This is a genomic window from Delftia lacustris (assembly GCF_040267515.1).
Lineage (GTDB): Bacteria > Pseudomonadota > Gammaproteobacteria > Burkholderiales > Burkholderiaceae_C > Comamonas > Comamonas tsuruhatensis.
The window spans coordinates 6,219,823-6,446,417 of record NZ_CP141274.1; the positions used below are offsets into that span (position 1 = coordinate 6,219,823).

Genomic DNA, 226,595 nt, shown 5'->3' on the forward strand with positions numbered 1-226,595 from the left:
ACAAGACCAGCACCAGCGCCATGCCCCGTTCAACAGGAAATGATGAATGGCCGGTCATGAGCGGCTCCCCCCGAAGACTGCCCTGGCGCCTGCATCCGGGCTGGTAGAAGCCGTTGCGCGCATGGCCACGACCGTCAGGGGCCAAGCTCCCGCCGAAGTCTGCACTTGAACATCCACGGCAGACGGCAGTTCCTTTTCGTTGTCCTTTTCGGGCCCCCATTGCGGCTGCCAATGTGCCACGCCCAGCTTGGCGTTCTGGTAACGCAAGGCAAAAGCTGTGACACCGCGATCGATCACATAGGACTGGCTTTGCCCCCAGTCGGGCATGACATCGGGACCCTGCCAGGGCGCGAAGCGTAGCACCAGCGCATCGCCTTCGACGGAAAGCTGGAAGTGGGTACGACCGCCCATGCCAAAGCGGGCGGGCATGATGCCCAGCCAGCGCATGCCCTGCGGGCCGCCTTCGAAAAACAGCTCGCTCTCGCCTTGCTTGCGCAGGCCCACCTGCCGGCGCACGGCAGAGACCTGGCCAAGAACCGAGCGCAGGAAGGCAATGGACACACGCTGGTGGTCCATGCGTTCCAGTCGCGCATCAACACGCTCCTGTGTCTGCGAGACCGTGGACATGGCCGAGGCCAGCCCGAGCATGAGCAGGGACAGCAGGGCCATGACCACTAGCAGTTCCACCAGCGTGAAGCCCTTTTGCCTGCCCGAAGATGGCGCGCGCCCGGTCATCGCGTCACCTCGCCTTGCTGCAAAGGGCGCTGCGGGCGCAGGGTCTCGAAGACCCAACTGCGGTTTTCAACGGAGATCGTGATGCGCAAGGCATGCAGGGGAACCGCGGTTTCGGGCAGGCCGCCCACGGAGAACGGCGCGGAAGCCACCTGCCAGGCGTAGACACCATCCTGCCCTGAGGCCTGGGTGCCACCAGGATCGACCATGGGAAAGGCGTCCATCAGCGAATCGGCCAGCAGGGCCACGCCCTGGTTCTGCTCCAGTTTGGAAACACCGCGCGCGGAACCACTAACGGCCCGATAAATGAGCGCCAGCGAGATAGCCATGATGGACAGCGCCACCAACAGCTCCAGCAAGGTCATGCCCCGCACCCTGGGGCGGGAAGCGGCGCGCCGACGCATTACAGGGCCTCTTTGGTGACTTGGCCGGACAGCCAGTCCACACGCAGACGCACGCCACCGCCGCTTTGCGCGCGGGCGAGCGAAATGCTGCCCCCCGTGGCGCCGCCTTCGGGCAGAAAGACGATGGTCTGGCTGCCATCAGCCAGCGCCATGCCGGCTGCCGTGGTCAGTTGCACCGTCAGGCTGTCGGGCAGCTTGGCCGTGGCTTGGCCGGCGATGCCGTACTGGCGGCTATTCGTATTGACCGCGAATGCCACAGGCATGCCCTGCAGCGTGGCCTGCTGGCGCGCCTTGCGCAGCAGGGCCGTCACGTCCTGCACCGTCTGCCGATAGTCCACGGCATCGCGCAGCTTGCCCATGGCAGGCGGCACGATGCCGATGATGGCGCCAAGAATGGCGAACACCACCAGCAGCTCGATCAGCGTGAAACCCTGGGCGCGCTTCAAGACTCATCCTTGGCAAAACGGTGCGGCAACGGTGGCTACAGCAGTGTTCAAGAGCCCTTACTTGGTGTTGCGCACGTCGGCTGCTTCACCTTCCCCGCCCGGGGCACCGTCAGCACCCAGCGAGAGGATCTCGAGGTCGCCATTGGCAGCAGGATACGTGTAGCGGTAGGCGTTGTTCCAGGGATCATTCGGCACGCCGCCCTTGAGGTAGGGGCCCGCCCAGCCGGCAACGCCGGCAGGCTGCTTGACCAGCGCGTCCAGGCCCTGCTGCGAGGTGGGATAGCGGCCCACGTCGAGCTTGTACAGCTCCAGCGCCTTTTCGATGTCGGCGATCTGCACGCCGGCCGTCTTGGTCTTTGCTCCACCCAACTGGTTCAGCACCTTGGGGCCGACCAGGCCGGCCAGCAGGGTCAGGATGGCCAACACGACCAGCAGTTCGATCAGCGTGAAGCCACGCTTGCGGGCGCGGGAGGACAGTTGCTTTTGCATGCGCATCATCTTCTACATACCTTTCAGTCAATTCAGATTCATCAGACGGCCAGATCGTTGACGGACAGGATTCCGAGCAGGATCGACACGATGATGGAGGCGATAAGGATACCGAGGACCAGGATCAGCGCCGGCTCCAACATGGTCAGGAGGCGTTTGATCGCGTTTTCGACCTCGCGGTTCAATATGTTGGACAGCTCCAGCATCATGTCGCCCAGGCGGCCGGTTTCTTCGCCGACCCGCACCAGATTCAGGGCCAGGGGCTCGAATTCTCCGGTTTTCTGGGCGGCATGGGCCATGCGATGACCTTCCTTGACCATGGGGCCCATTTTTTCCAGGCGCTCGCGGATGGCGACGTTGGAGACCGTGTCGCTGGCAATGCGCAGTGCGGTCAGCAGCGTGACGCCGTTGCCCAGCAGCGTGCCCAGCGAGCGGCTGAACAAGGTGAGCTGGTACTTGCGTACCACGCCACCCAGGCCCGGCAGGCCCAGCAGCCACGATTGCCAAGTCTGACGGCCTTTGGGACTCTTGGCCCAGCGGGCGAAGACCCAGCCCAGCGCGCCCAGCACGATGAACACCGCCCAGCCGTAGCTGCGAAACGCATGGCCCAGCCCCATCACGAATTGCGTGGGAAGGGGCAGCGCGTCGCCCATGTCGTTGAAGAGTTGCTCGAACTGCGGGACCACGAAGCCCAGCATGGCCACCAGGGACAGCACGGCCACGCCCAGCAGGATGGCCGGATAGATGGTGGCCGAGACCACGCTGTCGCGCAGGGCACGCTGGCGCGCCATGTGTTCCACCAGCCGGTTGAGCACGCCCGACATCTGGCCGCTGGCTTCGCCTGAGCGCACCATGTTGATATAGAAGTCGCCGAACAGGTCGTGGTGCTTGCCCAGTGCCTGGCTCAGCGGCATGCCGGCCTTGACGCTGTCGAGCACGGACTGGAGCATGGCCTGCATCTGCACCTTGTGGCTCATCTCGACCAGGACCTTGAGCGCGTTGTCCAGCGACAGGCCGGCCCGCATCATGATGGCCAGCTCGGTGGTCATGCCCTGGATGTCGTCGGCCTTGATGCGGCCTTTCTTGAGCGCACGCGCCGCCAGCGGCACATTGCCCAGGCTTGCGGCTTCCTCGACCTTGATGGGCGACAGGCGGCTCTTGCGCAGGTGCACCACCACCTCGGCCACGGCCGCAGCGGAAAAAGTGCCCTTGACCATCTGACCGCGGCTGTCCACGGCCTCCCAGCTGTAATCAGGCATCGCTTTGGTCCTGGGTCACGCGCAGCACTTCGTCGAGCGTGGTGACGCCCGAAGCCACCTTGCGCAGGCCGTCGTCATAGAGGCTCAGCATGCCGCTCTTGGCGGCCATGGCATGCAGGGCGTTGGCATCCTGGCCTTCGATGATGGCGCGGCGCAGCGGCTCGTCGATGACCATGAGTTCGTGGATGCCGGTACGCCCCTTGTAGCCCGTGCCGCGGCAGTGCTCGCAGCCGACGGCGCGGTAGATGGGCGAGCCCTCGCGCAGAAAGCGCTTGAGGCCGCTGCCCTCGATGGCGGCCGTCGGCAGTGTGTCGGGCTGCTTGCAGCGCGAGCACAGCGTGCGCACCAGCCGCTGGGCCAGCACGCCGTTGACCGATGAGGTAATCAGGTAGCTCTCCACCCCCATGTCGCGCATGCGGGTGACGGCGCCTGCGGCGGTGTTGGTGTGCAGCGTGGACAGCACCAGGTGACCTGTCAGGGCGGACTGCACGGCGATCTGCGCGGTTTCTCCGTCACGCATTTCGCCGATCATGATGATGTCCGGGTCCTGGCGCAGGATGGAGCGCAGGGCGTTGGCGAAGGTCAGGTCGATCTGGGGATGGACCTGGATCTGGTTGATGCCGTCGAGCTGGTATTCGACCGGGTCCTCGACGGTGATGATCTTGTTGGAAACCGCGTCGATCTTGGACAGGGCTGCATACAGCGTGGTGGTCTTGCCAGAGCCCGTGGGGCCCGTGACCAGCACAATGCCGTGCGGCTTGGCCAGCAGCGTGTTGAATTTCTCGAGCGTGTCCGCCTCGAAGCCCATGCTTTCCAGGCGCAGCCTCACGCTGGCGCGGTCCAGCACCCGCATGACAATGCTCTCGCCATGCACCGTGGGCGCGGTGGAGACGCGCAGGTCCAGTTCGCGGCCCTTGGCGCGGGTCTTGATGCGGCCGTCCTGCGGCAGGCGGCGCTCGGCAATGTCCAGATGGGCCAGCAGCTTGACGCGCGAGCCGACGGCGGCGCTCAGGCGCGGCGGCACGAGTTCGGCCGCGTGGATCACGCCGTCCATGCGATAGCGCACCTGCAGGCCGGCTTCAAAGGGCTCGAGGTGGATGTCGGAGGCGTGCAGCTCGATGGCGCGGGAAATGATGCCTGTGACCAGGCGGATGACGGGCGCCTCGCTGGCCAGGTCCTTCAGATGTTCGACGAAGTCGCCACCCGTGGCGTCCGATTCCCAGTACTGGCCTTCTTCCCCTTCGGGTTCCTGGCCTGCTTCGGACAGTGCCTTGCGGATGTCGGCCTCCAGCGCCAGCACGGGCTTGATCTGCAGCCCCGTGGCCAGGCGCAGCGCCTTGGTGATGAAGGGGTCCTGAGGCACGGACATGGCCACTTCGAGCACGCCGTCCTGCAGTGAAATGGGGCAGACGCACTGCGCATCCAGAAAACTGGCCAGCAGGCCAGGCACGTCGGGCAGCAGGTCGGGAAACTCTTCCGCACGCAGCCAGCGCATCTGCAGCTGCTCGGCCAGCGCCTGGGCCACGTCGGTTTCCGCCACCACACCCAGCTGTACCAGCACCTGGCCCAGGTAGCCGCCCAACTCCTGCTGCGCCTGCAGGGCGTTTTGCAGATCGCGCTCGTTCAGCTTGCCGGCGGAAAGCAGGCGTTCGCCCAGCCGCCCCTTGATCGGGGCTTCGACACCGGCAATCGGTTCCATGACGTGATTGGTGGAAGACATTGCCGCGGATTATCCACTGTCGCCGCATCCCCCGCGAAAGGCTCCGGATGTGGGGTCCACGGCCGTCCCCGCACCCGGCACCAGCGCTGTCATCAACTGTTACGCAACGGATATAACGGCGCGATGCTGCGCCGCACGATCGAAGTGGCTTCAGGCCGCTTTGACCGCGTCGGCAGGCAGGCCGCTGGCATCGCCCCAGCGGCGCTGCGCCATGACCAGCAGGCCTTCGAAGATGAGGTTGTCCACCAGCTCGAAGGGCCGCGTCATGCTGGGCACCATCTTCCAGCCTGCACCGCCGGCCATGACGCAGGCGGGCTCCATGCTGCAGTGCATGTACAGATGCTGGTACATGCGCTCCACGGCCCCGGCGATGGCGTAGGTGCCGCCACTGGTCAGCGCGTCGCTGGTGTTGGTGGGGAATGGCGTGACCGCACCCGTGGGCACGTGCAGGCCGGCCGTGCCGCTTTCCAGGGCGCGCAGCATGATGCCGTGGCCCGGAAGAATCAGCCCGCCCATGAAGTGGCCATGCTGGTCCAGCGCGTCCACGGTGACGGCCGTGCCGACCATGACCACGATCAGGGGCCGCTCGGGGCCGCGCTGCAGGATGTGCTGGCGCGCACCGATCATGGCCACCCAGCGGTCCGCACCCAGGCGCGACGGAAAATCGTAGCCATTGGTGACGCCGGCCTCGGCTGCGCTGGGCACGGCCCACTGCGGCTCGAAATCCCAGCCCAGCATCATGTCGATCTGGTCGTGCACGCGCCGTCGCGCCGTGTCGCCAGCCACCACGCAGCCCAGCATGCGCGTGGGCGTGGGCAGGTCGCTCCACGGCCCTTCGGCCAGGTGCTCGATGTGCTCAAGGAACTCGGCGCCGTGCGCCAACAGGGCAGCGCCAGGCCGATGCGCGTCGTACATCGCCCATTTCAAGCGGGTGTTGCCGATGTCTATGGCCAAAAAAGTCATGGGCGGGATTATCGGAGTTTTCCGGAGGATAGCGTCAGCCATGGACGACAACTGAATGAGGACGTGAACGCAAGAATGGCGCAAATGTCAAAAATCCGGGAGCGCTCCTGCCCGGCAGCGCGCGCTGCCACTGTTAGGCGTTACATTGGCCTTTCCGTTTTTCCACCCACCAACAGGAGTCACCCATGGGACTTTTCAGTTTCATCAAGGAAGCCGGCGAAAAGCTGTTCGGCGGCAGCGCCGCACAGGCAGCCGAGCCTGCGCAAGACCTGAATGCCAAGGCGGCCAAGGCCATCGAGACCTATATCGGCACGCAGAACCTGGGCGTCAGTGACGTGAAGGTGCAGTTCGACGGCTCGCAGGGCAAGGTCACGGTGCTGGGCACGGCACCTACCCAGGCGGCCAAGGAAAAGGTGACGCTGTGCTGCGGCAACGTCTCCAGCGTGCAGTCCGTGGACAACCAGATGACGGTGACCAACCCCGAGCCCGAAGCCCAGTACCACGACGTGGTGCGCGGCGACACGCTGTCGGCCATTGCCAAGAAGTTCTATGGCGATGCCAACAAGTACCCGGTGATCTTCGAGGCCAACAAGCCCATGCTGAGCCACCCCGACAAGATCTACCCCGGCCAGAAGCTGCGCATTCCGGTAATCTAAGCCCCCTGAGCGGCGTCGCCGCTTCCCCCTGAGGGGGACGACACCCTCGCGGCGGGGCGGCCCTTGCTCGGTGTCTCTGACCTGGCTCATGCCAGTTCTGGATGCCGCGAATTAGACCTACCCCGCTCCGAGAAAGGCCGCAATAGCGGCCTTTCTCAAGGAAAGATTCAGTATTTACCGCTCAACAGCGCACCGAACCCCGGAACGGCTGTCGGCAAGCCCAGGCGCTTGAGCATCATGAACGTCGTGGCCACCGAGGAAGACAGTACCGGCAGGCCCACGCGTTCCTCGATGGGCTGCACCGAGGCCAGCGAGGGCATCTGCACGCAGGCCGAGGCGATGACCGCGTCGGCATTGGCCGTGTTCAGGCGCCGCGTGATCTCGATGGGTGCGCGCGCATCCTGGGCGCCCACCTGCAGGTTGTCGGCAATCTCCAGCGAGATGCTGTCCACCACTTCGATGCCTTCGTTCTCTATGTAGTCGATGACCAGCTGCGTCAGCGGCTTCATATAGGGCGCCAGCAGCGCCACCTTCTTCGCGCCGATGGCGTGCAGGCCATCGACCAGGGCGCCGGCGCTGGTGACCACAGGCGCGGGGCCGCCGTTGTCCACGGTGCGCTGGTGCAGGCGCGTCTCGGAGACACGGTGGTAGCCGCGCCCCATGCTCATGATGGCCACCAGGCAGGCATAGCCGAGCACATCGACACGCGCATCCGACAGTTCCAGCGCGCAGCGGTCGCTGTCGCCGTCCATGGCAGCCAGCTCCTCCTTGGTCACATGCTTCATGCGCATGCGGCTGGAGTGAAAGGTGAAACGCTCGGGCGCCAGGGCCTCGCGGGCCCGCAGGATGGCGGGGATCTCGGTCTCCATCGTGGTGTTGGAGCTGGGCACGATCTGCCCGATACGGAAATGGGTTTTGGCTGTCATGTCAATCCATCGTGATGTGGTTGGCCTTGATGACCTTGCCCCAGTGGTCCGTCTCGCGCTGGACCAGGGCGGCCAGCGCCTGCGGGCCGAGGAATCGCGGCTCCACGCCCTGCAGGGCCGCGCGCTTTTGCACGTCAGGCGACTCCAGGGAGGTCTTGAGCGCGTCCGACAGCCTGGCGATGGCGTCGGGCGGCGTGCCCGCAGGCGCGAACAGGCCGACCCAGGCCTCCAGCTCGAAGCCCGGCAGGCCCGCTTCTGCGGTGGTGGGCACATCGGGCAGCATGGGATGGCGCGTCTTGCTGGTCACGGCCAGGGCCCTGAGCTTGCCCGTCTGCACATGGCCCAGCACCGAAGGCGGCGTGGTGATGAACATCTGCACCTGGCCGCCCAGCACGTCCTGGATGGCGGGGCCGGAGCCCTTGTAGGGCACGTGGGTGATCTGGGTCTGGGTCACCTGGGCGAACACGGCCGTGCCCACGTGCGACAGCGAGCCATTGCCCTGCGACGCATAGTTGACCTTGCCCGGGTTCTTGCGCAGGTAGGCAATGAATTCCTGCAGACTGTTCGCCGGCACCGAAGGATGGACGGCGATCACATTGGTAGCGGCCACGATCAGTCCCACGGGCACCAGCTCGGACTGGGCCCAGGGCAGCTTGGGAAACAGCGCCGGATTGCCCACGTGGTAGGCCGAATACGAAGCCAGCAGCGTGTAGCCGTCCTTGGGTGCCCTGGCCACCATCTGGTAGGCAATGTTGCCGCTGGCGCCGCCCCGGTTGTCCACCACGACCGACTGCCCCAGCAGGCGCGACATCGGATCGGACGCCAGGCGTGCCGCCGTGTCCACCACGCCGCCGGGCGGATTGGGGACCACGAGGGTGATGGACTTGGCTGGAAAGGCCTGGGCCTGGACGGTTCCTGCGCCCAGCAGGGCTGCCGCTGCCAGGCCGGCGGCCTGCAGCACAATGCGTCGATTCATGCTTGTCTCCATGTTCTCTTTGTACCGGCGCATTCTTGCGGGCCTGCTCGCGGTCGAACAGCCGTATCTCGTTGATCCATCCTTCGTCTCTGGTGGAGGATGCGAATGATCAACCTGCACCGATTCGATCTGCTGACGCTGCGCCTGTATGTGGCCGTGGTCGATGCCGGCAGCCTGACGGCGGGCTCGCGCACGCTGGGGCTGTCACTGGCAGCCGCCAGCAAGCGCGTGGCCGAGCTGGAGCAGCACTGCGGCGTGACCCTGCTGGTGCGCAGCAAGCGCGGCGTCACGCCCACGCCCGCCGGCCAGAGCATGTACCACCATGCCGTGGACGTGGTGGCCCGGCTGGAACATCTGGCCCTGGCCATGGACGACTTTCGCAGCGGCGCCACGGGCCAGTTGCGCCTGTGGGCCAACAACTCGGCGTTCGCAGGCTTTCTGCCCCGGCTGCTGGCCGACTTCATGGCGGCCCACCCGGGTGTCTCGGTGGACCTGGAAGACGCGCTGAGCGAGGAGTCCGTGCGCGCCGTGCTCAGCGGCGTGGCCGAGCTGGCCATCATCGGGGAGAACACGCCCCTGGAAGGGCTGAGCACCCAGGTCTGCGATGTGGACGAGCTGGTGCTGGTCATGCCGCGCGGCCATGCGCTGGACACGGACGACGACTCCCCCGTGCCCCTGGCCACCGTGCTGGACCACGACTTCGTGAGCCTGGCCCGCTCCACCTCGCTGATGCGGCGCATTGCGGCCGAGGCCGAATCCATCAACCGGCCCGTGCGGATCCGCATCCAGGTGCGCAGCTTCGATGCCATGTGCCACATGGTCTCGGTGGGCCTGGGCCTGGCCATCCTGCCGCGCGCGGCCACCGCGCCGCACCTGGCCGCGCGGGCACTGCGGCTGCGCCCGCTGGGGGCGCTCAACACCCGGCGCCGGCTGCTGCTGGCCATGCGCTCGCAGGCCACGCTGTCAGGACCGGCCCAGGCCCTGGTGGACATGGTGGCCGCCCGGGCGGCGGCGCTGGGGTTCGCGCAGCCGCAGCGCTGAGCGACGCCAGGTCGGCGCCGGCTTACTGGCGCCAGGGCAGGCCGCGCAGGCGCCAGCCGCCGACATGGCCGCGCTGGCCGCTGGCGTCCACATCGCCCTCGAAGCCTTCGAGGATGTTGTAGGCCTCGATGCCCAGTTGCGCTGCGCGCTGGGCAGCGGCCACCGAGCGCACGCCGCTGCGGCACAGCAGGACCACCTTGCCGCCCTCAGGCACGGCGGCGCGCAGCTGGCTGTCGAAATCGGGGTTCATGGCCATGGACGGCCACTGCTTCCAGGCCACGGCCACGGCGCCGGGTACGCGGCCCACCCACTCGCGCTCGGCATCGGTGCGCACGTCCACCAGCGCGGCTTCGCCGGATTGCAGCCATTGCCAAGCAAGTTCGGGAGGAATGTCGCCGGCATAGCCCTGTGCGGGCTGGACGGTCAGGGGAATGGCTGCGGGAACGGGAGCGTTTGCGGACATAGATGGGCTTTCTTGATAGGACGCGGTTGTGTGCCCGGCAAGAATAACCGTCCAGCCCGACCGGCGCCGCCTCGCCGGTGCCCGAGTCGCCTATTCCCAGGGCGGCAGCAGCCTGTCGCGCAGCACCTGGCGCTGCGCCTCCCAGCCCGGCATCACGCTGGCCACCGTGGCCCAGAAGCGCGGGCTGTGGTCCATGTGGCGCAGGTGGGACAGCTCGTGCACGACTACGTAGTCGATGACCTCGGGCGTGTGCTGCATGAGCCGCCAGTTCAGGCGGATGGCCCCTGCGGTGTTGGCGCTGCCCCAGCGCGTGCGCGCGCTGGTCAGGCGCAGGCTGGTCCATTGCACGCCCAGCAGCGGCGCATGGCGCTGCAGGCTGGCCGTGAACCAGGAGCGGGCCTCGCGCAGCATCCAGGCCTGCACGCAGGCACGCACCTCGGCAGCTGATGCGTCTGGCGCCAGGGGCAGGTGCAGGGACTGGCTGCCGTCGGCCGCCTGTTCGCGGTGGACCTGGCGGGTGCGCAGCGGCTGGGCTTCGCCACCGGTGAGAAGCAGTGCCAGGGGACGCCCCAGATAGTCGATCTCGCCGCCGTGCTCCCACCGGATGCGTGCCGACTGCTGGGCCCGCTGGCGCTGCCCGGCCTCCTGGAGCTTGCGCAGTATCCAGCCCGACTTCGCATCCAGTGCCTGCCCGATGGCCGTCATGCTCACCCATGCGGGCGCGCTGACCACCAGCCCCTGTGCGCCGATGGTGAAGCCTATGGTGCGCCGGCGCGACCGCTGCAACCGATAGTGCAGCACCTGCCCCTGGAGAACCGCCTGCTGGTTGGCTTGCGGATGAACGAAGGAACTGTGCGCGGAGCCGGCGGGCGGGGTGGGTGCAGGTGCAGGTGCAGGTGCAGGCAAAGCCTGCGGCGCTTCGGGTTGAGCGGATCGCTCACGGCGCGGCCTCAGCCCGCCGTCCTGTCTTTCCACGGCGGACGGCACCAACCAGTCCCAGGAACGCTGTGCCGTGTCCGCCATGCCGATTCCTGCCTCAGGCGCGGTAGGCCTCGGGGTCGAGGCGCTGCATCTCGGATTCGATCCAGTTTTCGACTTCCACCATCAGCTCCTCGTGCTTGCGGCCCACGGAAGGGATGGGCTTGCCGATGGAGACATCGACCACGCCCGGCGTCTTGATGAAGGCCTTGCGCGGCCAGCACTTGGCCGAGGTGACGGCAATGGGCACCACGGGCACGCCGGTCATGATGGCCAGGCGCGTGGCGCCGGTCTTGTACTCGCCGCGTTCGCCGCGCGGGATGCGCGTGCCTTCGGGGAACATGATGACCCAGGTGCCCTGGGCCAGCAGGCGCCGGCCCTGCTCCACGACCTTGTGGAATGCGCGCGACCCGTGCTTTCGGTCGATATGGATCATGTCCATGCTGCCGATGGACCAGCCGAAGAAGGGCACCATGAGCAGTTCCTTCTTGAACACATAGGCCAGCGGGCGCGGCATGATCGCCGGCATGAGGAAGGTTTCGTAGGTGGACTGGTGCTTGACCAGCAGCACCACGCCCTGCTTGGGGTCGGTGGGCAGGTTCTCCATGCCCTGCACGCGGTGGCGCACGCCCATGATCACGCGGGCGCTGTCCACCGACAGCTTGAGCCAGGCGCGCGCCACGGCATAGACACGGCGCGGCCCGCCGCCCAGCCAGCGCGTGAGCAGCACGGCCAGGGTGTAGGGGATCACGGTGATGCCCATCCAGAGCATGTGGAGGGTGGAGCGGATCAGGGACATGGCGGCAGTGTGGTGCAGAAAGCGGCGCAGCGGCCGGGCGGCTGGCCCGGGCCTTGCGCCCTCAGGAATCGGAATTCACAAAGATAGCATTGTGCGCAGGACAGCAGGCCGGCGGCGCATGGACAAAGCGCCGTTCAGGCGTTCAGGGAGCGGGTGCGGCATCTGCCGGAACCAGCGCATCGGCCAGCGCGGCCAGGCTGGCATGGCGCCGGGTGCCGGCAGGCAATCCGGGCGGAAGTTCGCCGTCCAGAGACACTCCGGCGCTGGCGCCCGTGCAGACCAGGTGCAGGCGTGCGCCCATGGCCGCTCCGGCCTGCAGGTGGGCCACGCAGGAACCTATGACCCACAGCTGCTGCCCCTCGACGCCGAAGCGCTCGGCAATCTGCTCGAACAGCGCCGTGCCGGGCTTGCGGCAATGGCATTCCTCGTCCGGGGCATGGGGGCAGTAGAAAACCGCATCGACGCGCGCGCCTGCCGCCGCCATTTCGCGGTGCATGCGCGCGTGCACGGCATTGAGCTCGGTCACGTCGAACAGGCCCCGGCCCAGGCCTGGCTGGTTGGTGGCGACCACCACATGCCAGCCCGCCCGGTTCAGGCGCGCCACGGCTTCCAGCGCACCGCGCTGGGCCCTCCAGGCCTCGGCCGAGCCGATGAAGCCCTCTTCACCGATCTGGTTGAGGGTTCCGTCACGGTCCAGGATCGCAATTTTCATGGTCGGGTCCCAAGAATGTCAGAACTCAATTGCGCGCGTCCCAAGACGAGGGACACCGAGGAAGGGCCTAGGCCGGCCGCGCCGCCCCGCACCGAGGGTGTCGTCCCCCTCCCTTGCGAAGCAAGTAGAGAGGCGCCGTGCCACGGGGGGAAGGCGCGAAGCGCCTCAGGGGGGGCTCCATTCACGCCAGTCGCGAAAGGTCCGCCACGCGGTTCATGGCTTCGTGCAACGTGGCCAGCAGGCCCAGGCGGTTGGCCTTGAGCGCCGGGTCTTCGGCGTTGACCATCACATGCTCGAAGAAGGCATCGACCGGGGCGCGCAGCGCGGCCAGAGTCTGCAGGCTGGCCGTGTAGTCGCCGGCAGCAAACTGCTGCTGCGCCTTGGGCGCCACCGATTGCAGGGCTGCGTACAGGTCCTTCTCTGCCACCTCGGCCAGCACGGCCGCGTCGACCTGGGCCTGCACGGCCTGGTCGGCCTTCTTGAGGATGTTGCCCACGCGCTTGTTGGCGGCGGCCAGGGCCGGTGCCTCGGGCAGCTCGCCGAAGGCGCGCACGGCTTCCAGGCGCTTTTGCACGTCGGACAGGCGCTGCGGGCGCAGGGCCAGCACCGAGTCCACTTCCTGGGCCGAGAAACCCTGCTCGCGCAGGTTGCCGGCCAGGCGGTCGTAGATGAAATCGGCCAGCTGGGGCGTGGCGTCCTCGATCTTGTCGCCGAAGGCGGGCAGCACGCTGACCAGCAGGGTTTCCAGGTCCAGCGCCAGGTCCTTCTCGACCAGCATGCGGATCACGCCCAGGGCGTGGCGGCGCAGCGCGAAGGGGTCGCGGTCGCCCGTGGGCAGGTTGCCGATGCCGAACATGCCGACCAGGGTTTCCAGCTTGTCGGCCAGGGCCACGACCACGCCGGCGTTGCCGCGCGGCAGTTCGTCGCCCGCAAAGCGGGGCTTGTAGTGGTCCTCGATGGCATCGGCCACGGCCACGTCCAGGCCGTCGTTGAGCGCGTAGTAGCGGCCCATGGTGCCCTGCAGTTCGGGAAACTCGCCCACCATGTCGGTCACGAGGTCGGTCTTGGCCAGTTGCGCGGCCAGGTCGGCCTGCTGGGCCAGGCCCGTGTCGCCCAGCTGGCGGGCAATGCTCTTGGCGATGGAGCGCACGCGCTCCACGCGCTCGCCCTGGGTGCCGAGCTTGTTGTGGTAGACCACCTTGCCCAGCCCGTCCACGCGCGAGGCCAGGGTCTTCTTGCGGTCCTGGTCGAAGAAGAACTTGGCGTCGGCCAGACGCGGGCGCACCACGCGTTCGTTGCCGCCGATGACGGCGCTGGCATCCTGGGGGCTGATGTTGCTGACCACCAGGAACTGGTGGGTCAGCTTGCCGGCGGCGTCCAGCAGCGGGAAGTACTTCTGGTTGGCCTTCATGGTGAGGATCAGGCATTCCTGCGGCACGTCGAGGAATTCCTTCTCGAACTCGCAGACCAGCACATTGGGGCGCTCGACCAGGGCCGTGACTTCGTCCAGCAGGGCCTCGTCCTCGATGGGACGGACACCGCCGCCCACGCGCTCGGCAGCGGCCTGCAGCTGGCGCGCGATCTCGGCACGGCGCTCGGCGAAGCTGGCGATGACGGCGCCTTCCTCGCGCAGCTGCGCGGCGTAGTCATCGGCGGAGCGGATGACCACGGGATCGACCGCCGCCTCGAAGCGGTGGCCATGCGTGGCCGTGCCGGCCGTCAGGCCCAGGGCCTTGACGCCGATCAGCACCTCGGTGCCGTGCAGCACCACCAGGCCGTGGGCCGGGCGCACGAAATGGACGCTGCTCCAGCCGTCGGCCAGTTGGTAGCGCATGACCTTGGGGATGGGCAGCCGGGCAATGGCTTCGTCCAGCGCCTTTTGCACGCCGTCGGCCAGCATCACGCCGCGCACGGTGGAGGCGTGGAACAGGGCTTCGGCCTTGCCTTCGCCCTGGCGGGTCAGGCTGGCAACGGCTTCTTCGCCGGCGCCCAGGGCGGCCAGCTTCTTGATCAGTGCGGGCGTGGGCTTGCCGTCGGCGTCCAGGCCCACGGAGACGGGCATGAGCTTTTGCGACACGGCCTTGTCCTCGGCCTGGGGCAGCACTTCGGTGATGTGGGCGGCCAGGCGGCGCGGCGAGGCATAGGCCGTCAGGCGCGCTTCGCTGGAGGCCAGCAGGCCCTGGGCCTTGAGCTGCTCGAACAGCACGCCGGCAAAGGCGTCGCCCAGCTTTTGCAGCGCCTTCGGGGGCAGCTCTTCGACAAACAGTTCAACAAGAAGATTCGATGCGTTCATGGTCTGGTGTTCTCTCGGTGCAGCGGTGTCCGCCTCAGGCGGCCTTCTTGCCCTGTTGTTCGGCGGCCTTGGCCAGCTCGGCCAGCACTTCGTCGGCATGGGCCTTGGGCGCCATGGGGAAGCCCAGGCGCGCACGGCTGTCCATATAGGCCTTGGCCACGGCGCGGGCCAGGTTGCGGATGCGGCCGATGTAGGCGGCACGCTCCGTCACGCTGATGGCGCCGCGCGCATCGAGCAGGTTGAAGGTGTGGGCGGCCTTGAGCACCTGCTCGTAGGCCGGCAGCGCCAGCTGTTCGCCGATCAGGTGGTTGGCCTGCTTTTCGTGGGCGCTGAAGGCGGTGAACAGGAAGTCGGCGTCCGAGTGCTCGAAGTTGTAGGTGGACTGCTCCACCTCGTTCTGGTGGTAGACGTCGCCGTAGCTCAGGCCGTCGGTCCAGGTCAGGTTGTAGACGTTGTCCACGCCCTGCAGGTACATGGCCAGGCGCTCCAGGCCATAGGTGATCTCGCCGGTGGCGGGCTTGCAGTCGATGCCGCCGACCTGCTGGAAGTAGGTGAACTGGGTCACCTCCATGCCGTTGAGCCAGACTTCCCAGCCCAGGCCCCAGGCGCCCAGCGTGGGGTTTTCCCAGTCGTCCTCGACAAAGCGGATGTCGTTCTTCTTGAGATCGAAGCCCAGGGCCTCGAGCGAGCCCAGGTACAGCTCCAGGATGTTGTCGGGCGCGGGCTTGAGCACGACCTGGAACTGGTAGTAGTGCTGCAGGCGGTTGGGGTTGTCGCCGTAGCGGCCGTCCTTGGGGCGGCGGCTGGGCTGCACGTAGGCGGCCTTCCAGGGCTCGGGGCCCAGGGCGCGCAGGAAGGTGGCGGTATGCGAGGTGCCCGCGCCCACTTCCATGTCATAGGGCTGGAGCAGCGCGCAGCCCTGGTCGGCCCAGTAGGACTGCAGCTTGAGGATGATTTGTTGGAAAGTGAGCATGACTTGTTTCAGGCGTCGCACGCAGGCCGGGGCCGCGCCGGTGAATGAGAGGCGGCTCGCGCCGCGCAAACGACGATTTTAAGGCGCCGCCCGGCCCTGCGCCGTGGCGCGGGCCTGCGGCCCCACGGCAGACGCTCCACAGGGCGATCTGCATCAAAAAACGGAGCAGGCGACACATGCCGGCAAAGGCCGTGGCGCGCGAAGCCCCGAAAGCCCGCCTTGCACGACGCATCCGGATCATTTTTTGACAATTCACCGGGGCAGCGGCCGGTGGCCGTTCGCCACGCCGCCATGCACGCCGCCTAGAATGGCCCATTGACCTTTTTTGTCGTGGACCACCACCGCCCCGGAGCCTGCCATGAACCTGATGAACATCATCACCAAGCAACTGATAGAGATCATCGAGTGGACCGATGACTCGCGCGACACGCTCTCCTACCGCTGGCCCGACGACGACAAGGAAATCAAGAACGGCGCCCAGCTCATCGTGCGCGAGTCGCAGCAGGTGCAGTTCGTCTCGGCCGGCCAGTACGCCGACCTGTTCAGCCCCGGCAAGCACACGCTGACCACGCAGAACATTCCCATCCTGTCCACCATCCAGGGCTGGAAGTACGGCTTCAACTCGCCGTTCAAGTGCGATGTCTACTTCATCAACACGCGGCTGTTCACGGGCAACAAGTGGGGCACCTCCAACCCCGTGATGGTGCGCGACCAGGACTTCGGCGCCGTGCGCCTGCGCGCCTTCGGCACCTATGACTTCCGCATCGTCGAGCCGGCCAAGTTCCTCAAGGAAGTGGCGGGCACGGACCAGAACTTCCGCATCGACGAGTTCGCCGACACCATGCGCTCGCGCATCATCAGCGTGTTCACCGAGTCGCTGGCCAAGGCCCGGGTGCCCGTGCTGGACGTGGCCCAGCGCTATGGCGAGCTGGGCGATGCGCTGCTGCCGCTGATCAACCCGGCCATGACGGACAAGTACGGCCTGGAGATCACCAGCTTCGTGCTGGAGAACGTGTCCGTGCCGCCCGAGGTGGAGCAGGCCATCGACAAGCGCTCCAGCATGACGGCCATCGGCAACCTCAACGACTACGTCAAGTACCAGATGGGCCAGGCCATGACCACGGGCGGCGAAGGCGCTGCCGCAGCCACCCTGCCCGCCACCATGGCCATGGGCTTCGGCATGGCGCAGGAGATGATGAAGAGCATGCAAAACGGCGGCGGCGCCGGCGGCGCACCGGCCGGCCAGGCCTCCGACCCGTTCTCGCCTGCCGCCGCCCAGGCAGCCCAGGCGCCGGCAGCGCCCGCCGCCGGTGGCCTGCAGGTGCTGACCCCGGCGCAGGCGGCCCAGGTGCTGGGTGTGAGCGAGGCCGATGTGCTGGCCGAGATCCAGGCCGGCAACCTCAAGGCGCGCCAGATCGGCAGCCAGTGGCGCATTGCGCAAGCCGCACTCGATGAGTTCCTGCGCGGCTGACATTTCCGTGGTTTGACCCCTTGCGGCGCCAGGCCCTGCCTGGCGCCGCGTCCCGTTTTCCAGGACCGATGCCGTGAGCGCGCCCTCCTCCAGTTCCTCCAGCACCTCGACTTCCCCCGCCTCCGGTTCCTGGGAGGCCGCTGCCGCCGCGCCGGCCATGGTGCGCAAGCACCCCTGCCCCGAATGCGGCGCCAACCTCGAATGGAATGCCCAGGCCCAGGCGCTCAAGTGCCCGTACTGCGGCACCACGGTGCCCTGGAGCGAGGAAACGCGCGAGGAACTGGGCCGCGATGTGGTCGAGCAGGACCTGGCCGAGGCGCTGCGCAACCCCAAGTCCGGCCGGGGCTGGGGCACGGAGGACCGCTACGAGGTCCAGTGCCAGAACTGCCGTGCGATCTCGGTCTTCGTGAACCGCACCGTGGCCCAGCGCTGCGACTTCTGCGGCTCGCCCTCCATCGTGGCCCACGAGGGCCAGGGCGATGCCATCACGCCGCAGAGCATCCTGCCCTTCAAGATCAGCGACGGCCAGATCCGCGACCGCATACGCCAGTGGTACGGCAGCCGCTGGTTCGCGCCCAACCGCCTGAAATCCGCCGCGCTGACCGACACGCTGCACGGCGTCTACCTGCCCTACTGGACCTTCGACGCCCACGCCAGCGCCGACTGGCAGGCCGAGGCGGGCTTCTACTACTACACCACCGAGTCCTACCGCGACAGCAACGGCAACGTGCAGACGCGCCAGGTGCGCCATGTGCGCTGGGAGCCGGCCTCGGGCAGCCTCGCCCATTTCTTCGACGACGAGCTGGTGCCCGGCACCGTGGGCGTGCACGCCAACCTGCTGCGCCAGGTGGAGCCCTTTCCCACCACCACCGACCTCAAGCCCTACACGCCCGAGTTCGTGCGCGGCTGGACGGTGGAGCGCTACCAGATCGACCTGGGCAAGGCCGCCCAGGTCAACGTGCAGGACATGGACGAGCAGCTGCGCGCCCTGTGCGCGCGCCAGGTGCCCGGCGACACCTACCGCAACCTGCAGATGCAGCGCGAGTACCAGGGCCGCACCTTCAAGCACATCCTCGTGCCGGTCTGGCTGGTGGGCTACACCTACGGCAGCAGGACCTTTCAGATCATCGCCAACGGCTACACGGGCCAGATCGCGGGCGAGCGCCCCTACAGCGCCCTCAAGATCACGCTGGCCGTGCTGGCCACGATCATGGTGCTGGCGCTGCTGTGGGTGATGTTCGGACAGTAGGCCAGCTGCCGCTCACCACGCGCTCCAGACCTCTTCGGCAAGCCCGAAGGCGGTGCTCGCGCCGGAACCTCCGGTGACCGCCACCACGCGCGTGGCCTCGTCGGGCGCATGCACCACGCAGGGCGCGTCCTGCGCACTCGGGTAGACGCCCACCCAGCGCTCTACCACCTGCGCATCGCGCAGGTGCAGGGCCTCGTTCATGTGGCGCAGCATCAGCCGGTCCACGGCTTCGCTGGCAAAGGGCGGGGGCGCTGCGCCGTAGTGGTGGGAGTCGCCCACCACCAGGCTGCCGTCGGCGCTTTGCACGGCGATCAGGTGGATGCCGTGGGCCAGGCTCTCGCCCTCCTCCCGCTCCAGCTCGGCGCGCAGCGCGGCGGCTTCGGGCAGGGCGCTGTAGCCCTCGTATCTGACCATGCTCAGGTCCCCCATGACCGAGCCCTTGAGCTGCAAGCCCGGCTGCGGCCGCACGCGCAGCATCTGCAGCTGGCACAGCTGGATGCGGTGCGGCGCCCACAGGCCGGCGAACAGGCCACCCGGGTCGGCGTTGTTGCAGACCACCACGCGTTCGCCGTGGTAGCTGGCGCGGGCGCTGCGCACCCGGGGTGCCGCCACCTCGAGCACGGCCTCGCCAAAGCGGAAATCCACGCCCATGGCCTGCTCCAGCCACTGCGCCAACCTGGCAATGGCTGTGCGCGACTCCACGCGCAGCTCATGCGGGCTGTAGAGCACGGCGCTGAGGTCTTCGGTGCGCAGTGCCGGGTGGCGTTCGGCGGCCTGGGCCGGCGTGAGCAGCTCGCAGCGCTCGCCCATGGAGGTGCTCAGAAAGGCGTGGAGCACGGCCTCGGCGCTGGCCCGGCGCGCCGTCAGCCACAGGCCGCGGTGCACGACCTCGATGCCGGCCTGCGGCGCGATCTCGGCCCAGGTATCGCGCGAACGCATGGCCCGCTGCCAGTGGGCGCCCGCCTGCTGCCCCGTGACAGTGACAAAGCCGAAATTGCGGATGGAGGCGGAGATGCAGGCTGCATCGCGCTCGATGACGAGCACGCTGCGGCCACGGCGCGCAGCCGCATAGGCGTGGGCCAGGCCGACAATGCCGGCCCCCACCACGATCAGGTCGTAGTTCTTCATGGGAGAAAACAGAGGAGAGGGAAAGGAAAAAAGTCAGCGCTGGCGCCAGCGCTGCGTGCGCCGCTGCACCCAGGCATCCAGCGCCGCGATCAGCAGCCGGCCCGCAGCGGCCGTGGCAAAGATCAGCGTGGCCATGGCGGCGGCCGGCGCGGTGTCGCCCGCGTCGTCCATGGCCAGCACGGCCACCGAGGCCAGCGTGGTCTCGGGCGAGTACAGGAACACCACGGCCGACACCGTGGTCATGGCGTTGACGAAGAAATAGCCGGCCACCTGCATGACCACGGGCAGGCATACCGGCAGGTGCACGCGCCACAGCAGCGTCCAGAAGGCCACGCCCATGGAATCGGCCACGCGCTCGTACTCGGCATCGAGCTGCTGCAGCGCGGCCAGTTGCGTGATGTGCGCCACCGAGAAGAAATGCGCCACCGAACACAGCACCAGGATGGCCATGCTGCCGTACAGGAAGTGCAGCGGATTGCCCTGGGCATTGAAGAACAGGATGTAGCCCAGGCCCAGCGCCAGCCCCGGCACGGCCATGGGCAGCGTGGCCACGGCATGCAGCCACTGGCGCGTGCGCGCCCAGCGCACGGGCTTGGCCACCAGGTAGGCGGTCACAAAGCTCAGCACCGCGCCCAGCACGGCCGTGGCCAGCGCCATGGACAGCGAGTTGCCATAGCTGGCCCAGCCGCCGCCGTCCATCATGTCGAAGCGGTAGTTCTTGAATGTCAGCGTGAGGTTGTACGGCCAGTAGCTGACCAGGGAGGCCAGCACGGCCGTGCCCATGACGGCCAGCAGCGCCAGCGCCACCAGCGCGCAGTAGGCGAACAGCGCGCGGTCCAGCGGCGCATGGGGCTGGGGCACCAGCGGCACGGAGCGCACGCCCATGGTGGCCGCCTGGCGCGCGCGCAGATGGCGCTCGGCCGCAAAGGCCAGGCCGGCCGGCACCAGCAGCAGCATGGCCACCACCGCACCCATGGACAGGTTTTGCTGGCCGATGACCTGCTTGTAGATGTCGGTGGCCAGCATGGCCGTGTTGCCGCCAATGACCTTGGGCACGCCGAAGTCGGTCACCACGAGCACGAAAACCACGATCCACGAAATCATCAGCCCGTAGCGGCTGGCCGGCAGCGTGACCTGGCGGAAGCTGCGCCAGCGGCTGGCGCCCAGCGTGGCGGCCGCCTCGTACAGGCGCGCATCGCCCGAGGCCAGCGTGGTGCACAGAATCATCAGCGCATGCGGAAAGGTCCAGAGCACCGAGCCCACGATGATGCCGAAGGGCCCGTAGGCCGAGCCCCCCTGCAGCCAGCCCTTGAGCAGGCCCTGGCTGCCGAACAGGTAGATCAGGCTGATGGCCATGAGCAGCGAGGGCGCCAGCAGCGGCACCAGGGCCAGCGCGCGGAACCAGCGCGCCAGCGGCATGCAGCTGCGCACCACGCCATAGGCGTAGGCATAGGCCAGCAGCACGCAGACCGTGCTGCTCACGGCCGACAGCCACAGGCTGTTGAACAGCGATTGCGTCACGCCCGGCATGCGCGCATAGGTGATGAACTGGGCCAGGCCCGTGAAGCGGCCCGTGTCGTCCCAGAAACTCCTGCCCAGCAGGCTAGCCACCGGCAGGGCGATGGTGGCCAGCAGCCAGGCCAGTGCGCCCAGCACCAGGGCGCCCAGCCACCAGCGCTCCCAGCCTGCGCTGCGCCCCTGCGGACGCACGGGCCCTGCAGGCGCGCTGCGGCGGGCGCAAGCGAAGCGGTCCACCGGCACCGGCACCGGCACGGAAACGGCCGTGTCCATGGGATGCGCGCTCATGCGGCCTTCCTCGCATCGGGCGCCGCCAACGGCTGCAGCGCAGCGGCGGGCAACTCCATCAGCACCTCGCCCTGCAGCCAGTCGGGCAGGCCCACGTCGTGGCGCAGGGGCCACTGGGCGTCAACCTGGCACTGCAGCGTGGGGCTGTACAGGCGCACCAGGGCCATCGATCCGAGGAAGGAGGTCTCCACCACGCGGGCGCGCAACAGGTTGGGCAACGCCGTGGGCTGGGCCGGGTGCAGCACCACGCTTTCCGGACGCACGCCGACCAGCAGCGCGTCGCCACGCTCGAAGCCGGCCAGCGCACAGCGCAGGCTGGCTTCGCCGATGCGCACCTGGTCCGCCCCCTCGGCCGTGGCCGGCAGCAGGTTCATGCGGCCCACGAAACCGGCCGCGAACTGGCTCACGGGCTGGGCATAGAGCTGCTCGGGCGAACCCTGCTGCTCGATGCGGCCCTGGTGCATGAGCACCACGCGGTCGGCCATGGACAAGGCCTCTTCCTGGTCGTGCGTGACCATGATGGAGGCGATGCCCAGCTGGCGCTGCAGCTGGCGGATCTCGCTGCGCAGCTCGGTGCGCACCTGGGCATCGAGCGCGGACAGCGGCTCGTCGAGCAGCAGCAGGCGCGGCCGGGGCGCCAGCGCGCGGGCCAGTGCCACGCGCTGCTGCTGGCCGCCCGACAGCTGGGCCGGGTAGCGCTGGGCCTGCGCGCCCAGACCCACCAGGGACAGCATCTCGGCCACGCGCTCGCGCGCCTGCGCCGCAGGCTGCCCGTTCAGCCCGAAGGCCACGTTCTGCGCGGCCGTGAGATTGGGAAACAGCGCATAGCTCTGGAACACCACGCCGAAGCCACGGCGTGCGGCCGGCCAGCGCGTGATGTCATCGCCCTGGAACAGCACCCTGCCCTCGTCAGGCATGTCGATGCCGCAGACGATGCGCAGCAGCGTGGTCTTGCCGCAGCCCGAAGGGCCGAGCAGGCTGACGAACTCGCCCGCCTCCACGTTCAGGTCAATGCCGCGCAGCACCTGCTGCTCGCGGTAGCGCTTGGCGATATGGTCTATGCGCAGCATGGCGTGGCTCCGGCTTACTTTTTCTCTGCCTTGGCTTCGTAGCGGCGGCTCCACTCGGCCAGGATGCGCTCGCGGTTGGCCGCGGCCCAATCGAAGTCGTTCTTCGCCAGCCGCTTTTCGAGATCGGCAGGAATGAACTCCAGCTTTTCCTGCGCCTCGGGCAAGGCCAGCACGGCGAAGTTGGCGGCGTAGAGCTTGTTGGCCTCGGGCGTGACGGCCCAGTCGGCCAGGGCCTTGGCGGCTTCCTGCTTCTTGCTGGTCTTGAGGATGGCCGTGGCCTCCACATCCCAGCCCAGGCCTTCCCGAGGGAAAACGATGTCGATGGGCGCACCGTCCTTCTTGGTCTTGCTGGCGCGGTACTCGAAGCTCAGGCCCACGGGAAACTCGCCGGCCCCCGCCTGGCGGCAGGGCTTGGAGCCGCTGTGCGTGTACACGCCCATGTTCTGGTGCAGGGCGTCCATGTAGGCCCAGCCCTTGTCCTCGCCCATGATCTGCAGCCAGGCCGCGACCATCAGGTAGCCCGTGCCGCTGGAGGCCGGGTGGGGCATGGTGATCGTGCCCTTGAACTCGGGCCTGACCAGGTCGGCCCAGCTGGCGGGCACCGGCAGCTTGCGCTTGCCGGCCTCCACGGTGTTGAAGCAGATGGCCGAGGACCACAGGTCCATGCCCACCCAGGTCGGCTGGGCGCGCGGATCGCGCATGTTGGCTCGCACCTTGTCCAGGCCCTTGGGCGCGTAGGGCTGGAGCATGCCCTGCTTGTCCAGCAGCATCAGCGAGGTGGCGGCCACGCCCCAGATCACGTCGGCCTGGGGATTGGCCTTTTCGGCCAGCAGGCGGGCCGTGATGATGCCCGTGCTGTCACGCACGAACTTGAGTTCGATCTCGGGATGGGCCTTCTCGAAGCCGCTCTTGTAGGCCTTGATCTGGTCAGCCTCCAGGGCGCTGTAGACCAGCAGCTCGGTCTTGGCCGCATGGGCCAGGGGTGCGAAGGAGGCGACGGTCAGCACCGCAGAGGCAATGGCAAGGCGGCGGCCCAGGGAGGCAAGGGTGTGGCGCATGGCGTGTCAGTTCCGTTGTGGGTTCGTGGACAGGCGGCAGGGTCGCCACCTCTGACACCCACTGTAGAAAGCGCAGGTGAAACGTCCGTGTCACACAACGGAAATTTGGCGAAGCGGGTATTGGCGGATTTGGGTGCCCTCCGCCCCGCGGCGCCCCCGCCCCGCTCCCGCCTTCTTCAGCGGCGCGGCTTTACCCTGCCCGGGCGCTCAGCCTGGGCCGTCTGCGGCTGCAGCGCATCCAGCAGCCGGTCCTGCAGGCGCGCGCGGTGGGCAAGGTTCTGATCCAGCCTGGCGGCCAGCGCGTCGATGTGCTCGCGCATCAACTGCTCGGCGCGCGCCATGTCGCCGGCCGCCAGCGCATCGACGATGGCCTCGTGGTCGGCATTGGAGTGCTGGGCCTCGGTCTGCGACTGGTACAGCGCAGACACCAGGGTGGTGCGCGCCGACAGGTCGGCCATCATGGCCGTGAGAAAGCGGTTGCCCAGTTGCTCGGCCAGGCAGACGTGGAAGTCGGCCAGCAGCACGCTGCGCTGGCCGGCGTTGTCGGCCTCGGCGATGGCGCCGCGCTCCTGGGCCACATGCTCGCGCAGCGTGCGTATGGCCGCCTGCAGCGGCCGGCCCGCGTCGCGCAGCATGCCGGACTCCAGCACGCGGCGCGCGGCATAGGTTTCCTGGGCTTCCTCGAACGAGGGCTCGACCACGTACCAGCCCTGGCGCGAGCGCACCTCGACGAAGCCGCGCGCCTGCAGCTGCATCAGCGCCTCGCGCACCATGGTGCGGCTCACACCGAAGACCTCGGCCAGTTCCTTTTCGCCCAGGCGTTCGCCAGGGCGCAGCTTGCGCTCGACGATGGAGCGCATCACGCGCTCGGCAATCAAGGCCGGCCCGGTGGCCGGCGCATCCTGCGGCTCGGACATGGCGGCCTCCTCAGGCTGCGGCCGGAATGCGGCGCGGGCGCAGCGTGGCCATCACCCAGTACACGCTGCCGCCGATCAGCACGCCGAAGAACCAGCCGTAGGTGCCCCACCAGACCGGCAGCAGGCTGGTGAAGTTGGGCAGGATGGTGGAGAACACGCTGCCGATGCCGGTGGCGATCAGCGCGTTGACGTTCCAGCCGCCCTCGTAGCGGTACTCGCCATGTTCGTCATACAGCGCGGCCACGTTGATGTTGCCCTTGGCCACCAGGTAGTAGTCCACCAGGATGATGCCCAGCAGCGGCCCCATGGTGGCGCCGATGGCGTTCACGAAGTGGGCAGCGCCGCCCTCCCATGGTGCAAAGGGGTAGAGAGCCAGGGCGATCAGTGCGGCGATGTATCCGCCGCGCTTGAAGTCGATGCGCTTGGGAAACACGTTGGAAATATCGAAGGCCGCCGAGACGAAGTTGGCCACCACGTTGATGCCCAGCGTGGCCACGGCAAAGGTGACGGCGGCCAGCAGGGCCAGCACCCAGCTGTCGAACTTGGCCGAGATCTGCTCGGGGTGCAGCAGCACCTCGCCATAGACCTTGAAGGCCGCAATCGTGGTGATGCCGGCCACCAGCGAGAAAGCGATCAGGTTCACGGGCAGGCCCCAGAGGTTGCCCTTGGCCACCGCCTCCTTGTTCTTCGCATAGCGCGAGAAATCGCAGAAGTTCAGGTACAGCGCCGCAAAGTAGGTGATCCAGGTCGCGCCCACGGCCATCAGCGCCCAGAAGCTGCCCGGCGCGCCGCTCACCCCCGCATCCTTGGTCTTGTCCAGCAGCACATCCATGGGAATGCCGTGGTCGAAACTGAAGCCGCCGGCCTTCACGCACAGGCCGATGGCCAGCACCAGCATGGCGATCCACACGGCAGGCCCTGCCCAGTCCTGGAATCGCCGCACGGTCTCCATGCCCCTTTGGATGATCAGCAGCTGCAAGGCCCAGATGACCACGTAGCAGATCACCTCCAGACCCGAATGGCCCAGCCAGTGCGTGGTCTGGTGGAAGGACAGCAACGCCTCATTGCGCACCAGCAGCGCCACCATGGCGCCCGAGGCCGCCGCCGTCTGCGCCCCGTACCAGAAGCAGGCCACGATGGCTCGCACCAGGGCAGCCAGATTCGCGCCCCATACCCCGAAGGACGCACGCGCCAGCACCGGATAGGGCACGCCGGTCTTCTCGCCCGCGTAGCCCACCAGGTTCATCAAGAAGAAGATGACCAGGGAGCTGATGCCGATGGCGATCAGAAAATTGACGAAGCTGCCGCACAGCAGAAACAGGCTGGCCGCCAGGTAGTAGCCCCAGAGGCTGTGCACGTCCGAAGTCCAGACGTTGAAAATGCTGAAGGCGCCCCAGCGGCGGTCCTTGGTGGGCGCCAGGTCTTCGTTGTAAAGACCCGGCGAGGGATTGCGAATATCCATTGCTGCGCTCCTTGATCACGAGCAATCACTGACACAAGACCAGCCGAGACCCATGAATCAGCTGGCACACAAACTGGCACGCAAACTGGTATGCAAGAAGTGTGCCTTCAGGCGCAGGAGTTGTTTCCAGGGACATACCCGGCCACGCCGGCCCTGCGCATCACGGCGCCATGTTGAAATGGCGCCAGGCATTCCTGACCCCAACACCCCGCCATGTTCGTCACGCAGCTCAAGTCCTTCTTCTGGGTGGCCCGCCTGGGCAGCATCACGCAGGCGGCACGCCAGCTTTCGCTGAGCCAGCCCACCGTGACCACCCAGATCCGCGCGCTGGAAGAGCACTACGGCGTGGAGCTGTTCCATCGCCAGGGCGGACGGCTGTCCATCACCGATGCCGGCTTGCGCCTGCTGCCCCAGGTCGAGCAACTGCTGCTGCAGACCATCCAGCTGGAGTCGGCGCTGCGCCATTCGGGCGATGCCAGCCAGGGCCAGCTGCGCATCGGTGCGACGGCGCCCTACTACGTGCTGGACATCGTCAAGCGCTACCAGCGGCGCTTCGAGCGGGTGGAAGTGGCCATCGTGGGCGGCAACTCGCGCCAGATGGTGCAGGCGCTGGTGGACTACCAGGTGGACCTGGCGACCTCGTCACACCTGGAAGGTGATCCGCGCCTGCTGCGCGTGGAACTGGGCCAGGACCCGCTGGCCCTGCTGGTGCACCGCAGCCACCGGCTGGCGCAGCGCACCATGGTGCAGGCGTCCGATCTGGTGCAAGACACGCTGATCCTGCGCGAGCGCGGCTCCATGACGCGCCAGCTCACCGAACAGATGCTGGCCGCCGCCGGCCTGGCACCGCGCCACGTCATGGAAATCGCCAGCCGCGAAGCCATCCGCGAGGCCGTGATCCGCGACATGGGCATCAGCGTCTTCGCCCGGCATGAAGCCTCGGCCCACCCCGACATCGTCGTCCTGCCCTTCGCAGGCCCCGTGCCGCGCCTGCCCGAATACCTGTACTGCCTGCGCGAACGCCGCCAGGCCCGGCTGATCGCCGGCTTTCTGGAGGAAGCCGTGCCGGGCGGGGTGCTGCCGGACCAGATGTGAACTGGCTCAGGCCAGCTCGGCATCCGCCAGCAGCGGCTGCTTGAGATCCTTGTCCGACAGCGACAGCTCCACATTGAGCTGCGGCCACTGCACGCCGATGGCCGGGTCGTCCCAGGCAATGCCGCGATCGGCCTGGGGCGCGTAGAAGGCCGTGGCCTTGTAGAGGAAGTCGGCGCTGTCGCTGAGCACCATGAAGCCGTGGGCAAAGCCTGGGGGCACCCACAGCTGGCGGTGGTTGTCTTCCGTCAGCTCGGCGCCCACCCATTGGCCGAAGGTCGGCGAGCCCTTGCGGATGTCCACGGCCACATCGAACACGGCGCCGCGCACCACGCGCACCAGCTTGCCCTGGGCATGGGGAGGCAGCTGGTAGTGCAGGCCGCGCAGCACGCCCTTCTTGCTGCGGCTGTGGTTGTCCTGCACGAACTGGTGGTCCGTGCCCGTGGCCTGGTTGAAGGCCTGCTGGTTGAAGCTTTCGAGGAAGAAGCCGCGATCGTCACCAAAGACCTTGGGCTCGATCAGCATCACCTCGGGAATGGCCAGGGGTGTTGCCTTCATGCGTGCACCTTTTCCTTGAGGATCTGCAGCAGGTACTGGCCATAGCCGTTCTTGGCCAGCGCCTGGCCCAGCGTCTCGAGCTGGGCACGGTCTATCCAGCCCTGGCGGAAGGCGATCTCCTCGGGGCATGACACCTTCAGGCCCTGGCGCTGCTGCAGCGTGGCGATGAACTGGCCGGCCTCCAGCAGGCTGTCGTGCGTGCCCGTGTCCAGCCAGGCATAGCCACGGCCCATGAGCTCCACATTGAGCTGGCCCTTGTCCAGGTACAGGCGGTTGAGGTCGGTGATTTCCAGCTCGCCGCGCGCCGAGGGCTTGATGGACTTGGCCAGCTCAACGACCTGGTTGTCGTAGAAATACAGGCCCGTGACCGCGTAGTTGCTCCTGGGCTGCTTGGGCTTTTCCTCCAGGGAAAGAACCCGGCCCTGGGCATCGAACTCGGCCACGCCATAGCGTTCCGGGTCCTGCACATGGTAGGCAAACACCGTGGCGCCTTCGCTGCGCGCGTCAGCGCGTTCGAGCAGGCGGGGGAAATCGTGTCCGTAGTAGATGTTGTCGCCCAGCACCAGGGCGCTGGGGGCGCCGGCCAGGAAGTCTTCGGCGATCAAAAAGGCCTGGGCCAGGCCATCCGGGCTGGGCTGGACTGCATATTCGAGCTTCAGGCCCCATTGCGAACCATCGCCCAGCAACTGCTCGAAGCGCGGCGTGTCCTGCGGGGTGCTGATCACGAGGATCTCGCGGATGCCCGCGAGCATGAGAGCGCTCAGCGGGTAGTAGATCATGGGCTTGTCGTAGACCGGCAGCAGCTGCTTGCTGATGGCCAGCGTGGCCGGGTGCAGGCGGGTGCCGGAGCCGCCCGCGAGGATGATGCCTTTGCGTGTCTGGTTCATGTCCTGGATCCTGGGGTTCTGCTGAAGCGCGCAGCCGCGCTCAGATGATTTCCTGCAGCATGCGGTCCACGCCGGCCTGCCAGTGCGGCAGGCGCAGGCCGAAGGTCTGCTGCAGCCGCTCGGTGTTCAGGCGGGAATTGTGCGGACGCTGCGCCGGGGTCGGAAAGGCGCTGGTGGGCACGGCAGCTATGCGCTGCACCTTCCAGGGCCGGTCGGGCGCGAGTTCGCGGGCGCGGGCGATCACATGGCTGGCGTAGGCATGCCAGGTGGTCTCGCCACCGGCCACCAGATGGTGCAGACCTTCGCCGCCGGACTGGCGCCGCACCTGGCGGATGGCATGGGCCGTCACGTCGGCGATCAGGTCTGCCCCCGTCGGCGCGCCCCATTGGTCGTCGATCACGCTCAGCACCTCGCGCTCCTGGGCCAGGCGCAGCATGGTCTTGGCGAAGTTGCCGCCGCGCGCCGCATAGACCCAGCTGGTGCGAAAGATCAGGTGGCGGCAGCCCGAAGCCTGGATCAGCTGCTCGCCTTCGAGCTTGCTGCCGCCATAGACGGACAGCGGCGCCGTGGCCTCGGTCTCCGTGCGCGCAGCGCTGCCGCTGCCATCGAAGACGTAGTCCGTGCTGTAGTGCACCAGCAGCGCGCCGGTCTGCGCCGCCTCGCGGGCCAGCACCTGGGGAGCCAGCGCATTGAGCAGCCGCGCCTGTTCCGGCTCGCTTTCGGCCTTGTCCACGGCCGTGTGGGCGGCGGCATTGACGATGACATCGGGACGCAGAGCGCGCACGGTCCGTGCGAGTTCATCGAGGCGAGAGAGATCGCCGCACAGGCCCTGGCCACCGGCGTCGCCCTGGCGCTCCAGCGCGACCAACTCGCCCAGCGGCGCCAGGCTGCGCTGCAGCTCCCAGCCCACCTGTCCATTGCGGCCCAGCAGCAGCAGCTTCATGCGCCGGCTCCCTCCGTGTACTGGCGGCTGACCCATTCGCGGTAGGCGCCGGACTGCACATCGGCCACCCACTCGGGATTGTCCAGGTACCACTGCACGGTCTTGCGGATGCCGGTCTCGAAGGTCTCCGCGGGCTTCCAGCCCAGTTCGCGCTCGAGCTTGCGCGCGTCGATGGCATAGCGCCGGTCGTGACCGGGGCGGTCCTTCACATAGGTGATCTGGGCAGCGTAGCTGGTGCCATCGGCCTTGGGGCGCAGCTCGTCGAGCAGCGCGCAGACGGTGTTCACGATCTCGACGTTGGGCTTTTCGTTCCAGCCGCCCACGTTGTAGGTCTCGCCCAGCTTGCCGGCCTCCAGCACGCGGCGGATGGCGCTGCAATGGTCGCGCACATAGAGCCAGTCGCGCACCTGCATGCCATCGCCATAGATGGGCAAAGGCTTGCCGGCCAGGGCGTTGACGATCATCAGGGGGATCAGCTTCTCGGGGAAATGCAGCGGGCCGTAGTTGTTGCTGCAGTTGGTGGTCAGCACGGGCAGGCCGTAGGTGTGATGCCAGGCGCGCACCAGGTGGTCGCTGGCGGCCTTGCTGGCCGAGTACGGGCTGTTGGGTTCGTAGTTATGGTCTTCGGTGAAGGCCGGTGCCGCTGGCGCCAGGCTGCCATAGACCTCGTCGGTGGAGACATGCAGGAAGCGGAAGGCCGCCCTGGCCTCGGCATCCAGCGCGCTCCAGTAGCCGCGCACGGCCTCGAGCAGGCGGAAGGTGCCGACCACGTTGGTCTGGATGAAGTCCTCGGGGCCGTGGATGGAACGGTCCACATGGCTTTCGGCCGCGAAGTTGACCACGGCGCGCGGCTGGTGCTCGGCCAGCAGGCGGGCCAGGACTTCGCCATCGCCGATGTCGGCCTGCACGAAGACATGGCGCGCATCGCCCTGCAGGCTCTCCAGGCTCTTGAGGTTGCCCGCGTAGGTGAGCTTGTCCACGTTGAGCACCGGCTCATCGCCGGCAGCCAGCCAGTCCAGCACGAAATTGGCGCCGATGAAGCCGGCGCCGCCTGTGACAAGAATCATGGTTCAACCTTGCAAAATTTCATTGTTCTTGGTTCGGGGTTCAGGCAGCAGCCTGCAGTGCTGCCTCCCGCGCGACCTTGGCATTGTCGGCGTTCACCAGTGAAAAAGCCCGCAGGAGGCGGGCTTTTTCCTTCAGGACACGCCTTTTACACACCAGGGCGTATTCACTGGCCTTGCCAGCGGCGCAGCACCAGCGAGGCGTTCGTGCCACCGAAGCCGAAGCTGTTGGACAGCACGGTGTTCAACTGGGCATCGCGTGTGCGCGTGACCAGGGGCATGTCGTTCAGCGCGGGATCGGGCGTGTCCACGTTGACCGAACCCGCGATGAAGCCCTTATTCATCATGATCATGCAGTAGATGGCTTCCTGCACGCCGGTGGCGCCCAGCGAGTGGCCGGTCAGCGACTTGGTGGAGGAGAACGGCGGCACCTGGTCGCCGAACAGCGCGCGCATGGCGCGCACTTCCTGCATGTCGCCCACGGGCGTGGAGGTGCCGTGGGTGTTGATGTAGTCCACGCCGCCTTCGAGGCCTTCAAGGGCCTGCTGCATGCAGGCGATGGCGCCGTCGCCCGAGGGCGCGACCATGTCCTCGCCATCGCTGGTGGCGCCAAAGCCCACGACTTCGGCCAGGATGTTCGCACCCCGGGCCTGGGCGTGCTCCAGGCTTTCCAGCACCACCGCGCCGCCGCCACCTGCGATCACGAAACCGTCGCGGTGGGCGTCATAGGCGCGCGAAGCCTTTTCGGGCTGGTCGTTGTACTTGCTGGACATGGCGCCCATGCCGTCGAACAGCAGGGCCATGCCCCAGGACAGCTCTTCGCCGCCGCCGGCAAACATCACGTCCTGCATGCCCCAGGCGATCTGCTGCGCCGCTGCGCCGATGCAGTGCGCCGAGGTGGAACAGGCCGAGGTGATGGAATAGTTGATGCCCTTGACCTTGAAGTTGGTCGCCAGGCAGGCGGACACCGTGGAGCTCATGCAGCGCGTGACCTGGTAGGGCCCGACGCGGCGAATGCCCTTTTCGCGCAGCGTGTCGGCCGCCTCGATCTGGTTGGCCGGCGATCCGCCGCCCGAGCCCATGATCAGGCCGGTACGCGGATGGCTGACCTGCTCGGGAGCCAGGCCGGCCTGGGCGATGGCATCTTCCAGCGCGATCTGCGCATAGGCAGCGGCATCGCCCATGAAGCGCAGCTGCTTGCGATCGATACGTGCCTCGACGTCGATCTCCGGCACACCGGCCACCTGGCTGCGCATGCCCAGTTCGGTGAACTTCGGCATGGCCTTGATGCCCGTGCGCCCCTCGCGCAGCGAGGTCTCCACGGTATCGAGGTCGTTGCCGATGCACGAGACAATGCCCGCGCCGGTGATGACTACGCGACGTTTGGTCATGCTGCCGTTCCCTGGCCTTCACCCTCGCGCAGGAACAGGCCCACGCGCAGGTCATTGGCGACGTAGATTTCCTTGCCGTCGGCCAGCAGGCGTGCATCGCCGATGGCCATGTTGAGCTTGCGCTTGATCACGCGCTTGATGTCGATTTCGTAGGTCACGAGCTTGACGTCAGGACCCACTTCGCCCGTGAACTTGACTTCGCCGGCGCCCAGCGCACGGCCCCGGCCGGGAAGGCGCAGCCAGGTCAGGTAAAAGCCGATCAGTTGCCACATGGCGTCCAGACCCAGGCAGCCGGGCATGACGGGGTCGCCCCGGAAATGGCAGTCGAAGAACCAGAGATCAGGCTTGATGTCGAGTTCGGCGACGATCTTGCCCAGGCCGTGGGCGCCACCATCCGTGTCGATGTGCGTGATGCGGTCGAACATCAGCATGGGAGGCAGTGGCAGACGCCCGCTGTCTGCGGAAAACAGCTTGCCTTCGCCCGAAGCGATCAGTTGCTCATACGAAAAAGAATCGGCCATTGTCTAACTTGCTCCACGGCGGCACTGACGCCACCTCTATCTCTGAATGGGTGCGGCCCGCAGCGGACCATGCAGCCGCGCATTATCGGGGCTGAACGTTGCCAGACTGCAACAAAACCCCGAGGCCGCATCAAAACTCTGCCACAAAAGCCACGCCGACCCAGGTCGCGGGACTTGGCTACAGCCCCTGAACAGAGGCCCTGCGGCGGCCGATCCAGGCCACCAGCAGCACCGCCGCAGCAGCGGCGCACAGCGGGACCAGGCCTGCTGCATTCACCCAGCGCGCAAACGGTGTCAAGGCCTCGCGGCCCTGCACACTGGCCTCAAGCACCGCGCGCTCGTAAGGCACCAGCGCGTGCGTCACCACGCCCCGGTGGTCGATGGCCACCGTGGCGCCGGTATTGGTGGCGCGCAGCATGGGGCGCTCGAACTCCAGCGCCCGCATGCGGCTGATGGCCAGATGCTGGTCGATCGCCACGCTGTCGCCAAACCAGCCGATGTTGCTGAAATTCACCAGCACCGTGGGCGCCGTCGCTGCATTGCCGAAATGTGCACCCAGCTCTTCGCCAAACAAATCCTCGTAGCAGATGTTGGGTGACAGCCGCTCGCCAGCCCAGGCCATGGAAGGCTGGCCCAGCGCGCCGCGGTTGAAGTCGCCCAGCGGTATGTTCATCATCTGCGTGAACCAGCGAAACAGCGGCGGGATGAACTCCCCGAAGGGCACCAGATGGTGCTTGTCGTATTGGTAGTCCTGGATCTGGCCAGGCTGCCAGCCCACGACCGAGTTCGTATAGCCGGCCTCTTCCGAGCCCAGCGGGATGCCCAGCAGCGCCGCCTGCCGGCCATCCTTCTTCAGATATGGTTCGCGCAGCAGGTCCAGGTATTCCTCGGGCAACTGCTGGGGCAGCAGGGGCACGGCCGTCTCGGGTGCGACCACCAGCTGCGCCGTGGCCGCGCGCAGCTCCCGCCCGTACCAGCCCAGGGCCAACGGAATGCCGCTGCCGGCCTCGAACTTCTCATCCTGCGGGATATTGCCCTGCAGCATGGCCACGCTCAGCGCTGGCCGTTCGGCCGATGGTGCATTGATGGCGGCATCGCGAAGCCACCACAGCCCGCCCCAGGCCAGAACCAGGGCCGCCACAACGGCCGCGCACCGTGCAGGCCGAAGGGCTTGTCCGCCCCGCGAACCGGCCGCCAAGGCGGCCAGCCAATATGCCAGCCAGGACGCCACCGCCCCCGTGCCGTAGACGCCGATCCAGCGCGGCAGCACCGACAGGGGCCCTTCGACGTGGGCATAGCCCCCCGCGCCCCAGGGAAAGCCGGTCCACAGCCAGCCACGCGCCAATTCGGCCAACAGCCAGGCGGCGGCGAAAAGCAAGGCGCCGCCCGCCGTGCTGGTGGGGCGCAGCTTGTGCCAGCCCCAGGCGGCCACCGCGTAGTAGCTGCCCAGGAAGGCCGCAAGCGCCAGCACGGCGGCAACGGCCAGCGGCGCAGGCAGGCCGCCATAGACATGCATGGAGATGAACAGCCACCAGAAGGTGGCCACCAGCCAGGCGGTGGCATAGAGCATGGCCCGCCCCGCCGCCTGGGCCGGGCGCTGTGCCGTCTGCAGGGCGCGTGCCAGCACGGCCAGCGACAGAATCTGCAGCCACCACAGCGGGCGGCCATAGCCGCCGACCAGGCTCAGCGGCCCGTCGCCCTGGCCGCGCGCCCAGGGCCAGGCCAGCGACAGGGCCTGGGCTGCACCCGCAAGCAGCAGCAGCACGCCCACGGCGAGCCGGCCCATGCGCCGGCCGTCTTGCGAAAAAGCGGAAGAACTGGACAGGGGCATCGGCCAGGTACGGGAGAGATGTCGGTGGGGATAGAAAGGGGCAGCCTCAGCTGCGCAGCAGACTGTCGGCTGCGGGATCGCGCACCACCTTGAACCAGCGCACGGCGCCGCCCTTGGTGTGCAGCACGGTGAATTCCAGGCCGGCCAGATGGATCTGCTCGCCGCGCTTGGGCACATGGCCCATTTCGTGGGCGATCAGGCCTCCGATGGTGTCGAACTCATCTTCGGGATCGCGGGCATGCAGGGCGACCTCGAAGGCTTCGTTCACATGCTCGATGGTGGTGTCGCCCGCCACGCGGTAGCTGTTGTCGGCCAGGGCGAAGATGTCGCCCTCGTCCTCGGGGATGTCGAACTCGTCCTCGATCTCGCCGACGATTTCCTCCAGCACATCCTCGATGGTCACCAGGCCTGCCACGCGGCCGAACTCGTCGATGACCACGGCCAGATGGTTGCGGTTGCCCCGGAACTCGCGCAGCAGATCATTCAGGCCCTTGCTCTCCGGCACGAAGGCGGCGGGGCGCAGCAGGGCGCGGATGTTCAGGTCCGGTGAACGCTGCAGCTTGAGCAGGTCCTTGGCCAGAAGGATGCCGATGATGTTCTCGCGCTCGCCCTGGTAGACCGGGAAACGCGAATGTGCAGTGGTGATGACCTGGTGCAGCAGTTCATCGAACGGAGCGTCGATGTTGACCAGGTCCATGCGAGGGGCTGCGACCATGACGTCGCCGGCCGTCATGTCGGCCATGCGTATCACGCGTTCGAGCATGACGCGGGACTCGGGGCCGATGACCTGGTTGTCCTCGGCGTCGGCCAGGGTCTCGATCAGCTCGTCAGGAGAGTCAGGGGCCGGGTGGATGAACTCGGCCACCTTTTGCAGGAAGCTTCGCTTGCTTTCCTTCTCGGAAGAGCGCGCAGGATGGGGGTCGGACACTGTCTTGGAGTGCAGGACGTGCGGTAGTGAAACAAGCCGCAAGGATAGCGGATTGCTCCGTCACCCCTGCATGCGCTGCGCCAATTCCCTTTGCGGCGTTTTGCGCCTATTCGCCGGCCTGGTGGCGGCCATCCTGCACGCCACGGCGGATTTCCTGCACGTCGGCCAGGAAATCCCAGAACTGCTTGGCCTGCTTCTTGAGCTGGTAGTCCACCTCGCCGATGTGCTCGGTCATCAGCGACGCCATGTGCGTGTCGATGCCGGCGGGCGGCAGCTGCAGGTAGGCCTCGGACTCGGAGCCATCGCGCTTGATGGTGGCGCCGGCCTTGCGCGCAATCTTGAGCATGGCCGTGTTCTCCGACAGCGCGTGGATGAACATCATGGACACGCCCTTGGTGCGTGCATGGATCACCGCGCGGTTGAACAGGCGCCCGCCGTAGCCGCGGCCGCGTGCCTGCTTGAGCACGGAAACGCCGAATTCGGCGCAGCTCTTGTGCTCGGGATGCGAGGCAAAGGCCAGATGCGCCATGGCGATCAGCTCGAGCCGGCGGTTGTAGATGCCGAAGATGTCGTCGCGCTCGAAATCAAGCTGCATCGCATAGCGGCGAACCTGCTCGTCGCTGGCGGCATAGCCGAAGCGCAGGTAGCGGTCGCCTTCATCGAGCTTGAGCAAATGCGCCACCACGCGTTCGCGGTGGGACGGGCCCAGCGAACGAATGGGCACCATGGACGCGGAGCGCCCATCGGGACGGTGCGGCTGGCCTGCGCTCGCACGCAACATGTCCCGGCCGGCCTGCCAGGACGCCTTCAACCAGTCTTTGGATGCATTCATGGCTCAAATATAGGTAAAAACCCGAGGTCGAGCAACGAAGATATTGCAATGCAACAAAACCGTAAGGTTTTGGCATGCAAACCAATTCCCCCTCCCTGCAACACCCGACGGCCTGGCGCCTGTCGAGCCCGAAGGCTACAAAGGCACGGCCGTGGTCACCTTGACGCGGTCCATCACGAAGCTGGTCTTGCAATCCTGCACGCTGGGATGCTTGAGCAAGGTGTCCATGACGAAGCGCGTGTAGTGCTGCATGTCGGCCACGACCACACGCATCAGATAGTCCATCTCCCCGGTCAGCGACACGCACTCCACCACTTCGGGCCAAGTCTGCACGCTGGCGCGGAACACGTCCATGGGGTTGCGCTTGCTGGTCTCGGTGTACTTCTCCAGGCGCACGTTGAGATAGGCGGTCAGCCCCAGGCCCACGGTCTCCGGCTGGACCAGGGCCACATAGCGGTCGATCACGCCGCTGTCTTCCAGGCGCTTGACCCGGCGCAGCACGGCACTGGGAGACAGGCCGACCTGCTCCCCGATGACGTCATAGGTTTCCCGGCCGTTGGCCTGCAGGCGGCGCAAAATGGCCCGATCCAGTTTGTCGATGGTGTGCGTGGCGCTCATGGCGGTGGACTCGTAAATAAGTACGGATTTCTTCAGGGTTAACCCGAATTAACCAGTTAAATTGCGATAAACAAAAGAATTCCGCAATTTTCATGCATTCCGCATTTTCCCACCAAGGGCAAACGGCAAAAAGCTGAAGCCCCTCCCGCCTACAGTGACAGCACTGATCGCAAGCCCGCAGGCCATGCCTGGGGCGCCCGAAACACTGTCCTGCACAAAAAGGCCGGAGACCCCCATGAAAGCCCCGCTGAACCTGGCCCAGTTCCCCGCCCGCGCACAGACGGCCCGGCGCGCGCAGGACATGGGCGCGTGCGGCCTCAGCGGCAGTCGGCGCTGCCTATACTGCGGGGATCGCCTCCATTTCGCTTCACGCCATGACGCCCCGCCACGACGCCACCCGCGCCATGCCACGCCATGCCCGTGCATCTGCGCCAGTACGTGCACCTGCGGCAGCCGGCCCGCAGCCGTCGGCCCGGATGGCGCGGCGCAGCCTGCTGGCGGCCCTGGCCGCCCTGCCCTGGCTGCCGGCTTCGGCACAGCCCCAGCCGCCCCCGACAGCCTCGACAGCCTCGACAGCCTCGACAGCCTCGACAGCCTTGACAGCCCCGGCGCGCGACGCGAAATCCGACGCCCTGACCCTGATCGTTCCCTATGCAGCCGGCGGGCCCCTGGACCGCACGGCGCGTCCTCTGGTCGAGGCCAGCTCCGCGAAGCTGGGGGCCATCCACATTCTTTACGTGCCGGGCGAAGGCGGCGCCAAGGGCTCGAACATGGTGGCCCAGGCCACGGCCCAGGACCGCTTGCTGCTGATGGGCGCGGCCGCCACGCACGCCGTGCTGCCCTGGCTGCAGCCCCAGCTGGGCTACGACCCGCTGCGCGACTTCCAGCCGCTGGTGCTGGTGGCGCGCATGCCCAATGTGCTGGTGATGCGCAGCGATCTGGCGCGCCAGTGGCGCATACGCACGGCGCTGGACCTGCAGCGCTTTCTTGCCAAGCACCGCCAGCCGCTGCGCTATGCCTCGGGCGGGCCGGGCAGCAGCGGGCACCTGTCGGGCGAGATGTACCAGATGCTCACGCGGCTGCCGCTGCTGCATCTGCCGTTTGGCGGAACGCAGCCGGCGCTGTCGGCCCTGCTCGACGGATCGGCCGATCTGCTGTTCGACAGCCTGGCGTCCTCGCTGCCGCACATCCGTGCAGGCCGGCTGCAGGCCCTGGCCGTGACCACGCTGGAACGCGTGCCGCTGCTGCCCGAGGTGCCCAGCCTCAACGACACGGTACCGGGCTTCAACCTCGCCAACTGGTTCGGCCTGTTCGCGCCTGCCGGCTGGCCCGCCGACCTGGCCCAGCGCCATGCCGCCGTGTTCTCGAAGGCCATGCGCAGCAGTCCGGTGCAGGAAACGCTGACCGCCATGGGCGTGCTGCCCGAAGACCTTCAACTGCAGGAGTTCGCGCGCTTTGTGCGCTCCGAGCACAGCAAATACGGCCTGCTGGTGCAGGCCGCCCGAATCCGCCAGCTCTGAGCCGCGCAGGTGCCTTGCCTGCCCCCGGCCCGGGGCAGCAATGACAAGATCCCTGGAGAGCACCATGATGAGCACCGCAGCGACCCCCACCTCGTCCCACGCCCCCGCCCACGCCCCCGGTGTGGCACCCGTGGTCTACGGCCAGGCCGACCGCCCCCCGCGCGGCGACTACAGCCGCGCCAGCGACGACTACACCTGCGCGCAGGACTACGACGCCTACACCGAGGCCGACCACGACACCTACCGGCGCCTGTACGAACGCCAGTCCGCCCTGCTGCCGGGACTGGCCAGCCAGCACTTCATCGACGCCCTGCCCTCGCTGGGCGCCAAGGACCGCATTCCGCGCTTCGAGGAAGTCAACGAGCGCCTGCGCCGCGCCACGGGCTGGGAGATCGTCGGCGTGCCGGGCCTGATTCCCGAGGTGCCCTTCTTCTCGCTGCTGGCCAACCGCAAATTCCCGGTCACGGACTGGATCCGCAAGCCCGAGGAGTTCGAGTACATCGTCGAGCCCGATGTCTTCCATGACCTCTTCGGCCATGTGCCGCTGCTGTTCAACCCCGTCATCGCCGACTACATCCAGGCCTATGGCCAGGGCGGGCTCAAGGCCGCCGAGCTGGGCGCCTGCGAGATGCTGTCGCGCCTGTACTGGTACACCATCGAGTTCGGGCTGATCCGCGAGCAGGGCGGCCTGCGCGCCTACGGCGCGGGCATTCTGAGTTCTTCGGGTGAGCTCAACTACTCGGTGCGCAGCCCCGAGCCGCAGCGCCTGCCGCTGTCGCTGGAGCGCGCCATGCGCACGCTCTACAAGATCGACACCTACCAGCACACCTACTTCGTGATCGACGACCTGCAGCAGCTGTTCGACCTCACGGCCGCCGATTTCGAGCCGCTGTACCGCCAGCTGCGCGATCAGCCGACCATCGCGGCCGATGCGCTGCTGCCCGGTGAAGTGGCCCTGCAGACTTCCGCGTCCTGAAGCCGCTCGCGCAGCTCCAGGCAAAAGCGCCAGACGCGCTCGTCGAACACCAGCTGCACATGGGCCACATCGTCCAGGCGATGCGCGTGCTGCCCTGGCAGCGTGGCCACGGGGAAGGGAAAGACGATGTTGTCGCAACAGCTCCACCAGCAGCTGAAGGCCACCTCGGGCGGCGGCGGCCCCAGGCGCTGCAGCCAGGGACTGTCCTCGCGCATCTGAAGCGCCGGCAGGCCATGGGCGAAGCGCGCCATCCAGGTGCCGCGGTGCGGCGTGGCCAGGGTCACCACATGGGCAGCCAGTTGCCGGCGCTCCTGCGCGGACAACCGGCCCAGCCAGGCACGCACCACCAGCCCGCCCATGCTGTGGGCCACGATCAGCGGCGCCTGCCCCGTGGCCTGGGCCATGCGGCGTGCGCAGGCATCGAGGTCGGCCACCATGGCGTCGATGGATGCGCCGTGCGCCGGCTCCAGCGTCATGGCCGCGCAGGCAATGCCGCGTTCCTTGAGCCGCCGCAGCCATGGCGCCCAGACCGCGCGATTGCAGAAGAAACCGTGGACCAGCACCATGCCGACCTGGCCTGTGACCGGGCTTGCGTTTTGTCCTGCGGCCGGGTCACCTGGCCAGCCGTCGGCCTCGGCATGGACCCGGAAGGGCAGGCGCCAGCCAAACACCTGCACGGCCAATGCCCACTCGGCGAGCCAGGCTGCCGCCACCGTGCGCCATGCGGGCACGGGTGCGCCGGCCTTGCGCACCACGCGGCGCATCAACACCATCTGCAGGCCCAGATGCAGGCCCGGCCAGCACAGGCCCGGCAGCGCTCCTGCCAGCGCCAGCCCGCGCGATTCCGGCCACCACCATGCCAGCCAGGCCATGGCGCCGGCCAGCGTGCCCAGCGCCACCATTTGCAGAATGCGTGCGTTCACGGCAGCCCGCCCTCCCTGAAAAAAACGCCAACGTAGCACAGAGCGGCCGCACTTTCGCGGGGACGCCGGCCCCTGCCTAGGACAACCCCGCGTAGACCGCAAAGCACCCGCCTGACCAGAATCAGCCGCAGCGGTGGCCGGCCGACCGGCGCCTGCCCCTTTGCCGTTCCCCTGTCTCACCAGCAACCCAAGGTACCCTGCATGGACGCTGCGCCCTGGCTCAAGAACTATCCCGCCGATGTGCCCCACGAGGTGCATCCCGAGCAATACCGCTCGCTCACGCATCTGCTGGAGGAAGCCTTCACCCAGCATGCGGACCTGCCCTTCTCGGTGTGCATGGACCGCTGGATGAGCTACCGCGAGCTGGACCAGCTGTCCACCCGCCTGGGCGCCTGGCTGCAGGGACTGGGTCTGGAGCCCGATGCGCGCGTGGCCATCATGCTGCCCAATGTGCCGCAGTTCGCCGTGAGCATGGCGGCCGTGCTGCGCGCCGGCTACACCTGCGTCAACGTCAATCCGCTGTACACCCCGCGCGAGCTGGAGCACCAGCTCAAGGACTCGGGCGCCACGGCCATCATCATCCTGGAGAACTTCGCCCACACCCTGGCCGACGTGATCGAGCGCAGCGCCATCCGCCATGTCTGCGTCACCGCCATGGGCGATCTGCTGGGCGGCATGTATGGCAGCTGGATCACCTTCGCCGTGCGCCACCTGGCCAAGATGGTGCCGGCCTACAGCCTGCCGCTGGACGGTGAGGGCGGCACCGTGCGCGAGGTCACGACCTTTTCCCAGGCGCTGGCGCGCGGCGCCCAGAAAGAGCTGCGCCCCAGCCAGGCGGGACTGGATTCGGTGGCCTTCCTGCAATACACGGGCGGCACCACCGGGCTGTCCAAGGGTGCCGTGCTCACCCACCGCTGCATCGTGGCCGCCACGCTGCAGGCGCATGCCTGGTTCACGCCGGCCCTGCACGGGCGCGTCAGCGCGCAGGACACGCACATCATCGCGGCGCTGCCGCTGTACCACATCTTCGCCCTCACGGTGAGCCTGTTCGCCATGCGCATGGGGGCCAGCCTGAGCCTGATCCCCAATCCGCGCGACATCCCCAAGTTCGTCAAGGTGCTGCAGAAACGGCCCTTCCACATCCTGCCGGCCGTCAACACCCTGTTCAACGCCCTGCTCAACAACGCCCAGTTCCGCGAGCTGGACTTCTCGCAGCTGCGCGTGTCGCAGGCCGGGGGCATGGCCGCCAGCGAGGGCACGGCGCGCCAGTGGCAGCAGGTCACGGGCAGCGTGATGATCGAAGGCTGGGGCATGAGCGAGACCTGCGCCATCGGCACCAACAACCCCGTCACCGCCACCTCCTTCAGCGGCACCATCGGCCTGCCGCTGCCGGGCATCTCCATCGCCATCAAGGACGACGAAGGCCGCGACCTGCCCATGGGAGAGGCCGGCGAGCTGTGCATCAAGGGCCCCAACGTCATGCGCGGCTACTACAACCAGCCCGACGAAACCGCCAAGGCCTTCACGGCCGACGGCTACATGCGTACCGGCGACATCGGCGTGATGGACCAAGAGGGCTTCACCCGCATCATCGACCGCAAGAAGGACATGATGGTGGTCAGCGGCTTCAACGTCTATCCGAACGAGCTGGAGAACGTGATCTCCATGTGCCCCGGCGTGCTCGAATGCGCGGCCGTGGGCGTGGCCGACGAGCGCCAGGGCGAGGCCATCAAGGTCTACGTGGTACGCAGCGACCCGGCACTGACCGAGGACCAGGTGATGCGCTTTTGCCATGACCAGCTCACCGGCTACAAGCGCCCGCGGCAGGTGGAGTTCCGCGACGAACTGCCCAAGACCAATGTGGGCAAGATCCTGCGGCGCGCCCTGCGCGATCCCGCCTGAAATCCGGACAGCCGCAGCTGTAGCCCACGCGTCAGCCGTGGCTGCCTGCGGCTGTTAGCCTTGGGAAAGGCTTCTCCCCCCATGACCTCCTTCGCCCCCACAAGCGCCACCGCTGCGCTGCCCTGCGGCATGACCGTGCTGGAGCGCGGCTGGCTGTCGGCCAACAACATCGTCTTCGCGGCCGACCCTGCCGATCCGCAGGACGACGGCGCGGCCGTGGTCGATACCGGCTACGTCAGCCATGCCGATCAGACCGTGCTGCTGATCGAGCAGACGCTGGCTGGCCAGCCGCTGGCGCGCATCCTCAACACCCATCTGCACAGCGACCACTGCGGCGGCAATGCCGCGCTGCAGGCGCGCTGGCCGCAGGCCCGGACCTATGTCGCGCCGGGGCAGGCCGAATTCGTGCGCCACTGGAATCCCGAGGCGCTGAGCTACACACCCACCGGCCAGGAATGCCCGCCATTTGCGCTGACCGGCGTACTGCAGCCCGGCGCCAGCGTGCGGCTGGCCGGGCGCGACTGGCAGATCCATGCCGCGCCGGGGCATGACCCGCACTCCATCATCCTGTTCGAGCCTGCCAGCCGCACACTGATCTCGGCCGATGCGCTCTGGGAAAACGGCTTCGGCGTGGTGTTTCCCGAAATCGAGGGCCTGCAGGCCTTCGAGGAAGTGGCCGCCACGCTGGATGTGATCGAGGCCCTGGCCCCGCTCACCATCGTCCCCGGCCACGGCGGCGTTTTCACGGGCGTGGCCGCGGCGCTGGACACGGCGCGCCGCCGCCTGGACGGCTTTGTGCGCGCCCCCGAGCGCCATGCCCTCTACGCGGCCAAGGTGCTGCTCAAGTACCGGCTGCTGGACTGGCAGCGCGTGCGCACCACTGAACTGCTGGCCTGGCTGGACGCCACGCCCTACTTCGGCATGCTGCATGCAGGCTATTTCAGCCACGATACCGCCGAGCACTGGGGCCGCACGCTGGTGGATGCGCTGGTGCAATCGGGCGCGGCGCAGCGCGAGGGCGAATGGGTTCACAACGCCTGAACGAAACAGATCTGCGATAGGCGCAAACCACGCCAATCACATCACCGGCCGCAAGCACTGCGCAGCTGCGGCACCACGGGCAGCATCTTCATCGACCGCGTGCGCAACCTGGGCAGCCCGATGCGCGACACCTTCAACATCGAGGACATCGAGATCGTCAAGGGCGCCTCGGGTTCCGAGTACGGGCGCAGGCGCCCTGGCGCCCGCCAATCTCTACGATCCCGGCGTCAGCGATGCGATCACGGGCCAGGACATCCGCTATGCCGGCCAGATCAACGAAGGCCACACCAAGACCCTTGCGCTGTACGCCTTCATGGCCTGGGAGCTCAGCGCGAACCTGAGCCTGCAGCTGAACGTCTACAACCTCGCCAACCAGCGTTACATCGCCAGCCTGAACAGCGCGCGGCGCGCGCCACATCCCGGGCGGGGCGCGCTCGGCCAGGCTGGTCGCCGCGCTGAAGTTCCGAGACAGGGCTGTTGCTGGGCGGCAACGGCCATCCATTCACTTATCAGATTATTCTTATATTTTTATTAGGAATCATTACCATTCTCAATCCAGGCAAAACTGCCTGATCCAGCCAGCACCGGCAAGCCAAGACAGCTCTCCAGCCGCCCGCGCAACGCCGGCCAGCAAGCCAGCATGTTCACTGCCCATCCCGCTTTCCGTTCAACCATGGCGAACTCCAACTCGTACATCAAAAGCCGCAAACACGACAGCGCTGGCCGCTCGCCGTCGGCCGGCATCATCGCTGCAGCCGCGGCCCTGGCCACCCTGGGCCTGCCGGCCGTGGCCCAGACACAGACGCCCAGCGCCAGGACCGCACCCAGCCTCAAGGAAGTGACCGTCGAAGGCTCGCGCAGCACCGGCTACGAACCCGCACAGGTCTCCTCCCCCAAGTTCACGCAGCCGCTGGTGGACACGACGCAGACCATCTCCGTCATCAAGGAGCAGGTGCTGCAGGAACAAGGCGCCACCACGCTGACCGAGGCGCTGCGCAACGTGCCCGGCGCCGGCACCTTCTACGCGGGCGAGAACGGCAACACCAGCACGGGTGATGCCATCTACATGCGCGGCTTCGATACCTCCAACAGCATCTATGTGGACGGCGTGCGCGACGTGGGATCCATCTCGCGCGACGTGTTCAACACCGAGCAGGTGGAAGTCACCAAGGGCCCGGCCAGCACCGACTACGGCCGCAGCGCGCCCACCGGCGCCATCAACATGGTCACCAAGCAGCCCAGCCTGGCCGACAGCTTCGGCGCCTCGCTGGGCGCGGGTTCGGGCAGCTACAAGCGCTCCACCGTGGACTGGAACAAGAGCCTGACCGGCATGGGCGGTGCGGCCTTCCGGCTCAACGCCATGGTGCAGGACGCCGGCGTCGCCGGCCGCGACCGCGTGGCCAATGACCGCTGGGGCATCGCACCGTCGTTCGCCTTCGGACTGAACACCGACACGCGCACCTACCTGAACGTGCTGCACGTCAAGCAAAGCAATGTGCCGGACGGCGGCGTGCCCACCATCGGCCTGCCCGGCTACAGCAACACCGATGCGCGCCTGAACGCGGGCCGCCCCGTGGACCCCAGCCGCTTCTACGGCACCAGCGCCGACCACGACGACGTGACGGCCGACATGGTCACGCTGCGCGTGGAGCACGACTTCACGCCCGACACCACGCTGCGCAACACCACGCGCTGGGGCCGCACCAAGCAGGACTACCTGCTCACGGCCTTCATGACGCTGTCCAGCAACAACAGCAGCAATCCCGCCGACTGGACCGTGTCACGCAGCCTGCCGACCTTCAAGAACCAGGTCAACGACATCGTCACCAACCAGACCAACCTGACGACCAAGCTGGCGACAGGCAGCGTGCGGCACGAGCTGAGCACCGGGGTGGAGATCACGCGCGAAAAGCAGAGCAACTACGGCACGGGCACCACGGGCGCCTGGCCCAATGCCAGCCTCTATGACCCGCAGGTGCCCAGCTCCGGCCTGAACTGGTCGCGCAACGGCGCCGACAGCAAGGGCTCGACCGACACCTTTGCGCTGTACGCCTTCGACACGCTCAAGTTCAACGAGCAATGGCAGGCCAACGCCGGCCTGCGCCTGGACCGCTACAAGACGCAGTACGACGCACGCGCCGTCTGCGGCGGCCGCAGCGGCTCGGCCTGCGGCAGCAATCCTGCAGGCACCGTGCTGCCCAGCGCCGTGGGCCTGGAGGCCTCCGACACCCTGCTGAGCTGGAAGATCGGCGGCCTCTACAAGCCCGCGCCCAATGGCAGCGTGTACGTGAACTACGCCCTGTCGCAGCAGCCACCGGGCGGAGCCAACTTCACGCTGTCCACGGCCGCCAACAACGCCAACAACCCCAACATGGACCCGCAAAAGGCCAAGACCGCCGAACTGGGAACCAAGTGGGAGCTGATGGACAAGCGCCTGCTGCTGACAGGCGCGCTGTTCCGCACCGAGATCACCAACGAGATCGTCACCAACCCTGACGGCACCGTGGGACAGACCGGCAAGAAGATCGTGCAGGGCCTGGAGCTGGGCGCCACGGGCCAGATCACGCCCGCCTGGGGCGTGACTGCCGGCTACACGCTGCAGGATACCAAGGTGGACACGGGCGCCACCGTGGCGCAGGACGGCTCCAGCGGCCTGACCTATACGCCCAAGAACGCCTTCTCACTGTGGACCAGCTACCAGTTCCCGTTCGGCCTGACGCTGGCTGGCGGGGCGCGCTACTCGGGCGGACTCAAGCGTGGCACCGACGGCGCCGTGGGCACGCCCAACTTCACCGATGCCTACTGGGTCTTCGACGCCATGGCCAGCTACCGCATCAACAAGAACGCCGACATCCAGCTGAACTTCTACAACCTGTTCGACAAGGAGTATGTGGGCGCCATCAACAAGAGCGGCTACCGCTATTTCCCGGGCACGCCGCGCTCCGTGCGCGTGACGGCGAACTTCCGCTTCTGAGTGGATGCAAGACGGGCGGCCGCGCCGGCCTCGCCGCGCGCAGAGCGCCGACAATCCCAGTACCGCCCCGGCCCCGCCGGGGCTTTTTCCATGCGAGGAGGACCCGCACCATGATGCTGCACATTCCCGACGTGCTCACGCGCCAGCAGGTCACTGCGATCCGCACAGCCATCGACGCCGCCGACTGGGTGGATGGCCGTGCCACGGCGGGCAGCCAAGGCGCCCGGGTCAAGCGCAACCGCCAGTTGCCCGAAGACTCGCCCGTGGCACTGGAGCAGGGCCGCACCATCGAGCAGGCGCTGGCGGCCAATGCGCTGTACTTCAGTGCCGCCCTGCCCGCGCGCACCATGTCGCCGCTGTTCAACCGCTACGCGGACAGTGAAACCTATGGCCTGCACGTGGACGGTGCGGCACGGCGCCTGCCAGGCGCGCAGCAGTGGATGCGCACCGATGTGTCCTGCACCCTCTTCCTCTGCGATCCCGAGGACTACGATGGCGGCGAGCTGGTCGTGGTGGACACCTACGGCACGCACGAGGTCAAGCTGCCGGCCGGCGACCTGATCCTCTATCCCTCCACCAGCCTGCACCGCGTGGAGCCCGTCACCCGGGGCGAGCGCGTGTGCGCCTTCTTCTGGGCGCAAAGCATGGTGCGCGACGACACACGCCGCGCCATGCTGTTCGAGATGGACCAGACCATCCAGCGCCTGCGCGAGAAGCTGGGCGAGACCGATGAAACCCTCAGCCTCGCGGGCCAATATCACAACCTGCTGCGCATGTGGGCCGAGACCTGAGGGATCGGATCGCTTCAGGGCTTGTGCTTTTCCGCGCAGCCGATCAGGTGGTTGTAGCTGTTGGACATGCACTGGTACATGGCCTTGGAGCGGCCCGTGGAGGCCTGGCAGTCGGCCACCGTGGCGTGCGTGCGCGCCTCGCGGAACTTGCCCGCGGTTGCATCGAACTGCGCCTGCGTGATGTAGCCGCCCTTGAGGTTCTTCTGGCCGTTCTCGACCATGGTGTCCACCTGGCTGCGGATGTTGTCCACGGCGGCTGCGCAGTTCAGCGGCACCTCCTTGGAATCGACCTTGCTCAGGCCCTTGGCCACGCCGTCCGCCAGCTCGCGCACCTGCTTGGGCAGCTTCTTCGTGCCGTCGGGATTGCGCTCTTCGCCAAACCGGCCCGAGCCTGCGCCCGAGCTGCCATTGGGCGAGACCTTGATCTGGCCGGCATCGGCCTGGTCGACGGGCAGCTGCGAACCGTAGTGCGTGCGCCCTTCGGCATCCACCCATTTGTAGACGGGCTGCGCCACCGCCGTGCACGCCCATGCAAGACCCAGCGCGACCCAGGCCGCGCGGCTCCCTGTTGTTGTCATTCTTGAAACCCCTGCGGTATCCGGGGCCGCGGCATGCGGCCCGCCAGTCGGTAACCAAGTGTAGCGCCGACAGGCATCGCCGCATCCCGCAGGAATGTCAAGTGCGGCTCAGGGCAGATCCTTGCTGGGGTCGGGCGTGGCCGCATCACGCGGGCCGATGGTGCCCAGGCGGCTCTTGAGCGACTGGGGCTGGCCCGTGATCAGCGCCGCGTAGTTGGTGGTGTTGGACAGCACCTTCTTCACATAGTCGCGCGTCTCGGTGAAGGGCACGTTCTCGGCCCAGATGGCGGCGTCGAGCACCGGGCCGTTGCGCCAGTTGCGCGGGCGGCCGGGACCGGCGTTGTAGCCTGCCGCAGCCAGCGCCATGGAACCGTCGAAATCGTCCAGCGCCAGCTTCAGATAGGCGGTGCCGATGGTGATGTTCACCTCGCGGTCATTGATCATGGACGGAGAAAAGTCCGTCATGCCGATCTTGCGCGCCGTCCAGCGGGCCGTGGCCGGCATGACCTGCATCAGGCCCGAGGCGCCCACGCCCGAGCGGGCATCCATGATGAAGCGGCTTTCCTGGCGGATCAGGCCATAGACGTAGGCCGGGTCCAGGCCGATGGAGCGCGAGCGCGCCAGCACCGTGTCGTGGAAGGGCATGGGAAAGCGCTGGCTCCAGTCGGCAAAGCTGCGGGTGCGCTCGCTGGTGTTGATGCAGCGGTCCCAGACCTGCTGCTGGCAGGCAAGGTCGGCGGCGGCCAGCAGTTCGCGGTCGCTCATGCCGCCGGCCTGGTGCAGGTTGGTGGCGTAGTTCCATTCGCGCACGCCTTCGCTGCGCAGGCCGTTCTGGATGGCGTAGAGACCGCGCACCAGGCTGGGGTTGGCGCGGGCGGCGGCCTTTTCGGGCGCCGTGGGCGGCGCCGGCTGGGGGGGCGCCGTCACGCGCTGGCCGATGTCCTCCAGCGCCAATTGCTCGTAGAAGCTGCCGGGGCCGGCCATGTCCTCCAGCAACTGGCGCGCCTCGGAGCGTTCCTGCTCGCTCGGTCGGCCGGACAGCAGGGCGCGCGCCTTCCAGTAGGTCCATGTGTGTTCGGTGCGCTCGGGCCCCATGGCGTCGATGGCGCGGCGCACCGTGCGCCAGTCGCCGGCGCGCAGCGCGGCGCGCACCTTCCAGCCCAGCAGTTCATCGCTGAGGTCGCCGTCCTTGCGCACCTTGCCGAAATAGGTCGCCGCCTCGGGCTGCAGCTTGAGCGCGGCCTGCTTGCCGATCACGCCCCAGGCCCAGTTGTTCTCCTCGGCCGTCAGCCGCGCGCCCCAGCCGCCTTCCAGCTGGGTGGCCGCCGCCGCCGGGTCGCTGGAGGCCATGCGGACCAACGCCAGCAGCGCCAGCTCCTTGGGCACGGCACCGCGCACGCGCGTCTGCCCGGCCAGGTACTTGGCGGGCGAGGCAAAGACCTGTGCCACCTGGGGCAAGGCCTCGGGAGCGACGATGGCCACGGCATCGCGCGTGGCCTTTTGGCGATTGGCCTCGGCCGCCTGGCGCGCCTTGCGCCAGACTTCGGGTTCGCTGATCTGCTTGGCCGCGTACAACTCGCCGGCGGCGTAGGTGCAGCCGTCGTCGGCGTCGCGCTGGGCCCACCACAGGTCGCGCACCTGCTGGCCCAGGTTGGCAGCAGGCTGGCCCTTGATGCTGTCGATCAGCAGGGCGTAGCAGCTGACGGAGCGGTCATCGCGCATGCGAAACGCCCCGTGCACCTGATCGAACATGCCCCAGTCGCGCCGCTGCCCCAGCAGCAGCAGCCAGTCATTGCGCAGCCGGTCTTCCTGGTAGGTGCCGGGCCAGCGCTTGAAAAACCCCAGAATCTCGTCGGCACTGGCTTCTTCCAGCCGGGCCTTGAGTTCCCAATAGGCGGCCCAAGGTTCGAGCACATGGCCACGCGCAGAAGGCAGCAGCTGCGTGAGCTTGGCCTTGTCGCCCTTGCGAAAGGCCTGCTGCATTTCCAGCAGGACGTCGTCGCCACGGTTTTGCGCCAGCGCAGGCGTGGCTGCGGTGGTCCAGAGGGAAGCCGCCAGAAGCGGTGTCAAAATCTTCAGCCAGTGCATGGAGGAAATTATCTGATGGACAAAGCAGCCCTGCGCCGCAGCTTGATAGACCAGCGCCTCAACCTTCCCGACCGATTGCAGCGCGCCGACGCGCTGCAGCAGGTCATGCGCTTTTGGCTGATACAGCGGCCCGACAGCATCATCGGCGCCTATTGGCCGATCAAGGGGGAGTTCGACCCGCTGCCAGCGCTTCACCGGTGGAAGGAAGATGGCGAGCTACAGGGTACCCCACAAAGACGCCGCATCGGATTGCCGGTGATCGACAAGCAGCGTAAGACACTCAGCTTTCACGCCTGGTACCCGGGCTGTCCCATGGAAGAGGACGCCTATGGCATCCCCAAGCCCAAGGACACCGAAACTCTCACCCCCACCCTGCTGTTCGTGCCCTGCGTCGGCTACGCGGCCGGTGGCTACCGCCTGGGCTATGGCGGCGGTTTCTACGACCGCACCCTGGCCGAGCTGCAGCCCAGGCCCTTCACCGTGGGCCTGGGCTACGGCTGCGGCTATGTGGACGAGTTCGAGCCCGAGCCGCATGACCTGCCGCTGGACGCCATCTTGAACGACCACGGAGTCGTCTGGCCGGTGTAGAACAAGCACCCCCTGAGGCGCTGCACGCCTTCCCCCTCTCTGCCCGCTTCGCGGGGGAGGGGGACGACACCCTCACTGCGGGGCGGCCCTTGCTCGGTGTCCCTCGCTTTTGGCCGCGCCGGTTTCTAGCGCTGTGCTTCTTTAGTTTGCTGTCTCGCGCTGCGCCTGCCATTGATGCCAGCCGCGGGCTCGCAGGTCGCAGGCGGGGCAGGTTCCGCAGCCGTAGCCCCAGTCGTGCAGCGTCTCGCGCGTGCCCTGGTAGCAGGTGTGGGTGTCGCGCTGGATGAGGTCCACCAGGGTGTCGCCACCCAGGTCGTGGGCCATTTGCCAGGTCTGGGCCTTGTCTATCCACATGAGCGGGGTTTCGATGCGCAGGCGCCGCTCCAGGCCCAGGTTCAGGGCGAGTTGCATGGCCTTCATTGTGTCGTCACGGCAGTCGGGGTAGCCGGAGTAGTCGGTCTCGCAGACGCCGGTGACGATGACCGACAGGCCGCGACGGTAGGCCAGCGCGCCGGCCAGGGTCAGGAACAGCAGGTTGCGGCCGGGCACGAAGGTGTTGGGCAGGCCGTCGGCCTGCATGGCGAAGGCCACGTCTTCGGTCAGGGAGGAGCCGCCGATCTGCTGCAGCACGTCCAGCGAGAGGACATGGTCGTCACCCAGGCGCGGTGCCCATTCGGGAAAATCCCTGGCCAGCCGCTCGCGCACCTGCTGGCGCACCTGCATTTCCACGCTGTGGCGCTGGCCGTAGTCGAAACCCAGGGTCTCGACGCGCTCGTACATCGACAGTGCCTGCGCCAGGCAGGTGGTCGAATCCTGGCCGCCGGAAAACAGGACCAGCGCAGCCGTGTGGCGCCCCGCTGGCGCCTGGGGGGAAGAGCTATCGTTTTGCATGGCACGCATTAGAGCGCGCCCAGGCAGCGCCCGGCTCCTACATGGGTTTTCCTGCCATGCTTGCTAAGCTGTAGGGCCTATCGCGGAGGTTGCGGCCATGCTCACGCTCTATATCGGCAACAAGAATTACTCATCCTGGTCCATGCGCCCCTGGGTGCTGATGCGCCAGGCCGGCATTGCTTTCGAAGAAGTCATGTTGCGCTTTGACAGCTTCGACGAGCAGTCCGCCTTCAAGCAGCGCGCCCGCGCGCTGTCTCCCTCGGGCCGCGTGCCCGTGCTCATGGACGAAGGCATGGCCATCTGGGACAGCCTGGCCATCTGCGAGTACCTGGCCGAGAAATTCCCTGAAAAACACCTGTGGCCGACCCTGGCCCTGAACCGCGCCCGCGCGCGCAGCCTCTGTGCCGAGATGCACAGCGGCTTCGGCGCGCTGCGCTCGCTGTGCCCCATGAACATCGAGGCCCAGTTGCCCGAGGTCGGCGCGCGGCTGTGGGCCGAGCGCGCGGACCTGCGCGACGATGTCCAGCACCTGTCCGAGCTGTGGCAGCCGCTGCTGTCCACGGCCAGCGGCCCCATGCTGTATGACCAGTTCAGCATCGTCGATGCCTTTTTCGCGCCCGTGTGCATGCGCCTGACGACCTACGAGCTGCCGCTGGCCCCGGCCATCGACGCCTACGTGCGCCGCGTGCGCGCCTTGCCGGGCGTGCAGGACTGGGTGCAGGGCGCACTGGCCGAGCACGATTTCCGGCCGTTCGAGGAACCCTACCGCAGCGCGCCTGCGGCCGGCTGAGCGGCGCGCCAGCAAAAGTCGGAGCACTGCTGCGCTGGGGTGGGCGCGGCCTGCGCAATGCCGCGGTTGCGGAGGCAGTGCAGCGGCCATCCGGCTGGTGCTCCTTGAGTGTGTCTCCAGACAGAATCCGAAAGAAAGCATGCGCTCGGCACTCCATCGGTGCGTGGAGGCAGCCTGCCATCATGTCACTGCCCAGGCCCTACCATTGCGGCATGAGCGAATTTCAGGTGTACATGGTGGGCGGCGCGGTGCGCGACCGTCTTTTGGGGCGGGCCGTGCATGACCGCGACTGGGTGGTGGTCGGCGCCACGCCCGAACAAATGTCCGCGCGCGGCTTTCTGCCTGTGGGGCGGGACTTCCCGGTCTTCCTCCATCCCGAGACGCACGAGGAATACGCGCTGGCGCGTACCGAGCGCAAGAGCGGCCTGGGGTACCGGGGTTTCGTCGTGCAGGCGGCGCCCGATGTCACGCTGGAGCAGGATCTGGCCCGGCGCGACCTGACCATCAATGCCATGGCCGCTCCTGCGGACTGGGATGGTGAAAGTGCCATTACCGATCCCTACCACGGCCAGGCCGATCTTCAGGCCCGGGTGCTGCGCCATGTGACCGGGGCCTTCCGCGAAGACCCGGTGCGCATCCTGCGCGTGGCGCGCTTTGCGGCACGTTTCCACGAATTCACGGTGGCGCCGGAAACCATGGCCCTGATGCGGGAGATGGTGGCCGCCGGCGAGGTGGATGCCCTGGTGCCCGAGCGCGTGTGGCAGGAGATCAGCCGTGGCCTGATGGAGCGCCGCCCCTCGCGCATGTTCGAGCTGCTGCGCGAGTGCGGTGCGCTGTCCGTGCTGCTGCCCGAGCTGGAGCGGCTGTGGGGCGTGCCCCAGCGCGCCGAGTACCACCCCGAGGTCGATACCGGCGTGCACGCCATGATGGTGCTGGACATGGCCGCACAGCTCGACGCCCCCCTGCCCGTGCGATACGCCTGCCTGGTGCACGACCTGGGCAAGGGAACGACGCCGGCCGATGTGCTGCCGCGCCACATAGGCCATGAGCAGCGCAGCGCCCGGCTGGCCGAGAAAGTGGGCGAGCGTCTGCGCGTGCCCACGGACTGCCGCGAACTGGGCGACGTGGTGGCGCGCGAGCACGGCAACATCCACCGCAGCGGCGAGCTCAACGGCGCCGCCATCGTGCGCCTGCTGGAGCGCTGCGACGCCATCCGCAAGCCCGCGCGCTTCGAGCAGGCGCTCATGGCCTGTGAGTGCGATGCACGCGGAAGACTGGGTTTCGAAGACCGGCCCTATCCCCAGCGTGCCCGCCTGCGCGATGCGCTGGCCGCAGCGCTGTCCGTCTCCACCTCTGACATCGCCGCCCAGGCCACTGCGCGCGGCAAGCAGGGCAAGGCCATCGGCGAAGCCGTGCAGGCGGCGCGCGCGCAGGCCGTGGCCGATTGGCTGGCGCAGGCGGCCTGAGCGCAAAGGCCGCCACACACGGGAATCAGGCTCGCGCCACGGGCAGGACCAGTCGCAGGCACACGGGCTGCTCGCCTCCTGCCGTCAACAAGGCCACGTTGCCACCCAGTCGCTCGGCGATGCGCCGCACCAGGTACAGCCCCAGCCCGGCGCCGGGCCGGTGCTGGGCGTTGCGGCCACGGTAATACCTTTCGAACAACTGGTCCTGGTCCGCCTGGGCAATGGGCTCTGCCGGGTTCGAGACCTGGATCTCCAGACCCTCGCCCTGCCTGGTCACGTCCAGGCGGACCGATTCGCCTTCGGGCGTGTGGCGGTCTGCATTGGCCAGCAGATTGCGCAGCGCGATGCGCAGCAGGCCGGCATCGGTGATCAATTGCTGCGTGCCCCCGCCCAGGTGGCAGACGATGCGGCCGGGCGCAAAGTCCAGGCACAAGCCATCCACCAGCGCATGCAGGTCGCAGGGCTGCAGGCGTGGCTCGGCATGGGGCTGGGGATCGGCCATGCGGTCGTCGGCCAGGCAGTCGTCCACCAGGGCCAGCAGGCGCTGGGCGGCTTCGCGGATGTTGCGGCTGCGTGCCAGCGTCTTGTCGGGCGGTGCCGCCAGGTTGCGCGCCAGTTGCTGCGCACTGGTCAGGATGATGGCCAGCGGTGTGCGCAGCTCGTGCGAGACCATGGCGACAAAGTCGCGCTGCTCCTGGCGGACCCTGCGCTCCAGCACCAGCGCCTCGCTCAGTTCGCTTTCGCGCAACTGTCGCTGCCGCAGTTCCGCCTCCAGCCGGACCTGCTCGCGCTCTCGAATGCGGCGCCTGCGCTCGTATCCGCCGATGATCCAGCCACTGAGCAGCAGCATGTGCGCCATGTTGCCCAGCGCGGACGCATGCGTGGACACCAGCGCGGTCAGCGCGTTCATGGGCAGCCAGCCCAGGTTGCGCAGGAAAGAGATCAGCACGCCGGCATAGAAGATGCCGAACGCCAGCATGAAGAACCGTGCCGGGGCGTGGCCGCGCCGCCACAGCCAAAGGGCGAATGCGAGAAAGCCCACGGTCAGCGGCAGGGTCATGGCCTGCACCGGGACCATGCCCGCCGAGTAGTGCCCCGACACCACCAACAGCATGCAGCACAGGCTGAACAGCCACAGCAGCGGCACGATCTGGCGCACCAGCCGCGGATACAGCGATGCCAGCTCCAACTGCCTGCAGGCCAGTTGCATGGAGATCGCCAGGGCGCCGGCAATGCCGCATCCCAGCAGGCGGTCGCTCCAGAAACCCGGCAGGCCCGTCAACTGCTGCACCAGCCCCAGCGATACCACCTCATTGAGCACGCAGACGCTGAGATAGGCCAGAAACAGGCCGCTCACCGGAGCCCGCGTGCCCAGCCAGAACACCAGTTGCACGCCAATCAACAGCAGGTACAGCCCGAAGTACAGGCCGAACGAGAGGGCCTCGCGCCGCGTATGGTTGTCGAACGCCAGTCGCTGCCACAGATCGATACGGGTGACGAGCGCGTTGCGCGCACGCAGGCGCACCAGCAACTCGTATGACCCGGCGGCAGCAGGTTCGAACTGGAATGCGGGACTGCGGTAGTCCACCGGCCAGGCGTGACGCGAAATCTCTTCGCCACTGCGCCCCAGCAGCTGCCAGGGGTCGCCAGGCCGGCGCACATGGACCTCCACCTCATCGAGCAGGGCATTGCCCAGCAACAGCATCCAGCTGCCGGGCTGCTCCACCTGCAGCGGCATGCGCAGCCAGACCGCCGCCTGCGTGAAACTGGCGTTCAGGTGCCCTGGCATCGCCTTCCACCCGGGCGCCAGGTCGGCCTGCTGGACATCGAGCAGGCCCGAAGCGTCATCGAGCCGCTGCCACTGCCCTGCGGTCTCCTGCATGGGCACATCGGGGTCCAGCACGAGGGTCCGGGCCTGGAGCAGCAGTGGGCACAGCAGCCAGGCCAGCACGATGAGGGTTGCACGGTAATATCGCATCTGAAGTCCACCACGGGGCCGCCAGCGTACACCAGCTGTCTGCGCTGCCACCCGCCTGCCCTCCTCCCAGTCCATGCTTGATGTGATCCTGCTCGAAGACGAGCCCGTGCTGCGCCATGAACTGGGCGAGTTCCTCGAATCCCTGGGCTATGCACCGCAGTGCGTGGCCAGCCTGCAGGAGTTCGACCGCCATTTCGATGCGCGGCGCCACCGGCTGGCCATCATCGACATCGGCCTGCCCGACGGCAACGGCCTGGCGCTGATCCAGCGCCTGCGCCAGCAGGGCCAGCAACTGGGCATCATCGTCTTCAGCGCGCTCAACAGCAGCGCCAACCGCATCGACGGCCTGGAGATCGGCGCCGACCACTACCTGGGCAAAGGCTGCGATCTCGACGAGCTGGAAGCCACCCTGGCCGCCCTGGTGCGGCGCCTGGGCCTGCAGCAGCGCCAGGCGCCGTGGCTGCTGCAGCTTGGCCCCAGCCGCCTGCAGCCCCCCGCCTCGCCCCCTGTGGCGCTGTCACACCAGGACCTGCTGGTGCTGCACTGCCTGATGGGCAAGGCAGGGGCCAGCGTCAGCCGCCGCCAGATCGTGCAGGCGCTGGGTGGAGACTATCTGGTCTACGACCAGCGCCGCCTGGACACCCAGATGCGCCGGCTGAGGCGCAAGGTGCAAGAGGCCAGCGGCCAGCAGCTGCCTGTCAAGACGCTGCGCAACAGCGGCTATTGCTTCTATCTGCCGGGTGAAGTGCAGGCCTGAGGGTGGGCCTGAAGGCACCCGGTCCTTGTGGCCCGGCAACCATCAGACGACCGAGCGCACCCAGCGCACGATCTCGCCGGCAGGCAGCGCGCCGGAGACACGGGCGATCTCGCGTCCTTCCTTGAACACCACCATGGTCGGGATGCTACGGATGTTCCAGGGCGCGGCAGCGTGGGGGTGCGCCTCGGTATCGAGCTTGGCCAGCTGCACGCCGGGCGCCAGCGCCTGAGCCGCCTGCTCGAAGGCCGGAGCCATCATGCGGCAGGGGCCGCACCAGGGGGCCCAGAAATCGACCACCACGGGCACCTGGCTGCGCCCCACATGCCTGGCGAAGCTCTGCGCATCCAGCGCCACGGGCTGGCCGGTGACCAGCGGTTGATGGCAGCTGCCGCAATCAGGCGCGCTACCCAGCTGATCGACCGCAATGCGGTTGGTGGTGTGGCAATGGGGGCAGACGAAATGCAGCTTGTCGGACATGGGCGGCCTCTTGTTGGCGAGTCATGGGGGCAATTGCATGCATATACGGGCGCTGCGCCCATGCTTCAAGCCATGCTCAGACCAGCTTGGCGATCAGGGCGGCAATCACGCTGAGCAACACGGTGCTGGCAATGGGCAGAAAAATCACGCGGCCGAACAGGCGAAAGCGGAAGTCGCCCGGCAGGCGGCCCAGGCCTATGCGTTCCAGCCAGGCGTGCAGGCCATTGAACAGCAGCAGGGCCAGAAAGATGACGAGGAGCCAGCGGATCATGGCGCCGAGTGTACGGCGGCGCGGGACCGGGCCATACAGAGTACACCGCGTCATGCACACGACATATGGACTGCCTACATTGCCGCTGTCCCCCCCCTCTTCATCGCCTCCAGGCCGACCACCACGAATTCGCCATGCAACGCAACCGCCGCCTTCTTCTTGCCGCAGCCCTGCCCGCCGCCTTGCTGATGACCGCCTGCGCCAGCGCACCTGCGCCGGCAGCCCGACCCGGCGCCATCGACAACAGCGCCCTGCAGCGCAGCGACTTCCGCGCGCACCAGGCCACCTATGGCCTGGTCTACCGCCTGCCTGCCGATGCCACGGCCATCCTGGACAGCCAGGTCGCACCCGTGGTGCACGAGCAGTTGCTGCGCCTGAAGCTGGTGGCCGAGGCCAACACCTTCAACCTGCCCCATGTCACCGTGGTGCATATCCACAGCGCCGATCCCTCCACGCCGCGCAAGATGCTGGCGGCCCTGCCGGCGCTGCCGCCCGTGCTGCAGGACGTTCACCTGAAGAATTTCTACACCACCGAGGCCGCCAAGGGGGCCGGCAAGCCCTGGTGGCTGGACCTGGGCATCGTCAAGTCGGGCCCGGCCTACGAGGCCATGATGGACTTCAACACCCGCGCCACCGCCGCCATGGCGCCGCTGCGCGACGGCCCGCTGCCGCGCGTGACGGGACCCGTCTATGCCCGCATGAACGACTCGGCCAAGGCCATGGTGCAAAGCGTGGGTGTCAGCGGCATCAACCAGGTGCAGGCCGGCAAGGAGGTGCGCAGCCACAACCCGCACAACACCCTGGTCTACAGCGAAGCCACCTTCACGCCCGAGATCGAGCGTGCCATGGGCGAGACGGCCGCGCGCCTGAACCGCATCCTGCCCGGCGGCTTCACGACCACGTTCGAGAACCTGTCCATCGTGGAGCTGGGTTTCTCGGGCAACGTCACGCGCGAGATCTACCGCATCAACCTCAAGGACCAGACGGCCTACGAGGTGAGCAACGGCCGAAGCGTCCAGCGCTGAGGCCGGGGCAGAGCTCTGGCCGGCGGCTACAGGCGGTGCGTGCGGTCGCCGCGCACAAAGCCCATGGCGTCCCAGGGCTCCACGCCCTTGGCCAGGCCGATGACCTTGAACAGCTCGCCCATCTCGTGCTCCATCATCAGCTTGGTGGCCATGGCGCGCGGGCCCTGGGCCAGTGCGTCGAGCTTGGGGCCCAGGCCGCAGTTGATGAGGAAATGGGCCTGCGAGGTATAGCCCAGCACCTCGAAGCCCGCCTCCTGCGCTGCCACGGCCGTGCCCGTGAAGTTCACATGGGCCGTGATGTCCTTGAGGCCGACATCGGCCAGCGGATCGTCGTCCACCTTGTGCAGCCGGTGGCACACCAGGGTGCCCATGTGGCGCTGCGGGTGGAAATACTCGGATTCGCCAAAGCCGTAGTCGATGAAAAATGCCGCGCCGCGCGCCATGCGCTCGCCCAGCGTGCGAATGAAGGCCTCGCCCTGCGGGTGGATTTCGGTCAGGTAGTCGTGCTCGCCCTCGATGTCCATCGGCGGGCGCAGTGGCGTGGGCCTGTCTTCCCAGCCCAGGCTGCCGTCCGGCTGCAGCACCACGCCGCGCTCATGCCAGACACCTGCCTTGCGCACCAGCAGCTGCACGGGCATGGCATCCAGCACCTCGTTGCCGATGACCACGCCTTCAAGCCTATCGGGCAGGGCATCGGCCCAGTGCACCAGGCTTTCGTACTTCATCAGCCTGAGCTGCTGTCGCGCACGCAGCGTGCCCGACAGGTCGACGATGGTGTAGCGGTCCGGCCGCACGCCCAGGGCCGCCAGCTCGTCCAGCACCTGCAGCGCCAGCGCGCCCGTGCCGGCACCAAACTCCCAGACTTCGCGGGTGTGCGTGCGCTGCAGCGCCTCGGCCACCTGGGCGGCCAGCAGTTGGCCGAAGACCGGGGACATCTCGGGCGCGGTCACGAAATCGCTGCCCGACGATGGCATCAGCCCGAACTTGGCGGTGTCATTGGCGTAGTAGCCCAGGCCCGGCTCGTACAGCGCCAGGGCCATGAAACGGTCGAAAGCCAGCCATCCGCCCGAGGACGCAATCTCTTGCGCAATACGGGTTTGCAGGGCGGCCGTTAAAATTGAGAGTTCTGTCGTCACGATCCGTACATTGTCCTCGAATGTCCTCACCTGCCCGAACACGCACAGTTTTGGTGACCGGCGCGGCCCGCCGCCTGGGGCGCGACATCGCGCTCGCGCTTGCCAGCGCCGGCTGGCAGGTGGCCGTGCACTACCGCGATTCCCACGACGAGGCGCTGGAGACGGCCGCCACCTGCGCTGAACTGGCCGGCGACAGCGCCGCCCTGGATGCCGATTTCTTCAACGAGGACTCGGTGCGCTCCCTGGTGCCGCGTGCCGTTGCGCACTTCGGCCACCTGGACGCCGTGGTCAACAACGCCTCCCTGTTCGAGCATGACGACGCCGGCAGCTTCAGCTACGTGGCCCTGGAAGCCCACCTGCGCAGCAACACCGGCGCGCCCATCCTGCTGGCCCAGGCGCTGCATGCCCATATCGAGGACCGCGTGGCGGCCGGCGAGGAGCATGCCAGCGGCGCCGTGATCAACATGCTGGACCAGAAGCTCTGGAACCAGAACCCCGATTTCCTCAGCTACACGCTGTCCAAGGCAGCGCTTGAGGCCGCCGGCACCATGCTGGCGCTGGCCCTGGCACCGCGCGTGCGCGTGGTCGGCGTGGCCCCGGGCCTGACGCTGACCAGCCACATGCTGAGCCAGGAGCGCTTCGAGGCCCTGCACCGCCTCAGCCCGCTGGGCCGCTCGTCCAGCGCGGCCGACGTGGCCGCCACCGTGTGCTTTGCGCTGGACAACCAGTCCATCACGGGCACCACGCTGCTGGTCGATGGCGGCCAGCACCTGCAGCGCTTCGAGCGCGACTTTTCCATGATGTAGGCGCCTGCCCGCGCCCATCCCCACACTCCACGGCTTTTCCCCATGAACTCCGCCACCGGACAACAGATCCTGACGCTCACGGGTTTGCGTTTCGACGCCAACCTGGGCATCCTCGCCCACGAAAAACAGATGCCCCAGCCCATCCAGGTCGATGCCGAGCTGAGCCTGGGCACCCAACCGCTGGCTCCGCGCGACGACGACATCCTGCATGTGCTGGACTACCGCAAGGTGCGCCAGATCATCATCGATGAATGCACGGCCGAGCATGTGAACCTGCTGGAGAGCCTGATCGGCAAGCTGGCCCAGCGCCTGATGCAGCTGCCCGGCGTGATGGGCGTGCGCGTGAAGATCGCCAAGCTGGAAATCTTTGAAGACTGCGAAGTGGCCATTCGCATCGAAACCGGACAATGGTAGTTGTTTCATGCCCCCATCTGGCGTGATGGCTGTCTGCCGCTGTGGGGGATAGCGACCAAAGACAGATAAATTTTCTTGCAGGTCGATTTTTCAGAATCTTCCCAAATGGCAACCAATCCAATACCAAATAAAATGCCACCATGGATATGCTTACAGATTTCTTAAATGATTTTAATAACGTACTATCTGCCCTGAAAGCATGGTGGCCCGTACTTGCTGTTGCCACATTTCTTGAAATCCTCAAACCTGGGAAGAAATCGCATTGGCCCACCATTCTCTCCAATATTATTTACCTACCACTAGGCTTAGCCATCGGAGCTACGGCTCTCAGCTCCGTTATTCCATTTTTGGAAGCTTATATTCCAACAGATATCCTCCAAGCCAGAAAATGGGCTGACACTCCAATCAGACAAATCCTGCTATGGATTGCATATATCGCATTTTTTGACTTCCTTTACTACTGGCTACATAGAGCACAGCACCAGATTCCATTTCTGTGGCGTTACCACATGGTGCATCACTCGGATGTCAACACATCAGCTACCACAGTAGGACGCCATCACTGGCTTGAAGAGGGTTTTCGATTTTTCATCATCACTGCTCCGCTGATATTCCTGATGGGCGGCACCAAGAATATGCCATTGTGGGTCTCCATATTAATGTCACTCAATGGAATATTCATGCACTGGAATGTATCTTTCAGATTCGGAATGCTGGAAAAAATCATTATCACACCTGCATACCACAGAATTCACCACTCCATTGAAGAGCATCACTACGATAGAAATTTTGGCGTCTTCACTCAGATGTGGGATCGTATTTTCCTCACACGTCACCTTCCTGGCCCAGAAGAGTTTCCGGTCACCGGAATTTCCGGCCTATCCCACATCCGTAGCTGGGCGTTGCTGCTTCCATGGCCCATAGTTCTTAGTGAGCGCAAATCTATTCCTCGAGAAGCAGCAAAACCTCATGAAGCGATTGACTAAAGGATACCCACCATGCTCAATAATCCAGATTTTTCTGACATCGCTACCTCCGATTTAGAGGAACCCAAGAACAGCATCAAGATCGAGCGCGAGCAGATCAAGCTCGAAAAGCGCCTGTGCCGCGAGGTGGGCCGCGCCATCACCGACTTCAACATGATCGAGGAAGGCGACAAGATCATGGTCTGCATGTCGGGTGGCAAGGACAGCTACACGATGCTGGACGTGCTGCGCAAGCTGCAAAAGCGCGCGCCCGTCAAATTCGAGCTGGTGGCCGTGAACCTCGACCAGAAGCAGCCCGGTTTTCCCGACCATGTGCTGCCCGAGTACTTCAAGAGCATCGGCGTGGACTACCACATCGAAACGCAGGACACCTACAGCGTGGTCAAGCGCGTGGTGCCCGAGGGCAAGACCACCTGCGGCCTGTGCTCGCGCCTGCGCCGCGCCATCCTGTACAAGGTGGCCGACGAGCTGGGCTGCACCAAGGTGGCCCTGGGCCACCACCGCGACGACATCGTGCAGACGCTGATGCTCAACATGTTCTACGGCGGCCGCATGAAGGGCATGCCCCCGAAGCTGGTCTCGGACGACGGCAAGCATGTGGTGATCCGCCCGCTGTGCTACGTGCCCGAGAAGGACACCGTGCGCTGGGCCCAGTACCAGAACTTCCCCATCATCCCCTGCAACCTCTGCGGCAGCCAGGACGGCCTGCAGCGCGTGGCCGTGGGCGAGCTGCTGCGCGAGTGGGACAAGAAATTCCCGGGCCGCGTGGAAAGCATGTTCCGCGCCATGGGCCACATCGTGACCACGCACATGATGGATCCCGAGCTGCACGACTTCAAGAACGCCAAGGCCACCGGCATTGCCGACCCCAACGGCGACATGGCCTTCGACCATGAAGAGATGCCAGTGTCCGCATCGCTGCCCGGTCTGCAGGTGGTACAACTGTCGTCCTGACGGCTGAACCTATAACAATCGCCCCACTCCAACCAAGGCCCGTGCAAACGGGCCTTTTTTCGACCAAGGAGTACACCATGAAGCTGCGCTGCATCCATGTCCTGGCCATCGTGGCCACGGCCTTGCTTACGGGCTGCGCCAGCGTGCGCGAAGTCCAGAGCACCGTCCAGAGCTATTCCACGCTGGGCGCCCTGCCCGCGCCGCCCACCTACCGCCTGGAAGTGCTGCCCTCGCAACGCGAGGCGCAGACGCACTTCGCGGCCATCGAGTCCCAGGCCCAGCAGGCCCTGGGCCGCGTGGGCCTGCAGCGCGACGACTCCCGGGCCAGCCTGATCGTGCAGATCGGCGCCGACGCACGCTATGCGCGCGACTACGCCGCCTGGCCCTACTACGACCGCTGGGGCGGCCCGCGCTGGGGTTGGGGCGTGGGCTACGGGCGCGGCTGGGGCATGGGCTTCGGCGGCAGCTTCATGTTCGACGGCCCGCCGCTGGAGTACTACCGCGCCGTCAGCATCGTGATGCGCAACGCCACCACGCAGCAGATCGTCTACGAGACCTCGGCCCAGCGCCAGGATGTGTGGACCGACGACCCGGCCATCTTCGGCATCCTGTTCGACGCCGCGCTCACCGGCTTCCCCAACCCGCCCAAGGGCTCGCGCGTGGTGCGCACCACCATCGGGCCGGTGCAGCAGGGTGGCGCGCCGGCGCAGCAGCCGGCCCAGGGGGCGCCTGCGGCGCAGGCAGCACCGGCCACGCCACCAGCACCCGCCCGGTAAGCCATCGTGTCCTCAGAAGCAAAGGCCTGCATCCGCAGGCCTTTTTTGCATGGTGATGGCGCTTGAAGCAGTGCCTCAGTGCACATGCTCCATATCCGGCACGGCAGCCATCAGCGCGCGCGTGTACGGATGCTGCGGCGCATCGAGCACGGCGCCAGCCTCGCCGGTCTCGACCAGTCGGCCGCGCTGCATGACGCCGATGTCGTCGCACATGTGGCGGATCACGGCCAGGTTGTGGCTGATCAGCAGATAGGTCAGGCCGAACTCCTCCTGCAGGTCGCGCATGAGGTTGAGCACCTGGGCCTGGACCGAGACGTCCAGCGCCGAGGTGGGTTCGTCGCAGATGATGAATTCGGGCCGGCTGGCCAGGGCACGCGCGATGGCGATGCGCTGGCGCTGCCCGCCCGAGAACTGGTGCGGGTACTTGCGCGCATCGTCGGGCTTCATGCGCACGCGGCGCAGCGCCTCCTGCACGCGCTCGGCCGTCTCGTCCTTGCTGGCCGTGAGGGCCAGCACCTGCAGGGGTTCGGCAATCAGCTCCTGCACGGTCCAGCGCGGGTTCAGGCTGGCATACGGGTCCTGGAAGATCATCTGGAAGCGCCGGCGCATGGCCACGGTCTGGGCGGCCGGGCTCCACTTGTCCACGCCGTCGAACAGCACGGTGCCGCTGGTGGGCGGCGTCAGCCCGGCCACCATGCGCGCCACCGTGGATTTGCCCGAACCGGACTCGCCGACCAGGCCGAAGGTGGAGCCCCTGCGGATCGAAAAGCCGACGCCGTCCACGGCCTTGAGGATCTTTTTGTCCTCGCGCGCCAGCAGCCGGGCCAGCCAGCCGCTGGACAGGTCGAACTCCTTGCACAGATCCCTGACCTCCAGCAGGGCAGCCGCGGGCTCCTGCGCTCCGGCCCTGGGCTGCCAGGGCACGGCGGGCGCGGCCGGGCCGCCGCCCACCTCGGGCACGGGCAGGCGCTGCACGCGGTGGTGCACGCTGGGAATGGCGCCCATCAGCACCTGGGTGTAGGGCTGCTGCGGCGCGTCCAGCACCTGGCGCACGGGGCCGGTTTCCAGCACGCGGCCCTGGTACATGACCATGACGCGGTCGGCCGTCTCGGCGATGACGCCCATGTCGTGCGTGATCAGCATGGCGGCCGCGCCGCGCTCCTTGCACACGCGGCGCAGCAGGGCAATGATCTGCGCCTGCACGGACACGTCCAGCGCCGTGGTGGGCTCGTCGGCAATGATGAGTTCGGGCTCGGCGCACAGCGCCAGGGCGATGGCCACGCGCTGGCGCATGCCGCCCGAGAACTGGTGCGGATACTGGGCCATGCGCTCGCGCGCCTGCGGGATCTCCACCTCTTCGAGCAGGGCCAGCGCGCGGGCTTCGGCCTCCTTCTCGGAGACGGGCAGGTGCGTGCGGATGGTCTCCACCAGATGCCGGCCCACGGTATAGACCGGGTTCAGGCTGGTCAGCGGGTCCTGGAAGATGGAGCCTATGCGCCGGCCGCGTATGCGCCGCAGGTCCTCGCCGCGCAGCGTGTCGATGCGCTCGCCGCGCAACTGCACCGTGCCGGCCGAGATGCGGCCCGGCGGCTCGATCAGGCCGATCACGGCGGCGCCCGTCATGGACTTGCCCGCGCCAGACTCGCCGACCACGCCCAGGATCTCGCCGGGCGCAATGTCGAAGGACACATCGTCCAGCACCTGCACGGGGCCCTTGTAGGTGTCGAAGGTGACGGACAGGCCGCGAACGCTCAGCACCGCAGGCTGTGCGGGGGGCTGCCCGGATTCTTGTGTCGTGCTCATTGCAGCTTGGGGTTCAGTGCGTCGCGCAGCCAGTCGCCGACGAGGTTGACGGACAGCGCCAGCGCCAGCAGCACCAGCGAGGGGAACAGCAATATCCACCACTCGCCCGAGAACAGGAAGCCCTGGCCGATGCGGATCAGCGTGCCCAGCGAAGGCTGGGTTGGCGGCAGGCCCACGCCCAGGTAGGACAGCGTGGACTCGGCCACGATGGCATGCGCGAAGCTGATGGTGGCGATCACCAGGATGGGCGCCAGCAGGTTGGGCAGGATGTGGCGCACCAGGATGGCCACGCGGCTGCGGCCTATGAGCTGGGCCGCCAGCACGTAGTCCTTGTGCTTTTCCACCATCACCGCGCCGCGCACGGTGCGTGCGTACTGCACCCAGTCGGACAGGCCGATGGCCACGATGATCACGAAGACCGCCATGTCGTCGCGGTAGCCCTCGGGCAGCAGGCCGCGTGCGATGCCGAAGACCAGCAGCGCCACCAGGATCACGGGAAAGGTCAGCTGCACATCGGCGATGCGCATCATCAGCGTGTCGAACCAGCCGCCCGCATAGCCGCAGACCAGGCCCAGCGGCACGCCGATCAGCAGGGACAGCCCCACGGCCGACACGCCCACCAGCACCGACATGCGCAGCCCGTAGAGGATGGCGCTCCACACATCGCGGCCCTGGTCGTCCGATCCCAGCGCGTACAGCGTGCCGCTGGTGCCCGCCTGGCCCGGCGGCGTGAAGGCGTCCATCAGGTCCAGATTGGCCGGATCGAAGGGGTTCTGCCAGGCCAGCCAGGGCGACAGCAGCGTGGCCGCCACGATCAGCGCCAGCACCAGCGCCGCCGCCTGCACCAGGCGCGAGCGTGCAAAAGCGCGCTTGACCGGCGAGTCGCTGGCGCGCCAGCCCGTGGGAGGGATTGCTTGTTTGGCGGAATCGGTCATCGGTTTCTCAAGCGGGGGTCCACGATCACGTACAGGAAATCGACGAGCAGGTTGATGCCCACGTACAGCAGCGCGATGAACATCAGGTAGGCGGCGATCAGCGGCACGTCCACGCCCTGGATGGAGGAGATGAACAGCAGGCCCACGCCGGGCCACTGGAACACGGTCTCGGTGACGATGGCAAAGGCGATCAGCGAGCCGATCTGCAGGCCCGCGATGGTGATCACGGGAATCAGGGTGTTGCGCAGCGCATGGCCGAAGTACAGGTCGCGCTCGCGCAGCCCGCGCGCGCGGCCGAAGCGCATGTAGTCGGCGCGCAGCACCTCCAGCATCTCGGCGCGCACCAGGCGCATGATCAGCGTCATGTTGTAGAAGCCCAGCGTGATGGCCGGCAGGATCAGCGCCGACCAGCCCGAGGCCGTCAGCAGCCCGGTCTCCCAGCCGCCCAGCTTCACCGTCTCGCCGCGCCCGAAGGACGGCAGCCAGCGCAGCTCCACGGCAAACAGGTAGATCAGGGCGATGCCGATCAGGAAGGTGGGCAGGGACACGCCCACCAGCGACACCGTCATGATCGAGCGGCTCAGCCAGCCCTCGCGCCGTATGGCCGTGTACACGCCCAGCGCCACGCCGATGACCAGGGCGAACAGAGCCGCCGTCATCGCCAGCTCCAGCGTGGCGGGCAGGCGCTCGGCAATGATCTCGGTCACGGGGCGCTTGAGCCGGTAGGAGATGCCCAGGTCGCCCTGCAGCACCTTGCCCACGTAAGCCAGGTACTGCAGCGGCACGGGCTTGTTGAAGCCCAGGCTTTCCGTCAGCGCCTCGCGCTCGGCAACCGTCGCGTCCTCGCCCAGCAGGCTGATCGTGGGATCGCCGATATGGCGGAACACCATGAACGAGACAAAGGAGACGGCCAGCAGGACCAGGGCGGACTGGCCCAGCCGGCGCAGCAGATGGACCAGCATCGGCGCTTACTTCTTCTCGAACTTGACGAACTTGAAGTGCAGCGCGTTGTCCGGGTGCACGGGCACATTGAGCCGGGGCACGGACGCGAAGTGGATCACCTGGTCATGCAGCGCAATGTAGAAGCGCTCCTTTTGCACGGTCTCCCAGATGCTCTTGATGGTGGCATCGCGCTTTGCCTTGTCGCTCTCCGAGGACAGGGACAGGATCTTGGCATCCACATCGGCATTGCTGTAGTGCGTCGCGTTCTGCGCGCCACGGCTGTCCTTGCCGCGCGTATGCACCAGGAAGTCGAAGATGTAGGCCGAGTCGTAGGTGGGCACGCCCCAGCCGTACAGGTAGAAGTCGCTGTCCGCCTTGGTCAGCGAGACGCTGTGCATGGCGATCGGCCGGGCCGAGACTTCGGTCTTGATGCCGATGCGACTCAGGAAACCGGCCACTGCCGTGGCGATGGCCTCGTCGTTCACATAGCGGTCGTTGGGCGTGTTCAGCGTGATGGTGAAGCCGTTGGGGTAGCCCGCCTCGGCCAGCAGTTGCTTGGCCTTGGCGGCATCCGCCTTGGGATAGGCCGCAAAGGCCTTGTCGTAGCCGTTGACGAACGACGGCGCGATCACGCCGGTGGGAATCGACAGGCCGCGCATCACCGAGCGCTTGATCGCATCGCGGTCGATGGCCAGCTCGATGGCCTGGCGCACCTTGGGATCGGCCAGCGGATTCTTGCCCTTGACGTTGCTGCTCTTGAGCTCGGCCGCACCCACGTTCAGGCCCAGGAAGATGGAGCGGTTCTCGGGGCCTTCATTGATACGCAGGCGCTTGTCCTGCTTCAGGCGCGCCACGTCCTGCGCGGGAATGTCCTGGGCGAAATCCACCTCGCCCGACAGCAAGGCCGCCACGCGCGTGGCCGGCGACTTGATGGGCAGGTAGACCAGCTCGGTCACCTGCAGCGGGAACTGGCCCTTGCCCCAATAGTCGGGGTTGAGCTTCATCACCGTCTTCGAATCGACCTCGCGGCTGGCCAGCACATAGGCGCCCGTGCCGTTGGCCGCGCGCGTGGCGCCGTTCTCGGTCTTGCTGGCCGTGTCCTGCGTGGTCTCGGCGCCGTTGGCCTTGGACCACTTCTCGCTCATGATGAAGAGATTGGTCAGGTTGTCGGGGAAGATCAGGTTCGGCCCCTTGGTCTTCACATGCACCGTGAGATCGTCCACGGCCTTGGCCTCCTCCATCGAGGACAGCAGGGACTTGACCTGGGCGTTCTCGCCCTTGGCGCGGTTCAGCGAGAAGACCACGTCGCGCGCCGTGAACGGCGTGCCGTCATGGAACTTGACGTTGGGACGCAGCTTGAACTCCCAGACCGACGGGTCGGAGGTCATCTTCCACGAGGTCGCCAGCGTGGGCACCAGCTTGCCGTCGGCCGAGCGGATGACCAGGGTTTCGTAGATCTGGTGCAGCAGCACGAAATTGGTGCCCACATTGAAGGCATGCGGGTCCAGCGAAGTCGGATCGGAGCCGCGCGCCCAGCGCACGGTCTCGGCCTGGGCCAGCGCGGCCGAGGTCAACAGGCCTGCGGCCAGCAAAGAACTGCCCAGAATCTTCATGATCATTTGTCTGCTCCCCTGTGGATTGATTGGAAAGGCGGCGGCCATGCGACGCAGCAGCCCGGGCGCCGCAAGAAGCGGGCCATATAGGTGCGCCCCACTTTAAATAACTTTTTCAGCTTGTTGAATTGATTTTTATACTTAAAAGCCATTTCCAAATAACAAGACTGCCGCCGCGGCCCGCCAATGGTGTGCGGCCATCATGGACAGGCCAACGGCTTTGACAGCTAGTGAAAACGCGAAAGACCGACACGGCCCGCTCTGGCAAAGGTTTGCAATCGGGCACAGGTCTGCGCCGCACGGCGTGCTAATTTCAGGCCCTGTATCGAGCCTGCGGGTTGCCGCGGAAAGGAAGCATCCATGAAGACATCCATTGCCAGCGCACTGCTGTGCGCCATGCTGGGCCTGGGCGCCCTGCCTGCCCAGGCGTCGGGCCTGGGCGACTCGCTGCGCCAGGCCTCGGGCCTTGGCGGTGACAAGGCCGCCGCCAGCAGCGAAGGCGCCGGCTCCGGCCTCGGCGGCATGCTGGGTGCGGGCGCAGGCGGTGCGGGCGCGCTGTCCGCCCTGGGCCTGAGCCCCTCGGCCACGGCCGGCAATGCGGCAGGCGTCATCTCCTACTGCATGAAGAACAACTACCTCAATGCCGACAAGGCGGCCCAGGTCAAGGACCAGTTGCTGAGCAAGCTGGGCATGCAAAAGCAGGAAGAGCCCAAGGACACGGGATTCCAGAACGGCCTGGGCGGCCTGGTCACCGGCTCCAACGGCAAGAGCTTCAGCATCGACAAGCTCAAGGGCGACCTCAAGGAAAAGGCCTGCGACTTCGTGCTGGACAACGCTAAATCGCTGATCTGACCCCCTGAGCGGCTGCGCCGCTTCCCCCTTCTCGCTTCGCGGAGGGGGACGACGCGCCTTCGGCTGGGCGCCCCCGCCGCGAGGCGGCTCTTGCTCGGCGTCCCTGAGTTGGGCCGCGCCAGTTTCAACGGCGGCGCGCGATGCAGGCTTGCCTGGCTTGCGGGACAATGCCTGCTCCTTTTTGCAGCACCCCACGCCAGCCCCTCATGCAAGCCACGCGCATCATTGCCATCCGCCACGGAGAAACCGCCTGGAATGTGGACGCCCGCATCCAGGGCCATCTGGACATTCCTCTGAACGACCTGGGCCTGTGGCAGGCCGCCCAGGCCGGCAATGCCCTGGCGGGCGAGCCGGTGGCCGCCATCTACAGCAGCGACCTTCTGCGTGCCTATGCCACGGCCGAGGCCGTGGCCGCGACCACGGGCGCATCGCTGACGGCCGACAAGGGCTTGCGCGAGCGATGCTTCGGCAGCTTCGAGGGCCAGACCTTCAACGATATCGAGGCGTCCCACCCGGAGGATGCGCTGCGCTGGCGCAAGCGCGATCCCGAGTTCGTGCCCGCAGGCGGCGGCGAGTCGCTGCTGATGCTGCGCGACCGCATCTCGGCCACGGTGGACCGCCTGGCCGGCCGCCACGCAGGCGAGCAGATCGTGATCGTGGCGCATGGCGGCGTGATGGACGTGCTCTACCGCCTGGCCACGCACCAGGAAGTGCAGGCACCACGCACCTGGGCGCTGGGCAACGCGGCCATCAACCGCCTGCTGTGGACGCCCCAGGGCCTGGGCCTGGTCGGCTGGGGCGATGTGCAGCACCTGGAAGGCGGTGCGCGCGACGAGGTTTTCAGCTGAACGCCCGCACTGCAGCGCAGGCCCTCATTCCACCTGGATATTGGCGGACTTGACGATCTGCGTGTAGCTCGCCTTTTCCTTCTTCAGGAATTGGGCGAACGTGGCCGGCGTGCCCGAGCCGGGCGTGGCGCCGCTGTCCTGCAGGCGCTTGCGGACCTCGGGCAGCTTCAGCACCTCGGCCAGTTCGGCGGCCAGGCGGCTGACCACGGGTTCGGGCGTGCGGGCGGGGGCGAACAGGCCGGTCCAGGCTTCCAGCTCGAAGCCCTTCAAATCAGGAGCCTCCGCAAAGCTCATCACCTCGGGAATCACGTCGATGCGCTGTGCCGAGGTCACGCCCACGCCTTCCAGCTTTTTCTGCTGCACCAGCGGCGTGGCGCCGGTGGTCATCAGAATGCCCAGATCGACCTGGCCGCCCATGACCTCGCTGGTGACCTGTGCCACGCCACGATAGGGCACATGGACCAGGCGGATGCGGGCACGCTCCTGCAGCCGCTCCATGGCCAGGTGCAGCACCGTGCCCACGCCCGGCGTGGCATAGGTCAGCGCGCCGGGCCGGGCGCGGGCCATGCTGATCAGCTCGTTGAGGTTGTGCACGGGCAGGCCAGGGCGGGCCACGATCACCATGGGCGCCACCGAAGTCAGGCCCACGGGAGCCAGATCGCGCTCGGCGTCATAGCGCACGGAGGAGTTCACCAGTTGCGCAATGCTCACCGGCCCGTCAAAGCCCAGCAGCAGCGTGTAGCCATCGGCATGCGAGCGCGCCACCTTGCTCACGCCCAGCACGCCGCCGGAGGCCGGCACGTTGTCCACCACCACCGACTGGCGCAGCCGCGCACCCAGCTTTTCGGCGATCAGCCGCGCCGTGGCGTCCACATCGCTGCCCGCGCCAAAGGGCACGATCAGCGTGATGGGCCCGGCTGCCGGCCAGGGCTTGCCCGCGCCCGGCGCGGCATGGGCGGCGGGTGCAGTAGCAAGGGCCGCAGCCACTGAGGCTGCAGCCGATAGCAGGGAGCGTCGGGACAGGTGCATGGAGCGTGGGCATGCGCGGCGCATGCCGGCGAAGGCGGTGCGGGCTGGCAATGGCCTGCAGGGCAGGGACGGCCAGCGCGTGGAAAGCGGGCGATTCTGCCATAGGGTGCAATTTTCCTGCCACACGCTTGCCACGAAGCCCTATTTATTGCAATCCGTTTCAACCCTTGTGATTCCGTGTCCTAGGGTTCTCGCCTAAGGCGCTGCCCCGCCGCCATGCCCAGAATCGGCTGACCATGCTCTCACCCAGCCAAGTCATTGTCTTCGCCACGCCTGCCTTTTTGCTGCTGATCGCGCTGGAATGGGGCGTGAGCCTGTGGCGCGGGCGCAATGCCTATCGGCTGGCCGACGCCATCAGCTCCATCAGCCTGGGCATGCTCAGCCAGACCAGCGCCGTCTTCACCACGCTGCTGCGCGTGGGCCTGTACACGCTGGCCTTCGAGCACCTGGCGCTGTGGCGCAACGATGCCTTCTGGACCAGCATTCCCGGCTGGCTGCTGGCCCTGCTGTTCTACGACTTCTGCTACTACTGGCTTCACCGCATGGGCCACGAGGTGGCCGTGCTCTGGGCCGCACATGCCGTGCACCACCAGAGCCAGGACTACAACCTGTCGACGGCGCTGCGCCAGACCAGCTCGGGCGCGCTGCTGGGCTGGCTGTTCTACCTTCCCATGGCGCTGGCCGGCGTGCCGCCGCTGGTGTTTGCCATCGTGGGCCTGATCGATCTGCTCTACCAGTTCTGGGTCCATACCGAGCAGGTGCGGCGCCTGGGCTGGTTCGACCGCTGGTTCTGCGCGCCCAGCAACCACCGCGTGCACCACGCCGTCAATGACTGCTACCTGGACAGGAACTACGGCGGCATCCTCATCGTCTGGGACCGCCTGTTCGGCACCTTCAAGCCCGAGGACGACAGCGAGCCCTGTGTCTACGGCACGCGCGGCCTGCTGCAAAGCTGGGATCCGCTGTGGGCCAACGCCGTGGTGTACCGGCAACTCATCCATGACAGCTGGCATGCGCGGCGCTGGGGCGACAAGCTGCGCGTCTGGCTCAAGCCGCCCGGGTGGCGCCCTGCCGACGTGGCGCAGCGCTTTCCCAGGCCGGCCTTCGACCTGGACGCGCACCGCGTGCTCTACGCATCCGACATGCAGCGCAGCCTGCGCTGGTTTGCGGGCCTGCAGTTCGTGGCGCTGATCGCCGGGGTGTCGCTGTTCCTGTGGCATGCCGACCAGTCCTCGACGGCGCGCAATGCACTGTGGTTTGGCGTGCTGCTGGCCTGCCAGTGGGCACTGGGCGCGGCCATGCAGGGGCGCATCAGCCTGTGGGTGGCCCTGGCCATCGAGGCCGGCGCGCTGGCCACCGCCACCAGCGTGCTGGACATGCTGCACTGGCACTGGCTGTTCAAGCCGCTGGCCATGGTCTTTGCGCTGATCGCTGTCATGCAGATGTGGCGCGGCAGCGCGGCGTTCTCGGCGCTGGCGAAACCCGCGCGCGGCGCCTGCTGGCTGGCCGCGGCGCTGGCGGCCTCGATGGCGGGCGACGTGTTCCTGATGCTGCCCGATCTGTTCATCCCGGGCCTGGCCAGCTTCCTGCTCGCCCACCTGGCCTATATCGTGCTGCTGCGCCAGGACGCCCCCTGGTTTGCGCACCGGCCCTCGCTGGCCGCCACGCTGGCCCTGGGCGCGGGCATGTATGCCGTCCTCTGGCAGGGCGGGCTGCCCGCCGCGCTGCGCCTGCCCGTGGCCGCCTATGTGCTGGTCATTGCGCTGATGGCGGCGCAGGCCCTGGGCCGCGCCAGGCACCTGGGCGGCCAGCCCGCCTGGACCGTGGCCATCGGCGCCTGCTTCTTCATGGTCAGCGACTCGCTGCTGGCCATCAACCGCTTCGTGCAGCCTTTCGACGGGGCGCAAGCCGCCGTGCTGTCCACCTACTACGCGGCGCAGTTGCTGATCGTGCAGGGCTGGCTGGCCCGTGGCGCATCGACATCAGGGTTGACCCGAGGCAGCTCGCAAGGCACAATGGCGGGATCGCATTTTCAGGAGTCCTTCCGTGGACAGTGCCAGTTCAACCAGTGACAAACAGCGCGCCGCAATGGCTACGCTTCTGGCTGACTGACCGACTCCTGTGAAGGGAGCGGCCATGTCGGCCGGCTTCCATCCATTGCTGCGTTTCCCCTTGGAATCTTCGCGCCGCCCGGCGCTGCAGTGGCGCTTGGCCTGCATCAGGCACGCCGCTCCTGCACCGAAGATTCCAATGGCTGTTGATCACTGACCGCGTGCCCGTGTGGCTGCCATCGAGCAGCGCCCGGCCCACGCTGCTTGACGGCCCTGCCTACGGCGGTCTTCCTGGTTCGCCAAGGAGAAAGCCATGTCCACACCGTTCGTCCGCCCCGCAATGCAACGCCTGCAGCCTGCCACTGCCGCGCCCTGCCCCGGCGCCACCGGCACGCGCGTGGCGGCCTCCCAGGCAGCAATGCAGGCCAAGGCACAGGCACAGATGCAGGCCCAGGCCCCATCGGCCATGGAGCACGCCATGCACCTGGACCTGCAGACCCACTGGCCCACGCACCGCATCCGCAGCTTTCTGAGCCTGCAGCCGCGCTGAGCGCGCGCCGCAGCCTTGTCCGCCCCATCGTCAGAAAGGAGTTCCCCCATGGACCCCGAGCCGAGTCGATCTTGCCCTGACCCCTCCGATACGGTCCGGCCGCACATGCCTGCGGCCCTTCCGCCCCTTCCCAAGGCCCCGGCCGGGAGGCCCGTGCACGTCCATTGACGGATAGGTGCCGGGCTTCTTTCGGCCGCAACGAAAGAAGCCCGCCATGCAACACGTCATCACCGCACTGCGGACCATGCCCGCAGCCACACCCGCAACAGCACCCGTCTCCACACGCGCCAGCCGCACCTCCCACACCACCCGCGCCAGCACCTTGCAGCTGGCCCTGCAAGCCGCCATTGCGGCACGCCACACTGGGCAACTGCACACCCTGCTGCAGCAACACGGCCCCGATCTCTTCGCCCATTCCCTCGTGGCGCTCACGCAGCGCCAGCAGGCCGACGTTCTGTCCCTGCTGGCGGCGCAGGAGCGCGCCGAGGTCTACCGCCACCTGCCTGCCCATGCGCGGCGCCAATGGCTGCAGTCGGCCACCGTGGCCCGCCCGCCGCTGCGCCGCCGCCTGCTGTGCGCCTGCCAGCGCAACTGGCACTGGCTGCGCGCCACCCTTCGCTCGAGCCAGGCCTGAGCCACCGGGGAGGTCGCCATGAAAAACCTCAAGCACCTGTTCCAGGCCTTTTTGCGCAGCCGCCACGCCCTGGGGCTGTTCCGGCGCAATGCCCTGCCCTCGGGCACAGCCGTGCACCACTCGCGCCCGGTATCGCCGACCCTCACGCGCGAGCTGCTGCGCGCCTCGCGCGATGACATCGCCGCCGTGCTGGCGCGCACCAGCTCCAGCGAGGACGGCCTGACCCGCGAGCAGGCCCGCGGCGCGCTCGCACGTCTCGGCCCCAACGAGGTCGAGCACGAAAAGCCGCTGCCCGGCTGGCTGCACCTGTGGTACTGCTACCGCAATCCCTTCAACCTGCTGCTGACGCTGCTGGCCGTGGTCTCCTACGCCACGGAGGACATGAAGGCCACGGTCGTCATCGCCTCCATGGTGCTGCTGTCCACGCTGCTGCGCTTTGTGCAGGAAGGCCGCTCCAACCGCGCCGCCGCGCGGCTCAAGGCCATGGTCAGCAGCACGGCCACGGTGCTGCGCCGCAATGGCGGCCCACCGGCCCCTGCAGATGCCGACTCCGCAGACGCACCGCACAGCGGCTTCGGCCAGCAGGCGCGCCGCTACGAGGTGCCACTGCGCGAGGTCGTGCCCGGCGATTTCGTGGTGCTGTCGGCCGGGGACATGATTCCTGCCGACTGCCGCGTGCTCAGCGCCAAGGACCTGTTCGTGAGCCAGTCCGCCATGACCGGCGAATCCCTGCCCGTGGAAAAGCGCGCCGACGCCAGTGCATCGAATGGCACCGGCGTGCTGGACGCCAGCAACCTGCTGTTCATGGGCACCAACGTGGTCTCGGGCACGGCGCTGGCCGTGGTGCTGGCCACGGGCAACCGCAGCTATTTCGGCACCATTGCCACGCGGGTGACCTCCAACGACCGCGCGCCCACGGCCTTCGAGACCGGGGTCAACAGCGTCAGCTGGCTGCTGATCCGCTTCGCGGCCGTGATGGTGCCCGTGGTGCTGTTCATCAACGGCTACACCAAGGGCGACTGGGCCGAGGCCTTCCTGTTCGCGCTGTCCGTGGCCGTGGGCCTGACGCCCGAGATGCTGCCCATGATCGTGACCTCCACCCTGGCCAAGGGTGCCGTGGTGCTGTCGCGCCGCAAGGTCGTGGTCAAGCGGCTGGACGCCATCCAGAACTTCGGCGCCATGGACGTGCTGTGCACCGACAAGACCGGCACGCTGACCCAGGACCGCATCGTGCTGGAGCGCCACACCGACGCCTTCGGCCAGCCCTGCGACGAGACGCTGCGCTTCGCCTACCTCAACAGCCACTACCAGACCGGCCTGAAGAACCTGCTCGACCATGCCGTGCTGGAACACGTGGAGCTGCACACCCAGATGCGCCTGGCCGAGGACTACCGCAAGGTCGATGAGATCCCCTTCGACTTCGAGCGCCGCCGCATGTCCGTGGTGGTGGCCGAGCGCGGCCACCACCACGAGCTGATCTGCAAGGGCGCGGTCGAGGAAATCCTGGGCGCCTGCACCCGGCTGCGCGAGGGCGACGGCACGCGCCCGCTGGACGAGGAGCAGCTGGCCCGCGTGCGCCGCGTGACGCGCGAGCTCAACCGCGAGGGCCTGCGCGTGGTCGCCGTGGCCATGAAGGAAGTGCCGCCGCACAAGAGCGACTACGGCGTGGCCGACGAGTCGGAGCTGACCCTGATCGGCTACATCGCCTTCCTGGACCCACCGAAGGAAACCACGGCCGAGGCGCTGGCCGCCCTGGCCGCGCACGGCGTGGCCGTCAAGCTGCTGACCGGCGACAACGAACTGGTGGCCGCCAAGGTCTGCCGCGATGTGGGGCTGCCCGCAGACCACATCGTCCTGGGCACGCAGATCGAGCACATGAACGACGAGATGCTGCGCCAGACGGTGGAGCGGCACCAGCTGTTCGCCCGGCTCACGCCGCTGCACAAGGAGCGCATCGTGCATGCGCTGCGCGCCAACGGCCACATCACCGGCTTCATGGGCGACGGCATCAACGACGCCCCGGCCCTGCGCGCGGCCGACATCGGCATCAGCGTGGACAGCGCCGTGGACATCGCCAAGGAAGCGGCCGACATCATCCTGCTGGAAAAAAGCCTGATGGTGCTGGAGCAGGGCGTGATCGAGGGCCGGCGCACCTTCAGCAACATGCTGAAGTACATCCGCATGACGGCCAGCTCCAACTTCGGCAACGTGTTCTCGGTGATGGTGGCCTCGGCCTTCATCCCCTTCCTGCCCATGCTGCCGCTGCACCTGCTGGTGCAGAACCTGCTGTACGACCTCTCGCAGATCGCCATCCCCTTCGACAACGTGGACGACGAACTGGTGCGCCAGCCGCTGCGCTGGAACCCGGCCGACCTGGGCCGCTTCATGGTGTTCTTCGGGCCCATCAGCTCGCTGTTCGACATCCTGACCTTCGCGCTGATGTGGTTCGTCTTCGCCGCCAACACGCCCGGACAGCAGACGCTGTTCCAGTCGGGCTGGTTCGTCATCGGGCTGCTCACGCAGACGCTGATCGTGCACATGATCCGCACGCCCAGGATCCCCTTCCTGCAAAGCCGCCCGTCCTGGCCGCTGCTGCTGGCCACGGCGGCCGTGATGGCGGCCGGCATCTTCCTGCCGATGGGGCCCCTGGCCGGCTACTTCAAGCTGCAGGCGCTGCCGGCGGCCTACTTCCCGTGGATGATTGCCATATTGCTGGGCTACGCTTGCCTGGCCACGCTGCTCAAGCGCGTCTACATCCGCCGCTACGGCTGGCAGTGACGCACCCTTCAGCGCCTCTTTCAACGCCCCTTCAACCCATTCACCAGGAAAGCCCGGAACCCCATGCAGGCCCTGCAGAACCTCAACCCCGGCGCCATGCTGGACACCTTCGTCAGCCTGACCACGGCCTTCGTGTTCGGCGCCCTCATCGGCCTGGAGCGCCAGGTGCGCCAGCGCACGGCGGGGCTGCGCACCAACACCCTGGTCGCCGTGGGCGCGGCCGTCTTCGTGGATCTGGCCGTGCGCCTGGGCGGGGCCGAGGGCGCCACGCGCGTGGTGGCCTACGTGGTCTCGGGCGTGGGCTTCCTGGGTGCGGGCGCCATCATGAAGGAAGGGGCCAACATCACCGGGCTGAACACGGCGGCCACGCTGTGGGGCTCGGCCGCCGTGGGCGCCTGCGCGGGCGCCAGCCTGGTGGCCGAGGCCGGCCTGGCCACGCTGTTCGTGCTGGCCAGCAACACCTTGCTGCGCCCCGTGGTCAACCGCATCAACCGCCGCCCGGTGGATGACGAATCCACGGAGTCGACCTACTACGTCTACGCCATCTGCCACCGCGGCGCCCAGGGCGATGTGCGCGAGCAGATGCTGGAGCTGCTGGAGAACGCCAGCTACCCCGTGCGAGGCGTGGAAACCCATGCCTTCGGCCCGCAGGACACCGAGATCGAGGCCATGCTCTACGCCACCTCGGTGGACTCCGACGAGCTGGACCGCGTGATCGCCGCCATCGAGGCCCTGCCCGGCGTGCTGCAGGCCTTCTGGAACGCCGGCACGGAGGAATGAGCCTGCGTCAGCTGGCGTCGTCGCCCGGCACGGGAAGGCCCAGGTGGCGGTACGCCGCCTGGGTCGCCATGCGCCCGCGCGGCGTGCGCTGCAAAAAGCCCTGCTGGATCAGGTAGGGCTCGATCACATCCTCGATGGTGCCCGCCTCCTCGCCGATGCTGGCCGCGATGTTGTCCAGGCCCACGGGGCCGCCGTCGAAGCGGTGCACCACGGCCTCCAGCAGCTTGCGGTCCATGATGTCGAAGCCCTGGGGATCGACATCGAGCATGGCCAGCGCACGGTCGGCCAACTCGCGCGTGATGCTGCCGTCGCCGCGCACATCGGCATAGTCGCGCACGCGGCGCAGCAGGCGGTTGGCAATGCGCGGCGTGCCGCGCGAGCGGCGCGCGATCTCGAAGGCGCCCTCGTCATCGATGGGCGCGTTCAACAGGCCTGCACTGCGCCGCACGATGCGCGCCAGCTCCTCGGCCGTATAGAACTCCAGCCGCGCCACGATGCCGAAGCGGTCGCGCAGCGGGTTGGTCAGCATGCCCGCGCGCGTGGTCGCGCCCACCAGCGTGAACGGCTGCAGGTCCAGCTTGATGGAGCGCGCCGCCGGCCCCTCGCCGATCATGATGTCGATCTGGTAGTCCTCCAGCGCCGGGTAGAGGATTTCCTCGACCACGGGCGACAGGCGGTGGATCTCGTCGATGAACAGCACATCGTTGGCTTCGAGGTTGGTCAGCAGCGCCGCCAGGTCCTTGGGCTTTTCCAGCACCGGGCCGCTGGTCTGGCGCAGGTTCACGCCCAGCTCGGCCGCGATGATGTGCGACAGCGTGGTCTTGCCCAGGCCCGGCGGGCCGAACAGCAGCACATGGTCCAGCGCCTCGCTGCGCTTTCGGGCCGCGCCGATGAAGATCTCCAGCTGCTCGCGCGCCTTGGCCTGGCCCACGTACTCCTGCAGCAGCTTGGGGCGCAGGGCGCGCTCCATGGCCTCTTCCCCGCGCGAGACCGGCGCTGCCGAAATCATGCGCGGCTTTTCCGGTGCCTTGTCGGGCGCGAAACCGCCCTGCGGAAAGCCGCCCTGCCCGAAATCGTCGGTATGGATGCTCATGCGCCGCTCACTTGGCCAGCGCCTTCAGCGCCAGCTTGATGCCTTCGGTCACGCCCACGTCGGGCGGCAGCTTCTTGAGCGCGGCGGCCGCATCCTTGTCGGAATAGCCCAGCGCCATCAGCGCCTGCACGATGTCGTTCTGGTCGTTGTTCACGAACAGCGACTGCGCGCCCGTATCGGCGCCGATCTTGCCCTTGAGCTCCAGCAGCAGGCGCTCGGCCGTCTTCTTGCCGATGCCCGGCACCTTGACCAGGCGGCCCACCTCCTGCAGCGTCACGGCCTGGGCCAGGTCCTCCACGCTCATGCCGCTGAGCACCGACAGCGCCATGCGCGGGCCGATGCCGGTGATCTTGATCAGCTCGCGGAACGCCTGGCGCTCGCTGTGCGTGCCAAAGCCGTACAGAAGCTGCGCATCCTCGCGCACCACGAAGTGCGTCAGCAGGCTGACCCTGGCCCCGCTGGCCGGCAGGTTGTAGAAGGTGCTCATGGGCACCTGCACCTCGTAGCCCACGCCGCCGCAGTCCACCAGCACCTCGGGCGGGTTTTTTTCCAGCAGCGTTCCTGTCAATTTGCCTATCATTGGTGTCCTTTGCCGCCCCAGGGGCGGCTTTTCATGCCCGTCCGCAACCGAACGCCGGCCCATTCACAGGGTATGGCACCACGCCCTCGCGCTGGCCGCCGCCCGGAATCTCTGGAATTATCCGCGTGATCCTGCGCCACACCTTCACACCCCACGACAACAACCGGTTGAGCCATCTGTGCGGCCCGGCCGACGCGCACCTGCGCACCATCGAGATCGCACTGGGCGTCAAGATCGCCCACCGCCACGAGCAATTCAAGATCGACGGCCCCAAGGCCAAGGCCAACGACGCACTGGAGCTGCTGCAGGCCCTCTACGAGATGGCCGACGACCCCATCCTGGACGATTCGCTGCAGCTCATGCTGGCCGGCGACACCGAACTCATCGAGCAGCCCCTGGACGCCATCCAGCTTTCCACGCGCCGCCCCGACCTGCGCGCGCGCACGGCCAACCAGTCGGCCTACCTGGAGAACATCGCCCGCCACGACATCACCTTCGGCATCGGCCCGGCCGGCACCGGCAAGACCTACCTGGCCGTGGCCTGCGCCGTGGACGCGCTGGAGCGCAGCGCCGTGCAGCGCATCGTGCTCACGCGCCCGGCCGTGGAAGCAGGCGAGCGCCTGGGCTTTCTGCCCGGCGACCTCACGCAGAAGGTCGACCCCTACCTGCGCCCGCTGTACGACGCGCTCTACGACCTCATGGGCTACGAGAAGGTGCAAAAGGCCTTCGAGCGCAATGTGCTGGAGATCGCGCCGCTGGCCTTCATGCGCGGGCGCACGCTGAACAACGCCTTCGTCATCCTGGACGAGGCGCAGAACACCACGCCCGAGCAGATGAAGATGTTCCTCACGCGCATCGGCTTCGGCGCCCGCGCCGTGGTCACGGGCGACGTCAGCCAGATCGACCTGCCCAAGGGCGCCCTGAGCGGCCTGATCGATGCCGAGCGCGTCTTGAAGCGCGTCAAGGGCATCGCCATCAACCACTTCACCAGCGCCGACGTGGTGCGCCACCCGCTGGTGGCCCGCATCGTGGACGCCTACGACGCACGCGGCCAAGCCCCGGCACGCCGTGCCGCACCGCGCCTTGCAGCGCCTTGATCCCGACAGCCACAGCAGACGCCCGCCCACGGGCGCTCCAAAGCACAAGCTCACGCCCACGCACTTCCCCATGTCCCTGAACCAACTGCAACTGTCCCTGCAATTCGCGCGCTTTGCCGAGGCGCCCGCCCACCGCGCCGTGCTGTCCCGCAGCAAGGTCACGCGCTGGATACGCCACGCCCTGGCCGTCGATGCCGAAATCACCGTGCGCATCGTCGATGCCGAGGAAGGCCAGCAGCTCAACCGCGAGTACCGGCAAAAGGACTACGCCACCAACGTCCTGACCTTCGACTACCAGCAGGAGCCCACCGCCATGGCCGACCTGGTGCTGTGCGCCCCCGTGGTCGAGCGCGAGGCGCGCGAGCAGAACAAGACGCTGGAGGAGCACTACGCCCACCTGCTGGTGCATGGCACGCTGCACGCCCAGGGCTGGGACCATGAAACCAGCGAGCAGGACGCCGAGGAAATGGAAGCCTACGAGACCGAGATCATGGTCGAGCTGGGCTTTGCCGACCCCTACGCCAAGTAGGCGGCACCAGGCCCCGCGCGGGCCTCAGCGCGCCGTATCGATGACGACCCGGCCGCGCACCTGGCCGGCAAGCAGCCGGGGCGCCAGCGCAACCGCATCGGCCAGGCCCGCCTCTTCGGTATTGCGCTCCAGCACCTCGCGCGGCAGTTCGGCGGCCAGCCGCGCCCAGGCCTGCTCGCGCCGCGCCTGCGGCGCATAGACGCTGTCGATGCCCAGCAGCGACACACCGCGCAGGATGAACGGTGCCACGGAAGCCGGCAGGTCCAGCCCCTGGGCCAGCCCGCAGGCCGCCACGCAGCCGCCGTAGCGCAGGCTGGCGCACACATTGGCCAGCGTATGGCTGCCCACGCTGTCCACGGCCGCCGCCCAGACCTCCTTTTGCAGCGGCTTGCCGGGCGCATCCAGGCTGCTGCGCTCCACGATCCGCGCCGCGCCCAGCGCCTTCAGGTGCTCGGCCTGTTCGGGCCGCCCGGTGCCGGCGTGCACCTCGAAGCCCAGGCGCGACAGCAGGGCCACGGCAATGCTGCCCACGCCGCCATTGGCCCCCGTCACCAGCACCGGGCCGCTGGAGGGCGCGATGCCATGCGCCTGCAGCGCCATCACGCACAGCATGGCCGTATAGCCGGCCGTGCCTATGGCCATGGCATCGCGTGCGCTGAAGGCCTCGGGCCGGCGGATCAGCCAGTCGCCGTTCACGCGCGCCTGCTGGGCGAGCCCGCCCCAGTGGGTCTCGCCCACGCCCCAACCGTTGAGCAGCACGGCATCGCCGCGCTGGAAACGCGCGTCCTCGCTGTCCAGCACCGTGCCGGCCAGGTCGATGCCCGGCACCATGGGGAACTGGCGCACCACGGGCGAGCGCCCCGTGATGGCCAGTGCATCCTTGTAGTTGAGCGTGGAATGCGAGACGGCCACGCGCACCGCGCCGGCGGGCAGGCTGGCTTCGTCCAGCTCCACACACTCGGCACGGGTTTCACGCGGTACGGGTTGGGTCAGCAGCAAGGCTTTGAACATGGGATCTCCAGCAAGGCAGTGGCAAAGGAATCCAAAGGCAATCAGGACTGCGGCGCGCCCAGCACGCCGCTGCGGCACAGGCAGGCGATGGCCTCGTCCGCCATCCCCAGCTCCCGCAGCAGCGCAAGGTTGCCATCGCCCAGGACGGGGGCCGGCGCACCCGGCAGGGGCTCGGCATCCATCCACCGGAACCCCAGTCCCGGAGTGTCCACCGCAGCGCCGCCGGCGCCATAGCTCACAGGTGACACGGTGCCGGCGGCGCGGGCCTCGCCCAGGAACTCACCCAGGCGCCGCACCCTGGCGGCAGGCACGCCCACGGCGTTGAGCCGGGCTTCCATGTCCCGTGCGCTGCTTGCGGCGAAGGCCTCGGCCAGACAGGCCTGCAGCCGCTGCAGCGCGGACGCATCGCGCGCGGCGACAAAGCCGCCCTCGGGCGCGTTGAAGGCATCGAGGTCCAGCAGCGTGGCGTCCTCGCACAGGGCATCGAGCCCCAGTACGCTGGCGAGCCTGCGGACCTGCTGCGGCGTATTGGCGGCCGTGGACAGCCAGCCGTCGGCGCACCGGTAGGTGTCGGCCGCAGGGCTCCCCGTATAGCCCCGGTTGCCCACGCGCAGCTCCATGCTGCGCCGCATGATGGAAGAGGTGTTCCGCCGCGAAGGCGTGATCGCGCCCACGCCCGTCATCGAATCCACCAGCCCCTTCACCAACCTGCAACTGGTCCGGGCCGGCCTGGGGCTCAGCGCCGTACCCGACTCCACGCTGCAGGCCTCGCCCCGGTCGCTGGGGGTGCGCAGGGTGCATGTCACACCCGCCATCTCCATGGGCCCCGTGGCGCTGATCTACCGCAGCGCCGTCGCCAACCCACGCGTCGCCCTGCTGCGCGCCACGCTGGGCCTGCCCGGCCCGGCGGTGGAGCCGCCCTAGTCGTCAGGCGGCCGCCACGCCGGCGCGATCCTGTCCTTTTGCGCAAAGCAGCCCTGACCCTGCCGCCATGCCGGTGCGACAGCCCGGCCGATAGTCCGGCACTAAGATCAGCCTCGACCTATAACACCGGCCTGGCCGCGCAAGGCCACGGCGGCCTGCCGATGCCCGGCCCCAGGAGGAGACAACACCCATGTGGGACATCGCACTGCTCATGAGCGCCGCCTTCGTGGCCGGCGCGCTCAATGCCGTTGCCGGAGGCGGCAGCTTCCTCACCCTGCCCGCCCTGGTCTTCACCGGCGTGCCGCCCGTGGCCGCCAACGCCACCGGCACCGTCGCCCTGCTGCCCGGCTACATGGCCGGTGCCTGGGGCTTTCGCCAGGACATGGAGCCGCCGCCCGGCCTGGGCATGCGCGGCGTCATCGTGCTGTCGCTCATCGGCGGCTCGCTGGGCGCGGCCCTGCTGCTGGTCACGCCCGACCACCTGTTCCGCAAGGTCGTCCCCTGGCTGCTGCTGGCCGCCACCGCCATGTTCGCCTTCGCGCCCCAGCTCAGGCGCATGGCATCACGCGGCAGCGCCGAGCATGCAGCCCATGCCTCACCCGTCAAAGCCGGCGCCGGCATGCTGGCCGTGGCCATCTACGGCGGCTACTTCAACGGCGGCCTGGGCATCCTGCTACTGGCCCTGTTCGGCCTGCTGGGCCAGACCAGGCTGCATGCCATGAACGGCATGAAGAACCTGGTCTCCGCCCTGCTCACGGCCATTGCCGTCGCCATCTATGCGGCCGGCGGCGTCGTGCAGTGGGAGCAGGCCCTGGTCATGATGATCGCCGCCACCGCAGGCGGCTACGGCGGCGCCCGCCTGGCGCGCCGCATCCCGCCCGAATGGCTGCGCGCGGGCATCGTGCTGACGGGGCTGGTGATGGCGGGGGTGTTTTTCTGGAGGCAGTGAGGCGGGGCTTTTGAAGAAGGGCCGCGGCTCAGGCCTTTCTTGGCCGCTGCCTGGGCCTTGGCGGCTGTGCATCCGTCTCAGCAGACACCAAAGGCACTGCACGCAGGCTTTCAGCAACCCTGCGTGCGACGTCCTCTTTCCATGACTCGTCCTGGGTCAGCGTCAAAACGGCCACATCCGCAAGCGACGCCGCCATCGCGGACCGAACGGCCACATCCTGTCCAAAGTCTGCTTTGGCGCCGGTTGCGTCAAGGCTGCTCTCCAGCCTCGCAATGATTTCTGCGTTCACGCTGCGATTGTTGTTCTTGGCAACGAGGGTGAGCTTTTCACGCAGCTCCACAGGCATACGCAACGGGTAGGACGGCACTTGCTTGTCAGTCATCCGCCAGATTCTGGACATCAGAAAGATTCATGACAAAGAATCTATTTGACATCTAATATTGATAGATATCCAATAGATTCAGTACCCAATACATGCAGGAGAAGGGATCAATATGAATGCCACGCCGAAGGCCACCGCAGACAAGCCCAGCATGCAGCAGATGATTGCCCTGTCCATAGACCGCGCAGAAACCGAGCTGGCCGCCCTGATCGACCAGCGCTGCGCAGACATGGACTGGGTTGACGAAGACGCCGACGTGGACATGGCCACGGAACTGGCCCTGAACCACATCCGGCAGATGAAGCTCACCCACTTCGACGCGGCATGGAAGTTTGACAACGCCTGGTTCCTCGCCCGCGCCGCCATCGTCCTGGCCGACCAGGCGTTCAGCCGGCCCCAATGCGCCTATGGCCTGCGCCTGGCGCAGCTCGTGCAACTTTTCAATGAAGCGCCCTCCTTCGTGGAGCACGTGGAGGAAAGCCGGGTGAATTAGGCGCGGCGCCCTGCTGCCGCGTGGCACCAGCAGGCTCCGTGAGAGCGCCGGTCTGTTCGCTCATTGCCGTCACGGCCTTTAACCGGATCGCATTGGGCACCGCGTAGTCGCGCATCTGCCTCTGGCTAGCCAAGAGAGGGGGGTGCGTGCTTTCTGAGCTGCCTATGCGTCAGCGAACAACTCGCAGGCCAGATCGGTAATCTTTGGGGATTTCTGAGCTGCCTACGCGGCAGCGAACCAGCTGATGGCCTGCTGATTCTCCGCGCCATTTTTCTAAGCTGCCTACGCGGCAGCGAACAAAGAAAACCGGCCTACACCTTGCATTTGCTTTTTCTGAGCTGCCTACGCGGCAGCGAACCGGGCCGCCAGCTCGATGGCCGCACCTGGGATTTTCTGAGCTGCCTACGCGGCAGCGAACACGGACCAAATGCCTACGCACTACACGGCCCATTTCTGAGCTGCCTACGCGGCAGCGAACTCACGGATGAGGTCACGGTTGCGGTATGTCATTTTCTGAGCTGCCTATGCGGCAGCGAACTGCTGGCTGGCATCCGCTCTAGAGATTGACTGTTTCTGAGCTGCCTATGCGGCAGCGAACGTGCGTCGAGCCACATCATTTGTCTGCTCCAATTTCTGAGCTGCCTATGCGGCAGCGAACGCACAGGAAGCAATCACAGCACTGCTGACGAATTTCTGAGCTGCCTATGCGGCAGCGAACAGGTGGACACCCCCCGGCTCCGCGAGGCGCTGTTTCTGAGCTGCCTATGCGGCAGCGAACTGCGAGGACTTCTTCGGCGTGGCCGTGCGCAATTTCTGAGCTGCCTATGCGGCAGCGAACGCGCACGAATGCGCTGCTCGGCCGTCCCGACATTTCTGAGCTGCCTATGCGGCAGCGAACGTTGCTGACTTCGCGGCCCGGGTTGATGTGCATTTCTGAGCTGCCTATGCGGCAGCGAACCACCTTCCACGGCGCCGAGCCGCCAGCGGACTTTTCTGAGCTGCCTATGCGGCAGCGAACATGATCCGTTGTACCGGCCCTGAAGGCTCCAATTTCTGAGCTGCCTATGCGGCAGCGAACATCGACCCGACCAAGTTCACGCCCGAGTCGCTTTTCTGAGCTGCCTATGCGGCAGCGAACCCGAAACGCGCCCCACACTGAGAGTGATTGAATTTCTGAGCTGCCTATGCGGCAGCGAACTTGTCATAGCCTGGCCCAGACGCAGCCAGATATTTCTGAGCTGCCTATGCGGCAGCGAACGTGGGCTCCTGTGCGCCGGCATCAGCGCAGCCTTTCTGAGCTGCCTATGCGGCAGCGAACCCGGGCCGACACGCTGTTCAGGGTGATCTGATTTTCTGAGCTGCCTATGCGGCAGCGAACGGCAGCGCCCACGAAACTGCCGTGCACCACCTGTTTCTGAGCTGCCTATGCGGCAGCGAACATGCCGAAGCCGCGGATCTGGTGGCAATCACATTTCTGAGCTGCCTATGCGGCAGAGAACCTCCTGTGTTGAAAAACCGAAGGCGCCGCAACTTTCTGAGCTGCCTATGCGGCAGCGAACCTGGCCGCCGAGCTTGTACGCCGGCACGGGCATTTCTGAGCTGCCTATGCGGCAGCGAACTTAGGAGCCCCTTCCGCCAGACAACTGGCTTATTTCTGAGCTGCCTATGCGGCAGCGAACGGGGCAGATTCGTGGTCGGGGTTGATCCCGTTGTTTCTGAGCTGCCTATGCGGCAGCGAACCGCTCGGGATGGCTGGCCCTGGAGCTGGCCGATTTCTGAGCTGCCTATGCGGCAGCGAACTTGTGAATAGAGGGGACAAGGAGCGGCTCGCTTTTCTGAGCTGCCTATGCGGCAGCGAACGCCTGAGTCCCCTTCCCCGCGCGCACCATGTCTTTCTGAGCTGCCTATGCGGCAGCGAACGACTTGTCGCCCGTGCCCAAGCCGACATTGATTTTCTGAGCTGCCTATGCGGCAGCGAACGCGCTGGTGGACAGTGTGTTTCGGATTTGTGGTTTCTGAGCTGCCTATGCGGCAGCGAACTCCACCACACGTTTTTCCCGCTCTCCCAGCATTTTCTGAGCTGCCTATGCGGCAGCGAACTTTTCCATGCCATCTGCCTTCCACTCGCGCATTTTCTGAGCTGCCTATGCGGCAGCGAACCTGGACCGTAGCGCGCTTCCCGAACGGCGACTTTTCTGAGCTGCCTATGCGGCAGCGAACGTTCACGTCGCCCTATGGAGGGATGCGCGACATTTCTGAGCTGCCTATGCGGCAGCGAACCCGAAACGCGCCCCACACTGAGAGTGATTGAATTTTCTGAGCTGCCTATGCGGCAGCGAACACACCCGCCGCCGCAACACGCACGCCCCTTGATTTCTGAGCTGCCTATGCGGCAGCGAACAACTCAGGGGCGCTGTTGCTGGGCCGAGGCTTTTTCTGAGCTGCCTATGCGGCAGCGAACCTCCAAGAGCTGGCAGACCGAGGTGGACGCATTTTCTGAGCTGCCTATGCGGCAGCGAACCAAGATGGACGTGTTCCGCATGGCGCGGGATGTTTCTGAGCTGCCTATGCGGCAGCGAACCTTGTCGCGTGCGGCGTCTCGCGCCTGAGACATTTCTGAGCTGCCTATGCGGCAGCGAACGGGAAGCAAATGAAAGCGCAAATTCTTCTGCTTTTCTGAGCTGCCTATGCGGCAGCGAACTAGGCAGACGTCCGTTCGTCTACTTCCACATCTTTCTGAGCTGCCTATGCGGCAGCGAACCTCCGTGGTGGTTGAAAAAACGAAGCGCACTCTTTCTGAGCTGCCTATGCGGCAGCGAACATGGACACACTCTCCAAAGCCTGGCCACGCTTTTTCTGAGCTGCCTATGCGGCAGCGAACGGCGAGGAGGAGGGCAGTGGCTTCCTCTCGACTTTCTGAGCTGCCTATGCGGCAGCGAACCGGGGCGTCGCTATCGATACAGTGAAGGCATTTTTCTGAGCTGCCTATGCGGCAGCGAACCAGACCAGCGCCGAACTGGTCAGCACGCAACATTTCTGAGCTGCCTATGCGGCAGCGAACCTGCCTTCCTGGGCTTCTGGGCTGCGCTTAAATTTCTGAGCTGCCTATGCGGCAGCGAACGCCATCGCTCGATCCGAAGAAGCCAAGGCGCTTTTCTGAGCTGCCTATGCGGCAGCGAACCGAATCTGCTGAACCTTGACCGGGCCTCCATCTTTCTGAGCTGCCTATGCGGCAGCGAACCTTGATGGTCAGGGCCATGGTGGTCTCTGTTGTTTCTGAGCTGCCTATGCGGCAGCGAACGGCGAGTCTCCTGAACTACTACTGGAACGAGATTTCTGAGCTGCCTATGCGGCAGCGAACCAAAGATCGCACTCAGCGTGCCTGACGAATGCTTTCTGAGCTGCCTATGCGGCAGCGAACTAAATGGGTCTGGATTTCCAAGCATTTGGAGTTTTCTGAGCTGCCTATGCGGCAGCGAACCGCCGAACAACTTGCGCGCCGACTCTTGTGCTTTTCTGAGCTGCCTATGCGGCAGCGAACGATGCACTGCATCGTTTCCTCGAAGCTGTACATTTCTGAGCTGCCTATGCGGCAGCGAACGCACGGTCGGTTGCGGTGCCAGCCAGCACCCGCTTTCTGAGCTGCCTATGCGGCAGCGAACCTCGCCCATGAGCGAGGTCGCTGTGTCCGCCATTTCTGAGCTGCCTATGCGGCAGCGAACCTCGCCCATGAGCGAGGTCGCTGTGTCCGCCATTTCTGAGCTGCCTATGCGGCAGCGAACTCGATGCTCGAATACGCTCCAGCCTTCGCGGCTTTCTGAGCTGCCTATGCGGCAGCGAACGCCTGGCCGGTGTCATCTTCCCGGCCACGGGTTTTCTGAGCTGCCTATGCGGCAGCGAACGAGCATGCTTCCCATGCTTTGACTCGGGCCTTTTTCTGAGCTGCCTATGCGGCAGCGAACCCAAAGTCGGCCTTGAAGTTCCTGGGCATATTTTTCTGAGCTGCCTATGCGGCAGCGAACTCTTCCGCCATATGCTGAAATGCCTTTTGAAATTTCTGAGCTGCCTATGCGGCAGCGAACGTCGGCCCGAACAACACCGAGGCCAGCGCGATTTTCTGAGCTGCCTATGCGGCAGCGAACTAGACAAAAATCCTCCCAATTCATTGATTTTTAAAGAACTTTCCCCCCTAAACCGAAAACACCCCAAAATTCCGAGGCGTCGCCAAGTTGTTGATTTGAAAGGCGACCCCACAGGCCGCCAGAAAAAGGGTTAGAACCAGGGAACAGCAGTTCCCAGGCTCAGTCCGTAGGTGTTGAAGCCTTCCTGGCCCGCCGTGCCCTGCACCGCTTTCTGCTCCACAAACAGGCAAAACGGCTGGCCGGTGCTGGCGCTGCGCAGTTGAACGTAGGGCAGGTCCGGGGTGCGCTCCACGCTGTCGGGAATGGCGGCCGCAGCCTGTTCAGCGGTTTCTCCCTTGCGCCGCATGCGGCGGCGGCGCAGGCGGTCGGGGCTGGTCTTGAATTGCCGGCGTTGCACCAGGTAGGGCACGGCGCCCTCTGGTACCAAAGCTGGCGGCGTGCAGTGCACGTGATCGCGCATGCCCTGCAGCCAGGGCTGTTCCATCAGGCCGCGCAGCGCGGCTTCACTGCCATGCAGGCGCAGGATGGTGCCCAGAGTGCGTGGACGCAGGCTGTAGCCAGGAAAGCTGATGCCTATGTCCGCGCTGCCCAGTTGCACGAGCGCGCGGTGCAGCTTGGCGACCAGCGCGCCCAGCAGGTGGGCGTGGCTGAATTCCGGGTCAGGCAGCAGCGTGATGTCGATGTAGTGCGAGGTCATGGCCATCAGCTCGCATCGCCGAAGACGCCGCCACGGATCAGCACGGCCATCACGAAGTGCTGCTGCTCGACGGGAGGCACCTTGTCCTTGAGCAGCCAGTCGTCCAGCAGGGTGTAGAAGTCCTGCTTTTGCTTGGGCTGGCGCCAGGCCTTGCCCTGGGTGGTGACGGAGCCGTAGGGCTCGACCGCGATGGGGCCCAGGTCCTGCGCGCCGTCGTACCAGGTGTCGATGGTGCGCAGGGCGTTGCCGATTTTCTGGGAGTGGATGGCGGCGACCTCCTGGCCTTTTTCACCGATCTGGTAGAGCGTCTTGCTCTTTTTGGTGCTGCCCTTGTCGAGGATCAGTTCCTGCGAGGGGAAGACTTCCTGGCCCGCGCCCAGGCGCACAAAGGCGGTGATCTGCAGCAGCACATGGGCCTTGCCCTCAAGCCCCTGCGCGATCACGCTGCCCAACGCAGCCACTTTCTCGTCAGGCTGCTCCAGCGTGCGCAGGTTGTGGGCCAGCGCATCGAACGACCATGCCTGCCCGGCCTTGCCATCCTTGAGCTGCACCACCTGCACCTGCACGCTTTCCGCGCCCACGCGGTTGCGCCACAGAAAGCGCCCGTTCGCCAGGTTGGCCGCATAGCGGTTGGCCAGTTCGGCAAAGCCCTGGGCCGAGGCATAGGCCTGCACCGTTTGCGCGAGCCTGGCCTGGTATTCGGCGCTGTTGCAGGCAGACGGCGTGCCCGCGCCAGACAGCACGCGCAGCGTGAACTGCACCTTGAGCGTGTCGGCATCGGCGGGCAGGGCTGCCACGTCCACGGTCTGCAGGTTGGGGTTCTCGATGGCGGCGTCGAGCTTGGCCGGGTCCTGGTCCTTGGTCTTGAGGCGGTTGGAGATGGTGCCGCGCACGGATTTCTCGCGCAGCTTGACGGAGGGCCAGGAGGCGGAGGCCGCCCGGTCATCCCAGTTGCCTGCGTGGAAGACGGCGTCGGAGGGGTCGAGCTTGCGTTCGAAGGCGAGGACGGATGCGGTCTTGAGGGTGCTGGACATGGTGTTCAATCCTTTGGCAATACGGTGTGAAAGGCGGCGGTGCAAGGACGCTGGTCAGGTGTATGCATAGCTGTCGTCGTCTTCCTGCTCCTGGGCTGCGGCGTCGTCAGGGTCGGCCACGGTTGCGGGGTCTGGCACGTAGCCGCTGCGGCAGCGGTAAAGGCCCCGCTTTTCATCGGTGTGCGCATGCCACAGCAGTTGCTCCAGATGGGTGAGGCGGTGCGGGCTGATCCATTCGCCCAGCGAGTAGACCGACTCCACGAAGCGCAGCGGCGTGGTGGCATCGCGGGCGTTGAGCACTTCGCCTGCGGCATGCGATGGCGAGAGTGCCGCATAGCCCACGGGCACGGGCACGATCCACCCGCTGCCCGGGCCGCGCCAGGGGTCTGCCCATGGCTGCTGCGGGGGCTGGCCTTCGGCCGCTGACACGGGCTCGTGGTTGAAGCGCGATGCATGCAGCCAGGCGTCGAGCAGCGTGGTGTGCGCCGCTTTGTCGCGCAGCCTGTGCAGGCGGTCGGCCAGCAGATCGTCACGCCCCACCAGGGCGAAGCCCGGCAGCCACTGGCGCCGCCATTCGCGGAACTGGCGGCTGCGCTCGGTGGCGTCTTCTGCCAGCACGGACAGCCTGGGGCGCACGCGCCTGCCGGGCGCGGCGCGTGATGGCAGCAGGCTGCCGCCGGCCACGCGCATTTGCGACAGGATTTGCCCGGCTTCATCGGCCCATTGCTGCATCGGCTCGGCAGCGCTTTGCACCAGGGTCGGGGCCGAGTTGGAGCCAGGGACGCGTTTTTCCGAGACGGTGAAGACCAGGGAGATGTCCAGGTGGATGCGCCCTTCCTCCACGATGGCGGCAGTGCTGCCGTCTTTGTCCACCGGGTTGCGCGTGAGGTTGAAGCTGCGCACATAGCCCTGCGTCACCTGCTCCTGATGGTGGTGGCAGACCACGCCCACCGCGTGCAGGCGCAAGGGGATGCCGGCCTGCGCCAGCTTGCGCTCCAGCGCCCACATCAGGCCGGTGAAGGCGGTGATGGAGGGGAAGCCGTGCGTGAGCGGGCTGGAGATGGCGTTGGCGTTCTGCACGCGCAGATGGGGAAAAACGAGAAGCGCTTGTGGAGACTGGCTCATTGCGCGTCCTCCCTGTCTTCAAGCCGTTTGCGCAGTTCGCGCAACTGCTGCACAAAACCATCCTCATCGGTCAGCAGCTCTTTCCGCCACACACGCGCCTCGGCGTCGCCCACGGGCAACTGGCCGAACAGCTGGCTGTTGAGCCAGTTGGCAAAGCGCTTGCCTACCTCGGCAGGCCAGTCCATCCAAAGCCATTCGCGGGCGAAATCTGCCTCATCGCGCAGTTCGGCCCGCAATGGGTCCAGCCACAATTGCTCTTCACGCACCAGCTTGCCGAAGCGTTCCGAGTCGCGGCTCCAGCCAGCGGGCAGGGTCTGCTGCACTTCGCCGGCGAGCGAGACCATTTCATCGATCAGCGCATCGACGAAGGCCTCGCGGCGCTCGCGCGTTTGCAGGTTGGGCTCCGGGTCGGTCGCAAGGAAGGCACGCAGCTTGCGCACCGTGCTGCGTACCTCGGGACGGCCGATGAACAGCTTGTCGAACACGGAGCTGGCATGCACCGGCAGCCGTACATCGCTACTGCGCCAGACCGGTGGCAGCGAAGCCAGCAGGTAGTTGACCCCGCCACGCTCGCTGTTGAGCTGGGAAATATTCTGTGGCTTTGTCCCTCCCATCTTCTGGACGGCCAGCCCAGGGTAGTCATGGAAGACGCCGTCATGCGCCTTGCGCTCGCGCCGCGCCTGCCGGGCCGCCTTGTTGCTTTCCCCAAAGCGGTCTTCCTGCACCTGCGCATGCACGGCATGCGCCAGCGAGGTGGCAAACAACGGCGCCAGCAATTCATAGCCTTCATCGGCACAGGCATCGCTGCCCGTCAGCCAGTACAACTGCTTGGCCCGCGTGTGCGAACTGGGTGCGCCCGCGCGCGGCTGGGTCAGGCCGACGAAGGCATCGCGCAAGCCCATGGCCTGCTGCGGGTCCTCATGCAGGGCCTGAAGCGCGCCCGGGTCTTGCGCCAGCAGCGCGGCCAGCAGGCTGGTGCCGTCCACCTCGACCTTGAGGAACTTGTAGACGTCAAGCGCCGCCGCATTGCCCACCACATCGCCGGCGAAGGACTGCCCCAGCGCATGGCTTCCCAGTTCCTGCAGCGCTGGCAGGCTGGCCGGCTCCACATAGAGATTGGTGCCGCGCGCGTCGGGGTGTATGGGTTTGAGGGAGTGGGTGACGGCCTGGATTTGCGTCACCCGGCGGGCGGCGTCTTCCAACCAGGTATCGCGCTGGTGCTGAGCCAGCAGCTCCTGTCGTTTGGGGTCGTCTTCGGCCAGCTTGTCCAGCTTGGCCTGAAGCCGTTCCTGGATAAAGATGGCGATGGCGTCATGCCAACGCATGGCGCTTGGGGTGGGCGGCATTGCTTCTCCTCCTTGCAAGAAATTCAGAACAAACCCACGATCTGCGTGGTCTGCAACGATGTCCTTCAACGAACGGTGCGGGTGGTCTTGCTCCTCTGCGCTTGGTTTCCTTTCTGCTGCAAAGCGATATACCGAATAACGGTAAACGGTATAAAATTCCTGACTTATGGCGATCACTTCCTTCAAGTGCCCGGAAACCCAGCGCCTGTTCACCAGCGGCAAGACCCGCCGCTTCGCCAACATCCAGAGCGTGGCGGAGCGCAAGCTGGCTCAGCTGGATGCGGCTGTGACACTTGAATTTCTGCGCAGCCCTCCTGGCAATCGCCTGGAAATGCTCGTGGGAGATCGGCAGGGCCAGCACAGCATCCGCATCAACGACCAGTGGCGCCTCTGCTTTGTCTGGACGGAAAAGGGAGTGGTTGACGTAGAGATAGTGGATTACCACTGACGAACAATGACATGCCTTCGCTGCCGCATCGGCGGCTTGGGAACCGGCGCCTCCCGGCAATGAGGGGCACAGGAGAAAGACATGCTTAAAAACGGCATGCGCCCCATACACCCAGGTGAAGTCCTGCGCGAGGACTACCTGAAGCCCATGGACATGAGCGCCAACGCGCTGGCCAGGCACCTGCACGTTCCCGCCTCGCGCGTGAACGACATCGTGCTGGAGCGGCGCGGCATCACGGCCGACACGGCGCTGCGGCTGAGCCGCTTCTTTGGAGGCGACGCTCAGTCCTGGCTGAACCTTCAGACCGCCTACGACCTGCGCACGGCAGAGCTGAACGCGGAGTTGCAGGCGTCCGTGAGGCAAGTTCATCCGATGCAGCTGCATACCGCCTGATCCTCAGGCACGGCCCACAAAGCCCAGCACGCCATGCCAGCGCCAGCCCTGTGTCTTGTCGGGCAGGCTGGCCGTGGCGTACTTGCTTGCACAGGCATCCAGCGCCAGCCCCTTGCCCTGCGCCAGGGCAAGCAGTTCATGCATCAGGTCGGCCTGCCCCCATGCAGTGACAGACCCCTTCCGTGGGTCCAATGGCTCCCGGTGCAGCAGGCTGTCCTGCACCAGCACATACAACCTGTCACCCCGCCGCTGGCCATCGACCACGCGGTGCAGTTGCAGGCCCTCTTCCTCCTCGTCCGGCAGAAACACCACATCCACGCGCGGCAGCGGGTCGTAGCGAAAGCGCTGGAACTGCGGCAGCAGGCCCGTGAGCCAGAAGCAGGCTGGGCTGGCCCAGTGCAGGCTGGCGGCGCGCAGCACCGGCGTGGCATCCGGGCTGTCTGCGGGGCGCGGCAGCATGGTGTCGTGCATGCGGGCGTGTTCCAGGTCCACGAGGTTCCTGGCCGGGTGGAACTGCTCCCTGGCCACTTCGATGCGGGCGCGGGCATCCACGGGCCAGAGGGGCTCGCCCTTGGTGTGCTTGGCCAGCAGCGATTGCAGGTCATGCGAGCGCAGGTGGAAGTACCGCGCCGTGTCCGCCTTGTCATCCACCGGCTCCATCTCGAAACCCGGCTTGCAGAATGCCGCCCGGCCTGGATGCTCGAAAGCGCGCAGGTTGCTGTCCAGCACCCGCATGTTGGCCTCCTGCACCGCACCCGACCGGTGGCGCCGCACGCGTCCGGCCAGCTGGATCAGCGAGCGCATGGACGAGGGCTCGACCACGGCCCAGTCATAGTCGTGGTCGCGGCCCACTTCGGTGACGGGGGAGCCGAGCACGATGAAGAGGTGATCGGCCTCATCGTTGGCATCAAGCAATGCGCGGATGGCCGGCCTCTGGAAGATGGGATCTGCGCCGTCGGAGGAGCGGCGGTCCAGCACGGTGTCCAGGTGCCGCTCGATGCTGGAACGCGCCAGCAGCGGAAACTGCGAGTGGTAGACGCACAGGTGCACACGCACGCCCGGCGCGGGAGCGCCCTGGCCATACATGGCCACGGCCACGTCGAACAGCGGTTCGATGTTGGCCATGCGGATGAGGCCGAAGCTCACACGCTTGCCACTGGCGGGGTCGGTGCCATGGTTGCCCGGCTGCTGGTGCAGTTGCCATGCATGCTCCAGCGCGATGCGGGCGAAATCCCGGCGCCGCGCGGCCGGGTCCAGCCCCTGCCAGCCGGCAGGCAGGGGAGCGATGGCAGCCAGGCGCCGCACCTCGGCCCGGGCGAGCTGGGCCACGCGCTTTTGCACAAAGCCTTCATGGCCTGCACGAAACCCTGCACCATCGGCACAGTCCAGCGCCTGCTGGTGGAATTCGTCCACCCACAGACAGCAGATGGCCACTGGCTCGCCGGGCCGCTCGCCGCGATGGCGCTGGAAGATCTCGCGCCCGGCGCGGTAGGCCAGGTAGAGCCCCTCCACCAGCGCTGGCGGCAATGTGGCCGAGGACAGCAGCACGCGTGAGCCCAGCAGGCCCGCCCAGTGCACGAGCCGCGTGAGCGCGGGCAGGTCGGCCATGTCGAAATCATCGGGCTCGTCCAGTACCAGGTCGCCCGTCATGAGGCGCAGCATGGGCGCGATCTGGCGGCCGCCGCGCAGGCTTTCAGTGGCGGGCGTGAGGTGGTCCACGGTGCAGGCCAGCACGGGCGCGGCGATCAGCGAGCGCACCTGCGCATCGTCGGTCAGGCGCTGCAGCAGTGGGTGCTGGTCATTGCCGTCGAACAGGACTTGCCCGCCTTCGTCGAGCAGCGCCTGGCGCGAGGCCGAACCCGTGGCCTCGGCCTGCGCTTCCCAGTACTCGAACAGCGCGCGGCTGGCCGCGCCGCCGACCTTGATGGCGAGCTGGTCGTCGCCCAGTCCCAGGTCGTTCTGGAACACCCGCCCCGTCTGCAGCGTGAGCGTGCGCAGGCCGATGGCGAAGGCACAGCGCATGCCCACGCCCGGGTCGGCCAGCGCGTTCATGATGCGGGCATTGCCCAGCGTCTTGCCGCAGCCGGTGGAAGCCATGTTGACGATGAAGCCGCCCTGGCTGGCGGCCCGGTGGCGCACGCTGGCAGCCAGGTCGGCAGCCTTGTCCTGCCACTGGAAGCGCGCGTTGCTGCTGCGCTTCTTGAGGCCGCGATGGCTGCGCAGTGCCGGCAGGCTGCGCGCCAGCGTGGGCAGCGAGCGCGCCACCAGCGTGGCATGGGCCTGCACGCCAAGCAGGTGCTCGTCCAGCGTCTGGTTGAAAGCGGACGCGGCGCCTGGAGCTGCACTCTTGCGCCGGGTGTTGGCGTACAGCGGATAGCCCGCGTTGCGGAAAGGCTGGCGGCGCGCCTCGTCCTCGATGCTGGAGTAGTGGTGGTCGGCCAGCATCAGGCACAGGCGCGAAAGGTGCAGCGTGAACGGATCGCCCAGGCTTGCAGCGTCAAGCGACCGGCCCGTCAGTTCCTGCAGTTTGAGCGCATAGCGCGCCGCCTGCTTGCGCCAGGCGGCCGTGGCCACCGGAAGGCCCTGCGGGAACTCCCAATGGGAGCGCACTTTCGCCGGGTCGGCTTTCTCGCGCGGCTCGTTCCAGTCGGCGCTGATGCACCGCAGCAGCTGCTCGATCTCATTGCTGTTGACGAAGCGCGGGCGCGCGCCGAAGCGGCACCATTGGCGGCGGTCGGGCTCCAGCTCGTCGTCGGACTCCTGCCGGCCTGCAGCGACCGGCATGCAGGGTAGCCGATGGTGTGTCAGAACCAGCCATGCCACGGCGGTGGCCAGCGGCGGCAGCGCCTTGAACGGCAGATGCTGGCTGGCCTGCGGCTCGTCCAGGCCATCGCGCAGAAGGCGGCCGCTGCGGTGATCCAGCCATTGCGCCTCAAAGGCCCGGGCATCGGCGGCCTCATCCACACAGGCTGCCAGCCTTTGCAGCCATGCCGCGTCGCTGTCGCCGCCCACGAACGCCTGGAACAGCCGCACCGACACCCATTCATGGCGGTAGTGGTTGCGCTCGCGCAGGCCCGGATTCTTCAGCCGGTCCTGGAATGCCCTGGTGGCCTTGCCCAAGTCATGCACCAGGGCCGCCAAAGCGGCCAGCGCCGTGATCAGTGGCAGGTGGTGCCAGTGGCTTTCGTCTTCTGCGCGCAGCACGTTGCTGGCCGTGGTGTTGGTGGGCACGGCGCCTTCGGCGTTGAACTGGCGCCCGTCGCCCACGACCCACAGCAGTTCGCTGTGGTCGTGCCCGCGTATCCAGTGGCAGGCCACGGCGGTGTTCTTGCGCGCGCTCTGGCGCAGCAGCTTGCGCACGGTGTCGAGCCCGGCCGCGGTGATGGGCGTCTGCCAGGTGCGGTCGCCGCGCCGCTCGGCAAACTGGTCGAGGATGCGGCGCGTTTCGGTGAGGGCGCGCTTGCTGCACTGGGAGACGAAGAGCACGTTCATGTGCCGCCCTCCTGCGCAGCGCCGGGCGTTGTGGGCGTGGCGGGCGCGCCGGCCATGCGCGCCGTGTCGACGGCAATGCGCTTGAGCGTGTCGATGATGAAGTCCAGCGATTCGCTGCGCGTGAGCGCCTCTATGCATTGGCGGCGAAATTGCGGCTCGTCGTCGCCGCGCATGGCCGACAGGAAGGCCTGGGGCAGGATGGCGGCATCCTTGACCAGGTCGGCCGCATCGAACACCAGGCCGCCGCGCCGCGTCTTGCCATGCAGAACGGCCAGGCCGTGGGGCAGGCCCAGCACCCAGGTGGCCGTGGCGCCCAGTCCGTAGGCCAGGTAGTTGCCATGGTCCAGATAGCGGTTGGCTGCATCGGTGCCGGTGCCGCGCTTGGCGCGCGTGAATTCGCCATATCCCACGGCGTCCACGGCGAGCTTGAACAAGGCCTTGGTCAGCCGTGCCTCATCGGTCAGCAGTGTCATGACATCGGGCGCATTGGCCGTCAGCGCCGCAAATTGCTGCACCAGCGCCTTCAGGCGCTCCATGTCCACGGAAAACCCTGCTTCGCGCAAGGCTCGTGCGCCCCATTCCTGCTGCATCCGCTGCAATCGCAAAGCCTGCAATTGCTTGGCGGCATGCAGGCGCAGTTCATCGTCAAACCAGAATTGGACCCAGGCCTGCAGGTATTCAGTGGGGCGGTACTCGCTTTGCGGAGTGAGCCAGGCGACTTCAACGTCAACTTCATTGGCGCTGAACAAGGGCGTGCCGCCGCCACCACAAAAGCCCACCAGCACCCCAGCCTTGGCCAGCTCCCGCATGGCCGCCTGCGTGATGGAGGTGCCGGTGCCCAGCAGGATGCTGGTGGTGTTGGCAATGGGAATATTCCAATACAGGCTGCGCTTGCCGGCATCGGTCACATATTCTACCCGCCCGCCATTGACCAGGACACGGCAGTGCTCAAGGTAATAGATGTTGGCGCGTTTGGAATGGATAATGGTCTTGAGATCCTGGCCTTTGATGTCCTGCATGAATGCCTCCCGCAGGGATTTTCATCAATGCTCCAATCCCCTTCGCCGGATTGTCCCAGGAATAAAAAAGCGCCTTGCTTTCACAAGGCGCTTTCGCATTTCAATAGCCGGAGAATGTCACTGCATCTGCTTCAGATTCCCGATGCGCACCAGCATTTCCGTGAACATCTGCATGTCGGCGCGCAGGTCGGGCAGTTCCTTGTATTCGAGCGCGTTGTGCGCCGTGTACTTCTTGCCGGGCATGGCGGGGCCGAAGTTGATGGCGTTGGGCATGAGCTTGGCCGTGGTGCTGCCGGCCGTGGGCACGGGCTTGGCGTCCAGGCCCGTGGTGTCGCCGAAGATGTTGAGCAGGGTGGACAGCCAGGCGCCCTTGGGATCGCGCGCCATCCAGTTGCCCTGGGTGTACTGCAGGGTGAGGGGAACCTTGGCGGCCTCGCTCCAGCGGGTGATGCGCTGCTCGACTTCGGTGCGCAGCTGCTCGGGCGTCTTGCCGCGCGGCATGCGCACGTTGGTGGTGACTTCGAGCTTGCCGTCGGCCGCCTTGATGAGGTTGGGCGACAGGGTCAGCGGGCCCATGAAGTCGTCGGCATAGGCAACGCCCAGCTGCTTGCCGAAGTAGTCGAGGCCGAAGGCGCCGTTGATGTAGCGCAGGGCGTTGCTGTAGGCATTGGGCTGGACCAGGGCCACGCCATCGGTGGGCATGAGCACCTGCTGCAGGAACAGCGTCAGGCGCGGCACGGGGTTGACGCCTTCCTCGGGGCGGGAGCCGTGGGCCGAGGTGCCCGTGACCTTGACGGTGGCCGTCGCGCCGCTGTGCTGTATGTCGATGGTGAACGGTCCGCCCTGCCCGGCATAACTGGTGGTGAAGTCACCCTTGGCCGCCTGCAGGCGCGCGGCGATGGCGGCAATGGCGGCTTCGTCGCTGGCCGTGATGGTGGCCGTGGCGGTCTGGGCAATGGCGTTGGCCGAGGCGGCGCCGGCCATGGCGGTGATGGCCGGGCGGGCGGGGTCGGTCTTCACGTCGTCGAACACGGCCTTGAGCGCGCCCGAGCCTTTTTCCGCGACGACGGCCGGGTACTTGCTGTCCAGCACGATGTTGTAGGCAGGCAGCGTGGTCTTGCCCTGGTAGTACTTCATGGCGTCGCCGCCGGTTTCCTCGGTGGTCTCGATCATGAGGCGTATGCCGCGCGACAGGGGCAGGCCGCTGTCCTTGACGGCCTTCATGGCGAACAGCACGGTGGCGATGGAGCCCTTGTCGTCGATGGTGCCGCGCCCGTAGATCCGATCAGGCATGGGTGGGACAAGCACCGGGGGATGGCTCATCAGGGTGATCCCGCTGTTGCCGGGCACAAAGGTAACCTCGAATGGGTTGATTTGCTTGCCGTCCAGCACCCATTCGGCGGCCACGGCAGGTACGACGTCGGCATGGGTGAGGATGCCGAATTCATCGGTGCCCGCGTTCGCTGCGTTCGCAGGCAGGGTGACTTCGAAGATGCGGTTGTCCACGTTGCGGTACTGCAGGCCGAAGTCCCTGGCCATCTGCTGCACCAGTTCGCCGAAGGCGAGGATGGCCGGGCTTTCGTGCGGCGGCACCTTGGCATCGCGCACCGTGGGCAGGGCGACCATGCGCTCGATGCTGGCCAGCACGGCCCGCTCCTGCGTCAGCCGCGTGTACAGGCCCAGCAGGCGGGCGATGTGGTCGAGGTCCTCCCCCGCAAGCGCCTGGCCTGCCGCATGTCGCTGCACGGCCTGGGCGATGGCAGGCTGCGCGGCCGCGGCCTGCTTCAGGAAGCTGGCGAAGTCGGTGGGTGCCGGCTGGGCCTGGGCCAGCGCGTCCAGCGCGGGCTTCCTGAGGGTGTCGGCGCCGGCCGCGCCGCTCCACGCCAGGGCCATGCTCATGGCAAGGGCCAGGGTGGAGGCTTTGAACGGATGGTTCTTCATGGTCGTCGGTCTGTCGATGAATGCTGAGGCCGCAAGAATACGGGCTTTGCAGGCATGTTCCGACCAGGCCGCGCTCGCAGATCGCGCCAGAATCCGCCCCAGAACAGCAGGTCTGCGGCGCGCTATGCCGCGGTGGCCGGAGCTATCGACAGCGGGATGGTCACGGGCCCGTCGTTGAGCAGGTGCACCTGCATGTCGGCGCCGAAGCGGCCCGTGGCGACTTCCGGGTGCAGGGCGCGCGCCCGCTGCACGATGTAGTCGTACAGGCGCTCGCCCTCGGCCGGTGGCGCGGCGCGCGTGAAGCTGGGGCGGTTGCCGCCGCCGGTGTCGGCCGCCAGCGTGAACTGACTGACGATGAGCAGGCCGCCGCAGGCGCCCTGCCCGTCCAGGTCCTGCACGCTGCGGTTCATCTTGCCCGCGTCGTCGGCAAAGATGCGCAGCTTGAGCATCTTGGCCAGCAGCTTGTCGGCCTCGGCTTCGGTGTCGCCGCGCTCTGCGCAGACCAGGGCCAGCAGGCCAGGGCCTATGCTGCCGGCGACCTGGCCATCGATTTCCACGCGGGCCTGTTGCACGCGCTGCAGGATGCTGATCATGGTTCGGGGTTCGGGTTCTTGTCGGTGGATGGGGAAGAAGTGTCTGTCTGGCCTGCCGCCTCGATGGCGGCTTCCATGGCGGTCTGCATGCCCAGCGGCAGCAGCTCTATGCGCGCGTACAGGCCGGGCACGGCCTGCAGCAGTTCGGCCTCTATCTCGGTGCGCAGCCGGGCGGCGCGGGCCACGCTCCAGTCGCCGGGCACATGCATGTGCAGGTCGGCAAAGCTGCGCTCGCCGGCGCGCCGGCTGGAGATGTTGTCAAAGACCACGCCATGCGCGCGGTGCGCATGGCGGTCCAGAACGGCGTCGATGCGCAGGCGCTCGGGCGCGTCCAGGGCCTGGTCCATCAGGCCCTGGGAAGACTGCCAGACCAGTTGCGCGCCCTGCACGCAGATGTTGATCGCAACCCCTATGGCCACGGCCGCGTCCAGCCACAGCCAGCCTGTGAGCGCTGCGCCCATCAGGCCGATGACCACGCCGGCCGAGGTCCAGACATCGGTGAGCAGATGGCGGGCATCGCCCTCCAGCGCCATGGAGCGGTGCTGGCGCGCCGAACGCAGCATGGCCACTGCCAGCAGGCCGTTGAGGGCAGAGCTGGCCACGGACAGCGCCAGGCCCCAGCCCAGCTGCTCCAGCGGCTGCGGGTTCCACAGCCGCGCCAGCGCCGCCCAGCCAATGGCCAGGCTGGCTCCGATGACCAGGATGCCCTCGAAGCCCGCAGAGAAGTACTCGGCCTTGTGGTGCCCATAGGGATGGTCGGTGTCCGCCGGCCGCTTGGCGATGGTGACCATGGTCAGCGCGAACACGGCGCCCGCCAGGTTGACGAAGGATTCGAGCGCATCCGACAGCAGGCCCACCGATCCCGTCAGCCACCAGGCCAGGGTCTTGAGCACGATGGTCAGCAGGGCCACGGCCACCGAGATGCGCAGCAGGCTGTGCGGCGCCATCCAGCCGGCCGCGGAAGCGGGGGCGGGAGCGTTGGCAGTAGGGGGAGTGGGTTCGGCCATGCTGCGCTGCGGTACGTGGGGGGGGTGCTCCGGATTAGACCACCGCGTGCCCACCGCGTGTGCGAGCCGCATGACAGAATCCGCGCCATGAATGGATGGCAGCGAGCAGCGGGGTGGGTGCTGGCCTGGGCCCTGGCCGCAGGCTGTGGCGCGGCGTGGCTGGCGCACAAGCGCCTGCAGTCGCTGCGCGAGGTCTTCGACACCGATGCCCGCATTGCCCACCGGCTGCTGAGCCAGCGCATGGTGCAGCACGACGCCGTTCTGGGCACGCTGGCCCTGCTGCAGCCGCGCCAACCCGCATCCGGCCAGGCGCCATGGAGGCAGCTGCAGCGCCTGTATCCCCAGGTGCTGGATGTGGCGCGCCGCGCGGCCACCGCAGGCGAGCCCTGGCCCGAGACCTGGCCGCCCGGCATGGCCGAGGCCGAGCGCCGCTCCCAGGCCAGCGGCCAGGCCGAACTGGCCCTGGCCGACCTGGTCCGGGGCCGCCTGTACCTGGTGCAGGCCGGGCTGCCGGCCAGCTACGCGCTGCTGCTGGACCTGCGCGCCACGATTCCCGCCGACGAGTGGCCGCTGCCGCCCGCCACCAGCCCGGTGCGCGCATGGCTGGCCCTGGGCGGGCAGGAATTCGTGATCCAGCCGGGCCGGGCCGCCGCGCACGGCTGGAACACATGGTCGTGGGAGGTGAGCAAGACCCTGGCCTCGCCCAGCCAGCCTCTGGTGCTGTACCTGCGCCAGCCGCTGGACGCCTCGGTACTGCCCTGGACGGCCATGCTGGGCTGGGCCCTGGGCTGCGCGCTGGCGGTGGGCGCGCTGCGCACCCTGCTGCGCCAGCGCGTGGCCCGCCGCCGCGCCGAGCAATTGCTGCAGCTGGGCCAGGTGGCACGGCTCAATACGCTGGGCGAGCTGGCCGCAGGCATGGCGCATGAGCTGAACCAGCCGCTGACGGCCGTGCTGTCCAACAGCCAGGCCGCGCGCCGCCTGCTGGCCGAGGACCCGCCCGAGCTGGACGCCGCACGCCAGGCCATGGGGCAGGCTGCCGAGCAGGCCAAGCGCGCATCGGCCGTGGTGGGCAGGCTGCGCCGCCTGGTGGAGCGGCCGGGGCTGGCACCCCAGGCCGAGCCGCTGGATCTGGGCCAGGCCGTTGCCGAGGCGCTGTATCTGCTGGAGCCCGAGCTGCGGCGCCGCCAGGTTCAGGTCATGGTGCAGGCCGCCGATCTGCCCGCCGCCCAGGCCGACCCCGTGGCGGTGCAGCAGATACTGCACAACCTGCTGGTCAATGCACTGCAGGCCATGGACGAGCAGCCGCCCGCAGCCCGCCATCTGCGGGTGGAGCTGGCACGCCGCGACAGCCGCCTGATGGTGGCCGTGCACGACAGCGGCCCCGGCGTGGCGCCCGAGATGCGCCAGCGCCTGTTCACCCCGTTTGCCACGGGCCGCGCCCAGGGCCTGGGACTGGGCCTGACGCTCAGCCAGAGCCTGGCCGAATCCATGGGCGGCAGCCTGGAGCTGGCCGCATCCGCCGCCACCCCGCCGCAAGGCGGAGCGCGCTTCGAGCTGCTGCTGCCTGCGGCCCATGGCCCGGCACCTGCCGTACCCAACGCCCCTCAGGAACCACCGACCCCATGACTGCCGCGCCCGCCCAAGACCTGTCCCCGCTGATCCATCTGGTCGATGACGACGAGGCCGTGCGCGACAGCCTGGCCCTGCTGATCGGTACCGTGGGCCTGCGCGTGCAGTGCTGGGCCGATCCGCTGGCCTTTCTCGACGGGCTGGACCGCCAGGGCATAGGCGCCATCGTGCTGGACGTGCGCATGCCCGGCATCGGCGGGCTGGCCCTGCTGGGCCGGCTGATGGAGCAGGGTGTGGACCAGCCCGTGATCATGCTCACCGGCCATGGCACGGTGGACATGTGCCGACGCGCCTTCAAGGCCGGCGCGGCCGAGTTCCTGGAAAAGCCCGTGGACGACGAAGTGCTGATCGATGCGCTGCAAAGCGCCGTACGCCAGCATGTGCAGTCGCGCGAACGCCAGCAGGCCGACCGCGATGCCCAGCAGCGCTTTGCGCAGCTTTCCGCGCGCGAACGCGAGGTGCTGGGGCTGATCGTGCAGGGGCTGACCAACAAGGAGATAGGCCGCAGCCTGGAGCTGTCGCCCCGCACGGTGGAGACGCACCGCGCCAACCTGTTCGCCAAGCTGGATGCGCCCAGCCTGGCGCAGCTCATACGCCGCTACGCCAGCCTGGCCGATCCGGCGGCAGGCGCCTGAAGCTCCACCGCCGCGCCCAGCGCGCCTGGCTTCTCCGTATTTCTACGCAGCGGCGCGCGTAACCGTCCGAATGGTGCGCGGCGACGGCATTTTCTACAGTGCATGCATGCCGTCCGGGCTTGTGTCCCGGGCCGTCCTGACCCCCAAGGAGAAGACCATGCAACGCCACGCCACCAAGCTCGCCACCCTCGCCGCCCTGACCCTGGGCCTGATCGCCACCGCCGCCCAGGCCGATGCCGTGCGCACGGAAAAGAACATGTCGCTGGAGCTGGCCAACCAGATCGCCGCACGCAGCGTGGCCGCCTGCGCCGCCGACGGCCATGCCGTCACCGCCACCGTGGTGGACCGCGCCGGCACCGTGCGCGCCGTGCAGCGTGCCGACAATGCCGGCCCCCACACGCTGGAGGCCAGCCGCCTGAAGGCCTACACGGCCGCATCGGCCAAGAACAGCACGCTGGCCATCATGGAGGGCGCGCAGAAGAACCCCGGCGCCGCCAACCTGGTGAATATTCCCGGCTACCTGCTGCTGGGCGGTGGCCTGCCGGTGAAGGTGGGCAACGAGGTGATCGGCGCCGTGGGCATCGGCGGCGCGCCTGGCGGCCACCTGGACGACAAATGCGCCCAGGCCGCGCTGGGCCAGGTGCAGGAACTGCTCAAGTAAGGCGCCCGCAAGGGCTACCACACTGCGCCGCACCGCGCCCGGCCGCGCCTGCCCTTGATGCGGCGCTGCAAAAAAAAGACAGGCCGCCACGGCGGCCCCTGATGCCCGACAGCCGCACGCGCCCCCACGCGTCAGCGGCCGCTCACCCTCGCACAAGAGCGCTATCAAAATCTCTGCGATTCCGCTATAAATCCCCAGCGAGGGGGACGCATGCCAGAGAACATCGATGCGCAAGACACGGGGCCCGATGATGCGCTGTTGCGGCTGATAGCAGACACGGCTCCGGCCATGCTGGCCTATTTCGATGCGCGCACGCTGCGCTGCCGCTTCGCCAACATCAACTACGCACGCAATTTCGGCTTGACGCCCGCCGAGGCCGTGGGCAAGACCGTGCGCGAGATCGTGGGCGAGGCCGTGTGGCAGCTCATCGCGCCGCAGGTGGAGCGCGGCCTGCGCGGCGAGCATGTGCGCTACGAGCGCGAGGTGCCCCAGCCGGACGGCCCGCCTCGCCATATCGAGTCGCTGCTGATGCCGCACTTCGAGCAGGGCCGGCTGCAGGGCGCCGTGGTGCAGATCACCGACGTGAGCCACCACCACCATGTGGCGCAGAAGGTGCGTGACAGCGAAGAGCGCATGCGCAAGTTCACCGAGGTCACGACCGAGGCCATCGTCATGCACCGCGACGGCCTCATCATCGACGGCAACGAGGCCCTGTCCCGCCTGGCCGGCTACACGCTGGACGAGCTGATCGGCCGCCCCATCCTCGACTACATCTGCCCGGAATTCCGCCTCTACGCGCTGCAGTACATGCGCAGCGGCCGCGAGGACCGTTTCGATGGCGCCCTCCAGCACAAGGACGGCCACCGCATTCCCGTGGAGATCGAGGCCAAGACCATGCCGGCCGGGGGCAGGCCCTACCGCATCGTGCTGGTGCGCGACATCACGCTGCGCCAGCTGGCCCAGGAGCGCATGGACTTCCTGGCCCAGCACGACCAGCTGACCCAGCTGCCCAACCGGGTGCGCCTGATCCAGATGCTGCGCCAGGCGCTGTCGCTGGCCTCGGTCAAGCAGCGCACGCTGGCCGTGCTCCTCATCGACCTGGACCATTTCAAGACCATCAACGACTCGCTGGGCCACCAGGCCGGCGACCTGCTGCTGTGCGAGGTCGCCCAGCGCCTGCGCGGCAGCGTGCGCGCCCATGATCTGGTGGCGCGCGTGGGCGGCGACGAATTCGTGGTCGTGCTCACCGATGATCCCGATCCGCAGGAGACCGAGACCCAGGCCAGGCACCTGCAACGCATCATCGAGGCACCCTGCACCATCGACGGCACGCCGCTGGTGGTCTCGCCATGCATGGGCATCGCCATGTACCCCGGCGACGGAAAAAGCGCCGAGGAACTGCTCAACCGCGCCGAAAGCGCCACGCATACGGCCAAGGACAGCGGCCGGCGCAACCTGCAGTTCTACGCACCCGCCCACGGCGGCCAGGCCACCCAGATGCTGATGCAGGAGCAGCAACTGCGCGGCGCGCTGGAGCGCGGAGAGTTCGAGCTGCACTACCAGCCCCAGACCTTCACGGCCGATGGCCGGCTGGCGGGCTTCGAGGCCCTGGTGCGCTGGCGCCACCCGCAGCGCGGCCTGGTGCTGCCCGGCGAGTTCATCGGCTTTGCCGAGGCGCGCGGCCTGATCTCGGCCATAGACCACTGGGTGCTGCGCGAGGCCTGCCGCCAGGCTCGCCAGTGGCAGGACGAGGGGCTGCGGCCCGTACCCCTGTCCGTGAATGTCTCCGCGCTGGAATTTCGCCAGCGCAACATGGCGCGCGAGGTGGCCCTGGTGCTGGAGGAAACCGGCCTGGAAGCGCGCTGGCTGCACATCGAGCTGACAGAGTCCACGCTGATGCACACCAGCGGCCAAGTGCAGGACACCTTGCAGGCGCTGCAGGCCCTGGGCGTGGGCCTGGCCATCGACGACTTCGGCACCGGCTATTCCTCGCTGGCCTATCTGCGCCGCCACCCCATCAACCAGCTCAAGATAGACCGGTCCTTCATCGCCGACGTGCCCGATAGCGAGGACGACACGGCCATCGTCACCGCCATCGTGCAGATGGGCCACAGCCTGCATCTGGACATCGTCGCTGAAGGCGTGGAAACACCTGCCCAATTGGAGCTTTTGCGCGACCTGGGCTGCGGCATGATGCAGGGGTACCTTGTGGCGCCGCCCATGCCGGCCGACAGAGCGCGCGCCTGGCAGTTGCACAACAGTCATCCAGTCCAACGACAATAGCCCATGGTTTCGCTTCACAACCCCTCGCAGGCCTCACGGGCCGCAGCCACCTTGCACACCGACCCCCAGCGGGCCCTGGAGCACGTACAGCAGATCTACCGCGAGCAGATAGAGCACCTGCGCACGAACATGCAGCGCTTCGTCTCCGGTGAAACCCCGGCCGCCCCCGTCCACGCCTACTACCCCTTCGTGCGCATGCATACGGCCACCGTGTCACGCGCGGACACGCAGCTGGCCTACGGCTTCGTCGAGGGCCCGGGCACGCACGAGGCCACGCTCACGCGGCCCGACCTGTTCTCGCGCTACTACGCCGAGCAGTTCCGCCTGCTGATCAAGAGCCACGGCGTGCCGCTGGAAGTGGGCCTGAGCGACAAGCCCATCCCCATCCACTTCTCGTTTGCCGAGAACGACCACATCGAAGGCACGCTGTCGCGCGAGCGCCGGCAGCTGATGCGCGATGTGTTCGACCTGCCCGACCTCGAGGCCATGGACGACGGCATCGCCAACGGCACCTGGCGCCCCCAGCCGGGCGAGGCCCTGCCGCTGTCGCTGTTCACGGCCCCGCGCGTGGACTATTCGCTGCACCGGCTGCGCCACTACACGGGCACCCAGCCGGAGTGGTTCCAGAACTTCGTGCTGTTCACCAACTACCAGTTCTACATCGACGAGTTCATCCGCCTGGGCCACGCCGAGATGGCCCGGGAGGACAGCGAGTACGTGGCCTTCATCGAGCCCGGCAACGTGGTCACGCGCCGCACCGGCCTGCCGGCCCAGCCCAATGACGAGCTGGGCACGCCGCCGCCGCGCCTGCCGCAGATGCCGGCCTACCACCTGGTGCGCGCCGACCACAGCGGCATCACCATGGTCAACATCGGCGTGGGGCCGGCCAATGCCAAGACCATCACCGACCACATTGCCGTGCTGCGCCCGCACGCCTGGATGATGCTGGGCCACTGCGCGGGCCTGCGCAACAGCCAGCAGCTGGGCGACTACGTGCTGGCCCACGCCTATGTGCGCGAGGACCATGTGCTGGACGAAGAGCTGCCGCTGTGGGTGCCCATTCCCGCGCTGGCCGAGATCCAGCTGGCCCTGCAGCAGGCCGTGGCTGACGTCACGCAGATGGACGGGCCCGACCTCAAGCGCATCATGCGCACCGGCACCGTGGCCAGCACCGACAACCGCAACTGGGAGCTGCTGCCCAACAACCTGCCCCAGCTGCGCTTCAGCCAGAGCCGCGCCGTAGCGCTGGACATGGAAAGCGCCACCATCGCGGCCAACGGCTTCCGCTTCCGCGTGCCCTATGGAACGCTGCTGTGCGTGTCCGACAAGCCGCTGCACGGCGAGATCAAGCTGCCCGGCATGGCCAACCACTTCTACCGCGAGCGCGTGGACCAGCACCTGCGCATCGGCATGCGCGCCATCGACATCCTGCGCGAGGGCGGCACCCAGCGCCTGCACAGCCGCAAGCTGCGCAGCTTCGCGGAGGTGGCGTTCCAGTAGCGCCCCGCCACCGGCCACCTTCTTCCAAGGGCCCCGCTTCGCACCGCCATCCAGGGACGCACATGCCATCCACGCTGCCCACCCTGGATTTTTTCTCCATGACCTCGGTCGTGGCCCTCAACATGATGGCCATGTCGGCCGCCCTGCCGCTGGCCATGGGGCGGCGCGTCAGCGGTGCCGCGCGCCATGCCCAGCATTTCTTCCTGATCCAGGCCGGGGCCTGGATCTTCATCCTCATCGCCAGCCGCCTGCCGCAAGGCCTGCTCTCGCGCGAACTGCTGTCGCTGGGCGCAGCAGCCTGCGCGGCATCGGCACAGTGGCAGATGGCGCGCGCCTTGCGCGAATGGCTGGGGCCCCGGCCGCCCTGGCTGGAATGCGGCCTGATCGCGCTGTGCTTTCTGGGGCCGCTGGGCTTCACCCTGCTGTTGCCCCACTTGTCCTTGCGCACCGGCTGGTTCAGCGCCGCCCACGGACTGAGCCTGCTGGCGCTGGCCGGCCTGTGCCTGGCGCCACGCCGCCCCGTGGCACGCAGCTGGCGCTATCTGATGTGCGGCGTGGCCGTCTTCATGGGGCTGGTACTTCTGGTGCGCAGCTACCTGGCCCTGGCCACGCCCTTCCTGCCCAGCTTCACGGCCGACAGCGGCGCCAACCAGATATTCGCCCTGCTGGTCACGTTGAGCAGCACGCTGCTGATGGTGGCCGTGCTGGTGGCCTGGCGCGACGAGACCAACCAGCAGCTGCGCGACATGGCCTTGCAGGACATGCTCACCGGCCTGCCCAACCGCCGCGCCCTGCTGGAGCGCGCCCCCGCCATGCTGGCGCATGCCCAGCGCCACCGGCAGGCCCTGGCCCTGGTGATGCTGGACCTGGACCACTTCAAGCATGTCAACGACGAATACGGCCATGCCACGGGCGACCGTACGCTGTGCCTCTTCGCCCGCCTGCTGCAGCAGCAATTGCGCAGTGACGAAATCGCTGCGCGCTGGGGCGGCGAGGAGTTCTGCCTGCTGCTCTACACCACGGACGACGGTGTGGATACCCTGTGCACCCGGCTGCAGTCGGCGCTGCTGCAGGCCTCGACGCAGACGCTGGGCTTCGAAGTCCGCTTCAGTGCCGGCTGCGCCCACGCGCCCCAGGTCTGGGACGGCCTGCGCCTGGAAATGCTGCTGCCCGCCGCCGATGCCGCCCTCTACGCTGCCAAGCGCCGCGGGCGTGACTGCTGGACGCAGGTGCGGCTGAGCCCGCCGCAGCAGCAGGCCTGCGCCGATGCGCCTGCTGTATCGGAGACGTCGGAGACGCCGGATGCGCCGGCCAGGCCCGCACTGGCCGCCAAGCCTGCGCGCTAGCCCCGGACCCCAGGAAAACGCTCCATGCCCGCGCTCTTCGACGCCCTGAACCTGCGCAAGCGCTACGGCGACACCACGGTGGTCGATGACCTGTCCTTTTCCATCGCTCCCGGCGAATGCCTGGGCGTGATCGGCCCCAATGGCGCGGGCAAGACCACCACGCTGCGCATCTGCCTGGGCCTGACGGCACCCGATGCGGGCCATGTTCTCTACCACCCCGAAGACGGCTCGCCGCCGCTGCACATGCCTGCCGATGCACTGGCCATCAAGGCGCGGCTGGGCGTGGTCTCGCAGAACGACACGCTGGACCCCGACTTCAGCTGCGCGGAAAACCTGGGCGTCTACGCGCGCTACTTCGGACTGGGTACGGCGCAGATGCGTGACCGCATACCGCAGCTGCTGGACTTCGCGGCGCTGTCGCACAAGGCCGCGGCCAGGCCGGGCGAGTTGTCCGGCGGCATGAAACGGCGCCTGTCCCTGGCGCGCGCCCTGGTCAACGACCCGCGCCTGCTGCTGCTGGACGAACCCACCACGGGCCTGGACCCGCAGGCACGCCACCTGATCTGGGAGCGTCTGCAGTGGCTGCTGCAGCAGGGCAAGGCCATATTGCTGACCACGCATTTCATGGACGAGGCCGAGCGCCTGTGCTCCCGGCTGCTGGTGCTGGACCACGGCCGCAAGATCGCCGAAGGCCGCCCGCGCGAACTCATCGCCGAGCACCTGGAGCCCGAAGTGGTCGAGGCCTACGGCAACGGCGCCCTGGGCCTGGCGCATGACGCGGCACTGCGCCCACTGGCCGGGCGCACCGAGGTCAGTGGCGACACCGTCTTCTTCTATACGCACGACGCGCGCCCGCTGCTGCAGGCGCTGGCCGCGCACAGCCACCTGCGCACCCTGCACCGCCCGGCCAACCTGGAGGACCTGTTCCTCAAGCTCACCGGCCGACAGATCAGAACCGACGGCTGAACCACCATGACCGAACCCGCATCGGACACCCCCAGCATCTGGCGCCCGCCCGACCTGTCGCTGCGCTGGTGGCCGGTGTTCCTGCGCAACCTGCTGGTGTGGCGCAAGCTGGCCCTGCCCAGCCTGATCGGCAACATCGCCGAGCCGCTGATGTGGCTGGTGGCCTTCGGCTACGGCATGGGCGCCTTGGTGGGCGAGGTCACCGTGGGGGCCACGGGCCGGCAGGTGCCCTACATCCTGTTCCTGGCCAGCGGCTCCATCTGCATGAGCGCCATGAATGCCGCCAGCTTCGAGGCGCTGTACTCGGCCTTCTCGCGCATGCATGTGCAAAAGACCTGGGACGGCATCATGAACGCGCCCATCAGCCTGGACAGCGTGCTGCTGGCCGAGATGCTCTGGGCCGCCTTCAAGGCGCTGTTCACGGTCACCGCCATCCTGGGCGTGATGCTGGCGCTGGGCATCAGCCATTCGCCCAGGCTGCTGGTGGCCTGGCCCGTGCTGCTGTGCGTGGGCATCATGTTCTCCAGCATCGCGCTGATCTTCAACGCCCTGGCCAAGGGCTATGACTTCTTCACCTACTACTTCACCCTGGTGCTCACGCCCATGATGTTCCTGTCCGGCGTGTTCTTCCCGCGCGAGCAGCTGCCCGAGGCCGTGCGCCTGGCCTCGGACTGGCTGCCGCTGACCAATGCCGTGGAGCTGGTGCGCCCGCTGTTCATGGACGAGTGGCCGGCCCACCCGCTGCGCCACGGCCTGGTGCTGGCCGCCACCACGGTGGCGGCCTACTGGTTTGCGCTGGCGATGACGCGCAGGCGCTTCAGGGCCTGAGATCCGGCCGTTCTTCAGCGCGCTGCGGCGCGGATCATGTCCACCGCCTTCTCCGCGATCATCACCGTGGGCGCATTGGTGTTGCCGCTGACGATGCGCGGCATGACCGAGGCATCGACCACGCGCAGGCCCTTGATGCCGTAGACGCGCAGCTGCGCATCGACCACGTCCATGGGCCCCGGCCCCATGCGGCAGCTGCCCACGGGGTGGTAGATGGTGTCGGCATGGCTGCGGATGAAGGCCTCGATGCCCGCATCGTCCTGCGCGCCGGCCGAGGCCGGCATCTCGCGCCCGCCCAGGGCCGCCAGCGCCGGCTGGGCCAGGATCTCGCGGGCGCGGCGCACGCCGTTCACCATGCGCCGCAGGTCCTGCGCGTCGGAGAAAAAGGCCGGATCCACCAGCGGCAGGGCCAGCGGGTCGGCACTGGCCAGGCGCAGGCTGCCGCGGCTGGCCGGCTGCAGCACGCAGACATGCAGGGAATAGCCGTGGCCCCAGACCGTCTTGCGCCCGTGGTCCACCAGCTTGGCGACGACGAAGTGCAGTTGCAGGTCGGGCGCGGCCTCGCCGGGGCTGCTGCGGATGAAGCCGCCCGCCTCGGCAAAGTTGGTGGTCAGCATGCCGCGCCGCTGGCTGCGCCATTGGCCCACGGCGGCCAGCAATCTGCGCGCACCGCCCAGTGACAGGCCGAAGCTGTCGGTCAGCTGCGCGCCATCGACCACCAGCACCACATCCGGGTGGTCATGCAGATGGGCGCCCACGCCGGGCAGATGGTGGACCACATCGATGCCCAGCGAACGCAGGTGCTCGCCCGGCCCCACGCCAGACAGCATCAGCAGCTGCGGCGACAGCAGCGCGCCGCCGCTGAGCAGCACCTCGCGCCGGCAGTGCAGTTGCTGCACCGTACCGCCCTGCAGGTACTCCACGCCCACGGCGCGCCGGCCCTCGAACAGAATGCGCAGCACCTGGGCACCCGTTTCCACGCGCAGATTGGGCCTGGCACGGTGCGGCGCCAGATAGGCCTTGGCGACGTGGTGGCGCTCGCCGTTGCGCTGGGTGACCTGGTACAGGCCCACGCCCTCCTGCGCCTGGCCGTTGAAATCCGCGTTGTGCGCATGGCCGGCCTGCACGCCCGCCTGCACGAAGGCCCGGGACAACGGGTTGGGATCGCGCAGCTCGGCCACGTTCAGGGGCCCGCCCGTGCCATGCCAGGCGTCGGCGCCGCGCTCGTTGTGCTCGGCGCGCAGGAAGTAGGGCAAGACTTCGCTCCAGCTCCAGCCCGGGTTGCCCTGGGCGGCCCAGTGGTCGTAGTCGGCCGGCTGGCCGCGCACATAGACCATGGCGTTGACCGCGCTGGAGCCGCCCAGCACCTTGCCGCGCGGCTGGTGGCCACGCCGCCCGCCCAGGCCCGGCTGCGGCACGGTGGACAGGCCCCAGCTGTGGCGCCCGCCCTTGGCCATGGCGGCCATGCCTGCCGGACAGTGGATGAGCACGCTGGAGTCGGCCGGCCCGGCCTCCAGCAGCGCCACCTGCGTCTGCGCATCCTCGCTGAGCCGCCCGGCCAGCACCGAGCCCGCCGAGCCGCCTCCGATCACGATGTAGTCCAGCATGCCTCCCCCTCCCCTGCGGTGTAGCCATCCACTGTTGCAGTCGCCTGCGCGGCGCCGCAAGCCGGGGCAAACCCGGTGGATGCTCCGAATCCCGCTACGATCGCTGGATCGCATTCACGTTCGCATTCACTTTGTTCGTTTGAGGAGACTGACAGTCATGGCAATTCAAACCGTAGGCATCATCGGCGCAGGCACCATGGGCAACGGCATCGCGCAGGCCTGCGCGGTATCGGGCATCGACGTGGTCATGGTGGACATCTCCGATGCCGCCGTCCAGAAGGGCGTGGCCACCGTCTCGGGCAGCCTGGACCGCCTGATCAAGAAGGAAAAGCTGACCGAGGCCGACAAGGCCGCCGCCCTGGCCCGCATCAAGACATCGACCGACTACGCGGCGCTCAAGGGCGCGCAACTGGTCATCGAGGCCGCCACCGAGAACTACGAGCTCAAGGTCAAGATCCTCAAGCAGCTGGACGCCCTGCTGGATGCCGACGTCATCGTCGCCACCAACACCTCGTCCATCTCCATCACCCAGCTGGCCGCCGTGACGGGCCGTGCCGACAAGTTCATCGGCATGCACTTCTTCAACCCCGTGCCCATGATGGCGCTGGTGGAGATCATCGTCGGCCTGCAGACCAGCGACGAGACGCACGCCACGGTCAAGGAACTGTCCGAGCGCCTGGGCAAGAGCCCCATCACCGTGAAGAACGCCCCCGGCTTCGTGGTCAACCGCATCCTGGTGCCCATGATCAACGAGGCCTTCTTCGTGCTGGCCGAAGGCCTGGCATCGGCCGAGGACATCGACGCCGGCATGAAGCTGGGCTGCAACCAGCCCATCGGCCCGCTGGCCCTGGCCGACATGATCGGCCTGGACGTGTGCCTGGCCGTGATGGAGGTCTACCTCAAGGAATTCGGCGACAGCAAGTACCGTCCCTGCCCCCTGCTCAAGGAAATGGTGGCCGCCGGCCGCCTGGGCCGCAAGACGGGCCGCGGCGTGTACAGCTACTGATACACGGCCTTTGCCTGCCGGCCCGCACGGGCCGGCCGTCTTCTGCGCGACTGCGCCCTCCAGCGGCCTGCTCTAAGGTCCATGCGCAGGAGACACGCATGGACATCAACACCCCCACCCCGCCGCCCGAAGGCTGCATCAGCTGCGAAGTGCGCGGCCATGTGCTGCTGATCGGCATCAACCGCCCCGCCAAGCGCAACGGCTGGACGCCGCCCATGTTCCAGCAACTGGCCGAGGCCTATACGCGCCTGGACGACGATCCCGAGTTGCGCGTGGGCGTGCTGCATGCGTTTGGCAGCCATTTCACGGCGGGGCTGGACCTGCCAGTGATGGCGGAGTACCTGCGCTCGGGCAGGAAGGCCATCCCGCAAGGCCTGGTGGAGCCGCACGACTACGGCCTGGTCGGCTACCGGCGCCGCGCCAAGCCCATGGTGGTGGCCGTCAAGGGCATTTGCTTCACGGTGGGCATCGAGCTGATGCTGGGCGCCGACATCGTGGTCGCGGCCGATGACTGCCGCTTTTCCCAGCTGGAGGTGCAGCGCTGCATCATGCCCACGGGCGGCGCCACGCTGCGCATGGCCGAACGTGCGGGCGTGGGCAATGCCATGCTGCACCTGCTGACGGCCGACGAATTCGACAGCGCCGAGGCCTATCGCCTGAACTTCGTGCAGAAGGTGGTGCCGGCCGGCGAGGAGCTGGCCGAGGCGCTGCGCATTGCCGAGCGCATTGCCGCCCAGGCCCCGCAGGCCGTGGTGGCCACGCGGCTCAATGTGCTCAAGGCCATCGAGCTGGGCCAGGCCGCCGCCGTGGCCGACTTCATTCCCGTGCAGCAGCGCCTGGCCAGCAGCGAGGATGCGGCCGAGGGCGTGCGCTCCTTCATCGAAAAACGCCCCGCTCGCTTCACGGGCCGATAGGCCCCCTCGGTCCCTCGACCCCTGCGGATCTTCACCTTCCGATCCGAAGGGGTTTTTCAAATTAAGTTGTGCACAATTTAATTGACAGCAATAATTCAACCCATGCCCAGCAGCCACCCCCTTCCTCTCGACAGCTCCGAGCTTCTGCGCCTGGACAACCAGGTCTGCTTTGCGCTGTACTCGGCATCGCTGGCCATGACCAAGCTGTACAAGCCCCTGCTCGATGGCATCGGCCTGACCTATCCGCAGTACCTGGTGATGCTGGTGCTGTGGGAGCGCGACGGCCTGACCGTGTCCGAGATCGGCGAACAGCTGTATCTGGATTCGGGCACGCTGACCCCGTTGCTCAAGCGCCTGGAAGGCGCGGGCCTGCTGGAGCGGGTGCGCGATGCGCATGACGAGAGGCGCGTGCGCATCACGCTCACGCCGCAAGGCCGGGCGCTGCGCGATGCGGCTGAAAAGATTCCCGCCTGCGTGCTGCAGAGCACGCAGTGCACGCTGCCCGAGTTGCAGGCGCTGACGCAGCAACTGGGCGCACTGCGCCAGCGGCTGGTGCCGCGCCGCAGCGATTGACGACCACCCGCAGACGATTTCCTCCACCCGTCCGCACCGCCGGACAACTTTGCAAAAGGAAGACACCATGGCCCAGCTCGAAAAAGTCCTGTACACCGCACGTGCCCACACCACCGGCGGCCGCGACGGCGCCTCGCGCACCGATGACGGACGCCTGGATGTGACCCTGTCCTCGCCGGGCACCAGCGGCACGGGCACCAACCCCGAGCAACTGTTCGCCGCCGGCTACTCGGCCTGCTTCATCGGCGCCATCAAGGCCGTGGCCGGCAAGCAGAAGATCAGCCTGCCCCAGGACCTGGCCATCGACGCCGAAGTGGACCTGGGCACCATCCCCAACGCCTACGGCATCGCCGCGCGCCTGAAGGTCAGCCTGCCCGGCATGGACAGGGCCGCCGCCCAGGCCCTGGTGGACGCGGCCCACCAGGTCTGCCCCTACTCCAACGCCACGCGCGGCAACATCGACGTGCAGATCACCCTGGCCTGATCAGGCCCAGTCCGGCCTCTGCAGCCAGTGCAGCCTGCGGCGCAGGAGGTCGTAGCGGGCGTGGCAGGTCAACGGCCCGTGCAGCACATCGGCTGCATAGCTGACCAGCGCGATCTCGCCCACGGCGGCCTGCCAGTGCTCCTGCATTGGCAGGCCGCTCATCCATTGCAGCACCTGGTCACGGGGCCAGGCAGCGCTCCAGGCGCCCAGCGTCACATGGGGCACGTAGGGGCGCATCGCCTCGGTCAGCGCCAGCCCTGGCCCTGTCTGCGCGAGCACGCCATGCAGTCCGTGCAGCGTGCAGCCTTCCGGCCTGCCGTCGCGCACCTGAAGGTAGGGCGCCATCTCGAAACTTCCCCAGCCACCGAACTCCAGCTGCAGCGGCGCGGCCGGCAGGTGCTGCAGCGCGAGCAGGTCGCGCGACAGTTGCGCCGCGCCGTAGGCCTGCGGCAGTTGCGCACCGCCATCCAGAAAGCCCGCGGTGGCCAGGGTCACGTGCAGTTGCCGCTGGCAGTGCGGGACCAGCGCCGCGCCCAGCCAGCGGCGTGCCTGCGCACAGGCGGCTTGCACGGCGTCGCGCACAGGCGGGGCCAGCGCCTGCATCGTCACCACCCAGACCGCATAGCGGCCACGGCCGAGGTGCCAGGCGCTCCAGTCGTCGGATGGCCCGGCCGCACTGGCGATGGCATGGGATTGCAGGAAGTGGGGCAGCAGCGGCACGGCGGGCGGATCGGCGTTGTCGGGCGGACGCAAAGCTTAAGCCAGCGCGGCGACAATCGCCCCATGTCTGCCACACCATACGATCCTGATCTGAGTGCCGTCCCCGATGCCGGTTCGCACGCCTATGCCCGGCTCACGCCCGACGCCGTGCTCGACGCACTGGCCTCGGTCGGCCTGTGGGGCGATGGCCGGCTCACGGCCCTGGCCTCCTACGAAAACCGCGTCTACCAGGCCGTGCTGGAGGACGGCGAACGCGTGGTGCTGAAGTTCTACCGCCCGGGCCGCTGGAGCCGCGATCAGATCCTGGAGGAGCACGCCTTCAGCGCCGAGCTGACGGCCGCCGAAGTGCCTGCCGTGCCCCCGCTGGTGCTGGCAGGTGCCACGCTGCACAGCCACGCGGGCTTTGATTTCTCGGTCAGCCCCTGGCGCGGAGGCCGTCCGCCCGAGCTGGACGACTTCGAGGTGCTGGAGTGGACCGGGCGCTTCCTGGCCCGCATCCATACCGTGGGCGAAGCCCGTCCGTTTGCGCACCGGCCCGCGCTGGACCTGGCCACCTTCGGCCACGACTCCATGCAATGGCTGCTGGACCGGCAAATGATTCCGCTGGAAGTGGAATCCACCTGGAAGGCCGCCTGCCAGCGCGCCCTGGACCTGATGGCCCCCGCTGCCGACGGCCTGAGCGCAGCCGGCCACTTCGGCCTGCACAGCGCGCGCACGCTGCGCCTGCACGGCGACTGCCATCCCGGCAACGTGCTTTGGACGCCGCTGGACGACGAAGGCCGCGGCGGCCCGCATTTCGTGGACCTGGACGATGCGCGCACCGGCCCGGCCGTGCAGGATCTGTGGATGCTGCTGTCGGGCGACCGCAGCCAGCGCACGCGCCAGCTGGGGGCCCTGCTGGATGGCTATGAACAGTTCCGCCCCTTCGACCGCCGCGAGCTGGCCCTGATCGAGCCGCTGCGCACGCTGCGCCTCATCCACTACAGCGCCTGGCTGGCGCGGCGCCAGGACGACCCGATCTTTGCCATCAACTTCCCCTGGTTCGGCACGCCCGACTACTGGCGCGGGCAGGTGGACATGCTCAACGAGCAGATCGAGGCGATGCAGGAAGAGCCTCTATACGCCTGAGGCCACCGGGCCGCCTGCCTGCCGAAGACAGAGATCTTTACAAATTGTCCACACCCCCTGCGCCCTATCCAGGGCTGCGGGTTCCGGGGTATTCTCGGCCCGAAATCCCACCGGCCATGCCCTACTCCGCCTTCCCCCCTTCGCTGCCCAACCCGCTACAGCCCTTGCCTGCCGGGCAGAAGGTGCTTGTGGTGGACGACGTCCCGGACAACGCCGCCATCATCTGCCAGGTGATCAAGGATCTGTGCAGCGTGCTCATGGCCCACACGGGCGAGGACGCGCTGACCCTGGCTCGCCAGTACCTGCCCGACCTCATCCTGCTGGACATCCGCATGCCCGAGATGGACGGCTTCGAGGTCTGCCGGCGCCTGAAGGCGGACCTGGAAACCGCCCACATCCCTGTCATCTTTCTCACGGCGCTGACCGAGCCCCATTGCGAGGAACTGGGACTGAACCTGGGCGCGGTGGATTTCGTGACCAAGCCCTTTCGCCCGCCCGTGCTCAAGGCGCGTGTGCGCACGCATCTGGAGATTGCACAGCAGCGCAAGATGCTGCAGCTGCTCTCGCACAGCGACGGGCTGACGGGCACGGCCAACCGGCGCTTTTTCGGCGCCCAGCTGGAGCGCGAGTTCATGCGCCTGCAGCGGCTGGGCGAGCCGCTGTCGCTGGTGATGATCGATGTGGACCACTTCAAGGCCTACAACGACCACTACGGCCATCTGGTCGGCGATGAATGCCTGAGCCAGCTGTCCCAGGCCATACAGGGCGCGCTGCACCGGCCTGGCGACCTGCTGGCGCGCTATGGCGGCGAGGAATTCGTCTGCCTGCTGCCCCATACGGCGCTGGACGGCGCGGTGCTGGTTGCGCAGGGCATCGTCGATGCGCTCAGGGCGCTGGACCTGCCCCACGCCGCCTCGCCCCTGGGCCATGCGCTGACCGTCAGCCTGGGTGTGGCCAGCATGGCGCCTTCGCCCGACAACAGCGCCGACCAATTGCTGGCCGATGCCGACCGGCGCCTGTACCTCGCCAAGAACGCGGGCCGGGACCGTATCGTCTGGGCGGGGTGAACCGAAGTACCCCCTGAGCGGCTGCGCTAGGCTGGGCCAGGCGCACCTTCCAGGGCGACGCATACGCTTAAGCGTCAGCAACGCCCGTCGACGCGGCAGGCCGGTACGACCTGACCGCTGGCGTCGCGCCATTGCAACTGGCTGGCGGGTGTCTGGGAGGGCGCTGCAGGTGCGGGCTCCTGCGGTGTTTGGGTGGCGGAGCGCTGCGGGTCGTGCAGCACGGTGGACGAGCCCACGCCCACACCCACCCGCGCGCCGCCCACGCCCGTGGAGGCGCCCACGCCGGCGCTGCCCAGGACCTGGCCGCTCTGGTTGACGCCCACGCCAACGCCCAGCGGCCCCACGCCCGTGCCGACACCGGCGCTCAGCCCGCCGCTGCCCAGCCCGACGCCCACCGATACCGGGCCGACGGGAATGCCTATGCCCACGCCGCCGCCTACCGAGCCGCAACCGGCCAGCAGCAGCGCGCAGGCGGCAAGCGCGGCACCAGCCGCCTTGCGCGATGGCGGGCAGGTGATGAAGGCGGTGGGTGGAACTGGCATGCCGGACTCTCAGGACAAGGGGAAAACACAGGGACGGCCACAGGGTACACCCGCCCGCCTGGCGCACGATGCCAGCGGTATGCCCGGGTGCATGCCAGGGGCTCGGAGGCGGCGAAACACCCAGGACACGCGGGTTTCTTAGAATTCACCCATTGGCCTGCGGGTCATTCCAGATTCCATGCGCTCCCGGACAGTGCCGCGGCGCCTCGGGGCGCAAGGCCTGCGCGGCGCCTCTTTCCCTCGCTTTCGTCTTCTTCGCGTTCCCTTTTTCTATGCAAACCCGTTGGCCGCCCTATGCGTGGGTGTGTTTTTCCATGTGCGTGGGTGTCATGGGCACGGCCCTGGCCAGCCCGCTGTACCCGCTGTACCAGCAGGCCTGGGGGCTGCAGCCCAGCCACATCACGCAGATCTTCGTGGCGTACATGTTCGGCGCGCTGGCCAGCCTGCTGTTCCTGGGCCGGCTGACCGACCGCTTCGGCTTTGTCGCCGTGCTGCGCGCCGGGCTGATCCTGATGACGCTGGGCGTGCTGGCCTCCACCGTGGCCTGGAACGTGCCCAGCTTTGCGCTGGGCCGCGTGGTGATCGGCGTGGCTTCGGGGCTGATCACCACCTCGGCCTCGGTGGGCATGACCCGGCTCAACAACCGGGGCGACCTGCAGCGTGCCGCGGCCACGACCAGCCTGACCATTGCCTTCGGCTTCGGGCTGGGCCCCGTGGTGGGCGGGCTGATCGCGCAGTGGCTGCCCTGGCCGCTGGTCACGGCCTATATCCCCTCGCTGGGGCTGGGCCTGCTGGCCATCTATGCGCTGTACCAGGTGCGCATTGCCGAGCCGGCGGAGCTGGCCTCCACCCAGGCACGTGCGCTGCACTGGCGTGATTTCATGCCCACCATCACCCTGCCCGAGCGCCGCTTTGCGCGCCACTACGCGCTGGGCGGCATGTGTGCGTTCTGCGCCTTCGGCATGTTCAGCCTGTTTGCATCGCTGGCGCCCAGCTTCATGCAGCGCATGGTGCCCTGGCATGGGCCGGCCGTTTCGGGCCTGTCCATCGGCGTGATCCTGTTCCTCTCGGCGGGCTTCCAGTACCTGGCGCGCCCGCGCCCGACCAAGGGCTCGGCCATTCTGGGCTTTGCCTGCCTGGTGGCCTGCAACCTCCTGCTGCTGGTCAACAGCTTTGCGGGCTCGGCCTTGCTGTTCGCGCTCAGCGTGATCGCCACGGCGGCGGGCCACGGCCTGTGCAACCTGGCGGGCATGTCCATCGTCAACAAGGTCTCGACACCGGCCACGCGCACGGGCCTGCTGTCCACCTACCTGGTGGTCGGCTACCTGGGCACCATCGTGCCCATCCTGGGCCTGGGCTGGCTTTCGGACCACATCGGCATCACCGAGGCCCTGGTCGCCTACTGCATCGTCATGGGCGTGCTGGCCGGCTGGCTGTGCTGGATGTGCACGCGCACGCCCACGCTGCCCATGCCCAAGCACTAGGACCTGTTCACGCCCAAGCGCAGGCTGTTCAGCGAAAGTGCGGCCCCGGCCCGTCCTTGGCCAGGCAATCGCCGCCATTGCGCAGCGGGCAGACCTTGAGGGACAGGCAGCCGCAGCCAATGCAGCCGTCGATCTGGTCGCGCAGCTGGGTCAGCCCCTGGATGCGCGCATCCAGCGCATGGCGCCAGCGCGCGGACAGCGCGCTCCAGTCGGCCTGCGTGGGTGTGCGGCCGCTGGGCAGCTCCTGCAGCGCCTCGGCGATCTCGGCCAGCGGCACGCCCATGCGCTGGGCCACCCTGATGACGGCCACGCGCCGCAGCACGGCACGCGCATAGCGGCGCTGGTTGCCGGGCGTGCGCAGGCTCTCGATCAGTCCCTGGCGCTCGTAGAAATGCAGGGCCGAGACGGAGATGCCACTGCGCCGGGCCACTTCGCCCACGGAGAGGATGGCCGGCCCGTCATGGTCGGACGCGGTGACACCGGCAGAAGACAGATTCATGGCAGCAGAAAATAGGCGCAGGAAAAATAGGTCCAAGCAGGCCTGCATTTGACCTCAACTTTGGTTGAGGTTTCACACTGGCAAGCCTCACCGGTCCAGCCGGCGCACTTTCGGACTCCAGGCCCACCATGCAACACGACGCACTTCCAGCCGCCTCGGCACAGCCCGCCGCTTCCACGGCCCCGCAACTGCACCATCTGCAGCCCGCCGGCCTCTACGACGCCACGCCCAACGGCTACACCCATGTGGTCACCGTGCACGGGCCGGCGCAATGGGCCTTCGTCTCGGGCCAGGGCGGCGAGAACCAGGCGGGCGACTTGCCCGACAGCTTCGCGGCCCAGGCGCAGCAGGCCCTGTCCAACCTCAAGCTGGCGCTGCAGGCGGCGGGCGCGGACATGGGCCAGGTGGTCAAGCTGACCCTGCTCATCGTGGACCACTCGGAGGCCCGCTTCAACGACTGGCAGGCCGCCGTGCGCCTGCATTGGGGAGATGGTTCCCCCGGCGATGGCGCCCCCAGCAATACCCTGCCGCGCTTTCCGGCCTGCACCCTGATCCCCGTGCCCCGGCTGGCCCTGCCCGGCATGCTGATCGAGGTCGATGCCGTGGCCGCACTGCCCGCCACCGCCCAGCCGGCGCGACCGCCGCTGTGGGTCTGAGCCATCCGCTTGCCACCCATCAGCAGATACCACAGGCATTCGTCCGATGAACAGATCCTCCCCGGCCCCCGCCCTGCCCTCGCCGCCCATGCAGGCCACCGCCGCGCCCGTGCTGCCCCAGAGCACCCTGCTGCTCATGGCCACGGCCTGCGGCCTGTGCGCGGGCGCCAACTACTTCAACCAGCCGCTGCTGCACTCCATCGCCATCGACCTGGGCATCAGCGAGGCGCGTGCCTCGCTGACGGTGACCATGGCCCAGGTCTCCTATGCGCTGGGACTGCTGCTGCTCGTGCCGCTGGGCGACATGCTGGAACGCCGCCGCCTGGTGCTGGGCCTGATGCTGCTGGCCGCGCTGGGCATGCTGGCCAGCGGCATGGCGCACAGCTTTGCGCTGCTGGCGGCGGGCACGCTGATGACGGGGCTGTTCTCGGTCGCGGCCCAGGTGCTGGTGCCCATGGCGGCCAGCTTTGCGGCGCCCGGCGCCAGCGGGCGCGCCGTGGGCCTGGTCATGAGCGGGCTGCTGATCGGCATCCTGGCCTCGCGCAGCGTGGCCGGCGTGCTCTCGGACCTGGGCGGCTGGAATGCCGTGTACTGGGTCGGTGCCCTGGCCACGGCCGGCGTGGCCCTGCTGCTGCGGCGCGCGCTGCCGCTGGCGCAGCCGGCCCAGCGCATCGGCTATGGCGCGGTGATGCGCTCCCTGCTCACGCTGGCGCGCGAGCAGCCGCGCCTGCGCAGCCGGGCGCTGATCGGCGGCATGGGCTTTGCCACGGTGAGCGTGCTGTTCTCCACCATGGCGCTGCTGCTGGCCGGGCCGGGCTACGGGTTCGGCGATGCGCAGATCGGCCTCATTGGCCTGGTCGGCGTGGCCGGCGCCCTCATGGCCAACATGGCCGGCCGGCTGGCCGACCGGGGGCTGGAGCAGCGCACCACGCTGGCCGGCGGCCTGCTCATGCTGGCGGGCTGGGGGGCGCTGTGGCTGGGCGGCACCAGCCTGTGGTGGTTCCTGGCGGGGCTGCTCATCGTCGATGCTGCGCTGCAGGCCCTGCACATCAGCAACCAGAACGTGATCTACGCGCTGGCGCCTTCGGCGCGATCGCGCATCAATGCGGTCTACATGACGGGGTACTTCATCGGCGCCTCGCTGGGCTCGGCCGTGGGCTCGACGGTGTGGCTGCACTGGGGATGGACGGGTGCCAGCGTTGCAGGCCTGGCCCTGAGCCTGTGCACGCTGGCCGTGGTCGCTTGGGACAGAAGCCTGGCGCGCCAGGCCAAGGCACGGGCGTAGGGCATCGCACCAACCTGCGGCACGGCGGCGCAGGAATGCACCGCAAGCGTGCCGCATTCCGCCCCGCGCATGGCAGCGCACGCACCAATCCGATGCGCCAGCGCACCAGCAGGGCGCAGCCGCCACTGCACCGGATTGGCACGCTAAATGCATGACGGAAGGCCGTTACCACCCACACGCCCTGTACCGTCCGCCCCGCCCATGTCCGCAGCGCTACCGATCACCGCCGTGCCCACGTCCGCCTCGGGCTGGCAGGCCATGCTGGAGCTGCGCTTCGGGCACCGCGCCGGCCAGGGCAGCGTGCTTTCCCACGCACGCCACAGCGGCCCGCTGCGCGTGCAAAAACCGCTGCACCCTGAAGGCCCCGGCATCTGCCATGCCGTGCTGCTGCACCCGCCCGGCGGCGTGGCTGGCGGCGACCAGTTGCAGATCGATGTGACCGTGGAGCCCGGCGCCCACGCCCTGCTGACCACGCCAGGCGCCACGCGCTGGTACAAGTCCCAGGGCCGCCCGGCCGCGCAGCGCGTGCGGCTGCGCGTGGAAGAAGGCGCCATCCTGGAATGGCTGCCGCAGGAAAACATGCTGTTTGCCGGTGCCGACGCCACCATGGCGCTGGACCTGGAGCTTGCGCCGGGCGCGCGCGCCATCGGCTGGGACGCCACGGTGCTGGGCCGCTATGGCGCAGGCGAGCACTGGAACCATGCCGACGCACCGCCTGCGCGGCTACAGCTTCACAACCGGCTGACCCATGCGGGCCTGCCACTGTGGCTGGAACAGGGCGAGCTGCACTGCGGCCATGCCCTGCTGTCCAGCCCTGTTGCCTGGGCAGGCTTGCCCATACAGGCCAGCCTCTGGGCCGTGGCCCCGGAACCCCTGGCGGCCATGGAGCCATTGAGCGAGCAACTGGCCGCCAGCCTGCCCTGGAGCGACGAAGTGCGCGCCGGCGCCAGCCTGCTGGCCGGCCAGGGCGGCGCGCCCTCGGTGCTGCTGCTGCGCGTGCTTGCCCGCCGCATGGAGGCGGCACGGGCCGTGCTGCATGAAGGCTGGCGCCTGCTGCGCCCCGCACTGCTGGACATGCCTGCCCGCCCTCCCCGCCTCTGGGCCACCTGATCAACGGAGACTCATCCATGGAACTCACCCCGCGTGAAAAAGACAAGCTGCTGCTGTTCACCGCAGCCCTGGTGGCCGAGCGGCGCAAGGCGCGCGGCCTGAAGCTCAACTACCCCGAGGCCGTGGCGCTGATCAGCGCTGCCGTGCTGGAGTGGGCGCGCGACGGCAAGACCGTGGCCGAGCTCATGCACCTGGGCACCACGGTGCTGACGCGCGCCGATGTGATTGAGGGCATTCCAGAAATGATCCCGGACATCCAGGTCGAAGCCACTTTCCCGGACGGCACCAAGCTGGTCACCGTTCATCATCCAATAGTTTGACCCCCTGAGCGGCTACGCCGCTTCCCCCAAGGGGGACGGCGCCATCGCTGCGGGGCGGCGCGGCCAGCTTAGGCCCTTGCTGGGCACCCCCAACCAGCCCGCTGCATCCGCTTGTGCCGTGGGCAGATCCAGTCTCGATAGCGATCAAGGAGATCTCCATGTTCAGATTCCGCAACACTTTCAACTACCTGCTCGCCCCGGCCCTGCTGGCCGCCGCCACGGCTGCCAGCGCCCATACGGGGGCCGGCGCCCACCTGCATGCCGGCGACGGCGCCATGCAGGCCCTGATGGCCGGGCTGTCCCATCCCATTGCGGGCCTGGACCATCTGCTGGCCATGGTGGCGCTGGGCCTGTGGTGCGGGCTGATGCTCAAGCGCCAGTGGCTGCCGCCCGTGGCCTTTGCCGCATGCATGGCGCTGGGCCTGGCGCTGACGCAGACCCCGCTGGAGCTGCCGGCCGTCGAGCCCATGGTGGCCGCCTCGCTGCTGGCCTTCGGCCTGCTGCTGGTGGCTCAGCGCCGCCTGCCCGTGGCCCTGGCCATGGTGCTGGCCGGCGCCTTCGCGCTGTTCCACGGATACGCGCATGGCGAGGTCTTCCCCCACGCGCTGCCCGCAGCCGTGTTCTGGGCCTACATGGCGGGCATGGTCGCCACCACGCTGGTGCTGCATGCGCTGGGCGTGGCCTTTGGCCGGGCCATGCGCGGCGGCACGGCATCGGCCTGGGCCGCACGCCTGGCCGGCGTGGCCGCCATGGGCTATGGCGCAGCAGCCCTGGCAGGCTGAGCGCGGGAGCCGCACATGACCGAGCGCATCACCCCCGGCGAGCTGCTCGCCGAGCCCGGCGAGATCCTGCTGAACGCAGGCCGGCCCGTGCAGACCCTCACGGTCACCAACACCGGCGACCGGCCCGTGCAGGTGGGCTCGCACTTTCATTTCTTCGAGGTCAACGAGGCCCTGCACTTCGACCGCGCCGCCGCACGCGGCTGGCGGCTGAACATCGCGGCCGGCACGGCCGTGCGCTTCGAGCCGGGCCAGGAACGCACGGTGGAACTGGTGGAAATCTCCGGCGACCGCATCATCTATGGCTTCAACGCCAAGGTGATGGGCAGGCTTTGAAGTACCCCCTGAGCGGCTACGCCGCTTCCCCCTCTCTCGCTTCGCGGGAGGGGGACGACACCCTCGGTGCGGGGCGGCCCTTCCTCGGTGTCCCCGGGTTGGACCACGCCGGTTTTAAGTACAACGAGCAACGCATAGCGTCGTAGACAACAGAAAGGGAATGCTATGGCAAGCATCACGCGCCAGGCCTATGCCGAGATGTTCGGCCCCACCGTGGGCGACCGCCTGCGGCTGGCCGACACGGCCCTGGTCATCGAGATCGAGAAGGACCACACGATCTACGGCGAAGAGGTCAAGTTCGGCGGCGGCAAGGTCATCCGCGACGGCATGGGCCAGAGCCAGCGCATGGCCGCCGACTGCGCCGACACCGTCATCACCAATGCCGTGATCATCGACCACTGGGGCATCGTCAAGGCCGACATCGCCATCAAGAACGGGCTGATCGCAGGCATAGGCAAGGCCGGCAACCCGGACATGCAGCCGGGCGTGACCATCGTCATCGGCCCCGGCACGGAAATCATTGCGGGCGAGGGCGTGATCGTCACGGCCGGCGGCATCGACACGCACATCCACTTCATCTGCCCGCAGCAGATCGACGAGGCGCTGACCAGCGGCGTGACCACCATGATCGGCGGCGGCACGGGCCCGGCCACGGGCACCTTCGCCACCACGGTCACGCCCGGCCCCTGGCACATGGAGCGCATGCTGCAGGCCGTGGACGGCTACCCCATGAACATCGGCCTGCTGGGCAAGGGCAACGCCAGCCAGGCCGCGCCGCTGCGCGAGCAGATCGCGGCAGGCGCCATCGGCCTGAAGCTGCACGAGGACTGGGGATCGACGCCCGCCGCCATCGACTGCTGCCTGGGCGTGGCTGACGAGACCGACACCCAGGTCGCCATCCACACCGACACGCTCAACGAGGGCGGCTTCGTCGAGGCCACGGTGGCCGCCTTCAAGGGTCGCACCATCCACACCTACCACACCGAAGGCGCGGGCGGCGGCCACGCGCCCGACATCATCAAGGTCTGCGGCGAGGCCAACGTGCTGCCCTCGTCCACCAACCCCACGCGGCCCTACACGGTGAACACGCTGGACGAGCACCTGGACATGCTCATGGTCTGCCACCACCTGGACGCCTCGATTGCCGAGGACATCGCCTTCGCCGAAAGCCGCATCCGCCGCGAGACCATCGCCGCCGAGGACGTGCTGCACGATCTGGGCGCCTTCTCCATGATCTCCAGCGACAGCCAGGCCATGGGCCGCGTGGGCGAGGTCGTGCTGCGCACCTGGCAGACCGCGCACAAGATGAAGGTCCAGCGCGGCAGCCTGCCGGGCGACAAAGCGCGCCACGACAACTTCCGTGTCAAGCGCTACGTGGCCAAGTACACCATCAACCCCGCACGCACGCATGGCATCGCCCATGTCGTGGGCTCGGTCGAGGTCGGCAAGCTGGCCGACCTGGTGCTGTGGCGGCCTGCGTTCTTCGGCGTCAAGCCCAGCCTCATCCTCAAGGGTGGCAGCATCGCCAGCGCCGCCATGGGCGACCCCAACGCCAGCATCCCCACGCCCCAGCCCGTGCACTACCGCCCCATGTTCGCGGGCCAGGGCAGCGGCGTGGCGGCGGCCAGCCTCACCTTCATCTCGCAGGCCGCCCAGCAGGCCGGCGTGGCCGACCGCTACGGCCTGCGCAAGCGCACCGTGGCCGTGGAAAACTGCCGCAGCGTCAGCAAGCGCGACATGGTGCACAACGACTGGCAGCCCGACATCAGCGTCGATCCCGAGACCTACCAGGTCGTGGCCGACGGCCAGCTGCTGACCTGCGAGCCCGCCACCGAGCTGCCGATGGCGCAGCGGTATTTTCTTTTTTAAGGGGGAGCAATGGGGTCAGCGGGGCAAGGGCGCACTGTGCTCACGTATCCAGAGGGCGAACCCGGCCTCGTCCAGTTCGCCTGCGGCCAAGGCCACCATGGTCAGCACACAGGACTCGTCACCCGCCGTCAATTCCCAGCCATTGAGATGGAGAAACAGCTCGGTCGCCACAAAGGCTGTGCGTTTATTGCCATCCGCAAAGGGATGGTTGCGCGCGATGCCAAAGCCATAGCTGGCTGCCAGCTCGGCCGCATCAGGCGCCCCATAAGCGGCCAGATGGCGTGGCCTGGCCAGGGCGGATGCCAGCAACCCGGCATCACGCACGCCCGCCGGGCCACCATGCTCGGTCAGTTGCTCTTCGTGAACAGCCAGCATGACGGCCTCGCTGAGCCAGACCCAAACCTGCATGTTCCCGGTCATTTCGCCAGCTCACGCAAAACACCACGCCGCTTTTTCATGATCAGGCGCGCTGCATCCATCTGCTGCCCGAAGTCCTCGTCATACGGAGAAAGCTTGATGCCACCGTCGGCAACCTCGGTCAGATACACCGTGTCGCCTTTGCCCAGGTTCAGCTTCGCCAGAATCTCCTTGGGCAGGATCAAGCCCACGGAATTGCCGACCTGGGTGAGTTTGAGAGTGGTCATGATGGAATCTCCAGGGAAGTCATTGACCTCGCAATGTTATAACGAACGTTAATACGAAACAATTCATGCTCACCGTCAACAAACACATGCCCCAGGGCGGCGGCCTTGCCGCCGTGCTGGTCAGGCGCGCCGCCACGCTGGAACTGGACTGGGACATGCGCCAGAAGAGCCGCTTTGCGGCCATCGACTCCACGGGGCGCGAGCTGGCCGTGGTGCTGGCGCGCGGCAGCGTGCTGCGCGGCGGCGATGTGCTGGTGGCAGAGGATGGCAGCCTGGTCGCCGTGCGCGCCGCGCCCCAGGCGGTGTTGCGCGTGACGGCGGCCACGCCGCTGGGCCTGCTGCGTGCGGCCTACCACCTGGGCAACCGGCATATCCCGGTGGAGGTCACCCCCACGCACCTGCACCTGGAAAACGACCCCGTGCTGCACGACATGCTGCTGCGCCTGGGCGCGCAGGTGGCCCTGGTGGATGCGCCCTTCGAGCCCGAGGCCGGCGCCTATGGCGGCGGCCACCGCCACGGCCATGACGCCAGCTTTGCCGAAGACCAGGCGCTGGCGCAGAGCGTGTATGCGCTGCATGACCATGGGCACGCACACGGCCATTCCCACGAACATTCACACGATCATTCCCACGGGCATGAACATGGCCACGACCACAGCCATGACCATGATCACAAAGGCTGCTGCGGACACGGGCACGGCCACGACCATCCGCATGGCTGACCTGTCGATACAGGGGCTGTGCGCCCTGCTGCACCTGGCATCGCCCCAGCTGCCCGTGGGCGGCTTCAGCTATTCGCAGGGGCTGGAGGCCGCCATCGAGCACGGCCTGGTCACGGATGCCGGCACGGCGCGCACCTGGATTGCCGATGCGCTGGCCCACGGCTTTGCACGCTGCGAGGCGCCGCTGTGGCTGCTGCTGCGCCGGGCCTGGAGCGAAGGCGACGAAGGGGCAGTGCACGAATGGAACCAATGGTTCATTGCCAGCCGCGACAGCCGCGAGGCCCGTGCCGAGACGCTGCAGATGGGCTGGTCGCTGCACAGCCTGCTGCGCTCCGTGCCCTGGGGCGGCGAGGCCTTTGCGCCCCGCATCGCACAACTGGGCGCCCTTGTGGACACCCCTGGCCTGGCCTATCCCACGGCCTTTGCCTGCGCCTGCGCCGCCGTGGATGCCGACGAGGACCATGCCCTGCTGGCCTATGGCTTTGCCTGGCTGGAGAACCAGGTGGCCGCCGCCATCAAGGCCGTGCCACTGGGCCAGGTGGCGGGCCAGAGCCTGCTGCTGGCCCTGCATCCGCTGCTGGAGCAGGCCGTGGGCGAGGCACGCCGCCGCGCCAGCGAGGCGCCGCCCCGGCTGGACACCATGCTGCCCCAATGGAGCGTGCTGCAGGCGCGGCACGAACACCAGTACTCCCGGCTCTTCCGGTCCTGATCACTCACCCCAAGTCCACCATGAACACCCGCACCAAGAAACTCCCCCCGCTGCGCGTCGGCATCGGCGGCCCGGTCGGCTCCGGCAAGACCACGCTGCTGGAGATGCTGTGCAAGGCCATGCGCGCCCACTACGACCTGGTGGTCATCACCAACGACATCTACACCAAGGAAGACCAGCGCCTGCTGACGGTGGCCGAGGCCCTGCCGCCCGAGCGCATCATGGGCGTGGAGACCGGCGGCTGCCCGCACACGGCCATCCGCGAGGACGCCTCCATCAACCTCGAGGCCGTGGACCGCATGCTGCGCCAGTTCCCCGAGGCGGACATCGTCTTCATCGAAAGCGGCGGCGACAACCTGGCCGCCACCTTCAGCCCCGAGCTGTCGGACCTGACCATCTACGTGATCGACGTGGCCGGCGGCGAGAAGATTCCGCGCAAGGGCGGCCCCGGCATCACCAAGAGCGATCTGCTGGTGGTCAACAAGACCGACCTGGCGCCCTACGTGGGCGCCAACCTGTCCATCATGGAAGCCGACACGCAGCGCATGCGCGCCCACAAGCCCTATGTGATGGGCAGCGTGAAAAGCGGCAAGGGCCTGCGCGAGGTGATCGACTTCATCACCGAGCGCGGCCTGCTACCGCCCATGCCCGCTCAGGCCTGAAGTCGGCCGCGCACGGCCTTCAGCGCTGCGGCGTGCCGCTGGTGGCCTTGGCCTTGGGCAGGGTGGCCGCGCTGCTGGAAGACACCAGCGGGTGGCCGGTGGAGGTGGCCGCGCCATCGGTCTGGCGCCAGGCCGAGGGCTTGGGCGCCACCATGGGCTGGGGCGCGGCGGCAGGCGCCCGGCTGCGGTTCCAGGCCGGCAGCAGCACGCGGCGCACAAAGCCCATGTCCAGCGCCAGCCACAGCAGCACCGGGCACAGCGTGGGCACCATCAGCCCGCCCATCTGGTAGGCGTAGACGATGGCCTCCAGCTGCCATGTCTGTATGCCCAGCACGTTGAGGTCAAGCCGCGCCGCAAGGCACAGCTGCATCAGCACCTGCGAGACCACGCTGAAGGTCTGCAAGGGCAGCAGCGCCACATAGCCCACCAGGATGCGCCACCACCGGCCCGGCCCCCAGGCCGCCAGCAGCATGGCCACCAGCACGGGCAGGCCGTAGCCGTAGCGGGCGGGATCGACCTCGACAATGGCCTCGGCGCGGCGCCAGCCGGTCTGCTCGTTGGAGACCTGGACCGAGGAATTGACGACCAGGTTGCGGGGCGTCTCCAGGTCCACGCGCTGCACCCAGCCGTTGGCGGCGTTCTCCAGCACCCACTTGCTCATGCCGGACACCGGCACGGCCAGCCAGCCGGCCGCCAGCGTCCAGGCCAGGGTCAGCACCACGATGCCGCCCATGGCCAGGGCCGCGAAGCGCGAGATGGGATTGCGTCCGATCATGGCCTGCTCCTCAGGCGGCCACGGCGGCGGAAGCTGCAGCGGCAGGCGGCAGCGGCGGCTGGCCGCCGTCATCGTGCGACGGCGCCTTGCGGCCGCTCCAGCGCACCCACAGCAGCCAGAACACCAGCACGTCCAGCATGATCAGCGCCTGCCAGAGGTACTCATGCGCGAAGTTGAAGGCCGTGGTGCTCCACTGGCCCAGGTAGAACAGGCTGATGACGCGCAGCACGTTGATGGCCTGCACGGCCACGAAGCCGGCCAGCAGGCCCACCAGCTTCTGGCGCCATGACGAGGGGAAGGCCATCACGGCGGCAAACAGCACGATGTAGGCCTCCAGGCCGTTGCAGCCGGCCTCGATGGAGACGCCGAAGCCCGTGGCCGTGTTCCACAGCACCTTGCCCGTGGCCGAGGCCGTGCTGTCGAACCAGGTCACCAGCGAGGCGCAGATGTGCGCCAGGAAGGCCGTCCAGGGCAGCACGATGTGCTGCTGCACCCAACTGAGCAGGTTCAGCCCGAACATCGTCAGCTGGATGGCCAGAAAGATCAGAAAGAAACGCAGCATGGCAGGTCTTGGAGTGTTGGTTGCCGGGCTTGCGACCTGGCGGTTGCGAAACAGTGTCCCTCTATAGGCTCGCATTATCTTCGGACCGCTCAAAGACGACAAAGGCCGGTGCGTGAATCACGCCACCGGCCCTTGTCGTCACGGGCGCATCACCGACGCTCGCGCCTGCGCATGGTCCCCAGCGCCATCAGCGCCAGCAGGGACGACATCAGCATCAGGCCCCACTGCGACAGCGTGGGAATGCTGGCCGTGCCGCCCGGCCCCGGCTTGAGCGGCGTGGTGGTCGTGCTCTTGTCGTTGTCGGGATTGCCGTCACCGGGCACCGAGACCGTTGCCGAGTTGACCAGCGGGCGGGCGCCCTTGTAGGGCTTGTCCAGCTTGGTCTCCAGCGTGAAGACGGCCGTGCCGCCCTGGGCCAGCTGCGGCACGCTGCAGGTCACGGTGCGCGTGCCGCTGGCATAGCTGCAGCCTGCCGAGGCCGAGACGAACTCCAGCCCGGCGGGCAACACGTCGGTCACCGAGCCGCCCGCGGGCGACTGCGGATCGCGGCCGTAGTTGGTGACGGTCAGCGTGTAGCTGGCCGTGTCGCCATCGTCCAGCGGGCCGGCGGGGCCCTGCTTGCCGATCCCCAGGTCCACGGCATTGCCCTGGCGGCTGGTGGAGGTCCGGTCGGTGGTGGTGTTGTTGACGATCACATCGCCGCCATTGCTCAGCCATTCCGTCTCGAAGGGCTTGACCGAGGCCTCGTGGTAGATGGTGCCGCCCGATGCCTTGTCGGGCAGGGTCTGTGCACGCATCTTGAACTTGATGGTCATGCTCTGGCCCGGCGCCAGCGAGGGGATGGTGCACTGCAGAGGCCCGCTGGTCGCGTTCAGCGCCGGCTGCACGCCGCACCAGGATGCGGAGGCGCCGGGAATGCCGGCCAGCGCCAGGCCGTTCTGGTAGCTGAAGGTGGCCGTGGAGCCCGATGCGGGGAACTTGTCGGTCACGACCACCTGGGTGGCGTAGGAGGGGCCGGAGTTGGTCACCGTGATGGTGTATTCGGTGTCCTCACCCAGCACCAGGCCGTCCGCCGTGTGGCGCATGCTGATGTTCACATCCAGCTCGGCACGCTTGAGCCGGGCCTTGGCCTCGGCCTGGTTGTTGGCCTTGGTCAGTTCCTCGGTGGCGGTGTCCACGGCGACCGTGTTGAGGATCTCCGTGTCAGCCGCCAGATCGCCGCGCGAGCGCATCTTGTAGGTCACGGTGTACTGCGCGCCTGTGGGCAGCGGATTGGCCCAGGCGCACTCCAGCGTTCCGCCCTGCACGCCATCGGTGGCAGCCGGAGTGCAGGTGCCGCCGCCGGAGACCGTGGGCGTGCCGATGAAGATGGCGTCTGCAGGCAGCACGTCCTTGAGCGTGACATTGGCGGCCGACGAGGGGCCGTAGTTGGGCACCGTGACCGTATAGGTCAGCGGCTCTCCCGCAGCGGCCACCTTGGGCGAGACCTGCTTTTGCGCTGCGATTTCCGCGATGGCCTGCACGGTGATGCTGGCCGTCGAGGAATCGTTGCCGGGATCGGCGTCATGGATTTCCAGGGACTGGGCCGAGGCCGCGTTGGCATAGGTGCCGGTGGTGGCGCGCTTGGGACGGATCTTGACCTCGATCACCACCTCGGCCTCCGGGGCCATGGAGGAGATGTCGCAGGTCAGATCGCGCGTCTCGCTGTTGACGCCGCCCGAAGGAGTGCCGCAGCTGGCGTTGGCCCCGGAGACGATGCGGCTGGAGACAAAACCGCCGCCCGGGTAGGTGTACGGCACGGGGTTGCCGGCCTCGTCCACCGGGTTGCCGCCCACGATGCGCACGCCGTCGGTCTGCTTGACCAGGGACTGCAGCGCGTCGCGCACGCGGACATTCGTCACCGTCGTGCTGGCCGAGTGGTTCTTCACCACCAGCTGGTAGGTGACCTCCTCACCGCTCTTGATGGCAGCCGGCGGCACGGGGCTGACCACGCTCTTGACGATGCCCACATCCACCTTGTCGGCAGACACGGTGACGGTCGCGGAGGTGGTGGCCGATGCATTGTCCCGGCCGATCACGCCAGCGGAGGCGTTATTGGTGAAGTCCAGATGGCCCGAAGCCAGCGTGACCTTGGCCCTGACCTTGATCTGGCGGCTGGCGCCCACGGCCAGGCCCGCGGTCGAGGTGCAGCTCGGGGTGGTGCAGGTCCATTCCCCCGCGCCGGTGCCCGCACCGGACATGCTGACGATGGCCATGCGGCCGTCTGCGGGGTTGTCGGTCACGGTGATCTGCTGATTCGGCAGCACGGGCATGGGGCCGGTGTTGGTCACCGTGATCGTGTACTCGAACTCCTGGCCTGCCAGCACCGGGCGGCCAGGGCCTGCCTTGGCCAGCCTCAGCCGCGCATCGTTGCTGAAGTCCACGGCCGCGCTGGCCGTGTTGTTGGTCGTATTGGGCTCGTTGAGGCCGGGTGCCACCCCGATCACGCCCTGGTTCACCAGCTGCGTGCCGGGTGTCCCGCCCGCAGCCACGACGGCCTTGAAGCGGATGGCCTGCATGTTGGCGTAGCCGGCCACCGGGTACTCGCCCGCGTGGGTGCAGGTGACGGTGCCGCTGTTGTGGCCGCAGAGCCAGGGCGCCGTGCTGCCGTCGAAGCCCGTGAAGGTCACACCGGCCGGCAGGGTGTCGGTGACGGTGAGATCGCGCGGCACGAGGGAGCCGCCTTCGCGGCGCGGCTGCAGCGTGTAGGTGACCTCGGTCGCCTGCAGCGCATCCAGCACCGTGGGCGCCACCTGCTTGCGCAGCGAGACATCCACGAACTCGCTGCCGCTGGAGACCACGGCGGCGCTGGCGGTGTTGTTGCCGGACTGGCCGTCGGGCATCTCCGTGCTGGCGTCCTTGTAGCCCTTGACGCTGGCAGCGCCGGCAATGGTGCCGCTCATGTTGGCGATGGCCGGCACGGTGATGGCTGGCAGCACGGCGCCTGGCAGCACCGGGCCGCCGCGCGTGCAGCTGAGCTCGCCCGAGATCAGCGGATAGCCCGAGGCCGGCGTGCAGCTCCAGCCGCTGCCTGAGGGCACGCCCGTGACCACGGCGCCGTTGGGCACGGGGAAACGCACCACGGTACGGCCACCGGCGGGGACCTCGGACGGGCCCTTGTTCTGCACGTCGATGACGTACTGGAAGGCGCCGCCGTTGGCGACGCTGGCGGGAGCCGCTATCGCGATGGCCAGATCGGCGGCCTCGGTGGTGGTGAAGTTGCGGTCCAGCTGCGTGTTGTTCTGGTCGTTGTCGTAGTCGGGCGAGGCCATGCGCGCGCTGGCCACGGCGCGCCAGTTGGTGCCGACGGTCGGCAGGATGACCTCGAAGCCCACGGACTTGAAGCCATCGGCGGGCGCCAGGTTGCCGATGTTGCAGACCAGCGTGTTGTTGCCTGCGGTGAGCACCGTGCCGGCAGCCGGTGCCGTGCAGGTGATGCCGCCCGGGCTGCTGCTGTAGCTCTGGAACACGGCGCCCACGGGCAGCACCTCGGTCAGGGTGACGCCTACGGCGTCGGGACCGATGTTGTTGTGCCTGACCTTGGCCACATAGGTGAAGGTGCCGCCGGCAGGCCCTGCCGATGCGTCCTGTCCGTCATAGAGACCATCCTGGTTGACCAGGATGTCGGTATCGGCCGGCGCCGCCACGGCAGCCGCTGTTGCCAGCAAGCCGCCGGACAGCAGCGCACGCGCCAGCCAGCCCTTTCTCGTGAAAGCCATACAAACCTCTCTTTTGCTTCGTTGACAGCGCCGAATGCCGCAGGCACTGACGCACGGGTTGCCCGGCTGGAACAGCTCTGTCAAAAAGCCGACAACCGGACGCACCAAAGGGAGGCATGATGGTTCTTTATTACCAAAAGTAAATATGATCTGGAATTTTTGACAAAAGTGAGTATTTAGAAGAATTTGTGAGTTTTCCGTGAGTCCACCGACGACTACCGGTTTTCCTCACGGATTGCAGACGTGAAAAAGCCGGTGGCAGCTTGGCTGGCACCGGCTTGGAAGGCTTGTCTGCCGTGCGCTGGCACGACAGTGAGCAGGCACTGAGGCCTATGGAATGCGCCTGGGCGATCCTTGTGAGGAACTCACGCGAGAAGAGCGTTCACGCGCTTGACGTAGGCGGCCGGGTCCTCGGGCATGCCGCCTTCGGCCAGCACGGCCTGGTCGAAAAGGATGTTGGCCAGGTCATGGAAATGCACCGATCCGTCCAGCTTCTTGACCAGCGGATGCTCGGGGTTGACCTCCAGCACGGGGCGGGCGTCCGGCGCCTGCTGGCCGGCCTGCTTGAGCAGGCGCGCCAGCTGCAGGCTCATGCCGCCGTCCTGCACCACCAGGCAGGCCGGCGAGTCGACCAGACGCGTGGACACGCGCACGTCCTCGGCCTTGTCCTTGAGCGCCTCCTTGAGCTTGGCCAGCAGGGGCTTGAAGGCTTCGGCCGCTTCCTCGGCGGCCTTCTTTTCCTCTTCGTCCTGCAGCTTGCCCAGGTCCACGGCGCCCTTGGCCACGGACTGCAGCGGCGTGCCGTCGAAGTCGGTCAGGTAGCCCATGGCCCATTCGTCCACGCGGTCGGCCATCAGCAGCACTTCGATGCCCTTCTTGCGGAAGACTTCGAGCTGCGGGCTGTTGCGCGCTGCCGTCAGGGAGTCGGCCGTGATGTAGTAGATCGCGTCCTGGCCTTCCTTCATGCGGGCCTTGTAGTCGGCCAGCGAGACCATGGCGTCTTCCTGGCTGGTGGAGGCAAAGCGCAGCAGCTTGGCGATGCGTTCCTTGTTGGCGAAGTCCTCGCCCAGGCCTTCCTTGAGCACGGCGCCGAACTCGGCGTAGAACTGGCTGTACTTGCCTTCCTTGGCCTTGTCCTCTTCGCTGACCACGTCGGTGACGCCGTCCGTGCCTTCGCCGGCCTCGTGGCGATCGTGCTTGGCCAGGTCTTCCAGCATGGACAGCACGCGCTTGGTGGAGCCGTCGCGGATCAGGCGCACGTCGCGGCTTTCCTGCAGCAGCTCGCGGCTGACGTTCAGCGGCAGGTCGGCCGAGTCGATCACGCCCTTGACGAAGCGCAGGTAGCCGGGCATCAGCGCCTCGGCGTCATCCATGATGAAGACGCGCTTGACGTAGAGCTTGACGCCGGCCTTCTTGTCGCGGTTGTAGAGATCGAACGGTGCCTTGGCCGGAATGAACAGCAGCTGCGTGTACTCGGTGTTGCCCTCCACGCGGTTGTGGCTCCAGGTCAGCGGGTTCTCGAAGTCGTGGCTGATGGCCTTGTAGAAGTCCTGGTACTGCTCGGCCGTGATGTCCTTCTTGGGACGCGTCCACAGCGCGCTGGCCTTGTTGATGGTCTCCCACTCGCCGGTCTTGACCATGGCGCCGGGCTGGTCGTTCTCGCCGTCCTTCCATTCCTCCTTCTCCATGAGGATGGGCAGGCTGATGTGGTCGGAGTACTTGCCGATGACCTGCTTGATCTTCCAGGCATTGAGGAACTCCTCGGCCTCGGGGCGCAGGTGCAGCGTGATGCTGGTGCCGCGCTGGGGGCGCTCGATCTGCTCGACCTCGAACTCGCCCGTGCCGCCGCTGGTCCAGCGCACGCCTTCGGAGGCCGGCAGGCCCGCGCGGCGTGTTTCCACGGTGATCTTGTCGGCCACGATGTAGCCCGAGTAAAAGCCCACGCCGAACTGGCCGATCAGTTGCGAGTCCGACTTCTGGTCGCCCGACAGCTTTTCCATGAAGGCCTTGGTGCCGCTCTTGGCGATGGTGCCCAGGTTGTCGATGGCTTCCTGCTCGCTCATGCCGATGCCGGTGTCGGCAATGGTCAGCGTCTTGGCGGCGGCGTCGAAGGACACGCGCACTTCCAGGTTGGGCTGGTCTTCATACAGCGCGGCGTTGTTCAGCGCCTCGAAGCGCAGCTTGTCGCAGGCGTCCGATGCGTTGGAGACCAGCTCGCGCAGGAAGATCTCGGGGTTGGAATACAGCGAATGCGTGACCAGGTGCAGCAGCTGTGCAACTTCGGCCTGAAAAGAATGGGTTTGCTTGCTCATGCAGACAGTGTCCTATGTCCTATGGGTTCACAACAGGGAAAAAATCAGCCCTCATCTCGGGTCGGCGGATGCAATTTCAAGAGCCCGCCGCCCCTGTGGCGACGCAGGCTCTGGACGATTGTTCACTTTCTTGCCCTCTCGGCAGGCCAGGCGCAGCGCTATAACTGCGCCACTTTCCGCCATTCGGCGGGCAGTGCGCGCAGGGCCCGGGCGCAGCGGCGGGCCTGTTTCAGGAGATTTCCCATGCACAGCTCTGTTCAAAAATGGTCCGCAGAATTCCTCGGAACCCTGTGGCTGACCCTGGGCGGCTGCGGTGCGGCCGTGCTGGCCGCCGCCTTCCCGCAGGTGGGCATCGGCCTGGTCGGCGTCTCGCTGGCCTTCGGCCTGACGGTGGTCACCGGCGCCTATGCCTTCGGTCCCATCTCGGGCGGGCACTTCAACCCTGCCGTCTCCGTGGGCCTGGCCATGGGCGGGCGCTTTGCCTGGAGCGAGCTGCCGGGCTACGTCGTGTCCCAGGTGCTGGGCGCCATCACGGGCGCAGGCATTCTCTACGTGATCGCCACGGGCAAGGCCGGTGCCGACATCGGCGGCTTTGCCACCAACGGCTTCGGCACGCACTCGCCGGGCGGCTACGGCATGACGGCTGCCCTGGTCACCGAGGTGGTGATGACGGCCTTCTTCATCCTGGTCATCCTGGGCGCCACGGCCAAGCGCGCGGCAGCCGGCTTTGGCGGGCTGGCCATCGGCCTGTGCCTGACGCTGATCCACCTGATCTCGATTCCCGTGACCAACACCTCGGTCAATCCCGCGCGCAGCACGGGCCCGGCCCTGTTCGGTCCCGAGATCGCCGTCTCGCAACTGTGGCTGTTCTGGGTGGCCCCCATCGTGGGCGCGCTGATCGGCGCCGTGATCTACAAGGCCCTGCTGTCCAATCCGGCCGACGAGTAAGGCCAGGCATGGGCGCAGCAGGCGCCCCGCAGCAAACCCCGGCGGCTGGCGACAGCCGCCTTTTTTTGTCCGGCAGCAGCCGCGTTTTCATTGGACCTGTGGTGAAACACGGTTTTCGTTTGTTGCATGGCGGCAACGCGAAGGACTTTTACCCAGGGCAAACAGGCCAACTTTACGAAGCAGAAACCGAACACTAGTGATTCGCAATAACAATCCGCGGGCTTTCATCGGAGTGAACATGAGCAAAATCCAACAAATCCTCCCCCCCGCGAACCTCACCCAGCTGGCCCTTGCCGCTGCCCTGTGCCTTGCTGGCACCCCGGCCTTTGCGCAGGCCAGCACCACGCTGGGCACCGTGAACGTGACGTCTTCGACCGAAGCGCCCGTGAAGACCGACAACGCCTCCTCGGCCAAGTTCACGGCCCCGCTGGTGGACACGCCCAAGACGGTGCAGGTCATCAACGAGGAAATCATCAAGCAGACCGGCGCGACCAGCCTGCAGGAAGCCCTGCGGTCCACGCCCGGCATCACCTTCGGCAACGGCGAAGGCGGCAACCCCTCGGGTGACCAGCCCTTCATCCGCGGCATGGATGCCCAGGCCAGCACCTTCGTGGACGGCATGCGCGACATTGCGGCCGGTACGCGCGAAGTGTTCAACCTGGAATCGGTGGAGGTCATCAAGGGTGCCGATTCGGCCTATGCAGGCCGTGGCGGCGCTGGCGGCTCTATCAACCTGGTGACCAAGAAGGCCAGGAACGAGAACTTCATCAGCGGCGACGTGGGCCTGGGCACGGACAGCTACCGGCGCGCCACCATCGACGCCAACCGCGTGCTGGGCGAAGGCGTGGGCCTGCGCCTGAACGCCATGGTGCACGACGCCGACGTTCCCGGCCGCAGCGGCCCCGAGAACAAGCGCTGGGGCATCGCCCCCACGGTGACCTTCGGCATGGGCACGCCCACCGAGGTCTCGCTGTCCTGGCAGCACCTGCAGACCGACAACATTCCCGATGGCGGCGTGCCCTACCTGTACACCAGCACGGCGGCCGCCGGCCTGCCCGGCGGCAGCGTGGTGCGTCCCACCTACGGCAGCAACCGCGACAACTGGTACGGCCTGACCAGCCGCGACTACGAGAAGGAAAAGAGCGACCTGTTCACGGCCACCGTCGAGCACAAGTTCACCGACACGAACAAGTTCCGCAACAGCCTGCGCTACAGCAAGTCCGAACAGGACTACCTGTGGACCCAGCCCGACGACAGCAAGGGCAATGCCATCAACGGCTATGTGTTTCGCCGCGGCAATGCGCGCGTGGCCGACATCAAGACGCTGCAGAACCTGTCGGAATTCACGGGCAAGGCACAGACCGGCAGCGTGGGCCACAGCTACGCCTTCGGCCTGGAGTTGTCCAAGGAAAAGGCCGAGTCCCGCACCGCCGCGCTGCAGACCACCAACACCACCTGCACGGCCGCCAGCCTGTGGTGCGCCTCGCTGAACAACCCGGACAGCAGCCCGCTGTGGAACCTGCCCGTCACCCTGGGCGACCCCAGCCACAACAAGATCGACACCGTGGCGCTGTACGGTTTCGACACGCTCAAGTTCAACGACCGGTGGCTGCTCAACGCCGGCCTGCGCCTGGACCACTACAAGCTCAGCGCCTCCGGCCCCGCCGGCCGCAACACGCCGGCCTATGACCTGAGCCGTTCGGACACGCTTTTCAACTACCAGCTGGGCCTGGTCTACAAGCCGGCCACCAACGGCAGCATCTACGCCAGCCTCGGCACCTCCTCGCGACCCGGCGGCTCCATGCTGGGCAACGGCAACGAGGACCTGGGCATCTCCACCGACCAGCTGGCCAACCTGGCGCCCGAGAAGACCCGCTCGCTCGAGCTGGGCACCAAGTGGGACCTGATGGAAAAGCGCCTGGCGCTGACCGCCGCGCTGTTCCGCAACGACGTGACCAATGCGCGCATCACCGAAAACGGCGTCACCTACATGGGCGGCAACAAGGTGGTCAACGGCGTGGAGCTGGGCTTCACGGGCAGCGTGCTGCCGGGCCTGAGCGTCTTCGGCGGCTACACCTACATGGACAGCGAGCAGAAGAACGCAGGCGCAGGCAACGTGGCCAACGGCCAGCCCTTCCCCAACACGCCCAAGCACAGCTTCAGCCTGTGGACCAGCTACAAGCCCATGGCCAAGCTGACCGTGGGCCTGGGCATCTACGCCCAGAGCAGCGAGAACCAGAGCTACATCCGCTCCACCGTGGATGGCGGCATCGTCACCAAGGGCGCCAGCGGCTATGCACGCTACGACGCCATGGTGGCCTACCAGATCGACCGCAACCTGACCGTGCAGCTGAACCTGTACAACCTGGGCGACAAGGTCTACTACAGCGGCGTGCGTTCGCCCCACTACGCGACCATGGCGGCAGGCCGCTCGGCCGTGGCCTCGCTCAAGTGGACGTACTGATCTGCTGATCGCCCCGGGAGAACGCGCAGCGGCTTGACGCTGCGCAGATCACCGCAAAGCCCCGCAGGCCATCGCGGCCTGCGGGGCTTTTTTGCGGGACACTCATTGATTCCGCCCCTGAGGACCGCCTGCCATGATGCTCCGCATACCCGCCCTGCTCAGCCCCGACGAAGTGCGCCAGTGCCGCCAGGCGCTGGAGCAGGCCCCGTGGCAGGACGGCCGCGCCACGGCCGGCCCCCTGGCGGCCCAGGTCAAGGCCAACCTGCAGCTGCCGCTGGACAGCCAGGCCGGCCAGGCGATAGGCAACCTCATCCTCGACAGGCTGGGGGCCAGCGCGCTGTTCATGTCGGCCACGCTGCCGCTGAAGGTGCTGCCGCCGCGCTTCAACCGCTACGAAGGCGGCGGCACCTATGGCAACCACATAGACAATGCCATCTTCACCATCCCCGGCACGGCCATCAAGGTGCGCAGCGATGTCTCCACCACCGTATTCCTCAGCGAGCCCGACGAATACGAAGGCGGCGAGCTGGTCGTGGAAGACACCTTCGGCCACCAGAGCGTGAAGCTGGCCGCAGGCGACGCCATCGTCTACCCCGGCACCAGCCTGCACCGCGTCAACCCCGTCACGCGCGGCACGCGCTACGCCAGCTTTTTCTGGACCCACAGCCTCGTGGCCTCGGACGAGCAGCGCCGCCTCCTGTTCGACCTGGACCAGCAGATCCAGCAGTTGACGCTGCGCCACCCGGGCGACCCCGCCCTATCCGCGCTGTCCGGCACGTACCACAACCTGTTGCGGATGTGGTCGCAGGCCTAGTGGCACAGCCGCCAGGCAGCCACATCAGAACCTGTAGCGGGCCGTGACCAGCACATTGCGCGGATCGCCATACACGCCCGTGCCGTACGAACCCAGGCCCGGCATATAGGTCTTGTCGAACAGGTTGTTGACGTTCAGCGTCACCGACCACTGGCGGTCCACGTCGTAGCGCGCCATCAGGCCCACCAGCGCATAGGCACGCTGGTCGGCGCGCGCGTAGGGGGCGGCGGACTGCTGGTAGTAGGTCAGGCTCTGCCAGGCCAGCGACCCACCCACCGTCCACTGCGGGTTGAGACGGTAGCTGGTGCTGAGCTTGAACAGGTGGCGCGGCTGGTTGGTGTTGACCGCGCTGAGGATCACGTCGGGCTGGGCCGGCGCACGCGAAGTGCGGTAGGTGTAGCCGCCGTAGATGTTCCAGGCCGGCGTGATGCTGCCCGACACCTCCATCTCCACGCCCTTGCTGGTCACGCCGTCGATGGCCGCATAGACCTCTTCCCCGGATTGCGGGTTGGCGCTGACGTACTGCGCGGCATTGCGCTGCTGGATGTGGAACAGCGCCAGCGAGGCGTTGAGCCGGCCGTCCAGGAACTCGCCCTTGACGCCCACTTCGCGGCTGCGGCCCGTGAGCGGCGGCAGCGGGCTGCCGGCAGCGTCCTTGTAGTAGGTCTGCGGATTGAAGATATCGGTCTGGCTGGCGTACAGCGACAGCTGGCGATTCAGGTCATACACCACGCCCGCATAGGGCACGGTCTTGTGCGCCACGCGCAGCGCGTTGTTCACGACGTAGCTGCCGTTCAGGCCCGTGGTGTCGTCCAGCATGTCGTACCAGCTCACGCGCGCACCCAGGATCACCGACAGGTCGTCCGTGGGCCGCAGGCGCGCGGCGCCGAAGACGCCCTTTTCCACGATGCGCGTCATGCGGTGGTTGCGCAGCTGGAAGTCGGGCCGGGGCACCTGGCCGTCCCACTCGAAGTAGTTGCCCACGGGACCGTAGGCATTGCTGTAGCCGGGCGCATGGCGGCGCTGGCGCGACCAGCTGGCGCCGAACGACAGCTCATGCTCGCGCCCGAACAGCTGCAACGGCCCGGACAGCGCCGCATTCACGGCCTGCGTGGTGGCATCGGTGGGAATCTTGTTGGACAGCATGTTGATGCCCAGGCCGCTGACCGGGTCCACCATGCCGTGGGCTGCCACGCCGACCTCCACGTCGCGCGACTGGCGCAGCCGGCTGGCAGACAGGTCCATCTTCCAGCCATTGCCGAAGCTGTGCTTGAGTTCGGCAAACACGTTGGTGCTGTCGTTGTCCCAGTACGACCAGCGCGCCGCAGGGTTGAGCGAGGTGGGGAAATGCGTGCGGCTGCCATCCTTGAAGAACAGCGGGATGTGGCCGAAGCTGGCCCCGTCGGCGCGCGTCTGCATGTGGTCAATGCCCAGGCTGGCCACGGTGCCCGGGCCCAGGTCGGCCTCGATGATGCCGTACAGGCTGCGCACGTTGCGGCTGTAGTCGTCCACATGGGACCTGGCGTTCTGCGCCACGGCCACCACGCGGGCGCGCACGCGGCCGTCTTCGGTCAGCGGCGCGGAGATGTCGCCCACGCCGCGCAACCGGTCATGGCTGCCGATGGCCGCCTCGGCCGAGGCCTGGAAGGTCTTGGTGGGCCGCTTGCGCACCAGATTGACCACAGCCGACGGATAGCCCGCGCCCGTGAGCAGGCCTGTGGCGCCCTTGACCACTTCCACGCGGTCATAGATGGCGCTGTCGGCCAGCGAGGTCGTGTACTGGTTGGCCGAGTCCATGGTGTTGGGCACGCCGTCGAACTGGAAATTCTCGATGGCATAGCCGCGCGAGTAGAAGGTGGTGCGCTCGCTGTCGTTGCGGCCCACGGTGATGCCGGGCGTCTTCTCCAGCACCTCCGGCAGGCTGGTCAGGCCCTGGTCGTCCATCAGCTGGCGCGTGACCACGCTGACCGACTGCGGCGTCTCGCGCTGCGACAGGCCCAGCCGTGTGGCCGTGCTGGACTGGCGCGTGGCGTAGGAGCCCGTGCCTTCGGAGACCGCGCTGCGCTCGGCAGCGGCCGTCACGTTGACCGTGGCCAGCGCCGTGCCCTCGGCAGCGGAGACCGGCGCCGTCGGCACCGCCGCGCGCCGCAGCGCGTAGCCCCCGCCCTGCCCCGCCTGGGGCACGGCTTCCAGGCCGCTGCCCGCCAGCAGGGCGGCCAGGCCCTCGCGCACCGAATAGCTGCCATGCAGGGCCGCGCCGGTCTTGCCTGCCGTCAGGCTGCCATCGGCGGTCAGCAGAATACCGGCCTGGGTGGCAAAAGCGTTAAGGGCACGGTCCAGCGGCGCGGCAGGCAGATCGAAGCGCTGGGCGGCAGCCGGCGCGGCCATGGTTTGCGCGTGGGCGGCAGTGGCGCTCAGGCCACCGACAGCGCAGGCCTGCAGGGCCATGGCGAGCACGGTTCTGGCGAAGGCAGGCGCCAGCGCGGGAGCCTGTGCAGGAGGTCGGAAGCGGACAAGAGCGCCGGGCACGGGGTGCGGCATGGAGGATTCCTTTCGATGGATGGCGGACATAGCCATTCACTGCAGAAAATGGCTGTTGTCTCTATCCCGAACGAGATCCGGAAAGCGGCACGCCCTGCCGCAAATATTTTTTTGCCGGATCTCAGGCCGGTCCCACCGTGACCCAGAAACGCGTGGTCCGGCGCACGCGCACCGGCAGCGCGCCCTGCAGCGCGGCCAGCGTGGCATCGCTGTCGTCCAGCGAGAACACGCCCGAGACGATCTGCCCGGCCACGGCCGGGTCGCAGCGCAGCACGCCACGGCGGTAGCGCGACAGCTCGGCCAGAAAGTCTTCGAGGCGCATGCGCTCGGCCACCAGCAGGCCGCGTGTCCAGGCGGCATCGCCCTGCGGCGGCAAGACGCCGGCCTGCACCGTCTCGGCGCCGAAGTCTGCCCACTCGCCGGCCTCCACGCGGCGCGACGGCCCCTGCAGCGGAGCGACGGCCACCGCCCCCTCGAATACTTCGACCCGGTCCCGCCCCGCTGCGCCGCCACCGTCCAGACGCACGGAAAACCGTGTCCCCAGCGCCTGCAGCGTGCCCCGGGGAGTCTCCACTATGAAGGGGCGATGCGCGCCGGCCGGATCCGACGCCGTGCGCACATGGATGGCACCCGCTCGCAGCAGCAGGCGGCGTTCCGTGGCCGTGTAGCGCAGGTCCAGCGCGCTGCCTGTGTCCAGCGTGACCACGGAGCCGTCGGCCAGTCGGTGCTCGCGCCGCTCGCCCGTGCCCGTGTGCAGCGCGGCCAGCTGACCGCTGCGCTCCAGTGCGCCATGACCGGCATAGAGCGCCACGCCCGTGCCCGCGCCCCAGGCCAGCACGCGCAGCGCCTTGCGCCTCCCGGCCGCGGGCGCACGCGCCGTGCGCAGCGTGCGCGAGGCCAGCTGCGGCGGCACGGCCTGCAAGCGCTGCTGCATTTGCATCAGCTGCTGCCAGGCCTCCTCGTGACGGGCATCGGCCGCGCGCCACGCGGCCAGGGCCTGGTGTTCGGCCTCGGTGGCGCTGCCCGACAGCAGCACGGCCATCCAGTCGAAGGCCTGGTCCAGGGCCTCGGTCGGATCGGCGGCAAGGAGTCCGGTGGCGGTGTGCGTCATTCCATCAGCGCCTGGAAACATGCCTGCAGCGCATCGCGCATGTGCTTGCGCACCGTGCGCTCGGCCGTGCCCACGCGCGGGGCGATCTCGGCATAGGTCAGGCCCTCGAACTGCGAGAGCATGAACACCTCGCGCACGCGCGGCGGCAGCGCATCCAGCATGGCGTCCACGCGCACCAGGGTCTGCAGCGCAATCGCCCGCTCTTGGGGCGAAGGCGCAAACGATTCGGGCAGCAGCGCCAGCGCCTCCAGATAGGCGGCCTCCAGCCTGCGCCGGCGCAGCAGGTCCACCACCAGTCCCTTGGCGATCTGCACCAGGTAGGCGCGCGGCTCCTCTTCCTGCCGGGGCAGGCGGCGCGAGACGATCAGGCGCACCCAGGTGTCCTGCGACAGGTCCGCAGCGTCGCAGGCGTTGCCCATGCGGCGCCGCAGCCAGCCCAGCAGCCAGGGCTGGTGGGCGACATAGAGCGATTGGATGGGGTCGGGAGCGGAGGGTGATGAGTGAGGCATCGGGGCAAGGCGCCATGGAGTGCCACGGCGCCAAAGACGAATGGTTCTTATTATCCATTCATCCCGGCGCCCTCCGCCCGCGCCGCAGTCGCCTACCAGCGATAGGTCACGCCTGCGGATACGGTGCGCGCCCTGCCGTAGTAGCAGCCAAAGGCGTAGTTGCAGCTGGAGACATAGTTCTTGTCGAACAGGTTCTGGACGTTGATGGTGCCCTCCAGCCCGCGCAGGCTGGCGTCGATCAGGCCCAGGTCATAGCGCAGCGCGGCATCGAAGACCAGGTAGGCCGGCGTGCGGAAGCTGTTGGCGGAGTCGCCGAAGGCGCTGCCCGACCAGCGCGCGCCCGCTCCCACGCTCAGGCCCGCATGCAGGTGGTGGTTGACCCACAGCGAGGCGCGCCAGCGCGGCGTCGAGGCCCATTGCTTGCCGATTTCTTCGGCATCGTTGGACCGCAGGGTGCGCATGTCGGCGTAGCTGAAGCCGCCGGCAATGTCCCAGGCCGCGCCCAGGCTGGCCTTGATCTCCATTTCCGCGCCCCGGGACTGCACCTCCCCGGTTTGCACCGAGTAGCCGGGGTGCTCGCGGTCCGTGGTGGTGAGATTGCGCTGGCGTATGTCGAACACCGCCAGGCTCAGCAGCAGGTTCTTGCCGGGTGGCTGGTACTTCACGCCCGCCTCGATCTGCTTGCCCGTGGTGGGATCGAAAGGCCGGCCATGGAAGTCCGTGCCCACGATGGGCACGAAGGACTCGGAATAGCTCAGGTAGGGCGCCACGCCGTTGCCGACCAGCCAGGTCACCCCCGCACGGCCCGTGAAGGCCTTGTGGTCCTGGCGGGTGCGCGTGGCCTCCATGAGGTCCTTGTTGTCGATGCCGGCCCAGTCATGGCGTCCGCCCACGGTCAGCACCAGATCGCGCCAGCGCATCTGGTCCTGCAGGTAGACCCCGGTCTGATCCACGGTGTTGTCCCAGCGTGTGGTCAGTGTGGGCGCAGCCGTGGGCAGGCCGTAGTCGGGCGCATACAGGTCGATGGGGGCAGAGGCGTAGTCGTTGTAGCCCTCGTACTTGCGCGAGAAGCGGCGGTAATCCACCCCGCCCAGCAGCGTGTGGCTCACGGGGCCGGTGCTGGCCTTGACCTCCAGGTGGTTGTCCAGGCTCAGCACGCTGTTGTGCTGCGCCCAGTCCAGCTTGGTGCGGGTGGCGCGGCCGTAGTCGATGGCTCCCTCGGCGTCGCGCGCAAAGGCGCGCAGGTAAAAGCCCTTCCAGCGGTCACGCACGTCGGTGAAAAGCAGCTTTTGCCGCCAAAGCACACTGTCGTTGAAGCGGTGCGCGAAGTCGGCGCCCAGCACGGCCTGGTTGCGCCAGAAGTCGTTGTAGCCAGGCTGGCCGTTGAAGAAGCTGCGGCTGATCCTTTTGCCGTCAGGTCCCTCGAACAGGCTGCCCACGGCCGGCATGGCCTGGTAATCCCACACGCCCTGGTCGCGCTGCAGTTGCGCATACAGGGTCAGCGAGGTGCGAGCATCGGGCCGCCAGGTCAGGCTGGGGGCCACGAACAGGCGGCTGCTGCGCGTGTGGTCGGCCTGCTGGCCACCGCCATTGGCCACAGCCACCAGGCGGTAGAGCAGACCGCGCTCGGCATCCAGGGTGCCGGAGAGGTCCAGCGCCGCATCAGCGCGCCCGTGGCTGCCCACGCCCAGCCGCACCTCGCGCACGGGTTCGGCCACGGGCCGCTTGCTGACCAGATTGATCACGCCGCCGGGCTGGTTCTGTCCGTAGAGCACCGAGGCCGGGCCCTTGAACACCTCGATGCGCTCCAGGCTGTAGGGCTCGATCTGGGCGGCACCTCCCAGGCTGCCCGCATACGGCAGGTAGGCGCCATCGAGGTACAGCGATGCCGGAGAGAAGCCGCGCGAGGCGGTTTCGTCGGCCTGCATGTAGTTCTCGGTATAGCCCGAGGAATCCACGCCCGGCGTATAGCGCAGCGCCTGGGAAACGCTGATGGCGCCCCGCGCGGCGATCTCGTCGGCGGTGACCACGTTGATGGTCTGGGGCACCTCGACGATGGCCGTATCGGTCTTGGAGCCTGCCGTGCTGCGCCGCGCCACGTAACCGGCCACCGGGCCTTCGCCGCCCACCTCCTCGGCGCGCGCGGTGACGATGACGGGCGCCAGCTCCATCCCGCTGCCGGCCGGCAGCTGCCGGACCCGCTCCACGCGCCGCAGCGCATAGCCGCCGCCGGCCTGGCGCACGGCCTGCCAGGCGGTGCCGGCCAGCAGCGCCTCGAAGGCGGCCTCCACCGTATAGCTGCCGCGCAGGCCCGCGCTGCGCTGTCCGGCCGTCTGCTCGGCCGTGAAGATCAGGGCCACGCCGGCCTGGGCGGCCGTGCTGCGCAAAGCGGCATCCAGCGGGCCGGCAGCGACGTCATAGCTGCGCTGGGCCTGGGCCAGAACGGCGGCGGGCATGAGCGCGATGGCCAGCGCCAGCGCGGGGCGGGGCATGAAAAGGGGTTGCATGGTCCTGGGTTCTCCCTGTGTTCCGATATCGAAAATCAAAGCTCTCGGAAACAAGGAAGCGCGGCGCGGGAAATCGGGTCACACCCGGCGCAAAAAAAGCGAAAAGGAAGAAAAAAGCCTCAGCCGCGCACCTGCGCAGGCTCCACCACCACCCACCAGCGCGTGCGCCAGCGCAGCTGCACGGGCAGCGCACCGGGCAGCATGGCCAGCACGGCGTCCGTGCCGTCGATGCCGCCTTCGTCCAGCGGGAACACGCCTGAGAACCGCAGCCCGGCCACGGCCGGATCGGCATGCAGCCAGCCGGGGCGGTAGCGGTTGAGCTCGGCCAGGAAGTCGTCCAGGCGCTGGTTGTCCACCCACAATTGGCCCCGGCTCCAGGCGTCATCCGCAGGGCCGGCCGGCTGCACCGTGCCCCAGCCCGTGCGCGTGAAGTCCATGGCCTCGCCCGCCTGCAGGCGCCGTGCGGTTGCGCCTGTACCGGCCGGGCGCAGCTCCACGGCGCCCTCGAACACCGCCACGCGCGCACCTGCCTGGTTGCTGCGCACCATGAAGCGCGTGCCCAGGGCGCGCACGCGGCCGTGGGCGGTCTCCACAACAAAGGGCAGATCGCCCAGCGCACCTGCGGGATGACCGGTGGTGAACAGCGCCTCGCCGGCCAGCAGGCGCAGCCGGCGCTCGCTGCCGTCGAACTGCAAGGCCACGGCGCTGCCGGGGCCCAGCAGCATGTCCGTGCCGTCGGGCAGGCTCCAGCGGCGGCGCTGCGTGCCGGTGGAGTAGTCGGCCGCCATCTGCTGCCACTGCGGCGTGCGGCTGGCCAGCCAGCCCGCGCCCGCCGCCGTGCCCAGGCCCGCGAACAGGCCCAGCAGGCGCCGCCGCGCAGCCCGGGGAGCAGCGGACAGGCCGCGATAGCCCGCGCCACCGGGATTGAGCCCCGTCAGCGCGCCCGTGACGGCCTGCAGATGGGCCCAGGCGCGGCCATGGTCGGCGTCTTCATCGAGCCAGCGCTGCCAGCGCGCCCGGTCGGCGGCCGAGGCCTGGCCCGATTGCAGCAGCGCAAACCAGCCGGCCGCCGCCCGCGCCACGCCGGCCGGCAAGGGCCGGCCCAGCGCCTGGGGCGCCTGGATACTGCTGCCGGGTAGCGGCGTGGCGCTGGACAGGCGCCGAGGATCGGAAGGAGGCACCGGCGCCATCAGGACAGAGCCAGCACGAAGCAGCGCTCATAGCCCTGGGCCAGGTAGCGCTTGACGCTGGTCATGGACACGCCCAGGCGCGTGGCGATGTCCGCATAGCTCAGGCCTTCGAGGTGGGCCAGCAGGAAGGCCTCGCGCACCTTGGGCGCCAGCGCGTCCAGCGCCTGGTCCACGGCCTGCAGTGATTCGAGCGCGATCAGCCGCTCCTCGGGCGAGGGAGCCAGCTCGGCCGGCAGCAGGGCCAGGGTGTCGAGATAGGCGCGCTCCAGCAGCCGGCGCCGGTGCTGGCGGATCACAAGATGGCGGGCCACGGTGGCCAGGAAGGGGCGCGGCTGCTCGATGCGGCCGGCCATGCCCGAGGTGATCACGTTGACGAAAGTGTCGTGCGCGATATCGGAAGCCTCGAACACATTGCCCAGCCTGTGGCGCAGCCAGCCTTGCAGCCAGCCGTGGTGTTCGACATAGAGGGTGTGTACAGGATCGGCCGGTGCGCGCATGAAAAGACGGACGCGCCCCGGACTGGCGTGCCGCAGCGCTGAAGCTCGTTTGAGAATGGTTCGCATTCTAAACACGAGCTCAAAACCGTCGCTGCCCAAATCAGGGGCACCGAGGAAGGGCCGTCCCGCACCGAGGGTGCCGTCCCCCTCCCGCGAAGCGAGAGAGGGGGAAGCGGCGCAGCCGCTCAGGGGGTGCTAAAAATTCTCGTGTGCACCCAGATAGCGCCACTGGCCCACAGGCAGATTGCCCAGCGTCACGCGGCCGATGCGGATGCGCTTGAGGCCCACCACGCGCAGGCCCACCAGTTCGCACATGCGGCGGATCTGGCGTTTCTTGCCTTCGGTCAGCACGAAGCGCAGCTGCTCGGGGTTCTGCCAGTCCACCTTGGCGGGCTTGAGTTCCTCGCCGTCCAGCGACAGGCCATGGCACAGGCGTGCCAGCTGCTCGGCCGGGAACACGGATTGCACGTCGATGTCGCGGTCGCCGTAGGTCACGCGTACCAGGTACTCCTTGTCCATCTCCGAGTCTTCGCCAATGATCTGGCGTGCCACGCGGCCATCCTGGGTCATGACCAGCAGGCCCACGGAATCGATGTCCAGCCGGCCGCAGGGCGCCAGGCCCTTGAGCTGCGCGAAGTTGAAGCGCGTGCGGCTGGTGTCTTGGTTCCAGTGGTTCTGGGGAGTGACCAGGACCACGGCCGGCTCGTGGCCATCCTCGGCCTGTCCGCTGACGTAGCCCATGGGCTTGTGGATCAGGATGGTGACCTGCTGGTCCTGGCGGTCACGTGCCTCGCGCTCGACCGTGATGCGGTCGGCGGCCACCACGTTCTGGCCCATGACGGCGAGTTCGCCGTTGACGCGGACCCAGCCCTTGTCCACCCACTCGTCGGCCTCGCGGCGCGAGCACAGGCCCATGTCGGCCAGGCGCTTGTTGATGCGCACGGCGCCCGGAACCTGCTCCTGCACGGGCGCGGGGGCACGCTTGACGGGAATCTCGCGGCTGGCGCCACCGTCGGCGGGACGGTAGGTGCGGATGCCGCTGAGCGGACGGTAGGCGGGTTCGGCCTGGGCCGGCGCATCGCGGCGCGGGCCGCGGGCGTCATCACGGCGGGGGCCCCGGGCGTCGTCACGGGGGCGATCACGGAAGCCGCCCTCCCGGGGGCCGTCACGGGGGCCGTCACGTTGCCCATCACGCGGACGCTCGTCGCGCTGGCCATAGGGCCGGTCGCGGCGATCATCCGGGCGGGGCGGACGCGGGGGACGGGAGTCGCGCATGTCGCCCGCATGGCGCGTGTCACGCGCATCACGGGGATCGCGCTGCTCGCGCGGGGCACGGTTTTCGCCGCCGCCCTGGCCACGCCAGTCGCCACGCGGCTGGGAACGGTCCAGGTCCTCGGCACGGCCGAAACCGCTGCTGCGCGGGCGCTCGCCGCGGGGTGCCGCATCACGGGCATCGCCGCGAGGGCCTGCGTCACGGCGGTCGGAGCGCTCGTAGCGGTCATTGCGGTCGTTGCGCGGGCCGCGTGCGCCCGCAGATCTGCCTGCGCCACCAGAGGGGCGGCGGGCATCGCCAGCCGGCTCGGCCTGTGGCTTTTCGGGGCGGCGCAGCACAGGGCGCGCGGAGGGCGCTGCCGCCTCGTCGGCGCCGGGCCGGGACGGTTTGGAAGAAGTAGGGGATGACATTAGGCCGCCATTGTCGCGCGGCACGGCCTGCAGCGGCAGCGCCCTGCGGCCAATACGGGCATTGCGCTCGGCTATCGGCCCCGCGCTGCCCCGGCCTGCCGGGACCCCTGCGCGGCCCCGCAGCGAAGCGCCTGCACGAAGGACGGCACACCCGTTGTGCGAGCCCGATTCCCGTCCATGGCAATGCACCTGGCCCCCGGGCCCATCCCATTCGCTGTATCCGTCGCGATATGCATATTCATATGAATCCCCAATGAAAGATGGATCAGGATGAATCAACTCGCCACGAAAATTCGCCATCCGGCCAATGAAAAAATAACAGCCCATGGCATTGAATATGTAAAAAACTGTATTTCTCACGAGCACATTCATTCATTTTCCATTGCAAACCAATCCATTGGGCTTGCCATTTCCCATGTATCTCCCCATAGAATGGCGCCCGTCCAGAGACAGGGGCCCTCTTTCGAGACAACAGCCCTGCGCGCAGCGCCCGCTGCGGCATCCAGACCATCACGCCCGGAATCCCGCCTCATTCAACAAGGAAAACCATGAGCGATACACCCAACCTATTGAATTCCATGCCCTTGAAAGAACAATTCAAGGCGCTGCTCATCACCAAAATGGACTTGACGGGAATCGAGTGGTCCGATATGGAGACCGCCATCGGCCCGAATGCCGACAAATACCGTCCGCTGTGGGAGCGCATGGTCGGCGGGAAAAAGGGATTTTTCGCCGCACTCAGCCCCTGCTGGACGGCCATTCCCTTCATGGGCGTATCCTGGGCCATTGCGCGCCGCGTCTACGCCTATGCCGTGGTGGCCTTCATCACCCTGTTGATCATCAACCTGCTGATGCCCGGCACGGGCGGCGCCGGGCGCGTGCTCGGCATCGCGGTAGCCATCTCGTTCACGGTCAAGCGCACCTACCTGCAATGGCTGGTCACGCGCATACAGCAGATCAACCAGAGGGGCCTGGTGGGCGCTGCGCGCGAAGAGGCGCTGCGCCAGATCGGTGGCCTGGACCAGAAGAACGGCTGGATCTCCTTCGGCGTGCTGCTGGCCATCGGCATCGTGCTGGCCGCCTTCTGAAGCGCCAGGCCCGCAGATCAGCGGTCCACGGGCAGCCGGTCGCACAGGGCCACCAACTGCGCCAACTGGGGGCCCACATCCCGGATCAGCGTGCGGGCCGGCATGCGCAGGCCCGGCACGGCGCAGTTGAACAGCAGCCGGCGCGACCCGTAGCGGATGCGCGAGGCCGCGCCCACCGCACACACGCCCAGGCCGGAGTCGCCCATGTTGACCGCGAAGCCCCGGGCGGCATAGTGCGCCAGGCTTTCGCTGGCGTTGTCCATGCAGCGCGCGTATTCCTCGGGCCGCTGGCTGCGCACGCGCCCCAGAAAGCGCTGCAGCTCGTCAGCGTCGAGCTGGGCCAGGCCGGCGCGGCCCATGGCGGTTTCCAGCACGCCGCGAACCGCGCCCACGCCGGGGCGCTTGAGCGTGCCCCCCTCCCAGGCGCAGGTATCCAGGTAGACCACATCCAGGTCCATGACCACGCCCACCGATACCGCCCCCTTCACGCGGTCGGCCAGGGCCTGCATGGGCAGGCGCAAAGGCCCCAGCAGCGGCGTGTTGATCACATAGGGGTAGCCCAGGGCGACGGCGGCCGGGCCGACGAAATAGCGGTCCAGCCGCTCGTCATGGTCCAGGTAGCCCATGGTCTGCAGGCTGCGGCACAGCCTGGACACGGTGGGGCGCGGCAGGCCCAGGCGGCGGGCCAGCTCGCTGTTGGCATGCGGGCGCGGGTCGCTGACGAAGCACTGCAGGATCATCAGCCCCTTGGCCAGCGTGCCCGCGAAATACGGGTCCTGCTCGCGGATGCGGCAGACATCCTGCGAGTCCCTGGGTTGGTGGGCAATGGGGGTGTGGGGCACGTGGCGATTGTGCGGACCACGGCCGCAAAGCCGCAACTGCATTTCAATATTTGAAACTGCATTGCAGCCCTGGTGCCCGCGCTTCCTACAGTGCGGCCCATGAGCCAAGCCCCCACCCCCCATCCCGCCGACGCCCGCCTGCAGGCGTTGATTGCAGACATCCGCCATTTCGTGCGCCACCGCTGGCATCCGCTGGAGGATCAGATCGAGCGCGATGACGAGATCCCGCCCGCCGTGGTCCAGGAACTGCGCGACAAGGGCTATTTCGGCTGGAGCATTCCCCAGGCCTACGGCGGCCTGGGCCTGAGCACCGAGGAACTGGTGCGCTGCGCCTTCGAGCTGTCCCAGGCCTCGGTGGCGCTGCGGGCCCGCGTGGGCACCAACACCGGCATTGGCTCGGAAGCCCTCGTGGCCGACGGCACCGAGGCGCAAAAGCAGCGCTGGCTGCCGCGCATGGCGCGCGGCGAGCTCACGGGTTGCCTGGCGCTGACCGAGCCGGACGCGGGCTCGGAGGCGAGCAACATCCAGACCACGGCGCGCCGCGAGGGCGACCACTATGTGCTCAACGGCAGCAAGCGCTTCATCACCAATGCGCCGCTGGCCGATGTGTTCACCGTCATCGCCCGCACCGGCGAAGGCAGCACGGGCAGCGAGGGGCTGACGGCCTTCTTCGTGGAGCGCTCGCCGGGCCTGGTGACAGGCCAGCCCTATCGCAAGATGGGCCAGGCGGGCTCGCCCGTGTCCGACGTGCATTTCCAGGACTGCCGCGTGCCGGCCGACCAGATCATCGGCGGGCGCGAGGGCCAGGGCTTCAAGACCGTGATGAAGGTGCTCAACAAGCAGCGCCTGCACCTGGCCGCGCTGTGCACGGGGCCGGCGATCCGCATGCTGGACCTGGCGCTGGCCCATGTGCGCCAGCGCGAGCAGTTCGGCCAGCCGGTGGCGAACTTCCAGCTGGTGCAGGCCATGCTGGCCGACAGCCGCACCGAGATCTTCGCGGCGCAATCCATGATCCTGGAGGCCGCCCGCGCCCGCGACCGGGGCGAGGACGTGGCGCTGTCCGCCTCCATGTGCAAGTACTTCGCCTCCGAGATGTGCGGCCGCGTGGCCGACCGCGCCGTGCAGATGTTCGGCGGCGCGGGCTATGTGGCCGACTTCAGCCCCATCGAGCGCTACTTCCGCGACGTGCGCCTGTTCCGCCTCTACGAAGGCACCAGCCAGATCCACCAGCTCAACATCGCCAAGCTCATGCTGCGCGAGAGCGCCTGACACCGGAGGCCCCCATGACACGCCCCCTCACCTCGAAGCACCTGGCCAACCTGGGCCTGCTGGCCGCGCTGTGTGCCTGCGCGCAGGCTGCCCAAGCGGCACAGACGGCCCAAGCGGCTTTTCCCGATCGGCCCGTGCGCGTGATCGTTCCCTTTCCCGCAGGCGGCAGCACCGACCTCGTGGCCCGAGCGCTGTCGGTGGAACTGGGCAAGGCCCTGGGACAGCCCGTGGTGGTGGAGAACAAGCCGGGCGCGGGCAGCCTGGTCGGCTCGGAACTCGTGGCCCGCGCCGCGCCCGACGGCTACACCCTGCTCATGGCAGGCCTGAGCAATGTCTTCCTGCCCCATGTGCACGCCAACCTCAAGTGGAATCCGCTGACCGACTACGAGTACATCGGCCTGGTGGCGGACCTGCCCAACGTCATCGCCGTCAACGCCAAGACCCCCTACCGCACGCTGGCCGAACTGGTGGCGGCCGACAAGGCCAGGCCCGGCACGCTGTCCTTCGGCTCGGCCGGCACGGCCACGCCCTCGCACCTGGTCTGCGAGATGGTCAACCACCGGCTCGGCACCAAGATGCAGCACCTGCCCTACAAGGGCAACGCCCCGGCCGTCAACGACCTCATGGCCGGCCACATCCCGGTGATGTGCAACAACCTGGGCGGCACCCTGCCCTACATGCAGGGCGGGCAGATCCGCATCCTGGCGCAGACCGGCAAGAGCCGCTCGCCCGCCGCGCCCGACATTCCCACCTTTGCCGAGCTGGGCGTGGCCGGGCTGGACACCGGCCTGTGGGTGGGCCTGGCCGCGCCCAAGGGCACGCCGCAGCAGATCGTGGCCACGCTCAACCAGGCGCTGGCCAAGGCCATGGCCTTGCCCGAGACACGCGACAAGCTGGCGCGCCTGGGCGCCACGCCGCTGCCCACGCAGGCGGCGGACTTCCACCAGCGCGTGGCCGAAGACCGCCGCGCCTGGGAGCCCGTGCTGAAGAACGTGGACCTGAAAGGCAACTGATGCAGCGCCAAGGCTATCCGCTGGAGGGTGTGCGCATCCTCGACATGGCCACGGTGCTGGCCGCCCCCTTCTCGGCCACCCTGTGCGGCGACCTGGGCGCCGACGTCGTCAAGCTGGAGCTGCCCGGCGGCGGCGACACGCTGCGCAGCCTGGCCCCCGTGCACGACGGCCACGCCGTGTTCTGGAAAACCGCCAACCGGGGCAAGCAGGGCATCTCGCTGGACGTGCGCAAGGCCGAGGGCCGCATGCTGTTCCTGCGGCTGATCGAGGATTTCGACGTGCTCGTGGAGAACTTCCGCACCGGCACGCTGGACCGCTGGGGGCTGGACCTGGCCACCTTGCATGCCCGCAACCCGCGCCTCATCGTGCTGCGCCTGACGGGCTTCGGCCAGACCGGCCCTTATGCGCGCCGGCCGGGCTTTGCGCGCATCTTCGAGGCCATGAGCGGCTTCGCCCACCTCACGGGCGAGGCGGGCGGCCCGCCCCAGCACATGAACTACCCGCTGGGCGATGCCGTGGCCGGGCTGTTCGGCGCCTTCTCCATCGCGGCCGCACTGGCCGAGCGCAATGCACAGCCTCCAGGCGAACGGCGCGGCCTGGAGATCGACCTGTCGGCCACCGAAGCCATGCTGCGCCTGCTGGACCCGCTGGCGGCCGAGTACCAGCTGGGCGGACAGGCACGCAGCCGCACGGGATCGTGCGCGGGCTACACGGCGCCCTCCAACGTCTACCGCACGCGCGACGGCGCCTGGCTCACTGTGGTCGCCACGGGCGATGCCATCTTCGCGCGCCTGTGCCAGGCCATGGACCGCGCCGACCTGGCCACCGACCCGCGCTTTGCGGACAACGCCGCGCGCATCCGCCACCTGCAGGCACTGGATGCGCTGATCGTGCAATGGTGCGCAGGCCTGGACTGCACCCAGGCCATGGCCGCGCTGGCCGCGCACGACATCCCGTTCAGCAAGGTCTGTTCGGCCCAGGACGTGCTGCAGGACCCGCATTTCGCGGCACGCGGCAGCTTCATCGCGCTGCCCGACCCCGACCTGGGCCCCCTCACCGCCCCCGCGCCCGTGCCACGCTTCACCGGCCGCCAGGCCCCTTCGCCCCGCAGCGGCCCGGCCACCGGCCAGGACAATGCACGCATCTATGCGGCATTGGGGCTGGATGCGCAGCAGCAGGAGAGGCTGCGGCGCGAGGGCGTGATCTGAGGCCTCAAGCGGGTGGCAGCGGGCGGCGTCAGGCCGCCCGCCGCGCCGTCGCAAACAGCCCGCTGCGCAGCGCTTCCAGGTCGAGCACGCGCAGGCCGCCGTACTCCACGACGATGGCGTTTTCGCGCTGCAGCACGGACAGCGCCTCGTTGACGCGCTGGCGTGACAGGCCCACCAGGTAGGCCAGCTCCTGCTGGGTGATGCGCAGCACCTCGCCCACGCCCGGGTACAGCAGCGGGTGAAAGAGCGCGGCCAGGCTGCGGGCCACGCGCAGGTCGGGGTTGGTGAGGCGGTCGATTTCGCGGGCCGAGATGAACTGGCCCAGGCGCTCGTTGAGCTGGCTCATGACGAAGCGGTTGAAGCCGATGGAGTGGTCCAGCAGCCAGTGGAAGGTGTCGATGGGCAGGCCGGCGACCACGCTTTTTCGGATGGCCTGCACGTTGTAGCGGTAGGGCTCGCGCTTGACGGCCGTGCCCTCGCCGAACCAGCCGCCCGGAGGCAGGCCGGCCAGCGTCATGCTGGCGCCATCGGCGCCATCGGTGTTCATCTTGAGCAGGCCTTCGACCACGCCGAACCAGTAGGTGGGCGCGCGGCCGGTGCGGCAGACGTAGTCGCCGGACTGTGCGTCGCCGACGACCAGCGCCTTGTGCGCGCGCTCGCGCTCGGCGGGCTGGAGCAGGGCCAGCCAGGGAATGCCATCGAGTTCCTCGGGTCGGGGCGCACGGCGGCGCTGGTGCAGTGACAGTTCTTGGCTCATGGAGTCGCGGCGAGGGTGCGCGGATGAATCAACAAAACCACCCAAGCATTGCCCGAGGCCAGTGGCTGGCGTGAGCGGGATTTCCAGAAGGACGGCGACCCGCTGCGAACGGGCTGGAGCGCAAGCCCCCCAACGGGCAATGAGACCGTTTTGGCACCATTTGTTACGGCGCGTTTTCCCGATGATGAGTTTCCCGAAGATTGTCGTCAAACAGACACCACGGCGTCAAAGCCAGTCCTACGATGCAGTCCAAGCCGGTGGGTCTCAGCCTGGGCATTTGCACCACGCGGCCACCATCCACGAACAACCAAGGACATGGAATGACGACCACGTTCCCGCACCTGCTGCTCCAGCATGCTGCCCAGCGCCCACAGGCACCGGCGCTGCGCGAGAAGGAATACGGCATCTGGCAGACCTGGAGCTGGAGCGAGGCCGCGCAGACCGTGCGCCACATGGCCTGCGGCCTGGCGGCGCTGGGCCTGGCACGCGGCCAGAATCTGGCCTTCATCAGCGACAACCGGCCCCATGTCTACATGAGCTTCCTGGCCGTGCAGGCGCTGGGCGCCGTGCCGATCCCGCTGTACCAGGACGCGGTGGCGGCCGAGATGCGCTTCGTCATCGAGGATGCCGAGATCGACTTCGCCTTCGCCGAGAACCAGGAGCAGGTGGACAAGCTGCTGGAGGTGCGCGAGAGCGTCCGCGGCCTGGGCCACATCATCTATGACGACCCGCGCGGCCTGCGCCACTACGACCAGCCGGGGCTGATCAGCACCGAGGCGCTGCTGCAAAAGGGCAAGGAATGGGAGGCCGCCCACCCGGGCGCCTGGGATGCCATGCTGGCGGCGCTGTCGCCCGACGACGTGTCCGTCATCCTCTACACCTCGGGCACGACGGGCAAGCCCAAGGGCGTGTGCCAGACCCACCGCAGCTTTGGCGAGTCGGCACGCGGCGGTGTGCAGGTGGACCGCCTGGGCCCTGGCGACAACGTGATCTCCTACCTGCCTCCGGCCTGGGTGGGCGACCACCTGTTTTCCTTCGCGCAGTGGCTGGTGGCGGGCTTCACCATCAACTGCCCGGAGTCGGCCTCGACCGTGTCCATCGACCTGCGCGAGATCGGCCCCAGCTACTACTTCGCGCCGCCGCGCATCTTCGAGGGCATGCTGACTTCGGTGTCCATCCGCATGGAGGATGCCGCGCCGTTCAAGCAGTGGATGTACGGGCGCGCCATGGCCGTGGCGCGGCGCGTGGGATCGGACATCCTGGACGGCAAGAAGGTGGGCGCGCTGGACCGCCTGAAGTACGCGCTGGGCGACCTGTGCATCTACGGCCCGCTGCGCAATGCCATGGGCCTGTCGCGCATCCGCGTGGCCTATACGGCGGGCGCGGCCATCGGGCCCGAGCTGTTCCGCTTCTTCCGCTCCATCGGCATCAATCTCAAGCAGCTCTACGGCCAGACCGAGACCTGCGCCTATGTGTGCATACAGCGCGACGGGCAGGTGGAACTGAGCAGCGTGGGCCAGGCCGCACCGGGCATCGAGCTGAAGATCGCCGACAACGGCGAGGTGCTGCTCAAGGGCGTGTCCGTGCTCAAGGAGTACTACAAGCGCCCCGATGCCACGGCCGAAGTGGTGGATGCCGACGGCTGGTTCCACACGGGCGATGCCGGCGTGATCGACGCCAGCGGGCAGCTGCGCATCATCGACCGCGCCAAGGACGTGGGCAAGACCAGCCGGGGCGCCATGTTCGCGCCCAACTACATCGAGAACAAGCTCAAGTTCTTCCCCCAGATCAAGGAGGCCGTGTGCTTCGGCCACGGTCGCGACCAGGTCTGCGCCTTCATCAACATCGACTACGAGGCCGTGGGCAACTGGGCCGAGCGCCAGGGCCTGCCCTACGGCGGCTATGTGGACCTGGCATCGAAGGCCAAGGTGCTGGAGATGGTGGCCGACTGCGTGGCCCAGGTGAACGCCGACCTGGCCGCCGAAGCCGGTATGGCCGACACGCAGGTGGCGCGCTTCCTGGTGCTGCACAAGGAGCTGGACCCCGACGACGACGAGCTGACCCGCACGCGCAAGGTGCGCCGCGGCTTCATCGCCGACAAGTACGGCGTGCTGGTCGATGCGCTGTACACGGGCAAGCGCGAGCAGTTCATCGAGACCCAGGTCAAGTTCGAGGATGGCCGCACGGGCAGCGTCAGCGCCACGCTGTCCATCATCGACGCCAAAACCCATTCGGCCCACGCCTGACCGGAGCCGCTGACATGACTCACAAGAAGATCGGCGATGTCATCCTCGACATCAAGAACATCAGCCTGCGCTTCGGCGGGGTGAAGGCGCTGACGGACATCTCGTTCGATGTGCGCGAGCACGAGATCCGCTCCATCATCGGCCCCAACGGCGCGGGCAAGAGCTCCATGCTCAACTGCATCAACGGCGTGTACACCCCGTCCGAGGGATCGATCACCTTCCGGGGCAAGACCTTCAGCCACATGAACAGCCGCCAGGTGGCCGAGATGGGCGTGGCGCGCACCTTCCAGAACCTGGCGCTGTTCAAGGGCATGAGCGTGATCGACAACATCATGACCGGCCGCAACCTGCAGATCAAAAGCGGCATCCTGATGCAGGCCCTGCGCCTGGGCCCGGCCCAGCGCGAGGAGATCCGCCACCGCGAGTTCGTCGAGCACATCATCGACTTCCTGGAGATCCAGGCCTACCGCAAGACCCCCGTGGGCCAGTTGCCCTACGGCCTGCAAAAGCGCGTGGACCTGGGCCGCGCCCTGGCCATGCAGCCGCAGGTGCTGCTGCTGGACGAGCCCATGGCCGGCATGAACGTGGAGGAAAAGCAGGACATGTGCCGCTTCATCCTCGATGTCAACGACGAGTTCGGCTCCACCATCGTGCTGATCGAGCACGACATGGGCGTGGTCATGGACATCAGCGACCGCGTCGTGGTGCTGGACTACGGCAAGAAGATCGGCGACGGCGCACCCGACGAGGTGCGCCAGAACGAAGACGTGATCCGCGCTTACCTTGGCACCAGCCACTGAGGGGACTGACATGGGATTTTTTCTGGAAACCTTGTTCGGCGGCCTCATGGTAGGCACGCTGTACGCGCTGATCGCCATCGGCTTCGTGCTGATCTTCAAGGCCTCGGGCGTGTTCAACTTCGCCCAGGGCGCGATGGTGCTGTTCTCGGCCCTGGCCATGGCGCGCTTTTCCGAGTGGATCCCGAAGTGGATCGGCATGGAGCCGGGCTGGTTCACCAACCTGCTGGCCATCTGCGTGTCGCTGGCCATCATGGTGGTCGTGGCCTGGGTGATCGAGCGGCTGGCGCTGCGCCACCTGGTCAACCAGGAGCCCATCACGCTCTTGATGGCCACGCTGGGCATCGCCTACCTGCTCGACGGACTGGGCCCGATGATCTTCGGCAGCGCCGTCTACAGCATCAACGTGGGCATGCCCAAGGACCCCATGTTCATCCTCGACGGCCTGTTCGAGGGCGGCGTGCTGCTGAGCCAGGAAGACCTGTATGCGGCCTGCATCGCCGCGCTGCTGGTGGCCGCGCTCAGCGTGTTCTTCCAGAAGACCAAGACCGGCCGCGCGCTGCGCGCCGTGGCCGACGACCACCAGGCGGCGCAGTCCATCGGCATCCCGCTGTCGCGCATCTGGGTCATCGTCTGGTCGGTGGCCGGCGGCGTGGCCCTGGTGGTGGGCATCATCTGGGGCTCCAAGCTGGGCGTGCAGTACTCGCTGTCGCTGGTGGCCCTGAAGGCCCTGCCCGTGGTGATCCTGGGCGGCCTGACCTCGCTGCCCGGCGCCATCATCGGCGGCCTGATCATCGGCGTGGGCGAGAAGCTCTCCGAGGTCTACCTGGGCCCCATGGTCGGCGGCGGCATCGAGACCTGGTTCGCCTACGGCCTGGCCCTGTGCTTCCTGCTCGTGCGGCCCCAGGGGCTGTTCGGCGACAAAATCATTGATCGCGTTTGACCGTTACGGAGAACCTGCACATGTTTTATCGTGAGAACGGTCAATTCAAGACGACCTACGCATCCGACCAGCAGATCTTCGGCGTCGCCCAGGACCGCTGGGCCATCGTGGCGCTGCTGGCCGTCGCCTTCCTGGTGATTCCCTTCAGCGTCAGCGACTACACCTTCCAGGCCGTGCTGATCCCCTTCCTGATCATGTCGCTGGCGGCGCTGGGGCTGAACATCCTGGTCGGCTACTGCGGCCAGATCTCGCTGGGAACGGGCGCCTTCATGGCCGTGGGCGCCTATGCGGCCTACAACCTGCAGGTGCGTTTCGAGGGCATGCCGCTGCTGGTGGCCCTGATCGGCGGCGGCGTGCTGGCCATGGTCTTCGGCGTGATCTTCGGCCTGCCCAGCCTGCGCATCCGCGGCCTGTACCTGGCCGTGGCCACGCTGGCCGCCCAGTTCTTCGTGGACTGGCTGACCAGCCGCGCCGCCTGGGTGACGAACAACTCCTCCTCGGGCTCGGTGAGCGCGGGCCCGCTGTCCATCATGGGCTGGAAGATCGACACGCCCATGGAAAAGTACCTGCTGTGCCTGGGCATCCTGTGCCTGCTGGGCCTGGCCGCCAAGAACCTGGTGCGGGGCGCCATCGGCCGCGAATGGATGGCCATGCGCGACATGGACGTGGCCGCCAGCGTGATCGGCATCCGCCCGACCTACGCCAAGCTCAGCGCCTTTGCCGTGAGCAGCTTCATCGTCGGCGTGGCCGGCGCGCTGTGGGGCTTCGTTCACCTGGGTGCCTGGGAACCTGCGGCCTTCAGCCTGGACCGCTCGCTGCAGCTGCTGTTCATGATCATCATCGGCGGCCTGGGTTCGGTGGTCGGCAGCATCTTCGGCGCGGCCTTCTTCGTCCTGCTGCCGCTGCTGCTCACCCAGGTGCCTCACTGGCTGGGCCTGCCGCTGTCCACGGCCACGGCGACCTACCTGGAGCACATGATCTTCGGTGCGCTGATCGTGTTCTTCCTTATCGTGGAGCCGCATGGTCTGGCAAAACTGTGGGCCACAGCCCGCCAGAAGCTTCGCGTCTGGCCCTTCCCGCATTGAGTTGATCTGTATCGAGACAGGGCGCCACAGAGTGCCGGATAACCGGGGAATCTTCCCCAGCCAACTAGGAGACAACGTCATGATGTTCAAGAAAGTCGCCATCGCCGCCGCCACCGTCGCAGCCGGAATCGGCGGCCTCGTGGCCGCCCCCGCCGTCCAGGCCCAGGACCAGTTCGTGCCGCTGCTGGTCTACCGCACGGGCCAGTTCGCTCCGCTGGGCATTCCATGGGCCGATGGCAAGCAGGACTACATCAAGCTGGTCAACGCCAAGGGCGGCATCAATGGCGTGAAGATCGCCTACGAGGAATGCGAGACGGCCTACGACACGGCCAAGGGCGTGGAGTGCTATGAGCGCCTGAAGGGCAAGGGCGGCGGCGCGGCGGGCTTCGATCCGCAGTCCACCGGCATCACGTTCGCCGTGACGGACAAGGCGCCCGGCGACAAGATGCCCATCATCACCACGGGCTACGGCCTGTCGCAGTCGGCCGACGGCAAGGTCTTCGAGTGGAACTTCCCGCTGCTGGGCAACTACTGGACAGCGGCCGATTCCATCATCCAGGACATCCTCAAGAAGGAAAAGGGCAGCCTCAAGGGCAAGAAGATCGCCCTGGTCTACCACGACTCGCCCTATGGCAAGGAACCCATTCCGCTGCTGCAAAAGCGCGCCGCCAAGGAAGGCTTCGACCTGACGCTGCTGCCCGTGACGGCGCCCGGCGTGGAGCAGAAGTCCACCTGGCTGCAGATCCGCCAGCAGCGCCCCGACTACGTGCTGCTGTGGTCGGCCGGCGTGATGACGCCCACGGCCGTGCGCGAGGCGCAGGCCACCGGCTACCCGCGCGAGAAGATGTACTCCATCTGGTGGGCCGGCTCGGACCATGACGTGAAGGACATCGGCGCCGGCGCCAAGGGCTACAACACCGTGACCATCCACAACACGGCCGAGCACGACAAGGTGCACGACGAGGTCAAGGCCATGGTCTACGACAAGGGCCAGGGCACGGCCACCGACGCCAAGGAACTGGGCGCCATGGCCCATACGCGCGGCATGGTGATCTCCATGCTGCAGGTGGAGGCCATCCGCACGGCACAGGAAAAATACGGCAAGGGCAAGGTCATGACCTCCGAGCAGGTGCGCTGGGGCCTGGAGAACCTGAACCTCACTCAGGAGCGCCTCAACGAGCTGGGCTTCGGCAAGATCATCCGCCCCGTCAAGACCAGCTGCGACAACCACCTGGGCACCGACTGGTCGCGCATCGCCCAGTGGGATGGCGCCAAGTGGAAGGTGGTCTCCGACTGGTACCAGGCCGACAAGTCCATGGTCGAACCGCTGGTCAAGGAGTACGCGGACAAGTACGCCAAGGAAAAGAACGTAAAAGCTAGAACTTGCACCCCCTGAGGCGCTTGCGCGCCTTCCCCCTCTCTACCCGCTTCGCGGGGGAGGGGGACGACACCCTCGGTGCGGGGCGGCCCTTCCTCGGTGTCCCTGAGTTGGGGCATGCCCCGCGCAGAGATGCTTCGAGAGTTGCGGCCCCGCACTCCGCTTTCGTATCAACGCCCATGGACGACGCCATGACCACCGCACCCACCTCCGCCCCGGCCGCCAGCGATCCGCTGCTCGTGGTCAATGGCATCGAAGTCATCTACAACCATGTGATCCTGGTGCTCAAGGGCGTTTCGCTCCAGGTGCCGCGCGAGAGCATCGTGGCCATCCTGGGCGGCAACGGCGCGGGCAAGACCACGACGCTGCGCGCCATCTCCAACCTGCTCAAGGGCGAGCGCGGCGAGGTGACCAAGGGCACGATCGAGCTGGAGGGCGAACGTATCGAAAGCCTCACGCCCTCCGAGCTGGTGCAGCGCGGCGTGGTCCAGGTCATGGAGGGGCGGCACTGCTTCGCCCACCTGACCATCGAGGAAAACCTCATGACCGGCAGCTACACGCGCACCGACAAGGGCGAGATAGCGGCCAACCTCGAGAAGGTCTACAACTACTTTCCGCGCCTGAAGACGCGCCGCACCTCGCAGGCCGCCTACACCTCAGGCGGCGAGCAGCAGATGTGCGCCATCGGCCGCGCGCTGATGGCCAATCCGCGCATGGTGCTGCTGGACGAACCTTCGATGGGCCTGGCCCCGCAGATCGTCGAGGAGGTGTTCAACATCGTCCGCGACCTCAACAGCAAGGAAAAGGTCACCTTCCTGCTGGCCGAGCAGAACACCAACATGGCGCTCAAGTACTCGGACTACGGCTACATCATGGAAAGCGGCCGCATCGTCATGGACGGCGCGGCCTCGGACCTGGCCAGCAACGAGGACGTCAAGGAGTTCTACCTGGGCGTGGGCGGCGGCGAGCGGAAAAGCTTCAAGGACGTGAAAAGCTACAAGCGCAGAAAACGTTGGCTTGCATGAATACCCCCTGAGTCGCTTCGCGCCTTCCCCCTGAAAGGGGGACGACACCCTCGGTGCGGGGCGGCCCTTCCTCGGTGTCTCTCGCCTGGGGCCGCGCCGGTTTCGCAGGCAACGGCGTTGCTGAATTTCTGGAATAAACCACTATCACTGGCCGGACTCCATCTGCCCTTTTCCACATACAGGACTAGCCATGAGTGCCTTCTACGACGCGCTGGAGACGCGCACCCCTGACGAACGCGAAGCGGCGCTGCTGGCCGCCCTGCCCCGACAGATCGCCCATGCGCAGCAACAGTCGGCTGCCTTCGCCCGGATCCTGGACGGCGTCGACGCCGCGCAGATCACCAGCCGCGAGGCCCTGGCCCGCCTGCCGGTGACGCGCAAGTACGAGCTGCTGCAGCGCCAGGCCGAGCAGCGGCCCGCGCAGATCTTCGGCGGCTTCAACGCCATCGGCCTGGGCCAGCCCATGCCGCGCCTGTTCTGCAGCCCCGGCCCCATCTACGAGCCCGAGAGCCGCCGCCCCGACTACTGGCGCATGGCGCGCGCGCTGCATGCCTCTGGCTTTCGGCCCGGCGAGCTGGTGCACAACTGCTTCAGCTACCACTTCGTGCCCGCGGGCTCGATGATGGAAAGCGGCGCCCATGCGCTGGGCTGCACGGTGTTCGCAGGCGGCACGGGCCAGACCGAGCAGCAGGTGCAGGCCATGGCCGACCTGCGTCCCGCCGGCTACGTGGGCACGCCCAGCTTCCTCAAGATCATTGTGGAAAAGTCCGTGGAGATGGGCCTGCCCATCCCGTCCGTGACCAAGGCCATGGTCTCCGGAGAGGCCTTTCCGCCCTCGCTGCGCGACTGGCTGGCCGAGCGCGGCATCGCGGGCTACCAGTGCTACGCCACGGCCGACCTGGGCCTGATCGCCTACGAGACCGAGGCGCGCGAAGGCCTGGTGCTGGACGAGCAGGTCATCGTCGAGATCGTGCGCCCCGGCACGGGCGACCCCGTGGCGCCCGGCGAGGTGGGCGAACTGGTGATCACCACCTTCAACCCCGACTACCCGCTGATCCGCTTCGGCACGGGCGACCTCTCTGCCGTGCTGCCCGGCCAGTGCCCCACGGGCCGCACCAACGCACGCATCAAGGGCTGGATGGGACGCGCCGACCAGACCACCAAGGTGCGCGGCATGTTCGTGCACCCGGGCCAGATTGCCGACGTCGTGCGCCGCTTTCCGCAGGTGGGGCGCGCAAGGCTGGTGGTCACGGGCGAGATGGCCAATGACCAGATGCAGTTGCTGGTCGAAACCCGCGAGACCTCGCCGGGCCTGGCCCAGCAGCTGTCCGACGCGGTGCGCGAAGTGACCAAGCTGCGCGGCGACGTGCAGATGGTGCTGCCGGGCACCCTGCCCAATGACGGCAAGGTGATCGAAGACGCGAGGTCGTACAAGTAGCCACCGAGGCGCGGGGACGGTGGCCGCGCAGCCGGCGCAATCCCTGAAAACATGACGCCTGTCAAGCCTCCAAGGGTTTGCACTAGATCAATGGCAAGGGAATCTGCTGCGGCGCAATAGAAACAATTCTTAAAATTCGTCTCCTCGTGCATTCGGTTTCTTTTGCGTGTTTGCCCTTTAGGGCGAAAACGCATCGCCCCCTATCATTTGCACGCCATTCACCTGGAGACACTATGAAAGCATTGTTCAAGATCGCAGCCATCGCCCTGGCAGCCGGCGCAGCCATTGGCGCTCATGCGCAGGACTATCCTGCCGCAGGCAAGACGATCACCCTCATCGTGCCGTTCACCGCAGGCGGCCCGACCGACAAGGTGGCCCGCGATCTGGCCGAGTCCATGCGCAAGCATCTGAACAATGCCACCATCGTGGTGGACAACGCCGACGGCGCCGGCAGCACCATAGGCACGGCCAAGGCTGCACGTGCCCGCCCTGACGGCTACACGCTGCTGATCAACCACATCGGCATGTCCACGATCCCGTCGCTGTACCGCAAGCTGTCGTTCAACGTGCTCAACGACTTCGAGTACGCCGGCATCATCAACGACGTGCCCATGACCCTGATCGGCCGCCCCAGCCTGCCGGCCAAGAACTTCGCCGAGGTCAAGGACTGGATCGGCAAGAACCAGGGCAAGGTCAACCTGGCCAATGCCGGCATCGGTTCCGCCTCCCACCTGTGCGGCCTGATGCTGCAGGCGGCCATGAAGACCGAAATGACGCCCGTGCCCTACAAGGGCGCCGCGCCGGCCATCGCCGACCTGATCGGCAACCAGGTCGACCTGCTGTGCGACCAGACCACCAACACCACGGGCCAGATCACGGCCAAGAAGGTCCAGGCCTATGCCGTGACCACGCCCAAGCGCCTGGTCATGCCCGCACTGAAGGACCTGCCGACGCTGGCCGAAGTGGGCGTGCCTGACTTCCAGGTCACCATCTGGCATGGCCTGTACGCGCCCAAGGGCACGCCGGCCGACATCGTCAAGAAGGTCAACGAGGCCATGAAGGCCGCCCTCAAGGACCCCGAGTTCATCAAGCGCCAGGAAGCCCTGGGCGCCGTGATCGCCAGCGACGGCCGCATCGAACCCGAAGGCCACAAGAAGTTCGTCCAGGCCGAGATCGAGAAGTGGGGCAAGGTCATCAAGGCAGCCGGCACCTACGCCGACTGATCCCGAGGACCACCACCGCGACGGATCGCCCAGTTGCAACCACGATCAAGCCCGGCTTCGGCCGGGCTTTTTCGTTGGCGGGGACGGCGCGACAGCGGCGATGCAGGGTTCAGGGCGCCGGCCCGCGCAGCGCCATCACGGCCTGCCAGCTGCCGCCGCGCTGGCTTGCGTTGTAGAGGTTGCTCTGCGTGTTGCCGGGACCTTCGTAGTAGCTGCCGCGCATCAGGCATTGCGATCCCGAGGCCGTGCAGTGCACAAGCTCGACGCCGAACATCAGCGCCGGCCGGCCGCTGGCCCGGTCCAGCACCTGCTCGCCGCCCTTGCCCACGTCGCAGGCCGAAGCCGGCCGCACCTGGCTCTGGCCGCTGAGCAGGGCCAGCGTGCCGGCATCGGGGTCCAGCAGCGCCCATCCACGGCCGTTGCCTATGCAGTAGGCCGCCGCCTTGGGGCCGAGGTTGGAGGCGTTGTCCAGAAACAGCAGCGAATACACGGCCGCCGCCGCTCCCGGAGGTGCCTGCGGGCCGGTGGGCGCCTTGGGCCTGTCGGCGCAGGCGGCCAGCGCCAGCGTGGCGGCCAGCGCGCCCAGCCAGGGCAGGAATCGGGAGGAATGACGGAGGCGGTGCATGGAAGTCCTTTCTTTCTCGCAATCTGCGTGCGTGTTTAACACGGCGCGCGGCCCCTGCTGCGGCTCAGGCCGGGCCTTCGAGTTCGGCATGCCGCCGCTCGAACAGTTCAATGAGGTGGTCCGCCACGGCCCGCACCCGCCGCGAATGGGCAAGGTCGGCATGCATGGCAAGCCAGATGGGCTGATCGGCGCCCAGCTGCGGCTCCACGCAGACCAGCCCCGCCTGCCGCGCCAGGAAATGCGGCAGCACGGCCAGGCCCAGGCCCGCCTGGGCCGCGGCCAGCTGCGCGGACAGGGTGTTGGTCTCCAGCCGGCAGGGACGCCCGCGCAGGGCGCGCGCCATCCAGCGTGCGGCGGGCAGGTGGGCATGGCTGTCGTCCCAGCCGATCAAGGCGTCGCCTTCGAAGGGGTCCGAGCCGCTTCGGCCAGCGCGGCCAGCAACATGGCCGGCCGATCCGTACAAGCCGAAACCCAGCGTTCCCAGGCGCCGGATCGTGACGTGGCCGGCCTCGGGCTGGGTCATGCGCACGGCCAGGTCGGCATCGCGCCGGTGCAGGTTCAGCGTCTGCACGCCGCTGACCAGCTGCACGCGCAGCCCCGGATGGCGCGCGAACAACTGCGCCAGCGAGGGCACGATCAGCGGGTTGGCCAGGTTCTCCGCCGTGGCCAGCCGCACCACGCCCGCGACCTGCGCCTGGCTGTGCGCGGCATCGCCCAGGGCCTGGGCCGCCTGCTCCAGCGTCTCGGCCGGGGCCAGCAGCGCCTGGCCGTCGGCCGTGAGCCGATAGCCGCTCTGGTGGCGGCTGAACAGCGGCATGGCCAGCGCGGACTCCAGCCGGTCCAGCCGGCGCGAGACCGTGGCCACGCCCAGCCCCAGCGCGGCCGAGGCGCCGCTCAGGCTGCCGGCGCGGGCAATGGCCAGGAAGATGCGGGCGTCGTCCCACTGCAATGAAGTGCTCCTTGGTTTTCCTGGAAAGCCCTTGCGGAGAGCCTTTGCGGAAATGTTTTCCGGAAATGGAAGATCGAAGCGCGATTTTCTCAGTAGGCAAGCCCACCCCGGAAAACCATACTGGCCCCTTGTTTCAGCAAGAGGATATGCAATGCAACAACGCACACTTGGCCACGATCTGCAGGTATCCGCCCTGGGCCTGGGCTGCATGGGCATGAGCGAGTTCTATGGCCCGCGCGACGACGCCCTGGCGCTGCAGGCACTGGACCATGCCGTGGAGGCCGGCATCGACTTCCTGGACACGGCCGATGTCTACGGGCCGCACCACAACGAGGAGCTGATCGGCCGCTTCCTGGCCACGCGCCGCCCGCGCGTGAAGATCGCCACCAAGTTCGGCATCGTGCGCAAGGCCGGGGAGTACCGGCGCAGCATCGACAACAGCGCGCAGTACGCGCGGCAAAGCTGCGAGGACTCGCTGCGGCGCCTGGGCGTGGAGCGCATCGACCTGTACTACGTGCACCGCGTCGATGCCACGCGGCCCATCGAAGAGACCATGCAAGGGCTGGCGCGCCTGGTGCAGGAAGGCAAGATCGCCCGCATCGGCCTGTGCGAGGTCAGCGCAGCCACGCTGCGCCGCGCCCATGCCGTGCACCCGGTGGCGGCGGTGCAGACCGAGTATTCGCTGTGGACGCGCGAGGTGGAGGACGAGGTGCTGCCCGCCTGCCGCGAGCTGGGCGTGGGGCTGGTGGCCTATTCGCCGCTGGGGCGCGGCTTTCTCACGGGACGCTTTCATGGCGGCACGGCCTTCGAGCAGGGCGATTTCCGCGCCAGCCTGCCGCGCTTTCAACCCGGCAACATCGACACCAACCAGGCCCTGGTGGGTGCCGTATCGGCCCTGGCGCAGCACAAGGGCAGCACGCCTGCGCAGATCGCCCTGGCCTGGCTGCTGGCCCAGGGGCCGGACGTGGTGCCCATTCCGGGCACCCGGCGCATCGCCCATCTGCAGGACAACCTGGGCGCGCTGTCCGTGGCACTGACGCCCGGCGAGCTGGACGAGCTGCGGCGCGCCAGCGACGAGCTGCCCGTGGCCGGGCAGCGCTATACGGAGGAAGGCATGAAGGGCATCAACGCCTGACGGGCCAGCGGGGGCCGCCGGCTTACCAGGTGACGTCGCTGTTCTCGGCGGCGCTGCGGCGCAGCATGTCGATCATGGGCGCAGCGCGCTGGCGCAGGCTGACGGCATCGCGTGCGCCCGGTGCGGCATTGTCCTGGTCGCCATCCTGCGCATCCTCTTCCTGGTTGGCCTTGCGGCGGGCATCGTCATCGGCCACGGCGGCTTCCAGCGCATCGATGGCGGCCGGGATCTGCTGGACGGTGATGATGCCGCTGGCGCCGGGCGTCTTGCCGACGATCTCCAGGACCTGGCGGCCGTTGGATTCGAGCATGATGACGTCGGCCGTGGCACGGGACTTGAACTTGTAGAGCATGGCTATCCTTTTTCTGTGTGGCGTGTCATGCACTCAGCGGTACATGTACTCGCGGTTGAAAGCATAGTCCGATTGGGCTCCCACCATGGACCCCGACTGCAGCCGTCCGTCGGGATGCGTGCACAGCATCTGGTGCAGGGCGACCCAGCCGCGCTCGAAGCCCATGGCGCAACCCGCCAGATAGAGCCGGTAGGCGCGCAGCACCTTGGCGGCACCTTCGGCATCGGCATGCTGCTCAAGGATACGCTGCGCCTGCGGCAGCTGGGCTTCCAGTGCGTCGGACCAATTCCACAGCGTGCGTGCGTAGTGGGGCCGCAGGTTCTCCGTGTCCACCATTTCCAGCCCGCTGTGGCCCATGTCGTGCAGCACGCGGCTCACATGCATCAGCTCGCCGCCGGGGAAGATGTAGCGGTCGATGAACTCGCCCATGCCCGCGCCCAGCTGGGTGTTGTCCACGCCGCCTGCGGTGATGCCGTGGATCAGCGCCATGCCGCCCGGGCGCAGCAGGCGGTGCACGGTCTGGAAGTACTCGGGCAGCTGGGCCTGGCCCACATGCTCGAACATGCCCACCGAGCCTATCTTGTCGAAGGGCTGGCCGGGCGCCAGCGCGCGGTAGTCCAGCAGTTGCATGTCCACCCTGCCCTGCAGGCCGCGCTCGGCAATCAGCTGCTGCACATGGCGGTGCTGGTTGTGCGAGAGCGTGATGCCCGTGGCCGTGACACCGTAATGCTCGGCCGCCCACAGCAGCAGCGCGCCCCAGCCCGCGCCGATGTCCAGGAAACGCTCGCCGGGCCGCAGGTCCAGCTTGCGGCAGATGTGGTCGAGCTTGGCCTCCTGGGCCTGGGCCAGCGTCATCTGCGGATCGCGGAAGTAGGCGCAGGAATAGACGCGGCGCGGGTCCAGCCACAGGCCGTAGAAGTCGTCGGAGATGTCGTAGTGGAACTGGATCTGCTGGGCGTCGCGCGCCAGCGTGTGCGCGGCCATGGAGCGCATGCGGGCCATGGCATGCACCCACCAGTGCGATGTGCCGCGCACCGGATCGGATTGCAGCAGGCTGGCGGCCACCGCCATCACGTCGCGCATGCGGCCATCGATGCGTACCAGCCCCTCCACGATGGCACTGCCCAGTGTCCCTATCTGCCCGGCCGCCAGGCTGGCCATGGCCGCCATGGACTGGAAATGCAGCACCACCTGCGCATCCGCAGGACCGGCGCGCTGGCCGGACGGCAGGATCACGGCCACGGGAACAGGGAGAGACGCCAGCCGCGCCTCGATGGAGCTCAGCACTTGTGTCATGGCGTTCATTTTTGACAGCAAGCCGCACTGCGTCAATCGCAGCCTGGGCTGTGCATGGCGGGGCATGGCGCCCCGCCACAGCAGGGGCGATCAGGCGATCAGCTGCCTGTAGTCGCGCCGTGTCTGGTCACTCACCGAAGCAAGCACTTGCTCGAAGGGCGTCTTGTGCCGTGCGACCAGCCGCAGGGATGCCACGGCGCGCGATTTGCAAAACCAATGACAGGTGTACTGCATGAGCAACAGCTCGGCCGTCATCATGAAGGCGCGCGCACGGCGTTCTTCCTCGGTGGCGCTGTCGGCCACGCGCACGGAGGCAATGCCGCGCGCATGCAGCTGCATGGCTTCGCGCAGATCGAAGCCGGACGACGGGAACAGCCGGTCCAGATAGGGCAGCGCCACGGGCAGCGTGCTCACGCGCGTGAGCTGCGGATCGGCCGAGGCCATTTCCTTGGCAAAGCGCTGGAACTGCTCGACCAGGCTGGTTTCGGTGTTGTCCAGCACGGTCCAGATCTGGGCGCGGCGCTGCTCGTCGTTCTCGCCCAGGGCGCGCAGATAGCCTTCGATCAGGCCGCCCATCAGCTTCTCTATCTGGAAACGCCCCAGATACTGGGCCAGCAGCAGGGTATGCCGGCGCTGCTCCTGAGTCTTGAGAAGATAGATTGCGATGAAGACAATGATCGCCAGCGTGAAGAAGTCCATGAAAGCAGCAAGGGGGCCAAGGGTGCGTGAAGGCTTGAGTGTAGTCAGGCGCGGCCTGCCCGCGATTTTGGCGGGCATAGGCCTGCTGCTGGGCGGCTGTGCCAGCACGGGGGCCGGCGGCGACGGCCTGGGCTATTACTGGCAGAGCCTGCGCGGCCAGATACACCTGCTGCAGGCCAGCCGCCCCATTGACGACTGGCTGCAGGACGACAACCTGGCACCCGCGCTGCGCGAGCGCCTGCTTGCGGCCCAGCGCATGCGCAGCTTCGCCGTGCAACGGCTGGGCCTGCCCGACAACGCCAGCTACCGCCGCTACGCCGATCTGCAGCGGCCCTTTGCCGTGTGGAACGTGGTGGCCGCGCCGCCCGACAGCCTGGAGCTGCACCGCTGGTGCTTTCCCGTGGCCGGCTGCGTGGGCTACCGGGGCTACTTTTCCGAGGCAGACGCCGTGGCCCAGGCCCGGCTGCTGGCCGACCAGGGCCTGGAGTCCGGCAGCTACGGCGTGCCCGCCTATTCCACGCTGGGCTACCTGAACTGGCTGGGGGGCGATCCGCTGCTCAACACCTTCGTGGGCTGGGGCGAGGGCGAGTTCGCCGGCCTGCTGTTCCATGAGCTGGCCCACCAGGTGGTCTACGTGGCCGGCGATACCGCCTTCAACGAATCCTTTGCCACCACCGTGGAGCGCCTGGGCGCAACGCTGTGGCTGGCCACCGAGGCCGGCCCAGCCGCCCGCGCGCGCTGGGAGTCCAGCCAGCTGCGGCGTACGCAGTGGCGGGCACTGACCGGGCGCACGCGCCAGGCGCTGCAGCAGCTGTACCAGGACCCGCAGCGCGGCCCCGCCATGCAGCAGGCCAAGGCGCAGATCTACCAGCAGCTGCGCAGCGACTACGCTGCGCTGCGTGCGCAATGGCGCAGCGCCGATGCAGCCTTGCTGACCACCGATGCACAGCGCCAGCTCTACGACCGCAACCAGGCGCGGCTGGACCAATGGGTGGCCGATGCCAACAACGCCAGCTTCGGCGCGCTGGCCGCCTATGACGACTGGGTGCCGGCCTTCACCGCGCTGTGGCACCAGGCCCAGGCCCAAGCAAAGACCCAAGCTCCGGCCCAGGCCCAGCCCGGCAACGAGGCAATCCAGGGCTGGCAGCGTTTCTATGCCGAGGTGCGGCAGCTGGCCGCCCTGCCCGCAGCGCAGCGCAACGCCAGTCTGTGCAGGCACATGCCGGCCAATGCGCCCCTGCCGTCTGCCTGCGACCCGGCTCAGGCCGGGGCGTCGGGATCCGCGGACGGATCGCGCCCCGGCAACTGAATGCGTGCCAGCAGGCCGCTGGAGCTGCCAGGCGGTGGCGACTGCAGCTGCAGGCTGCCGCCGTGCTGGGCCACGATCATGGACACGATGGACAGGCCCAGGCCATAGCCCGGCGATGCCAGTTCGCGCACGGCGCCCTGGGGCAGGCGCAGATCGTCCACATGGCGCACATGGCGCTCGCGCGCGGTGCCCAGCGCCACGGCGTCCATGCCCGGCCCCTCGTCGCGCACCTGGACGGTATGGCTGTCGCAGACTTCGAGCAGCACCTCCGAGCCATCGCTGTAGCGCAGCGCGTTCTCCACCAGGTTGCGCAAGGCAATGGCCAGCGTGTCCACGTCGCCCGCCACCGGACCGCAGGGCTGCTCGGGCAGCACCACATCCAGCCGCAGCTGGGTGGATTCGTCCTGCTGCCAGAACTCGGAGGCCACCATGCTGGCCAGCGTATCCAGCCGCACATCGTCCTGCGCCAGCGCCGAGCCAGAGGCCGCGCGCGACAGCTGCAGCAGCTTTTCCGTGCGCTGGCTCAGCCGCTCCAGCGCCTCGTGCGCGGCCCGCACGTCGGCGTTGTCCACGCCACGGTCCAGGGCCGTCTGCAAGCGCAGCGTGGCCACGGCCAGCGGCGTGCGCAGCTCGTGGGCCGCATTGGCGGCCATGGAGCGCTCCACCTGCAGCGCATGCGACAGGCGCTGCATCAGGTGGTTGATGCCCCGGCCCAGCCGCCACAGCTCGCGCGGCATGGCGTCCAGGTCCAGCGGCTCCAGGTTGGAGCCGCCGCGCTCGCTCAGCTGCAGCTGCATGTCGCGCAGCACGCGCAGGCGCCGCCGCGCGGTCACGCGCAGCGCCCAGCCCATGAGGGCGAGCATGACCAGCATCACCGAGCCCAGCGCCAGCAGCGCCCGCTGCAGCGCCTCGCTGCGCTCGACCATGGGATCGGCCAGCATCAGGAACAGCGGCTGCCGGGGATGGGCCACCACATAGATGCGCCAGCCCTCGCGCTCGTAGAAGCCCTCGCGCATGGGCACGGCAAAGGCCGCCACGGGGGCGGCCTGGGTGCGCAGCAGCACGTTGCCGCGGCCGTCCTGCAGCTGGTAGACCAGATCCTCGGCCTCGTCGCCCGGCTGCGAGGCCACATGCGGGCGCTGCACGCCCTCGCGCGAGTGGTCTTCCTGTTCCAGCTGGTGCACGGCCACCTCCAGCAGGCGGTGGCCGCTGTCGATCATTTCCTGGTCGAAGTTGTGGTGCACGATGTGGCTGACATACCAGGCCAGCGCCAGCACGCAGGCCAGCCAGACGGCGGCCAGGGCCAGTGTCAGCTCGCGGGCCAGCTGGTCGGCCAGACGGGGCGGCAGCGCCAGGCTGTAGCGCTGCGGCTCATCCATGCTCGAGGGCCAGGCGGTAGCCGGTGCCGCGCACGGTCAGGATGCGGTCGCGCCCGAGCTTGCGGCGCAGCCGGCTGATGAACACTTCCAGCGTGTTGCTGTCGGCCTCGGCATCGAAGCCGTAGAGCGCATCGAGCAGATGCTCGCGCGCGTGCACACGCTGCGGCTGGGCCGTGAGCACGCGCAGCAGCGCCCATTCCTTGGGCGTGAGCAGCAGGGTGCGGCCGGCGTCGCGCACCATTTCACGGGCCAGGTCGATCTCCAGCGTGCCCATGCGCAGCACGGCGTCCTGCCCGGCCTGCATGCCACCGCCGCGCCGGCTCACGGCGCGCAGGCGGGCCAGCAGTTCCTCGGGGTCGTAGGGCTTGACCAGATAGTCGTCGGCGCCCGCGTCCAGCCCGCGGATGCGGTCGCTGACCTGGTCGCGGGCCGTCAGCACGATGGTGACGGGAGGCTGCGCCAGCCGGCGCAGCGTGGGCATGAGCGCCAGGCCGTCACCGTCGGCCAGGTGCAGGTCCAGCAGCACGGCCGCGTAGCTGGCACCGGCCAGGCAGGCGCGCGCCTGGGCCAGAGAAGGCACGCTGTCGATCAGAAAGGCCTTGGAGCGCAGATAGCTGCCCACCGCCTGGGCCAGGGCCTCATCGTCTTCGACCAGCAGGATTCGCATGGGAGGTTGGGCCTTCGCACATCAGGATGCGCACCGGATACGGACGGAACAAGCGTGGCGCAAGGGGGGGCGGCAGGGGTTCAAGCTGAACGGAGTCTGAACGCGGGGTTCAGATGTTCTTAAGCTGCGAATTCTACGCTCGCGGCCATGTCAGAACGCCTGCTCGCCCGCCCCCCCTTTGCCGGCTCCTCCGGCACCGGCCAAGCCCCGGCCCCATCTTCTGCCCAGCCTGCCCAGGCGGCCCCCGCCAGCCTCGCGGCACGGCTGCGCACGGCCTGGACCGCACCGCGCTCGCCCCAGGCCGTGGCCCTGGTGCTGGCGCTGTGGCTGCTGGCCACCGCCAACTGGGCGCTGTGGCGGCGCCTGCCCCACCTGGAAGGCTATGACGGCAGCCTGGCCGCCCTGGTGCTGCGGCTGCTGCCCCTGGGCCTGGGCGGCCTGCTGCTGCTGCTGTCGCTGACGGCCTGGCCGCGCGGCATGAAGCCGCTGTGGATTGCCCTGCCCTGGATTGCCGGCGCGGCCCAGTACTTCATGACCGCCTACGGCACGGTGATGGACGGCGGCATGATCAACAACATCCTGCAGACCGACCTGCGCGAGAGCAGCGACCTGTTCAACCCCCAGCTGCTGCTGCAGCTGCTGCTGGTGGCCGGCCTGCCCACGGCCTGGCTGCTGCGGCTGCGCGTCATCCGCCCGCGCCGCGGCATGCAGACCGTGCTGCGCACGCTGGCGCTGCTGGCCGCCTCGGTGCTGCTGCTGGCGGCCTCGGTCTTTGTCTCGTACCGCGAGCTGGCGCCCGTGGTCCGCAACAACCTGTGGATGCGCCACATGCTCAATCCGGTCAGCCCGGTGCTGGCCTCGCTGGATGCGGTGCTCAAGCCCATCCTGCGGCCCAAGCGCCCGTTTGCCAGCATCGCGGCCGGCGCCACGCTGGGGGCCACCTATGCGGCCGAGCGCAAGCCGCCGCTGTTCGTCATCGTCGTGGGCGAGACGGCGCGCGCCGCCAACTGGGGCCTGAACGGCTATGCGCGCGACACCACGCCCGAGCTGGCCAGGCGCCAGGTGCTCAACTGGAGCAACGTGACCTCCTGCGGCACCAGCACGCGCGAATCCGTGCCCTGCATGTTCTCGCACCTGGGCCGCACGGGCTTCTACAAGAGCAAGGTGGACTACGACAACCTCGTGGACGTGCTGTACAACGCCGGCCTGGCCGTGCTGTGGCTGGACAACCAGGCCGGCTGCAAGGGCGTGTGCGACCGCATTCCCAACGCCAGCACGGCCGACCGCCTGGACACGCCCGACGGCAAGGCCCTGTGCTCCAGCGATGGAGAATGCCTGGACGGCATCCTGCTCAGCGGCATCGACGAACGCATCGCCGCCCTGCCGCGCGAGCGCCGCGAGCGCGGCGTGGTGCTGGTCATGCACCAGATGGGCAGCCACGGGCCGGCCTACTACAAGCGCTCCACGCCGGAGACCAAGGTCTTCCAGCCCGAATGCCTGACCAATGCGCTGTCCAGCTGCACGCGCGAGCAGGTGGTCAATGTCTACGACAACTCCATCCGCTACAACGACCATTTCCTGTCGCAGACCATCGATTGGCTGACGCGCCAGCAATCGCGCTACCAGACCGGCATGGTCTACATGTCCGATCACGGCGAGTCGCTGGGCGAGATGGGCATCTACCTGCACGGCATGCCCTACGCCATGGCGCCCGACGAGCAAAAGCACATTCCCATGATCGCCTGGCTGGGCAACCTGGGCGAGCGCACCGGCGTGTCCGAACGCTGCGTGCGCGGCCAGCTGGACGCGCCGCTGTCGCACGACAACCTCTACCACACCACCCTGGGCCTGCTGGACGTGACCAGCCCCACCTACCAGAAGCCCCTGGACGCGCTGGCCGGCTGCCGCAGTTGAGCCGCCCGCGCAGGCGGCTCAGCCCTGTTGCCAGAAGCCCCGGTGCGGCGCCAGCATCTCCTCCTGCAGCGCAGGCACGGGCCCCACGACCTGCACGCTGCGCTGCCCGCGCGCGAAGACCTCGCGGCAGGGCAGGGACAGCGTGGGATTTTCGGGATGGTTGCCCGTCAGCGCCAGCAGCGCCGTTTCCTCGGCGCCGTAGAGCACGCGGCCTATGCCGGCCCAGTAGATGGTTCCGGCGCACATGGCGCAGGGCTCGAAGGTGGTGACCAGGGTGCACTGCGCCAGGTAGGCGCCCGGATAGTTGGCGGCGGCCGTGCGCGCCAGCGTGGACTCGGCATGGTTCACCGTGTCGATGTTGCCCTGCTCGGCCAGCACGGTCTCGCCGTCGGGCGCCAGCAGCAGCGCGCCAAAGGGATGGCGGCCCATGGCCATGGCCCGCTCGGCCACGGCGCCTGCGCGGCGCAGCTGGCGGGCCGCCTGTTCGTCGGTCAGGGGCGTCATGGAAGGTGTCGTCGCGGGTGCGGGCGTCATGGCCGGATTCTCCTTCACTCGCCCTGCGAGCCGCGCCGGGCCCAGCCCGTGGTGCGCTTTTCGATGGCGCTGAACAGCTCGTACATCACCATGGCCATGGCGCCCACCACGATGAGGCCGGCAAAGGCCAGGCCCATCTGCATGGACGAGCCGGCCGACACCAGCAGGTAGCCGATGCCTTCGTTGGCCGCCGTCATCTCGCTGACCGTGGTGCCCACGAAGGCCAGGGTGATCGCCACCTTCAGCGAGCCGTAGAAGTACGGCATGGAGCGCGGCAGGCCGACCTTGATGAGCACGTCCCAGCGCCGGGCGCCCAGCACGCGCAGCACATCCTCCAGCTCGGGCTCCAGCGTGGCCAGGCCGGTGGCGATGTTGACCATGATGGGAAAGAAGCTGATCAGGAAGGCCGTGAGGATGGCCGGTCCCGCGCCGATGCCGAACCAGACCACCAGGATGGGCACGAAGGCCGCCTTGGGCAGTGCGTTGAAGGCCGTCATCAGCGGATAGAACGCCGCATAGGCCAGGCGCGAGGAGCCGATCAGAAAGCCCAGCAGCACGCCCACCACGATGGCGATGCCAAAGCCCGCCATCGTCACCCAGTAGGTGCGCCAGGCATGGGCGGCGATGATGCCGCTGAACTCGGCCAGCTGCCGGCCGATGGCCCAGGGGCTGGGGAAGATGAATTCCGAGACCTCGAAGGCCGAGCAGATGACCTGCCACAGCAGGATGACCGCCAGCAGCAGCACCCAGGGCGCCCAGCGTTCCGCGTATTTCTTGTGCATGTGAATCTCCCCCGTTCTATTGTTGGATGGCCGCGCCGGTCTTGCGCATGGCGCCGATGTGGCCGCGCAGCTCGTGCACGATGTCGGTGAATTCGCGCGTGTAGGTCAGCTCCAGCTCGCGCGGGCGCGGCAGCTCGATGTCGCGGCGCACCACGAAGCGGCCCGGGCTCTTGCTCATCACGTACACGGTGTCGGCCAGGAAGACGCTTTCGCGCAGGTCGTGCGTGACCAGGATGACGTTGAAGCGCTGCTCGGCCTGCAGGTCGCGCAGCACGCACCACAGCTCCTCGCGCGTGAAGGCGTCCAGCGCGCCGAAGGGCTCGTCCAGCAGCAGCATCTGGGGCTCGTGGATCAGCGCGCGGCAGATGCTGGCGCGCTGCTGCATGCCGCCCGACAGCTGCCAGGGGTACTTGTCCTCGTAGCCGCCCAGGCCCACCTTCTGCAGCAGGGCGCGCGCACGCGCCTCGTACTCCTTGCGCTTTTGGCGGAACAGCGAGCGGTGCGGCTCCACGATCTCCAGCGGCAGCAGAACGTTGTCCACCGTGGTGCGCCAGGGCAGCAGCGACGGCGCCTGGAAGGCCATGCCCGAGATCTTCAGCGGCCCGGTCACACGCTCGCCGTTGACCATGACACGGCCCATGGAGGGCATCTTCAGCCCCGTGGTCAGCTTCATGAAGGTGGACTTGCCGCAGCCCGAGGGGCCGACGATGGCGATGAACTCGCCGCGCCGCACCTGCAGGTCGATGGCCTCGACCGCGAAGTGGTTGGCGCGCAGCAGCTCCTCGTTGTAGGCAAGCCAGACGTCGCGGAACTCGACGAAGAAGGCGTCGTCATCGCCGTGGGATGTGGAGGAATTCATGTCAGGCAGCAGGCAAGGGCCGTGCACGCCACCCGCTGGCGCACGCGCACGGTGTCAATCACTTTGTCGTCACTTCTTGGGCAGGATGTTCAGCTCGGCCGCAGACGGCAGGAAGCTGCCGTTCCAGACCTCGGCCGGGTTCACGCGCGTCTTGGTGGCGTAGACATCGGAGACCTGCGACGCCATCAGCGACAGGCGTGTGGGCACGACCTGGCCAAAGCCTTCGGCACGCGCGTCGGCGCTGTTGACCACGGTGTCGATGGCCAGTTGCAGGCGGCTCGTCTCCAGCTGGGTGTTGACGATGCCGTCGCGCTCCTTCACGTAGGCAATGGCCGCGCCCGGGTTGGCGATGACTTCCTTGGCCCCCTTGGCGAAGGCCTGCAGGAAGGCCTTGATGGCGGCCGGGTTCTCCTTGATCAGCTTCGGGCTGGCGATGATGGCGTTGCCGTACAGCTTCACGCCGAAGTCCGCATAGGGCATGACCACCACGTCGGCGGCCTTGATGCCGCGCGCCTCCAGGTTCAGCAGCGAGGTGAAGGTGAAGCCCGTGATGGCATCCACATCGCCGCGCACCAGCATGGTCTCGCGCAGCGGCGGGTCCATGGCCGTCCACTGCACGGTGCCGACCTGGTTGGCCTTGGCGAACAGCGGGAAGGCGCGGCGGCCCGCATCGAACACGGGCGCGCCCAGCTTCTTGCCGGTGAGGTCGGCCGTCTTGGCGATGCCGCTTTTCTTGAGCGCCATCACCGAGGCCGGCGTGTTGTTGTAGACCATCATCACGGCCACGGGCTTGTTGGGCATGTCCGGGTTGTTGGCCTGGAACTCCATCAGCGCCGCGATGTCGGCAAAGCCCAGGTCATAGGCGCCCGAGGCCACGCGCTGCACCACGCCGCCCGAGCCGCTGCCGGCATCGACCGTGACATCCAGGCCCGCGTCCTTGAAGTAGCCCTTGGCCACCGGCTGCAGGAAGAAGGCGGCCGGCCCCTCGAAGCGCCAGTCCAGCTGGAACTTCAGCGGCGTGGCCGCGTGGGCCTGTGTATGGGCCGTTGCCAGGCCGGCGCTGGCGGACAGGGCCAGGACGGTGTGCAGGAACAGTCGTTTTTGCATGGTGGGCTTCCTCTCTGGTGGTCAAAAGAAACGGTGGGGACGGAACGGGGCCGGGTCAGCTTTTCCAGGCGCCCTGGTGCGATGCGGCGGCCTCGCCGATCAGCGCCGGGCCTATGCATTCGATGGCGTGGGACGAGGCGGCGAACACATCGCGGCAGGACAGCTCGGCGTCCTTCTGGTCCAGGCGCTCGCCGCGGAATTCGCGCAGGCGCACGGCGTCTATGCCGTAGACCACGCGGCCTATGGCCGACCAGAAGATGGCGCCCGCGCACATCACGCAGGGCTCGGCCGATGAATACAAGGTGGCTGCGGACAGCGCCTCGCGGTCATGCAGGGGGCTGGCCAGGCGGATGGCCGACAGCTCGGCATGGGCCGTGCAGTCGCCGCTCTCGCCGTTGGCGTTGGAGGCCTCGGCCAGCACGCGGCCATCGGCGGCCACGATGAGTGCGCCGAAAGGGCGGTTGCCGCGCTGGCGCGCGCGGTCGGCCATGGCGATGGCGCGGCGCAGGTACAGGCCGTCGCGCTCGTCGAGCGAGGCCTCAAGGGGCAGTGAAACGGTGGCGTGGTCCATGTGCACTCCCTCAGGCCTTGGCCATGCGCGCGGCCAGCGGCGGCAGCAGGCTGCGGTTGAACAGCGCGTCGGCCGACACGGGTGCCTTCAGGCCGAAGGCCTGGCTGACCTGCTCGGCCTGTCGGGCCAGCAGCTGCGGGTCGATGTCGCCCAAGCCGTGGCGCTGCGTATCGGGCGCGGCCAGGTATTGCGAGGTGATGGCCCAGCGCGCCAGTTCCAGCTTTTCATCCAGGATGGGCTCGCGCTGGCGCACGGCGGCCACGGCCAGCGCAGGCTGGGCCAGGCATTCGATGAGGGCGCGGTTGCTGGCGCGCAGGAATCCCGCCACCAGCGCCGGCTGCTCGGCCACCAGCGCGCTGGAAGCCAGGATGGCATTGCCGTACAGCTGCACGCCCGCATCGGTGTAGCGCAGCACCGACAGCTCCTCGGGCTTGATGCGTGCGAACAGCGACACGGCCGAGTCATGGAAATAGGTGGCCGCATCCACATCGCCGCGCACCACCACGTTGTCGCGCGCCGAGAACTCCGTCGTGGTCCAGGCGAACAGGTCGGCCGGCAGGTTCTGGCGCTGCGCGACCAGGGGCCAGACGCGGCGGGTGGACTCCACGGCGGCGGCGGCCACCTTCTTGCCCTTGAGGCTGGCGAACTCGCCCGTGATGCCCCGGTCCTTGCGGCCGATGATGGCGAACGGCGCGCGGTTGTAGTACTGGTAGACGGCCTGCACGCGCGCCGCGCCCGCGTTCTGCGCATTGAACTCGATCAGCGAGCTGATGTCGCCCAGGCCCAGCTGGTAGGCGCCGCTGGCCACCCGCGTGATGGATGCCACCGAGCCCGAACCCACGTCGATGCTCACGTCCAGCCCCTCGTCGCGGTAGTAGCCCTTTTGCAGAGCCACGAAAAAGGGCGCGGTCTGCGAGGTCACGCGAAAGTCCAGCGTGAACTTCAGCGGTGTCAGCGCCTTGCCCTGGGCGAAGGCACCGGGCATCACGGCACTGGCAGCGGGAAGGGCGGCGGCGGCAAGGAAATGGCGGCGTTGCATGGTGGAACTCTCAGTCGCTATCAACATGGGGACCGGCCGCTGGCATGGGGCCGGGCGGCTGGCGTGACATGAGCAATTTCCGGGCAACGCGCACTGGGCGCGTGCTGAACGCTTCTACTCGTTCGTCCTTGTATGCAAAGTGCGTACCACCCCCTGAGTCGCTTCGCGCCTTCCCCCTCTCTCGCTGCGCGGGAGGGGGACGACACCCTCGGTGCGGGGCGGCCCTTCCTCGGCGTCACAGGGCTGGGCCGCGCCGGTTTTCGACGCGGCGGGCATGCATCAGATTGGTGCCAGATGGTTCCGATGCGGCGCGTGCACCAAGCTGCCCGGCCCTCTTGCACCACGATGGAACGCAGGCGGCCATGAACCGGCCAGCGCGGGCTGGCGCGCTGTTTGCTTGGGTGGTTGGCAAGAGTAGAAGCGTTCAGCTTGCCGGTCTGTGCCGGCGCGGGTCATTGCTCTTGAAGCGGGTGCGGGAGCGGCGTGGCTGCGACCTGTGCCCTGTCAGCCACTTCAAGAGCGACGGGCGGGATCGGTGTCTTTTTGCGCCGGCCGCCGCGTGCCTTGCCACTGCCTTTGCGGCAAAGGAAACAGACCATGAACATGCTTGCCAACTCCACCCTGCCTTCGGCACCGGCGTCAGATTACGCGCTGGGTGAACTCGCCAAGGAGGCCCGCATGGGCGGCCAGGGGCAGGAGACGCGCGCACGGGAGGTGCGGGTGATCGACATCTCCGACTTCGACCGCCGCAAGGCCGAGATCGCCGATGCGATCTGGCAGGCCTCGGTGGAGATCGGCTTCTTCCAGGTGTCGGGCCACGGCATTCCCCAGCCCGATATCGATGCGGCCTTCGGGCGTGCCGAGCAGTTGTTCGCGCTGCCGCGCGAGGTGAAGGCGCAGTGGCCGCTGTCGCGCAATGCGGGCTGGGAGCACAAGGCGCAGATCCGGCCTTCCACGCGCACGCCCGACCAGAAGGAGTCCTACCAGGTGACGCGCCCGCGCATGGCCGGCCTGTGGCCCACGCAGCAGGAGCTGCCGGGCTTTCAGCAGGCCACGCTGGGCTTTGAGCGCCAGTGCTGGCAGGTGGGCATGCAGCTGCTGTCGTGCTTTGCGCACAAGCTGGGCTTTGATGCGGACTTCTTCACGCGCGCCCACGACCCTTCGGTGCCCGCCTACCAGAGCACGCTGCGCATGCTGCATTACTTCGCGGTCGACCCCGCGCTCAAGGACGAGCTGGGCCTGTGGCGCGCAGGCGCCCACACCGACTTCGACTGCCTGACCCTGCTGTTCCAGCGCGCAGGCCAGGGCGGCCTGCAGGTGCTGCCGGGCAAGGAGATGGAAGGCCAGCAATGGACGCCCGTGGACCCCGTGGAAGGCGTGATCACCTGCAACATCGGCGACATGCTCACGCGCTGGAGCGACGACCAGCTGCCCAGCAACTTCCACCGCGTGCGCAATCCCCTGCCCCATGAATACCAGGGCGCGCGCTACAGCCTGGCCTTCTTCTGCCAGGCCAACGAGGACGCGGTGATCGAGGGCCCGCAAAAGAAGTACCCGCCCATCACGGGCGCGGAATATCTGCGCCAGCGCATCAGCGCGAACTTTTCCAACAAGTACTGAGCCCGGCCGGGGCCGTGGCCGGAAACGACAAGGCCCCGGAGTCCGGGGCCTTGTCTGTGTCTGCGATCGGTGGTGGTGTTGATCAGCGCAGCGATTCGATCAGGTCGATGTACTGCTGCTTGGCGTCATCGGCCGAGGTGTCCTTGAGCTTTTCCCAGGCGTCCCACTTGGCGCGGCCGACCATGTCGGTGAAGCTGGGCTTCTTGGCCTCGTTGTCGCCTTCGGTGGCCTGCTTGTACAGCGCGTAGAGCTTGAGCAGCGTGGCGTTGTCGGGGCGCTCGCTGATCGAGGTGGAGTTCTTGACGGCGGCCTCGAAGGCGGCGTTCAGATCGGACATGGCGGGTCTCCTGGTGGGCGGTTCGTGTAGCGGCACAGTGTAGCCAAAAATGCAGGAATTTAGAACGACCGTGCTTTTTTTCACCGTCATCCGAACCGAGACCGGCCATGCCCCTCCTATGCTGCGCTGCACAGGTGCCCGGCCATGGGCCATAGGTCTGCCTCGCAAGGCACGGGGGCCGGCGCCTGGCCCCGGGCGCTGCCCGGTTGCAGGATGCGGCCGTGCTCCATCACGACCACGCGGTCGGCGACGGCGAAGGCCTGCTGGCGGTCTTGCGTCGCATAGACGGCCGTACAACCCAGGCTGCGCAGCAGCTGGGGAATTTCCTCGCACAGGCGCTCGCGCAGGTTGCCGTCGAGGCCGGACAGGGGTTCGTCCAGCAGCACCAGGCGCGGGCGCTCCACCACGGCGCAGGCCAGCGCCGCACGCTGCTGCTGGCCGCCCGACAGGCTGCCGGGAAGGCGCTCGCCCATGCCCTGCAGCCCGACCAGGCCCAGGGTCTGCTGCACCCGCTCGTGGATCTGCGCGCGAGGCAGGGCGCGCATTTCCAGCGCGAAGGCCACGTTGGCCTGCAGGCTCATATGGGGCCAGAGCGCTTGGCCCTGGAGCACCAGGCCCAGCTCGCGCCGCTCGGGCGGCAGGGACTGCGAGGCGCTGGCCGCGCACTGCCCGCCCATCCAGACTTCGCCGCGGCTGGGCTGCTCCAGCCCGGCCAGGATCTTGAGCAGGGTGGTCTTGCCGCAGCCCGAAGGACCCAGCAGGGCCAGCACCTCGCCGGGCGCGATCTGCAGGCTGATGTCCTGGAGCACGGCGCGCTCGCCGTGGATGCGCTTGAGCTGCCGGGCTTGGACGGCCACGCCCTGCGCGGCGGAGGATTCGATGGAGGTCACAGGGACCGCATGCTAGGTGCGGTGTGTGACATGCCGGTGTCGGCCGGACCCTGCAAGGGCCTCAGCGCGTGGGCTCGCTCAGCCAGCGCTGGGCCAGCTTCACCCAGAACGTGGCGCCCTGCGGGATCAGCTGGTCGTTGAAGTCGTAGCTGGGGTTGTGCAGCGTGCAGGGACCGCCGCCGTGGCCGATGGCGCGGTGGTCGCCGTCGCCATTGGCGATGAAGCAGTAGGCGCCGGGCTTTTCCAGCAGCATGAAGGCGAAGTCCTCGGCGCCCATGGACGGCTCCTGGGGCAGCACGTTGGCCTCGCCCACGACCTCAGCCATGACGCGGCGTGCGAACTCGGCCTCGGGCGCGGAGTTGATGGTGGGCGGGTAGTTGCGCACGAACTCGAACTCGCAGCGCGTGTCATGCGCCGCACAGATGCTCTCGGCCAGGGCCTTCATGCGCCGCTCGATCAGGTCCAGCACCTCCAGCGTGAAGGTGCGCACCGTGCCCTGCAGCTCCACGCTGTCGGGCACCACGTTCGTGGCCTCGCCCGCATGGACCATGGTGACCGAGACCACGCCCGCCTCGATGGGCTTGACGTTGCGGCTGACGATGGTCTGCAGGCCCAGGATGAGCTGGGCCGCCACGGGCAGCGGGTCGATCACCATGTGCGGCATGGCCGCGTGGCCGCCCTTGCCGCGCACGACGATGCGGAACTCGTTGCTCGACGCCATGGCCGGGCCTGGGCTCACGGCCATGGTGCCGGCCTTCATGCCCGGCCAGTTGTGCATGCCGAACACGGCCTGCATGGGGAACTGGGTGAACAGGCCGTCCTCGACCATCTCGCGCGCGCCGCCGCCGCCCTCTTCGGCCGGCTGGAAGATCAGGTGCACCGTGCCCTCGAAGCTGTCGCGGTGCGCGGCCAGGTACTGCGCGGCGGCCAGCAGCATGGCCACGTGGCCGTCATGTCCGCAGGCGTGCATTTTTCCGGCGTGGCGGCTGGCGTGCTCGAAGGTGTTGAACTCCTGCATGGGCAGGGCGTCCATGTCGGCGCGCAGGCCGACGGCGCGGCCGCTGGCGCCGCCGTCACGGCCGTGGATGGTGCCCACCACGCCCGTGCGGCCCAGGCCGCGGTGCACGGCAATGCCCCAGCCTTCGAGCTGCCGGGCCACCAGGTCGGCGGTGCGCAGTTCCTCGAAGCACAGTTCGGGATGGGCATGTATGTCGCGGCGCAGCGCGGTGATCTCGGGTGCGCTGTCCAGCAGTTCCTGCAGCAAGGCCATGGGGTTCTCCTTCTAGAGCTGCAAGCCTACACCCGGACCTTGCCGTCGCCGGTCAGCATGGACAACTCCACGAAGCGCGGCTTGGCCGATTGCGGCTTGAAGGCCAGCGGAAAGCCGGCCACCTGCTGGCCGTGCATGGCGTCGAGCGCGGCCACCAGGCCGTCGCGCGTGGGCTTGCCCGAGGCCGAGGCCTGGCGCAGCGCATCGGCGAACACGCGTGCCGCCAGATAGCCTTCCATGCTGGAGTAGTTGGGCGTCAGCTTGCCGCCGCCCTTCTGGATGGCCGCCAGGAAATCGCGCGTGATCTGGCGCGAGGTCTGGAAGGGCGAGGGCACGACCTGGGTGACGACCACCCCTTCGGCATCCTTGCCCAGCGTCTGCGCCAGTGCCTGCGAGCCGACGAAGGAGACGTTGTAGAACTGCCCGCCAAAGCCCGCCTGGCGCGCCGCGCGCACAAAGGCCGCGCTGGCCGAGTAGGTGACGATCTGCACGATCACATCGGCGCCCAGCGGCACCAGCGTCTTGACGGCGGCGGCCACGTTGTTCGAGTTGCGCTCCACCGTGGCCGCGCCCACGGGCTCCAGCCCCTTGGCGGCCAGCGCCGCCTTGACGCCAGCCAGGCCCGATTCGCCATAGGCATCGTTCTGGTGCAGCACGGCCACCTTCTTCAGGCCCAGGCCCGTGAGGTGCCGCACCATCAGCGCCGTCTCGTCGGCATAGGAGGCGCGCACGTTGAAGACCAGTTGGGCCAGCTGGGGCTGGCGCAGCGCGTCGGCGCCCGTCAGCGGCGCGAACAGGGGCACGCGCGCCTTTTGCAGCAGCGGCAGCGCGGCCATGCTGGTGGAGGTGCCCACGTAGCCGAACAGCGCGAACACGTCGTCGGACAGGAAGCGCTGGGTATTGGCCGCGCAGCGCTCGGGCTCGTAGCCGTCGTCCATCACGCGCAGTTCGATGTTGCGCCGGGCAATGCCCCCCTGCGCGTTGAGCTGCTCGAAGTACAGCTTGGCGCCTTCATGGAAGGGCTGGCCGATCTGTGCCGCGGGGCCCGTCATCGGGCAGGACTGGCCCAGCACGATGGTGCCTCCCGCGTCCTGGGCGCGCACTGCGCCGGTCCAGGTGGCGGCAGCCGCCGTGCTGGCTGCGATGAACTGTCTGCGGCTGAACGCCGTCTTGGGTCGGAGCATGAACTTGCCTGTTTTTGTCACTGGAATCGGCGCCGTTGCTGCGTGCAGCCGGCTGCAAGGGTCCGCATAATAAAGACAAGCGGCGATTGCGGCATGCAAGACCGGCACCGCCCCTTGCCCGTGACGGCCTTTTCCTGTTTTTCCGGCTTTCACGGTTCTTTCGCAAAGTCCCCACCCTGTCCGAGACCGCTGCCACCATGTCCTCCGCCACGCCCCCACTCCAGGCCACCTCACAGGTCCTGGGCGCCTGCCCCCATGACTGCCCCGATACCTGCTCGCTGGTGACCACGGTCGAAGACGGCATCGCCAAAAGAGTCCAGGGCAACCCCGACCATCCGCACACGGGCGGCGTGCTCTGCGCCAAGGTCAGCAAATACACCGAGCGCAGCTACCACCCCGAGCGTGTGCTCACCCCGCTGCGCCGCGTGGGCCCCAAGGGCTCCGGGCAGTTCGAGCCCGTGGGCTGGGACGAGGCGCTGGCCGACATCGCCGCCCGGCTGCACGCGCTGGCGGCGCGCGATCCCGAAACCATCCTGCCCTACAGCTACGCAGGCACCATGGGCCTGGTGCAGGGCGAGAGCATGGACCGGCGCTTCTTCCACCAGCTCGGCGCCTCGCTGCTGGACCGCACCATCTGCTCCAGCGCCGGGGGCGAGGCCCTGAACTTGACCTATGGCGGCAAGCTGGGCATGCGCGTGGAGCATTTCACCGAAAGCCGGCTCATCCTCATCTGGGGCAGCAACAGCATCGGCAGCAGCCTGCATTTCTGGCGCTATGCACTGGAGGCCAAGCGCAACGGCGCGCGCCTGGTGTGCATCGACCCGCGCAAGACCGAGACCGCCGACAAATGCCACGAGCACCTGCAGCTGCTGCCCGGCACCGATGCCGCCCTGGCGCTGGCCCTGATGCACGAGCTGATCACGCACGGCTGGCTGGACCATGACTACATCGCGCGCCACACGCTGGGCTGGGAGGAACTCAAGGCCCGCGCCCTGCAGTGGCCGCCCGAGCGCGCGGCCCAGGTCTGCGGCCTGCCCGTGGAGCAGATCCGCCAGCTGGCGCGCGACTATGGCACCACCACGCCCGCCGCCATCCGGCTGAACTACGGCGTGCAGCGCGCGCGCGGCGGCGGCAATGCCGTGCGCGCCATCGCCTGCCTGCCGGCCCTGGTGGGCGCCTGGCGCCACCGTGCCGGCGGCCTGCTGCTGTCCGCCTCCGGCGCCCTGCCCGCGCAGCGCGCCCGACTGCAGATGCCGCACCTGCTGGGCGAGCGCCGCCCGCGCACCATCAACATGAGCACCATCGGCGATGCCTTGCTGCACGAAGGCGGCAATGGCTTCGGCCCGCGCGTGGACGCCATCGTGGTCTACAACAGCAATCCCGTGGCCGTGGCGCCCGAGTCGGCCAAGGTCGTGGCAGGCTTTGCGCGCGAGGACCTGTTCACCGTGGTGCTGGAGCATTTCATGACCGACACGGCCGACCTGGCCGACTACGTGCTGCCGGCCACCACGCAGATCGAGCACTGGGACATCCACGGCAGCTACGGCCATACCGACGTGCTGCTCAACCGCCCCGCCATCGCGCCGCTGGGCCAGGCGCGCAGCAACGGCCAGATCTTCCGCGACCTGGCCGCGCACATGGCGCGGCATGACGACGCCTTTGCCGCTGCCCATTTCCAGACGGGAGACGAGCAACTGTGCCGCGAGGCGTTCGAGGGCCGCGGCGTGGACTTCGACGAGCTGCTGGACAAGGGCTTTGCCACCCTGGCCCTGCCCGAGGCCCCCTTTGCCGAGGGCGGCTTCGCCACGCCCTCGGGCCGCTGCGAATTCACCAGCGCCGAGCTGGCGCGGCGCGGCATGGACCCGCTGCCCGACTACCTGCCCAACTACGAAACCGCCGAAACGGATGCGCGCTACCCGCTGGCCATGATCTCGCCGCCGGCACGCAACTTTCTCAACAGCAGCTTCGTCAACGTCAAGAGCCTGCGCACCATGGAAGGCCGACCGCTGGTGGAACTTCACCCCGACGACGCCGCCCCGCGCGGCGTGGCCGAGGGCGACCGCGTGCGCGTCTTCAACGACCGGGGCAGCTACGAATGCCACGCCACCCTCAACGGCCGCGCGCGCCGTGGCGTGGTCAACGGCCTGGGCATCTGGTGGCGCAAGCACGGCGACAACGGCACCAATGTCAACGAGCTCACCCACCAGCGCCTGACCGACCTGGGCCGCGCGCCCAGCTTCTACGACTGCGCGGTGCAGGTGCAGCGGCTGGCCTGAGCCCCGCCCCGGAGGCGGGCGATTCCTGCGCAATGGCGTCTGGCGCATCGGCACAATGGACCGCATTGCCACCACCGACAGGAGATGCCCATGCTGCAAACCGCCGTGGTCGCCGTGCGCGACCGTGCCCGGCTGCAGGAAATCGTCGGCGTGCTGCTGCGCTTCGGGCTGGCCGACCTGGTCGACACGCTGGGCCTGGCCCGCTTCGCGCCGCGCGGCAGCCAGCCCCATCCCGAGCATCCGCTGGATGCCAGCCGCCCCGAGCGCCTGCGCATGGCCCTCGAACACCTGGGCCCCAGCTTCGTCAAGCTGGGCCAGATCATGGCCACGCGCTCGGACCTGCTCGCGCCCGAATGGACGGCCGCGCTGCAGCAACTGCACAGCCACGCCGCCCCGCTGCCCTGGGAGACGGCCCAGCCATTGATCGAGCAGTCGCTGGGCCTGCCCGTGGAGCAGGTGTTCACGCATTTCGATCCCGTGCCGCTGGCCTCGGCCTCCATGGCCCAGGTTTACCGTGCGCGGCTGCCTGCGGCCGAAGACCGGGAGGACCGGGATGACCGGGAAGGCCGGGAGGAAGGCAGCGGCAGCGACAGCCCCCCTGCGGCCCGCGCTGCCGACATCGAAGTCGTGGTCAAGGTCCAGCGCCCCGGCCTGCGCCCCCAGATCGAAGCCGACCTGCGCCTGCTAGAGCACCTGGCGCTGCTGGCCCAGGAACAATGGCCGCAGCTGGCACGCTACCGCCCGCGCGAGGTCACGCGCCAGCTGGGACAGGCGCTGCGCGAGGAACTGGATTTCACCGTCGAAGCCCACAACGGCGACGCCGTAGCGCGGCACTTCGCGGCCCAGCCCGAGATCGTCGTGCCGGCCATCCACTGGGCATTGAGCGGGCCGCGCCTGCTGGTGCAGGACTTCGTGCCGGGCGTGCCAGCCTCGGCCGTGGGCGCGGACCCCGCGCTGGACGGCCCGCTGCTGGCGCGCCGTGGCGCCTGCGCGTTTTTGCAGATGGTGCTGCGCGACGGCCTGTTCCACGCCGACCCGCACCCGGGCAACCTGCTGGCCCTGCCCGGCAACCGCGTCGGCTTCATCGACTTCGGCATGGTCGGGCGGCTGTCTCCCCAGCGCCGCCGCCAGGTGCTGGGCCTGATGCGCGCCCTGGTCGAGGGCCAGGGCCGCAGCCTCTCGGGCGTGCTGCTGGACTGGGCCGCCGAAAGCGAAATGCCCGGCCGCGCCCCGCCCTCGGCCGCGCGCATCGAGGCCGCCGTGGACCGCTTCGTGACCCGCCATGGCCCCGGCGCCAGCAACGGCCGCCTGGTGATGTCCCGCGCCCTGCAGGACTTCATGGCCCTGGCCCGCGAAACCGGCGTGGCCCTGCCCGCCGACATGGCGCTGCTGCTCAAGGCCCTGATCACGGCCGACCAGGTGCTGCTGCAGCTGGACCCGCAATTCGACGTGGTGCAGACGGCCACGCCCCTGGTCAAGGCCCAGCTGCTGCAGCGCTACTCCCTGCGCAGCCTGGCGCGCCAGCGCCGCGCCGCCATGGCGCAATGGATGGACCTGGCCGACGACGCGCCGCACACCCTGCGGCTGGTGATGCAAAGACTGCGCTCGGGCCGGCTGCAGGCCGACCTGGACATACGCCACATCGACCGCCTCTCCCAGGCCCTGGAACGCGCCGCCACCCGCCTGGCCCTGGCCGTGGTCTCCGGCGCCTTCATCCTGGGCCTGGCCCCCGGCCTGCTGACCATGGGCCCGCGCCTGTGGGGCATCCCCCTCTTCGCCGCCCTGGGCGTGGCCGGCGCCGCCGCCAGCCTGGCCGTTCTTTTCACCACCATGCGCAGGCAGAAGGCGCTGGATTGATGGCTGGATTGATCGCTGGATTGGCGATCAGGAACGCCAAAAAAAGCAGCACCAGCGCATCAGATCAAAGCCGGGCGCCGCCCCCAAAACCGCCACGGCCCAACCCAGAGACACCGAGGAAGGGCCTACGCCGGCCGCGCCGCCCCGCACCGAGGGTGTCGCCGGCTGCCCGTACGCCCCCTCCGCGAAGCGAGAAGGGGCGCCGTGCAACGGGCGACGTGCAACGGGAAGCGGCGCAGCCGCTCAGGGGGTCAGTCCAATTTGACGCCCGCGCTCTTGATGATGGCCCCCCAGCGCTTGGACTCCGCGCGCGACATGGCCAGGAACTGCTCGGGCGTGCCGGGCAGCGCCTCCATGCCGAAGTCCTGCATGCGCTTGACCACGGCGGGGTTGGCCAGGGCCTTGTTGAGCTCGGCGTTCAGGCGCTGCACCACGGCCGGGGGCATCTTGGCCGGGCCCAGGATGCCCTGGAAGGCATAGACCTCGGTATCGGGCACGCCGACCTCGGCCAGCGTGGGCAGCTCGGGCAGGCTGGGCACGCGCTTGCCCGTGCCGATGGCCAGGGCGCGCACCTTGCCCGACTGGATCACGGGCAGGCCCGAGGCCAGGTCCAGGAACATGCAGGGCACCTGGCCGCCCATCACGTCGGCCAGCGCGGGTGCCGCGCCGCGATAGGGGATGTGCGTCAGGAAGGTGCCCGTGCGGTTCTTGAACATCTCCATGGCCAGGTGGTGGGGCGAGCCGTTGCCGGGAGAGGCGTAGTTGACCTGGCCCGGATGCGCCTTCACGTAGGCCAGGAATTCCTTGAAGGTCTTGGCCTCGAAGTTCGGGTTCACCACCAGCGCCATCGGGAAGCGGCTGATGCCGCCGATGTAGGTGAAGTCCTTTTCAGGATTGAAGGACAGCTTGCTGAACAGGTGCTCGTTGTAGGCCAGCACGGCGTTGTCGGCCGACATGATGGTGTAGCCGTCGGGCTTGGCCGTGGCCACGATCTGGGCGCCGATGTTGGTGGAGGCGCCGGGGCGGTTGTCCACCACGATGGTCTGGTTCAGCGTCTGGCGCATGGCCTCGGCCACGGTGCGCGCCAGCACGTCGGTGCCGCCGCCGGGCGGATAGGGCACGACCCAGCGGATGTTGCTGGCGGGCCAGTCCTGCGCCTGTGCAAAAGGCGCGGCCATGCCGGCGGATGAGGCCGCCACGGCGGCCAGGAATTGTCTACGGTCCATTGTTGTCTCCTGTGGGATGGGTGTGGATGGGTCCTGGCCGCGCCCTGTTGCTTTTGTTCATGGAGGCGGCGGCCGTGTGTTTCAGGGCGGGCTGGCTGCGGGGAACTCCACGCGCTGCACCTTGAAGCCCTGGGCCGCCAGCAGCGCCGGCAGGCCGCGCGTGCCCACCATGTGCAGGGCGCCCACGGCGGCGAACACGCTGCGGCCGGAACGGATCTGCCGCGCCACTTCGCGCGCCAGGCCGGGGTTGCGGCCATAGACCATGCGGTCGTAGTCGGCACGCTCGGCGGCATTGGCCATGCAGTCGCACCAGTCGGGCAGGCTCTCCAGCAGGTGGATGCGGCCATCAGCCCAGACGCCTGCGATCAGTCCCAGCTTCTGGGCGGCGATGCCGCTTTCCAGCTGGCGCAGGCCGGACTCCACCGTCTCGGCCACGCGCGCGGGGTCGTCCGAGACCAGCTCGCGCAGTTGCAGCTCGGGTGTCTCCAGCGACAGCACGGGCTTGCCCAGGGCCAGCGCCACGCCGGCCAGCGAGAAATCGATGCCATAGGACGCGTCCAGCCCCTCGCTGCGGCCGGCCAGCGACAACAGGGAGATCACCTGGGCGTCGGGGCGCAGCAGGGCCAGCTCGGGGCCGGCGCAGGCCAGGCGCCTTTGCTCCTCAAGCCGGCGCTGGAGATCGCCGCGCAGCGGCGGCGCATCGGGCCGCGCCTGCATGCCGGCGAACAAGACCTTCATGACATCGGGATCGAGGATGTTCAGCTCCAGCGCCAGGCTGTCGGAGGCGCGCAGCGCGTCCGCCACCGTGGGGCCGGGCACGCTCCAGTCGAGCTTGGCCGCGTGCATGGTCCCGTAGAGCCAGCTGGTGCGGCCCCGGTGCTCGATGCGCCACAGCAGCCCGCGGTCCTGCGCCTTGCGCTGCAGGGCGCGGATCTCGTCCGGGCCGGGCATGCGCGCCTCGGGCGGGCAGGTGACGGGGTCCGCGGCCGGGGGCGCCGCGAATGCCCCCGCCAGCGGCGACAGCGCCAGCGCGGCCAGGCCGGCGCGCAGCGACCTGCCCGCCAGGCGCCACCAGGGTGCGCAGACGCGGCTCATTCGGCAGGCTCGACGATGTTCTGGTCGATGGCGCCGAAGATGCTCTGGCCGTCCTTGCCCTTCATCTCGATGCGGATGGTGTCGCCAAAGCGCATGAACTCGGTCTTGGGCGCGCCGTCCTGGATGGTCTCTATGCAGCGCTTCTCTGCGATGCAGCTGTAGCCCTTGGGCCACTCCATGCGCCGGTTCTTGCCCTTGCCGCTTTCCACGCCCTTGTTGCTCACGGTGCCGCTGCCCACGATGGAGCCGGCGCGCACATTGCGCGTCTTGCAGATATGGGCGATGAGCTGGCCGAAGTGAAAGCTCATGTCCTCGCCCGCATCGCACATGCCGACCTTGCGGCCGTTCCAGGTGGACTGCAGCGTCAGGTGCAGGCGGCCGCCCTTCCAGGCGTCGCCCAGCTCGTCCAGCGTCACGGCCACGGGGCTGAAGGAGGTGGCGGGCTTGGACTGGAAGAAGCCGAAGCCCTTGGACAGCTCATTGGGGATCAGGTTGCGCAGGCTCACGTCGTTGGCCAGCATGACCAGGCGCACGCCGCCCAGCGCACGCTCGGGCGTGGCGCCCATGGGCACGTCGGCGGTGACGACGGCGATCTCGGCCTCGAAGTCGATGCCCATGGACTCGCTGGGCACCACCACGTCGTCGCAGGGGCCCAGGAAATCGTCGCTGCCGCCCTGGTACATCAGCGGGTCGGTGTAGAAATTGGCGGGCACCTCGGCGCCGCGCGCCTGGCGCACCAGCTCCACATGGTTGATGTAGGCCGAGCCGTCGGCCCACTGGTAGGCGCGCGGCAGCGGCGCCATGCACTGGCGCGGATCGAAGGCAAAGGCATGGACCGCCTTGCCGCTGTTGAGCAGGTGGTAAAGGTCCTGCAGCTGGGGCGCCATGTAGCTCCAGTCGTCGAGCACCTGCTGCATGCGGCTCGCTATGCCGGTCGCATAATGGGCCTGGCTCAGGTCGCGTGACACCACGACCAGTTGCCCGTCCCGCGATCCGTCCTTGTATGTGGCAAGTTTCATGCTGCTCCCCCGTGCCGCCGCCGCGCGCCACGGCATCCGGGCAGCGGCCTGGATACCCATGGCGACGCAGCCACGAATTACGATAAGTTAAATTGATTTAACTAAACAAAACCAAATTCTATTGCAATGGACAAGGAACGCGCAGGGATTCAATCGGTCGAGGTCGGTTTTACGTTGCTGGAGGCGCTGACGCGCGCCCGGGGCCCGCAGATGCTCAAGGACCTGGCGTCCGACGCCGGCATGAGCGCCGCCAAGGCGCACCGCTACCTCGTGAGCTTCCAGCGCATCGGCCTGGTCACCCAGGACGCGCGCACCTCCCGCTACGACCTGGGCCCGGCCTCGCTCAAGCTGGGCCTGGCATCGCTGGCGCGGCTGGATCCCGTGCGGCTGGCGCGCGAACGCATGCCCGCGCTCATGGAACGCATCCACCACACGGCGGCCATCGCCGTCTGGGGCAACCACGGGCCGACCATCGTGCACTGGGAGGAAAGCGCGCAGTCGGTCACCGCCAATCTGCGCCTGGGCGACGTCATGCCCATGCTGGCCTCGGCCACCGGGCGCTGCTTCGCGGCCTGGCTGCCGCGCGAGGTCACGGCCCCGCTGCTGGAGCCCGAGGTGGACAAGGCCCGCCGCATCCAGCGCAAGGACCTGCCGCTCACCCCCGAGGCCATAGACGCCATGCTGGCCGAGGTGCGCGAGCGCGGCACCGCCCGCGTGGTCGATACCGTGCTGCCCGGCATCGTGGCGTTTTGCACGCCGGTCTTCGACTCCTCGGGCCATATCGTGCTGGGCCTGACCACGCTGGGCTCGATTGCCACTTTCGACCCCGAATACGGCGGCGCCATCGATGCGCCCCTGCGCGAGGCCTGCGTGCAGCTGTCCCAGGACCTGGGCTGGAATGCCTGAAATGCACCTGCGCCAGCGCGCCCTGCCCGCCCTCACCGCCGTGGTGCTGGGCGTGCACGCCCTGGCCCTGCTGGGCCTGCCGCTGTGGAGCCAGGTGTCAGCGCCGCACACCGAGGTGGCGGCCATGCAGACACGGGCGCTGTCCCTGCCCGAGCCACCCGCTCCCCCGCCTGCCGCCGCGCCCGAGACACCTGCGCCCGTACCCAAGCCGCAACCCCGCCCTCGCCCCAAGGTCCAGCGCCCGACACCCGCCGCGCCCACCGCACCCGTGGCCGAGCCGCTGGACACGCCCATCCGCGAAACCGTGGAGCCCTTGCCGATGGCCGCAGCGCAGGAGCCTGCTGCATCGGACGCCTCGGAAACCGCCCGTGCTGCTGCCGATACGGGTGCCGGCAGCGAGCCAACTCCGGCCACACCGCCGGCGCCGCCCGCTCCCAAGCCCGAACCCGAAACACCGCCCACGCCCTCGGCCGGACCGGCCCAGGGCATGGCCATCACCTCGCCCGACGGCACGCCGCTGGCCTCCGACGCCCCCGTTCCCGTGCAACTGCCCGATCCCGCGCGGCTGTCGTTCGCCGTCACCGGCCAGGCAAAGCGCTTCAACTATTCGGCCAATGCCGAGCTGGTCTGGCGCCATGCCAACGGCCAGTACCAGGCCAGCCAGGAAGTCAGCCTGTTCCTGCTGGGCTCGCGCTCGCAGACCAGCGAGGGCCGCATCACCGACAGGGGCCTGGAGCCCAGCCGCTTCAATGACAAGGCGCGCAAGGAGCAATCGGCGCAGCTGGCGTTCGACCAGAACCTGGCGCGCTTCAGCACGGGCGCGCCCGACGCGCCCATCGCGCCCGGCGCCCAGGACCGGCTCAGCGTGTTCCTGCAGCTGTCGGCCCTGCTGGCGGCGGCGCCGCAGCGCTACCCGGCGGGCACGCAGATCAGCTTCATCACCGTCAGCGCGCGGCGCGCCGACCGCTGGACCTTCCGCGTGGGCGAGACCGAGACGCTGGACCTGCCCTCGGGCAGCACGCAGGCGCTGCGGCTGGACAAGATCGCGGCGGCCGGCGATGACCAGCAGGCCTCGCTGTGGCTGGCGCCGTCCATGCAATACCTGCCCGTGCGCATCCGGCTGGCGCAGGACAACGGCGACTTCGCCGATCTGCAGCTCAAGAGCCGCCAGGCGCCTTGACACACGGGACACCGGTGGGACACCGGTGATTTCCCGGTAGTCCTGCACTTGCAGCCACCGCCACCGCCCGCCTACCACAGCGCGGCCTGCGGCACACGCCGCAGCGCATGCCAATCCGTGGAATACTGCATGCAAGTGCCTGCGATAGATCGGGACCCCCACGGTCCTTGAAATCCGGCGCTTCGCAGCCATGTAGGCTGTGCGACGCCCGGCAACGGGCCAGAAAGGGAACACCATGCAAATGCTTTACGACTCCGAATCTTTTGTGGTGCTCCATCTGCGTCCCGACATGGATCCGGATGCAGCGGCCGGCGAAGCTGCGGTCGATGCCGCCCGGCAGCTGCCACGCCACGGCTTCGAAATCGTGGACAAGCGCTCGGGCAAGGAGGTCTACCTGGATGGATCCTGGGCCGAGATGTTCCAGAAGCAGATCATCGCCTGGCAGCAGGACGCCCCCACCGAGGAAGAGGTCGAGGACGCCCTGGAGCGCTACGCCGGCCTGGCCCAGCAGCCTGTCGTGGTCCACTGACAGCACACAGCGCACGGTCCCGTGAAGGGACTTCGCGCCAGGCCCGCCGCAGGTTCTCTGCGGCGGGCCTTTTCTTTGGGCGCGGCCATTGCGCGCACCCTGGTGCTTTCACCGATCCGCAGGCTGCGCCTGCTGCCTAGAATCGCCGCACAGGTTCAAGATTTGAAGACCATCTGTGAGATGGTCTTGTCGCGCCTGTACGGTTTGCCGGCCTCTTGCAGAAACACAGGAGGCCAGCATGCAGACCAGCATCCACAGGGTTCGCGGCGTTCAGGATGTCATCGCCTACATCGACGCACGCCAGGGCATTTCAGGCCGCGCCGGCACCATCTGGTGGCTGGCCCTCGGCGGACTTTTCCTCGACGCATTCTCCAACTCCGCACTCAGCGTGGGCCTGGGCCCCATGACGCGCGACCAGCAGCTCACGCCGGCCGAAGTGGCCTGGATGACGTCGCTGGCCTCCTGGGTGTCCATCGCCTTCAATCCCATCGGCGGCTGGATGGCCGACCGCTGGGGCCGCATGCGCCCGCTGGTCATCGCCAAGGTGCTGGCCGTGGCCGGCGCGCTGCTGGTCAGCATGGCGCCCGACTACGCCACCATCCTCTTCGGACGCTTCTTCGTGGGCGCGGCCTATGGCATCGACTTCGCCATCGCCATGGCGGTGCTGGCCGAATTCACGCCCGCCCGCCTCAAGAGCCGGCTCAATGTCTGGCAGGGCATGTGGTACATGGCCGTGTGCAGCAACCTGGTGCTGGCGCTGTGGTTCCATTCCTGGGATGTGGGCGATTCGCTGTGGCGCTATTCGGTGGCCGCCACGGCGGTGTTCGGCCTGTTCATCCTGGGCATGCAGGCCGCGCTGCTGGTGGAAAGCCCGACCTGGCTGGCACGCAAGGAGCGGCTGGATGACGCCGCCCGCGCCATGACGCGCATCTACGGCGCACACGGCCAGCGCTTCGAGGCCGCGCCGCCCGCCGAACGCCTTCCCGTGCTCAACCCGGCGCGGCGCGGGCTGGCCAATGTGCTGCTGATCTTTCGCGGCATCTACCTGCCGCGCACGCTGCTGGCGGCCACGGTGCAGATAGGCCAGTCCATCCAGTACTTTGCCGTGGGCTGGTACCTGCCGCTGATCAGCGCCTCGCTGTTCGGCAAGGACTTCCGCGAGGCCACGCTGGGCGCGCTGGTGTTCAACGTGTTCGGCATCGTCGGCGGCTTCCTGTCGCCCGTCATCGGGCGCAGGCTGGGCCTGCGGCGGGCCTCGGCCTTCGGCTTTGCGCTGGTGTTCCTGATGCTGCTGGTGCTGGGCCTGTTCAACGGCCGCATGCCCATCTGGCTGGCCGTGGCCGTGCCCTCGCTGTTCATCCTCTTTCATTCGGGCGGGCCAGGCGCCAACGGCAAGAGCCTGTCCACGCTGTCGTTCCGCAGCGAGCTGCGCGCGGGCGCCAACGGCGTGATCGGCGCGCTGGGCGCCATGGGCGCGGCGCTGGGGCTGCTGGTGTTCCCGCTGTTCCGCCAGCAGTACGGGCTGGAGAACACCTTCCTCATCCTGTCCGTGGTGCCGCTGCTGGCCAGCATCGTCTGCTTTTCCATCCGCTGGGACCCCACGCGCACCACGGTGAACCCCGACGACGAGCCCGGCGCGCCCCAGTTCGCGGACGACGCCGCCCCGCCCGCCAAGATCGCTCAAACCACCGCCTGAAAGAGACCACCCCATGCACCATGAAGCCGTGATCCTTTGCATCGACGAAGGCACCTCGGGCACGCGCGCCGCCGTCGTGGGGCGCGACGGGCAGGTGTCCGCCCAGGACTATCTGCCGCTGGAAATCCACTGCCCGCGCCCCGGCGTGGTCGAGCAGGACGCCGACCTGCTGCTGGAGCGCACGCTGGACGTGTGCCGCCGCGCCATCGCCCGCGCCCAGGGCTGCGGCCAGCAGATCGTGGCCCTGGCCATTGCCAACCAGCGCTGCTCGGCCGTGCTCTGGGACACGGCCACGGGCCGTTCGCTGACGCCCATCATGGTCTGGCAGGACTCGCGCCACCGCGACGAACTGGCCCTGCTGGCCGGCGACTGGGATGCCCGGCTGATCCGCCACGCGGGCCGGCCCGTGGGCGTGCGTTCGCCCTACCTGTGGGCCGCGCGCAAGCTGCGCGAATGCCCGGCCGTGGCCCAGGCCTGGCAGCAGCGCCGCCTGGCCTTCGGCACCATCGACTCCTGGCTGCTGTGGCATCTGTCGGATGCGCGCGCCGTGGTCACCACGCCCACCAATGTGACCTCGGGCAACGCCTATGCGCTGGGCGATCACCGTTATCTGCAGGACTGGCTGGACGCGCTGGAGTTTCCCGCCGAACTGCTGCCCCGCCTGTGCGAGGACGTGCAGGACTTCGGCCGCACGCGCACCGAGCTGCTGGGCCTGGCCGTGCCCATCCTGGCCTGCGCGGGCGACCAGCATGCGGCCGCCGTGGGCCTGGGCTGCCTGGAGCGGGGCCAGGCGCTGTGCGTGCATGGCACGGGCAGCTTCGTCGATGTGCTCACGGGAACAAAGCTGCCCGCGCATGACGCGGCCCATGAAAGCTCGCTGACCATGACGGCGCGGCGCATGGACGGTGTCTCGCGCTATGCCATCGAGACCTATGTGCCCACCACGGGATCGGCGCTCAACTGGATCTGCGAGAAGCTGCAGTGGTTCGACAACCCGCAGCAGATCAGCACCCTGGCCCGCGAGGCCGAGACGCCGACCGACCTGGTCTTCATCCCCGCGCTCACCGGCCTGCGCCTGCCGGCCATGGAGCCGGGCGCGCGGGCCTCGATCTCGGGCGTGTCCATGGCCACCTCGCGGCCGCAGCTGGCGCGCTCCATCCTCGAAGGCATTGCGCATTCCGTGGCCTCCTGCGTGCAGGCCGACGAGGCGGCCGCAGGCACCGAGGTGGGCGAGCTGCTGGTGGGCGGCGGCCTGTCGGGCAGCGATGCGCTGCTGCAGATCCAGGCCGACCTAGGCGGCCTGCCCGTGCGCCGCCTGGCCGATACCGACAAGGCCAGCCTGCGCGGCATCGCCTTCATGGCCGGCAGCGCGGGCCTGCTGTGGGACGGGCTGGAGCAGGCCTGCGCCACGCTGCGCACCGAAGCGGTCTTCACCCCGCGCATGGCGGCCGACGAGCGCGGCGAGCGCCGCCGCATCTGGCGCGCCCGCGTGGGCGACGAACTGGCCCGCGCCCGGGCCCCCGGGCGCAGCGCCGCCCTGGAGGGCTGCGCATGATGCAATGGCCCTTTGGCAAGGAGCGCAGGGACAGCGCCGCACTGACCCAGACCGCGCCGCTGCAGCTGCAGCGCGCGGACCAGCTCGCGCGGCTGGGTGACGAGGCCTTCGACCTGCTGGTCATCGGCGGCGGCATCACCGGCGCCTATGCGGCGCTGGACGCCAGCCTTCGCGGCCTGCGCGTGGCGCTGGTGGAGAAGGACGACTTCGCCTCGGGCACCTCGTCCAAGTCCTCCAAGATGGTGCACGGCGGCCTGCGCTACATCGAGCAGGGCAACCTGGGACTGGTGCGGCACTCGCTGCTGGAGCGCCAGCGCCTGCGCCGCAATGCGCGGCACCTGGTGCAGCGCCTGCCCTTCCTGTTTCCCGTGATGGAGCGCGACGGCGTCTTCGACGCCCGCCTGGCCAAGGCCTTCGGCAGCCTGCTGTGGACCTACGACCTGGCCGGCGGCTGGCGCGAAGGCATCCTGCACCGCAAGCTCGGCAAGGCCGAGGTGCTGTCGCACTGCCCGACCTTTCGCGAAGAGCAGCTCCTGGGCGGCTACATGTACTTCGATGCGCGCGTGGACGATGCGCGGCTCACGCTGGCCGTGGCGCGCACGGCGGCCTTCCATGGCGCGGCCGTGCTCAACCATGCCCGGGCCACCGCCATCACGCGCAACGCCCACGGCGGCGTGGACGGCGCCATCGTCCAGGCCGATGGCCGCGAGATCACGGTGCGCGCGCGCAGCGTTGTCATGGCCACGGGCGTCTGGCTGCGCGACTGGGATGGCCGCAGGCCCGACCAGCAGGCGCAGCTGCACGTGCGCCCCGCCAAGGGCGTGCACGTGGCCATTCCCTGGCTGCGCATACGCAACGACTGCACCGTCACCATCCCCGTGCCGGGCCGCAGCCGGCGCGCCACCATCACGCGCTGGGGCGATGTGTCCTACCTGGGCACCACCGACGAGGACTATGCGGGCAGCCTGGACGACGTGCACTGCACGCGCGCCGAGCTGGACTTCCTGCTCGAAGGCGCCCGATCGGCGCTCAAGGTGGACCTGTCGCCCGAGGACGTGGTCGGCTCCATCGCCGGCTGCCGCCCCCTGGTCGGCCCGCCCGGCGGCAAGACCGTGGAGATGAAGCGCAACCACGAGATCCATGTGGCCGGCGACGGCCTGGTCACCATCGTCGGCGGCAAGCTCACCACCTCGCGCCACATGGCCGAGCAGACCGTGGACGCCGTGGAAAAGCTGCTGGGCCGGCGCACGCGCTGCACCACCGCCTCCGCCTTCCTGCTGGGCGCGGCCGGCTACGACGCCCAGGCCATCACGGCCACGGGCGGACTGTCGGCCCACCTGGGCGAGCGCTACGGCACGGAGGCGCGCTTCGTCAGCGACATCCTCGACGCGCATCCCGCGCTGGCCCGGCCCATCGTCGAGGGACTGCCCCACACCGAGGCCGAAGTCGTCTACGCCGCGCGCCACGAAATGGCGCGCACGGTGGAAGACGTGCTCTCGCGCCGCATGCGCGCACGCCTCATGGCGCGCGATGCATCGGCCCGCGCCGCAGCGCGCGTGGGCGACATTCTGGCCCAGGAACTGGGGCTGGCACCTGCGCAGATAGCGCAGCAGATCCACGACTACCGCCGCGCCATGGAGCGCGAGAAACAGATTTTGATGGGAGACATCCAATGCTGAGCAAAGACGCAATCGCCCGCGGCTACAACCGCCGCAACTACGTGGTGGGCGCCCCCACGACCCCGGGCTGGGCGGCGCAGGCCGCACCCGCAGCCGACCGCCCTGCCTCCGAAGGTCCTGCCTGCGGCCTGCAGCACGAACCCGTGGCCGTGTCCGAGGCCGTGCTCGCCGCGCTGCGCGCCGCCTGCGACCGCGTGCAGACCGAGCGCGCCGACATCGTTGCCGGCACGCGCGACTGGTGGGCCCGCACCATGGTGGCCGAGACCTCGGGCCACCCGGCCACGCCGCAGGCCGTCATCGCCCATGCATCCACCGTGGAGCAGGTGCAGGCCGTGATGCGCATTGCCGATGAACACGCCATTCCCGTCACCGTCTCGGCCGGGCGCAGCAACGTCACGGGCGCGGCCCTGCCCCTGCGCGGCGGCATCGTGCTGGACCTGTGCGAACTCAATCGCTTCATCGCCATGGACGAGCAAAGCCAGATCGTCGAGGTCGAGGCCGGCATGTTCGGCGACGTGTTCGAGGAAACCATCCAGCGCCGCCACGGCATGACCATGGGCCACTGGCCCTCGTCCTTCGGCATCAGCACCGTGGGCGGCTGGGTGGCCTGCCGGGGCGCGGGCCAGCTGTCCACGCGCTACGGAAAGATCGAGGACATGGTCCACGGCATGGACGTGGTGCTGGCCGATGGCCGCCTCGTCACCGTGGGCGGCTACGCGCGCGCGGCCATCGGGCCGGACCTGCAGCAGCTGTTCATCGGCTCGGAAGGCACGCTGGGCGTGATCGTGCGCATCCGCTTCAAGCTGCACCGCCTGCCCGACCACGGCCGTGCCATCGCCTATGGCTTTGCCAGCTTTGCCCAGGGCCTGGAGGCCTGCCGCCAGATCCTGCAGCAAGGCGCCAACCCCGCCGCGCTGCGGCTGTACGACGCGCTGGAAAGCGGCGTGCAATTCGGCCGCAGCGACCTCAACGTGCTGCTGATCGCCGACGAAGGCGCGCCCGAGATCGTCGATGCCGTCATGGCCATCTGCGAACGTGTGTGCGCACCCTTGGGTGAACGGCTCGACGGCGCCGCCACCCTGGAGCGCTGGCTGGACACGCGCTACCTGACCGGCAAGAGCGCCGAGGGCTTCAAGAAAGGCCCGGGCTTCGTCGCCGACACGCTGGAGATGTGCGGCCCCTGGAAAGACCTGCCGGCCATCTACGAGGAAGTGGTCGCCGCCCTGCAGGCCATCCCCGGCACCCTGGCCGGCTCGGCCCACCAGTCGCATGCCTATGTGGATGGCGCCTGCCTGTACTTTTCGCTGCGCGGCGAGGTGGCCGTGGACCAGCGTGCCCAGTGGTACCGCGCGGCCTGGGACGCGGCCAACGCCGTGCTGCTGCGCCACGGCGCCACGCTCAGCCACCACCACGGCGTGGGCCTGCTGCGCGCGCCCTACATGCGGCAATCGCTGGGCCCGGCCTTTGCGCTGCTGGAGGCCACCAAGCGCATGCTGGACCCCAAGAACCTGCTCAACCCCGGCAAGCTGGGGCTGGACCTCTGACATGGGCCGCCCGGACAACTCCCTGGGCGCGCGGCTGGCGCGCCGCCCCGTCATCGCCACCCTGTACGGGGCCGAGCAGATGGACGCGCTGCTGGCCAGCCAGGCCGAGGTCGCCATCGTCGCCAACATCGAACTGCGCCGGCTGCGCTCGGTGATCTCCACCATCACCGGGGCGGGCAAGATCGCCATCGTCAACATCGACAGCTGCGACGGCATCTCGCCCGACAAGGGCGGCGTGGACTACCTTGTGGACCTGGGCGCCAGCAGCCTGCTGTCCACGCGCGTGGCCACCATCCAGCGCGCCAACAAGGCCGGGCTGCTGACCATGCAAAAGGTCTTCGTCACCGACCGCTCCACTTGGCCGCGCAGCATCAAGGCCGTGGAGCAGAGCGACCCCAACCTCGTGCAGATCATGCCCGCCCCCATGCTGGCCCACATCACCGAGGCCGAGCGCCGCATCCTGCCGCCGCTCGTGGCCTCGGGCTTCGTCTGCAGCCAGGAGCAGGTCCAGCAGGCGCTGGCCGGTGGTGCGATTGCGGTGTCTACCAGCGACAGTGGGCTGTGGTGAGGTGGGCCCTAGGCCGTGCGCGACGCGGCCGGCCCGCGCGCCTCCACCCAGCGGAACAGCGGCGCCACCAGCAGCAGCACGGCGATCAGCCGGCAGACCTGGAAGGCCGTGACCACGGGCACGCCCAGCTGCAGCACCTTGGCGGTGATGGCCATCTCGGTGATGCCGCCCGGCGAGGTGCCCAGCAGCAGGGTGACCCAGGGCAGGTCCGCGGCCAGGTGCAGCAGCCAGGCGAAGCCCGCGCAGATCGCCATGAGCCCCACGGTGCCCAAGGCCACGGAGCCCAGCCAGCGCGGCGCGGTGTGCAGGAATTCGCGCTTGAAGCGCACGCCCAGGCTGATGCCGATCACCAGCTGCGCCGCATTGACCAGGGCCTGGGGCACGGCCGACAGTTCCTGGCCGCACATGGTCAGCAGCATGGACACCAGCAGCGCTCCCAGGAACCAGGGGTTGGCGCGCCTGAGCCGGTCCATGGCCCAGGCGCCCAGGCCCGTGAGCACGGCCAGCAGCGCCAGCCCCGGCCATTCGACGATGCGGATGCTGGGCGGCGTCAGCCCCTCCAGCCCGTGCAGGCCACTCCACTGCAGCGCGAACGGAATGCTCACGGTGACGATGACCAGGCGCAGGCTGTGGCTGGCCGCCACCAGGTCGGTGCGCGCGTTCTCGCGCTCGGCCAGCAGCGTCATCTCCGACGCCGCGCCAATGGCGCCAGCGAAATAGGTGGTGGCGCGCATCTCGCCCGCCGGTATCTGCGGCATGCGCGGCGCATGCACGCGGTACAGCCAGGCGCCGAAGCCCCAGCCCAGCAGCAGCGCCCAGACGATGGCCACGGCAATCGCCCACCACAGCCCCGCGATCAACTGCACCACGGCCGGCGTGAAGTACAGGCCCAGCGAGGCGCCGATGATCCACTGCCCGCCGTTGCGCAGCCGGCCCGAACTGGCCGTGGGCGCGCCCAGGATGGAGGCCAGCGAGGTGGCGATCAGCGGCCCCAGCATCCAGGGCAGCGGCGTGCGCAGCCACAGGCACAGCTGGGCGGCGGCAAGGGCGCCCAGCAGGGTCAGTGCGATGCGAAGCAGGAAAATGGGGCGGCGCTCGGGCATGGCAGGCGAGGCGGGGGCAGGTCCAAAGCCTGCGAGTATCGCCGCGCCGGCTCCCGCGCGCTGCCGGCGGCGCTATCTCCGTGACAGGTCCGCGCCCCGCCGCACCGCCATCTCGCGGCCCATGGCCGCCTGCGCTGCCTCTGGCAGCATGCCGCGCGCCTGCGGGTAGGCCAGCCGCTCTTCATTCTCGACATGGCTGGCATAGCAGGCCGCGAAGCGTTCGAACACCTCCTCGTCAGCCGCGCCAAAGCCCTGGGACTGCCCCTCGGCCATGTCCAGCAGCGGCTGGCGCGCCAGCGCCCAGTCGGCGCTCATCAGGCCGTGCTCGCGCTGCAGGCGCTGCACCAGGGCCACGGTCTGCGCATCGCCCTGCTCCAGCAGCGGCGGGAAGACATGCAGCTCCTCGTCCTCATGGTGCAGCGGCGCCGCCTGGTCGAAGTAGCGCAGGATGTCGCGCGCCGCCTGGCGTGCGCTGTCGTCGCAACCTTTGGTCCGGAGATGCACGCGCAGCCGGTCCAGCAGCGCCAGCATGCGCAGCACGCGCTCGTGGCAGGCTTCGAGCATCTCGAAGGGCTGGTCGAAGCCCGTGCCGGGCGCGCGCCAGCCGGGCACGGCATCGCCCTGCGGGCGTTGACTCATCAGCTGCATATGCAAGTCCTTGGATGAAAAACTCTTGGCTTCCATTGCTTACCATAGGCCGCAAGCGGGCACTGCACGAACGGTGGCTGCAGGCGTCTTGCTCATAGACCTAGCGCGCGCAACCATGCATGCACCTGTCCAAAGGCGTCAAGCTGCCACTGGTCCGCAGAGCGTTCCCCCAGCGTCCTGCTTTCCTCAACGAACCGCCGGACGCAGGTGGGTCCGAATCCATCGGGAGAATCAAACTTCCCGGCAATGAATCGGTATCCGGCGAGGCCCTCCGGGTGATCAAGCAATGGCCGGCAGGCTGCAGCCAGCGCGTCAATGCCGCCAGGGTAGTTACGGACGCAGTAGTAGATGTGTAGGCGTCCTTGTGCTTGTAGCGGCCATGGATTGCATGACCTTTCATTGCCAGCAGTGCCGGGATGGAGCAGACGGCCACCTCGACCCGGTTCGTCCCGCCGTTGGGCATCGCTCCAGAGATCGGAATGAACTCGCAGAATCTCAGCGCCAACTCGGCGCCGCTGGCCCGCTGCACAGCAAAGTTGTCCACCAGCGGTGGATCGTTCTTCGCGGTCACAGCGTCTCGCGGCCTCAGAAAGTCCACGATGACGTCGATCAGCGGGCCTCCATCGCGGGCATCGATCTGCCGCACGAGTTGAAAGCGCCGCAGGCTCTCGCGCTGCTCGTAACCATGACTTTTCAGTGACTCTATGAGGTGGGCATACTCGCCGCCCCCCAATGCTGCGGCATCCAGGCTCAGATCGACGTCCAGCGTCCCCACATGGCGCATGTCATTCTGATTCAGGAGCAGCCAAGGCACCGCACCACCCACGACGGCATACCTGCCTTTGTAGCTGCCCAGGATTTGGCCGATCTCGATCAGGACGGATTTGACGGCCGCCGTCGTACGGTCGTCGTAGTCATTTGCGGATTGAGGCTCGCCAGCGGTCATCCCTGCCATTGCAGCCTTTCCCGACGCAGATGCTCAGCCGCTTCGCGGCCACGCTCACCCGACACGTACAGATCCAGATAGGTCTGGACTGGACTCGTGCAATGAATACCGCCTGCTGCTTCGACCGAGTCATTGAACAGGGCAAGGTCGTCAAGGACGGTGACCACCACGTTCTCACCCCGGCCTGCTGGCGAAAGACTCAGGAACTGGCGCAGTCGGTCTGCCCCTTCTTCGTCGGCATAGAAGTAATGCGTCCCGGCGCGTGCATAGGGCGCCAGCCAGTTGGCCGCCGAGAACGAGGAAAGAATGGCGAGTCCGTCATCCGCCAATGTCGGTCCCAACTTCCGAACCGCGTCCTCGAACAAGGCCCCATGCAGGGTCGTGTAGAAAGCTCGGCGGTCCGCGCCAGGGGGCGCATAGTCGTCGCGCCATGCATCAAGCAGCCCGTCGGGATTGGAGAGGAAGACCCCCTCTTCGGACACTTCAGCCCATCCCCTGTCCAACAGGCTATTGCGCACATTGCTGACATGTCCGACGCTGACAAGCGATGCCTCGGCCAAATCCGCTACCCGCCAACTCTTCGATGGATCTCGCAGCATGGTACGAAGCACCGAAGCGGACTTGGGCTTGAACAGCGAGCGCAACTGTCGCCGCTCCGCTGGCGGCTTGCCTTCCACAGTGCGCATCATGAAGAAGCCGGGAAACACGATGCGCGCGTTTCCCTCGAAGTCAAGGTAGCCGACCCCGTTTTCCGTGCACAGCGCGCGGGCGTCTTCGGAGAGATAGGGCGCAATGAAAACAGGCGTGACCAAGTCCGAGCCCTGCTGTCTGCCAACGTACGTCTTGAGCTGCAGCAACGCCTTCGGCACATACCGGGGCTGCCCGCTTGACTTCACTTCGCCCACAAGAACGTGGCGTCGCCCCCCGAAATCGACATGGCAGACCAGGTCCACCGACACGTCCTGGATATCGTTGCCGGCCTCGATATCGAGCACCGTGAGCCCGGGAGCTTCTCCCAAGGCTGCTCGCAGCGCATCCACGGCGCGTTGCTCGATATTCACTGGATCAGCAGTTTTCAACATTCGCTGAAAATAGCACTTTTGGTGAAAATTTCAACCGAATTTCAATGAAATGGCTGCATTCAGCAATTGCTGAACACAGCAAAACTACTGAACGCCATTTTTTGAAAACCACAGCGGACTGCCCTTCACCCGCAACTCCCCAGATGGCCGCAGGCCGTGCAGTACTCGCAGCCGTCCTTGCGGATCACGGCATGGGCGCCGCATTCCTCGCATTTGCGGCCGGCCATGACCATGGGGTCGGTGGCCAGGGCCTCGGGCTCGGGCAGCGGCGATGGGGCGGGCGGCGCGCCGCTGCCGCGCCGGGCCAGGATGTTCTGCACCGCATAGGCGATGGCGGCCACCTCGGAGTCGTGCCACATGGGCACGCGCGTGCCGTCGTCGCGCTGGTGGGTGCCCAGGCGCACGGGGCCCCGGTCCCAGGCCACCTTGCGCATGTCGCTGAGGGCGCGCTCCAGGAAGCCGCCGCGCGCGGCCAGTGACAGCAGGCGCATGCTGGAGGTCACCCATTGCTGGGATTCGCCGCTCTGGCCCACGGGCATGAAGAATTCGATGGCGCGGTCCACCGTGCGGCCATCGGGCAGGACCACGGGCAGGAAGGAGACGACCAGGTACAGGCGCTTGGGGCCTTGCTGGGTCCAGTACTCGATCTTCTCGGCCACGGCGTCCAGCGCGCCCTGCGGGCGGCTTTCTATCACGGTGCGCAGCGGGTCGGGTGCCGAAGCCGCGGCCCCTGCCGGCGCGGGGGAGGCCGGCTTTTCAGCAGATTCGGGCGCATGGGTCTCGAGCACGGCGCCCAGGATGGTGTTGGGCCGGTAGGTGGCCAGGCCCTTGAGGCCGGCCTTCCAGGCCTGGCGGTACAGGTCCTTGAAGTCCTCGTAGGGATAGTCGGCCGCCACGTTGACGGTCTTGGAGATCGCCGTGTCCACGAAGGGCTGCACGGCCTGCATCATGGCGATGTGGCCGGCCGCAGGCATCTGCAGCGCGCTGACGAAGTAGTCGGGCAGCTGCTGCACGTCGCCCCCCAGCGTGCGGTACAGGCGCCAGGCATGGTCCTCGACCGCGTACTCGGCGCTGCCGCCATCGGCCGTGCGTTTCTTGCGCTTGTAGGTCCAGGAGAACGGCGGCTCTATGCCGTTGGAGGCGTTGTCGGCAAAGGCCAGGCTGACCGTGCCCGTGGGCGCGATGGACAGCAGGTGGCTGTTGCGTATGCCGTGCGTGCGTATGCGCTGGCGCAGCGCATCGGGCAGGCGGCTGGCGAAGGTGCCTTCGGCCAGGTAGCCATCGGCGTCGAACTTGGGGAAGGCCCCCTTCTCGCGCGCCAGCTCCACCGAGGCGCCGTAGGCCGCATCGCGCATGCGCTCGGCAATGCGCGCGGCCATGGCCCGGCCCTCGGGCGTGTCGTAGCGCAGGCGCAGCATGGCCAGCGCATTGCCCATGCCGGTGAAGCCCACGCCGATGCGCCGCTTGGCCTCGCTTTCCTCGCGCTGCTGCGGCAGCGGCCACCAGGTCAGCTCCAGCACGTTGTCCAGCGCACGCACCTGCACGGCCACGGCGCGCTCGAAGGCCTCGAAGTCGAACGCAGGCTCGCCCGCGAAACCGAACGGATGGCGCACGAAGCGCGTGAGGATGACGGGGCCGAGGTCGCAGCAGCCGTAGGAGGGAAGCGGCTGTTCGCCGCAAGGATTCGTCGCCGCGATCTCCTCGCAGTAGCGCAGGTTGTTGTCGTCGTTGATGTGGTCCAGGAAGAGGATGCCGGGCTCGGCGAAGTCGTAGGCCGAGCGCATGATGGTGTCCCACAGCGTGCGGGCGGGCAGGGTCTGGTAGACCCACTGGCCGTCTTCGCGCTGGTGGGCACCCTGCTCCAGCAGGGCGGTGCCGGGGCGGGCGCGGTGCACCAGGTGCCAGGGCTGGTCTTCGGCCACGGCCTGCATGAAGGCGTCGCTGACGCCGACCGAGACGTTGAAGTTGTTCCAGCGGCCCGGCGTGCGCTTGGCGGTGATGAATTCGAGCACGTCGGGGTGGTCGATGCGCAGCACGCCCATCTGGGCGCCGCGCCGCGCGCCCGCGCTTTCCACGGTGGCGCAGGACTGGTCGAAGACGTTGATGTAGCTGCACGGGCCCGAGGCCAGCGAGGCGGTGGCGCGCACCTCGGCGCCACGCGGGCGGATGCGCGAGAAGTCGTAGCCCACGCCGCCGCCACGGCGCATGGTTTCGGCGGCTTCGCGCAGGGCTTCGTAGATGCCGGGGTAGCCGCCGTCGTCCACGCCCTGGATGCAGTCGCCCACGGGCTGCACGAAGCAGTTGATCAGCGTGGCCTGCAGGTCGGTGCCGGCCGCGCTCATGATGCGCCCCGCGCCTATGGCGCCGGCCTTCAGGTTGGCCAGGAACAGGGCCTCGCATTCGGCGCGGCGCGCCTCGGGCTCGACCGAGGCCAGGGCGCGGGCCACGCGGGCGTAGAGCTCGCCCACGCCGGTCTCGCCGTCCTTGAGGTATTTTTCGCGCAGCACATCGAGGCTGATGGGCTGCAGATCCGCCGCGTCCTGCGCGCGGCCCAGGTTTTCGCGATGCATTGGCATGGCTCCCGTGTTGACTTGCCTGCCGCCGTCCCTGGCACTTGCTCGGGCCTCAGTCGACAAGCACTTGTCCATCATGCTCCACGTAGGGCGGGTACGGCCCGGTGCCGCTGTGCGGAGCTTGAGATGCCGCAACAAAGCGGCCGGTCTGGACATCGAAGACATGGACTTCGCCGTCTTCGATGACATAGTGCCACCCGTGCAGGCTGAGCTGCCCGGCCTCTACCCGCGATCGCACCATGGGATAGTCCATCAACCGTTCGAGCTGCAGCACGACGGCGCGCTGCTCGGTGCGGCGCAGCGCCTCGGGGCCGGCCTGCACGGGCAGCACGGCCTCGCGGCCCAGGTCCAGCCAGCGCTGCAGGTTGCGCGCCTCGGGCGAGACTTCTCCATACAGGGCCTTGATGGCCCCGCAGTGACTGTGGCCGCAGACCACGATGCGGCTGACCTGCAGGTTGAGCACGGCGAATTCGATGGCCGCCGCCGTGCCGTGGTGGCCGTGCGATCCGTCGTACGGCGGCACGAAGGCGCCCACGTTGCGCACCAGGAACAGCTCGCCCGGCGGCGCCCCCGTGAGCAGGTAGGGCACGAGGCGCGAGTCCGAGCAGCCGATGAACAGCGTAGTGGGGTGCTGGCCCTCTTCGACCAGGGTGCGGAACTGCGCGCGGTACTGCGGGAAGGCGTGCTCGTGGAAGCGCCGCAGGCGCAGCAGCAGTTCGTCGTCGGGCATGGGCACTGCGCCTTTGCCCGGCTATTGCACCAGCGGCGAGTCGGCCGCAGCGATGCGCACGCCCACCACCTCGGACTGGCCGGCCAGCAGCTGCAGGTACTGGTGGAGCGCGCTCACCCAGGTCTGCTGGTGCAGGGCCTGGGCGACGGCCGGGCGCGCCTGCTGCCAGTCGGGCAGAACGCCCCTCTCGCGCGCGCAGACCTCGACCACGTGCAGGCCGAAGCGGCTGTGCACCAGGCGCGGCAGCACGCCGATTTCCTGGGAGGCAAAGACATCGCGCGCGAATTCGGGCGCGCAATCGCTGCGGCCCAGCCAGCCCAGTTCGCCGCCGTGCTGGCCGCTGGGGCAGTTGGACCATTGGCGCGCGGCCTCGGCAAAGCGCAGGCCGGCGTCGTCGGCGCAGCGCAGCTCGATCAGCAGGGCCTCGGCCCGCTGGGTGAGGGCGCGCACGTCCACGCCGGGCGTGACGGCAAACAGCACGTGGCGCAGGCGCACGCGCTCGCCCTGGGCGAAGCGCGCGGGGTTGGCATCGAAGTGGCGGCGGCAGGCATCCTCGCCGGGCTCGGGCAGGTGCAGCGATTGCTCCAGCAGCTGCTCTATGGCCTGGGAGGCGCGCTCGCTGATGACGCCGTCGTCGCCGGCCGCATCATCGGCGCCCAGCAGGCCTTCGCGCTGGGCCGCCTGGCGCAGCAGCTCGGTGCAGGCGCGCTGGCGCAGTTCGCGCTCGGGCGGGCGCTGTCCGGGTGCGTGCAGCGGCGTGTTGTTGATGCGGGCCACCTCGGCACCGGCCTCGCCCACGGGCTGGAAGGCCGGCACTTCGGGAATCGCCGGGAGATCCCCCATCGGGGCAGAAGAAGTAGAAGTTGAAGAAGGGTTTGAAGACGCGCAGCCGCAGTGGCCGCCGCCCGATCCGTTGCATCCATGTTCCATGTCGATCTCCTCAATGGCCGGGCTTGGCGTCACGGCGTGCCGACGATGCGGGCAGGCCCAGGCGGCGCGAGCGCACCAGCTGGTAGGGGCGCAGCAGGTAGACCAGGGTGCCGAAGCCGCTCCAGACATGGACCAGGCGCGTGAAGGGGAAGACCAGGAAGATGCTCATGCCCAGGAACATGTGGGCCTTGAACACCCAGCCGGCCTCGGCCAGCAGCTCGGCCGCGCCGCCACGGAAGGTGAGGATGCGCTGCGCCCATTCGGCCAGGGCCATCATCATGGAGCCGTCCATGTGCTTTGCCGACAGCGGAATGGTGGCCAGGCCCAGCAGCAGCTGCAGCCACAGCAGCCAGAGGATGGCGATGTCGCTGAACCTGGAGTGGGCGCGGATGCGCACGTCCGACAGCCGGCGGTGCAGCAAGATGGTGAGGCCGATGAAGCCCAGCGTGCCCGCGATGCCGCCGCTGACCATGGCCAGCAGCTGCTTGGCGCCTGCGGCCATGAAGGGCTCGTAGACGAAGTGCGGCGTGAGCATGCCCACGGTGTGGCCGAAGAACAGGAACAGCACGCCGATGTGGAACAGGTTGCTGCCCCAGCGCAGGCTGCCGCTGCGCAGCAGCTGCGATGAATCGCTCTTCCAGGTGTACTGGTCGCGGTCGAAGCGCAGCCAGCTGCCGCTGAAGAACACGGCCAGGCAGATGTAGGGGTAGAGGCCGAAGAGCAGGTGGTCTATCCAGGAGGGGGTCATGTCAGGCTCCTTTGGCGGGGTCCTTGGGCTTGGGGCGCCGCCGTGCGGCGCACGAAATGCACAGGCTGCTCGGCGCCGGGGCGCGATTGGCCCTGGCTGCTGCAGCCGTCGAAGGCGGCGGGTTCGGCCCAGGCCTCGTCCATGGCGGGCTCGGGGCGGATTTCCACGCGCTCGGCCCGGTGGCCGGTGATCTCCAGCACGGCCGCGATCACGCTGGCGTAGGGGCTGTCGCGCCGCGCCAGCGCCGTGAACAGGGCGTTGAGGATGTGGGCCATCTCGCCCAGGAATTCACGGGCGATGGCCGGCGGCTGGGTGGAGGCGAACTCCAGCACCACGGCCAGGTGGTCGGGCAGTTCGTCGGCCTCGAAGGCCAGGCCCGCGCGCTCGTAGGTCTGCTGCAGGTCGATCAGCGCCGGGCCCCGGTCGGCCGAGTCGCCGTGCACATGCTCGAACAGGTGCAGCGAGGTCTGGTGGCCCCGGTCGAAGGTGTCCACGTAGCGGGCCTCGGCCTCGAAGGGGTCCATGGACTGCAGCTGCTCGGCCAGCTGCTGCAACTCGCGCAGCCGCGCGGGCGCCACGGATTGCTCCAGGCGCAGGGCGTCGATCAGGCCCGGCAGCAGGGCGCGCAGCTCGGCGCCAGGGTAGCCGATGAGGCAGGCCAGCGCGCGCAGCGTCAGGCGCACGGGGGTGGAGGTGTTGTGATTGAACATGGCGGCAGTCCTCACATTTGCGCGCGGATGGGGATGGTGCGCGGCTTCTTGCCGCCGAACAGGCTGGCGTCGGTGCTGCCGTCGGAGCAGCCGTTGCCGAACGAGAAGCCGCAGCCGCCGCGCAAATCGAACGCGCTTTCGGCGTATTCGCGGTGGGCCGAGGGGATGACGAAGCGGTCCTCGTAGTTGGCGATCGCCATGGTCTGGTACATGTCCTCGACCTCGTGCACCGTCAGTCCCGCGTACTGGAGCACGGCCAGGTTCTGTTCCTGGTCCACGTGCTTGCTGCGCTGGTACGCGCGCATGGCCAGCATGCGCTCCAGCGCGCGCACCACGGGCGTGGTGTCGCCGGCGGTGAGCAGGTTGGCCAGGTACTGCACGGGGATGCGCAGCTGCGAGACATCGGGCAGGTCGCCATTGATGGGGCTGCGGCCGACACTGTCGAGATGCCCGGCGTTCGCCGCCGAGGTGATGGGCGACAGCGGCGGCACATACCAGACCATGGGCAGGGTGCGGTACTCGGGGTGCAGCGGCAGGGCCACCTTCCAGTCCACGGCCATCTTGTAGACGGGGCTGGACTGGGCGGCCTCGATCCAGGCGTCGGGGATGCCGTCGATGCGGGCCTGGCGGATGACCTCGGGGTCATTGGGGTCCAGGAAGATGTCCAGCTGCGCCTGGTAGAGGTCGCGGTCGCGCTCCACGCTGGCCGCTTCCTCGATGCGGTCGGCGTCGTACAGCAGCACGCCCAGGTAGCGGATGCGGCCCACGCAGGTTTCGGAGCAGACGGTGGGCTGGCCGGCCTCGATGCGCGGGTAGCAGAAGATGCATTTTTCGGCTTTGCCGCTTTGCCAGTTGTAGTAGATCTTCTTGTAGGGGCAGCCCGAGACGCACATGCGCCAGCCGCGGCACTTGTCCTGGTCGATGAGGACGATGCCGTCCTCCTCGCGCTTGTAGATCGACCCCGAGGGGCAGGACGCCACGCAGGCCGGGTTCAGGCAGTGCTCGCACAGGCGCGGCAGGTACATCATGAAGGTGTTCTCGAACTGGCCGTAGATGTCCTTCTGGATCTGCTCGAAGTTCACGTCATGGCTGCGCTTGCTGAATTCGCCGCCCAGGATCTCCTCCCAGTTCGGGCCCCATTCGATCTTCTCCATGCGCTGGCCCGAGATCAGGCTGCGCGCGCGCGCCGTGGGCGCGGCCTTGCTTTCCCTGGCCGACTGCAGGTGCTCGTAGTCGTAGGTGAAGGGTTCGTAGTAGTCGTCGATCTGGGGCAGGTTGGGGTTGGCGAAGATGCGCATCAACAGGCTCCACTTGCCGCCCTGGCGGGGCGCGATGGAGCCGTCCGTGCGGCGCATCCAGCCGCCGTTCCACTTGGCCTGGTTTTCCCACTCGCGCGGGTAGCCGATGCCGGGCTTGGTCTCGACGTTGTTGAACCAGGCGTATTCGACGCCGGGGCGGCTGGTCCAGACGTTCTTGCAGGTGACGGAGCAGGTGTGGCAGCCGATGCACTTGTCCAGGTTCAGCACCATGCCGATCTGTGCGCGGATTTTCATCGTGTTTCTCCTTGTTGTTCAGGCATGGGCGGCTGCGCCGGCCGGAGCTTCGTCGTCAAGCCAATCTATGCGGCGCATCTTTCGGACCAGCACGAACTCGTCGCGGTTGGTGCCGATGGTTCCGTAGTAGTTGAAGCCGTAGCTGTACTGCGCGTAGCCGCCGATCATGTGGGTGGGCTTGAGCACGATGCGCGTGACCGAGTTGTGGATGCCGCCGCGCGTGCCGGTGATCTCCGAGCCCGGCGTGTTGATGGTCTTCTCCTGCGCGTGGTACATCATCACCATGCCCGGCTTGACGCGCTGGCTGACCACGGCCCGCGCCGCGATGGCGCCGTTGGCGTTGTACAGCTCCACCCAGTCGTTGTCGGCGATGCCGGCGCTCTTGGCGTCGTCCTCGCTGAGCCAGACGATGGGGCCGCCACGCGCCAGCGTGAGCATCATCAGGTTGTCGCCATAGGTGGAGTGGATGCCCCACTTCTGGTGCGGCGTGATGAAGTTCAGCGCGATCTCGGGGTGGCCGTTGGGCTTTTGGCCCTGCACTTCCTGCAGCGCCTTCATGTGCACGGGCGGGCGGTAGCTGACGAAGCCCTCGCCGAAGTCGCGCATCCACGGATGGTCCTGGTAGAACTGCTGGCGGCCGGTGAGGGTGCGCCATGGGATCAGCTCATGCACGTTGGTGTAGCAGGCGTTGTAGCTGACCTTCTCGCTTTCCAGGCCCGACCAGGTGGGCGAGCTGATGATCTTGCGCGGCTGGGCCTGGATGTCGCGAAAGCGGATCTTCTCGTCCTCGCGGTGCAGGGCCAAGTGGGCGTGCTCGCGCCCCGTCTGCTTCGACAGTGCCTCCCAGGCCTTGACGGCCACGTGGCCGTTGGTCTCGGGCGCCAGCATCATCACCACCTCGGTGGCGTCGATGTCGGTGACGATGCGCGGGCGGCCCTGGCTCACTCCTTCCTCGCGCACCAGGCCGTTGAGCTCGCCCAGCTGCTCCACCTCGGTCTCGGTGTTCCAGCCGATGCCCTTGCCGCCGTTGCCCAGCCTGTCCATCAGCGGGCCCAGGGCCGTGAAGCGCTTGTAGAGGTTGGGATAGTCGCGCTCGACCACGGCAATCTGCGGCGCGGTCTTGCCGGGGATCAGGGCGCACTCGCCCTTCTTCCAGTCGCGCACGCCATCGGGCTGGGCCAGCTCGGCGGGGGTGTCGTGCATCAGCGGCGTGAGCACCACGTCCTTTTCCACGCCCAGGTGGCCCACGCAGACCTCGCTGAAGGACTTGGCGAAGCCCTTGTAGATCTCCCAGTCGCTCCTGGCCTGCCAGGCCGGGTCCACGGCCGCCGACAGCGGGTGGATGAAGGGGTGCATGTCGCTGGTGTTGAGGTCGTTCTTCTCATACCAGGTGGCCGTGGGCAGGACGATGTCCGAGTACAGGCAGGTGGTGCTCATGCGGAAGTCCAGCGTGACCAGCAGGTCCAGCTTGCCTTCGGGCGCCTTGTCGTGCCAGCGCACTTCCTGCGGCTTGGCCGAATGGCCGGCGCCGGGCCGCCCCAAGCCGGCCGCCCCCTGGGGGGAGGCGCGCAGCGCATCGGGGGGGTCTTGTTCTCCAAGATCTTTTCCTTGCACGCCATGAGTGGTGCCCAGCAGGTGCTTGAGGAAGTACTCATGGCCCTTGCCCGAGCTGCCCAGGATGTTGGAGCGCCACACGAACATGTTGCGCGGCCAGTTGGCCGGGTGGTCGGGGTCCTCGCAGCTCATGGACAGCGAGCCGTCCTGCAGGGACTGCACCACGTGGTCCTTCACGTCCAGGCCCTGGGCCTGGGCGTCGCGCACCAGCTGCAGCGGGTTGGCCTGCAGCTGCGGTGCGCTGGGCAGCCAGCCCATGCGCTCGGCGCGCACGTTGTAGTCGATCATGGCGCCGCCGTACTGGCTGCGGTCGGCCAGCGGGGACAGCACCTCTTCCACGCCCAGCTTCTCGTAGCGCCACTGGTCGGTGTGGGCGTAGAAGAAGCTGGTGGAGTTCATCTGGCGCGGCGGGCGCAGCCAGTCCAGCGCAAAGGCCAGCGCGGTCCAGCCGGTCTGCGGGCGCAGCTTTTCCTGGCCCACGTAGTGCGCCCAGCCGCCGCCGCTCTGGCCTATGCAGCCGCACAGCATCAGCATGTTGATGATGCCGCGGTAGTTCATGTCGCAGTGGTACCAGTGGTTCATGGCCGCGCCGATGATGACCATGGACTTGCCGCGCGTCTTCTCGGCGTTGTCGGCGAACTGGCGCGCAATGGCGATCACCTGGTCACGCGGCACGCCGGTGATCTTTTCCTGCCAGGCCGGGGTGTAGGGCGCATCGGCGTCATAGCCGCCATCAGCGCCCTCGCCTTCCAGACCGCGGTGGATGCCGTAGTTGCCCGCCAGCAGGTCGAACACGGTGGCCACGATGGCCTCCTCGCCGTCCAGCACCATGCGCGAGACGGGCACGCGGCGCAGCAGCACATCCGTGCCCTGCTCGTTGGCGTCGAACCCCGGCGACTGCAGGCCGCCGAAGTAGGGGAAGGCCACGTCGGCCACTTCACTGTCCACGCCCTGGCCGTCCAGCACCGAGAGCTTGAGCTGCACGTCGTTGCCCGTGCGCGCCTCCTTGGATTCGAGGTTCCACAGGCCCTCGTCGGCACGGCCGGCCTCGCCCCAGCGAAAGCCGATGGAGCCGTTGGGCAGGGCCACGCCGCCGTCCTCGCCGTAGGCCACGGTCTTCCACTCGGGGTTGCTGTCCTGGCCCAGGTGGCCGTCGAAGTCGCTGGCGCGCACATAGCGCTCGGGAACCAGGGCCGTGCGGCCGTCGGGCAGTTGCTGGCGCTTGAGGCGGATCAGCAGCGGCAGGTCGGTGTAGCGGCGCGCATAGTCCTCGAAATAGGCCGGGCGGCCGCGCTCGCCGAAGTAGAACTCCTTGAGGATGACGTGGCCCATGGCCATGGCCACGGCCGCGTCCGTGCCCTGCTTGGGGTGCATCCACAGGTCGGCCAGCTTGGCGACCTCGGAGTAGTCGGGCGTGACGGCCACGACCTTGGCGCCCTTGTAGCGGACCTCGGTGAAGAAGTGGGCGTCGGGGGTGCGCGTCTGGGGCACGTTGGAGCCCCAGGCGATGATGAAGTTGGAGTTGTACCAGTCCGCGCTCTCTGGCACGTCGGTCTGCTCGCCCCAGGTCTGGGGGCTGGCCGGCGGCAGGTCGCAGTACCAGTCGTAGAAGCTCATGCACACGCCGCCGATCAGGCTCAGGTAGCGGCTGCCTGCGGCATACGAGATCATGGACATGGCCGGAATCGGCGAGAAGCCGATGATGCGGTCCGGCCCGTGCTTCTTGATGGTGTAGACGTTGGCCGCCGCGATCATGCGGTTGACCTCGTCCCAGCTGCTGCGCACGAAGCCGCCCAGGCCGCGCTGCTTTTGCCACTCGCTGCGCGCATCCTCGTTCTCGACGATGGCGGCCCAGGCATCGACCGGGCTCCTGGCCACGGCCAGGGCAGCGCGCCAGTGCTTGAGCAGCCGGCCGCGCACCATGGGGTATTTGACGCGGTTGGCGCTGTACAGGTACCAGCTGTAGCTGGCTCCGCGCGCGCAGCCGCGCGGCTCGTGGTTGGGCAGGTCGGCGCGCGTGCGCGGGTAGTCGGTCTGCTGGGTCTCCCAGGTCACGATGCCGCCCTTGACGTAGATCTTCCACGAGCACGAGCCCGTGCAGTTCACGCCGTGCGTGGAGCGCACCACCTTGTCATGCGCCCAGCGGTCGCGGTAGGCGTCTTCCCAGGTGCGGTCCTCGCCCGTCACCTGGCCATGGCCGTTGGAGAATTCCTGCCGGGGCAGGGAGAAGTAGGAAAGCTTGTCCAGAAAATGGCTCATCGCGGGACTCCTTGTTGTTCGTTGCGGTGCGGTCTGCGGCCCGGGGCTCAGCAGGGCATCTCGGCGTTCCTGCGCGCGTAGTACCACCAGGTCACGCCCACGCACAGCACATAGAAGGCGGCAAACACCCACAGCGCCAGCTCGGGCCCGCCCGTGGCGGCGATGGAGCTGCCGTAGCTCTTGGGGATGAAGAAGCCGCCGTAGGCTCCCAGCGCGCCCGCAAAGCCCAGGGCGGCCGCGCCTTCGGTATTGCCCTCCTTGAGGGCATGGGCCTGGGCTTCCTCGCTGGGATGGGCGCCGAGCTCGCGCTGCTTGAGGGCCAGGAAAATCGCCGGGATCATGCTGAAGGTCGATCCGTTGCCGATGCCCGTGGTCAGGAACAGCACCAGGAACATCAGGAAGAAGCCCATGAAGCTGCCCTCGGCAGGGCCGAAGCCCAGCGCGTAGCCGCCGCTGCCCTTGGGCAGAAAATACAGCACGCCCACCACGGCCACGGCCATGACGAGGAAGTTCCAGAACGTCACGCGCGCGCCGCCCGCCTTGTCGGCCAGCCAGCCGCCAAAGGGCCGCGACAGCGCGCCCAGCAGCGGGCCCAGCCAGGCATAGGCCAGCGGATTGACCGCCGGGAACTGGCTCTTGATCAGCAGCGGAAAGCCGGCGGCAAAGCCGATGAACGAGCCGAAGGTGCCCAGGTACAGCAGGCACATCACCCAGTTGTGCTTGCGCCGGAAGATGGCGGCCTGGGCCGCGAAGCTGGCCTTGGCGTCGGCGATGTCGTTCATGCCGAACCAGGCGGCCAGCGAGACGATGGCGATCCACGGCACCCAGATGAAGGCCGCGTTCTGCGCCCAGACCCGGGTGGTCTCGCCGGCCTTGGTGATGGTCTGCGCATCGCCGCCGAAGACGCCGAAGATGCCGGCCGTGATCACCAGCGGGCTCAGGAACTGCACCACCGACACGCCCAGGTTGCCCAGGCCCGCGTTCACGCCCAGGGCCGAGCCCTTGCGCTCCTTGGGAAAGAAGAAGCTGATGTTGGCCATGCTGGAGCTGAAGTTGCCCCCGCCCAGGCCGCACAGCAGGGCCAGGATCAGCATGGTCGGATAGCCGGTGGTGGCGTCCTGCACGGCGTAGCCGATGCCGATGGCCGGGATCAGCAGCGAGGCCGTGGACAGCGCCGTCCAGCGGCGCCCGCCCATCAGCGGCACCATGAAGGAATAGAAGATGCGCAGCGTGGCGCCCGACAGCGCGGGCGCCGCCGCCAGCCAGAACAGCTGGTTGGTGGAGTAGGTGAAGCCCAGCGCGGGCAGGTTCACGGCCACCACGCTCCAGACCTGCCAGATGGCAAAGGCCAGGAACAGGGCGGGCACCGAGATCCAGAGGTTGATCCTGGCGATGGCCTCGCCCTCGCGCTCCCAGAACTGCCTGTCCTCGGGGCGCCAGAGGGTCAGCACGCTGCCGGGGCGGCTGCGCGCGGATGCCTTTGCGGCGGTCTTGGTGTTCGCATGCATGTGCAACTCCTGCGGTTCAGCGCGCGGCCGGCTGCACATCGCTGTGGCCGCCGTGGCTGTTGAGCACGTCGGTGCGGCGCACCTCGGTGAAATACATCCAGATCAGCGACACCCAGACCACGCCGTACAGCAGCATGAAGGCGCTGGAGCGGATGCCCGTCCAGTCCAGCAGCACGCCGAACAGGATGGGCAGGATGAAGCCGCCCAGGCCGCCGGCCAGGCCCACGATGCCGCTGATGGCGCCGATGTTTCCGGGGTAGTCGTCGCTGATGTACTTGAAGACGCTGGCCTTGCCGAAGGCCATGGCAATGCCCAGCACGAACATCAGCGCGGTGAAGGCATAGACGTTCAGGCCCAGGTGAAAGCGGGTGCTGCCCTCGGTGGTGAGCACCGTGAAATCCGTCTGCGGATAGGACAGCAGGAACAGGCAGATCCAGCACACCCACAGCACCCACCAGGTCACGCTGTGTGCGCCGTACTTGTCCGACAGCCAGCCGCCGATGGCGCGCAGCACGCCGCCCGGCAGCGAAAAGCAGGCCGCCAGCAGGGCCGCCACGCGGATGTCCAGGCCGTACTCGCCCACGTAGTACTGCACCATCCACAGGCTCAGCGCCACATAGCCGCCGAAGACGATGCTGTAGTACTGGCAGTACTTGAGCACGCGCGGGTCCTTGAGCGCCTTCAACTGGTCGCTGAAGCGCACGTTGCTGGGCACCAGGTGGGCCGGGTCGCTGTGGCTGAACAGCCAGAACAGCACCAGCGCGCCCAGCATGATGGCCGCATAGGCATGCGGCACGGCGGCCCAGCCGAAGGCCACCAGGATCACCGGCGCCACGAACTTGTTGACCGCCGCGCCCGAGTTGCCCGCGCCATAGATGCCCATGGCCATGCCCTGGCGCTCCTTGGGAAACCAGCGCGCCACATAGGGCGTGCCCACCGAGAACGAGCCGCCCGCCAGGCCCACGAACAGGCCGATGGTCAGGAAGTGCCAGTACTCGGTGGCATAGCCCATCACCCAGATCGCGGGCACGGTGACGGCCATCAGCACCGCCATCACGATGCGCCCGCCGAAGCGGTCGGTCCAGATGCCCAGCGGCACGCGCACCAGCGAGCCCGTGAGCACGGGCATGGCCGTGAGCAGGCCGAACTGCGTGGCGGTCAGATCCAGCATCTTCTTGATGGGGATGCCGATGATGCCGAACATCATCCAGACCATGAAGCAGACCGTGAAGGCCAGGGTGCTGACGGCCAGGACCGACCAGGCCTGGCGGTCGTGGCGTGTGCCTGTGCTGGTGCTCTTTCGGGGGTCGCCCTGTGCGGTGGGCGCTGTGTTTGCCATTTTGTATTCCTCGTGGGGGCTATGGCATCCATGGTCCCGCGCGAGGGCCGCGCCGCACATCCGCCAGCCGTACGCTCGGACAAGGCGGAAGAACTAGGAGCGCGCAGGCGGGCCTAGTTCCAAAGAACTATCGAGGACAAAAAGGCTTGACGCAGATCAGGAGCGGCGGCCGAAGACCGATTTCGGGCTGCGCCCGTAGAACCGCGTGAACGCGGCACTGAAGTTCGACGGATGGGCATAGCCCACCTGCCAGCCGGCCTGGGCGACCTGGCAGCCGGTCTCCAGCAGCGCCCAGGCGCGGCGCATGCGCAGCTCCAGCAGCAGGGCCTGGGGCGTGGTGCCGAAGACGGCGCGAAAGCCCTGCTTGAGCCGGTGCTCGCCCAGGCCCACGGCGGCGCTCAGGTGGGCCAGGGTCAGCGCGCGGTCCATCTGGGTGGACAGCAGTTCGCGCGCCTGCTCCAGCCGGGCCAGTTCGTCGGCCGACCAGCGCGGTGCCGCCTTGGCCGGCTGCGGCGCAGGCGCGAGATGCCGCAGCTCCAGCGCGGCCAGGCTCAGCATGGCGATGTGGCGGTCCAGCGCATCGGTGGGCTGGTGCCCGGGCGGCTGGGCCAGGCGCCGCGCCAGCGCCAGGCTGGCCGGCAGGCTGGCACGGTGGTCCAAGGGCCGCACACCGGCCGCGCCGTCCACCTGAGTCAGCCGCCGCGAAAGCTCGGCCCCCAGGTAGCGGTCCAGCGCTGCACCCGACAGCAGCAGGCGCAGCTGGCGCACGGTCTGGCCTGCCGCATAGCGGCGCTCGCCCTGGCTGCCGCGAAAGGCTGCCAGCGTGGTCTGCCCTGCGCCGAAGCGCAGCGCCGCGCCCGTGCGCGCCACAAAGCCCGATTCCCCGGCCAGCCCCAGCGTGATGACCAGGGTGCGGCCCTGGTCCGAGGCATCGGCCTGCACGCTGTCCTCCACCAGGTCGCGCAGCGGGCAGTAGTGCGAGCGCGCCAGCACGATGCCGTCACCCAGCGTGAAGCGCTCCGCATGGCAGTCGCCCAGCTCGGCGGGCAGGGCATGCCGCGTCCAGCCCGGTGCACAGGGCTGGGGCAAGGCAAGCGAGGAAGGGATGCGGGAGGTCATGGGAGAGGAATGGATGCGCGCTTCGCATAGGAAATGCTCCGGCGCGCATACGTTTTCAAATGATAGCGATTCTCATCTTCCCTAGCATCGGTCTCCAACGAGATTCCCTTTTGGAGAGGACGAGAAAACCATGGCATTCCCCCTTCGCTGGCCGGCCGCGCTGGCCCTGGCCCCCTTCACGGTGGCGGCCCAGGGCCAGGCGCCCGAAGCCGCCCTGCCCGAGATCACGGTCACGGTGAACAAGCAGGCCGAGAGCCTGGACGCCGTGCCCGCCAGCGTCTCCGTCTTCGACGGCGCGGCGCTGGAGGCGGCCGGCGTGCGCGGGCTGGACGCGCTGTCCGCCCAGGTGCCGGGCTTTGTGTTCCAGGCCTTCGGCCAGTCGGGCGTGCAGCCGCCCGTGATGCGCGGGCTGACGGCCAACTTCGTGTCGTTCTCCTCGTCCACGCTGCTGCTGGTCGATGGCGTGCCCACGCTGATGGCCCAGGGCTTCGAGCACAACCTGCAGGGCGTGGACCGCGTGGAGGTGCTGCGCGGCCCGCAATCGACGCTGTACGGCCGCAATGCCGAAGCGGGCGTGGTCAGCATCGTCACGCGCCAGCCCGGCGACATGCCGTATGCATCGATCAGCGCCGAGGCCGGCCACCACGGCCAGCGCGCAGGCAGCTTCGAGCTGGGCCGCGCCCTGGTGCCGGGCCAGCTCTACATCGGCCTGTCGGGCGAGTGGCGCGCGCAGGACGGCTTCATTCGCCAGCAGGCGACGGGAGCGCGCGTGGACGACCGCGAGCGCGCCAGCGGCCGCCTGGCCCTGCGCTGGACGCCCACGGCCGAGACCGAGGCCACGCTGCGCTACGCCCAGCAGCGCTGGGACGACGGCGCCGCGCAATGGGGCAGCATTGCCGCGCCGCGCGCCACGGTGAACTCGGGCACGGACAGCTGGAACCGCTCGCGCGGGCAGACGCTGGCGCTCGATGTCTCGCACCGCTTTGCCTCGGGGCTGCGGCTGCGCTCCATCACCGCGCGCAATGTCTTCGACGACCGCGTGCTGCAGGACACGGACTTCCAGCGCGCCGACCTGCTCCACGTGCGGCGTGACTACCGCCTGGCCACGACCTCGCAGGAACTGCGCCTGGAGGGCGAGGCCGCAGGCCTGTGGAACGCGCGCTGGCTGGCCGGCCTGTACCTGGACCGCGACGACCATGACCTGCGCTACGAGCAAAAGCTGCCCGCCGCACTGATGCGGCCCACGGCCGGGCTCAAGGGCAGC

General features: G+C 68.0%; 202 protein-coding genes, 1 pseudogene and 1 CRISPR repeat array (2 of these 204 only partly in view). Of the genes and pseudogenes, 91 read left to right on the top strand and 112 right to left on the bottom strand.

What is annotated here, in order from left to right; all coding sequences use genetic code 11:
* The 8 genes from U6958_RS29885 to U6958_RS29920 all read right to left on the bottom strand — a co-directional run.
* Positions 1 to 58, bottom strand: partial view of a general secretion pathway protein GspK gene (locus U6958_RS29885; RefSeq protein WP_012203235.1) — the 5' portion only. 731 nt of this gene lie to the left of the window's left edge; only the first 58 of its 789 coding nucleotides appear in the window; its start codon is at positions 56 to 58; the stop codon falls past the left edge of the window.
* On the bottom strand, positions 55 to 735 hold the full coding sequence (locus tag U6958_RS29890) for a prepilin-type N-terminal cleavage/methylation domain-containing protein (RefSeq protein WP_074920518.1): 681 nt from the start codon (positions 733 to 735) through the stop codon (positions 55 to 57). The genes U6958_RS29885 and U6958_RS29890 overlap by 4 nt, the downstream gene beginning before the upstream one ends.
* A complete protein-coding gene (locus U6958_RS29895; RefSeq protein ID WP_074920519.1) occupies positions 732 to 1,136 on the bottom strand; it encodes a type II secretion system protein in 405 nt (134 codons plus the stop codon). Before U6958_RS29895 ends, U6958_RS29890 begins: the two co-directional genes overlap by 4 nt.
* Positions 1,136 to 1,582: a GspH/FimT family pseudopilin gene (locus U6958_RS29900; protein ID WP_065345374.1), complete on the bottom strand. Its 447-nt coding sequence runs from the start codon at positions 1,580 to 1,582 to the stop codon at positions 1,136 to 1,138. Before U6958_RS29900 ends, U6958_RS29895 begins: the two co-directional genes overlap by 1 nt.
* Positions 1,583 to 1,639: 57 nt before the next feature.
* On the bottom strand, positions 1,640 to 2,080 hold the full coding sequence (gene gspG / locus U6958_RS29905; RefSeq protein ID WP_013804232.1) for a type II secretion system major pseudopilin GspG: 441 nt from the start codon (positions 2,078 to 2,080) through the stop codon (positions 1,640 to 1,642).
* 32 nt (positions 2,081 to 2,112) lie between these two features.
* Positions 2,113 to 3,330 carry a type II secretion system F family protein gene (locus tag U6958_RS29910; RefSeq protein ID WP_074920523.1) on the bottom strand — a complete coding sequence of 406 codons (1,218 nt, stop codon included), beginning with the start codon at positions 3,328 to 3,330 and terminating at the stop codon, positions 2,113 to 2,115.
* The gene (gene gspE, locus U6958_RS29915) at positions 3,323 to 5,029 is read right to left on the bottom strand and encodes a type II secretion system ATPase GspE (protein WP_074920922.1); all 1,707 of its coding nucleotides are present in this window, start codon (positions 5,027 to 5,029) and stop codon (positions 3,323 to 3,325) included. The genes U6958_RS29910 and gspE overlap by 8 nt, the downstream gene beginning before the upstream one ends.
* Positions 5,030 to 5,200: 171 nt before the next feature.
* Complete coding sequence (locus U6958_RS29920; protein ID WP_074920526.1) at positions 5,201 to 6,013, bottom strand: type III pantothenate kinase; 813 nt, start codon at positions 6,011 to 6,013, stop codon at positions 5,201 to 5,203.
* Positions 6,014 to 6,198: 185 nt separating this feature from the next.
* Here U6958_RS29920 and lysM point away from each other — a divergent pair, with 185 nt between their 5' ends.
* Positions 6,199 to 6,669 (top strand): peptidoglycan-binding protein LysM, encoded by a 471-nt coding sequence (gene lysM / locus U6958_RS29925; RefSeq protein ID WP_074920528.1) that lies wholly within the window; start codon positions 6,199 to 6,201, stop codon positions 6,667 to 6,669.
* Between the two features lie 167 nt (positions 6,670 to 6,836).
* Here the strand turns inward: lysM and U6958_RS29930 are convergent, their stop codons facing one another.
* Entirely contained in the window at positions 6,837 to 7,595 is a 759-nt protein-coding gene (locus U6958_RS29930) for an Asp/Glu racemase (protein ID WP_074920530.1), read from the bottom strand.
* Between the two features lies 1 nt (position 7,596).
* Positions 7,597 to 8,571: a tripartite tricarboxylate transporter substrate binding protein gene (locus tag U6958_RS29935; RefSeq protein WP_016446471.1), complete on the bottom strand. Its 975-nt coding sequence runs from the start codon at positions 8,569 to 8,571 to the stop codon at positions 7,597 to 7,599.
* A 105-nt stretch (positions 8,572 to 8,676) separates the two neighbouring features.
* On the opposite strand from U6958_RS29935, the gene U6958_RS29940 reads away from it, so the two are divergent.
* Positions 8,677 to 9,612 carry a LysR family transcriptional regulator gene (locus tag U6958_RS29940; RefSeq protein WP_012203224.1) on the top strand — a complete coding sequence of 312 codons (936 nt, stop codon included), beginning with the start codon at positions 8,677 to 8,679 and terminating at the stop codon, positions 9,610 to 9,612.
* Positions 9,613 to 9,634: 22 nt separating this feature from the next.
* Here the strand turns inward: U6958_RS29940 and U6958_RS29945 are convergent, their stop codons facing one another.
* The 6 genes from U6958_RS29945 to glyQ all read right to left on the bottom strand — a co-directional run bounded on the left by U6958_RS29945 (position 9,635) and on the right by glyQ (position 15,830).
* The gene (locus U6958_RS29945; RefSeq protein WP_012203223.1) at positions 9,635 to 10,075 is read right to left on the bottom strand and encodes a rhodanese-like domain-containing protein; all 441 of its coding nucleotides are present in this window, start codon (positions 10,073 to 10,075) and stop codon (positions 9,635 to 9,637) included.
* Between the two features lie 90 nt (positions 10,076 to 10,165).
* Positions 10,166 to 11,098 carry a M48 family metallopeptidase gene (locus tag U6958_RS29950; RefSeq protein ID WP_074920532.1) on the bottom strand — a complete coding sequence of 311 codons (933 nt, stop codon included), beginning with the start codon at positions 11,096 to 11,098 and terminating at the stop codon, positions 10,166 to 10,168.
* A 13-nt stretch (positions 11,099 to 11,111) separates the two neighbouring features.
* Positions 11,112 to 11,852, bottom strand: a complete 741-nt coding sequence (locus U6958_RS29955; protein ID WP_016446474.1) for a 1-acyl-sn-glycerol-3-phosphate acyltransferase — start codon at positions 11,850 to 11,852, stop codon at positions 11,112 to 11,114.
* A 142-nt stretch (positions 11,853 to 11,994) separates the two neighbouring features.
* A complete protein-coding gene (locus U6958_RS29960; protein WP_074920535.1) occupies positions 11,995 to 12,564 on the bottom strand; it encodes an HAD-IIIA family hydrolase in 570 nt (189 codons plus the stop codon).
* A gap of 181 nt (positions 12,565 to 12,745) precedes the next feature.
* On the bottom strand, positions 12,746 to 14,857 hold the full coding sequence (gene glyS / locus U6958_RS29965; protein WP_034365101.1) for a glycine--tRNA ligase subunit beta: 2,112 nt from the start codon (positions 14,855 to 14,857) through the stop codon (positions 12,746 to 12,748).
* Between the two features lie 34 nt (positions 14,858 to 14,891).
* A complete protein-coding gene (gene glyQ / locus U6958_RS29970) occupies positions 14,892 to 15,830 on the bottom strand; it encodes a glycine--tRNA ligase subunit alpha (protein ID WP_016446477.1) in 939 nt (312 codons plus the stop codon).
* A gap of 358 nt (positions 15,831 to 16,188) precedes the next feature.
* Between glyQ and U6958_RS29975 the strand changes: the two genes are divergently transcribed.
* Complete coding sequence (locus U6958_RS29975; protein ID WP_034365129.1) at positions 16,189 to 17,301, top strand: SPFH and helix-turn-helix domain-containing protein; 1,113 nt, start codon at positions 16,189 to 16,191, stop codon at positions 17,299 to 17,301.
* A 73-nt stretch (positions 17,302 to 17,374) separates the two neighbouring features.
* Entirely contained in the window at positions 17,375 to 18,550 is a 1,176-nt protein-coding gene (locus U6958_RS29980; RefSeq protein ID WP_034365104.1) for a zinc ribbon domain-containing protein, read from the top strand.
* 12 nt (positions 18,551 to 18,562) lie between these two features.
* Here U6958_RS29980 and U6958_RS29985 read toward each other — a convergent pair whose 3' ends face one another.
* The 6 genes from U6958_RS29985 to U6958_RS30010 form a co-directional block, all read right to left on the bottom strand.
* The gene (locus U6958_RS29985; RefSeq protein ID WP_046985768.1) at positions 18,563 to 19,678 is read right to left on the bottom strand and encodes a TIGR03364 family FAD-dependent oxidoreductase; all 1,116 of its coding nucleotides are present in this window, start codon (positions 19,676 to 19,678) and stop codon (positions 18,563 to 18,565) included.
* Positions 19,679 to 19,711: 33 nt separating this feature from the next.
* On the bottom strand, positions 19,712 to 21,484 hold the full coding sequence (locus tag U6958_RS29990) for a putative 2-aminoethylphosphonate ABC transporter permease subunit (protein ID WP_016451840.1): 1,773 nt from the start codon (positions 21,482 to 21,484) through the stop codon (positions 19,712 to 19,714).
* Entirely contained in the window at positions 21,481 to 22,554 is a 1,074-nt protein-coding gene (locus U6958_RS29995) for an ABC transporter ATP-binding protein (RefSeq protein WP_016446482.1), read from the bottom strand. Before U6958_RS29995 ends, U6958_RS29990 begins: the two co-directional genes overlap by 4 nt.
* Positions 22,555 to 22,568: 14 nt before the next feature.
* Complete coding sequence (locus tag U6958_RS30000) at positions 22,569 to 23,612, bottom strand: putative 2-aminoethylphosphonate ABC transporter substrate-binding protein (protein WP_016451841.1); 1,044 nt, start codon at positions 23,610 to 23,612, stop codon at positions 22,569 to 22,571.
* Between the two features lie 176 nt (positions 23,613 to 23,788).
* Positions 23,789 to 24,529 carry a GntR family transcriptional regulator gene (locus tag U6958_RS30005; RefSeq protein WP_016446484.1) on the bottom strand — a complete coding sequence of 247 codons (741 nt, stop codon included), beginning with the start codon at positions 24,527 to 24,529 and terminating at the stop codon, positions 23,789 to 23,791.
* A 10-nt stretch (positions 24,530 to 24,539) separates the two neighbouring features.
* On the bottom strand, positions 24,540 to 25,991 hold the full coding sequence (locus U6958_RS30010; RefSeq protein ID WP_016446485.1) for an NCS1 family nucleobase:cation symporter-1: 1,452 nt from the start codon (positions 25,989 to 25,991) through the stop codon (positions 24,540 to 24,542).
* 213 nt (positions 25,992 to 26,204) lie between these two features.
* Between U6958_RS30010 and U6958_RS30015 the strand changes: the two genes are divergently transcribed.
* Positions 26,205 to 27,086: a LysR substrate-binding domain-containing protein gene (locus tag U6958_RS30015; RefSeq protein WP_016451843.1), complete on the top strand. Its 882-nt coding sequence runs from the start codon at positions 26,205 to 26,207 to the stop codon at positions 27,084 to 27,086.
* Positions 27,087 to 27,092: 6 nt separating this feature from the next.
* Here the strand turns inward: U6958_RS30015 and rfbC are convergent, their stop codons facing one another.
* From rfbC to U6958_RS30065, 10 genes are all read right to left on the bottom strand, one after another.
* Positions 27,093 to 27,641, bottom strand: coding sequence for a dTDP-4-dehydrorhamnose 3,5-epimerase (gene rfbC, locus U6958_RS30020; protein ID WP_074920538.1), 549 nt, complete (start codon positions 27,639 to 27,641; stop codon positions 27,093 to 27,095).
* The gene (gene rfbA / locus U6958_RS30025; RefSeq protein WP_012203207.1) at positions 27,638 to 28,528 is read right to left on the bottom strand and encodes a glucose-1-phosphate thymidylyltransferase RfbA; all 891 of its coding nucleotides are present in this window, start codon (positions 28,526 to 28,528) and stop codon (positions 27,638 to 27,640) included. Before rfbA ends, rfbC begins: the two co-directional genes overlap by 4 nt.
* 40 nt (positions 28,529 to 28,568) lie before the next feature.
* Complete coding sequence (gene rfbD / locus U6958_RS30030) at positions 28,569 to 29,471, bottom strand: dTDP-4-dehydrorhamnose reductase (RefSeq protein WP_074920541.1); 903 nt, start codon at positions 29,469 to 29,471, stop codon at positions 28,569 to 28,571.
* Positions 29,468 to 30,538: a dTDP-glucose 4,6-dehydratase gene (gene rfbB, locus U6958_RS30035; protein WP_016446490.1), complete on the bottom strand. Its 1,071-nt coding sequence runs from the start codon at positions 30,536 to 30,538 to the stop codon at positions 29,468 to 29,470. Before rfbB ends, rfbD begins: the two co-directional genes overlap by 4 nt.
* A 164-nt stretch (positions 30,539 to 30,702) precedes the next feature.
* Positions 30,703 to 31,926: a beta-ketoacyl-ACP synthase I gene (gene fabB / locus U6958_RS30040; RefSeq protein WP_016446491.1), complete on the bottom strand. Its 1,224-nt coding sequence runs from the start codon at positions 31,924 to 31,926 to the stop codon at positions 30,703 to 30,705.
* Positions 31,923 to 32,447 (bottom strand): bifunctional 3-hydroxydecanoyl-ACP dehydratase/trans-2-decenoyl-ACP isomerase, encoded by a 525-nt coding sequence (gene fabA / locus U6958_RS30045; protein ID WP_016446492.1) that lies wholly within the window; start codon positions 32,445 to 32,447, stop codon positions 31,923 to 31,925. The genes fabB and fabA overlap by 4 nt, the downstream gene beginning before the upstream one ends.
* A gap of 178 nt (positions 32,448 to 32,625) precedes the next feature.
* On the bottom strand, positions 32,626 to 34,233 hold the full coding sequence (gene lnt, locus U6958_RS30050; RefSeq protein WP_074920543.1) for an apolipoprotein N-acyltransferase: 1,608 nt from the start codon (positions 34,231 to 34,233) through the stop codon (positions 32,626 to 32,628).
* A gap of 91 nt (positions 34,234 to 34,324) precedes the next feature.
* On the bottom strand, positions 34,325 to 35,206 hold the full coding sequence (locus U6958_RS30055) for an HlyC/CorC family transporter (RefSeq protein ID WP_016446494.1): 882 nt from the start codon (positions 35,204 to 35,206) through the stop codon (positions 34,325 to 34,327).
* 106 nt (positions 35,207 to 35,312) lie between these two features.
* The gene (locus tag U6958_RS30060; protein ID WP_016446495.1) at positions 35,313 to 36,038 is read right to left on the bottom strand and encodes a GNAT family N-acetyltransferase; all 726 of its coding nucleotides are present in this window, start codon (positions 36,036 to 36,038) and stop codon (positions 35,313 to 35,315) included.
* A gap of 135 nt (positions 36,039 to 36,173) precedes the next feature.
* Complete coding sequence (locus U6958_RS30065) at positions 36,174 to 36,656, bottom strand: Lrp/AsnC family transcriptional regulator (RefSeq protein WP_016446496.1); 483 nt, start codon at positions 36,654 to 36,656, stop codon at positions 36,174 to 36,176.
* A 374-nt stretch (positions 36,657 to 37,030) separates the two neighbouring features.
* Between U6958_RS30065 and U6958_RS30070 the strand changes: the two genes are divergently transcribed.
* Together U6958_RS30070 and phhA are read left to right on the top strand one after the other, a co-directional pair.
* Entirely contained in the window at positions 37,031 to 38,176 is a 1,146-nt protein-coding gene (locus tag U6958_RS30070; RefSeq protein ID WP_244160434.1) for a tripartite tricarboxylate transporter substrate binding protein, read from the top strand.
* 64 nt (positions 38,177 to 38,240) lie between these two features.
* Entirely contained in the window at positions 38,241 to 39,152 is a 912-nt protein-coding gene (gene phhA / locus U6958_RS30075) for a phenylalanine 4-monooxygenase (RefSeq protein WP_016446498.1), read from the top strand.
* Here phhA and U6958_RS30080 read toward each other — a convergent pair.
* The gene (locus tag U6958_RS30080; RefSeq protein ID WP_074920548.1) at positions 39,086 to 40,075 is read right to left on the bottom strand and encodes a triacylglycerol lipase; all 990 of its coding nucleotides are present in this window, start codon (positions 40,073 to 40,075) and stop codon (positions 39,086 to 39,088) included. The genes phhA and U6958_RS30080 overlap by 67 nt on opposite strands.
* A 201-nt stretch (positions 40,076 to 40,276) precedes the next feature.
* Between U6958_RS30080 and U6958_RS30085 the strand changes: the two genes are divergently transcribed.
* The 4 genes from U6958_RS30085 to U6958_RS30100 all read left to right on the top strand — a co-directional run bounded on the left by U6958_RS30085 (position 40,277) and on the right by U6958_RS30100 (position 46,783).
* Positions 40,277 to 41,977, top strand: a complete 1,701-nt coding sequence (locus tag U6958_RS30085) for an AMP-binding protein (protein ID WP_074920551.1) — start codon at positions 40,277 to 40,279, stop codon at positions 41,975 to 41,977.
* Between the two features lie 81 nt (positions 41,978 to 42,058).
* Positions 42,059 to 43,018, top strand: a complete 960-nt coding sequence (locus tag U6958_RS30090) for an MBL fold metallo-hydrolase (protein WP_074920553.1) — start codon at positions 42,059 to 42,061, stop codon at positions 43,016 to 43,018.
* 673 nt (positions 43,019 to 43,691) lie between these two features.
* The gene (locus tag U6958_RS30095) at positions 43,692 to 45,992 is read left to right on the top strand and encodes a catecholate siderophore receptor Fiu (RefSeq protein ID WP_074920923.1); all 2,301 of its coding nucleotides are present in this window, start codon (positions 43,692 to 43,694) and stop codon (positions 45,990 to 45,992) included.
* A 110-nt stretch (positions 45,993 to 46,102) separates the two neighbouring features.
* Positions 46,103 to 46,783, top strand: coding sequence for a Fe2+-dependent dioxygenase (locus tag U6958_RS30100; RefSeq protein ID WP_016446503.1), 681 nt, complete (start codon positions 46,103 to 46,105; stop codon positions 46,781 to 46,783).
* A 14-nt stretch (positions 46,784 to 46,797) separates the two neighbouring features.
* On the opposite strand, the gene U6958_RS30105 is transcribed toward U6958_RS30100, so the two are convergent.
* Both U6958_RS30105 and U6958_RS30110 read right to left on the bottom strand, forming a co-directional pair.
* On the bottom strand, positions 46,798 to 47,361 hold the full coding sequence (locus U6958_RS30105) for a DUF4124 domain-containing protein (protein WP_074920555.1): 564 nt from the start codon (positions 47,359 to 47,361) through the stop codon (positions 46,798 to 46,800).
* Positions 47,362 to 47,469: 108 nt separating this feature from the next.
* Positions 47,470 to 49,449, bottom strand: a complete 1,980-nt coding sequence (locus tag U6958_RS30110) for a lytic transglycosylase domain-containing protein (protein ID WP_074920557.1) — start codon at positions 49,447 to 49,449, stop codon at positions 47,470 to 47,472.
* A 15-nt stretch (positions 49,450 to 49,464) separates the two neighbouring features.
* Here U6958_RS30110 and U6958_RS30115 point away from each other — a divergent pair, with 15 nt between their 5' ends.
* Entirely contained in the window at positions 49,465 to 50,037 is a 573-nt protein-coding gene (locus U6958_RS30115) for a 5-formyltetrahydrofolate cyclo-ligase (protein ID WP_016446506.1), read from the top strand.
* 141 nt (positions 50,038 to 50,178) lie between these two features.
* Here U6958_RS30115 and queC read toward each other — a convergent pair whose 3' ends face one another.
* Complete coding sequence (gene queC / locus U6958_RS30120) at positions 50,179 to 50,937, bottom strand: 7-cyano-7-deazaguanine synthase QueC (protein ID WP_047217753.1); 759 nt, start codon at positions 50,935 to 50,937, stop codon at positions 50,179 to 50,181.
* 88 nt (positions 50,938 to 51,025) lie between these two features.
* Between queC and U6958_RS30125 the strand changes: the two genes are divergently transcribed.
* Both U6958_RS30125 and U6958_RS30130 read left to right on the top strand, forming a co-directional pair.
* Entirely contained in the window at positions 51,026 to 51,718 is a 693-nt protein-coding gene (locus U6958_RS30125) for a glutathione S-transferase family protein (RefSeq protein WP_016446508.1), read from the top strand.
* Positions 51,719 to 51,930: 212 nt separating this feature from the next.
* A complete protein-coding gene (locus tag U6958_RS30130) occupies positions 51,931 to 53,184 on the top strand; it encodes a multifunctional CCA addition/repair protein (RefSeq protein WP_034348363.1) in 1,254 nt (417 codons plus the stop codon).
* 25 nt (positions 53,185 to 53,209) lie between these two features.
* On the opposite strand, the gene U6958_RS30135 is transcribed toward U6958_RS30130, so the two are convergent.
* Positions 53,210 to 55,162, bottom strand: a complete 1,953-nt coding sequence (locus U6958_RS30135; protein WP_074920560.1) for a sensor histidine kinase — start codon at positions 55,160 to 55,162, stop codon at positions 53,210 to 53,212.
* A 73-nt stretch (positions 55,163 to 55,235) separates the two neighbouring features.
* On the opposite strand from U6958_RS30135, the gene U6958_RS30140 reads away from it, so the two are divergent.
* A complete protein-coding gene (locus U6958_RS30140) occupies positions 55,236 to 55,919 on the top strand; it encodes a response regulator transcription factor (RefSeq protein ID WP_016446511.1) in 684 nt (227 codons plus the stop codon).
* A gap of 42 nt (positions 55,920 to 55,961) precedes the next feature.
* Here the strand turns inward: U6958_RS30140 and trxC are convergent, their stop codons facing one another.
* Together trxC and U6958_RS30150 are read right to left on the bottom strand one after the other, a co-directional pair.
* Entirely contained in the window at positions 55,962 to 56,396 is a 435-nt protein-coding gene (trxC, locus tag U6958_RS30145; RefSeq protein WP_016451857.1) for a thioredoxin TrxC, read from the bottom strand.
* A gap of 76 nt (positions 56,397 to 56,472) precedes the next feature.
* Positions 56,473 to 56,667, bottom strand: coding sequence for a DUF2905 domain-containing protein (locus U6958_RS30150; protein ID WP_012203183.1), 195 nt, complete (start codon positions 56,665 to 56,667; stop codon positions 56,473 to 56,475).
* Between the two features lie 134 nt (positions 56,668 to 56,801).
* Between U6958_RS30150 and U6958_RS30155 the strand changes: the two genes are divergently transcribed.
* A complete protein-coding gene (locus U6958_RS30155; RefSeq protein WP_017406438.1) occupies positions 56,802 to 57,692 on the top strand; it encodes a hypothetical protein in 891 nt (296 codons plus the stop codon).
* Positions 57,693 to 57,718: 26 nt separating this feature from the next.
* On the opposite strand, the gene U6958_RS30160 is transcribed toward U6958_RS30155, so the two are convergent.
* On the bottom strand, positions 57,719 to 58,732 hold the full coding sequence (locus U6958_RS30160) for a class I SAM-dependent methyltransferase (RefSeq protein WP_047471723.1): 1,014 nt from the start codon (positions 58,730 to 58,732) through the stop codon (positions 57,719 to 57,721).
* Between the two features lie 116 nt (positions 58,733 to 58,848).
* Between U6958_RS30160 and U6958_RS30165 the strand changes: the two genes are divergently transcribed.
* The 5 genes from U6958_RS30165 to U6958_RS30185 all read left to right on the top strand — a co-directional run bounded on the left by U6958_RS30165 (position 58,849) and on the right by U6958_RS30185 (position 62,764).
* Complete coding sequence (locus U6958_RS30165) at positions 58,849 to 59,634, top strand: SDR family oxidoreductase (RefSeq protein WP_016446515.1); 786 nt, start codon at positions 58,849 to 58,851, stop codon at positions 59,632 to 59,634.
* A 42-nt stretch (positions 59,635 to 59,676) separates the two neighbouring features.
* Positions 59,677 to 60,048 (top strand): dihydroneopterin aldolase, encoded by a 372-nt coding sequence (locus U6958_RS30170; protein WP_074920563.1) that lies wholly within the window; start codon positions 59,677 to 59,679, stop codon positions 60,046 to 60,048.
* Positions 60,049 to 60,188: 140 nt separating this feature from the next.
* Positions 60,189 to 61,034, top strand: a complete 846-nt coding sequence (locus tag U6958_RS30175; RefSeq protein ID WP_083393551.1) for a sterol desaturase family protein — start codon at positions 60,189 to 60,191, stop codon at positions 61,032 to 61,034.
* Positions 61,035 to 61,046: 12 nt separating this feature from the next.
* Complete coding sequence (gene ttcA / locus U6958_RS30180; protein WP_074920569.1) at positions 61,047 to 61,988, top strand: tRNA 2-thiocytidine(32) synthetase TtcA; 942 nt, start codon at positions 61,047 to 61,049, stop codon at positions 61,986 to 61,988.
* 77 nt (positions 61,989 to 62,065) lie between these two features.
* A complete protein-coding gene (locus U6958_RS30185; protein ID WP_043789896.1) occupies positions 62,066 to 62,764 on the top strand; it encodes a DUF4136 domain-containing protein in 699 nt (232 codons plus the stop codon).
* 75 nt (positions 62,765 to 62,839) lie between these two features.
* On the opposite strand, the gene U6958_RS30190 is transcribed toward U6958_RS30185, so the two are convergent.
* Genes U6958_RS30190 through U6958_RS30205 form a run of 4 tightly spaced genes read right to left on the bottom strand, consistent with a single transcriptional unit; the run spans position 62,840 to position 68,063 of the window.
* Positions 62,840 to 64,567: an ABC transporter ATP-binding protein gene (locus U6958_RS30190; protein WP_074920571.1), complete on the bottom strand. Its 1,728-nt coding sequence runs from the start codon at positions 64,565 to 64,567 to the stop codon at positions 62,840 to 62,842.
* Positions 64,564 to 65,502 carry an ABC transporter permease gene (locus tag U6958_RS30195; RefSeq protein WP_012203172.1) on the bottom strand — a complete coding sequence of 313 codons (939 nt, stop codon included), beginning with the start codon at positions 65,500 to 65,502 and terminating at the stop codon, positions 64,564 to 64,566. Before U6958_RS30195 ends, U6958_RS30190 begins: the two co-directional genes overlap by 4 nt.
* Complete coding sequence (locus U6958_RS30200; RefSeq protein ID WP_016446522.1) at positions 65,499 to 66,464, bottom strand: ABC transporter permease; 966 nt, start codon at positions 66,462 to 66,464, stop codon at positions 65,499 to 65,501. The genes U6958_RS30195 and U6958_RS30200 overlap by 4 nt, the downstream gene beginning before the upstream one ends.
* 6 nt (positions 66,465 to 66,470) lie before the next feature.
* Positions 66,471 to 68,063, bottom strand: a complete 1,593-nt coding sequence (locus U6958_RS30205) for an ABC transporter substrate-binding protein (RefSeq protein WP_074920575.1) — start codon at positions 68,061 to 68,063, stop codon at positions 66,471 to 66,473.
* Between the two features lie 354 nt (positions 68,064 to 68,417).
* On the opposite strand from U6958_RS30205, the gene U6958_RS30210 reads away from it, so the two are divergent.
* Positions 68,418 to 68,909 carry a DUF2501 domain-containing protein gene (locus U6958_RS30210; protein ID WP_074920577.1) on the top strand — a complete coding sequence of 164 codons (492 nt, stop codon included), beginning with the start codon at positions 68,418 to 68,420 and terminating at the stop codon, positions 68,907 to 68,909.
* 206 nt (positions 68,910 to 69,115) lie between these two features.
* Positions 69,116 to 69,757 (top strand): histidine phosphatase family protein, encoded by a 642-nt coding sequence (locus U6958_RS30215; RefSeq protein ID WP_074920579.1) that lies wholly within the window; start codon positions 69,116 to 69,118, stop codon positions 69,755 to 69,757.
* A 24-nt stretch (positions 69,758 to 69,781) separates the two neighbouring features.
* On the opposite strand, the gene U6958_RS30220 is transcribed toward U6958_RS30215, so the two are convergent.
* A complete protein-coding gene (locus U6958_RS30220; protein WP_016446526.1) occupies positions 69,782 to 70,786 on the bottom strand; it encodes a tripartite tricarboxylate transporter substrate binding protein in 1,005 nt (334 codons plus the stop codon).
* A gap of 236 nt (positions 70,787 to 71,022) precedes the next feature.
* Here U6958_RS30220 and U6958_RS30225 point away from each other — a divergent pair, with 236 nt between their 5' ends.
* From U6958_RS30225 to U6958_RS30245, 5 genes are all read left to right on the top strand, one after another.
* Positions 71,023 to 72,858, top strand: coding sequence for a lysoplasmalogenase family protein (locus tag U6958_RS30225; RefSeq protein WP_074920581.1), 1,836 nt, complete (start codon positions 71,023 to 71,025; stop codon positions 72,856 to 72,858).
* A gap of 292 nt (positions 72,859 to 73,150) precedes the next feature.
* On the top strand, positions 73,151 to 73,387 hold the full coding sequence (locus U6958_RS30230) for a hypothetical protein (RefSeq protein ID WP_012203161.1): 237 nt from the start codon (positions 73,151 to 73,153) through the stop codon (positions 73,385 to 73,387).
* A 214-nt stretch (positions 73,388 to 73,601) separates the two neighbouring features.
* Entirely contained in the window at positions 73,602 to 74,021 is a 420-nt protein-coding gene (locus U6958_RS30235) for a hypothetical protein (RefSeq protein WP_034367374.1), read from the top strand.
* An 18-nt stretch (positions 74,022 to 74,039) separates the two neighbouring features.
* Positions 74,040 to 76,799: a magnesium-translocating P-type ATPase gene (gene mgtA / locus U6958_RS30240; RefSeq protein WP_074920583.1), complete on the top strand. Its 2,760-nt coding sequence runs from the start codon at positions 74,040 to 74,042 to the stop codon at positions 76,797 to 76,799.
* A 63-nt stretch (positions 76,800 to 76,862) separates the two neighbouring features.
* Positions 76,863 to 77,579: an MgtC/SapB family protein gene (locus U6958_RS30245; RefSeq protein ID WP_012203158.1), complete on the top strand. Its 717-nt coding sequence runs from the start codon at positions 76,863 to 76,865 to the stop codon at positions 77,577 to 77,579.
* Positions 77,580 to 77,586: 7 nt separating this feature from the next.
* On the opposite strand, the gene ruvB is transcribed toward U6958_RS30245, so the two are convergent.
* Positions 77,587 to 78,672, bottom strand: a complete 1,086-nt coding sequence (ruvB, locus tag U6958_RS30250) for a Holliday junction branch migration DNA helicase RuvB (protein WP_016451874.1) — start codon at positions 78,670 to 78,672, stop codon at positions 77,587 to 77,589.
* Between the two features lie 7 nt (positions 78,673 to 78,679).
* Positions 78,680 to 79,252 (bottom strand): Holliday junction branch migration protein RuvA, encoded by a 573-nt coding sequence (ruvA, locus tag U6958_RS30255; RefSeq protein WP_016446532.1) that lies wholly within the window; start codon positions 79,250 to 79,252, stop codon positions 78,680 to 78,682.
* 125 nt (positions 79,253 to 79,377) lie between these two features.
* Between ruvA and U6958_RS30260 the strand changes: the two genes are divergently transcribed.
* Positions 79,378 to 80,349: a PhoH family protein gene (locus tag U6958_RS30260; RefSeq protein WP_016446533.1), complete on the top strand. Its 972-nt coding sequence runs from the start codon at positions 79,378 to 79,380 to the stop codon at positions 80,347 to 80,349.
* Between the two features lie 70 nt (positions 80,350 to 80,419).
* Positions 80,420 to 80,878 (top strand): rRNA maturation RNase YbeY, encoded by a 459-nt coding sequence (ybeY, locus tag U6958_RS30265; protein WP_016446534.1) that lies wholly within the window; start codon positions 80,420 to 80,422, stop codon positions 80,876 to 80,878.
* Positions 80,879 to 80,902: 24 nt separating this feature from the next.
* On the opposite strand, the gene U6958_RS30270 is transcribed toward ybeY, so the two are convergent.
* The gene (locus U6958_RS30270; RefSeq protein ID WP_074920586.1) at positions 80,903 to 81,889 is read right to left on the bottom strand and encodes an MDR family oxidoreductase; all 987 of its coding nucleotides are present in this window, start codon (positions 81,887 to 81,889) and stop codon (positions 80,903 to 80,905) included.
* A gap of 41 nt (positions 81,890 to 81,930) precedes the next feature.
* Positions 81,931 to 82,521, bottom strand: coding sequence for a CoA transferase (locus U6958_RS30275; protein WP_244160435.1), 591 nt, complete (start codon positions 82,519 to 82,521; stop codon positions 81,931 to 81,933).
* On the opposite strand from U6958_RS30275, the gene U6958_RS30280 reads away from it, so the two are divergent.
* Together U6958_RS30280 and U6958_RS30285 are read left to right on the top strand one after the other, a co-directional pair.
* Complete coding sequence (locus U6958_RS30280; RefSeq protein ID WP_074920924.1) at positions 82,508 to 82,813, top strand: LysR substrate-binding domain-containing protein; 306 nt, start codon at positions 82,508 to 82,510, stop codon at positions 82,811 to 82,813. The two genes, U6958_RS30275 and U6958_RS30280, sit on opposite strands and share 14 nt — an antisense overlap.
* Before the next feature lie 190 nt (positions 82,814 to 83,003).
* Entirely contained in the window at positions 83,004 to 83,762 is a 759-nt protein-coding gene (locus U6958_RS30285) for a sulfite exporter TauE/SafE family protein (RefSeq protein WP_013804301.1), read from the top strand.
* 28 nt (positions 83,763 to 83,790) lie between these two features.
* On the opposite strand, the gene U6958_RS30290 is transcribed toward U6958_RS30285, so the two are convergent.
* On the bottom strand, positions 83,791 to 84,144 hold the full coding sequence (locus U6958_RS30290; protein ID WP_080945400.1) for an Arc family DNA-binding protein: 354 nt from the start codon (positions 84,142 to 84,144) through the stop codon (positions 83,791 to 83,793).
* Positions 84,145 to 84,256: 112 nt separating this feature from the next.
* Here U6958_RS30290 and U6958_RS30295 point away from each other — a divergent pair, with 112 nt between their 5' ends.
* A complete protein-coding gene (locus U6958_RS30295; protein ID WP_046240413.1) occupies positions 84,257 to 84,637 on the top strand; it encodes a hypothetical protein in 381 nt (126 codons plus the stop codon).
* A gap of 150 nt (positions 84,638 to 84,787) precedes the next feature.
* Positions 84,788 to 88,779: direct repeats of the CRISPR family, unit length 28 nt; unit sequence TTTCTGAGCTGCCTATGCGGCAGCGAAC.
* Between the two features lie 130 nt (positions 88,780 to 88,909).
* On the opposite strand, the gene cas6f is transcribed toward U6958_RS30295, so the two are convergent.
* The 4 genes from cas6f to csy1 are packed head-to-tail and all read right to left on the bottom strand — an operon-like array spanning position 88,910 to position 92,981.
* Positions 88,910 to 89,476 (bottom strand): type I-F CRISPR-associated endoribonuclease Cas6/Csy4, encoded by a 567-nt coding sequence (gene cas6f / locus U6958_RS30300; RefSeq protein WP_034366869.1) that lies wholly within the window; start codon positions 89,474 to 89,476, stop codon positions 88,910 to 88,912.
* A 5-nt stretch (positions 89,477 to 89,481) separates the two neighbouring features.
* On the bottom strand, positions 89,482 to 90,510 hold the full coding sequence (gene csy3 / locus U6958_RS30305; RefSeq protein WP_016451881.1) for a type I-F CRISPR-associated protein Csy3: 1,029 nt from the start codon (positions 90,508 to 90,510) through the stop codon (positions 89,482 to 89,484).
* Between the two features lie 54 nt (positions 90,511 to 90,564).
* Positions 90,565 to 91,635: a type I-F CRISPR-associated protein Csy2 gene (gene csy2 / locus U6958_RS30310; protein WP_074920591.1), complete on the bottom strand. Its 1,071-nt coding sequence runs from the start codon at positions 91,633 to 91,635 to the stop codon at positions 90,565 to 90,567.
* Positions 91,632 to 92,981, bottom strand: a complete 1,350-nt coding sequence (gene csy1 / locus U6958_RS30315) for a type I-F CRISPR-associated protein Csy1 (RefSeq protein WP_074920593.1) — start codon at positions 92,979 to 92,981, stop codon at positions 91,632 to 91,634. Before csy1 ends, csy2 begins: the two co-directional genes overlap by 4 nt.
* A 166-nt stretch (positions 92,982 to 93,147) precedes the next feature.
* On the opposite strand from csy1, the gene U6958_RS30320 reads away from it, so the two are divergent.
* On the top strand, positions 93,148 to 93,429 hold the full coding sequence (locus U6958_RS30320; RefSeq protein WP_043789322.1) for a type II toxin-antitoxin system RelE/ParE family toxin: 282 nt from the start codon (positions 93,148 to 93,150) through the stop codon (positions 93,427 to 93,429).
* Positions 93,430 to 93,510: 81 nt separating this feature from the next.
* Positions 93,511 to 93,822, top strand: a complete 312-nt coding sequence (locus U6958_RS30325; RefSeq protein ID WP_012203141.1) for a HigA family addiction module antitoxin — start codon at positions 93,511 to 93,513, stop codon at positions 93,820 to 93,822.
* 3 nt (positions 93,823 to 93,825) lie between these two features.
* On the opposite strand, the gene cas3f is transcribed toward U6958_RS30325, so the two are convergent.
* The 5 genes from cas3f to U6958_RS30350 form a co-directional block, all read right to left on the bottom strand.
* A complete protein-coding gene (cas3f, locus tag U6958_RS30330) occupies positions 93,826 to 97,314 on the bottom strand; it encodes a type I-F CRISPR-associated helicase Cas3f (protein WP_074920596.1) in 3,489 nt (1,162 codons plus the stop codon).
* Complete coding sequence (gene cas1f, locus U6958_RS30335; RefSeq protein ID WP_074920600.1) at positions 97,311 to 98,333, bottom strand: type I-F CRISPR-associated endonuclease Cas1f; 1,023 nt, start codon at positions 98,331 to 98,333, stop codon at positions 97,311 to 97,313. Before cas1f ends, cas3f begins: the two co-directional genes overlap by 4 nt.
* 117 nt (positions 98,334 to 98,450) lie before the next feature.
* The gene (locus U6958_RS30340; protein WP_074920603.1) at positions 98,451 to 100,274 is read right to left on the bottom strand and encodes a dipeptidase; all 1,824 of its coding nucleotides are present in this window, start codon (positions 100,272 to 100,274) and stop codon (positions 98,451 to 98,453) included.
* A gap of 122 nt (positions 100,275 to 100,396) precedes the next feature.
* Positions 100,397 to 100,867 (bottom strand): D-aminoacyl-tRNA deacylase, encoded by a 471-nt coding sequence (gene dtd / locus U6958_RS30345; protein ID WP_017406418.1) that lies wholly within the window; start codon positions 100,865 to 100,867, stop codon positions 100,397 to 100,399.
* Positions 100,864 to 101,874, bottom strand: coding sequence for a cation diffusion facilitator family transporter (locus U6958_RS30350; protein WP_074920606.1), 1,011 nt, complete (start codon positions 101,872 to 101,874; stop codon positions 100,864 to 100,866). Before U6958_RS30350 ends, dtd begins: the two co-directional genes overlap by 4 nt.
* An 87-nt stretch (positions 101,875 to 101,961) precedes the next feature.
* On the opposite strand from U6958_RS30350, the gene U6958_RS30355 reads away from it, so the two are divergent.
* From U6958_RS30355 to U6958_RS30390, 8 genes are all read left to right on the top strand, one after another.
* Positions 101,962 to 103,500 carry a sensor histidine kinase gene (locus U6958_RS30355; protein WP_074920609.1) on the top strand — a complete coding sequence of 513 codons (1,539 nt, stop codon included), beginning with the start codon at positions 101,962 to 101,964 and terminating at the stop codon, positions 103,498 to 103,500.
* The gene (locus U6958_RS30360) at positions 103,497 to 104,138 is read left to right on the top strand and encodes a response regulator transcription factor (protein ID WP_016446543.1); all 642 of its coding nucleotides are present in this window, start codon (positions 103,497 to 103,499) and stop codon (positions 104,136 to 104,138) included. The genes U6958_RS30355 and U6958_RS30360 overlap by 4 nt, the downstream gene beginning before the upstream one ends.
* A gap of 157 nt (positions 104,139 to 104,295) precedes the next feature.
* Positions 104,296 to 104,799 (top strand): heme-binding protein, encoded by a 504-nt coding sequence (locus tag U6958_RS30365; protein ID WP_208607031.1) that lies wholly within the window; start codon positions 104,296 to 104,298, stop codon positions 104,797 to 104,799.
* Positions 104,800 to 105,009: 210 nt separating this feature from the next.
* Positions 105,010 to 107,082, top strand: coding sequence for a bifunctional diguanylate cyclase/phosphodiesterase (locus U6958_RS30370; RefSeq protein WP_016446545.1), 2,073 nt, complete (start codon positions 105,010 to 105,012; stop codon positions 107,080 to 107,082).
* Between the two features lie 3 nt (positions 107,083 to 107,085).
* On the top strand, positions 107,086 to 108,582 hold the full coding sequence (locus U6958_RS30375) for an AMP nucleosidase (RefSeq protein WP_016446546.1): 1,497 nt from the start codon (positions 107,086 to 107,088) through the stop codon (positions 108,580 to 108,582).
* A gap of 62 nt (positions 108,583 to 108,644) precedes the next feature.
* Entirely contained in the window at positions 108,645 to 109,928 is a 1,284-nt protein-coding gene (locus U6958_RS30380) for a GGDEF domain-containing protein (protein WP_074920613.1), read from the top strand.
* Positions 109,929 to 109,952: 24 nt separating this feature from the next.
* Positions 109,953 to 110,894 (top strand): ATP-binding cassette domain-containing protein, encoded by a 942-nt coding sequence (locus U6958_RS30385; protein WP_034366837.1) that lies wholly within the window; start codon positions 109,953 to 109,955, stop codon positions 110,892 to 110,894.
* Positions 110,895 to 110,900: 6 nt separating this feature from the next.
* Positions 110,901 to 111,722 carry an ABC transporter permease gene (locus tag U6958_RS30390; RefSeq protein ID WP_017406567.1) on the top strand — a complete coding sequence of 274 codons (822 nt, stop codon included), beginning with the start codon at positions 110,901 to 110,903 and terminating at the stop codon, positions 111,720 to 111,722.
* Between the two features lie 14 nt (positions 111,723 to 111,736).
* Here the strand turns inward: U6958_RS30390 and U6958_RS30395 are convergent, their stop codons facing one another.
* A complete protein-coding gene (locus U6958_RS30395) occupies positions 111,737 to 113,329 on the bottom strand; it encodes a GMC family oxidoreductase (RefSeq protein WP_074920616.1) in 1,593 nt (530 codons plus the stop codon).
* A 157-nt stretch (positions 113,330 to 113,486) separates the two neighbouring features.
* Between U6958_RS30395 and U6958_RS30400 the strand changes: the two genes are divergently transcribed.
* The 4 genes from U6958_RS30400 to U6958_RS30415 all read left to right on the top strand — a co-directional run bounded on the left by U6958_RS30400 (position 113,487) and on the right by U6958_RS30415 (position 116,306).
* Positions 113,487 to 114,335, top strand: coding sequence for a 3-hydroxybutyryl-CoA dehydrogenase (locus U6958_RS30400; protein ID WP_016446551.1), 849 nt, complete (start codon positions 113,487 to 113,489; stop codon positions 114,333 to 114,335).
* Between the two features lie 98 nt (positions 114,336 to 114,433).
* A complete protein-coding gene (locus U6958_RS30405) occupies positions 114,434 to 115,249 on the top strand; it encodes a crotonase/enoyl-CoA hydratase family protein (protein ID WP_016446554.1) in 816 nt (271 codons plus the stop codon).
* Positions 115,250 to 115,351: 102 nt separating this feature from the next.
* The gene (locus U6958_RS30410) at positions 115,352 to 115,822 is read left to right on the top strand and encodes a MarR family winged helix-turn-helix transcriptional regulator (protein WP_016446555.1); all 471 of its coding nucleotides are present in this window, start codon (positions 115,352 to 115,354) and stop codon (positions 115,820 to 115,822) included.
* Between the two features lie 67 nt (positions 115,823 to 115,889).
* Positions 115,890 to 116,306, top strand: a complete 417-nt coding sequence (locus tag U6958_RS30415) for an organic hydroperoxide resistance protein (protein ID WP_016451896.1) — start codon at positions 115,890 to 115,892, stop codon at positions 116,304 to 116,306.
* Here U6958_RS30415 and U6958_RS30420 read toward each other — a convergent pair whose 3' ends face one another.
* Positions 116,307 to 117,059, bottom strand: a complete 753-nt coding sequence (locus U6958_RS30420; RefSeq protein ID WP_074920618.1) for a 2'-5' RNA ligase family protein — start codon at positions 117,057 to 117,059, stop codon at positions 116,307 to 116,309.
* 30 nt (positions 117,060 to 117,089) lie between these two features.
* Between U6958_RS30420 and U6958_RS30425 the strand changes: the two genes are divergently transcribed.
* Both U6958_RS30425 and U6958_RS30430 read left to right on the top strand, forming a co-directional pair.
* Entirely contained in the window at positions 117,090 to 118,154 is a 1,065-nt protein-coding gene (locus U6958_RS30425; protein ID WP_074920621.1) for a serine/threonine protein kinase, read from the top strand.
* A 116-nt stretch (positions 118,155 to 118,270) separates the two neighbouring features.
* A complete protein-coding gene (locus U6958_RS30430; RefSeq protein ID WP_061287163.1) occupies positions 118,271 to 119,221 on the top strand; it encodes a diguanylate cyclase in 951 nt (316 codons plus the stop codon).
* A gap of 74 nt (positions 119,222 to 119,295) precedes the next feature.
* Here U6958_RS30430 and U6958_RS30435 read toward each other — a convergent pair whose 3' ends face one another.
* On the bottom strand, positions 119,296 to 119,763 hold the full coding sequence (locus U6958_RS30435; protein ID WP_047218475.1) for a hypothetical protein: 468 nt from the start codon (positions 119,761 to 119,763) through the stop codon (positions 119,296 to 119,298).
* Between the two features lie 314 nt (positions 119,764 to 120,077).
* Here U6958_RS30435 and U6958_RS30440 point away from each other — a divergent pair, with 314 nt between their 5' ends.
* A complete protein-coding gene (locus U6958_RS30440) occupies positions 120,078 to 121,247 on the top strand; it encodes an MFS transporter (RefSeq protein ID WP_016446561.1) in 1,170 nt (389 codons plus the stop codon).
* Positions 121,248 to 121,275: 28 nt separating this feature from the next.
* On the opposite strand, the gene soxR is transcribed toward U6958_RS30440, so the two are convergent.
* Positions 121,276 to 121,746, bottom strand: coding sequence for a redox-sensitive transcriptional activator SoxR (gene soxR, locus U6958_RS30445; RefSeq protein WP_074920925.1), 471 nt, complete (start codon positions 121,744 to 121,746; stop codon positions 121,276 to 121,278).
* A gap of 128 nt (positions 121,747 to 121,874) precedes the next feature.
* Here soxR and U6958_RS30450 point away from each other — a divergent pair, with 128 nt between their 5' ends.
* The 7 genes from U6958_RS30450 (at position 121,875) to ureC (ending at position 128,101) form a co-directional block, all read left to right on the top strand.
* On the top strand, positions 121,875 to 122,402 hold the full coding sequence (locus tag U6958_RS30450; protein WP_074920623.1) for a RidA family protein: 528 nt from the start codon (positions 121,875 to 121,877) through the stop codon (positions 122,400 to 122,402).
* Positions 122,403 to 122,448: 46 nt separating this feature from the next.
* Positions 122,449 to 123,687, top strand: a complete 1,239-nt coding sequence (locus U6958_RS30455) for an MFS transporter (protein WP_074920626.1) — start codon at positions 122,449 to 122,451, stop codon at positions 123,685 to 123,687.
* A 201-nt stretch (positions 123,688 to 123,888) separates the two neighbouring features.
* Positions 123,889 to 124,797, top strand: coding sequence for an urease accessory protein UreD (locus U6958_RS30460; protein WP_047218479.1), 909 nt, complete (start codon positions 123,889 to 123,891; stop codon positions 124,795 to 124,797).
* A 17-nt stretch (positions 124,798 to 124,814) separates the two neighbouring features.
* Positions 124,815 to 125,117, top strand: a complete 303-nt coding sequence (locus U6958_RS30465; protein ID WP_074920629.1) for an urease subunit gamma — start codon at positions 124,815 to 124,817, stop codon at positions 125,115 to 125,117.
* A 158-nt stretch (positions 125,118 to 125,275) separates the two neighbouring features.
* Positions 125,276 to 125,899 carry a HupE/UreJ family protein gene (locus U6958_RS30470; protein WP_047326256.1) on the top strand — a complete coding sequence of 208 codons (624 nt, stop codon included), beginning with the start codon at positions 125,276 to 125,278 and terminating at the stop codon, positions 125,897 to 125,899.
* A 27-nt stretch (positions 125,900 to 125,926) separates the two neighbouring features.
* The gene (locus U6958_RS30475) at positions 125,927 to 126,232 is read left to right on the top strand and encodes an urease subunit beta (protein WP_198818700.1); all 306 of its coding nucleotides are present in this window, start codon (positions 125,927 to 125,929) and stop codon (positions 126,230 to 126,232) included.
* A gap of 165 nt (positions 126,233 to 126,397) precedes the next feature.
* A complete protein-coding gene (ureC, locus tag U6958_RS30480; protein WP_074920632.1) occupies positions 126,398 to 128,101 on the top strand; it encodes an urease subunit alpha in 1,704 nt (567 codons plus the stop codon).
* 15 nt (positions 128,102 to 128,116) lie between these two features.
* On the opposite strand, the gene U6958_RS30485 is transcribed toward ureC, so the two are convergent.
* Positions 128,117 to 128,521, bottom strand: a complete 405-nt coding sequence (locus U6958_RS30485; RefSeq protein ID WP_034366858.1) for a type II toxin-antitoxin system death-on-curing family toxin — start codon at positions 128,519 to 128,521, stop codon at positions 128,117 to 128,119.
* Complete coding sequence (locus U6958_RS30490; RefSeq protein WP_016446570.1) at positions 128,518 to 128,745, bottom strand: AbrB/MazE/SpoVT family DNA-binding domain-containing protein; 228 nt, start codon at positions 128,743 to 128,745, stop codon at positions 128,518 to 128,520. Before U6958_RS30490 ends, U6958_RS30485 begins: the two co-directional genes overlap by 4 nt.
* 65 nt (positions 128,746 to 128,810) lie before the next feature.
* Between U6958_RS30490 and ureE the strand changes: the two genes are divergently transcribed.
* From ureE to ureG, 3 genes are read left to right on the top strand one after another with little or no spacing between them, the layout of a single operon-like run.
* Positions 128,811 to 129,467, top strand: coding sequence for an urease accessory protein UreE (ureE, locus tag U6958_RS30495; RefSeq protein ID WP_016446571.1), 657 nt, complete (start codon positions 128,811 to 128,813; stop codon positions 129,465 to 129,467).
* Positions 129,460 to 130,176, top strand: a complete 717-nt coding sequence (locus U6958_RS30500; RefSeq protein ID WP_043789353.1) for an urease accessory protein UreF — start codon at positions 129,460 to 129,462, stop codon at positions 130,174 to 130,176. The genes ureE and U6958_RS30500 overlap by 8 nt, the downstream gene beginning before the upstream one ends.
* Before the next feature lie 20 nt (positions 130,177 to 130,196).
* Positions 130,197 to 130,838 carry an urease accessory protein UreG gene (gene ureG / locus U6958_RS30505; RefSeq protein ID WP_016446573.1) on the top strand — a complete coding sequence of 214 codons (642 nt, stop codon included), beginning with the start codon at positions 130,197 to 130,199 and terminating at the stop codon, positions 130,836 to 130,838.
* A gap of 19 nt (positions 130,839 to 130,857) precedes the next feature.
* Here the strand turns inward: ureG and U6958_RS30510 are convergent, their stop codons facing one another.
* The 4 genes from U6958_RS30510 to htpG form a co-directional block, all read right to left on the bottom strand.
* Entirely contained in the window at positions 130,858 to 131,613 is a 756-nt protein-coding gene (locus U6958_RS30510; RefSeq protein WP_012203109.1) for an exosortase H-associated membrane protein, read from the bottom strand.
* A 10-nt stretch (positions 131,614 to 131,623) separates the two neighbouring features.
* The gene (gene xrtH / locus U6958_RS30515) at positions 131,624 to 132,175 is read right to left on the bottom strand and encodes an exosortase H (RefSeq protein WP_034366861.1); all 552 of its coding nucleotides are present in this window, start codon (positions 132,173 to 132,175) and stop codon (positions 131,624 to 131,626) included.
* 149 nt (positions 132,176 to 132,324) lie between these two features.
* Positions 132,325 to 135,933: an IPTL-CTERM sorting domain-containing protein gene (locus U6958_RS30520; RefSeq protein ID WP_074920634.1), complete on the bottom strand. Its 3,609-nt coding sequence runs from the start codon at positions 135,931 to 135,933 to the stop codon at positions 132,325 to 132,327.
* Positions 135,934 to 136,298: 365 nt separating this feature from the next.
* Positions 136,299 to 138,245, bottom strand: coding sequence for a molecular chaperone HtpG (htpG, locus tag U6958_RS30525; protein ID WP_016446577.1), 1,947 nt, complete (start codon positions 138,243 to 138,245; stop codon positions 136,299 to 136,301).
* A gap of 243 nt (positions 138,246 to 138,488) precedes the next feature.
* On the opposite strand from htpG, the gene aqpZ reads away from it, so the two are divergent.
* The 3 genes from aqpZ (at position 138,489) to U6958_RS30540 (ending at position 142,471) form a co-directional block, all read left to right on the top strand.
* Positions 138,489 to 139,193, top strand: a complete 705-nt coding sequence (gene aqpZ, locus U6958_RS30530) for an aquaporin Z (RefSeq protein ID WP_016446578.1) — start codon at positions 138,489 to 138,491, stop codon at positions 139,191 to 139,193.
* Positions 139,194 to 139,431: 238 nt separating this feature from the next.
* Positions 139,432 to 141,657: a TonB-dependent siderophore receptor gene (locus U6958_RS30535; protein ID WP_074920637.1), complete on the top strand. Its 2,226-nt coding sequence runs from the start codon at positions 139,432 to 139,434 to the stop codon at positions 141,655 to 141,657.
* Between the two features lie 133 nt (positions 141,658 to 141,790).
* Positions 141,791 to 142,471, top strand: a complete 681-nt coding sequence (locus tag U6958_RS30540) for a Fe2+-dependent dioxygenase (protein WP_017407189.1) — start codon at positions 141,791 to 141,793, stop codon at positions 142,469 to 142,471.
* A gap of 24 nt (positions 142,472 to 142,495) precedes the next feature.
* On the opposite strand, the gene U6958_RS30545 is transcribed toward U6958_RS30540, so the two are convergent.
* From U6958_RS30545 to U6958_RS30575, 7 genes are all read right to left on the bottom strand, one after another.
* The gene (locus tag U6958_RS30545) at positions 142,496 to 144,859 is read right to left on the bottom strand and encodes a TonB-dependent siderophore receptor (protein WP_312840068.1); all 2,364 of its coding nucleotides are present in this window, start codon (positions 144,857 to 144,859) and stop codon (positions 142,496 to 142,498) included.
* Between the two features lie 274 nt (positions 144,860 to 145,133).
* Positions 145,134 to 146,123 (bottom strand): FecR domain-containing protein, encoded by a 990-nt coding sequence (locus tag U6958_RS30550; protein ID WP_070080687.1) that lies wholly within the window; start codon positions 146,121 to 146,123, stop codon positions 145,134 to 145,136.
* A complete protein-coding gene (locus tag U6958_RS30555) occupies positions 146,120 to 146,632 on the bottom strand; it encodes a sigma-70 family RNA polymerase sigma factor (protein WP_047218485.1) in 513 nt (170 codons plus the stop codon). The genes U6958_RS30550 and U6958_RS30555 overlap by 4 nt, the downstream gene beginning before the upstream one ends.
* Positions 146,633 to 146,724: 92 nt before the next feature.
* A complete protein-coding gene (locus U6958_RS30560) occupies positions 146,725 to 149,139 on the bottom strand; it encodes a TonB-dependent siderophore receptor (RefSeq protein WP_074920640.1) in 2,415 nt (804 codons plus the stop codon).
* Positions 149,140 to 149,258: 119 nt separating this feature from the next.
* Positions 149,259 to 150,329: a FecR domain-containing protein gene (locus tag U6958_RS30565; RefSeq protein WP_074920642.1), complete on the bottom strand. Its 1,071-nt coding sequence runs from the start codon at positions 150,327 to 150,329 to the stop codon at positions 149,259 to 149,261.
* Complete coding sequence (locus U6958_RS30570; RefSeq protein WP_016451916.1) at positions 150,329 to 150,826, bottom strand: sigma-70 family RNA polymerase sigma factor; 498 nt, start codon at positions 150,824 to 150,826, stop codon at positions 150,329 to 150,331. The genes U6958_RS30565 and U6958_RS30570 overlap by 1 nt, the downstream gene beginning before the upstream one ends.
* A 195-nt stretch (positions 150,827 to 151,021) precedes the next feature.
* Positions 151,022 to 152,881, bottom strand: coding sequence for a pseudouridine synthase (locus U6958_RS30575; RefSeq protein ID WP_208607032.1), 1,860 nt, complete (start codon positions 152,879 to 152,881; stop codon positions 151,022 to 151,024).
* Between U6958_RS30575 and U6958_RS30580 the strand changes: the two genes are divergently transcribed.
* A complete protein-coding gene (locus tag U6958_RS30580; RefSeq protein ID WP_139223827.1) occupies positions 152,780 to 153,061 on the top strand; it encodes a hypothetical protein in 282 nt (93 codons plus the stop codon). The two genes, U6958_RS30575 and U6958_RS30580, sit on opposite strands and share 102 nt — an antisense overlap.
* Positions 153,058 to 153,597, top strand: a complete 540-nt coding sequence (locus U6958_RS30585; protein WP_074920645.1) for a hypothetical protein — start codon at positions 153,058 to 153,060, stop codon at positions 153,595 to 153,597. Before U6958_RS30580 ends, U6958_RS30585 begins: the two co-directional genes overlap by 4 nt.
* Before the next feature lie 17 nt (positions 153,598 to 153,614).
* On the opposite strand, the gene U6958_RS30590 is transcribed toward U6958_RS30585, so the two are convergent.
* Entirely contained in the window at positions 153,615 to 154,481 is an 867-nt protein-coding gene (locus U6958_RS30590) for an IclR family transcriptional regulator (RefSeq protein WP_074920648.1), read from the bottom strand.
* A gap of 57 nt (positions 154,482 to 154,538) precedes the next feature.
* On the opposite strand from U6958_RS30590, the gene U6958_RS30595 reads away from it, so the two are divergent.
* The 3 genes from U6958_RS30595 to U6958_RS30605 are packed head-to-tail and all read left to right on the top strand — an operon-like array spanning position 154,539 to position 157,929.
* Positions 154,539 to 155,708, top strand: coding sequence for an acyl-CoA dehydrogenase family protein (locus tag U6958_RS30595; protein WP_074920650.1), 1,170 nt, complete (start codon positions 154,539 to 154,541; stop codon positions 155,706 to 155,708).
* A gap of 14 nt (positions 155,709 to 155,722) precedes the next feature.
* Positions 155,723 to 156,721: a tripartite tricarboxylate transporter substrate binding protein gene (locus U6958_RS30600; RefSeq protein ID WP_046986749.1), complete on the top strand. Its 999-nt coding sequence runs from the start codon at positions 155,723 to 155,725 to the stop codon at positions 156,719 to 156,721.
* The gene (locus U6958_RS30605) at positions 156,721 to 157,929 is read left to right on the top strand and encodes a CaiB/BaiF CoA-transferase family protein (protein WP_074920653.1); all 1,209 of its coding nucleotides are present in this window, start codon (positions 156,721 to 156,723) and stop codon (positions 157,927 to 157,929) included. Before U6958_RS30600 ends, U6958_RS30605 begins: the two co-directional genes overlap by 1 nt.
* A 28-nt stretch (positions 157,930 to 157,957) precedes the next feature.
* Here the strand turns inward: U6958_RS30605 and U6958_RS30610 are convergent, their stop codons facing one another.
* The gene (locus U6958_RS30610) at positions 157,958 to 158,686 is read right to left on the bottom strand and encodes a Crp/Fnr family transcriptional regulator (protein WP_016446592.1); all 729 of its coding nucleotides are present in this window, start codon (positions 158,684 to 158,686) and stop codon (positions 157,958 to 157,960) included.
* Positions 158,687 to 159,006: 320 nt separating this feature from the next.
* On the opposite strand from U6958_RS30610, the gene U6958_RS30615 reads away from it, so the two are divergent.
* From U6958_RS30615 to U6958_RS30650, 8 genes are all read left to right on the top strand, one after another.
* Positions 159,007 to 160,932, top strand: a complete 1,926-nt coding sequence (locus U6958_RS30615; protein WP_074920656.1) for a long-chain fatty acid--CoA ligase — start codon at positions 159,007 to 159,009, stop codon at positions 160,930 to 160,932.
* Between the two features lie 14 nt (positions 160,933 to 160,946).
* Entirely contained in the window at positions 160,947 to 161,732 is a 786-nt protein-coding gene (locus U6958_RS30620; protein WP_013804350.1) for an ABC transporter ATP-binding protein, read from the top strand.
* 10 nt (positions 161,733 to 161,742) lie between these two features.
* Complete coding sequence (locus U6958_RS30625) at positions 161,743 to 162,672, top strand: branched-chain amino acid ABC transporter permease (RefSeq protein ID WP_016446594.1); 930 nt, start codon at positions 161,743 to 161,745, stop codon at positions 162,670 to 162,672.
* Positions 162,673 to 162,692: 20 nt separating this feature from the next.
* A complete protein-coding gene (locus U6958_RS30630) occupies positions 162,693 to 163,757 on the top strand; it encodes a branched-chain amino acid ABC transporter permease (RefSeq protein ID WP_016446595.1) in 1,065 nt (354 codons plus the stop codon).
* 79 nt (positions 163,758 to 163,836) lie between these two features.
* A complete protein-coding gene (locus tag U6958_RS30635) occupies positions 163,837 to 165,153 on the top strand; it encodes an ABC transporter substrate-binding protein (RefSeq protein ID WP_016446596.1) in 1,317 nt (438 codons plus the stop codon).
* A 173-nt stretch (positions 165,154 to 165,326) separates the two neighbouring features.
* Complete coding sequence (locus U6958_RS30640) at positions 165,327 to 166,160, top strand: ABC transporter ATP-binding protein (RefSeq protein ID WP_016446597.1); 834 nt, start codon at positions 165,327 to 165,329, stop codon at positions 166,158 to 166,160.
* Between the two features lie 190 nt (positions 166,161 to 166,350).
* The gene (locus U6958_RS30645; protein WP_016446598.1) at positions 166,351 to 167,598 is read left to right on the top strand and encodes a phenylacetate--CoA ligase family protein; all 1,248 of its coding nucleotides are present in this window, start codon (positions 166,351 to 166,353) and stop codon (positions 167,596 to 167,598) included.
* A 233-nt stretch (positions 167,599 to 167,831) separates the two neighbouring features.
* Positions 167,832 to 168,821: a tripartite tricarboxylate transporter substrate-binding protein gene (locus tag U6958_RS30650; RefSeq protein ID WP_074920659.1), complete on the top strand. Its 990-nt coding sequence runs from the start codon at positions 167,832 to 167,834 to the stop codon at positions 168,819 to 168,821.
* Between the two features lie 109 nt (positions 168,822 to 168,930).
* Here the strand turns inward: U6958_RS30650 and U6958_RS30655 are convergent, their stop codons facing one another.
* Together U6958_RS30655 and U6958_RS30660 are read right to left on the bottom strand one after the other, a co-directional pair.
* A complete protein-coding gene (locus tag U6958_RS30655) occupies positions 168,931 to 169,446 on the bottom strand; it encodes a hypothetical protein (protein WP_016446600.1) in 516 nt (171 codons plus the stop codon).
* Positions 169,447 to 169,510: 64 nt separating this feature from the next.
* Positions 169,511 to 170,395 (bottom strand): LysR family transcriptional regulator, encoded by an 885-nt coding sequence (locus U6958_RS30660; protein ID WP_074920661.1) that lies wholly within the window; start codon positions 170,393 to 170,395, stop codon positions 169,511 to 169,513.
* A 151-nt stretch (positions 170,396 to 170,546) separates the two neighbouring features.
* Here U6958_RS30660 and U6958_RS30665 point away from each other — a divergent pair, with 151 nt between their 5' ends.
* Entirely contained in the window at positions 170,547 to 171,530 is a 984-nt protein-coding gene (locus U6958_RS30665) for an aldo/keto reductase (RefSeq protein WP_074920664.1), read from the top strand.
* 22 nt (positions 171,531 to 171,552) lie between these two features.
* On the opposite strand, the gene U6958_RS30670 is transcribed toward U6958_RS30665, so the two are convergent.
* From U6958_RS30670 to U6958_RS30680, 3 genes are read right to left on the bottom strand one after another with little or no spacing between them, the layout of a single operon-like run.
* Complete coding sequence (locus U6958_RS30670; RefSeq protein WP_016446603.1) at positions 171,553 to 171,882, bottom strand: DUF1840 domain-containing protein; 330 nt, start codon at positions 171,880 to 171,882, stop codon at positions 171,553 to 171,555.
* Positions 171,883 to 171,915: 33 nt separating this feature from the next.
* The gene (locus U6958_RS30675; protein WP_074920667.1) at positions 171,916 to 173,244 is read right to left on the bottom strand and encodes a class I SAM-dependent methyltransferase; all 1,329 of its coding nucleotides are present in this window, start codon (positions 173,242 to 173,244) and stop codon (positions 171,916 to 171,918) included.
* A gap of 24 nt (positions 173,245 to 173,268) precedes the next feature.
* Entirely contained in the window at positions 173,269 to 173,877 is a 609-nt protein-coding gene (locus U6958_RS30680; RefSeq protein ID WP_016446605.1) for a hypothetical protein, read from the bottom strand.
* A gap of 22 nt (positions 173,878 to 173,899) precedes the next feature.
* On the opposite strand from U6958_RS30680, the gene U6958_RS30685 reads away from it, so the two are divergent.
* Complete coding sequence (locus tag U6958_RS30685) at positions 173,900 to 175,186, top strand: aminopeptidase (RefSeq protein ID WP_074920669.1); 1,287 nt, start codon at positions 173,900 to 173,902, stop codon at positions 175,184 to 175,186.
* Here U6958_RS30685 and U6958_RS30690 read toward each other — a convergent pair.
* Entirely contained in the window at positions 175,138 to 176,565 is a 1,428-nt protein-coding gene (locus U6958_RS30690) for an ATP-binding protein (protein WP_043789275.1), read from the bottom strand. The two genes, U6958_RS30685 and U6958_RS30690, sit on opposite strands and share 49 nt — an antisense overlap.
* Complete coding sequence (locus U6958_RS30695; RefSeq protein WP_016446608.1) at positions 176,558 to 177,232, bottom strand: response regulator transcription factor; 675 nt, start codon at positions 177,230 to 177,232, stop codon at positions 176,558 to 176,560. The genes U6958_RS30690 and U6958_RS30695 overlap by 8 nt, the downstream gene beginning before the upstream one ends.
* A 147-nt stretch (positions 177,233 to 177,379) precedes the next feature.
* Between U6958_RS30695 and U6958_RS30700 the strand changes: the two genes are divergently transcribed.
* Positions 177,380 to 179,146: a phosphoethanolamine transferase gene (locus U6958_RS30700; protein ID WP_074920672.1), complete on the top strand. Its 1,767-nt coding sequence runs from the start codon at positions 177,380 to 177,382 to the stop codon at positions 179,144 to 179,146.
* Between the two features lie 18 nt (positions 179,147 to 179,164).
* On the opposite strand, the gene U6958_RS30705 is transcribed toward U6958_RS30700, so the two are convergent.
* From U6958_RS30705 to U6958_RS30730, 6 genes are all read right to left on the bottom strand, one after another.
* The gene (locus tag U6958_RS30705) at positions 179,165 to 179,680 is read right to left on the bottom strand and encodes a nucleoside deaminase (protein ID WP_074920674.1); all 516 of its coding nucleotides are present in this window, start codon (positions 179,678 to 179,680) and stop codon (positions 179,165 to 179,167) included.
* Between the two features lie 14 nt (positions 179,681 to 179,694).
* Positions 179,695 to 180,462 (bottom strand): ABC transporter permease, encoded by a 768-nt coding sequence (locus U6958_RS30710; RefSeq protein ID WP_012203071.1) that lies wholly within the window; start codon positions 180,460 to 180,462, stop codon positions 179,695 to 179,697.
* 16 nt (positions 180,463 to 180,478) lie between these two features.
* Entirely contained in the window at positions 180,479 to 181,321 is an 843-nt protein-coding gene (locus U6958_RS30715; protein WP_012203070.1) for an ABC transporter ATP-binding protein, read from the bottom strand.
* 69 nt (positions 181,322 to 181,390) lie between these two features.
* Complete coding sequence (locus tag U6958_RS30720) at positions 181,391 to 182,428, bottom strand: ABC transporter substrate-binding protein (protein ID WP_074920677.1); 1,038 nt, start codon at positions 182,426 to 182,428, stop codon at positions 181,391 to 181,393.
* A gap of 55 nt (positions 182,429 to 182,483) precedes the next feature.
* Positions 182,484 to 182,999, bottom strand: coding sequence for a nucleoside deaminase (locus U6958_RS30725; protein ID WP_012203068.1), 516 nt, complete (start codon positions 182,997 to 182,999; stop codon positions 182,484 to 182,486).
* 10 nt (positions 183,000 to 183,009) lie between these two features.
* Positions 183,010 to 184,038 carry an ABC transporter substrate-binding protein gene (locus tag U6958_RS30730; RefSeq protein ID WP_016446613.1) on the bottom strand — a complete coding sequence of 343 codons (1,029 nt, stop codon included), beginning with the start codon at positions 184,036 to 184,038 and terminating at the stop codon, positions 183,010 to 183,012.
* Positions 184,039 to 184,635: 597 nt separating this feature from the next.
* Here U6958_RS30730 and U6958_RS30735 point away from each other — a divergent pair.
* Positions 184,636 to 185,658: an isopenicillin N synthase family oxygenase gene (locus U6958_RS30735; protein WP_074920682.1), complete on the top strand. Its 1,023-nt coding sequence runs from the start codon at positions 184,636 to 184,638 to the stop codon at positions 185,656 to 185,658.
* Positions 185,659 to 185,740: 82 nt separating this feature from the next.
* Here the strand turns inward: U6958_RS30735 and U6958_RS30740 are convergent, their stop codons facing one another.
* The 4 genes from U6958_RS30740 to U6958_RS30755 form a co-directional block, all read right to left on the bottom strand.
* Positions 185,741 to 185,995, bottom strand: a complete 255-nt coding sequence (locus U6958_RS30740; RefSeq protein ID WP_012203065.1) for an acyl-CoA-binding protein — start codon at positions 185,993 to 185,995, stop codon at positions 185,741 to 185,743.
* Positions 185,996 to 186,111: 116 nt separating this feature from the next.
* Positions 186,112 to 186,885 carry an ABC transporter ATP-binding protein gene (locus U6958_RS30745; protein ID WP_074920684.1) on the bottom strand — a complete coding sequence of 258 codons (774 nt, stop codon included), beginning with the start codon at positions 186,883 to 186,885 and terminating at the stop codon, positions 186,112 to 186,114.
* A 61-nt stretch (positions 186,886 to 186,946) separates the two neighbouring features.
* Positions 186,947 to 188,155, bottom strand: coding sequence for a M20 aminoacylase family protein (locus U6958_RS30750; protein WP_074920688.1), 1,209 nt, complete (start codon positions 188,153 to 188,155; stop codon positions 186,947 to 186,949).
* A gap of 26 nt (positions 188,156 to 188,181) precedes the next feature.
* Complete coding sequence (locus U6958_RS30755) at positions 188,182 to 189,339, bottom strand: ABC transporter substrate-binding protein (RefSeq protein WP_016446617.1); 1,158 nt, start codon at positions 189,337 to 189,339, stop codon at positions 188,182 to 188,184.
* A gap of 197 nt (positions 189,340 to 189,536) precedes the next feature.
* Here U6958_RS30755 and U6958_RS30760 point away from each other — a divergent pair, with 197 nt between their 5' ends.
* Complete coding sequence (locus U6958_RS30760; RefSeq protein ID WP_074920690.1) at positions 189,537 to 191,615, top strand: molybdopterin-dependent oxidoreductase; 2,079 nt, start codon at positions 189,537 to 189,539, stop codon at positions 191,613 to 191,615.
* A 90-nt stretch (positions 191,616 to 191,705) separates the two neighbouring features.
* A complete protein-coding gene (locus U6958_RS30765) occupies positions 191,706 to 193,472 on the top strand; it encodes an AarF/ABC1/UbiB kinase family protein (protein WP_074920693.1) in 1,767 nt (588 codons plus the stop codon).
* A 251-nt stretch (positions 193,473 to 193,723) separates the two neighbouring features.
* Here U6958_RS30765 and U6958_RS30770 read toward each other — a convergent pair whose 3' ends face one another.
* From U6958_RS30770 to U6958_RS30780, 3 genes are all read right to left on the bottom strand, one after another.
* Positions 193,724 to 194,698: a tripartite tricarboxylate transporter substrate binding protein gene (locus tag U6958_RS30770; RefSeq protein ID WP_016446620.1), complete on the bottom strand. Its 975-nt coding sequence runs from the start codon at positions 194,696 to 194,698 to the stop codon at positions 193,724 to 193,726.
* A gap of 81 nt (positions 194,699 to 194,779) precedes the next feature.
* Positions 194,780 to 195,793 carry a TraB/GumN family protein gene (locus tag U6958_RS30775; RefSeq protein WP_074920695.1) on the bottom strand — a complete coding sequence of 338 codons (1,014 nt, stop codon included), beginning with the start codon at positions 195,791 to 195,793 and terminating at the stop codon, positions 194,780 to 194,782.
* Entirely contained in the window at positions 195,790 to 196,812 is a 1,023-nt protein-coding gene (locus U6958_RS30780) for a fumarylacetoacetate hydrolase family protein (protein WP_074920698.1), read from the bottom strand. The genes U6958_RS30775 and U6958_RS30780 overlap by 4 nt, the downstream gene beginning before the upstream one ends.
* Positions 196,813 to 196,938: 126 nt before the next feature.
* On the opposite strand from U6958_RS30780, the gene U6958_RS30785 reads away from it, so the two are divergent.
* From U6958_RS30785 to U6958_RS30820, 8 genes are all read left to right on the top strand, one after another.
* The gene (locus tag U6958_RS30785) at positions 196,939 to 197,718 is read left to right on the top strand and encodes an IclR family transcriptional regulator (protein WP_012203056.1); all 780 of its coding nucleotides are present in this window, start codon (positions 196,939 to 196,941) and stop codon (positions 197,716 to 197,718) included.
* Positions 197,711 to 198,898 (top strand): DUF3108 domain-containing protein, encoded by a 1,188-nt coding sequence (locus U6958_RS30790; RefSeq protein WP_074920700.1) that lies wholly within the window; start codon positions 197,711 to 197,713, stop codon positions 198,896 to 198,898. The genes U6958_RS30785 and U6958_RS30790 overlap by 8 nt, the downstream gene beginning before the upstream one ends.
* Positions 198,899 to 199,133: 235 nt before the next feature.
* On the top strand, positions 199,134 to 199,427 hold the full coding sequence (locus U6958_RS30795) for a DUF3567 domain-containing protein (protein WP_034363542.1): 294 nt from the start codon (positions 199,134 to 199,136) through the stop codon (positions 199,425 to 199,427).
* A 238-nt stretch (positions 199,428 to 199,665) separates the two neighbouring features.
* Positions 199,666 to 201,123 carry a nitrate/nitrite transporter gene (locus U6958_RS30800; protein ID WP_016451943.1) on the top strand — a complete coding sequence of 486 codons (1,458 nt, stop codon included), beginning with the start codon at positions 199,666 to 199,668 and terminating at the stop codon, positions 201,121 to 201,123.
* 13 nt (positions 201,124 to 201,136) lie between these two features.
* The gene (locus tag U6958_RS30805; RefSeq protein WP_074920702.1) at positions 201,137 to 202,678 is read left to right on the top strand and encodes an FGGY family carbohydrate kinase; all 1,542 of its coding nucleotides are present in this window, start codon (positions 201,137 to 201,139) and stop codon (positions 202,676 to 202,678) included.
* Entirely contained in the window at positions 202,675 to 204,357 is a 1,683-nt protein-coding gene (locus U6958_RS30810; protein WP_074920704.1) for a glycerol-3-phosphate dehydrogenase/oxidase, read from the top strand. Before U6958_RS30805 ends, U6958_RS30810 begins: the two co-directional genes overlap by 4 nt.
* Positions 204,351 to 205,901, top strand: coding sequence for an FAD-binding oxidoreductase (locus U6958_RS30815; protein ID WP_074920707.1), 1,551 nt, complete (start codon positions 204,351 to 204,353; stop codon positions 205,899 to 205,901). Before U6958_RS30810 ends, U6958_RS30815 begins: the two co-directional genes overlap by 7 nt.
* A 1-nt stretch (position 205,902) precedes the next feature.
* On the top strand, positions 205,903 to 206,469 hold the full coding sequence (locus U6958_RS30820; protein WP_012203049.1) for a glycerol-3-phosphate responsive antiterminator: 567 nt from the start codon (positions 205,903 to 205,905) through the stop codon (positions 206,467 to 206,469).
* Between the two features lie 8 nt (positions 206,470 to 206,477).
* Here the strand turns inward: U6958_RS30820 and U6958_RS30825 are convergent, their stop codons facing one another.
* From U6958_RS30825 to U6958_RS30890, 14 genes and pseudogenes are all read right to left on the bottom strand, one after another.
* Complete coding sequence (locus tag U6958_RS30825; protein WP_074920709.1) at positions 206,478 to 207,572, bottom strand: AbrB family transcriptional regulator; 1,095 nt, start codon at positions 207,570 to 207,572, stop codon at positions 206,478 to 206,480.
* Between the two features lie 72 nt (positions 207,573 to 207,644).
* Positions 207,645 to 208,211, bottom strand: coding sequence for a hemerythrin domain-containing protein (locus U6958_RS30830; RefSeq protein WP_074920927.1), 567 nt, complete (start codon positions 208,209 to 208,211; stop codon positions 207,645 to 207,647).
* Positions 208,212 to 208,312: 101 nt separating this feature from the next.
* Positions 208,313 to 209,175 (bottom strand): annotated as a pseudogene (locus tag U6958_RS30835) (hypothetical protein).
* Positions 209,163 to 210,248, bottom strand: a complete 1,086-nt coding sequence (locus U6958_RS30840) for a type IV toxin-antitoxin system AbiEi family antitoxin (protein ID WP_074920711.1) — start codon at positions 210,246 to 210,248, stop codon at positions 209,163 to 209,165. The pseudogene U6958_RS30835 and the gene U6958_RS30840 overlap by 13 nt, the downstream one beginning before the upstream one ends.
* Positions 210,249 to 210,373: 125 nt before the next feature.
* Positions 210,374 to 212,818, bottom strand: a complete 2,445-nt coding sequence (locus tag U6958_RS30845; protein WP_074920713.1) for an adenosylcobalamin-dependent ribonucleoside-diphosphate reductase — start codon at positions 212,816 to 212,818, stop codon at positions 210,374 to 210,376.
* Between the two features lie 55 nt (positions 212,819 to 212,873).
* Positions 212,874 to 213,551: a carbonic anhydrase gene (locus U6958_RS30850; protein ID WP_034390039.1), complete on the bottom strand. Its 678-nt coding sequence runs from the start codon at positions 213,549 to 213,551 to the stop codon at positions 212,874 to 212,876.
* A 21-nt stretch (positions 213,552 to 213,572) separates the two neighbouring features.
* Complete coding sequence (locus U6958_RS30855) at positions 213,573 to 214,394, bottom strand: peptidylprolyl isomerase (protein ID WP_074920715.1); 822 nt, start codon at positions 214,392 to 214,394, stop codon at positions 213,573 to 213,575.
* 97 nt (positions 214,395 to 214,491) lie between these two features.
* Positions 214,492 to 215,229 carry a respiratory nitrate reductase subunit gamma gene (gene narI / locus U6958_RS30860; protein WP_074920717.1) on the bottom strand — a complete coding sequence of 246 codons (738 nt, stop codon included), beginning with the start codon at positions 215,227 to 215,229 and terminating at the stop codon, positions 214,492 to 214,494.
* A complete protein-coding gene (gene narJ / locus U6958_RS30865) occupies positions 215,226 to 215,939 on the bottom strand; it encodes a nitrate reductase molybdenum cofactor assembly chaperone (protein WP_074920719.1) in 714 nt (237 codons plus the stop codon). Before narJ ends, narI begins: the two co-directional genes overlap by 4 nt.
* Positions 215,940 to 215,950: 11 nt before the next feature.
* Entirely contained in the window at positions 215,951 to 217,492 is a 1,542-nt protein-coding gene (narH, locus tag U6958_RS30870) for a nitrate reductase subunit beta (RefSeq protein ID WP_034363529.1), read from the bottom strand.
* A gap of 18 nt (positions 217,493 to 217,510) precedes the next feature.
* Positions 217,511 to 221,365, bottom strand: a complete 3,855-nt coding sequence (locus tag U6958_RS30875) for a nitrate reductase subunit alpha (protein WP_074920721.1) — start codon at positions 221,363 to 221,365, stop codon at positions 217,511 to 217,513.
* A 47-nt stretch (positions 221,366 to 221,412) separates the two neighbouring features.
* Positions 221,413 to 222,873, bottom strand: coding sequence for an MFS transporter (locus U6958_RS30880; RefSeq protein ID WP_074920723.1), 1,461 nt, complete (start codon positions 222,871 to 222,873; stop codon positions 221,413 to 221,415).
* Positions 222,874 to 222,889: 16 nt separating this feature from the next.
* Positions 222,890 to 224,212, bottom strand: a complete 1,323-nt coding sequence (locus U6958_RS30885) for a nitrate/nitrite transporter (RefSeq protein ID WP_074920725.1) — start codon at positions 224,210 to 224,212, stop codon at positions 222,890 to 222,892.
* A gap of 156 nt (positions 224,213 to 224,368) precedes the next feature.
* The gene (locus U6958_RS30890) at positions 224,369 to 225,331 is read right to left on the bottom strand and encodes an AraC family transcriptional regulator (protein ID WP_074920727.1); all 963 of its coding nucleotides are present in this window, start codon (positions 225,329 to 225,331) and stop codon (positions 224,369 to 224,371) included.
* 130 nt (positions 225,332 to 225,461) lie between these two features.
* On the opposite strand from U6958_RS30890, the gene U6958_RS30895 reads away from it, so the two are divergent.
* A protein-coding gene (locus tag U6958_RS30895; protein WP_074920729.1) for a TonB-dependent receptor crosses the window boundary here: on the top strand, positions 225,462 to 226,595 show its 5' portion. 861 nt of this gene lie beyond the right edge of the window; the window shows 1,134 of its 1,995 coding nt (coding positions 1–1,134); it begins with the start codon at positions 225,462 to 225,464; the stop codon falls past the right edge of the window.

Bases quoted from the DNA above. Each gene is read 5' to 3' on its own strand.
- U6958_RS30570 (WP_016451916.1), bottom strand. From the start codon at position 150,826: ATGCGCGCACCGGCCGATCCTGTACACACCCTCTATGTCGAACACCAC.
- fabA (WP_016446492.1), bottom strand. From the start codon at position 32,447: ATGGCCGATTCTTTTTCGTATGAGCAACTGATCGCTTCGGGCGAAGGC.
- U6958_RS30560 (WP_074920640.1), bottom strand. From the start codon at position 149,139: ATGCAACCCCTTTTCATGCCCCGCCCCGCGCTGGCGCTGGCCATCGCG.
- U6958_RS30205 (WP_074920575.1), bottom strand. From the start codon at position 68,063: ATGATCATGAAGATTCTGGGCAGTTCTTTGCTGGCCGCAGGCCTGTTG.
- U6958_RS30320 (WP_043789322.1), top strand. From the start codon at position 93,148: ATGGCGATCACTTCCTTCAAGTGCCCGGAAACCCAGCGCCTGTTCACC.
- narH (WP_034363529.1), bottom strand. From the start codon at position 217,492: ATGAAAATCCGCGCACAGATCGGCATGGTGCTGAACCTGGACAAGTGC.
- U6958_RS30370 (WP_016446545.1), top strand. From the start codon at position 105,010: ATGCCAGAGAACATCGATGCGCAAGACACGGGGCCCGATGATGCGCTG.
- dtd (WP_017406418.1), bottom strand. From the start codon at position 100,867: ATGATCAGCATCCTGCAGCGCGTGCAACAGGCCCGCGTGGAAATCGAT.
- U6958_RS29920 (WP_074920526.1), bottom strand. From the start codon at position 6,013: ATGACTTTTTTGGCCATAGACATCGGCAACACCCGCTTGAAATGGGCG.
- U6958_RS30270 (WP_074920586.1), bottom strand. From the start codon at position 81,889: ATGTTCAAAGCCTTGCTGCTGACCCAACCCGTACCGCGTGAAACCCGT.
- U6958_RS30200 (WP_016446522.1), bottom strand. From the start codon at position 66,464: ATGCTGGTCCATCTGCTGCGCCGGCTGGGCCAGTCCGCCCTGGTCCTG.
- U6958_RS30720 (WP_074920677.1), bottom strand. From the start codon at position 182,428: ATGCAAAAACGACTGTTCCTGCACACCGTCCTGGCCCTGTCCGCCAGC.
- U6958_RS30765 (WP_074920693.1), top strand. From the start codon at position 191,706: ATGCTGCAAACCGCCGTGGTCGCCGTGCGCGACCGTGCCCGGCTGCAG.
- U6958_RS29955 (WP_016446474.1), bottom strand. From the start codon at position 11,852: ATGTCCCTGATCCGCTCCACCCTCCACATGCTCTGGATGGGCATCACC.
- ruvB (WP_016451874.1), bottom strand. From the start codon at position 78,672: ATGAGCATCCATACCGACGATTTCGGGCAGGGCGGCTTTCCGCAGGGC.
- U6958_RS29940 (WP_012203224.1), top strand. From the start codon at position 8,677: ATGATCAACCTGCACCGATTCGATCTGCTGACGCTGCGCCTGTATGTG.
- csy3 (WP_016451881.1), bottom strand. From the start codon at position 90,510: ATGTCCAGCACCCTCAAGACCGCATCCGTCCTCGCCTTCGAACGCAAG.
- U6958_RS30500 (WP_043789353.1), top strand. From the start codon at position 129,460: ATGGCTGACCTGTCGATACAGGGGCTGTGCGCCCTGCTGCACCTGGCA.
- U6958_RS30820 (WP_012203049.1), top strand. From the start codon at position 205,903: ATGGGCCGCCCGGACAACTCCCTGGGCGCGCGGCTGGCGCGCCGCCCC.
- glyQ (WP_016446477.1), bottom strand. From the start codon at position 15,830: ATGCTCACTTTCCAACAAATCATCCTCAAGCTGCAGTCCTACTGGGCC.
- U6958_RS30290 (WP_080945400.1), bottom strand. From the start codon at position 84,144: ATGACTGACAAGCAAGTGCCGTCCTACCCGTTGCGTATGCCTGTGGAG.
- U6958_RS30585 (WP_074920645.1), top strand. From the start codon at position 153,058: ATGAGCGATACACCCAACCTATTGAATTCCATGCCCTTGAAAGAACAA.
- U6958_RS29945 (WP_012203223.1), bottom strand. From the start codon at position 10,075: ATGTCCGCAAACGCTCCCGTTCCCGCAGCCATTCCCCTGACCGTCCAG.
- U6958_RS30770 (WP_016446620.1), bottom strand. From the start codon at position 194,698: ATGGACCGTAGACAATTCCTGGCCGCCGTGGCGGCCTCATCCGCCGGC.
- U6958_RS30195 (WP_012203172.1), bottom strand. From the start codon at position 65,502: ATGACCGATTCCGCCAAACAAGCAATCCCTCCCACGGGCTGGCGCGCC.
- U6958_RS30650 (WP_074920659.1), top strand. From the start codon at position 167,832: ATGAAAGCATTGTTCAAGATCGCAGCCATCGCCCTGGCAGCCGGCGCA.
- U6958_RS29990 (WP_016451840.1), bottom strand. From the start codon at position 21,484: ATGAGCGCGCATCCCATGGACACGGCCGTTTCCGTGCCGGTGCCGGTG.
- U6958_RS30085 (WP_074920551.1), top strand. From the start codon at position 40,277: ATGGACGCTGCGCCCTGGCTCAAGAACTATCCCGCCGATGTGCCCCAC.
- U6958_RS30150 (WP_012203183.1), bottom strand. From the start codon at position 56,667: ATGATCCGCTGGCTCCTCGTCATCTTTCTGGCCCTGCTGCTGTTCAAT.
- gspG (WP_013804232.1), bottom strand. From the start codon at position 2,080: ATGATGCGCATGCAAAAGCAACTGTCCTCCCGCGCCCGCAAGCGTGGC.
- U6958_RS30280 (WP_074920924.1), top strand. From the start codon at position 82,508: ATGCTGCGCCGCATGATGGAAGAGGTGTTCCGCCGCGAAGGCGTGATC.
- U6958_RS30450 (WP_074920623.1), top strand. From the start codon at position 121,875: ATGCAACACGACGCACTTCCAGCCGCCTCGGCACAGCCCGCCGCTTCC.
- U6958_RS30640 (WP_016446597.1), top strand. From the start codon at position 165,327: ATGACCACCGCACCCACCTCCGCCCCGGCCGCCAGCGATCCGCTGCTC.
- U6958_RS30115 (WP_016446506.1), top strand. From the start codon at position 49,465: ATGGACAAAGCAGCCCTGCGCCGCAGCTTGATAGACCAGCGCCTCAAC.
- U6958_RS30740 (WP_012203065.1), bottom strand. From the start codon at position 185,995: ATGTCCGATCTGAACGCCGCCTTCGAGGCCGCCGTCAAGAACTCCACC.
- U6958_RS30580 (WP_139223827.1), top strand. From the start codon at position 152,780: ATGAATCAACTCGCCACGAAAATTCGCCATCCGGCCAATGAAAAAATA.
- rfbA (WP_012203207.1), bottom strand. From the start codon at position 28,528: ATGAACCAGACACGCAAAGGCATCATCCTCGCGGGCGGCTCCGGCACC.
- U6958_RS30595 (WP_074920650.1), top strand. From the start codon at position 154,539: ATGAGCCAAGCCCCCACCCCCCATCCCGCCGACGCCCGCCTGCAGGCG.
- U6958_RS30405 (WP_016446554.1), top strand. From the start codon at position 114,434: ATGGACATCAACACCCCCACCCCGCCGCCCGAAGGCTGCATCAGCTGC.
- U6958_RS30590 (WP_074920648.1), bottom strand. From the start codon at position 154,481: ATGCAGTTGCGGCTTTGCGGCCGTGGTCCGCACAATCGCCACGTGCCC.
- U6958_RS30360 (WP_016446543.1), top strand. From the start codon at position 103,497: ATGACTGCCGCGCCCGCCCAAGACCTGTCCCCGCTGATCCATCTGGTC.
- ttcA (WP_074920569.1), top strand. From the start codon at position 61,047: ATGCTCAATAATCCAGATTTTTCTGACATCGCTACCTCCGATTTAGAG.
- U6958_RS30425 (WP_074920621.1), top strand. From the start codon at position 117,090: ATGTCTGCCACACCATACGATCCTGATCTGAGTGCCGTCCCCGATGCC.
- U6958_RS30605 (WP_074920653.1), top strand. From the start codon at position 156,721: ATGCAGCGCCAAGGCTATCCGCTGGAGGGTGTGCGCATCCTCGACATG.
- U6958_RS30825 (WP_074920709.1), bottom strand. From the start codon at position 207,572: ATGCCCGAGCGCCGCCCCATTTTCCTGCTTCGCATCGCACTGACCCTG.
- U6958_RS30625 (WP_016446594.1), top strand. From the start codon at position 161,743: ATGGGATTTTTTCTGGAAACCTTGTTCGGCGGCCTCATGGTAGGCACG.
- U6958_RS30705 (WP_074920674.1), bottom strand. From the start codon at position 179,680: ATGACGCCCGCACCCGCGACGACACCTTCCATGACGCCCCTGACCGAC.
- U6958_RS30135 (WP_074920560.1), bottom strand. From the start codon at position 55,162: ATGCGATATTACCGTGCAACCCTCATCGTGCTGGCCTGGCTGCTGTGC.
- U6958_RS30090 (WP_074920553.1), top strand. From the start codon at position 42,059: ATGACCTCCTTCGCCCCCACAAGCGCCACCGCTGCGCTGCCCTGCGGC.
- U6958_RS30220 (WP_016446526.1), bottom strand. From the start codon at position 70,786: ATGCACCTGTCCCGACGCTCCCTGCTATCGGCTGCAGCCTCAGTGGCT.
- xrtH (WP_034366861.1), bottom strand. From the start codon at position 132,175: ATGCTGCGTTTCTTTCTGATCTTTCTGGCCATCCAGCTGACGATGTTC.
- soxR (WP_074920925.1), bottom strand. From the start codon at position 121,746: ATGAATCTGTCTTCTGCCGGTGTCACCGCGTCCGACCATGACGGGCCG.
- narJ (WP_074920719.1), bottom strand. From the start codon at position 215,939: ATGTTCAATCACAACACCTCCACCCCCGTGCGCCTGACGCTGCGCGCG.
- U6958_RS30470 (WP_047326256.1), top strand. From the start codon at position 125,276: ATGTTCAGATTCCGCAACACTTTCAACTACCTGCTCGCCCCGGCCCTG.
- U6958_RS30140 (WP_016446511.1), top strand. From the start codon at position 55,236: ATGCTTGATGTGATCCTGCTCGAAGACGAGCCCGTGCTGCGCCATGAA.
- U6958_RS30890 (WP_074920727.1), bottom strand. From the start codon at position 225,331: ATGACCTCCCGCATCCCTTCCTCGCTTGCCTTGCCCCAGCCCTGTGCA.
- U6958_RS30620 (WP_013804350.1), top strand. From the start codon at position 160,947: ATGACTCACAAGAAGATCGGCGATGTCATCCTCGACATCAAGAACATC.
- U6958_RS30365 (WP_208607031.1), top strand. From the start codon at position 104,296: ATGCAACGCCACGCCACCAAGCTCGCCACCCTCGCCGCCCTGACCCTG.
- U6958_RS30225 (WP_074920581.1), top strand. From the start codon at position 71,023: ATGCTCTCACCCAGCCAAGTCATTGTCTTCGCCACGCCTGCCTTTTTG.
- U6958_RS30785 (WP_012203056.1), top strand. From the start codon at position 196,939: ATGGACAAGGAACGCGCAGGGATTCAATCGGTCGAGGTCGGTTTTACG.
- U6958_RS30230 (WP_012203161.1), top strand. From the start codon at position 73,151: ATGTCCACACCGTTCGTCCGCCCCGCAATGCAACGCCTGCAGCCTGCC.
- U6958_RS30885 (WP_074920725.1), bottom strand. From the start codon at position 224,212: ATGGCAAACACAGCGCCCACCGCACAGGGCGACCCCCGAAAGAGCACC.
- U6958_RS30610 (WP_016446592.1), bottom strand. From the start codon at position 158,686: ATGAGCCAAGAACTGTCACTGCACCAGCGCCGCCGTGCGCCCCGACCC.
- U6958_RS30430 (WP_061287163.1), top strand. From the start codon at position 118,271: ATGCCCTACTCCGCCTTCCCCCCTTCGCTGCCCAACCCGCTACAGCCC.
- U6958_RS30880 (WP_074920723.1), bottom strand. From the start codon at position 222,873: ATGCATGCGAACACCAAGACCGCCGCAAAGGCATCCGCGCGCAGCCGC.
- cas6f (WP_034366869.1), bottom strand. From the start codon at position 89,476: ATGACCTCGCACTACATCGACATCACGCTGCTGCCTGACCCGGAATTC.
- rfbB (WP_016446490.1), bottom strand. From the start codon at position 30,538: ATGATTCTTGTCACAGGCGGCGCCGGCTTCATCGGCGCCAATTTCGTG.
- U6958_RS30000 (WP_016451841.1), bottom strand. From the start codon at position 23,612: ATGCGCCACACCCTTGCCTCCCTGGGCCGCCGCCTTGCCATTGCCTCT.
- rfbD (WP_074920541.1), bottom strand. From the start codon at position 29,471: ATGAAGCTGCTGCTGCTGGGCCGCAATGGACAGGTGGGCTGGGAGCTG.
- U6958_RS30100 (WP_016446503.1), top strand. From the start codon at position 46,103: ATGATGCTGCACATTCCCGACGTGCTCACGCGCCAGCAGGTCACTGCG.
- U6958_RS30155 (WP_017406438.1), top strand. From the start codon at position 56,802: ATGCAACGCAACCGCCGCCTTCTTCTTGCCGCAGCCCTGCCCGCCGCC.
- U6958_RS30600 (WP_046986749.1), top strand. From the start codon at position 155,723: ATGACACGCCCCCTCACCTCGAAGCACCTGGCCAACCTGGGCCTGCTG.
- U6958_RS29930 (WP_074920530.1), bottom strand. From the start codon at position 7,595: ATGACAGCCAAAACCCATTTCCGTATCGGGCAGATCGTGCCCAGCTCC.
- U6958_RS30295 (WP_046240413.1), top strand. From the start codon at position 84,257: ATGAATGCCACGCCGAAGGCCACCGCAGACAAGCCCAGCATGCAGCAG.
- U6958_RS30170 (WP_074920563.1), top strand. From the start codon at position 59,677: ATGAACTCCGCCACCGGACAACAGATCCTGACGCTCACGGGTTTGCGT.
- U6958_RS30850 (WP_034390039.1), bottom strand. From the start codon at position 213,551: ATGCCCGACGACGAACTGCTGCTGCGCCTGCGGCGCTTCCACGAGCAC.
- U6958_RS30630 (WP_016446595.1), top strand. From the start codon at position 162,693: ATGTTTTATCGTGAGAACGGTCAATTCAAGACGACCTACGCATCCGAC.
- U6958_RS30690 (WP_043789275.1), bottom strand. From the start codon at position 176,565: ATGGATGAGCCGCAGCGCTACAGCCTGGCGCTGCCGCCCCGTCTGGCC.
- U6958_RS30815 (WP_074920707.1), top strand. From the start codon at position 204,351: ATGCTGAGCAAAGACGCAATCGCCCGCGGCTACAACCGCCGCAACTAC.
- U6958_RS30700 (WP_074920672.1), top strand. From the start codon at position 177,380: ATGTCAGAACGCCTGCTCGCCCGCCCCCCCTTTGCCGGCTCCTCCGGC.
- U6958_RS30065 (WP_016446496.1), bottom strand. From the start codon at position 36,656: ATGAGCGCCACGCACACCATCGACAAACTGGATCGGGCCATTTTGCGC.
- U6958_RS30325 (WP_012203141.1), top strand. From the start codon at position 93,511: ATGCTTAAAAACGGCATGCGCCCCATACACCCAGGTGAAGTCCTGCGC.
- U6958_RS30385 (WP_034366837.1), top strand. From the start codon at position 109,953: ATGCCCGCGCTCTTCGACGCCCTGAACCTGCGCAAGCGCTACGGCGAC.
- U6958_RS30395 (WP_074920616.1), bottom strand. From the start codon at position 113,329: ATGCTGGACTACATCGTGATCGGAGGCGGCTCGGCGGGCTCGGTGCTG.
- U6958_RS30340 (WP_074920603.1), bottom strand. From the start codon at position 100,274: ATGAAGAACCATCCGTTCAAAGCCTCCACCCTGGCCCTTGCCATGAGC.
- ybeY (WP_016446534.1), top strand. From the start codon at position 80,420: ATGTCCCTGAACCAACTGCAACTGTCCCTGCAATTCGCGCGCTTTGCC.
- queC (WP_047217753.1), bottom strand. From the start codon at position 50,937: ATGCGTGCCATGCAAAACGATAGCTCTTCCCCCCAGGCGCCAGCGGGG.
- U6958_RS30375 (WP_016446546.1), top strand. From the start codon at position 107,086: ATGGTTTCGCTTCACAACCCCTCGCAGGCCTCACGGGCCGCAGCCACC.
- U6958_RS30015 (WP_016451843.1), top strand. From the start codon at position 26,205: ATGTTCGTCACGCAGCTCAAGTCCTTCTTCTGGGTGGCCCGCCTGGGC.
- U6958_RS30780 (WP_074920698.1), bottom strand. From the start codon at position 196,812: ATGAAACTTGCCACATACAAGGACGGATCGCGGGACGGGCAACTGGTC.
- U6958_RS30655 (WP_016446600.1), bottom strand. From the start codon at position 169,446: ATGCACCGCCTCCGTCATTCCTCCCGATTCCTGCCCTGGCTGGGCGCG.
- U6958_RS30575 (WP_208607032.1), bottom strand. From the start codon at position 152,881: ATGAATGTGCTCGTGAGAAATACAGTTTTTTACATATTCAATGCCATG.
- fabB (WP_016446491.1), bottom strand. From the start codon at position 31,926: ATGACCAAACGTCGCGTAGTCATCACCGGCGCGGGCATTGTCTCGTGC.
- U6958_RS30355 (WP_074920609.1), top strand. From the start codon at position 101,962: ATGAATGGATGGCAGCGAGCAGCGGGGTGGGTGCTGGCCTGGGCCCTG.
- U6958_RS30800 (WP_016451943.1), top strand. From the start codon at position 199,666: ATGCAGACCAGCATCCACAGGGTTCGCGGCGTTCAGGATGTCATCGCC.
- ureC (WP_074920632.1), top strand. From the start codon at position 126,398: ATGGCAAGCATCACGCGCCAGGCCTATGCCGAGATGTTCGGCCCCACC.
- U6958_RS30755 (WP_016446617.1), bottom strand. From the start codon at position 189,339: ATGCTCCGACCCAAGACGGCGTTCAGCCGCAGACAGTTCATCGCAGCC.
- lnt (WP_074920543.1), bottom strand. From the start codon at position 34,233: ATGGGCCGGCTCGCCGTGGGCGTGCTGCTGCTGCTTGCGGGTGCAGCC.
- ureG (WP_016446573.1), top strand. From the start codon at position 130,197: ATGAACACCCGCACCAAGAAACTCCCCCCGCTGCGCGTCGGCATCGGC.
- aqpZ (WP_016446578.1), top strand. From the start codon at position 138,489: ATGCACAGCTCTGTTCAAAAATGGTCCGCAGAATTCCTCGGAACCCTG.
- U6958_RS29910 (WP_074920523.1), bottom strand. From the start codon at position 3,330: ATGCCTGATTACAGCTGGGAGGCCGTGGACAGCCGCGGTCAGATGGTC.
- U6958_RS30540 (WP_017407189.1), top strand. From the start codon at position 141,791: ATGATGCTCCGCATACCCGCCCTGCTCAGCCCCGACGAAGTGCGCCAG.
- csy2 (WP_074920591.1), bottom strand. From the start codon at position 91,635: ATGAGCCAGTCTCCACAAGCGCTTCTCGTTTTTCCCCATCTGCGCGTG.
- U6958_RS30510 (WP_012203109.1), bottom strand. From the start codon at position 131,613: ATGATCGGACGCAATCCCATCTCGCGCTTCGCGGCCCTGGCCATGGGC.
- U6958_RS30565 (WP_074920642.1), bottom strand. From the start codon at position 150,329: ATGGCGCCGGTGCCTCCTTCCGATCCTCGGCGCCTGTCCAGCGCCACG.
- U6958_RS30010 (WP_016446485.1), bottom strand. From the start codon at position 25,991: ATGGATATTCGCAATCCCTCGCCGGGTCTTTACAACGAAGACCTGGCG.
- csy1 (WP_074920593.1), bottom strand. From the start codon at position 92,981: ATGCCGCCCACCCCAAGCGCCATGCGTTGGCATGACGCCATCGCCATC.
- U6958_RS30400 (WP_016446551.1), top strand. From the start codon at position 113,487: ATGGCAATTCAAACCGTAGGCATCATCGGCGCAGGCACCATGGGCAAC.
- U6958_RS30175 (WP_083393551.1), top strand. From the start codon at position 60,189: ATGGATATGCTTACAGATTTCTTAAATGATTTTAATAACGTACTATCT.
- U6958_RS30715 (WP_012203070.1), bottom strand. From the start codon at position 181,321: ATGAATTCCTCCACATCCCACGGCGATGACGACGCCTTCTTCGTCGAG.
- U6958_RS30760 (WP_074920690.1), top strand. From the start codon at position 189,537: ATGTCCTCCGCCACGCCCCCACTCCAGGCCACCTCACAGGTCCTGGGC.
- rfbC (WP_074920538.1), bottom strand. From the start codon at position 27,641: ATGAAGGCAACACCCCTGGCCATTCCCGAGGTGATGCTGATCGAGCCC.
- U6958_RS30725 (WP_012203068.1), bottom strand. From the start codon at position 182,999: ATGGACCACGCCACCGTTTCACTGCCCCTTGAGGCCTCGCTCGACGAG.
- U6958_RS30485 (WP_034366858.1), bottom strand. From the start codon at position 128,521: ATGACCGGGAACATGCAGGTTTGGGTCTGGCTCAGCGAGGCCGTCATG.
- U6958_RS30455 (WP_074920626.1), top strand. From the start codon at position 122,449: ATGAACAGATCCTCCCCGGCCCCCGCCCTGCCCTCGCCGCCCATGCAG.
- U6958_RS30435 (WP_047218475.1), bottom strand. From the start codon at position 119,763: ATGCCAGTTCCACCCACCGCCTTCATCACCTGCCCGCCATCGCGCAAG.
- U6958_RS30810 (WP_074920704.1), top strand. From the start codon at position 202,675: ATGATGCAATGGCCCTTTGGCAAGGAGCGCAGGGACAGCGCCGCACTG.
- U6958_RS30060 (WP_016446495.1), bottom strand. From the start codon at position 36,038: ATGAATGCATCCAAAGACTGGTTGAAGGCGTCCTGGCAGGCCGGCCGG.
- U6958_RS29975 (WP_034365129.1), top strand. From the start codon at position 16,189: ATGAACCTGATGAACATCATCACCAAGCAACTGATAGAGATCATCGAG.
- U6958_RS30750 (WP_074920688.1), bottom strand. From the start codon at position 188,155: ATGGCCTTGCTGCAGGAACTGCTGGACAGCGCACCCGAGATCACCGCG.
- U6958_RS30110 (WP_074920557.1), bottom strand. From the start codon at position 49,449: ATGCACTGGCTGAAGATTTTGACACCGCTTCTGGCGGCTTCCCTCTGG.
- U6958_RS30380 (WP_074920613.1), top strand. From the start codon at position 108,645: ATGCCATCCACGCTGCCCACCCTGGATTTTTTCTCCATGACCTCGGTC.
- U6958_RS30390 (WP_017406567.1), top strand. From the start codon at position 110,901: ATGACCGAACCCGCATCGGACACCCCCAGCATCTGGCGCCCGCCCGAC.
- ruvA (WP_016446532.1), bottom strand. From the start codon at position 79,252: ATGATAGGCAAATTGACAGGAACGCTGCTGGAAAAAAACCCGCCCGAG.
- U6958_RS30190 (WP_074920571.1), bottom strand. From the start codon at position 64,567: ATGAGCACGACACAAGAATCCGGGCAGCCCCCCGCACAGCCTGCGGTG.
- U6958_RS30805 (WP_074920702.1), top strand. From the start codon at position 201,137: ATGCACCATGAAGCCGTGATCCTTTGCATCGACGAAGGCACCTCGGGC.
- U6958_RS30215 (WP_074920579.1), top strand. From the start codon at position 69,116: ATGCAAGCCACGCGCATCATTGCCATCCGCCACGGAGAAACCGCCTGG.
- U6958_RS30440 (WP_016446561.1), top strand. From the start codon at position 120,078: ATGTGCGTGGGTGTCATGGGCACGGCCCTGGCCAGCCCGCTGTACCCG.
- U6958_RS30555 (WP_047218485.1), bottom strand. From the start codon at position 146,632: ATGCCTCACTCATCACCCTCCGCTCCCGACCCCATCCAATCGCTCTAT.
- U6958_RS30670 (WP_016446603.1), bottom strand. From the start codon at position 171,882: ATGCTCTACAAGTTCAAGTCCCGTGCCACGGCCGACGTCATCATGCTC.
- U6958_RS30855 (WP_074920715.1), bottom strand. From the start codon at position 214,394: ATGGGGGATCTCCCGGCGATTCCCGAAGTGCCGGCCTTCCAGCCCGTG.
- U6958_RS29985 (WP_046985768.1), bottom strand. From the start codon at position 19,678: ATGAAGAACTACGACCTGATCGTGGTGGGGGCCGGCATTGTCGGCCTG.
- gspE (WP_074920922.1), bottom strand. From the start codon at position 5,029: ATGGAACCGATTGCCGGTGTCGAAGCCCCGATCAAGGGGCGGCTGGGC.
- U6958_RS30830 (WP_074920927.1), bottom strand. From the start codon at position 208,211: ATGAGTCAACGCCCGCAGGGCGATGCCGTGCCCGGCTGGCGCGCGCCC.
- ureE (WP_016446571.1), top strand. From the start codon at position 128,811: ATGCTCACCGTCAACAAACACATGCCCCAGGGCGGCGGCCTTGCCGCC.
- U6958_RS30520 (WP_074920634.1), bottom strand. From the start codon at position 135,933: ATGGCTTTCACGAGAAAGGGCTGGCTGGCGCGTGCGCTGCTGTCCGGC.
- htpG (WP_016446577.1), bottom strand. From the start codon at position 138,245: ATGAGCAAGCAAACCCATTCTTTTCAGGCCGAAGTTGCACAGCTGCTG.
- U6958_RS30165 (WP_016446515.1), top strand. From the start codon at position 58,849: ATGTCCTCACCTGCCCGAACACGCACAGTTTTGGTGACCGGCGCGGCC.
- U6958_RS29950 (WP_074920532.1), bottom strand. From the start codon at position 11,098: ATGGCGGACACGGCACAGCGTTCCTGGGACTGGTTGGTGCCGTCCGCC.
- U6958_RS30735 (WP_074920682.1), top strand. From the start codon at position 184,636: ATGAACATGCTTGCCAACTCCACCCTGCCTTCGGCACCGGCGTCAGAT.
- U6958_RS30795 (WP_034363542.1), top strand. From the start codon at position 199,134: ATGCAAATGCTTTACGACTCCGAATCTTTTGTGGTGCTCCATCTGCGT.
- U6958_RS30350 (WP_074920606.1), bottom strand. From the start codon at position 101,874: ATGGCCGAACCCACTCCCCCTACTGCCAACGCTCCCGCCCCCGCTTCC.
- U6958_RS30235 (WP_034367374.1), top strand. From the start codon at position 73,602: ATGCAACACGTCATCACCGCACTGCGGACCATGCCCGCAGCCACACCC.
- glyS (WP_034365101.1), bottom strand. From the start codon at position 14,857: ATGAACGCATCGAATCTTCTTGTTGAACTGTTTGTCGAAGAGCTGCCC.
- mgtA (WP_074920583.1), top strand. From the start codon at position 74,040: ATGAAAAACCTCAAGCACCTGTTCCAGGCCTTTTTGCGCAGCCGCCAC.
- U6958_RS30005 (WP_016446484.1), bottom strand. From the start codon at position 24,529: ATGTCCGAGCCGCAGGATGCGCCGGCCACCGGGCCGGCCTTGATTGCC.
- U6958_RS30185 (WP_043789896.1), top strand. From the start codon at position 62,066: ATGAAGCTGCGCTGCATCCATGTCCTGGCCATCGTGGCCACGGCCTTG.
- U6958_RS30645 (WP_016446598.1), top strand. From the start codon at position 166,351: ATGAGTGCCTTCTACGACGCGCTGGAGACGCGCACCCCTGACGAACGC.
- U6958_RS30615 (WP_074920656.1), top strand. From the start codon at position 159,007: ATGACGACCACGTTCCCGCACCTGCTGCTCCAGCATGCTGCCCAGCGC.
- cas3f (WP_074920596.1), bottom strand. From the start codon at position 97,314: ATGAACGTGCTCTTCGTCTCCCAGTGCAGCAAGCGCGCCCTCACCGAA.
- U6958_RS30675 (WP_074920667.1), bottom strand. From the start codon at position 173,244: ATGCCCCGCCATGCACAGCCCAGGCTGCGATTGACGCAGTGCGGCTTG.
- lysM (WP_074920528.1), top strand. From the start codon at position 6,199: ATGGGACTTTTCAGTTTCATCAAGGAAGCCGGCGAAAAGCTGTTCGGC.
- U6958_RS30545 (WP_312840068.1), bottom strand. From the start codon at position 144,859: ATGGCCGCGCCGGCTGCCGCCCAGCGCTTCGATCTGCCTGCCGCGCCG.
- U6958_RS30695 (WP_016446608.1), bottom strand. From the start codon at position 177,232: ATGCGAATCCTGCTGGTCGAAGACGATGAGGCCCTGGCCCAGGCGGTG.
- U6958_RS29960 (WP_074920535.1), bottom strand. From the start codon at position 12,564: ATGAAAATTGCGATCCTGGACCGTGACGGAACCCTCAACCAGATCGGT.
- U6958_RS30790 (WP_074920700.1), top strand. From the start codon at position 197,711: ATGCCTGAAATGCACCTGCGCCAGCGCGCCCTGCCCGCCCTCACCGCC.
- U6958_RS30285 (WP_013804301.1), top strand. From the start codon at position 83,004: ATGTGGGACATCGCACTGCTCATGAGCGCCGCCTTCGTGGCCGGCGCG.
- U6958_RS30665 (WP_074920664.1), top strand. From the start codon at position 170,547: ATGCAACAACGCACACTTGGCCACGATCTGCAGGTATCCGCCCTGGGC.
- U6958_RS29995 (WP_016446482.1), bottom strand. From the start codon at position 22,554: ATGCTGCGCATAGACCATATCGCCAAGCGCTACCGCGAGCAGCAGGTG.
- U6958_RS30415 (WP_016451896.1), top strand. From the start codon at position 115,890: ATGGCCCAGCTCGAAAAAGTCCTGTACACCGCACGTGCCCACACCACC.
- U6958_RS30245 (WP_012203158.1), top strand. From the start codon at position 76,863: ATGCAGGCCCTGCAGAACCTCAACCCCGGCGCCATGCTGGACACCTTC.
- U6958_RS30410 (WP_016446555.1), top strand. From the start codon at position 115,352: ATGCCCAGCAGCCACCCCCTTCCTCTCGACAGCTCCGAGCTTCTGCGC.
- cas1f (WP_074920600.1), bottom strand. From the start codon at position 98,333: ATGCAGGACATCAAAGGCCAGGATCTCAAGACCATTATCCATTCCAAA.
- phhA (WP_016446498.1), top strand. From the start codon at position 38,241: ATGATGAGCACCGCAGCGACCCCCACCTCGTCCCACGCCCCCGCCCAC.
- U6958_RS30465 (WP_074920629.1), top strand. From the start codon at position 124,815: ATGGAACTCACCCCGCGTGAAAAAGACAAGCTGCTGCTGTTCACCGCA.
- U6958_RS30680 (WP_016446605.1), bottom strand. From the start codon at position 173,877: ATGGACTTCTTCACGCTGGCGATCATTGTCTTCATCGCAATCTATCTT.
- U6958_RS29890 (WP_074920518.1), bottom strand. From the start codon at position 735: ATGACCGGGCGCGCGCCATCTTCGGGCAGGCAAAAGGGCTTCACGCTG.
- U6958_RS30535 (WP_074920637.1), top strand. From the start codon at position 139,432: ATGAGCAAAATCCAACAAATCCTCCCCCCCGCGAACCTCACCCAGCTG.
- U6958_RS29895 (WP_074920519.1), bottom strand. From the start codon at position 1,136: ATGCGTCGGCGCGCCGCTTCCCGCCCCAGGGTGCGGGGCATGACCTTG.
- U6958_RS30070 (WP_244160434.1), top strand. From the start codon at position 37,031: ATGACGCCCCGCCACGACGCCACCCGCGCCATGCCACGCCATGCCCGT.
- U6958_RS30875 (WP_074920721.1), bottom strand. From the start codon at position 221,365: ATGAGCCATTTTCTGGACAAGCTTTCCTACTTCTCCCTGCCCCGGCAG.
- U6958_RS30095 (WP_074920923.1), top strand. From the start codon at position 43,692: ATGGCGAACTCCAACTCGTACATCAAAAGCCGCAAACACGACAGCGCT.
- U6958_RS29935 (WP_016446471.1), bottom strand. From the start codon at position 8,571: ATGAATCGACGCATTGTGCTGCAGGCCGCCGGCCTGGCAGCGGCAGCC.
- U6958_RS30845 (WP_074920713.1), bottom strand. From the start codon at position 212,818: ATGCATCGCGAAAACCTGGGCCGCGCGCAGGACGCGGCGGATCTGCAG.
- U6958_RS30635 (WP_016446596.1), top strand. From the start codon at position 163,837: ATGATGTTCAAGAAAGTCGCCATCGCCGCCGCCACCGTCGCAGCCGGA.
- U6958_RS30105 (WP_074920555.1), bottom strand. From the start codon at position 47,361: ATGACAACAACAGGGAGCCGCGCGGCCTGGGTCGCGCTGGGTCTTGCA.
- U6958_RS30775 (WP_074920695.1), bottom strand. From the start codon at position 195,793: ATGAGCCGCGTCTGCGCACCCTGGTGGCGCCTGGCGGGCAGGTCGCTG.
- U6958_RS30730 (WP_016446613.1), bottom strand. From the start codon at position 184,038: ATGCAACGCCGCCATTTCCTTGCCGCCGCCGCCCTTCCCGCTGCCAGT.
- U6958_RS30550 (WP_070080687.1), bottom strand. From the start codon at position 146,123: ATGACGCACACCGCCACCGGACTCCTTGCCGCCGATCCGACCGAGGCC.
- U6958_RS30275 (WP_244160435.1), bottom strand. From the start codon at position 82,521: ATGCGGCGCAGCATGGAGCTGCGCGTGGGCAACCGGGGCTATACGGGG.
- U6958_RS30160 (WP_047471723.1), bottom strand. From the start codon at position 58,732: ATGGCCCTGGCGCTGTACGAGCCGGGCCTGGGCTACTACGCCAATGAC.
- U6958_RS30490 (WP_016446570.1), bottom strand. From the start codon at position 128,745: ATGACCACTCTCAAACTCACCCAGGTCGGCAATTCCGTGGGCTTGATC.
- trxC (WP_016451857.1), bottom strand. From the start codon at position 56,396: ATGTCCGACAAGCTGCATTTCGTCTGCCCCCATTGCCACACCACCAAC.
- U6958_RS30210 (WP_074920577.1), top strand. From the start codon at position 68,418: ATGAAGACATCCATTGCCAGCGCACTGCTGTGCGCCATGCTGGGCCTG.
- U6958_RS30130 (WP_034348363.1), top strand. From the start codon at position 51,931: ATGAGCGAATTTCAGGTGTACATGGTGGGCGGCGCGGTGCGCGACCGT.
- U6958_RS30125 (WP_016446508.1), top strand. From the start codon at position 51,026: ATGCTCACGCTCTATATCGGCAACAAGAATTACTCATCCTGGTCCATG.
- narI (WP_074920717.1), bottom strand. From the start codon at position 215,229: ATGACCCCCTCCTGGATAGACCACCTGCTCTTCGGCCTCTACCCCTAC.
- U6958_RS30840 (WP_074920711.1), bottom strand. From the start codon at position 210,248: ATGTTGAAAACTGCTGATCCAGTGAATATCGAGCAACGCGCCGTGGAT.
- U6958_RS30710 (WP_012203071.1), bottom strand. From the start codon at position 180,462: ATGCACAAGAAATACGCGGAACGCTGGGCGCCCTGGGTGCTGCTGCTG.
- U6958_RS30460 (WP_047218479.1), top strand. From the start codon at position 123,889: ATGTCCGCAGCGCTACCGATCACCGCCGTGCCCACGTCCGCCTCGGGC.